This is a genomic window from Archangium violaceum (assembly GCF_016887565.1).
Taxonomy (GTDB): domain Bacteria; phylum Myxococcota; class Myxococcia; order Myxococcales; family Myxococcaceae; genus Archangium; species Archangium violaceum_B.
The window spans coordinates 8101982-8332667 of record NZ_CP069396.1; the positions used below are offsets into that span (position 1 = coordinate 8101982).

At 69.0% G+C, this 230686-nt stretch carries 154 protein-coding genes, 1 other RNA gene and 1 CRISPR repeat array (2 of these 156 cut by a window edge); of the genes, 74 read left to right on the top strand and 81 right to left on the bottom strand.

What is annotated here, in order from left to right; all coding sequences use genetic code 11:
• The 9 genes in view from JRI60_RS32285 to JRI60_RS32325 are tightly spaced (at most 48 nt apart) and all read left to right on the top strand, a layout consistent with a single transcriptional unit that may run on beyond the window.
• On the top strand, positions 1–146 hold the final stretch of the coding sequence (locus JRI60_RS32285) for a hypothetical protein (protein WP_204219777.1). The gene continues 505 nt to the left of window position 1, outside the view; only the last 146 of its 651 coding nucleotides appear in the window; its start codon lies beyond the left edge, outside the window; the stop codon is at positions 144–146.
• Positions 146–556 (top strand): DUF2634 domain-containing protein, encoded by a 411-nt coding sequence (locus tag JRI60_RS32290; RefSeq protein WP_204219778.1) that lies wholly within the window; start codon positions 146–148, stop codon positions 554–556. Before JRI60_RS32285 ends, JRI60_RS32290 begins: the two co-directional genes overlap by 1 nt.
• A gap of 48 nt (positions 557–604) precedes the next feature.
• Positions 605–1099 (top strand): hypothetical protein, encoded by a 495-nt coding sequence (locus JRI60_RS32295; RefSeq protein WP_204219779.1) that lies wholly within the window; start codon positions 605–607, stop codon positions 1097–1099.
• Positions 1096–2640: a baseplate J/gp47 family protein gene (locus JRI60_RS32300; RefSeq protein ID WP_204219780.1), complete on the top strand. Its 1545-nt coding sequence runs from the start codon at positions 1096–1098 to the stop codon at positions 2638–2640. Before JRI60_RS32295 ends, JRI60_RS32300 begins: the two co-directional genes overlap by 4 nt.
• On the top strand, positions 2637–4034 hold the full coding sequence (locus JRI60_RS32305; protein WP_204219781.1) for a hypothetical protein: 1398 nt from the start codon (positions 2637–2639) through the stop codon (positions 4032–4034). Before JRI60_RS32300 ends, JRI60_RS32305 begins: the two co-directional genes overlap by 4 nt.
• Positions 4031–6001, top strand: a complete 1971-nt coding sequence (locus JRI60_RS32310) for a hypothetical protein (RefSeq protein WP_204219782.1) — start codon at positions 4031–4033, stop codon at positions 5999–6001. The genes JRI60_RS32305 and JRI60_RS32310 overlap by 4 nt, the downstream gene beginning before the upstream one ends.
• A 39-nt stretch (positions 6002–6040) precedes the next feature.
• The gene (locus tag JRI60_RS32315; protein WP_204219783.1) at positions 6041–6250 is read left to right on the top strand and encodes a hypothetical protein; all 210 of its coding nucleotides are present in this window, start codon (positions 6041–6043) and stop codon (positions 6248–6250) included.
• Between the two features lie 39 nt (positions 6251–6289).
• A complete protein-coding gene (locus JRI60_RS32320) occupies positions 6290–7951 on the top strand; it encodes a hypothetical protein (protein ID WP_204219784.1) in 1662 nt (553 codons plus the stop codon).
• 12 nt (positions 7952–7963) lie between these two features.
• Positions 7964–8725 carry a hypothetical protein gene (locus JRI60_RS32325; RefSeq protein ID WP_204219785.1) on the top strand — a complete coding sequence of 254 codons (762 nt, stop codon included), beginning with the start codon at positions 7964–7966 and terminating at the stop codon, positions 8723–8725.
• 7 nt (positions 8726–8732) lie between these two features.
• Here JRI60_RS32325 and JRI60_RS32330 read toward each other — a convergent pair whose 3' ends face one another.
• The 4 genes from JRI60_RS32330 to istA form a co-directional block, all read right to left on the bottom strand.
• The gene (locus tag JRI60_RS32330) at positions 8733–9131 is read right to left on the bottom strand and encodes a DUSAM domain-containing protein (protein ID WP_204219786.1); all 399 of its coding nucleotides are present in this window, start codon (positions 9129–9131) and stop codon (positions 8733–8735) included.
• A gap of 811 nt (positions 9132–9942) precedes the next feature.
• Positions 9943–11258: a CRISPR direct-repeat array (repeat unit 36 nt; unit sequence GTGCTCAACGCCTCTCGGCATCACGGCGAGCGGGAC).
• A 285-nt stretch (positions 11259–11543) separates the two neighbouring features.
• Positions 11544–12361 (bottom strand): IS5 family transposase gene (locus JRI60_RS32335; protein ID WP_430384330.1). Its coding sequence is split into 2 segments (ribosomal slippage): positions 11544–12019 and positions 12019–12361, totalling 819 coding nucleotides; the frame shifts between segments, so codons are not numbered across the junction.
• A gap of 226 nt (positions 12362–12587) precedes the next feature.
• On the bottom strand, positions 12588–13346 hold the full coding sequence (gene istB, locus JRI60_RS32340; RefSeq protein WP_204219788.1) for an IS21-like element helper ATPase IstB: 759 nt from the start codon (positions 13344–13346) through the stop codon (positions 12588–12590).
• A gap of 118 nt (positions 13347–13464) precedes the next feature.
• Positions 13465–14979: an IS21 family transposase gene (istA, locus tag JRI60_RS32345; RefSeq protein WP_204219789.1), complete on the bottom strand. Its 1515-nt coding sequence runs from the start codon at positions 14977–14979 to the stop codon at positions 13465–13467.
• Between the two features lie 216 nt (positions 14980–15195).
• Here istA and JRI60_RS32350 point away from each other — a divergent pair, with 216 nt between their 5' ends.
• Positions 15196–15735 (top strand): hypothetical protein, encoded by a 540-nt coding sequence (locus JRI60_RS32350; RefSeq protein WP_204219790.1) that lies wholly within the window; start codon positions 15196–15198, stop codon positions 15733–15735.
• 689 nt (positions 15736–16424) lie between these two features.
• Here JRI60_RS32350 and JRI60_RS32355 read toward each other — a convergent pair.
• The 5 genes from JRI60_RS32355 to JRI60_RS32375 all read right to left on the bottom strand — a co-directional run bounded on the left by JRI60_RS32355 (position 16425) and on the right by JRI60_RS32375 (position 24231).
• Positions 16425–17906 (bottom strand): AcvB/VirJ family lysyl-phosphatidylglycerol hydrolase, encoded by a 1482-nt coding sequence (locus tag JRI60_RS32355; RefSeq protein WP_239469827.1) that lies wholly within the window; start codon positions 17904–17906, stop codon positions 16425–16427.
• Positions 17903–20461: a bifunctional lysylphosphatidylglycerol flippase/synthetase MprF gene (gene mprF / locus JRI60_RS32360; RefSeq protein WP_204219791.1), complete on the bottom strand. Its 2559-nt coding sequence runs from the start codon at positions 20459–20461 to the stop codon at positions 17903–17905. Before mprF ends, JRI60_RS32355 begins: the two co-directional genes overlap by 4 nt.
• A gap of 10 nt (positions 20462–20471) precedes the next feature.
• Positions 20472–20645 (bottom strand): DUF5670 family protein, encoded by a 174-nt coding sequence (locus JRI60_RS32365; protein ID WP_204219792.1) that lies wholly within the window; start codon positions 20643–20645, stop codon positions 20472–20474.
• A gap of 138 nt (positions 20646–20783) precedes the next feature.
• The gene (locus tag JRI60_RS32370; RefSeq protein WP_204229182.1) at positions 20784–22199 is read right to left on the bottom strand and encodes a Do family serine endopeptidase; all 1416 of its coding nucleotides are present in this window, start codon (positions 22197–22199) and stop codon (positions 20784–20786) included.
• Between the two features lie 397 nt (positions 22200–22596).
• A complete protein-coding gene (locus tag JRI60_RS32375; protein WP_204219793.1) occupies positions 22597–24231 on the bottom strand; it encodes a right-handed parallel beta-helix repeat-containing protein in 1635 nt (544 codons plus the stop codon).
• A 136-nt stretch (positions 24232–24367) separates the two neighbouring features.
• Here JRI60_RS32375 and JRI60_RS32380 point away from each other — a divergent pair, with 136 nt between their 5' ends.
• The 7 genes from JRI60_RS32380 to JRI60_RS32410 all read left to right on the top strand — a co-directional run bounded on the left by JRI60_RS32380 (position 24368) and on the right by JRI60_RS32410 (position 34176).
• A complete protein-coding gene (locus JRI60_RS32380) occupies positions 24368–26116 on the top strand; it encodes a SpoIID/LytB domain-containing protein (RefSeq protein WP_204219794.1) in 1749 nt (582 codons plus the stop codon).
• Between the two features lie 195 nt (positions 26117–26311).
• A complete protein-coding gene (locus JRI60_RS32385) occupies positions 26312–27541 on the top strand; it encodes an energy transducer TonB family protein (protein WP_239469829.1) in 1230 nt (409 codons plus the stop codon).
• A gap of 9 nt (positions 27542–27550) precedes the next feature.
• A complete protein-coding gene (locus tag JRI60_RS32390; protein ID WP_204219796.1) occupies positions 27551–28432 on the top strand; it encodes a cation diffusion facilitator family transporter in 882 nt (293 codons plus the stop codon).
• A gap of 109 nt (positions 28433–28541) precedes the next feature.
• Positions 28542–28733, top strand: coding sequence for a hypothetical protein (locus JRI60_RS32395; protein WP_204219797.1), 192 nt, complete (start codon positions 28542–28544; stop codon positions 28731–28733).
• An 88-nt stretch (positions 28734–28821) separates the two neighbouring features.
• The gene (locus tag JRI60_RS32400; RefSeq protein ID WP_204219798.1) at positions 28822–30570 is read left to right on the top strand and encodes a DUF885 domain-containing protein; all 1749 of its coding nucleotides are present in this window, start codon (positions 28822–28824) and stop codon (positions 30568–30570) included.
• 193 nt (positions 30571–30763) lie between these two features.
• On the top strand, positions 30764–32956 hold the full coding sequence (locus JRI60_RS32405) for an ATP-binding protein (protein ID WP_239469830.1): 2193 nt from the start codon (positions 30764–30766) through the stop codon (positions 32954–32956).
• A 158-nt stretch (positions 32957–33114) separates the two neighbouring features.
• A complete protein-coding gene (locus JRI60_RS32410; protein WP_204219799.1) occupies positions 33115–34176 on the top strand; it encodes an AI-2E family transporter in 1062 nt (353 codons plus the stop codon).
• Positions 34177–34290: 114 nt separating this feature from the next.
• Here the strand turns inward: JRI60_RS32410 and JRI60_RS32415 are convergent, their stop codons facing one another.
• The 5 genes from JRI60_RS32415 to gcvT form a co-directional block, all read right to left on the bottom strand.
• Positions 34291–37578: an FG-GAP-like repeat-containing protein gene (locus JRI60_RS32415; protein WP_239469831.1), complete on the bottom strand. Its 3288-nt coding sequence runs from the start codon at positions 37576–37578 to the stop codon at positions 34291–34293.
• A 470-nt stretch (positions 37579–38048) separates the two neighbouring features.
• Positions 38049–41165 carry an HYR domain-containing protein gene (locus JRI60_RS32420; protein ID WP_204219801.1) on the bottom strand — a complete coding sequence of 1039 codons (3117 nt, stop codon included), beginning with the start codon at positions 41163–41165 and terminating at the stop codon, positions 38049–38051.
• Positions 41166–41599: 434 nt separating this feature from the next.
• Positions 41600–44497 (bottom strand): aminomethyl-transferring glycine dehydrogenase, encoded by a 2898-nt coding sequence (gcvP, locus tag JRI60_RS32425; RefSeq protein ID WP_204219802.1) that lies wholly within the window; start codon positions 44495–44497, stop codon positions 41600–41602.
• 78 nt (positions 44498–44575) lie between these two features.
• The gene (gcvH, locus tag JRI60_RS32430) at positions 44576–44965 is read right to left on the bottom strand and encodes a glycine cleavage system protein GcvH (RefSeq protein ID WP_204219803.1); all 390 of its coding nucleotides are present in this window, start codon (positions 44963–44965) and stop codon (positions 44576–44578) included.
• 41 nt (positions 44966–45006) lie between these two features.
• Positions 45007–46095 (bottom strand): glycine cleavage system aminomethyltransferase GcvT, encoded by a 1089-nt coding sequence (gene gcvT, locus JRI60_RS32435; protein ID WP_204219804.1) that lies wholly within the window; start codon positions 46093–46095, stop codon positions 45007–45009.
• Between the two features lie 108 nt (positions 46096–46203).
• Here gcvT and metF point away from each other — a divergent pair, with 108 nt between their 5' ends.
• The 5 genes from metF to JRI60_RS32460 all read left to right on the top strand — a co-directional run bounded on the left by metF (position 46204) and on the right by JRI60_RS32460 (position 51280).
• The gene (metF, locus tag JRI60_RS32440) at positions 46204–47076 is read left to right on the top strand and encodes a methylenetetrahydrofolate reductase [NAD(P)H] (protein WP_204219805.1); all 873 of its coding nucleotides are present in this window, start codon (positions 46204–46206) and stop codon (positions 47074–47076) included.
• Positions 47073–47495: a hypothetical protein gene (locus JRI60_RS32445; RefSeq protein WP_204219806.1), complete on the top strand. Its 423-nt coding sequence runs from the start codon at positions 47073–47075 to the stop codon at positions 47493–47495. The genes metF and JRI60_RS32445 overlap by 4 nt, the downstream gene beginning before the upstream one ends.
• A 64-nt stretch (positions 47496–47559) precedes the next feature.
• Positions 47560–48450, top strand: a complete 891-nt coding sequence (locus tag JRI60_RS32450; RefSeq protein WP_204219807.1) for an alpha/beta fold hydrolase — start codon at positions 47560–47562, stop codon at positions 48448–48450.
• A 97-nt stretch (positions 48451–48547) separates the two neighbouring features.
• Positions 48548–48958, top strand: a complete 411-nt coding sequence (locus tag JRI60_RS32455) for a hypothetical protein (protein ID WP_204219808.1) — start codon at positions 48548–48550, stop codon at positions 48956–48958.
• 321 nt (positions 48959–49279) lie between these two features.
• Positions 49280–51280: a TonB-dependent receptor gene (locus JRI60_RS32460; protein WP_204219809.1), complete on the top strand. Its 2001-nt coding sequence runs from the start codon at positions 49280–49282 to the stop codon at positions 51278–51280.
• On the opposite strand, the gene JRI60_RS32465 is transcribed toward JRI60_RS32460, so the two are convergent.
• A complete protein-coding gene (locus tag JRI60_RS32465) occupies positions 51277–52212 on the bottom strand; it encodes an ADP-ribosylglycohydrolase family protein (RefSeq protein WP_204219810.1) in 936 nt (311 codons plus the stop codon). The genes JRI60_RS32460 and JRI60_RS32465 overlap by 4 nt on opposite strands.
• Before the next feature lie 271 nt (positions 52213–52483).
• Here JRI60_RS32465 and JRI60_RS32470 point away from each other — a divergent pair, with 271 nt between their 5' ends.
• Entirely contained in the window at positions 52484–54946 is a 2463-nt protein-coding gene (locus tag JRI60_RS32470) for a glycoside hydrolase family 3 protein (protein ID WP_204219811.1), read from the top strand.
• A 15-nt stretch (positions 54947–54961) separates the two neighbouring features.
• Here the strand turns inward: JRI60_RS32470 and JRI60_RS32475 are convergent, their stop codons facing one another.
• From JRI60_RS32475 to JRI60_RS32485, 3 genes are read right to left on the bottom strand one after another with little or no spacing between them, the layout of a single operon-like run.
• Positions 54962–55852, bottom strand: coding sequence for a sigma-70 family RNA polymerase sigma factor (locus JRI60_RS32475; RefSeq protein ID WP_204219812.1), 891 nt, complete (start codon positions 55850–55852; stop codon positions 54962–54964).
• Positions 55849–58938, bottom strand: coding sequence for a tetratricopeptide repeat protein (locus JRI60_RS32480; protein WP_204219813.1), 3090 nt, complete (start codon positions 58936–58938; stop codon positions 55849–55851). Before JRI60_RS32480 ends, JRI60_RS32475 begins: the two co-directional genes overlap by 4 nt.
• Positions 58939–58951: 13 nt before the next feature.
• Complete coding sequence (locus tag JRI60_RS32485; RefSeq protein WP_239469832.1) at positions 58952–60367, bottom strand: SBBP repeat-containing protein; 1416 nt, start codon at positions 60365–60367, stop codon at positions 58952–58954.
• A gap of 192 nt (positions 60368–60559) precedes the next feature.
• Between JRI60_RS32485 and JRI60_RS32490 the strand changes: the two genes are divergently transcribed.
• On the top strand, positions 60560–63424 hold the full coding sequence (locus JRI60_RS32490) for an ELWxxDGT repeat protein (protein WP_204219814.1): 2865 nt from the start codon (positions 60560–60562) through the stop codon (positions 63422–63424).
• On the opposite strand, the gene JRI60_RS32495 is transcribed toward JRI60_RS32490, so the two are convergent.
• The 4 genes from JRI60_RS32495 to JRI60_RS32510 all read right to left on the bottom strand — a co-directional run bounded on the left by JRI60_RS32495 (position 63360) and on the right by JRI60_RS32510 (position 68957).
• Positions 63360–65198: a glycoside hydrolase family 44 protein gene (locus JRI60_RS32495; protein WP_239469833.1), complete on the bottom strand. Its 1839-nt coding sequence runs from the start codon at positions 65196–65198 to the stop codon at positions 63360–63362. The two genes, JRI60_RS32490 and JRI60_RS32495, sit on opposite strands and share 65 nt — an antisense overlap.
• 262 nt (positions 65199–65460) lie before the next feature.
• Positions 65461–66411, bottom strand: coding sequence for an L-arabinose ABC transporter permease AraH (araH, locus tag JRI60_RS32500; protein ID WP_204219815.1), 951 nt, complete (start codon positions 66409–66411; stop codon positions 65461–65463).
• Positions 66412–66422: 11 nt separating this feature from the next.
• Positions 66423–67922, bottom strand: a complete 1500-nt coding sequence (gene araG / locus JRI60_RS32505) for an L-arabinose ABC transporter ATP-binding protein AraG (RefSeq protein ID WP_204219816.1) — start codon at positions 67920–67922, stop codon at positions 66423–66425.
• Positions 67923–67994: 72 nt separating this feature from the next.
• Positions 67995–68957, bottom strand: a complete 963-nt coding sequence (locus JRI60_RS32510) for an arabinose ABC transporter substrate-binding protein (protein WP_239469834.1) — start codon at positions 68955–68957, stop codon at positions 67995–67997.
• A gap of 304 nt (positions 68958–69261) precedes the next feature.
• Between JRI60_RS32510 and JRI60_RS32515 the strand changes: the two genes are divergently transcribed.
• Entirely contained in the window at positions 69262–71085 is a 1824-nt protein-coding gene (locus JRI60_RS32515) for an AAA family ATPase (protein ID WP_204219818.1), read from the top strand.
• Here the strand turns inward: JRI60_RS32515 and folD are convergent.
• Positions 71078–71920, bottom strand: coding sequence for a bifunctional methylenetetrahydrofolate dehydrogenase/methenyltetrahydrofolate cyclohydrolase FolD (gene folD / locus JRI60_RS32520; protein WP_204219819.1), 843 nt, complete (start codon positions 71918–71920; stop codon positions 71078–71080). The two genes, JRI60_RS32515 and folD, sit on opposite strands and share 8 nt — an antisense overlap.
• A gap of 52 nt (positions 71921–71972) precedes the next feature.
• On the opposite strand from folD, the gene JRI60_RS32525 reads away from it, so the two are divergent.
• Positions 71973–72749 carry a TerB family tellurite resistance protein gene (locus JRI60_RS32525; protein WP_204219820.1) on the top strand — a complete coding sequence of 259 codons (777 nt, stop codon included), beginning with the start codon at positions 71973–71975 and terminating at the stop codon, positions 72747–72749.
• Here the strand turns inward: JRI60_RS32525 and JRI60_RS32530 are convergent, their stop codons facing one another.
• Genes JRI60_RS32530 through thrA form a run of 3 tightly spaced genes read right to left on the bottom strand, consistent with a single transcriptional unit; the run spans position 72750 to position 77624 of the window.
• A complete protein-coding gene (locus JRI60_RS32530) occupies positions 72750–73922 on the bottom strand; it encodes an aminotransferase class I/II-fold pyridoxal phosphate-dependent enzyme (protein WP_204219821.1) in 1173 nt (390 codons plus the stop codon).
• Between the two features lie 7 nt (positions 73923–73929).
• On the bottom strand, positions 73930–75102 hold the full coding sequence (locus JRI60_RS32535; RefSeq protein WP_275439036.1) for an aminotransferase class I/II-fold pyridoxal phosphate-dependent enzyme: 1173 nt from the start codon (positions 75100–75102) through the stop codon (positions 73930–73932).
• A 2-nt stretch (positions 75103–75104) separates the two neighbouring features.
• On the bottom strand, positions 75105–77624 hold the full coding sequence (gene thrA / locus JRI60_RS32540) for a bifunctional aspartate kinase/homoserine dehydrogenase I (protein WP_204219823.1): 2520 nt from the start codon (positions 77622–77624) through the stop codon (positions 75105–75107).
• Between the two features lie 385 nt (positions 77625–78009).
• On the opposite strand from thrA, the gene JRI60_RS32545 reads away from it, so the two are divergent.
• Positions 78010–78837, top strand: a complete 828-nt coding sequence (locus tag JRI60_RS32545) for a hypothetical protein (RefSeq protein ID WP_204219824.1) — start codon at positions 78010–78012, stop codon at positions 78835–78837.
• Positions 78838–78891: 54 nt separating this feature from the next.
• On the opposite strand, the gene JRI60_RS32550 is transcribed toward JRI60_RS32545, so the two are convergent.
• The gene (locus JRI60_RS32550) at positions 78892–79464 is read right to left on the bottom strand and encodes a Uma2 family endonuclease (protein ID WP_204219825.1); all 573 of its coding nucleotides are present in this window, start codon (positions 79462–79464) and stop codon (positions 78892–78894) included.
• Positions 79465–79655: 191 nt separating this feature from the next.
• Between JRI60_RS32550 and JRI60_RS32555 the strand changes: the two genes are divergently transcribed.
• The 3 genes from JRI60_RS32555 to JRI60_RS32565 are packed head-to-tail and all read left to right on the top strand — an operon-like array spanning position 79656 to position 82504.
• Positions 79656–80339, top strand: a complete 684-nt coding sequence (locus tag JRI60_RS32555) for a Smr/MutS family protein (protein ID WP_204219826.1) — start codon at positions 79656–79658, stop codon at positions 80337–80339.
• A gap of 36 nt (positions 80340–80375) precedes the next feature.
• Positions 80376–81371, top strand: coding sequence for an adenosine deaminase (locus JRI60_RS32560; RefSeq protein ID WP_204219827.1), 996 nt, complete (start codon positions 80376–80378; stop codon positions 81369–81371).
• Positions 81372–81376: 5 nt separating this feature from the next.
• Positions 81377–82504, top strand: coding sequence for a quinone-dependent dihydroorotate dehydrogenase (locus JRI60_RS32565; RefSeq protein ID WP_204219828.1), 1128 nt, complete (start codon positions 81377–81379; stop codon positions 82502–82504).
• 97 nt (positions 82505–82601) lie between these two features.
• Here the strand turns inward: JRI60_RS32565 and JRI60_RS53650 are convergent, their stop codons facing one another.
• The 6 genes from JRI60_RS53650 to JRI60_RS32595 all read right to left on the bottom strand — a co-directional run bounded on the left by JRI60_RS53650 (position 82602) and on the right by JRI60_RS32595 (position 88782).
• The gene (locus JRI60_RS53650) at positions 82602–83300 is read right to left on the bottom strand and encodes a DUF4097 family beta strand repeat-containing protein (protein ID WP_239469835.1); all 699 of its coding nucleotides are present in this window, start codon (positions 83298–83300) and stop codon (positions 82602–82604) included.
• Positions 83301–83362: 62 nt separating this feature from the next.
• Complete coding sequence (locus tag JRI60_RS32575) at positions 83363–84511, bottom strand: glycosyltransferase (RefSeq protein WP_204219829.1); 1149 nt, start codon at positions 84509–84511, stop codon at positions 83363–83365.
• Positions 84501–85787 (bottom strand): O-antigen ligase family protein, encoded by a 1287-nt coding sequence (locus JRI60_RS32580; RefSeq protein ID WP_204219830.1) that lies wholly within the window; start codon positions 85785–85787, stop codon positions 84501–84503. The genes JRI60_RS32575 and JRI60_RS32580 overlap by 11 nt, the downstream gene beginning before the upstream one ends.
• Before the next feature lie 153 nt (positions 85788–85940).
• Positions 85941–87614 carry a DUF6178 family protein gene (locus JRI60_RS32585; protein WP_204219831.1) on the bottom strand — a complete coding sequence of 558 codons (1674 nt, stop codon included), beginning with the start codon at positions 87612–87614 and terminating at the stop codon, positions 85941–85943.
• Between the two features lie 48 nt (positions 87615–87662).
• Positions 87663–88271, bottom strand: a complete 609-nt coding sequence (yihA, locus tag JRI60_RS32590; protein WP_204219832.1) for a ribosome biogenesis GTP-binding protein YihA/YsxC — start codon at positions 88269–88271, stop codon at positions 87663–87665.
• A 1-nt stretch (position 88272) separates the two neighbouring features.
• The gene (locus JRI60_RS32595; RefSeq protein WP_204219833.1) at positions 88273–88782 is read right to left on the bottom strand and encodes a multiheme c-type cytochrome; all 510 of its coding nucleotides are present in this window, start codon (positions 88780–88782) and stop codon (positions 88273–88275) included.
• A 126-nt stretch (positions 88783–88908) separates the two neighbouring features.
• On the opposite strand from JRI60_RS32595, the gene JRI60_RS32600 reads away from it, so the two are divergent.
• Genes JRI60_RS32600 through JRI60_RS32615 form a run of 4 tightly spaced genes read left to right on the top strand, consistent with a single transcriptional unit; the run spans position 88909 to position 92135 of the window.
• Positions 88909–89379 carry a hypothetical protein gene (locus JRI60_RS32600; protein WP_204219834.1) on the top strand — a complete coding sequence of 157 codons (471 nt, stop codon included), beginning with the start codon at positions 88909–88911 and terminating at the stop codon, positions 89377–89379.
• A 7-nt stretch (positions 89380–89386) separates the two neighbouring features.
• On the top strand, positions 89387–89983 hold the full coding sequence (gene coaE, locus JRI60_RS32605) for a dephospho-CoA kinase (protein ID WP_204219835.1): 597 nt from the start codon (positions 89387–89389) through the stop codon (positions 89981–89983).
• Positions 89984–90006: 23 nt separating this feature from the next.
• Positions 90007–91191, top strand: a complete 1185-nt coding sequence (locus tag JRI60_RS32610; protein ID WP_204219836.1) for an SDR family oxidoreductase — start codon at positions 90007–90009, stop codon at positions 91189–91191.
• A gap of 2 nt (positions 91192–91193) precedes the next feature.
• Positions 91194–92135 (top strand): hypothetical protein, encoded by a 942-nt coding sequence (locus JRI60_RS32615; protein ID WP_204219837.1) that lies wholly within the window; start codon positions 91194–91196, stop codon positions 92133–92135.
• 277 nt (positions 92136–92412) lie between these two features.
• Here JRI60_RS32615 and JRI60_RS32620 read toward each other — a convergent pair whose 3' ends face one another.
• From JRI60_RS32620 to hslV, 4 genes are all read right to left on the bottom strand, one after another.
• Entirely contained in the window at positions 92413–93315 is a 903-nt protein-coding gene (locus tag JRI60_RS32620) for a hypothetical protein (protein ID WP_204219838.1), read from the bottom strand.
• A 208-nt stretch (positions 93316–93523) separates the two neighbouring features.
• The gene (locus JRI60_RS32625) at positions 93524–94696 is read right to left on the bottom strand and encodes an aspartate aminotransferase family protein (RefSeq protein WP_204229187.1); all 1173 of its coding nucleotides are present in this window, start codon (positions 94694–94696) and stop codon (positions 93524–93526) included.
• 101 nt (positions 94697–94797) lie between these two features.
• Entirely contained in the window at positions 94798–96198 is a 1401-nt protein-coding gene (gene hslU, locus JRI60_RS32630; protein ID WP_204219839.1) for an ATP-dependent protease ATPase subunit HslU, read from the bottom strand.
• Positions 96199–96210: 12 nt separating this feature from the next.
• Positions 96211–96738 (bottom strand): ATP-dependent protease subunit HslV, encoded by a 528-nt coding sequence (gene hslV / locus JRI60_RS32635; protein ID WP_204219840.1) that lies wholly within the window; start codon positions 96736–96738, stop codon positions 96211–96213.
• Between the two features lie 138 nt (positions 96739–96876).
• Here hslV and JRI60_RS32640 point away from each other — a divergent pair, with 138 nt between their 5' ends.
• Positions 96877–97422 (top strand): Rpn family recombination-promoting nuclease/putative transposase, encoded by a 546-nt coding sequence (locus JRI60_RS32640; protein ID WP_239469836.1) that lies wholly within the window; start codon positions 96877–96879, stop codon positions 97420–97422.
• A gap of 188 nt (positions 97423–97610) precedes the next feature.
• On the opposite strand, the gene JRI60_RS32645 is transcribed toward JRI60_RS32640, so the two are convergent.
• The 7 genes from JRI60_RS32645 to JRI60_RS32675 form a co-directional block, all read right to left on the bottom strand.
• Positions 97611–98549: a Hint domain-containing protein gene (locus JRI60_RS32645; protein ID WP_204219841.1), complete on the bottom strand. Its 939-nt coding sequence runs from the start codon at positions 98547–98549 to the stop codon at positions 97611–97613.
• 115 nt (positions 98550–98664) lie between these two features.
• On the bottom strand, positions 98665–99705 hold the full coding sequence (locus tag JRI60_RS32650; protein WP_204219842.1) for a hypothetical protein: 1041 nt from the start codon (positions 99703–99705) through the stop codon (positions 98665–98667).
• A gap of 96 nt (positions 99706–99801) precedes the next feature.
• Positions 99802–101403 carry a S8 family peptidase gene (locus JRI60_RS32655; RefSeq protein WP_239469837.1) on the bottom strand — a complete coding sequence of 534 codons (1602 nt, stop codon included), beginning with the start codon at positions 101401–101403 and terminating at the stop codon, positions 99802–99804.
• Between the two features lie 61 nt (positions 101404–101464).
• Positions 101465–102916, bottom strand: a complete 1452-nt coding sequence (locus JRI60_RS32660) for an SBBP repeat-containing protein (protein WP_204219844.1) — start codon at positions 102914–102916, stop codon at positions 101465–101467.
• Complete coding sequence (locus JRI60_RS32665) at positions 102913–103713, bottom strand: hypothetical protein (RefSeq protein WP_204219845.1); 801 nt, start codon at positions 103711–103713, stop codon at positions 102913–102915. Before JRI60_RS32665 ends, JRI60_RS32660 begins: the two co-directional genes overlap by 4 nt.
• A gap of 111 nt (positions 103714–103824) precedes the next feature.
• Entirely contained in the window at positions 103825–104769 is a 945-nt protein-coding gene (locus JRI60_RS32670; RefSeq protein WP_204219846.1) for a hypothetical protein, read from the bottom strand.
• 381 nt (positions 104770–105150) lie between these two features.
• A complete protein-coding gene (locus JRI60_RS32675) occupies positions 105151–106329 on the bottom strand; it encodes a hypothetical protein (RefSeq protein ID WP_239469838.1) in 1179 nt (392 codons plus the stop codon).
• A gap of 330 nt (positions 106330–106659) precedes the next feature.
• Between JRI60_RS32675 and JRI60_RS32680 the strand changes: the two genes are divergently transcribed.
• Positions 106660–108636, top strand: coding sequence for a HEAT repeat domain-containing protein (locus JRI60_RS32680; RefSeq protein ID WP_204219847.1), 1977 nt, complete (start codon positions 106660–106662; stop codon positions 108634–108636).
• Between the two features lie 31 nt (positions 108637–108667).
• On the opposite strand, the gene JRI60_RS32685 is transcribed toward JRI60_RS32680, so the two are convergent.
• The 3 genes from JRI60_RS32685 to trmFO are packed head-to-tail and all read right to left on the bottom strand — an operon-like array spanning position 108668 to position 112573.
• Entirely contained in the window at positions 108668–109576 is a 909-nt protein-coding gene (locus JRI60_RS32685; protein WP_204219848.1) for a tyrosine recombinase XerC, read from the bottom strand.
• A 43-nt stretch (positions 109577–109619) separates the two neighbouring features.
• Entirely contained in the window at positions 109620–111221 is a 1602-nt protein-coding gene (locus tag JRI60_RS32690) for a gliding motility protein (RefSeq protein ID WP_204219849.1), read from the bottom strand.
• Complete coding sequence (trmFO, locus tag JRI60_RS32695; protein ID WP_204219850.1) at positions 111218–112573, bottom strand: methylenetetrahydrofolate--tRNA-(uracil(54)-C(5))-methyltransferase (FADH(2)-oxidizing) TrmFO; 1356 nt, start codon at positions 112571–112573, stop codon at positions 111218–111220. The genes JRI60_RS32690 and trmFO overlap by 4 nt, the downstream gene beginning before the upstream one ends.
• A 258-nt stretch (positions 112574–112831) precedes the next feature.
• On the opposite strand from trmFO, the gene JRI60_RS32700 reads away from it, so the two are divergent.
• Positions 112832–113221 carry a TraR/DksA family transcriptional regulator gene (locus JRI60_RS32700; RefSeq protein ID WP_204219851.1) on the top strand — a complete coding sequence of 130 codons (390 nt, stop codon included), beginning with the start codon at positions 112832–112834 and terminating at the stop codon, positions 113219–113221.
• Positions 113222–113261: 40 nt separating this feature from the next.
• Here JRI60_RS32700 and JRI60_RS32705 read toward each other — a convergent pair whose 3' ends face one another.
• The 8 genes from JRI60_RS32705 to pgeF form a co-directional block, all read right to left on the bottom strand.
• Positions 113262–113849 carry an ExbD/TolR family protein gene (locus tag JRI60_RS32705; protein ID WP_239469839.1) on the bottom strand — a complete coding sequence of 196 codons (588 nt, stop codon included), beginning with the start codon at positions 113847–113849 and terminating at the stop codon, positions 113262–113264.
• Positions 113850–114371: an ExbD/TolR family protein gene (locus JRI60_RS32710; protein ID WP_204219852.1), complete on the bottom strand. Its 522-nt coding sequence runs from the start codon at positions 114369–114371 to the stop codon at positions 113850–113852.
• A 10-nt stretch (positions 114372–114381) separates the two neighbouring features.
• Positions 114382–115140, bottom strand: a complete 759-nt coding sequence (locus JRI60_RS32715) for a MotA/TolQ/ExbB proton channel family protein (RefSeq protein ID WP_204229190.1) — start codon at positions 115138–115140, stop codon at positions 114382–114384.
• Between the two features lie 127 nt (positions 115141–115267).
• Positions 115268–117895 carry a type I DNA topoisomerase gene (gene topA / locus JRI60_RS32720; protein ID WP_204219853.1) on the bottom strand — a complete coding sequence of 876 codons (2628 nt, stop codon included), beginning with the start codon at positions 117893–117895 and terminating at the stop codon, positions 115268–115270.
• A gap of 8 nt (positions 117896–117903) precedes the next feature.
• Complete coding sequence (locus JRI60_RS32725; protein WP_204219854.1) at positions 117904–119025, bottom strand: DNA-processing protein DprA; 1122 nt, start codon at positions 119023–119025, stop codon at positions 117904–117906.
• Between the two features lie 180 nt (positions 119026–119205).
• Positions 119206–120441, bottom strand: coding sequence for a LysM peptidoglycan-binding domain-containing protein (locus JRI60_RS32730; protein WP_204219855.1), 1236 nt, complete (start codon positions 120439–120441; stop codon positions 119206–119208).
• A 22-nt stretch (positions 120442–120463) separates the two neighbouring features.
• Positions 120464–121285 carry a tetratricopeptide repeat protein gene (locus tag JRI60_RS32735; RefSeq protein ID WP_430384416.1) on the bottom strand — a complete coding sequence of 274 codons (822 nt, stop codon included), beginning with the start codon at positions 121283–121285 and terminating at the stop codon, positions 120464–120466.
• A 68-nt stretch (positions 121286–121353) separates the two neighbouring features.
• The gene (pgeF, locus tag JRI60_RS32740) at positions 121354–122124 is read right to left on the bottom strand and encodes a peptidoglycan editing factor PgeF (RefSeq protein ID WP_204219856.1); all 771 of its coding nucleotides are present in this window, start codon (positions 122122–122124) and stop codon (positions 121354–121356) included.
• A gap of 178 nt (positions 122125–122302) precedes the next feature.
• Between pgeF and JRI60_RS32745 the strand changes: the two genes are divergently transcribed.
• Entirely contained in the window at positions 122303–124216 is a 1914-nt protein-coding gene (locus tag JRI60_RS32745) for a diguanylate cyclase (RefSeq protein ID WP_204219857.1), read from the top strand.
• A 39-nt stretch (positions 124217–124255) separates the two neighbouring features.
• Positions 124256–126322: a lipoxygenase family protein gene (locus JRI60_RS32750; RefSeq protein WP_204219858.1), complete on the top strand. Its 2067-nt coding sequence runs from the start codon at positions 124256–124258 to the stop codon at positions 126320–126322.
• A 15-nt stretch (positions 126323–126337) separates the two neighbouring features.
• On the opposite strand, the gene JRI60_RS32755 is transcribed toward JRI60_RS32750, so the two are convergent.
• The 4 genes from JRI60_RS32755 to JRI60_RS32770 all read right to left on the bottom strand — a co-directional run bounded on the left by JRI60_RS32755 (position 126338) and on the right by JRI60_RS32770 (position 133148).
• Positions 126338–127801 carry a trypsin-like peptidase domain-containing protein gene (locus JRI60_RS32755; RefSeq protein ID WP_204219859.1) on the bottom strand — a complete coding sequence of 488 codons (1464 nt, stop codon included), beginning with the start codon at positions 127799–127801 and terminating at the stop codon, positions 126338–126340.
• A 119-nt stretch (positions 127802–127920) separates the two neighbouring features.
• Entirely contained in the window at positions 127921–129918 is a 1998-nt protein-coding gene (locus JRI60_RS32760; RefSeq protein ID WP_204219860.1) for a tetratricopeptide repeat protein, read from the bottom strand.
• On the bottom strand, positions 129915–131501 hold the full coding sequence (locus JRI60_RS32765) for a glycoside hydrolase family 57 protein (RefSeq protein WP_204219861.1): 1587 nt from the start codon (positions 131499–131501) through the stop codon (positions 129915–129917). The genes JRI60_RS32760 and JRI60_RS32765 overlap by 4 nt, the downstream gene beginning before the upstream one ends.
• Before the next feature lie 9 nt (positions 131502–131510).
• Positions 131511–133148, bottom strand: coding sequence for a DUF4912 domain-containing protein (locus tag JRI60_RS32770; protein WP_204219862.1), 1638 nt, complete (start codon positions 133146–133148; stop codon positions 131511–131513).
• Between the two features lie 137 nt (positions 133149–133285).
• Between JRI60_RS32770 and JRI60_RS32775 the strand changes: the two genes are divergently transcribed.
• Positions 133286–135604, top strand: coding sequence for a glycosyltransferase (locus JRI60_RS32775; RefSeq protein WP_204219863.1), 2319 nt, complete (start codon positions 133286–133288; stop codon positions 135602–135604).
• A gap of 113 nt (positions 135605–135717) precedes the next feature.
• The gene (locus tag JRI60_RS32780) at positions 135718–139725 is read left to right on the top strand and encodes a response regulator (RefSeq protein ID WP_204219864.1); all 4008 of its coding nucleotides are present in this window, start codon (positions 135718–135720) and stop codon (positions 139723–139725) included.
• Between the two features lie 81 nt (positions 139726–139806).
• On the opposite strand, the gene JRI60_RS32785 is transcribed toward JRI60_RS32780, so the two are convergent.
• Complete coding sequence (locus JRI60_RS32785) at positions 139807–140025, bottom strand: hypothetical protein (RefSeq protein WP_204219865.1); 219 nt, start codon at positions 140023–140025, stop codon at positions 139807–139809.
• 186 nt (positions 140026–140211) lie between these two features.
• Between JRI60_RS32785 and JRI60_RS32790 the strand changes: the two genes are divergently transcribed.
• The 8 genes from JRI60_RS32790 to JRI60_RS32825 all read left to right on the top strand — a co-directional run bounded on the left by JRI60_RS32790 (position 140212) and on the right by JRI60_RS32825 (position 151844).
• On the top strand, positions 140212–141153 hold the full coding sequence (locus JRI60_RS32790; RefSeq protein ID WP_204219866.1) for an AAA family ATPase: 942 nt from the start codon (positions 140212–140214) through the stop codon (positions 141151–141153).
• 141 nt (positions 141154–141294) lie between these two features.
• Complete coding sequence (gene glnE, locus JRI60_RS32795) at positions 141295–144321, top strand: bifunctional [glutamate--ammonia ligase]-adenylyl-L-tyrosine phosphorylase/[glutamate--ammonia-ligase] adenylyltransferase (protein ID WP_204219867.1); 3027 nt, start codon at positions 141295–141297, stop codon at positions 144319–144321.
• Positions 144322–144339: 18 nt separating this feature from the next.
• Positions 144340–145758, top strand: coding sequence for a patatin-like phospholipase family protein (locus tag JRI60_RS32800; protein ID WP_239469842.1), 1419 nt, complete (start codon positions 144340–144342; stop codon positions 145756–145758).
• 80 nt (positions 145759–145838) lie between these two features.
• Positions 145839–146786 carry a branched-chain amino acid transaminase gene (locus JRI60_RS32805; RefSeq protein WP_204219868.1) on the top strand — a complete coding sequence of 316 codons (948 nt, stop codon included), beginning with the start codon at positions 145839–145841 and terminating at the stop codon, positions 146784–146786.
• Positions 146787–146853: 67 nt separating this feature from the next.
• The gene (locus tag JRI60_RS32810; protein ID WP_204219869.1) at positions 146854–148188 is read left to right on the top strand and encodes an AAA family ATPase; all 1335 of its coding nucleotides are present in this window, start codon (positions 146854–146856) and stop codon (positions 148186–148188) included.
• Between the two features lie 138 nt (positions 148189–148326).
• Positions 148327–149163, top strand: a complete 837-nt coding sequence (locus JRI60_RS32815) for a Fic family protein (protein WP_204219870.1) — start codon at positions 148327–148329, stop codon at positions 149161–149163.
• 405 nt (positions 149164–149568) lie between these two features.
• A complete protein-coding gene (locus JRI60_RS32820) occupies positions 149569–150699 on the top strand; it encodes a DHH family phosphoesterase (RefSeq protein ID WP_204219871.1) in 1131 nt (376 codons plus the stop codon).
• Positions 150696–151844 (top strand): cysteine desulfurase family protein, encoded by a 1149-nt coding sequence (locus JRI60_RS32825; protein ID WP_204219872.1) that lies wholly within the window; start codon positions 150696–150698, stop codon positions 151842–151844. Before JRI60_RS32820 ends, JRI60_RS32825 begins: the two co-directional genes overlap by 4 nt.
• A 170-nt stretch (positions 151845–152014) precedes the next feature.
• Here the strand turns inward: JRI60_RS32825 and JRI60_RS32830 are convergent, their stop codons facing one another.
• The 3 genes from JRI60_RS32830 to JRI60_RS32840 all read right to left on the bottom strand — a co-directional run bounded on the left by JRI60_RS32830 (position 152015) and on the right by JRI60_RS32840 (position 154281).
• Positions 152015–152182: a hypothetical protein gene (locus JRI60_RS32830; protein ID WP_204219873.1), complete on the bottom strand. Its 168-nt coding sequence runs from the start codon at positions 152180–152182 to the stop codon at positions 152015–152017.
• A gap of 214 nt (positions 152183–152396) precedes the next feature.
• Positions 152397–153338 (bottom strand): serine/threonine-protein kinase, encoded by a 942-nt coding sequence (locus JRI60_RS32835; RefSeq protein ID WP_239469843.1) that lies wholly within the window; start codon positions 153336–153338, stop codon positions 152397–152399.
• Positions 153339–153342: 4 nt separating this feature from the next.
• Positions 153343–154281 carry a tetratricopeptide repeat protein gene (locus tag JRI60_RS32840; protein ID WP_204219875.1) on the bottom strand — a complete coding sequence of 313 codons (939 nt, stop codon included), beginning with the start codon at positions 154279–154281 and terminating at the stop codon, positions 153343–153345.
• Positions 154282–154441: 160 nt separating this feature from the next.
• On the opposite strand from JRI60_RS32840, the gene ssrS reads away from it, so the two are divergent.
• The 4 genes from ssrS (at position 154442) to tyrS (ending at position 157394) form a co-directional block, all read left to right on the top strand.
• A non-coding RNA gene (gene ssrS, locus JRI60_RS32845) (6S RNA) lies at positions 154442–154633 on the top strand.
• 30 nt (positions 154634–154663) lie between these two features.
• The gene (locus JRI60_RS32850; protein WP_204219876.1) at positions 154664–155290 is read left to right on the top strand and encodes a 5-formyltetrahydrofolate cyclo-ligase; all 627 of its coding nucleotides are present in this window, start codon (positions 154664–154666) and stop codon (positions 155288–155290) included.
• Positions 155287–156078, top strand: coding sequence for a TIGR00282 family metallophosphoesterase (locus JRI60_RS32855; protein WP_204219877.1), 792 nt, complete (start codon positions 155287–155289; stop codon positions 156076–156078). Before JRI60_RS32850 ends, JRI60_RS32855 begins: the two co-directional genes overlap by 4 nt.
• 53 nt (positions 156079–156131) lie before the next feature.
• On the top strand, positions 156132–157394 hold the full coding sequence (gene tyrS, locus JRI60_RS32860; protein ID WP_204219878.1) for a tyrosine--tRNA ligase: 1263 nt from the start codon (positions 156132–156134) through the stop codon (positions 157392–157394).
• On the opposite strand, the gene JRI60_RS32865 is transcribed toward tyrS, so the two are convergent.
• Entirely contained in the window at positions 157381–162939 is a 5559-nt protein-coding gene (locus JRI60_RS32865; RefSeq protein WP_239469844.1) for an AAA family ATPase, read from the bottom strand. The two genes, tyrS and JRI60_RS32865, sit on opposite strands and share 14 nt — an antisense overlap.
• Before the next feature lie 334 nt (positions 162940–163273).
• Between JRI60_RS32865 and JRI60_RS32870 the strand changes: the two genes are divergently transcribed.
• The 7 genes from JRI60_RS32870 to JRI60_RS32900 all read left to right on the top strand — a co-directional run bounded on the left by JRI60_RS32870 (position 163274) and on the right by JRI60_RS32900 (position 171574).
• Positions 163274–164476, top strand: a complete 1203-nt coding sequence (locus JRI60_RS32870; RefSeq protein WP_204219880.1) for an ROK family transcriptional regulator — start codon at positions 163274–163276, stop codon at positions 164474–164476.
• Positions 164473–165960: a sugar ABC transporter ATP-binding protein gene (locus tag JRI60_RS32875; protein ID WP_204219881.1), complete on the top strand. Its 1488-nt coding sequence runs from the start codon at positions 164473–164475 to the stop codon at positions 165958–165960. The genes JRI60_RS32870 and JRI60_RS32875 overlap by 4 nt, the downstream gene beginning before the upstream one ends.
• Positions 165941–166999, top strand: coding sequence for an ABC transporter permease (locus tag JRI60_RS32880; RefSeq protein ID WP_204219882.1), 1059 nt, complete (start codon positions 165941–165943; stop codon positions 166997–166999). Before JRI60_RS32875 ends, JRI60_RS32880 begins: the two co-directional genes overlap by 20 nt.
• Before the next feature lie 85 nt (positions 167000–167084).
• Positions 167085–168056: a substrate-binding domain-containing protein gene (locus JRI60_RS32885; protein WP_204219883.1), complete on the top strand. Its 972-nt coding sequence runs from the start codon at positions 167085–167087 to the stop codon at positions 168054–168056.
• 174 nt (positions 168057–168230) lie between these two features.
• Positions 168231–169253: a sugar phosphate isomerase/epimerase family protein gene (locus tag JRI60_RS32890; protein WP_204219884.1), complete on the top strand. Its 1023-nt coding sequence runs from the start codon at positions 168231–168233 to the stop codon at positions 169251–169253.
• Complete coding sequence (locus JRI60_RS32895) at positions 169250–170416, top strand: Gfo/Idh/MocA family protein (RefSeq protein WP_204219885.1); 1167 nt, start codon at positions 169250–169252, stop codon at positions 170414–170416. Before JRI60_RS32890 ends, JRI60_RS32895 begins: the two co-directional genes overlap by 4 nt.
• Before the next feature lie 132 nt (positions 170417–170548).
• The gene (locus tag JRI60_RS32900) at positions 170549–171574 is read left to right on the top strand and encodes a hypothetical protein (protein ID WP_204219886.1); all 1026 of its coding nucleotides are present in this window, start codon (positions 170549–170551) and stop codon (positions 171572–171574) included.
• 18 nt (positions 171575–171592) lie between these two features.
• Here JRI60_RS32900 and JRI60_RS32905 read toward each other — a convergent pair whose 3' ends face one another.
• A complete protein-coding gene (locus tag JRI60_RS32905; RefSeq protein WP_239469845.1) occupies positions 171593–172348 on the bottom strand; it encodes an MBL fold metallo-hydrolase in 756 nt (251 codons plus the stop codon).
• Positions 172349–172472: 124 nt separating this feature from the next.
• On the opposite strand from JRI60_RS32905, the gene JRI60_RS32910 reads away from it, so the two are divergent.
• The gene (locus JRI60_RS32910; protein ID WP_204219887.1) at positions 172473–173915 is read left to right on the top strand and encodes a hypothetical protein; all 1443 of its coding nucleotides are present in this window, start codon (positions 172473–172475) and stop codon (positions 173913–173915) included.
• Positions 173916–173972: 57 nt separating this feature from the next.
• The gene (locus tag JRI60_RS32915) at positions 173973–175061 is read left to right on the top strand and encodes a metallophosphoesterase (protein ID WP_204219888.1); all 1089 of its coding nucleotides are present in this window, start codon (positions 173973–173975) and stop codon (positions 175059–175061) included.
• On the opposite strand, the gene JRI60_RS32920 is transcribed toward JRI60_RS32915, so the two are convergent.
• The gene (locus JRI60_RS32920; protein ID WP_204219889.1) at positions 175042–176580 is read right to left on the bottom strand and encodes an acetyl-CoA hydrolase/transferase C-terminal domain-containing protein; all 1539 of its coding nucleotides are present in this window, start codon (positions 176578–176580) and stop codon (positions 175042–175044) included. The genes JRI60_RS32915 and JRI60_RS32920 overlap by 20 nt on opposite strands.
• A gap of 17 nt (positions 176581–176597) precedes the next feature.
• Complete coding sequence (locus JRI60_RS54680) at positions 176598–182660, bottom strand: alpha-2-macroglobulin family protein (protein ID WP_204219890.1); 6063 nt, start codon at positions 182658–182660, stop codon at positions 176598–176600.
• A gap of 158 nt (positions 182661–182818) precedes the next feature.
• On the opposite strand from JRI60_RS54680, the gene JRI60_RS32930 reads away from it, so the two are divergent.
• Positions 182819–183511 (top strand): SOS response-associated peptidase, encoded by a 693-nt coding sequence (locus tag JRI60_RS32930; protein ID WP_204219891.1) that lies wholly within the window; start codon positions 182819–182821, stop codon positions 183509–183511.
• A gap of 3 nt (positions 183512–183514) precedes the next feature.
• On the opposite strand, the gene JRI60_RS32935 is transcribed toward JRI60_RS32930, so the two are convergent.
• The gene (locus tag JRI60_RS32935) at positions 183515–184237 is read right to left on the bottom strand and encodes a hypothetical protein (RefSeq protein ID WP_204219892.1); all 723 of its coding nucleotides are present in this window, start codon (positions 184235–184237) and stop codon (positions 183515–183517) included.
• A 13-nt stretch (positions 184238–184250) separates the two neighbouring features.
• Entirely contained in the window at positions 184251–184904 is a 654-nt protein-coding gene (locus JRI60_RS32940) for an SAM-dependent methyltransferase (RefSeq protein WP_204219893.1), read from the bottom strand.
• Positions 184905–184977: 73 nt separating this feature from the next.
• Between JRI60_RS32940 and JRI60_RS32945 the strand changes: the two genes are divergently transcribed.
• From JRI60_RS32945 to JRI60_RS32955, 3 genes are all read left to right on the top strand, one after another.
• Positions 184978–185385: a hypothetical protein gene (locus tag JRI60_RS32945; protein ID WP_204219894.1), complete on the top strand. Its 408-nt coding sequence runs from the start codon at positions 184978–184980 to the stop codon at positions 185383–185385.
• A 64-nt stretch (positions 185386–185449) separates the two neighbouring features.
• Positions 185450–185737 carry a hypothetical protein gene (locus tag JRI60_RS32950; protein ID WP_204219895.1) on the top strand — a complete coding sequence of 96 codons (288 nt, stop codon included), beginning with the start codon at positions 185450–185452 and terminating at the stop codon, positions 185735–185737.
• A gap of 71 nt (positions 185738–185808) precedes the next feature.
• Positions 185809–191514, top strand: a complete 5706-nt coding sequence (locus JRI60_RS32955; protein WP_204219896.1) for an ATP-binding sensor histidine kinase — start codon at positions 185809–185811, stop codon at positions 191512–191514.
• Positions 191515–191571: 57 nt separating this feature from the next.
• Here JRI60_RS32955 and JRI60_RS32960 read toward each other — a convergent pair whose 3' ends face one another.
• A complete protein-coding gene (locus JRI60_RS32960) occupies positions 191572–192711 on the bottom strand; it encodes an acyl-CoA dehydrogenase family protein (RefSeq protein WP_204219897.1) in 1140 nt (379 codons plus the stop codon).
• A gap of 76 nt (positions 192712–192787) precedes the next feature.
• Between JRI60_RS32960 and JRI60_RS32965 the strand changes: the two genes are divergently transcribed.
• The 6 genes from JRI60_RS32965 (at position 192788) to JRI60_RS32990 (ending at position 201370) form a co-directional block, all read left to right on the top strand.
• Positions 192788–193882 (top strand): hypothetical protein, encoded by a 1095-nt coding sequence (locus tag JRI60_RS32965; protein ID WP_204219898.1) that lies wholly within the window; start codon positions 192788–192790, stop codon positions 193880–193882.
• 14 nt (positions 193883–193896) lie between these two features.
• Positions 193897–196959, top strand: a complete 3063-nt coding sequence (locus JRI60_RS32970; protein ID WP_204219899.1) for a CehA/McbA family metallohydrolase — start codon at positions 193897–193899, stop codon at positions 196957–196959.
• Positions 196960–196973: 14 nt separating this feature from the next.
• Complete coding sequence (locus tag JRI60_RS32975; protein WP_204219900.1) at positions 196974–197804, top strand: hypothetical protein; 831 nt, start codon at positions 196974–196976, stop codon at positions 197802–197804.
• A 187-nt stretch (positions 197805–197991) separates the two neighbouring features.
• The gene (locus JRI60_RS32980) at positions 197992–198498 is read left to right on the top strand and encodes a response regulator (protein WP_204219901.1); all 507 of its coding nucleotides are present in this window, start codon (positions 197992–197994) and stop codon (positions 198496–198498) included.
• Between the two features lie 188 nt (positions 198499–198686).
• On the top strand, positions 198687–200879 hold the full coding sequence (locus JRI60_RS32985; RefSeq protein ID WP_239469846.1) for an ATP-binding protein: 2193 nt from the start codon (positions 198687–198689) through the stop codon (positions 200877–200879).
• Positions 200876–201370, top strand: a complete 495-nt coding sequence (locus JRI60_RS32990) for a response regulator (protein ID WP_204219902.1) — start codon at positions 200876–200878, stop codon at positions 201368–201370. Before JRI60_RS32985 ends, JRI60_RS32990 begins: the two co-directional genes overlap by 4 nt.
• Here JRI60_RS32990 and JRI60_RS32995 read toward each other — a convergent pair.
• The 6 genes from JRI60_RS32995 to JRI60_RS33020 form a co-directional block, all read right to left on the bottom strand.
• Positions 201354–203708, bottom strand: coding sequence for a type I polyketide synthase (locus JRI60_RS32995; RefSeq protein ID WP_204219903.1), 2355 nt, complete (start codon positions 203706–203708; stop codon positions 201354–201356). The genes JRI60_RS32990 and JRI60_RS32995 overlap by 17 nt on opposite strands.
• An 8-nt stretch (positions 203709–203716) precedes the next feature.
• Positions 203717–213403: a type I polyketide synthase gene (locus tag JRI60_RS54685; RefSeq protein ID WP_204219904.1), complete on the bottom strand. Its 9687-nt coding sequence runs from the start codon at positions 213401–213403 to the stop codon at positions 203717–203719.
• Positions 213400–221142 (bottom strand): type I polyketide synthase, encoded by a 7743-nt coding sequence (locus JRI60_RS33005; protein WP_204219905.1) that lies wholly within the window; start codon positions 221140–221142, stop codon positions 213400–213402. The genes JRI60_RS54685 and JRI60_RS33005 overlap by 4 nt, the downstream gene beginning before the upstream one ends.
• Positions 221143–221466: 324 nt before the next feature.
• On the bottom strand, positions 221467–222639 hold the full coding sequence (locus tag JRI60_RS33010; RefSeq protein WP_204219906.1) for a CaiB/BaiF CoA transferase family protein: 1173 nt from the start codon (positions 222637–222639) through the stop codon (positions 221467–221469).
• Positions 222640–222753: 114 nt separating this feature from the next.
• Positions 222754–223083, bottom strand: a complete 330-nt coding sequence (locus tag JRI60_RS33015; protein WP_204219907.1) for an SCP2 sterol-binding domain-containing protein — start codon at positions 223081–223083, stop codon at positions 222754–222756.
• Between the two features lie 90 nt (positions 223084–223173).
• Positions 223174–223545 (bottom strand): response regulator, encoded by a 372-nt coding sequence (locus tag JRI60_RS33020; protein WP_204219908.1) that lies wholly within the window; start codon positions 223543–223545, stop codon positions 223174–223176.
• Between the two features lie 200 nt (positions 223546–223745).
• Here JRI60_RS33020 and JRI60_RS33025 point away from each other — a divergent pair, with 200 nt between their 5' ends.
• Both JRI60_RS33025 and JRI60_RS33030 read left to right on the top strand, forming a co-directional pair.
• Positions 223746–224747 (top strand): sensor histidine kinase, encoded by a 1002-nt coding sequence (locus JRI60_RS33025; protein ID WP_430384331.1) that lies wholly within the window; start codon positions 223746–223748, stop codon positions 224745–224747.
• A gap of 73 nt (positions 224748–224820) precedes the next feature.
• Complete coding sequence (locus JRI60_RS33030; protein WP_204219910.1) at positions 224821–225057, top strand: twin-arginine translocase TatA/TatE family subunit; 237 nt, start codon at positions 224821–224823, stop codon at positions 225055–225057.
• Between the two features lie 105 nt (positions 225058–225162).
• Here JRI60_RS33030 and JRI60_RS33035 read toward each other — a convergent pair whose 3' ends face one another.
• From JRI60_RS33035 to folE, 5 genes are all read right to left on the bottom strand, one after another.
• Positions 225163–227016, bottom strand: coding sequence for an AMP-dependent synthetase/ligase (locus JRI60_RS33035; protein WP_204219911.1), 1854 nt, complete (start codon positions 227014–227016; stop codon positions 225163–225165).
• Entirely contained in the window at positions 227013–227753 is a 741-nt protein-coding gene (locus tag JRI60_RS33040) for a tetratricopeptide repeat protein (protein ID WP_204219912.1), read from the bottom strand. Before JRI60_RS33040 ends, JRI60_RS33035 begins: the two co-directional genes overlap by 4 nt.
• A gap of 131 nt (positions 227754–227884) precedes the next feature.
• Complete coding sequence (locus JRI60_RS33045; RefSeq protein ID WP_204219913.1) at positions 227885–228631, bottom strand: sigma-70 family RNA polymerase sigma factor; 747 nt, start codon at positions 228629–228631, stop codon at positions 227885–227887.
• Between the two features lie 224 nt (positions 228632–228855).
• A complete protein-coding gene (locus JRI60_RS33050; RefSeq protein ID WP_204219914.1) occupies positions 228856–230286 on the bottom strand; it encodes an FAD-binding oxidoreductase in 1431 nt (476 codons plus the stop codon).
• A gap of 11 nt (positions 230287–230297) precedes the next feature.
• On the bottom strand, positions 230298–230686 hold the 3' portion of the coding sequence (gene folE / locus JRI60_RS33055) for a GTP cyclohydrolase I (RefSeq protein WP_204229195.1). Its footprint extends 172 nt past the window's final position; 389 of the gene's 561 nt are visible here — the last part of the coding sequence; its start codon lies beyond the right edge, outside the window — the gene reads right to left on this strand; the stop codon is at positions 230298–230300.

The window sequence follows — 230686 nt, forward strand, 5'->3', positions numbered from 1 at the left end:
TGCGCGGGCAGAACGCCCCGGACCTGGCCGGAGCCATCGCCGAAACGCTGTCCAACGCGCTCACCCAGATGATGACGCGGCTCAAGGTGACCCCGGGCATTCCGTGCACGCCCGCGGCCACCGCCGGGCCCGGGAGGTTGGTGTGATGGCGGACGAGCTGAAGACAGACTTGAAGCTGGCCTTCAAGGACACGGGCGAGATCGACCTCGACTGGAGCACCGACACCGGGGCGGCCACGGTGAGCGGCAAGGACAACCTCGTCCAGGCCCTGACGATGCGGCTGATCGTCTACCGGGGGCACCTGGAGCAGCTCGGCCATGGCCGCTACGGCAGCCGGGTGGCGGACCTCATCGGCGAGCCGTTGGATCGCCAGAACCTCGAGCTGCTGCGCCGCTACGTGCGCCAGGCGCTCAAGGAGGACCCGCGCGTCCAGGAGGTGACGTCCCTGCGCGTCAGCGCCCGTCCCGATCTGCCGGGAGCGGTGGATGTGCGGGCCAGCGTCCGGGCCATCACTGGCGACGAAGTGGAGCTGGGCCTCGCGCTCGACCTCGGGTGAGCACGAGCGGCCGTCATTCAATCCAAGACACGACTTCGGGAGAGCACCATGGACCTCAGTGAAAAGCCAGGCATGAACGGAGTGCTGACCATCGAGCTGCTCGACACGAGCGGAGCGCTGGTGGAGCAGCGCCGGGTCAACAACCTCATCACCACGGCGGGCAAGCAGTTGCTGGCCAACCTGCTGCTGGGAAAGGTGAACGCGCTGCCCACGCGCTGGGCCATCGCGGTGGGCACGGGGGTGGAGGCCGCGAACATCGCGGACACCGCGCTCAAGACCAGGGTGGACGAGGCGGTGGATCCCTCTCCCAAGGTGGAGGTCATCACGCGCGACGGGGCGAGCGTCGTCCGGGCCACGGTGTCCGCCACCCTGCCCGTCCCCGCCCTGGCCGCCAATGACAAACCCCAGGCCCTCTCCGAGGCGGGGATTCAAATCACCCAGGGCAACGGCACCGCCCCCATCCTCTTCAACCGCGTGCAGTTCGCGCAGGTCAACCGTGGCGCCAACATGGTCATGAAGATGACCTGGGAGATCACGTTTTGAGCCTCGAATCGCTCGATACCTCGTTCAGCGCCATCGTCGACCGGCTGCTGTCGAACCTCGGGCCGGGTCTCGACACGAACACCGGGAGCATGGCGCGCACCCTGGCGGAGTCCTACGCGCGGGAGATGGCCACCTTCTACGTCATGCTCGAGCTCGCCCACCGCTCGGGCTATGTCGACACGGCCGAGGGCGATGCCCTGGACAACGTCGTGGCCGTGCTGGGCATCGACCGCGCCCGGGCGGGCCGGCTCACCGGAGAGGTGGAGTTCAGCCGCAACTCGCCCGCGCCGGATGACATCGGCATTCCCGCGGGCCGGCTGGTGACGGGTCTGCCCTCGGACTCCACGCCCCTGCCCCTGTTCGAGACCCTGGAGGACGCCACGCTCCGCCGGGGAGAGACGCGGGTCACCGTCCGGGTGCAGCAGGTCCAGGACGACGCGAAGGACGCGAAGAAGGCGCCCCCCGTCATCGATCCCGGAAAGCTCATCGTGATGCCCCGGCCCGTGCTGGGCATCGAGGCCGTCACCAACCGCGCTCCCATCCGTCGCACCGGAGAGGACGAGACGGACGAGAGCTTTCGCGCCCGGGCCCGCACCGCCCTGCGGGATGGAGAGAAGGGCACGCTCGAGGCCATCGCCTCCGCCGTGCGCCAGCAGGGCGTCCAGCGGGTGACCGTGCGCGAGCCGCCAGACGCTCCCGCCGGGGTGGTCGACGTGCTGGTGGGAGATCCCGACTTCAGCCAGGACCCCAGCGGCGTCCAGCGGGTCTGGGACGCCATCCGTGGCTCCAAGGCCGCCGGCATCCAGGTGCGGCTCCAGTACGCGCGCACCATCTACTTCCAGGTCGAGCTCCAGATTGAGCCCGCGGACCCGGATGTGGACGAGGCCGCGTTCGACCGACTGCGGCGCGAGCTCCAGCAATCCCTCTCCCGCTTCGCCCAGGGTCTGCCCGCGGGCGAGACGGTGCGCCGCCGCAAGCTCGAGGCCGTCCTCTACGCCAACCCGGCCGTCCGCCACATCGACGGCCTGCGCGTGCTCACCTACGTCTGGGGTGTCGATCGGGACGATCCCCAGAAGTCCGCGCTCGTCCTCGAGGCGAAGAGCCGGGAGTACGGGCCCGATCGTGACTGGCGGCTCGACAACCTCGAGACGGTGGCGATCGACCTGGAGAAGAAGCCACCGCTCATCTCCCGGCTGCGGCCGTCCATCTACCGCATCGACCTGGTCGTCTCCGCCCGGCGCGCCGATCCGCGCACGCCCGAGCAGATCCGCCAGGCGCTGCGCGGCGCGGTGGAGCAGTACGCGGCCCGGCTCGCCAAGGAGGCGCAGGCCACGAACAAGCCCCAGGCGATCCTCTGGGAGGACCTCCAGATGACGCTCAAGCAGCAGGCCGAGGTGGAGCAGCTGCTCTCCGCGGTGGTCACCCCGGATGACGGCCTCGCCCAGGTGCTGGCGCAGTCCAGCGGGAAGCAGGCGGCCCTCACCCTCGATCAGGGCACGCGCATGGAGCTCGGCGGCGCCGAGATGGTGGGATTGGGATGAGACCGGAACAGCGCGCACGACGGATGGTGGGCTACCTCCCGCCAGTCCTCCAGACGGGCAGGCAGCTCAACCTCTTCTTCGAGACGCTCGGTCAGGAGCTCGGCCAGATGGAGCTCTGGCTGACGCGCCTCATGCGCTCGCGGTGGTACACGCTCGCGCGGGGCTTCCGCCCGGATGACTCGCTCTCGGTCAAGGCGGCGAGCGAGCTGGGCCGGCTGGGCGCGCTCTACGGCCTCGTGCCCCGCCGGGGCGAGAGCGACACCTACTTCCGCCAGCGCATCGCCGCGCTCGTGGAGCTGCATCGCACCGGACTGAGCACCGCCCCGTCGCTGCTCGGGCTGGTGTCGCTGGTGTACATGGCCCAGCAGCCCCCGGAGCTCTCCTGGGAGGGTGAGATCGCCATCGGGACCTTCCAGGTGCCGGAGGCGGATGGCTCGACGCGCGAGATGCGCGTCACCCTCGCCGACAAACCGCTCACGCCCGCCTCGACCCGGTTCCTCGGCATCGGCGCGGGACAGCAGCTCCTCACGACCAACAACGGCCTGGAGGAGGCCATCCCGGAGATCTGCCTGAAGGCGGCCGAGGCGGACATCCCCATCCCCCTGCTGCACCACGAGGAGTCCGGGCTCGATGTGATCTTCCTGGGGCTCGTTCCCAAGGGACAGACCCTCACGCTGCGCGACAAGTACGTCCCCCTGCTCGACGGCCGCCCGGTGAAGGAGCCGGTGATCGTGGCGCATCCCACGCGCTTCTCGGGCAGGGAGGACCAGGGCCCGCGAGCCCGCTTCAATGCCCCGGACTCCCGCTTCGCCGTGTTCAAGCAGGACAACGAGCTGCCCCCGCTCGTGCCGGGAAGGAATCACTGGAGCTACGAGACGCTGACGCGCGCGAAGCTCACGTCCTATCTCCGGGGCACGCCGGGCCTGGAGCTGGACAAGGCGCTGGCGCTGATCCCTGAAGGCAAGCCCTCGCCTCGCGCCGACCTCCAGTTCAACTGGATCGAGCTCGCTCCCGCGACCTTCACGCTGAGCATCCCGGTGGACTACGTGCCACCGCACCTCCAGGTGCCCGGCGAGGATGGCACGGTGCCGGGACTGCCCGGCCTGGTCCGGGAGCTCGCGGCCGCGCTGACCTACGGCCGGGCCGCCGGGGTGCGCTGGCGCATCGAGCTCATCCTGCCGATGCCGGCGGAAGAGGTCTCCCTGGGCGAGAGCCCCGCCCTGATGGAGCTCGCCACGTCCTTCACCGAGGAGGCCCGGGCCACCGACTCCCCCATCGCCGTCGCCCCCAACCTCATCCTCACGGAGCAGGTCGGGGAGCTCGATGACTCCCGTCTCACCTGGTCCGGATTCTTCGATCACACCCGCTTCAACACCTCGAGGTTCAAGCCATGACAGAGCCCTTCTACAAGGCCGATCCCGGCGATCCGATCACCGCGGACGATTGGAACAACATGCAGAGCAAGATGCGTGAGGAGGTCCGCACGCACACCCACAAGGGTGGAGATTCCGGGGCGCTGCTCGACGGGAGCAGCATCTCGCCCACCGCCACCCTGAAGGTGAATCAGGTGGATGCCGCGGTCGGGCTGACGGTGAAGAACGTCGACGTGCTCGAGCGGCTCAACGCCCTGGACAAGCAGAAGCTGTCTTCCGGAGGCAACATCTCCGGCTCGCTCTCGGTCGCCGGGAACGTGGGCGTCGGCACGGCGGCCCCCGCGGCCAGGCTGGACATCCAGGGCGCGAACCGCACGGGCACGCACGCCCAGAACCGGGCCCTGTACGTCACGGGTGAGTTCGGCGAGGCCGATGGCGTGGAGTTCCGTCATTCCAATGGCACACAGGGCGTCGGGATTGGCTACAACACCGTCTACGCCACCGGAACCAATGACAACCAGGACCTGATGCTGAAGGCCCGGGGGTCCGGAACGGTTCGCGCCCTGAACCGGCTGGAAGTCACCGTGCCGGGGACGGGAGCCTGGAACAAGCTCGTCGTGAACACCACGGCCGAGTGGGGTGACGGAAACACGCAGTTCGTGACCATCGGCTCCGGGGGCGCGGCGGGGATCATGCTCTCCAACCCCCACGTCACCTGGCGGGAAAACCGGGCCTCCATCCGCTACGGCCGCAGTGGCGGAGTCCCCAACGGGGCCTTCTGGGATGTCGGGACGCGCGTCAACAATGCCTTCTCCGTGGCCCTCAACGGACCGGACGATCACAAGCTGTGGGTGTCCGGGAATGGCAACGTCGGCATCGGCACGACGGACCCCACCAAGAAGCTCACGGTCGACTACGCGGGCTCCACTGCCAACCACGCCACCATGGAGGTGCGTCAGACGGGAGGCAACTCCTGGGGGGTCGCGCTCGTGCTCCGCACCACGGGAGGTAACGACGGCGCCGCGATGATGCTGCGCAGCCGGAACAAGAACTGGCATCTGCGTGGCGAAACGGGAGACAAGGCCACCGGGTTCCAGATCACCGAGGACGGCGGAGATGCCGAGTACGGGCAAGGCTTCGGAACCCCGCGGCTCCACATCAGCGCCGGAGGCAATGTCGGCATCGGCACGACAGCCCCCGGGTCCAAGCTGGACATCCAGAACGCCCCCCGCTCGGGCGCCCACCCCCAGAACCGGGCCTTGTATGTCACGGGTGAATTCGGCGAGGCCGACGGCGTCGAGTTCCGGCACTCCAATGGCACACAGGGCGTCGGGATTGGCTACAACACCCTCTACGCCACCGGTAGCAATCCCAACCAGGAGCTGTTCCTGCAGGCCCGGGGCACCGGGTCGGTCAGGGCCCGGGTGAACAGCGCTCAGATGGTGTTGGAGCGGAGCATCGCCCAGGGAGGCAAGGCCCTCTTCCTCGAGCTGTTCCAGAGCGCGGGAACCAATCCCCCGGATGTCGTTCCCAGCCTCCGGTTCCACCACGCCGGCCGCCACTGGAGCCGTATCGACGCCACCAACGGCTGCTTGCACTTCCGGGACGGCAACCTCGCCGTGGATGACTACGTCGATGCCGCCGCGCGTAACTTCTACATCAAGAGCCAGGACGCCCTGGCGGTGGCCAGCCCGGAGCAGTCGCGGATCATCCGGGGATCCGTCCGGGCGGGCGGTGGCATCGTGGGAGCTGGCTTCTCGGCCGCATGGATTGGCGGCGGCCTCTGCGACATCACGTTCAGCAGGAGGTTCAACGGCCCACCCACGGTCGTCGCCACCCAGCAGTACACCGGCGACGGGAGGGGTGGAAACACCCTGGACAACGCCGTGGTCGTCCTCATCGACGAAACCAAGGCGCGGATCAAGACCGGAGATGGGGGCGGGAACGGCACCAACCGTGATTTCCAATTCATTGTGATTGGCCCGTGAGCCCTCGTGGCGTCACGCACGTGAACGAGAGGAAGAACCATGAAGCACACGATCGAAGAGCGGATGAACACCCTGAAGTCCGAGTACGAGTCCGGCCAGAAGATGCTCGCGGAGCTGGAGGCCCGGCGGGCCAACCTCACGCAGACGCTGCTGCGCATCGAGGGGGCCATGCAGGTCCTCAAGGAGCTGCAGGAGTCGGATCCGAAGCCCGCGGAGGACGCGCCGGGCATCCCGCCGGCGGCGAGCTGAGCGCCTGACCCCACCGTCACCCTCCACGAGACAATCCCAATGAGCGACGCGCAAGTCATTGCCAGGTTGGACGACAGCGGAAAGGCCGAACCGAACCTGATGCCGGTAGGACCCTCGGGCCGGTCCATCGTGCTCGACGTTCCTCCCGGCGTGGAGCTGCTGCGCGCCTCGCTCACGCTCCAGGCCCCCGGGGACGACGAGACGGTGGACCTCGTCCCCGGAGCCACCCTCGCCACGAGCACCAGCAAGAACCAGCTCTCGGCGAGCGAGCCCATCGAATGGTTCAGCCTGGACTGGGGCACGCGCCGGCCCCTGACGTCCCTCGTCATCCAGACCGCCGAGACACCGAAGGGCAAGGGCCGGCTCAGTGTCGCCGAGGGGGGCCCGTGGTACCCGCCCACGCCCTCGGACACCGTCGCGCTCGGGGGCACCGGGCAATCGCTCCCGGGCATCATGGCGAGCCGCTTGATGGTGGAGCTCGTCGATGCCACCAGCACCTCGGGTCCGACAGCGCCGAAAGTGCTGGCCGCTACGAAGCTCTCGGGCGTGGTGGTGAAGGCCGCCGCGCGCCCCTCGGACCTGACGGTGCTCGTCGAGCCGGGGGTGATGTTCTTCCATCAGGCAACGCCGCTTCAGCCGCTCCAGGAGATGACGCTGGGCGACAACCTGAGCACCGCCCTCCAGCACGTCTGGCCCGCGGACCTGAAGGGCGGCCGGGTGACCGTCACCCTGCGCTCCTCTTCCGCCGGCAAGCTCAAGCGGCTCCACCTCGCCCTGGACACCGCCACGGTCGTCCGGACGTGGAGTGGCGGAGAGGCGTCGCTCCGGCTCCCGATCGCCAGCGACGGAGAGGTCATCGCCCGCATCGACGAGGTGCCGGGTCAGGGGTTGAGGGAAGTGCGGTTCCTCGTGCGGCATCAACCTCGCGACGAGCACCTCCCGCTCGCTCCCCGGCCGCCTCCCCTTCCCTCCCTGGCACACCTGTGCGGCTCCGGATACGCCGCCGCCCAGGCGTTCTCTCCGCCCTCGGAGGGGGGCTCGCTCGTGGGGATTGACCTCCACCTGCGCCCGCTCACCCGCGCGGTCAAGGGCACGCTGAGTCTCTTCCCCGATGCGCACGACCGTCCGGCGGAGAAGCCGTTGAAGGGCGCCACCCTGGAGCTCGCGATCGAGGAGAAGGACGACGCGCCCTGGCCCTATCGCTGGATTCCTTTCGATCTGCCCGAACCCCTCGCGCTCGACGGCACGACCTGGTGGGCGGTGCTCACCGTCACCGAGGGAGATGTCCTCTGGAGTCTGGGCGAGCCAGGAAGCGCGCCCACCTCGGGGGTGCTCGTGCCGCGCACCGCGCTCTACCGAACTGGCGACACCGGCCCCTGGCTGCCGCGAACGGGGGGACCCTGGGCCTTCTCCCGTCCGCGCCTGCGAGCGCCCGCTACCGAGCCACCGCCTCCTCCCCGCGTGCAACTGCGCTGGGGCAACAAGCTCCTCGACGTGACGCCCGATGAGACGGGGCTCGTCTCCCTGGATGCGAAAGCGCTCGAGGCCCTCCCTCCCCCTGTCAGTCCGGCGGGCGGTGCTCCTCCGCCGCTCGAGGTCATCGTCCAGTCGCGGATCGCCGGGGAGCTCACCCTCTCCGGGCTGCGCGTGACGAGCCCGCGAACCACCGCCCATCCGTTGTTCCAGCCTCCACAGAAGTGAGGACGGCCCACCATGCTGGTCTCCATCGAGTCCTACTTCCATGACGCGCTCCGGCCCGCGATCCCCCACGATGTCGACGTGGTGACCGGTCCCTCCCTGGGTCCCTCGACCGATGACACTCAGCTGCTCGAGGTATCGGCCCTGGGCCTGAAGCTGGCGCTGCCCGAGGGCGACGACCTGACGGCGCTGCGCGAGGCCTCCTTTCTCGGAGGAACGCACCGCTGGCCGGCCAACGGGCGCCAGGTGGACTTCGTCCTTCCGAAGGGCGTCCAGGGAGAGGTGGTGGAGGTCGAGTCACCTCCAGGCCGCCCGCTGCGCCGGGGGGATGACTACATGCTGGAGGGGCGCACCGTGCGCTTCTTCCGGCCTCCCGCGCAGGCCGACGTCGCCGTGGTCGCCTTCCTGCGAGGGGAGCGTGCGCACGGGTTCCTCGAGCGGCGCTCCTGTGAAATCACCCTCGTCACCCGGGCCTGGGCTCGCGAGCACGGCGCCGCGGACAAGCTGCTGTCGGGTGCGCTGGCGGCGGCACTGGTCGCCTCGGTGGATCTAGGCAATCTCGATGACTCGGCCTCTGACGAGTCCGGGGTCCGTATCCGGCTGCTCCGGCCCGTCATGACGCTGCTGGGTCTGTCACGCGGAACCGAGGTGTTCCACGAGACGTCCTTCTTCCGCGCCCAGGCCGAGTTCCTGATCCGCGGGCAGCTCGAGCAGCTCATCGCCGTGGGCGAGCCCGAGCCCACCGGCATCATCCGCGAGGTGCGGAGGAACGTGTAAAGAGATTCTAATCCTCGGGCTCGTCCACGTCCTCTGGTTCGTCCACGTAATCGAGCGCGACCTGAGCCTGTTCACGGTAGAGGGGCACGACCTCGACAGCCAACACGCTTTCCAGCACAGCTCTCGCTCGGGCCACATCTCCCGTTTTTTTGTGGCGGGCGGAATCAACAAGTGCCCGGGATAGCCGCCGACTTCCCTCGAAAATCCGACGGCGCATCTCTCGCACGAGTGTTTCCGCTCCTCCAGGTGTGAGCAACGAGCGTTCCGCGTCCTCATTGCTGATGGCCACGTCTCGCGACACTCGTCGGCAGAGGTCTCGCACGTCAGTGTCTAGCTCTATCGGTTCGTTCCGCTCGACCCTGGCATACAACCCGAGAATCCTGTCCCAATCATGTGGCTCGCCCATCCCTGCATCACCTCGTTTTTTGCCAGCACATCTGGAAAGGCCATTGGCGCTGGCCCTCACACAACCGGAAACAGTCATGGCAGGGACCCACCCAACGCGGCTTCTTCTGGCTTTTGCACAGGACGTAGGTGTCTCGGCAATGCTCCCGCCATCCCTCGTCGGGATCGTCTGCCTCCTCTCCTTCACCCGCCCCTTCGTCCGTTCTACGTTGTAGAGCGGTCTCGACCTTCGCCCCGGCCTTTATCGCCTCTTCTATGTCTGAAGTGGTGGCACCGCAGGCTCCGGCAGGATCATATGGGTGCTTCTTGATGCAGCACACCATCGTTGAATCTCCAGGTCTGCAGTCCGTCGCGGCTGCTTGAGCAGGGAACGTGGATGGGTTTGCCGTGCAGTGAGCACCAGTCGAGCAGGTGGAGGACATCCCAACTGCACAACCGGACGCGAATACTCCGTTCAGAATGCCCGCCACCAAGAGGATGTAGGGGATCAAGGTCTTCACGGTGTCCACCATTCGTACTATTTCATACTGGAACATGGCTCGGTTTGAGGCTCCACTTATTTCAGGCTCTTCTGCACAATCCGTGGGTTGGAGGTGAGAGTTCAAGACATCGGCAGCGATGGTCCTCGACCCAGAGGTTCGGCCATGGACCGCATCACCGGACGATGTCCGGCAACAGCCCGTCGGGCAAGCAAGTCCCGCCGCAGCGCATGGCTACATGCCCCGGCAGCGGCGGGTTGAGCACCAGCCCTCCACAGTACAGAAACACCATCGCCTTGAGGGCCGGCTACAGAAGAGCCTGAGAAAGTTCATGTGCTCAACGCCTCTCGGCATCACGGCTAGCGGGACTGGCGATTACCGGCACGTGGCTGGCCACCGGTAACAAGTGCTCGACGCCTCTCGGCATCACGGCTAGCGGGACCGAGTCCCGCCGGCTACACCGTCAGCGCCCGCGTCCGGTGCTCAACGCCTCTCGGCATCACGGCGAGCGGGACTGCCCTTCCTGCTGAAGCGCAGGGAGGCGGTCCTCTTGTGCTCAACGCCTCTCGGCATCACGGCGAGCGGGACCGAAACCGTCAGAATTCCGGACTCCCCTTCTACGTGCTCAACGCCTCTCGGCATCACGGCGAGCGGGACCGGCTAATCGTGTCCTTCTCCGAGACGAACACCCTGTGCTCAACGCCTCTCGGCATCACGGCGAGCGGGACTTCGCGGCCTTCTCGCGTTCCTCCTCAGCTTTGATGTGCTCAACGCCTCTCGGCATCACGGCGAGCGGGACTGGCGGTCCCCGCCAACCAGTCCCTGGACGTGGCGTGCTCAACGCCTCTCGGCATCACGGCGAGCGGGACTCAGCCACCGTGGAGTAGGCCACGCTGAAGACGTTGTGCTCAACGCCTCTCGGCATCACGGCGAGCGGGACGGGGCTCCAGTCGAGGAACCCAGGAGACATCCAGTGCTCAACGCCTCTCGGCATCACGGCGAGCGGGACGAGAGCTACTCCAAGATGAGCCTGCCCGTGGACGTGTGCTCAACGCCTCTCGGCATCACGGCGAGCGGGACAGCCGCGAGGGTTGAGACGAAGAGGAAGGGCATCAGGTGCTCAACGCCTCTCGGCATCACGGCGAGCGGGACACATCCCGGAGTTCACCGTCGAGAACGCCCCCGACATGTGCTCAACGCATCTCGGCATCACGGCGAGCGGGACCCACCTATTACGGCAACCCCGGCGGCTATGGGTAGTGCTCAACGCCTCTCGGCATCACGGCGAGCGGGACGGCTGATCGCGGCTACGGCGGCGGATGCACGCGACACGTGCTCAACGCCTCTCGGCATCACAGCGAGCGGGACTACGCCCGTGCCCCGAGTCGAACTTGTGGGTGGGGTGCTCAACGCCTCTTGGCATCACGGCGAGCGGGACTACAGCCTCCAAAACACAAATGCCCCGGAAGGATAGTGCTCAACGCCTCTCGGCATCACGGCGAGCGGGACCTTCAGGAGCGCACCCTCTCTGCTACGCGACAGGTGCTCAACGCCTCTCGGCATCACGGCGAGCGGGACTTCCAGGCGTGGTGCCAGCAGTACGTGGACCACGCGTGCTCAACGCCTCTCGGCATCACGGCGAGCGGGACGAGATCCGCCATGGGCAGGCTTGATTCAAAGTCCTACGAAAGAGGTTATCCCACCGAGACCTACGGCTGAGGTATAGTCCCGCCTACAGGCGCCCACCGGTGGCGAGCAGCCGCGGGCTGATCGCGCGGGGGGCGACTGCACACAGCCCGGTGACGGGCCGGGCAGGTCCTGGGGAGAAGAAGGATGAGCGGGAAGAAAAACCGGGGCGGGAGGGCTGGCGGGCCCTCCACACCCTAAGAGCTCGTTTCAAAAATGGACCTGAGAGGTCAGGTAACATGCCCTGCCTATTCAGGGCCATTTCGTAAATGGCGCTCAAGCACGCGATAGAGAAGGAGGCAGTGGCCAAGGCGAAGGAGTGCCAGGTGCATCTGTGGGTTCCGCTCTTCGCGAATCCGCAGGCGTTTCATCTGGTGGAACCAGTCCAGGGAGCGCTCCACCACCCAGCGATGGCGTCCCAAACGCTCCTTCGACTCCACGCCTCGGCGGGCGATGCGGGGAACGATGTGGCGCTTCCGTAATCCCCGGCGGGTATCGGCATAATCGTACCCCTTGTCGCCGTGCCCTTTCGCCGGACGCCTGCGTGGCCTGCCTCGTGGCCCCTTGATGGGGAGGATGGCGTCGAGGAGCGGCAGCGCCTCGCGCTTGTCGTGCACGTTGGCGGCCGACAGCAAGGTGGCCAGCGGCAGGCCCCGGCGGTCTACGACCAGGTGGTGCTTGCTGCCCGCCTTTCCTCTGTCCGTTGGATTCGGGCCTGTTTGGGCCCCCCTTTTATCGCCCGTAGGCTGCTGGAGTCGAACGAGGCCCGGCTCCAGTCAATGAGCCCCTTGTGCCCCAACTCGTTCAGCAACACCCGCTGGAGCTTCTCGAAGACTCCTGCTCGGCTCCACTTTCGCAGCCTCCTCCAGCACGTCGCCCCGCTGCACCCGAACACCTCGGCTGGCAGGTCTCTCCAGGCGATGCCCGTCCTGAGCACGAAGATAATGCCCCGCAGGCACGCCCTATCGTCGCGCAATGGACGACCTCTTCTCCCTTTGCGGCGATGTCGTGGCAGCAGCGGCTCCACCCTCGCCCACAGCTCGTCCGGGACCAGTTCGCGCCTCATGCTTGCGAGGATGAGCACCAGGTACGTAGAGGGAAGTCTGGATACCTCTGCGGTTCATTTATGAAACAATCCCAGGGAGGCAGGTCAGATGACCTAGGCTCCCTGGTCCATTTTTGAAACGAGCTCTAAGTGCGTATTCCGGCCATCGCGATCACTCGTTCCGGACGAAGCCGATCACCTGTTCCGGACGAAGCCGATCATCGGAGCGGAGCGACGCTGGTGCCCCTCACTTCTCCGGCTTCGGCTCGGTCGTCAACTTTCCATGCTGCTTGCGGATGGACTCGCCCATCAGCTTGATGCGGTGGGCGTTGTGGACCACCCGGTCGAGGATGGCGTCGGCGACGGTCGCATCACCGATGAGCGCGTGCCATTGCTTGGGATCGAGCTGGGAGGTGATGACGGTGGAAGCAGTTCCACACCGGTCCTCCAAGACTTCGAGCAGGTCCCTTCGCTCGTTGGCCGTCAGTGGCTCCAAGCCGAAGTCGTCGAGGATGAAGACGTGCGCCTTGGACAAGCGCTGCAGCACCGTGCGCCAGGTGCCATCGGCCCGCGCCTGGGCCAGCTCGTCGTAGAGCCGGGAGGCCCTGCGGTACACCACCGTGTAGCCTTCGCGGCACGCCTTGTTGCCCAGCGCGCACGCCAGGTAGCTCTTGCCCATTCCCGTCGGCCCGGTGAGCAGGACGTTCTGGTGGGCGGCCACCCAGCGGCACGAGGCCAGCTCCACCACCTGGGCCCTCGTCAGCCCTCGGGCGTGGGCGTAGTCGATGTCCTCCACGCATGCCGGCTGCCGCAGCTTCGCGTTCTTCAACCGCAGGGAGAGCTTGCGGTTCTCTCGCTGCGTCCACTCGGCGTCCACCAGCAGCCCGAGCAACTCGGACGCGCTGACGTCCTGCGTGGGAGGCACGTCCAGCCACCCCTCCAGGTAGCTGGCCATCCCCAGCAGCTTCATCGCCTTGAGCTTCTCCAGTGTCTGTTTCATCAGCATGGCTTTCCTCTGTGTGAGCGAGCTCGGCGATAGCGCGCGGCGGCGCGCACCGCGCGACGCCGCGCTCCCCCGGGGCAGAGAGCTCGAGGACTGCCCGAGGGGGAGGAAGACTCTCACCTCAGTGGTAGTAGTCAGGGCCGCGGATGTTCTCGTGGACGGGCAGCGCGGCGCGCTCCTCGGCCACCGGCTCCACGGCTTCCAGCTTGTTGCGCAGGATGGCGGCGACGCTGCCGTAGGTACAGGCACGATGCCGAAGCGCACGCGCGCACGCGCGCTCCAACCGCTCCGGGCCGTACTTCTCCTTCAAGCGGATGAGGCCCAGGCAGGCGCGGAACCCCTGCTCGGGATGTTTGCGCCGACGCATCAGCTCCTCGGCCAGCGCCGCAGTCGAGGGGCCCACCTTGGCCGCCCACTCGAGTATTCGCGAGGGCGTCCACTGCGCATGGGCGCGGTGCGAGCTGGGCATGTGCTCGGGCAGCGTCGTCGGCCGCGGCCCGCTGGCGCGCGGGTGGCTGGCGACGCGACGGCCTGCGAGGAAGACTTCGACGCACGCCGTGGTGGCGCGTACTTCCACCTGCTTGCCCACTAACTGGTACGGCACGCTGTAGAGGTGCTCGTCCACCTCGATGTGGTAGTCGATGTTGACGCGCGCCTTCTTCCACCACGCCAGCTCGTAGCGCTCCGCGGGCAGGGGCTTGAGCGCGGGCCGGTCCACCTCCTCGAAGAGCTGCCGCCGCGACTTGCCCAGCTTGCGCATGGGGCGCTCGTTGAGCTTCTCGAGCAACGGACGCACCGCCTCGCGCACCTGCTGCAACGTGCTGAAGCGCTGGTGGCGCAGCACGGCCAGAATCCACCTCTCGGCCAGCAGCACCGCGGCCTCCACCTTCGCCTTGTCTCGCGGCTTGCGCACGCGCGCGGGAATGACGGCGAAACCGTAGTGCCGGGCCAGCTCCGCGTAGGTGGGGTTGAGCTCCGGCTCGTACCGGTCAGGCCGCTGCACTGCCGCCTTGAGATTGTCGGGCACCACCACCTGAGGCACGCCGCCAAAGTACTCCAGCGCTCGGCTGTGGCAGCCCACCCACGTGGCCAGGTCCTCCCCCAGCACCGGCTCCACGTAGGTGTAGCTGCTGGCGCCCAGCACGAAGAGGAAGAGCTTCACCTTCTGCCTCTCCCCCGTCTCGGGCACCACCAGCTCGAGCCCATCCCCGCTGAAGTCCACGAAGCCCTTCTCTCCGGCCCGGTGCGTCTGCCGCATCGTCACCGACAGTTGCGCGCACCAGCGCGCGTAGTGCTCGCAGAACTGGCTGTACTGGTAGCCATCCGGGTGCTGCTCCCGGTACTCCTGCCACAGCAATTGCTTGGTGACGTGCTTGCGCCGAAGCTCCTCGTGGATTCGCGCGAAGTCGGGCTCCGGGCGATTGAGCTTCGGCTTGTGCTCGTCGGGGAAGAGCAGCTGCTCCAGAGCTGCGTCATCGTCCAGCTCCGCCGGCAGTGGCCAGTTCAGCCGCGCCAGCTTTATCCGGCCCAGGTAATCGCTCACCGTGCTCGGTGACAGTCCGCAGCTGCGCGCTATCGCCCTGCCGGTCAGTCCCATTTCCAGGTGTAGTCTCAGAATCTCTCGTAGCTTCCTCATGGACATCCTCGGTGCGGCCAGGTCCTCCTCCTTGCGAGGGAGGCAGCCTGCTTCCATGTGACGTCCAGCGTCTTCTCCGCTCCCATGACTCCGGGGATGACCCCTTGGACTGCATCCGTCATCCCTACGTCCGTGTCACCGATCGGCTTGCTCCGGAATCGGTGATCGGCTTGCTCCGGAATCGGTGATCGGCTTGCTCCGGAATCGGTGATCGCGATGGTCCGGTGCACGCAGTGTGGAGCGGCCAGCCGGCCGGTGGGGGGCGGCATGGTGTTGCAGGGGCATGGCACGCGCAGCCGTCAGGTGCGAGGCCCTGCCCAACCCGGGCAGCAGGCGCAGGTGCGGGTGGTGCAGGTGCGGCGCTACCGCTGCCAGGCGTGCGGTGGCACGTGCACGGTGGTGCCCTGGGAAGTGACGTGGCGGCGGCTGTACTCGGTGGCGGCCATGGCGTGGGCCCTGGCGCTGTGGGGGTTGGTGGGGATGGGGATGGAAGCCGTGCGCCGCCTGGTCAACCCCTGGAAGCACACAGGCGCCAGTGAAGCCGGGCGCTGGCGCACGCCGCTGCGCTGGCTGCGCGCCGTGCACCAGGGGCAACTGCTCGTACAGGTGCACACCATGCGCCCCTGGCCGCCGCACTGGCACCCGCGCAAGGCCGCTGCCCACGTGGCCAGCGTCGTGGCCGGCTACGCCCCGCCCGCCGCTCCCTCCCCGCCCCTGAGTGTGCAGGCATTCCTGGGCGCCGCGCGCGCTCAGTGAGGGACAGACCTCGAGCCCAGGGTCCGACAGCTTCACCCACCCGACAAGTCCCCTTCCCGGTCCGCTCTCGGCCGGGCACGCTGAAGGTATGTCCTGCACCCAGGCCCTGTCGGCCCCGGGGCCGACAGGGCCTCACCGGAGGCAGCACATGCGCTCGACCCTCACGGCATGGAGTCTGACTCGTGCTCCGCGGGCCCCATCTGCTGCCCGTCCCCGGATTGCCTGGAGCCGCTGACGGCACCGGCCGGTGCCCATGGCATGGACGGCACGCCGACGCTGGCGAGCCCAAGTCGGTGCGAGCCCAACGCCAGAAGCAGCGCACAACCTTGCCCCAGCCTCAGACACTCATCGGACGTGCCCTCCCCGCGCGCATGGAAGATGATGGCTCCATCACCGAGCCTGCGCCAGGCCGGCGCATCCTCGTTGATGCCCATCAACCAGCCTGCGCCAGGCCCGCTCATCTTCATTGATGCCCATCAACCAGCCGGTCCAAATCTCCATCAACAAGCGTGCGCGGTAACAGATGTGGAACTGGCGCCTCCCCCACGTCGGGTGCTCAACGCCTCTCGGCATCACGGCCTTCCAGTAGCCCGTCACGGCCACTCTGGGGTCATCGGGTGGCCCTTCCAAGAGGCTCAGCAACTCATGGGCGGCCTGCCGTGGCGTCTCATGTTCCATTCGCGCGAAGTTCACAGCATCTGGAGAATGGCACGCGCGACGCTGGCGTAGTCTCCGTCGAAGTGGTGCCCTCCCTTGAGCATCACCGAGCGCGCGCCGGGCACGTCGTTCAGGTCCGGGCACAGACTTTCCGTCTTCTCCTCGTCTCCGTAAAGACAGAGCACGGGCGTGCCGCTCAACGCCTGGATGTCGGGCAGGAGCGGATGCGTGGGCTGCCCCTTGCCACCAAAGATGTCCGTCACGTGCACCTCGAACTCGGCCTCCTTCCCCGGGGCGATGAGGGCCAGCAGCCGCAACCGCTCGCGCAGGTCCGAGGGCAATCCCGCGGCGATGGCCGGCACCACGTCCGCCCCGCGCGAGTAGCCCACCAGCACCACGCGTTGCCGGCTCCAAGCGGCCAGGTAGTGGCGCAGCGCGCGTGCCACGTCCGCCGACGCCTCCTCCGGTGTGCGGCGCTTCCAGAAGTAGCGCAAGGAATTCAACCCCACCACCGGGATACCCTGCTCCGTCATTGCACTGGCCACATGCTGGTCCATGCTCGCCCAGCCGCCGTCCCCCGAGACGAGGAGCACCAGCGTATCGCCTTCCGGCTTCACCGCTGGCACCTCCACCAGGGGCAGGTCATCCACCTTCTCCGGTGGAGCTGGCACCGTCCCGCCGCTCGCGGCCGGGGGGAGCTTCGACTGGGGCGCCGGCAGCCGCTCGGACGCGAGCGGGACGGCCGCCATGTCATAGGCGGCCAGCAGCGGGCCCTTCCACACCTCCACGGGCCCGCGACGTAGTCCCGGACCGGGCACCTCCTTCACACTCGCGGTCTTCAATGATTGGGTGAAGGCGCGTGCGGCTTTCGGCGTGTGCGCCGGATCCAGCTCGGCGGCCAGCACCACCCAGGGCTCGTACAAGGCCCGGGCGGGTGCCAGCCGCTCGCGGCGCCCTTCCCTGTCGCGCGTACGCACCAGGCCCGAGCCCGGGCAGAAGGCCGCGGAGGTCTCGAGCTCCGGGCTGAAGTCCACGCTCACCGCGCCGCGGAACGTACCCGGCGGCGCCTGAGCCAGTGCCGCGTACACGAGGGCCGCGCCCGGTCCGTCCCCGACCAGTACGGGGTGGAGGTACTCGGGAAGGCTCGCATGCCGCTGATAACCCTGGCTCAGCAACTCCAGGTCGCCCGCCGGGTACGCGCAGCGCTTGCTCTTCTCCACCGAGCGCAGGTACGCGTTCGCGTCCACACCCAGAACCAACGCGCCATGAGCCGCCAGCGCCGAGGCCAGCTCCGCCCCGCGTCCCTGGTCCGCCGGCCCCTCCGTCAGCAGCAACGCCACGGTGGTGGGCACACCCGACGGAGGTCTCACCACCGAGACGTGGCCGAACCGCCCGCCCAGGTTCAACGTCTCGCTGTTCCCCCTCGGCGCTGGCGCGGCCAGTCCCCTGTCCGTCACGCCCGCCACCACCGCGAACACCATTCCCACCACCAGCCACGCCGTGCGGTTCCTCATCGCGTCACCACTCCGGCGAGCCCCCGCGACACCAGCGAGGCGACCCCCGTGAGCACGCCCGGCAGCGCCAGTCCGCCCGGAGACGCCAGGTAGCGCGGTGTCCAGTCCGGGTGGAACTTCTCCTTGTACTGGCGCAGCCCCTGGAAATTGTAGAAGTGCTCACCGTGCCGGAAGATGAGCATGCCCAGTCGGCTCCAGCCGGGCGCGAGGTTGCGCTGCTGGAAGCCGCTGAAGGGCGCCATGCCCAGGTTGAAGTGGTGGAAGCCCTGCTGGCGCCCCCACTGCATGAGCGAGGCGAAGAGGAAGTCCATCAGCCCGCGTGGGCCGCCCGGCTGGTAGCGCATGAGGTCCACGCTCAGCTCCTCCTTCACCTCGGGCGCCCACACGTTCGCGAAGCCCACCAGTTTTCCTTCATGGCGAACCACCGCCACGGGCCCTTCCTCCAGATAGCGCGGCGCGAAGTACCCCAGGCTGAAACCCTTCTCGCGCGTGTGCTTCTCCTCCAACCACGCATCGGAGATGGCCTGAAGCTGGGGCAGCCACTCCGGCACCGCCTCGCGCGGCAGCACCTCGAAGGTGTAACCCTCGCGCTCCAGCCTATGCACGCTCTGACGCAGGCTCTTGCGCTCCGGCCCCTCCAGGCTGAAGTCCTCGAGTGGCACCGTGGCCTCCTCTCCGAGCTTCAGCAGCATCAACCCCATGTCGAGGTAGCGCGGCAGCGCGCCGGGGCCCACCTGATAGAAGCACGCCCAGCCGTGGTGCCGATCCGCCAGCTCGCGGAAACGCCACGCCAGCTCCGTGGCGTCATCCGCCGGGCCCACCGGATCTCCCATGCACACCCAGCTCCGCCCGGCCACGCTGTACATGAGGAAGGCGGTGCCCTCCTCGTTGAGCAGCAGCGACTTGTCCCCCACCAGGGCCAGGTACGCCATGGATTCGGGCGCGTGTGTCACCAGCGGGCGCACCCGCGCCAGCTCCTCGGGTGTCGGAGGATGCGTGCGAGCCCCGGCCGGACTCAGCAGCACCTTCACGCCGAACACCAGCGCCAGGGTCAGCACGCCCACCGTGGCCCGCAGGAAGCGCGGAGCATCCCCGCTGAAGGTGAACCGCCACCACAGGTCCTGGCTGTAGTCCACGTGCCGGTACGAGAAGAAGCCCAACCCCACCGAGGCGCCCACCACCACCACGGTGGCCAGCAACCACCCCGGGCTGAAGGCCTCCGCGAAGAGCGAGGTGTGCCGGTAGAACTGCCGGCGGAAGGGCGCCAGCGCCGCGGCCAGCACCAGCAGCAGCGTCGCCTCCTCGTAGTCCACGCCCTTCACCAGGGAGAACACCGCGCCCGCCACCAGCAGCACCTCCGTCAGCACGTAGGCTCCGTCCAGCCGCCGCTGGAGGCCGCGAGCCAGCAGCACCAGCGAGATGCCGGCCAGGCTGCCCAGGAAGTGCGACACCTCCAGCAGCGGCAGCGGCACCAGGAGGCGCAGCACGCCCAGGCGCTCGGAGACGGTGGGCGTGGCTCCGGAGAACAGCAGCACCGCGCCCGCGACGAACGCCCCCGCGGACGCCACCCAGGGCACCACCGGCGCGAACGAGGTCCGCACCACCCGTGCCAGGCGCGTCAGCTGACGGCGGCGCTGCACCAGCTCGTTGCCCGCCAGCATCAACGCCGCCGCGCTGAAGGGCACCAGGTAGTAGACGATGCGGTAGACGAGCAGCACGCCCAGCAGGTGCGACGCGGGCACGCGGGGCGACAGCGCCGCCAGCATCACCGACTCGAAGACCCCGAGCCCCGCGGGTACCTGGCTGGCGATACCCGCCAGTTGTGCCAGCGCGAACAGCGCCGTGAGCGACGGCAGCGATATCCCCGCCTCTGGTGGCAACAGCACCCAGAGGACCGTCGCCGCCAACATCCAGTCCGCACAGGATACGGCGAGTTGCCTCAGGGCCCGCCTGGGCGTGGGAAATGACAGCTCCAGCCCGCGTATGCGCAGCGGCTCGCGGAATCTCACGCACGCCGCGAAGTAGCCCACCAGCAGCACCCACGACCCCGCGCCCAACGCGCGCGCCAGCCCTGGCGACAGCGGCAACACCCCACCGCCGCCCTCCACCAGCAGCGACGTGCCCGTCACCGCCGCCAGCCCCACCCAGAAGGTGAGCGAATTGAAGGCCGCCACCTGCGCCACGTCCAGCGCGGTGAGCCCCCAGGCGGAGTACAGCCGGTAGCGCACCGAGCCACCGCTGAGGAAGGACAGGCCGATGTTGTGCCCGAACGCGTAGCCGACGAAGGAGGTGAAGCCCACACGCGGGTACGGAAGCGGGCGCCCCACGTGACCCAGCGCCAGCACGTCGTACAGCGTGAGGGCGAAGTAGTTCAGCACCGTGACGGCCAGCGCCAGCAGGATGCGGTGGGCGGAAATGGACGCGAGCCCCACCGCTACCTCGCCGCGCGGGAAGTGCGACAGCTCTCGGTGCAGCACATAGCCCGCCATCCCCAGGAGGATGAGGGGGAGCACCGCGACGAGGATCCGCTTCACTTTTTGTAGCCGCTCGGGCATCGGCGGGTTGCTACACGGAGCGGCCGGGCCGGCGGACGCGCGAGACGAGGCTGATGATGCCCAGCACGACCGCCGCGAGGAGCAGCAGGTGGATGGCCGCCCCAGCGGCCTTGAAGATCAGGCCCGCGACAACCCAGACGGCGAACAGCACGAGCGCGAACCAGGCGATGTTCTTCAAGTCCATGGGGGCCTCCTGCCTCGGAAGATAGGGACGTCCCCTCGGGCTGGTAGCACGCGCCTGCCAGCCCGCTGCCCCTGGCTCCGGAATCTCCTCCGCCCGCCCGGCCGCGGGAGGAGGAGCGTGTCAGCGCCTGCCCCCGACTCAGGACGGCACGGGCAGGGCGCGCAACAGCGGGACGTCCGAGCCCGGCGGCTGGATGCGCAAGAGGAGCATGCTGCCGGGCTTCGCCGAGCGCAGCGCCTCGGCCGCCTCACGCGCGCTGGCGACCTTCTGCTCGCCCACCTGGATCAGCAGCGTGCCCGGAGGCAACTCCGCCCGGTCCGCCGGGCTGCCCGGCTCCACCTGCACCACGCGCACGCCCTGGCCCTCGGGGTCATCCGCCAGCCTCATTCCCAGACGCCCCTTCGCGGGCGCGCTGTCCTCCTCGCGGGTGGGCACCGCGGGCTCTCCCCGCTGCGCGGGCCGCGTGCCGAGCGTCACCTTCAGCTCCCGGGGCTTGCCCTCTCGCAACACGTGGACGTCGACCTGGGTGTCGGGCCGCATCAGGCCCACGGCCCGTGTGAGATTGCCCGCCGACACGATGGGCGTGTCGTCCACCTGGGTGATGACGTCGTTGTCCTGGAGCCCCGCCCTGGCGCCGGGGCCTCCGGGATTGAGGTCGGCGATGACGGCGCCCTTTTCGACGTTGAGCCCCAGCGCGCGAGCCAGATCCGGCGTGAGATCCTGCGCCGCCAGGCCCAGCCAGCCTCGGCGCACGGCGCCCTCCTTCTCCAGCCGGGGCAGCAGCGTGTGGATGAGGTTGCTCGGCACGGCGAACCCGATGCCCGTGGCCTCCCGGACAATGGCCGTGTTCATGCCGATGACCTCGCCCTTCAAGTTGAAGAGCGGGCCGCCCGAGTTGCCCGGATTGATGGCGGCATCCGTCTGGAGGAATTCGTCATAGGGTCCCGCGTGGATGTCCCGGGCACGGGCCGAGACGATCCCCGAGCTCACGCTGGACGCGAGGCCGAAGGGATTGCCAATGGCGAGGACGAAGTCGCCCACGCGCATCGCGTCCGAGTCCCCCAGCTTGACGAAGGGCAGCTCCCCGGGCGCGTCCTCCAGTTGCAGCACCGCCACATCCGTGAGCGGATCCCTCCCGAGCACCCTGGCATCGAAGGCCCGCCCATCGTCGAGCTTCACGCGCACCCGCTCCGCGTTCTCCACCACGTGGTTGTTGGTGAGCACGAGCCCCTTGGCGTCGATGATGAAACCCGAGCCCAGGCCCTGCTGGACGGGGCCTCGCGCATTGCCCTGGGGTAGTTCCGGCAGACCGAACTGCTCGGCCCACCCCGGAGGCAGGCGGAGTTGGCCCCGGGCGGCGACGGGCTCGCGCGCCTGCACCTCGACGTTCACGACGGCCCCCTTCACCGACTCCACCAGCGGAGCGAGTGAGCCGGGCGTGGGAACCGAGACGGACGGGATGGCGGGGGTCTCCTGGGACGCGCTCGTCGTCCGCGCAGGAGGGGATGGGAAGGCAGTCGAACCGATGGCCTGGCCACAGGCGGCCAGCACCATCAGGGGAAACAGCACTCCGCGCGCGGCGAGGCGAGAGGAGAAGGGAGAAGACACGGTGGCTCCTTTCGAACCGGGCTCCATACCCAGTGCATCGTTCGGGAGCATCCCCTGTGCATGGGCCGCGCCATGGCGGCACCTCTTGCTCGGAGCCGCTTCTCCTCCCAGCGGCCAGACACCTTCTCCCTCGGGCGCTTCGAGCCAGCACTTTATTCCCGAGCGCGTGTTTCAGTCTGTGAATGGGGCGAAATGCCCTCCGCCCCGTGGCATGGGGCATTCTTCCTCTGTTCACCATGAGAGGAATTGAGGGACGAGGGCCGCGGGCGACGACCCTCCCCCCCGCCCTCTCCCAGCAGGGAGAGGGCGCATGCGCAATCCAAGACACCTGCTGGACCTCGGCTCAGCAGCCGGTCTCCACCGCTCCGATGTCGGGGGCACCACCGCAGTAGGGCAGGCCCACGTCCCCACCCCGGTCCACCGCGGCCGAGCTCGGCCCGAAGGTCGGCGGAGCCGCACCCGCATCACCCGCGCTGGAGGTGCTGTCTCCCGCGGCCTGCTGGAAGCCCACCAGGTCCACCGGCGCACCGCCGCGCTTGAACTGCGCACTCGAGGGGAACAGGTTGTTCCCCGCCTTCAGCCCCGGGCACTGACCACCCAGGTCCACCGCCACCGGCGACTCCGAGACCAGGTTGTTCTTCAACGTGAGGTTGCTCGTCGCGCCACCGGTGCCATGGCCGATGATGATCGCCGCACCCGCCACGCGCGTCACCGTGTTGTTCACCAGCACCGCGCCCTCGGAGTTCTCGAAGCGGATGCCCGTCCCCTCTCCACCACCCGCCTTGGTGATGTCGTGGACGCGGTTGCGCCTCACCACCACGCCGCTCGGCACGGGACCCTCGTGGTTTCCTCCCACCGAGATGCCCTTCCCCGAGTCGTAGATCTCATTGTCTTCAATCGTCACGTTGCGCGCGGAGTAGTGGACCACCACCGCGTCACCCTTCGCCGTGGAGCTCGGCTTGAAGCCGTGCATCTTGTTGTTGCGGATGGTGATGTTGTGGCACGTCTTGATGTCCACCGCGTTCTCGCGGTTGGCGTAGAAGTGGTTGTTCTCGACGAGCAGCCCGTCCGCGGGCGGCAGCGAGCTGAAGCCCTCGGGGCCCAGGCACTGCACCGAGTCACCCGAGTTGTCGTGGATGTCGTTGTTGCGCACCGTGATGTCGCGCGAGGTGGGCTGCAACACGACGCCGTGCGAGTCCTGGTTGCCCGAGTTCTTCACGAAGTCGTGGATGTGATTGTTCTCGACCGTCGCCCCGGTCGCGCTGTCGAACGTGGTGACGGCCGCGCCAAGGGCACCGTGGTGCAGTTCCGAGTTGGCCAGCACCGAGCCCTTCACGTTGCCCTGGAAGGTCACCGCGTAGAACGGCTGCCGCTGCACATCGACCTCGAAGCCATCCACCACCCAGTGCGGCCGCCGGAACTGGATGAGCGCGCCAGAACCCGGACCCGGGACGATCCGCGGCTTGCCCTCGCCCTGTAGGGTGATGGGTGCGCCTTCCGAGCCGGCCTTGGCGTTGTCTCCGAGCACGACGCGCTCGGCGTAGGTGCCCGCGAGCACGCGGATGCCCTCGCCCGGACCGGCCATGGAGATGGCCTTGGCGATGGAGCGGAACGGCTGGGCCGCGCTCCCGTCTCCGGTGTCGTTGCCGGAGGGGCTCACCACCCACTCCCGCGTGAAGCGGGACGGAGCGGGCGCGGGCTCGGATTTGACCAGCCCCGGCTGTGGCGACGGCTCGGCGATGGGCGAGTGGCCCTCGTGCGAGGGCAGGTCCTCCACGGGCGTGTTCGCCACGGGCTGCGCGCCGATGGGGGTCGGGTCACCCGGCTCCTTGTTGGAGGACGCGGGCGAATCGAGGCGCGGAGCATTGTCCTGCGTGCCCGGCTGTCCGTCCCCCTCCGGGGAACCGGCACCACCACAGGCCCAGAGGCCCAGGGTCAGCGAGCAAGCGGCCAGAAGGGCCGCTGGAGTCTTCCTCATCTTGCCTCCTTGGATTCTCATGAGCAGGGGGAACCCCCGCCAGGGCCGCCCGTATTCGCCACCCCCGCCCCTTGCCCGCCTGGACTCCTGCCAGGAGGTGGCGGGCGGCGCCATCCACGGGTAGCGTCGGGGGGCTTTGCTCAAGGCCGGTCCACCGCTCCTCGCGCTCCTCCTCGTCACCTGCGCCGCTCCACCACGGCCCGCGCCTTCCGCGGCCAGGGAGCCCCTCCGGTCCGAGGTCCCCACTCCCGCGCCCTCCGTCGCGAGCCCCGCCGCCACGGGCGAGCCTCCGGCTCCGCGCCCCGAGGCCACGCCTCCTCCCGATGCGCTGCCCACTCCCGGCAGCCTCAAGCGCCTCGACTTCCGGGGCGGGGATCCGCAGGTGCCCATCGGGTTGATGCAGGGCCGCCATGAGGTGCGCTTCTCTCCGAAGGGGCGCATGCGGCTGCGCTTCGGCGGAGAGGTGGAGCGGATGCTGGAGGCCCCCGCCGGCTCGCTGTGGACGGTGCGCGAGACGGACGGCACGCCCGCGGTGCTGTCCGCGCGCATCCAGCTCGCGGAGCTGCCCTTCCGGGACAAGGCGGGACTGTCGGAGGCGCAGTCGCAGTGGCAGGCCCGGGGCCTGGCGGTGCGCGTGCACGTGCTCGGTGCGCTCTACGGCATCGCCGGAAAGGTCATCGACAACCGGCGCTACCTGCTGTTGCTGGACGAGGAGCTCACCCCGAAACAGGCCCCCGAGCGCCAGGCGGAGCTGCTGCGGCAGTTCGGCGTGCGCACCACCCTCTTCGAGGAGGTCCGTACCCCCTCACGCGCCATCCTCGAGGTGCGGGACGACACGGGCAATGTGATGGGGCTGGCCCAGGACACCGTGTACGCGGAGACGCTGGACGACGCCGGCTTCGACGTGCGGCAGGTGGAGCACGACGTCGGCTACGACAACCACGGCTTCGAGGACCGGAGCTTCCGGGGCACGCTGCAGATCGTCGTGGATCGCCACGGGACGCTGGCGGTGGTGAACCTGGTGAAGCTGGAGGAGCTGCTGAAGGGGCTGGTGCCCTCGGAGATCTACGCCCGCGCGCACCCGGAGGCGCTGAAGGCGCAGGCGGTGACGGCGCGCGGCGAGGTGCTGGCGAAGGTGGGCATCAAGCACCTGGCGGACCCCTTCCTGCTGTGCTCCGAGCAGCACTGCGCGGTGTACAAGGGCCGCTCGGGCGAGGCGGCCAGCACGAGCGCGGCCGTGGAGGCCACGCGCGGCGAGGGACTCTTCTCCGCGGACGGGCGACTGGTGGACTCGGTGTACAGCGCCGTGTGTGGCGGCCACACGGAGGACAACGACGTCGTCTGGGGAGGCCCGCCCAACCCGAGCCTGCGCGGCAGACCGGACGTGCTGGGCCCCACCGAGGGGCTTCCCACCCCCGACTCGCTGGCCGAGTACCTGCGCGCGGAGCTGCCCACCGCCTGCCGGCTCTCCACCTTCGCCCAGCCCAGCAAGTACCGCTGGGAGAAGCGCTTCAGCGTGGAGCAGGTCAACGCGCTCACCGCGCACCTGGGCATCGGCCCGGTACACGCGCTGAGCCTGGGGGAGCGGGGAGTGTCCGGCCGGGCACGCACCCTCACCCTGGCGGGCGAGCGCGGGGTCACCCAGGTTCGCGGCGAGCTGAACATCCGCCGCCTCTTCGGGATGCTCAACAGCGCCATGGCCCTGGTGGAGGAGGAGCGGGACGCCGAGGGCCACCTCACCGGCTGGCGCTTCCGGGGCGGCGGCTGGGGCCACGGGGTGGGCATGTGCCAGACGGGCGCCATCGGCCGGGCCGAGGCCGGGCAGCGCTACAGGGACATCCTCCGTTTCTACTTCAACGGTGCCGAGGTCGCTCCCATCTATTGATGGATTCCCCCCTCTCCCCCTCTGGGAGAGGGGACGGGGGTGAGGGTCGACGCTTCATGAGGGCACGGAAAAGGATTACCCTCACCCTGACCCTCTCCCAGGGGGAGAGGGGATTCACACGGGTTCCCATCCGGGATGTCACCTCGAAAACGACTCGGGAGTAGCGAGCACGCTCGGGGGTTATCATCAGCACGCGTGTCGACAGGTCCTTCGGTTCCAGAGCAGGGGTTCAGGCGCAGGCGCAGACGGAATCACCCCGTCCGCTACCTCATTGCCTTCCTGCTCGCCCTGCTGGTCCAGGGCGCCCTCGTCGGCCTCCTGATCCTCTTCTCCGTCCTCCAGCCGGCTCCTCCCCGCCCCGCCAAGCCGGCGAGCGCCGTGGCCATCCGGCCGCTGAGCGCCCAGGACTGGGCGAAGAACCGCGGGCAGCAGATTCCGAATCTCAACGCTCCCCCCTCCAACAAGCCGGTGGAGAAGAAGAAGGAGCCGGAGAAGCGCCCGGACGGGCAGGTGGTGGACGTGGCCCCCGGCAACCAGCAGGAGGCCCCGGACGCCAAGCACCTCGCCGAGACCCACAACAAGGTGGAGAAGGAGACGCGCGCGAAGGAGCAGACGGCCCACTACCGCAACGCCATGCCGCGGACGACGGCGCGCAGCGCGCGCGAGGGCTCGGGCGTGAGCGAGGAGAGCGGCCAGGTAGCGGGCAACAACGGCCTGGGCGCGGATGACAAGCCGATGAACAAGGGCGGCCAGAAGCCCGCCTTCGAGCTGCCCGATGCCAGGCGCAAGCAGGAGATCGCCCTCAAGCAGGATCCCAACGCGCCGGGCCCCGGCATGGACGTGGCCAACCGCAACGAGAGCGACGAGGTGGTCGGCAACTCCAAGCGGATGCGCATCCAGATGGGCTCGGGCGAGGGCGAGGACGGCTCCGAGGGCCGCGCGGGCTCCCCGGGCATCGCGAAGCTGATGCCCTCGCAGGCGGTGATGGATCAGATCATCGGCGGGGCGCCCAATGATCACCTCAAGGACGTGGACGAGGGCGAGGGCACCTTCCTCAACACCCGCGAGTGGAAGTACGCCAGCTTCTTCAACCGGGTGAAGCAGAGCGTGGGCACGCAGTGGAACCCGAACGCGGCGCTGGTGCGGAGGGATCCCACCGGCCAGACCTACAGCGGCAAGGATCGCTACACGCTGCTCAGCGTCACCCTGGACGAGCGCGGACAGGTGGCGGACATCACCATCGAGAAGAGCAGCGGGCTGGACTTCCTGGACCTGGAGGCCATCGAGTCCTTCAAGCGGGCCCAGCCCTTCCCCAATCCGCCGCCCGGCCTGCTGGAGAACGACTCCAAGGTGCGCTTCTCGTTCGGATTCTTCATGGAGATGGGCGGCGGCCCGCGGATGCGCCTCTTCCGGCAGCCCAACTGACGCATTAGGGTGCGCCGCGTGGACGCCCCCCTGCTCGAGCGCAACCGCAAGATACGCGTCGTTCTCGCCTCCATCCTCGTGGCCAACTGGGCCGTGGCGCTGGCCAAGCTCGTCTTCGGGCTGTTGAGCGACTCGGCCGCCGTGACCGCGGACGGCGTGCACTCCTTCATCGACGGAGGCTCCAACGTGCTCGGGCTGGTGGCCATGTCGGTGGCCTCCCGGCCGGCGGACGAGGACCACCCCTATGGCCACGGCAAGTTCGAGGCCCTCGCCTCCCTGGGCATCGGGGCGATGATCGGCATCGCCATGCTGGAGCTGGGGCGCATGGCGTTCGACTCGCTGCTGCATGACCGGCACCCCCAGGTGACCCCGCTCATGGCCGGGGTGATGGGAGGCACGCTGCTCGTCAACCTGGCCGTCACGAGCATCGAGCGCCGCCAGGGCGAGAAGCTCAAGAGCCCGCTGCTGCTGGCGGACGCGCGGCACACGCTGTCGGACGTGGGCGTGAGCCTGGCGGTGCTGGTGTCTATCGGGCTGGTGTGGCTGGGCTACCCGAAGGCGGACGGCATCGTCACGCTGGCGGTGCTGGCGGTGGTGGCCCGGGTGGCGTGGGGCATCGTCAAGCAGGCGGTGGGCATCCTCTCGGACACGGCGCGGTTGGATCCGCAGAAGGTGATGAACCTGACCCTCCAGGTCCCGGGCGTGCGCTCGTGTCACGACGTGCGCAGCCGGGGCATGGAGGGGACGGTGTACGTGGACCTGAAGATCGAAGTGGATCCGCAGCTCACCACGGCGAAGGCCCACGCGCTGGCCGACGCCGTGGAGAGCCGTCTTCAGGCGGAGTTCCCCGAGGTGGTGGACGTGGTGGTGCACGTGGAGCCCTCTCCCTGAGCCTTCGGGCTCCCCTGCCCGCCCGCTCCACCAGCGGCCCCAGCTTCCGGTCACAAAGCCTGTTTCAGGACCCTGACCCTATGAACCCTGAAAGGGAGGGCTGGAAACCATGAGCTTCGAGACCGCCATCTTCGTCACCACCTTCGCGTTCCTGGGAGCGCGCCTTCTTCTCTCGGGAAGGAGGGTCCTCCGCAACGCCGCGGAACAGGCACGACGCAACGCCGCCGCACACGACGAGCTCGATGAGCTCTTCCGCCCCGTGCTCCTCTTCACCACCACGAGGACCGTGGCGCACTGCTGAACCACGCCGCCATGACCTTCCACTCGCGGGTTGTGGCGGGGACTCCGGTGGGCGAGGCTCCAGCACCCACCGGAGGTGTTGATTGCACGTGTCGTCCCCTCGCGCGCTCATCGCCGCGCTGCTCGTCCTGCTGTCCGCCTGTGCCACCACGCGCCCCGCCGCCCAGGCGGAGGCCCCCTCGCTGTCCCCCGCCCAGCAATCCCTGCGTCGCCTCGTCGACGCGCACTTCGAGGAACAGTTCCGCCGCTTCCCCATGGCCGCCACGGCCCGGGGGCTGCACACCTACGATGACCAGCTGGCTGGCTTCACCCCAAAGGAGCAGCTGGACTGGCTCGCCTTCCTGAAGACGGAGCTCGCCGCCCTGCCCCAGCAGGTGGACCGCTCGGCGCTGCCCCCGCTGGACCGGGCCGACTACGACATCTTCCAATCCAACCTGAAGGCCCGCATCCTGGAGCTCGAGGAGGTGCGTGGCTGGGAGCGCAACCCGAACACCTACCTGAGCCTCGCCTCCGGCTCCGTCTACCAGCTCATCAACCGGGACTTCGCGCCCATCGAGCAGCGGATGCGCTCGGCGGTGGCGCGCATGGCGCGGGTGCCCGAGGTGTTCGCCACGGGCAAGGCGACGCTGAAGAACCCGCCGCGGATCTGGACGGAGATCGCCCTGCAGCAGGCGGCTGGGACGCGCTCGCTCTTCGTGGAGACGCTGCCCCAGGCCTTCGCGCCGGTGAAGGACGAGGCCCTGCAGGCGGCCTTCAAGCAGGAGCAGGCGAAGGTGCTGGCGGCCCTGGAGGACTACGTGCGCTTCCTGAAGCAGGATCTGCTGCCGCGCTCCAACGGTGACTTCGCCATCGGCGAGTCCATCTACCGCCGGAAGCTGGAGTACGAGGAGGGCGTCACCGAGGACATCGACAGCCTGCTGGCGTGGGGCAGCACGGAGCTCAAGCGCACGCAGGACGAGTTCCGCGAGGTGGCGCGCCGGATCGACGCCACGAAGGCGCCCATGGACGTGTACCGGGAGCTGGGCAAGGAGCACCCCACGCCGGCGGAGCTGGTGCCCACCACGCGGGCGATGCTGGAGAGCATCCGCCAGTACCTGGTGGACCACCACATCATCACCATCCCGAGCGAGGTGCGGGCCCTGGTGGCGGAGACGCCGAGCTTCAACCGGGCGCTCTCCTTCGCCAGCATGAGCACCCCAGGCCCGTACGAGACGCGCGCCACCGAGGCCTACTACTACGTGACGCCGCCGGACCCGACCTGGAGCGCCGAGCAGACCGAGCAGCACATGAGCTTCTACAACCACCAGGCGCTGGAGCTCGTGTCCATCCACGAGGCCTACCCGGGCCACTACGTGCAGTTCCTGTGGACGAACCGGGTGGACTCGAAGGTGCGCCGGCTGATGGGCAGCGGCTCCTTCAGCGAGGGCTGGGGCCTGTACACCGAGCAGATGATGCTGGAGACCGGCTACGGCGGCACGGGGCTGAAGGCGGACAAGCTGAAGCTGAACCAGCTGGCGCTCTACCTGCAGCGGCTGGCGCGCTACCAGGTGGGCCTGTCGCTGCACACGCGCGGCATGACGTACGAGCAGGCGGTGCGCTTCTTCGAGGAGCAGGCCTACATGACGCGCACCAACGCCGAGCGCGAGGCACGCCGTGGCACGAGCGATCCCACCTACCTGGTGTACGCACTGGGCAAGAAGATGCTCCTGGAGCTGCGCGAGGAGGCCAGGGCGCGCTGGGGCAAGGACTTCACCCTTCAGCGCTTCCATGACGCCGTCGTGTCCTACGGCTACCCGCCCGTGCCCGTCGTCCGACAGTTGATGTTCGGCGACAACTGAGACGTACCTGGGCCCATCCCTGCGGGGAGCCGGAGTGCGGGCGGCCCTCGCGCCTCCCGCCGGGGGACCAACGGAGCGAGTGGGGCCTCCCCGCGCCGCGAGCCGCGGGAACCTTCGTGACAGGCACCTCCTCGCCTGCTTCCGCGAGGAATTTCCCTCCAGGGAGTCGTGTCCCTTGCGGCACACGCAACCCATGCCCCCATCCCCCCGCCTGCAAGCTCCCCTGGCCCGTTCGACGCTCATCAAGATGGGCGCTCGCATCGCGGTCGTGATCACCCTCTCCACCATCTTCAGCTACCTCCACATGCACCAGACCCTGCGCACCGAGTCGTTGGCGCAGTTGGAGCAGCATGTGACGGAGCGCGGTCAGCGGGAGGAGGCCATCTTCCTGCTCGCGGAGGACAATCACACCGTCTTCAAGAAGGCCCTGGAGGAAAGGCTCCAGTCCTTCCAGAAGGAGGACGTGAGCGCCCGCTTCGACAGCCTCTTCGTGCGGATGTCCGACGGCGCGATCCGCAACCGCCCCGATGTCTTCGACGGCACGAAGATGCCAGGTGTCCTGGTTCCCCGGGGCGTCACCGTCGACATGGACCTGCGCCGCCGGCTCCTGGCCGCCTACGACGTGCTCCTCCAGTATGGGCCCGCCTTCCATACGCGCTTCACGAACACCTTCATCACGTTTCCGGACGGGGTGATTGGCGTCTACTGGCCCGAGCGACCCACCTGGTGCCAGGACGCCGATCCCCTCTTCTCGGCCACCACGATGGAGTACTTCCAGACCAGCCGGCCCGAGAACAACACGCGGAGGCAGACGGCCTGGTCCGGCGTCTACAAGGAGGACGTCAGCGACAAATGGATGGCCACGGCCACCACTCCGCTGGACATGGAGGGCCGCCATGCCGCGTCCATCAGCCACGACGTCCTCCTCGAGGAGTTGATGGCACGCACCACCAGCGACCACCTGCCGGAGGCGTACAACGTCATCTTCCGCGAGGATGGCAGGCCCATTGCCCATCCCGACATGAATCTGGAAGACGCCTCGAAGTCCATCTCCGAGGAGCGGACGAAACATCTGGGAACCATCGTCGAGCGGGCGAAGAAGCATCGGCCCGAACAGCGGGTGGTGGAGCTCTCGGAGTATGGCGAGTACCTCGGCGTGACACGACTGCGAGGCCCCAACTGGTTCTTCGCCACGGTGCTCCCCGAGAGCGCCATGTCGCGGCCCGCCCTCCATGCGGCGCGCTACGTGATGCTGCTCGGCCTGTTGTCCCTGCTGCTGGAGCTGGTCATCGTCGCCTGGGTCCTGACACAGCAGATCACCCGTCCGCTGCTCGCCTTCACCCAGGCCACCGACAGGGTGGCGGCCGGAGACTTCCAGGTCGGGCTGAACACCGAACGCGGCGACGAGCTGGGTCAACTGGCACGCGCCTTCCGGCAGATGGCCGATCGGGTCCAGCAGCGCGAGGAGGAACTGCGACAGGCCAATGAAGGACTGGAACAGCGCGTCGAGGAGCGCACCCGCGAGCTGAAGGACGTCCACCAGCAGCTCGTGAAGACGGCTCGGCAGGCGGGCATGGCGGAGATCGCCACCAACGTGCTGCACAACGTGGGCAACGTGCTCAACAGCGTCTACACCTCGGCGCAGGTCGCCAAGGAGCGGGTGACCGGGATGCGGCTCGAACACGTGGGCCGGGTGGCGAACATGCTCCAGGAGCGGCAACCGGACCTCGCGACCTTCCTCGCGCAGGATGAGCGGGGACGCCATCTGATGCCCTTCCTGAGCAAGCTGGGACAGAACCTGCTGGATGACCGGCAGGAGATCGTCTCGCTGCTCAACGACGTGGGCCGGTACACCGAGCACATCGGCGACATCGTCAAGGTGCAGCAGAACTATGCCCGGACGCCCCGGGTGCATGAGCCGGTCCTCCTGTCGGATCTGGTGGAGGACGCGCTGCGCATCAACGCGGCCGGGCTCACCCGCCATCAGGTGACGGTGGAGCGGCACCTGGCCTCGCTGCCACACGTGCTCACCGACAAGCACAAGACGCTGATGATCCTGGTCAACCTGGTCAGCAACGCCAAGTACGCCATGGATGACGTGCCCGTGAGCGAGCGGCGCCTCGTCCTCAAGCTGGAGCGCACCCCCGACGAGCGTGTCCGCATCGAGATTCACGACAACGGCATGGGCATCGCGCCAGAGATGCTCACCCGCATCTTCCAGTACGGCTTCACCACCCGGGAGGAGGGACACGGCTTCGGCCTGCACTCCAGCGCGCTGGCGGCCCAGGAGCTGGGCGGCACACTGCACGTCCACAGTGAAGGACCGGGCCGCGGCGCCACCTTCACGCTGGAGATGCCCTACCTCCCGGCCCAGGAGTCGAAGTGAGCCAGGAAGCGGGCGGAAGTCGGCTCGGTTAGGGCCGGACGGCAGGAGCCCTGGCGGGCGGGCCTGGGGTGTTTGCGGCCGCACGGAGCACGAAGCACCGTGGAGGAAGACGGTGGCTCGGAAGAACGGGGGCATCGGTGGCTGGCATCAATTCGTCGATGGGGTCCCCGTCCCAGGTGACGCTCAAGACGACGTTCACCGTGTGCTTCGCCGTGCTGGCGGTGGTGACGCTCGCCGTGCTGATCGTGAAGGCGGAAGTGGCCCTGATCCTGACGGGCCTCGCCGCGCTCATCGCGGTCGCGCTGAACCACCTGGTGGTCCTGCTGATGCGGCTCCGCATGAAGCGGGGCCCCGCCATCACGCTCGTGCTCTCCGTGCTGCTGTTCGCCCTGGTGACGGTGGCCCTGTGGGTGATTCCGTCCGCCCTCACCCAGGTCCAGGCGCTGGTGGAACAGGCGCCGGGGCTCGTCGCCGAGTTCCGAGCCTCGCGCTTCTTCCGGTGGCTCGACGCGCATTTCCACATCCTGCAACAACTGCGGCGGCAGGATCGGAGCCCCTCTGAGCTGGCCTCGGGCGCGCTGCCGCCCCTGCTGCACGCCGTCACCGGCGCCTTCAGCCTGGCGGGCGCGGCGGTCACGGTCGGCTTCCTGGTGGTGTTCATGCTCGTCTTCGGGCCGGGGCTGGTGCGGCGCATGCTCTCCCAGGCCCTCCCCGAGCGCCGCGCGCGGTACGAGCGCGTGCTGGGCAAGGTGTACACCGCGACCGGGGGTTACCTGGGGGGGCTCTCCCTCATCTGCTCCATCAACGCCACCCTCACCACCACCTTCCTGGCCATCATCGGAATGCCCTACTTCCTGCCCCTGGGCATCATGAGCGGCTTCTCCAGCATGATCCCCTACGCGGGGCCCATCATGGCCGGCGGCGCCATCACCCTGCTGACGCTCGCCACGGGCGGGCTGTGGAAGGCGATGGCGACGTTCATCTATTTCATCCTGTACGGGCAGCTCGAAGGCAACGTGCTGGCGCCTCTCGTCTTCCGGCGCACGGTGCACGTCGACCCGCTGCTCACCCTGTTCGCGGTGGTCTTCTTCGCCGAGCTGGCCGGCATCATCGGCGCCGTGCTCGCGGTACCGCTCGTGGCCGCCGCGCAGATCATCGTGAGGGAGCTGCTGCTCGTCCGCCGGGAGAAGCTCGGCGAGCGCGTGCCCCCCGTGCCGTAGTGGGGACGGAAAAGGCGAAGGGCCCGGAACCTCCCATCGGTTCCGGGCCCTCCTCCTACTTCACCCGAACTGCCACTTCACCCGAACCGTACACCCACGTTCAACTGACGCGGACTAGTCGTGACCGTGACCGCCACCGTGGTCGTGGTCCTCGTCACAGTCATCGCCGTGACCGCCACCATTGCCATGGCCGCCGTTGCCGTGGCCACCACCGTGGTCGTGGTCCTCGTCACAGTCATCGCCGTGACCGCCACCATTGCCATGGCCGCCGTTGCCGTGTCCATGGTCGTCGTCGCAGTCATCGCCGTGGCCGCCACCATTGCCATGGCCGTGGTCGTCGTCACAGTCATCGCCGTGGCCGCCGTTGCCGTGGCCGTGGTCGCAGTCATCGCCGTGGCCGCCGTTGCCGTGACCGTGGTCGCAGTCATCACCGTGGCCGCCACCATTGCCGTTGCCGTGGCCGTGATCGCAGTCATCGCCGTGGCCGCCGTTGCCGTGGCCGTGGTCGCAGTCATCACCGTGACCGCCGTTGCCGTGACCGTGGTCGCAGCCATTACCGTGACCGCCGTTGCCGTGACCGTGGTCGCAGCCATTGCCATGACCGCCGCCACCATGGCCACCACCACCATGGCCACCGCAGCCACCACCGTGGCCACCACCACCGTGGCCGCCGCCACCGTGGCCACCGCAGCCACCACCGTGGCCACCACCACCATGGCCACCGCAGCCACCACCGTGGCCACCACCACCGTGGCCACCACCACCGTGGCCGCCGCCACCGTGGCCACCGCAGCCACCACCGTTACCGCCGCAGGAACCACCGTTGGCGGTGCCGCGGTTCACCCGGACGACGAAGCTGCACGAAGCGGTGTTGTTGAAGGCATCCTTCGTCGAGCAGGTGACGGTCGTGTCACCCACCGGGAAGGAGGAGCCAGAGGCGCGCGAGCAGGTGACGGGCACCGCACCGCAGTTATCGGTGGCCTTGACCGAGAAGGTGGCATTGCCACTCGAGGAGCACGTGTTGACCACCACCGGAGCGGACGGGCAGAGGATGGACGGAGGCGTGGTGTCGCCGACCACCTTCACCTTGAAGCCGCAGGAGGCGGCGTTGCCGGAACCATCCTTCGCGGAGCAGGTGACGGCCGTGTCACCCACCGGGAAGGTAGTGCCGGAGGCGTGCGAGCACGTCACGGGTGCCGGGCCGCAGTTGTCGTTGGCCGAGGCGGTGTAGGTGGCCTGGGCTCCGGACGGCGAGCACGTCTGGACCACCTTCGACTCCGGGCAGAGGACGTTGGGCTTCGTGGTGTCCACCACGGTGACGATGCCCACGCACTGGGCGCTCGCCGCACCGTCGTAGGCCGTCACGGTGACGGGGTGGCTACCCAGACCGAAGGAGGTGTTGGGCGCCTCGGAGACGGACAGCGGCGCGGGCCCGTTGTCCGGGTCGTAGCTTCCGTCGTTCACGGTGGCGCGGCCCTGGCAGATGGCATCCGCGCTGACGGTGACATCGCGGCAGATCGCCACGGGCGGCTGATTGGCCGGGTTCACCCGGCACGTGAGATCCGCCGTGGCCGAGGCGGTGTTGTTGTCCTCGCGGCACTCGAGGTCGCGGCCCTTGCCCGTGCCGTCGTCATCCACCACGGCGAACACCTGGGCGGTGCCCGTGACGCTGGAGGTGATGGAGACGGTCACCAGGGAGCTGGCGCCCACCGGCAGCGCATTGGGGACGGTGCCCACGGCGAGCAGCGTGCCACCCGAGGCCGGGTTGCCCTTGTAGAAGGCCACCTTCAGGCCAGCGGCCACCGCCGCCTCGCCCTGGTTGCGCACGCGGGCGCTGAGCAGCAGCGAGCCGCTGTCGCACACGGCCGACACGTCCGAGGCCACGAGGTCCGCGGCGGCGTAGGGGCTGGGGCCCTCACCGAAGAAGCCCGCGGTGTTGGAGCGGAAGGTATTGAGCTTGGGGTTGAGCCAGTTGGTCGCCGGCTGGGCGGGGATGGTGCCGTCGTTGTTGACGTTGGTCACCGAGTAGGCGTGCTGGTTCCAGATGCGCCGCGTGTTGGCCCACCCCTCCTGCTTGTCGTGGTACACGCGGATGCCGTTGAAGCCCGGCGCTCCGTGGTTGTTCTCCACCACGATGATCTCCGCCGCGTCGTCACCGTCCACGTCCGCCACGATGGGGTACTCGTACGTGGTGCCCGAGCTGTGGCGCGTCTGCCAGCGCACCGTGCCCGTCACGCCGTCGAGGATGCGCAGCCACAGCTCGTCGGCGTAGATGACCTCGAGCTTGCCATCGCCATCCAGGTCGAAGGTGGTGGAGGTCGTCTTGCCGGAGCTGTACTCCTGGATGGGCAGGGTCCACTTCACGGCGCCATCGGCGCCATAGACGGTGTAGAACCAGTCGCCCGCCAGGCCGATCTCCAGCTGCCCGTCGCCGTCGAAGTCCGCGATGTTGGCCGCGCCACCGTGGCCGCGGCTGGTGGGGAAGGACTGTCCGGGATCCGTGTAGTAGACGTCCCGGCTCCACAGCAGCGAGCAGTCGTCGTCCAGCAGGCTCACCTTCTCGCGGCCCGTCACGACGATCTCTCCGGCCGCGTCACCGTCGAAGTTGGCCACCGCCGAGTAGCCACCGCCCTCCATCTGCAGGTTGGTGCACTTGAGGGAGCCATCGTGCCGGTAGACGGAGTGGCCGTTGACCACCTCCTGCTTTCCGTCCTGGTCGATGTCCGCCGCGAACGAGATGGGGCCCGTGTACAGGGCTCCGTCCATCCCCCGCTCGCCCACCCACTTCAGCGCGCCCGTGTTGCTGTAGACGCGGTTGCCGTCGAGGATCTCCACCGCGCCGTCGCCGTCCAGGTCCGCCAGCGAGGGGCCTCCCCACTCGTTGTAGTCGTTGGCGTCCGGGGCCGAGCGGAACTTGAAGCTGCCGTCATTCTCGAAGCAGATGATTCCGCGGCCGTCCTCCGGAATGCCACAGATCTCCACCGCGCCGTCGCCGTCGATGTCACCGGCGGTGATGCTGGCCGCCGGCTTCACCCGGTACTGCGGGTCGCTCACGGTCCACAGCTCGGTGCCGTTGTTGCCGCTGATGGCGCGCAGCACGCCGTTGACGTTGGGGTTCTCGTTGGCCTGCGCCTTGGTGTTGTAGAAGTCGCCGTCGAAGGTGCTGAAGACGATGTCCGGCGTGCCGTCCCGGTTCACGTCCACCACCGCCGGCTGCATCATCACCTGCTTGAAGGCCGGCAGGACCGCACTGCCCTCCCACTTCCACTGCAGTTCCGGCTCGAAGTTGCCCGTGAAGGGCGGCGGAACCTCACAGCGATCCGCGAGGTGACTCACCTCCTGAGCGTTGGACGGCTTCTTCGACTCCGCGGTGCTGCAAGCGCCCCCAGATGCCAGCGCCACCAGCGCAACGAAGAGCCTCCCACGCCTCTGGTCCCACTGACGGCTCTGAGGGCTCCGAGTTTTACGCTCGAGTTTCATGTTTCCCCTCTCCTCGGCTTTCGGGCATGACCCGGTTCACTGCAGCCCCCCGGTGATTTGACAGTGTACCAACCTGTGGATCCCGAAATAGCGGTTTAGTACCGGACAGGGTTGGCCATAACACTTCACCCAGACACGTGTCTCAGGAATTCTGCGATGTGAATGCATTTGCCGCACTGCATTGGCACCGTCTGTGCGCCGCAATCACAGGCACACGGATACGGACCGACCCGAATTCCTCTCAATGTCTTGGAATCACAGACGGGCGGACATGAACCGACCCGCGTTTCTCTCTAAGTCTTTTAAAGAGAGAGAAAAGGCGAAGGGCCCGGAACCAACTGGCGGTTCCGGGCCCTTCCTTCACTTCACCCGAACTTCAATCTGCTCGCGGCTCACTTGCAGAGCGGGCTGTGCTCCGCGGTGTTCCCCGGGCATCCAGTGCCGACGCAGAACTTCACGCCGCTGTCCACCGCGCCACGGCCGGACTGGTCGTGCGGCACGTAGACGTGGCAGCTGCTCTGCGTGGAGACGCCGGAGCCGCTCGTGACGACGTAGTGGACGGTGTAGACGCGGCCGTCACCCGTGCCCTCGCGCTCGGAGCGCAGCTGCACGGACGTGTCGTTCACGATGACCATGTCATTGCAGGTGCGGCCGTCACCGTTGCCGTTGGCGTCCTCCACCTCGTCCGAGGTGACGCGAAGGATGCGGCCATACTGCTCCAGCGGCAGCGGGTTGCCGCACGCATCCGTCGCGGGCGCGGCGCACTGGGAGAGGGAGATGGGCGCGTACTCGTACTTGTGGTTGGGCGACCACAGCTCGTAACCCAGGTCGGCGCCCGGGGTGGGAGGCGTGGAGGGATCCGCGCCCGTCACGCGGACGACGAAGTTGCACGAGGCCGCGTTGCCGAAGGCGTCCTGGGCCGAGCAGGTGACGTTCGTGTCACCCGTCGGGAAGGACGAGCCAGAGGCGTGCGAGCAGGTGACGGCCACCGGGCCGCAGTTGTCCGTGGCGCTGGTCTCGAAGGTGGCCTTGGAGCTGCCGGAGCATGCGTTGACCACCACCGGGGCGGTGGGGCAGCTGAGCGTCGGCGGCGTGGCGTCACCGACCACCTTCACGTTGAAGCCGCAGGAGACGGTGTTTCCGGAGCCATCCTTCGCGGAGCAGGTGACGGTCGTGTCACCCACCGGGAAGGTGGTGCCGGAGGCGTGCGAGCACGTCACGGGCGCCGGGCCGCAGTTGTCATTGGCCGAGGTCGTGTAGGTGGCCTGGGCTCCGGACGTGGAGCACGTCTGGAGGACCTTCGACTCCGGGCAGAGGACGTTGGGCTTCGTGGTGTCCACCACGGTGACGGTGCCCACGCACTGGGCGCTCGCCTCACCGTCGGAGGCCGTCAGCACGACGGGGTGGCTGCCCAGACCGAAGGAGGTGTTGGGCGCCTCGGAGACGGACAGCGGCGCGGGCCCGTTGTCCGGGTCGTAGCTGCCGTTGTTCACGCTGGCGCCACCCTGGCAGGTGGCATCCGCGCTGACGGTGACATCGCGGCAGACCGCCACGGGCGGCTGGTTGGCCGGGGTCGCCTTGCACGTGAGGTCCACCGACGCCGAGGCGGAGTTGTTGTCCTCGCGGCACTCGAGGTCTCGGCCCTGGCCCGTGCCGTCATCGTCCGCCACGACGAACACCTCGGCGGTGCCCGTGAAGGTGGAGGTGAAGGAGGCGGTGACGTTGGCGCTGGCGCCCGCGGGCAGCGCGTTGGGGACGGTCACCACGGCGAGCCGCGTGCCACCCGACGCCGGGTTGCCCTTGTAGAAGGCCACCTTCAGGCCCGGGGCTACCTCCGCCTGGCCCTGGTTGCGCACCAGGGCGTTGATCGACAGCGTGCCGCTCTCGCACCCGGAGGACACGACGGAAGCCACGAGGTCCGCGGCGGCGTAGGGGCTGGGGCCCTCACCGAAGAAGCCCGCGGTATTGGAGCGGAAGGTGTTGAGCTTGGGGTTGAGCCAGTTGGTCGCCGGCTGGGCGGGGATGGTGCCGTCGTTGTTGACGTTGGTCACCGAGTAGGCGTGCTGGTTCCAGATGCGCCGCGTGTTGGCCCAGCCCTCCTGGGTGTCGTGGTACACGCGGATGCCGTTGAACCCAGGCGCCGCGTGGTTGTTCTCCACCACGATGATCTCCGCCGCGTTGTCAGCGTCCACGTCCGCCACGATGGGGTACTCGTACGTGGTGCCCGAGCTGTGGCGCGTCTGCCAGCGCACCGTGCCCGTCACGCCGTCGAGGATGCGCAGCCACAGCTCGTCGGCGTAGATGACCTCGAGCTTGCCATCGCCATCCAGGTCGAAGGTGGTGGAGGTCGTCTTGCCGGAGCTGTACTCCTGGATGGGCAGGGTCCACTTCACGGCGCCATCGGCGCCATAGACGGTGTAGAACCAGTCGCCCGCCAGGCCGATCTCCAGCTGCCCGTCGCCGTCGAAGTCCGCGATGTTGGCCGCGCCACCGTGGCCGCGGCTGGTGGGGAAGGACTGTCCGGGATCCGTGTAGTAGACGTCCCGGCTCCACAGCAGCGAGCAGTCGTCGTCCAGCAGGCTCACCTTCTCGCGGCCCGTCACGACGATCTCTCCGGCCGCGTCACCGTCGAAGTTGGCCACCGCCGAGTAGCCACCGCCCTCCATCTGCAGGTTGGTGCACTTGAGGGAGCCATCGTGCCGGTAGACGGAGTGGCCGTTGACCACCTCCTGCTTTCCGTCCTGGTCGATGTCCGCCGCGAACGAGATGGGGCCCGTGTACAGGGCTCCGTCCATCCCCCGCTCGCCCACCCACTTCAGCGCGCCCGTGTTGCTGTAGACGCGGTTGCCGTCGAGGATCTCCACCGCGCCGTCGCCGTCCAGGTCCGCCAGCGAGGGGCCTCCCCACTCGTTGTAGTCGTTGGCGTCCGGGGCCGAGCGGAACTTGAAGCTGCCGTCGTTCTCGAAGCAGATGATTCCGCGGCCGTCCTCCGGAATGCCGCAGATCTCCACCGCGCCGTCGCCGTCGATGTCTCCAGCGGTGATGCTGGCGGCCGGCTTCACCCGGTACTGCGGGTCGCTCACGGTCCACAGCTCGGTACCGTTGTTGCCGCTGATGGCGCGCAGCACGCCGTTGATGTTGGCGTTCTCGTTGGCCTGGGCTCTGGCGTTGTAGAAGTCGCCGTCGAAGGTGCTGAAAACGATGTCCGGCGTGCCGTCCCGGTTCACGTCCACCACCGCCGGCTGCATCATCACCTGCTTGAAGGCCGGCAGCACCGAGCTGCCCTCCCACTTCCACTGCAGCTCCGGCTCGAAGTGGCCCGTGAAGGGCGGCGGAACCTCACAGCGCTCCGCGAGGTGGCTCACCTCCCGTGCCTTGGACGGCTCCTGCGACTCCGTGATGCCGCAAGCGCCCCCAGATGCCAGCGCCACCAGCCCAACGAAGAGCCTCCCGCCTCTCCGGCTCCGCTCACGACACTGCGGGCTCTGATTGTTGCGTTTGAGCTTCATGTCTCCCTCTCCTCGGCTGTCGGGTACGACCCGGTTCACTGCCGCCCCCTTTTGCACTGACAATGTACCAAACCGTAGACACCGGAAAAGCGGTTTTATACATCTCTTGAGAGCCGAGAACAGCTCATTGAGACAGCCTCCCACGGAACTCTTCATCCTGGATGTACGTGCTGAACCGTGCTGGCACCGGTTGTGCTCCGCAATCACAGATACGCGGATAAAGACCGACTTTGTTTTTATCTGATGCTGAGAAAAGGCGGCCTCGCGCGGGTGTGCCTTTAGCCTGAAATGCGAAGGGCCCGGAACCGATACACGGCTCCGAGCCCTTTGCTGTCGGTTCTCACGGAGGAATCGAACCCGAGTCCTCCTCTACCCTCACCCCGTCCCTCTCCCGAAGGGAGAGGGGTTGTTGTTCGTGGTGAGGGGGTGGTGCTTCACGCCGCCCTCGACGGCTCCGGCGTCATGTAGTCCTCGATCGGCGGGCACGAGCACACCAGCTTCCGATCTCCCAACACGTTGTTCAGTCGGCCCACCGCCGGCCAGAACTTGTGGTCCACCACCCACTGCGCCGGGAACGCCGCCTTCTCGCGCGAGTACGGCCGGTTCCACTCCTGCGCCGTGATCACCCGCGCCGTGTGCGGCGCGTTCTTCAGCACGTTGTTGTCCCTGGGCGCCTTCCCATCCTCGATCTCGCGGATCTCCTCGCGGATGGAGATGAGCGCGTCGCACAGGCGATCCAGCTCCGCCCTCGACTCGCTCTCCGTCGGCTCGATCATCAACGTGCCCGCCACCGGGAAGGACACCGTGGGCGCGTGGAAGCCGTAGTCCATCAACCGCTTGGCCACGTCCTCCACCTCGATGCCCGCCGTCTTCTTCAGGTGCCGCAGGTCCACGATGCACTCGTGCGCCACCCGGCCCCGCTTGCCCCGGTACAGCACCGGGTAGTGCGGCTGCAGCCGCTCCGCGATGTAGTTGGCGTTGAGGATCGCCATCTTCGTGGCCTTCGTCAGCCCCTCCGCCCCCATCATCGCGATGTACATCCACGAGATGACCAGGATGCTCGCGCTGCCCCACGGCGCCGCGGAGATCGCCCCGATGCCCTCCTTGCCCCCCGTGGAGATGACCGGGTGCGCCGGCAGGAAGCGCGTCAGGTGGCTCGCCACGCAGATGGGACCCATGCCCGGGCCTCCACCACCGTGCGGGATGCAGAACGTCTTGTGCAGGTTGATGTGGCAGACGTCCGCGCCGATCTCCGCCGGCTTCGTCAGCCCCACCTGCGCGTTGAGGTTCGCGCCATCCATGTACACCTGACCGCCGCGCTCATGGACGATGGAGCAGATCTCCTTGATCTCCTCCTCGAACACGCCGTGCGTGGACGGATAGGTCACCATCAGGGCGGCCAGTTTGTCCTTGTGCTCGTCGGCCCGGACGCGCAGGTCCGCCACGTCGATGTTGCCGCTCTCGTCGCATTTGACGACGACCACCTTGTAGCCCGCCATCACCGCCGACGCAGGGTTGGTGCCGTGCGCCGACGAGGGAATGAGGCACACGTCGCGGTGACCCTGGCCCCGGTGCTGCTGGTAGGCGCGGATGACGAGCAGGCCCGCCAGCTCGCCCTGGCTGCCCGCGTTGGGCTGCAGGGACACGCCCGAGAAGCCCGTCACGGTGGCCAGCATCTGCTCCAGCTGCTCGAACAGGACGCGGTAGCCCGCCGCCTGCGAGCTGGGCGCGAACGGATGCAGCTTGCCGAACTGCGGCCACGTCACCGGAATCATCTCCGCGGTGGCGTTGAGCTTCATCGTGCACGAGCCGAGCGGAATCATCGAGTGCGTGAGCGACAGGTCTCTCGACTCGAGGCGGCGGATGTACCGCAGCATCTCCGTCTCGGAGTGGTAGCTGTTGAAGACCGGGTGCGTGAGGAACGGGGTGGTGCGCCGCAGGCCCTCGGGCAGGGTGCTGCGCAGCTCCGCCCCCAGCTCCTCCAGGGTGAAGCCCAGGGGCTTGCCACCGGCGAACACGGAGAGGATGGCCTCCACGTCGGACGGACGGGTGGCCTCGTCGAGGCTCAGCCCCACGGCGCGCTCGTCGATGCGGCGGAAGTTCATCCCCTTGGCCTCGGCGGCCGACAGGATGGCGCGGATGTGCGGCGGCGCGGCCTCGACACGCAGCGTGTCGAAGACGTTCTCGTAGTTGGCGCCGTAGCCCAGCTTCGTCAGGCCGCGCGCCAGCAGCACGGTCAACCCGTGCACGCGCTCGGCGATGGACTTCAGCCCCTTGGGCCCGTGGTACACGGCGTACATGCCGGCCATGATGGCCAGCAGCACCTGCGCGGTGCAGATGTTGCTCGTGGCCTTCTCGCGGCGGATGTGCTGCTCGCGCGTCTGCAGCGCCATGCGCAGGGCGGGACGGCCCTCGGCGTCCGAGGACACGCCAATGATGCGGCCCGGCATCACGCGGGTGAAGGCGTTCTTCGTGGCGAAGAAGGCCGCGTGCGGACCGCCGTAACCCATGGGCACGCCGAAGCGCTGGGCGCTGCCCACCGCCACGTCCGCGCCGAACTCACCCGGCGGGGTGAGCATGGTGAGCGCCAGCAGATCCGTGGCGACGATGAAGAGCGCCCCGGCCGCGTGCAGCTTCTCCCCGAAGGCCCGGTAGTCGTGCACCACGCCATCGGTGGCCGGGTACTGCACCAGCCCGCCGAAGTACTTCTTCGCGCTCAGGTCCACCGTGCGGTGGTCGCCCACCACGACTTCAACGCCCAGCGGATGGGCGCGGGTGCGCACCACGTCGAGCGTCTGCGGGTGGCACGTCTCGGAGACGAAGAAGGCGCCTCCGGTGCCCTCGCCCTGGGTGTGCAGCGCCAGGGCCATGGCCTCGGCGGCGGCGGTGCCCTCGTCGAGCAGGGAGGCGTTGGCCACCTCCATCCCCGTGAGCTCCATCACCATCGTCTGGTAGTTGAGCAGCGCCTCCAGACGGCCCTGGGCGATCTCCGCCTGGTAGGGCGTGTACTGGGTGTACCAGCCCGGGTTCTGCAGGATGTTGCGCAGGATGACGTTCGGGGTCTGGGTGTCGTAGTAGCCCATTCCGATGAAGGACCGGAACAGCTGGTTCTTCGCCGCGATGGTCTCCAGCACCGCGAGCGCGTCGTGCTCCGACTGGGGCGCCGCCATCTTCAGCGGCTCCTTCGAACGGATGGCAGCGGGCACCGTCTGGTCGATGAGCTCGTCCAACGAGCCCACGCCCACGGCCTTCAGCATCCCCTGCAGTTCCTTCTCATCCGGCCCGATGTGCCGGTCGGCGAACGACTCCTGGTATTTCCAGTTCAAGGACATAGATCAGCACTCGCGGTGCGGGTGAAACGAAGGGACCGGAGATAACAGCCGGGCCGGGCCTGTTCTCACCCGGAAGCGTCAGGAGTTCTTCAGCAGGTTCTCGTACGCGCTGGCGTCCATGAGGCCGGCCAGCTCCTTGGTGTCCGAGGGCTCGAGCTCGACGATCCACCCCGCCCCGTAGGGGTCCGAGTTGATCGTCTGGGGGCTGTCCTTCAGGGCGTCGTTCACCTTCACCACCTTGCCGGTGAGCGGGGAGAAGAGATCCGACACGGCCTTGGTGGACTCGATGACGCCGAACTGCTTGCCAGCGGTGAGTGTGGCGCCCACCTTGGGCAGCTCCACGTACACCACGTCACCCAGGGCCTCCTGGGCATGGGAGGTGACGCCCACCACCACGCGGTTGCCCTCGATTCGGGCCCACTCGTGCTCCTTCGTGTACTTGAGATTCTGCGGAATGTTGCCGGCCATGTCCGTGCTCCTCGGTAGGGATGCTCAGGGCTTGGGAATGCTCAGGACTTCTTCCAGAAGGGGGTCTTCACCACGACGGCGGGCACCGGACGGCCGCGGATCTCCACGTCGAAGGTCGAGCCCTCGGTGGCCAGCCCGGTGGGCACGTAGCCGATACCGATGGGCTTCTTCACCATGGGGCCCATGGTGCCGCTCGTCACCTCGCCCACCCGCTGCCCGTCCTTGAGGATGGGGTAGCCATGGCGGGGAATGCCGGAGCCGGTCAGCTCGAAGCCCACCAGCTTGCGCTTCACGCCCTCGGCCTTCTGCTTCACCAGCACGTCCTGACCGATGAAACCGCCCTGCTTGTCGAGCTTGCAGATCCACCCCAGCCCCGCCTCCAGGGCCGTGTGGTTGTCGTCGATGTCGTTGCCGTAGAGGGCGAACTTCATCTCCGTGCGGAGGCTGTCGCGGGCGCCCAGGCCGCAGGGCTTCACGCCATCCTGCTGGCCCTCCTTCAGGAGCGCCTCCCAGAGCTTCTCCGCCTCACCGGGCGCGCAGTACAGCTCGAAGCCGTCCTCGCCGGTGTAGCCGGTGCGGGAGATGATGCACTGCACGCCAGCGACCTGGCCCTCGGTGAAGCGATAGGTGCCAATCTTGGAGAGGTCCACCCGCGTGAGCCGCTGCACCAGGCCGGGGGCCTTGGGGCCCTGCACGGCGATCTGCGCGAAGTCGTCGCTGCGATCCACCGGCTTCACGCCCTGGGCGCGCGCCTGCATCCAGGCGAAGTCCTTGTCCTTGTTGGAGGCGTTGACGACGATGAGGATCCGCTCGGGCGAGAAGCGGTACGCCACCACGTCATCCACGAAGCCGCCCTGGTCATTGAGCAGGCCGGCATAGAGGGCCTGGCCGTCCGCGGCCTTGGAGAGGTCGTTGGTGATCAGCCGATTGGCCGTCTCGAGGGCACCGGGACCGGAGAACTCGATCTCCCCCATGTGAGACACATCGAAGAGACCGACGGCGGTGCGCACGGCCTCGTGCTCGCCGATGACGGAGCTGTACTGCACCGGCATGTCCCAGCCCACGAAATCCACCATGCGGGCGCCCAACCTGCGGTGGGCCTCGTTGAGCGGCGTACGCCGGGCAACCATGTGTTCTCTCCTGGGAGGGGGTGTAAAAGCGGCGCGGACTATAGCCGCGCACTTCCTTCAATCAAGGCTCTCGGGGATACACCTGGGACGATCTAGACTGCTCGCGTCATGAAGATCCGCAATCGTTTGAATCCGTCCAACCCGTGCTTCTCATTTGAGTTCTTTCCACCAAAGACCGATGAAGGCACGGCCAACCTCTTGAAGACGCTGGAGGACCTGGCGCTCCTGGATCCAGGGTTCGTGTCCGTCACCTACGGCGCGGGCGGCAGCACACGGGACAAGACGGTGGAGCTCGTCACCCGCATCAAGCGCGAGACGGGCATCGAGGCCATGGCGCACCTGACGTGCGTGGGCCACACGCGCGACGAGCTGCGCGAGGTGCTGCACCGGCTCGCGCAGGCGAAGATCGAGAACGTGCTGGCGCTGCGGGGAGATCCGCCCCAGGGGCAGAAGACGTTCGAGCCCGTGCCCGGAGGCCTGCGCAACGCCACCGAGCTGGTGCGCTTCATCCGGGAGGAGGACTTCAACTTCTGCCTGGGCGGGGCGTGCTATCCGGAAGGCCACGTGGAGACCGGCTCGCGTGACGAGGACCTGAAGCACCTGAAGGCCAAGGTGGACGCGGGCCTGGACTTCGTCATCACCCAGCTCTTCTTCGACAACGCCTTCTACTTCGACTTCGTGGAGCGGGCGCGCCGCATCGGCATCAACGTGCCCATCGTCCCGGGCATCATGCCCATCACCAACTACGAGCAGGTGCAGCGCTTCACGCGCATGTGCGGGGCGACGGTGCCCATGCGGCTGACGCTCCAGCTGGAGCGCGTGAAGGATCAGCCGGAGGCGCTGGTGCAGCTGGGCGTGGCACACGCCACGGTGCAGTGCATGGAGCTGCTGTCGCGCGGCGTGCCGGGCATCCACTTCTATACGCTCAACAAGTCTCCGGCGACCCGGATGATCGTGAGCGCGCTGCGGGCCCGCTCATGAGTGGACCCGGACTGAACGTCCCGCCGGGAGATCCGCGGCTGCCCGCGCTGCGCAGGCTGCGTCCGCCGGCGTTCCTGCTGCTGTGCGTGGGCGTGCTCGACATCCTCTTCTGCGTGGGGGTGCTCGTGGCCATGTTGCTCGGCTTCCAGATGCCGACGGGAGCGGATCCATCCGTCGTCCAGCAGGCCCAGCCGGTGACGTGGTCGCTGATCCTCACCATCCTGGGAGCGGTGGTCGCCCGGGCGTTGAGCATCTGGGGCGCATGGAGCGCCTTCAGCCTGCGCAGCTGGGGCCTGGTGGTGGTGGGCTCCGTCACCGCCATGCTCCCGCTGGCTCCCGCCTGCTGCATGGGTGTCCCCGTGGGCGCGTGGATGCTGTTCACGCTCAACGCTCCCGAGGTGCGACAGCACTTCACCTAGCGGACACGCAGTGCCCCCCTTTATCCTCGCCGCGCACCCGATACAGGCCCGAGGGGGGCACTTCATGGAACACCGGTACGCAGACATCAACGGCATCCGCATGCACTACGTGACGCACGGTGCCGGCGAGCCCATCCTCTTCCTCCATGGTTTCCCCGAGTACTGGGGCGTCTGGAAGAAGCAGCTCGAGGAGCTGGGCAAGGACCACCTGGTCATCGCCCCGGACATGCGGGGCTACAACCTGACCTCCAAGCCGACCGAGGTCGAGCAGTACCACGTCGAGCACCTGGTGGCGGACATCCGCGCGCTGGCGGACCACCTGAAGCTCAAGAAGTTCACCCTCGTCTCGCAGGACTGGGGCGCGCTGGTGGGCTGGAGCTTCGTGCTGCGCCACCCCGAGTACGTGCGCCGGTTCGCCACCATCAACATCACGCACCCCGCCCTCTTCAACAGGGATCTGCGCGAGAACCCCGCCCAGCAGCAGGCCAGCCAGTACATGCTGCTCTTCCGCTCGCCCCAGGCCGAGCAGGCCATCATGGCCGATGACTACGCCTTCGGACGGCAGGCGATGATCGGGGCGGCCCGGCAGCTCGGCGCCCAGATCTCCGCCGAGGACGAGGCCGAGATGATCGCCGCCTGGAAGCAGCCGGGCGCCATCACCGGCGGTCTCAACTACTACCGGGCGGCGAAGCTCGGTCCGCCGGACGGACAGGGCGGTCAGGGTGGCAGCAACCTGTTGGACGGTCTGAAGCCGCAGCAGCTCGAGGTGCACCTCCCCGTGCTCTTCATCCACGGAGAGCAGGACACCTACCTGTTGCCATCGGGTCAGAAGGGGCTGGAGGAGCTCGTGAAGCACCTCTCCATCAAGCGCATCCCCGATGCCGACCACTGGGTCTCCCTGGAGAAGCCGGCGCTGCTCTCGCAGTACCTGCGCGAGTTCATGCGGGAGAAGTAGCTGGTCATCCGCGGATGAACCGTGTAGGCCCCCTCTCCCTCTGGGAGAGGGCTGGGGTGAGGGTCGTCCCAAGTCCATCCGTGAGGAGCACGCCGTCTTGTTGAAGAGGGAAGACCGTCGCGATCTGGGCAGACTCGGCCTGTTGGTGGCCGTGTACGGCCTGGCATTCGCGCCGGTGCTCCACGCCGTCTACGGACACGGGGAAGCACAGCCCTCCTCCGCCAGGCCCTCGGCGCGGGGTTGGATCTCCCACGAGCACCCCGCTCCACACGACGAGAGCCAGCCCCACTCGCACGACCCCTCGGGCAAACACGGAGACGAGGGAACGCCGGCCGGCCACACGCACGGCGTCGGCAGCGTCGAGCACCTCCAGGCGGTGGCGCTGCCCTCGATCGCCCTGCCCCGGATGCAGGTCATCTGGCTCGAGGCCGGCACCCGGCACCTGGGCCAGGAGCGCCCGCGCTCCGGCGAGCCGCTCCGTCCGACCGCGATGCCCCAGGCGCCGTAGGAGACACCGACGTCCCAGAGTCGGTCCGTCTTCTTCGTCTCCTCATCTTCGCATCGAGGTCGTTCTTCCATGCTGTCCTCTCGCGCGGCCCGGCTGGCCGCGATCGCCACGGTTGTGTCCGCTGTTCCGTCGTTCGCCCAATCCCCCGAAACGGATTCCCCCACCCTCTCGAGCACCCCCCCCGGGGAGACCGCACCCCGGGCCGAGCCCTCCACCCCGGTGGAGCCCGCGACGCCTCCAAGCCTCGTGCCCGAACCCGTGCCGCCCCCGGTGGCCGAGCCAGTGCCCCCCGCCCTCACGCCGCCGTCGGAGCCCTCGGGCATGAGTACGACGGTGACGGCGAAGAGGCCCTTCACGGCGGCCTCGTCCTCCTCGGTGCGGGACCGGGACTTCCTGCTGCGCCCGCGCCCGCGCCCGGCGGACATCCTCCAGGTGGTGCCCGGCTTCTACACCGTGCAGCACGCGGGCGGAGGCAAGGCCAACCAGTACTTCCTGCGCGGTTTCGACGCGGACCACGGCACGGACGTGGCGCTCTTCGTGGACGGCGTGCCCGTCAACATGGTGAGCCACGGGCACGGCCAGGGCTACGCGGACCTCAACTGGATCATCCCCGAGCTCATCGAGCGCGTGGAGGTGCGCAAGGGTCCCTACTTCGCGCAGGACGGGGACTTCGCCACCGCGGGCGCGGTCAACCTGGTGACGCGCCGTGACTTCGAGTCCAGTCAGGTGACGCTGGGCGGTGGCTCCTTCTCCACCTGGCGCGGGATGTTCGTCGCCGCTCCGGAAATGGAGGGCTGGAGCCCCGTGGTGGCCGGGCAGGTGTACGGCACCAACGGCCCCTTCCTCAACCCGGAGAAGATGGAGCGCTACAGCCTCTTCACGAAGGTGACGCGGCGGATCTCCGACCACTCCACGCTGTCCCTGGCGCTCACCTCGTACGGGAGCGGCTGGAACGCGAGCGGCCAGGTTCCCCTGCGCGAGGTGAACGCCGGCCGGCTGAATCGCTTCGGCACGGTGGACGACTCCGAGGGCGGCAACTCGCAGCGCCACAGCGCCTACGCCACCTGGCGCACCCTCACCCGCGATGACGGCGAGGTGAACGTCATGGCGTATGGCATCCAGTACCGGCTCAACCTCTACTCCAACTTCACCTTCTTCAGCGCCGACCCCGTGAACGGGGACATGATCGAGCAGAACGACAAGCGCACGGTGCTGGGCTTCAACGCCAGCTACCGCTTCCGGCGCAAGTGGGGTGGCATCTCCTTCGACACCACCATCGGCACGCAGGTGCGCTCCGACAACATCGAGAACGGCCTGAGCCAGGACAAGGCGCGCAAGCGGCTGGCCACCGTGGTGGACGCGAACATCCTCGAGGGCAGCCTCGGCGTCTACGCGCAGGAGGACATCGTCTTCACGCCGTGGCTGAGGGCGGTGCTCGGCCTGCGCGCGGACTCCTTCGGCTTCGACGTGGACGACCACATGGAGGACATGGCCGCGCTCGGGACGAAGAGCTCCGGAGTGGAGCAGGCCTCGCGTGTCTCGCCCAAGGCCAGCCTCGTGCTCAGCCCGCTCTCCAACACCGACCTGTACGTGAACTTCGGCCACGGCTTCCATTCCAACGACGCGCGCGGCGTGGTGCGCCAGCCCGAGCCGGTGACGCCACTCACGCGGGCCCGGGGCTACGAGCTCGGCGCGCGCACGCGGCTGTTCGACCGGCTGGACCTGGCGGGCTCGGTGTTCCAGCTCGACCTGGACAGCGAGCTCGTCTGGGTGGGCGACGCGGGCGCCACCGAGGCGCGCGGTGCCACCCGCCGCCAGGGCGTGGAGGCCGAGGCCCGGCTGAAGGTGCTTCCCTGGCTCTTCGCGGACGCGGACCTCACCCTGTCTCGCGCCACCTACGTGCAGAACGCCGGCAACGGTGACGCGGTCGCGCTCGCCCCCACGCTCATCCTCGCGGGCGGCGTGTCCGCCCGTCACCCGAGCGGCTTCTACGGCCGGCTCGGCGTGCTGCACCTGGGCGACCGCCCGGCCACCGAGGACCGCTTCCTCATCGCCGAGGGCTTCACCCGCGTGGACGCGGCGCTGGGCTACCGGGGCTCCTTCTACGAGGTGAACGTGAGCGTGCAGAACGCGCTCAACACCCCGTGGCGCGAGGCCCAGTTCGCCAACGTCTCGCGGCTGCAGTCCGAGGCGGGTCCGGAGAGCTGTCCGGCGGGCACTCGGCCCGCGGGCGAGGGGGATGCCTTCGAGGGGTGTGAGGATCTCCACTTCACCCCCGGCGCGCCCCTCAACGCGCAGGCGAGCGTGAGCTTCTTCTTCTAACGCCCGCGGAGTGCGAGGAGCTCCTTCAACAGGGGCTCCACCAACTCCGTGCCGCGCAGGGCGTTGCGCCACCGCTCCGGGATGGTCTGGATGCCGTCCCGGAGCCCGGCGATGCCGCCCGCCACCGCCGCCGTCGTATCCGTGTCGTGCCCGAGCATGATGGCCGCCTTCACCACGCGCTCGTAGGGCCCCGCCGCCATGCAGTCGCGCGCCGAGTGCAGGCAGTCCACCACGTACCCGGTCCCCCTCCCCGTGTCCGGCGAGTCCGGCCGCACCGCCGACTCCAGCTCCGTGCGCTGCTCCAGGGGCTCGGGGTACAGCTCGCGGAAGGTGGCGAGGGCGTCCGCCCACGCGTCCGCGGAGCCCTCCAACGTCCTGCGGGCCCAGAGGCAGTAGAGCGCGCAGCACACCTGCGAGCGCATGTGCCCGTGCGTCACCCGGGACTGGAGCATGGCGTCCCTCGCCAGTGCCGCGTCGTCTCCCCGATGCCAGAGCGCCAGCGGCAGGACCCGCATCAGCGAGCCGTTCCCGTTGGCCCGCTCGCCACTCGGACCGGCCTTCAGCGCGGGGACTCCCGCTCGGACGTTCGCCAGGGCCTCCCGCGTCTGGATGCCCACGTCGAACACCTCGTAGTCCACCGCCATGTACCCGAGCTCGTACCAGTTCACGAGCCGCCGCCCCAGGTCCTCCAGGTCCAGCGTCTTCCGGTAGAGCAGCGAGGCCAGCAGGCACAGCGCGTGCGCGCCGTCGTCCGACCACGTGCCCGGCGGGACGGACTCGTGGGCCCGCGAGAATCCGGCCGGGGGCTCGAATTCGATCAGCTCGGGGGCGGGAATCCGCTCGGGCGGGTGGAACTCATAGGGGACTCCGAGTGCGTCTCCGATGAGCAGCCCGTAGAGACCGCCTTCGATTCGTTCCTGGTAGGTTGGCATCGCGGATTCCCTCGCGCCTCCATCCGCCAGTCTCATCCAGACCCGACGACCTCGCCACCGGATGTTCCGAGTGTCTCCTGTGAGACGCTCGCCCGCTCCACGCGCGTGTGGCTGCCTCGAAAATTCCCGTCGTCACTGTGACGGACTCCGGACACGCCTTCAGCGAGGATGATCCCAAGGGATTCGGCCACGCCATCCTCCAATTCCTCTAGCATTGGGAGTGACAGTCTTTTTGTTCCAAGCGGCCAACAGGTCCGCCTAGAAAGCAAGCATGACCACTCCTCTGCGCATGACCGACTTCTCGCCCGAAGGTCCAGCCACGGCTCACCCCACGCGCTGGCCCCAGCCCAAGAGCCCCGCGGCCATGACCGACCCCCAGACCGAGGCCCAGGTCGAGGCGTTGCTGGCCAGACTCAGCCTCGAGGAGAAGGTCGGCCAGGTGATCCAGGGAGATCTCAACTCGATCGAACCGGAGGATCTACGAACCTATCCGCTGGGCTCCGTCCTCGCCGGTGGTAACTCCGGACCGCACGGCGACGACCGCGCGTCCGCCGCCAAATGGCTGAAGATCGCGCGCGAGTTCCGCGCGGTGTCGCTCGAGAGCCGTCCGGGCCACACGCCCATCCCCGTCATCTTCGGGGTCGACTCCGTGCACGGGAACAACAACATCCCCGGTGCCACCCTCTTCCCGCACAACATCGGCCTGGGCGCGATGCGAGATCCAGCGCTGATCCGTCGCATCGGAGAAATCACCGCCCTGGAGAGCGCCGTCACCGGCATCGACTGGACCTTCGGCCCCACCCTGGCCGTGCCCCGTGATGACCGCTGGGGCCGTACCTACGAGGGCTACTCCGAGGACCCCGAGGTGGTGGCGAGCTACGCGGGCCCGATGACCCTGGGGCTCCAGGGCGAGCTGCGTCCGGGACAGCCGCTGGCGCGAGGCCATATCGCCGGCTCGGCCAAGCACTTCCTCGGCGACGGCGCCACCAAGGGCGGCAAGGACCAGGGCGACACCGACATCTCCGAGGAGGAGCTCATCCGCATCCACGGCGCGGGCTATCCCCCGGCCATCAACGCCGGCATCCTCTCGGTGATGGTCTCCTTCTCCGGTTGGAACGGGGTCAAGCACACCGGGAACAAGAGCCTGCTGACCGACGTGCTGAAGAAGCGCATGGGCTTCGACGGCTTCGTCGTCGGCGACTGGAACGCCCACGGCCAGCTGCCCGGCAGCACCACCGAGAACTGCCCCCAGGCGCTCAACGCCGGGCTCGACATGTACATGGCCCCCGACAGCTGGAAGGGGCTGTACACCAACACGCTCGCCCAGGTGCGCAACGGGGAGATCTCCCTGGAGCGTCTGGACGACGCCGTGCGCCGCATCCTCCGCGCCAAGATCAAGACCGGCCTGTTCGAGACGGAGCGCCCGCTGGAAGGCAAGCTCGAGCTGCTCGGCGCGCCCGAGCACCGGGCCGTCGCGCGCGAGGCCGTGGCCAAATCGCTCGTCCTGCTGAAGAACGAGGGCGTGCTGCCCATCAAGTCGTCCGCCCACGTCCTGGTGGCCGGTGACGGCGCCGACGACATCGGCAAGCAGTGCGGCGGCTGGACCATCAGCTGGCAGGGCACCGGCAACACGAACAGCGATTTCCCGGGCGGACACTCCATCTACGCGGGCATCCGCGACGCGCTGAAGGCCGGTGGCGGCACGGCCGAGCTGAGCGTGGACGGCTCGTTCACGAAGAAGCCCGACGTCGCCATCGTGGTCTACGGCGAGAATCCCTATGCCGAGTTCCAGGGCGACGTCGCCACGCTCGAGTACCAGCCCGGCAACAAGACCGATCTCGCCCTGCTGCGGAAGCTCAAGGCCCAGGGCATCCCCGTGGTGTCCGTGTTCCTGTCGGGACGGCCCCTGTGGACGAACCCGGAGATCAACGCCTCGGACGCCTTCGTGGCCGCGTGGCTGCCCGGCTCCCAGGGCGAGGGCGTGGCCGATGTCCTGATCGGCGACCGCGACGGCAAGCCCCGGCGCGACTTCGTCGGCAAGCTGTCCTTCTCCTGGCCCAAGAAGGCCCTGCAGACGCCGCTGAACCGGGGCGACGCGAACTACGACCCGCAGTTCCCCTACGGCTACGGCCTGTTCTACGCCCAGCCCACCCGCCTGGGGGCGCTGTCGGAGGATCCGGGCCCCACCCTCGCCGCGGCGAACACGGACCTGTTCTTCGGCTCGGGCAAGGTGGTCGCCCCCTGGTCGCTGGTGCTGTCGGAGGCGGGCGGATCCAGCCCCGCCCTGATGGGCAACGGCGAGACCGCGAGCCGCGCGGTCGTGGTCCAGGTGGTCGACGCTGGCGCCCAGGAAAATGGCCGCAAGCTGACGTGGTCCGGAGCGCAGCAGGCCTCCGCCACCATCACCGGCCTGCCCGTCGACCTCAGCCGCCACACCACGGGAGACATGGCGGTCGCCATCCGCTACCGCCTCGACCGCGCGCCGACGGCTCCGGTGATGATGACGCTGACGGGAGGCAACCGCTCCGCCTCGCTCGACATCACGAAGCTGCTGTCGCAGGGCTCCCCGAAGGAGTTCCGGACCCTCAAGATCAAGCTCAGCTGCTTCCGCGAGGCGGGCGCGGACATGTCGTCGGTGACCTCTCCCTTCACCCTGACGACTTCGGGAGCCCTGAGCCTGACCTTCACCGACCTGCGTCTGGCCACCAACGAGGGCGACGCCGTCTGCCCTTGAGCACCGCCTCGCCGCTCAGCCCATCAGCCGGTTGAGGCTGAGATCCAAGCGGCTCTGCACCAGGCCCAGGAGGCTCTCCAGCTCGGAGCCGGCGAGGTTCAGCCGGGAAGCCAGCTCCGCGCGGGTGAGCTTCAGCAACCGCTCCCGGGCCTGGGCCACGCGGCGCGCCACGCCCGAGCGGGACTCGCCGTACATCGTCGAGAGCCGGTCCATGGTGAGGCCATGGAGGTGGTGCAGGCGCAGCAGGGCACGCTCCCGCTCGGGCAGGGCCGCCAGCGCCTTGCGCAGCGCCTCGGCGAGCGCCTGACGCGAGTCCTCCCGGAGCAGATCCCGCTCCGGATCATCCGAGGCGAGCATCTTCGCGAGCACCTCGGGCGGCTCGTCGAAGAGCGTCTGGCGCCCCTGCTGGCTCGCCAGCTCGCCGGCGATGCGCGAGGCGATGATGCGCACCCATGCCAGCAGCGGGCCCCGGCCCGAGTAGTCGGCGATGCGCGGAGGAGTGTCCCCGCGTCCCAGCAGCAGCCGCTCGCGGAGCACCTGCAACACCTCGTCCACGGTGGACTCCGGCAGCGAGCCGAGGCGGGAGGGAACCCTGCGGAGGATGTGCTCCTCGAAGGCGTGGAGGGCCAGGCGCACGCCCTCCGCGCAGGCGCACGCCAGATACAGATCGGCGGCATGGAGCTGGCGCAACGCCTCCCCGGAGCCTTCCGTCAGATGGCGGGCCAGGTGCCGGATGAACCGCTCCGCCGCCAGCGGGACGGAGGGCCACTGCGCCCGTGCCGCCGCCCAGTGCTCGCGCAGGAGCGTCTCCAGCCCTTCCACCTGCTCCAGCGCGGCGCACCGCTCCGGCGGCGCGTGGGCTCGCAGCAGCGCCGAGAGGGACTCCGGGTCTCTTTCCTCACTCATGGTGTCTCCCCTCGCCGCCAGGCCATCACCTGCCGCAGCTCCATGCGGGCCCGGAGGCCCAGTCCCTCCATCCGCGTCCGGGCCTCCTCGGCCAGCTCGGTGGCGCGGGCACGATCCGGGGCCTCGCCCCGCTCCGTGAGCGCACGTGCCAGCAGGAAGGAGGCCCACGCCGCGTCCAGGGGATCCCTCGGGGCACTCAAGTGGAGCAGCCGGGCCCGCTCGAGCAACGGCACCGCCTGCTCCGGAGCGCTCCGAGCCAGGTGCGCTTCCCCGAGGCAGGCCAGATCCAACGCGACATCCGGGGACTGCTCGCCCTGCACCCGCGCGTCCACCTGCAATGCGCGCTCACAGTCCTCGAGCGCCTTGCCGGGCGAGCCGGTGGCCAGCTCGAGCCGCGCCAGGGGACGCAGCGCGGCCGTGACGGACGCGGCCTCCGAACCACTCTCCTTCTCCCACAGCCGCAGGGCGCGCGTCAGATCGCGCCGCGCCTCCTCGTAGCGGCCCGCCAGGAGGTGGACCTCCCCCAGGCTGGCCAGGGGCGAGGCGGCGCGCGGCGTGTCCGGACCCAGCGCCCGCTGGACGCGCTGCAGGGCCTCCTCGAGATAGGCACGCGCCTCGTCCAACCGCTGGGAGTCCTGGGCCACCCGCCCCAGCTCGTTGAGCACGGTCGCCGTGTTGGGGTGGTCCTTGCCCTTGCTTCGCTCGAAGATGGCGAGCGCCCGCTCCAGGTTGCGCCGCGCCTCGTCGAGCTGGCCCAGGCTGCGCTGGACGGCGGCGAGGTTGTTGAGCGGAGCGGCGAAGCTGGGGTGATCCGCGGGGCGGGTGGCCTCCAGCAGGGCCAGGGAACGGCGCCACGTGGCGACCGCCTCCTCGCGCCGCCCCAGCTCCAGCAGCGAGATGGCGATGTTGTTGAGGTTGAGGGCCAGGGCGGGGTGCTCGGTCCCCCAGACCCGCTCGCGCAGCTCCTGGGCCTGGCGGAACAGCGCCAGCGCCTCCGCGTGGCGGTGCTGGCGGGTGCGGACCCGGCCGAGGCTGGAGACGAAGTAGGAGGTGCGCACGCTGTCCGGGCCACGCGACTGACTGGAGAGCTCCAGGCCCCGCGAGAGCTCCGCGTCCGCCTGCTCCAACCTGTCCTGGCCCAGCAGCATCACGCCCAGGCGCAGACCCAGGTCCGCGGCCATGGCCGGGAAGCGCTCGCGTCCCAGCCGCTCCACCGCGGCCCGGGCGTGCTGGGCCACCCGCTCCGCGTCCTCCGCGCGTCCCGCCTGATCCCCCACGGCCCAGATGAGGAAGATCCACACGCGCGCGGTCATCTCGTCGTCGCGCCCGGCCTCGGCGGCCCAGAGGGCGCGGTAGAAGCTCTCCTCGGCGTCCTTGAGCTTGCCGCCCAGGCCCTGGAGCTGGCCATGGGTGACGAGCACCTCCGCCTCCAGCGGGCGGTAGTCCAGCCCCTGGATCTCCTGGAGGAGCGAGGCCGTCACCACGAGCCCCTCGGAGTACCGGCCCGCATCCAGGCGGACCCTGGCCTCGGCCAGCTTGCGCCGCACCGCGTCCACGCGAGGGCGGAGGGCATCCGGTGGCTGCGGGCGGAGCGCGCTCGCGGGAGCGTCCTTGCACGCGGCGAGCCCTTCGAGCGAGGCCACCAGGTGCTGCGCGCGCTGGATCGTCTCCGAGTCCGCGCGCTCCAGGACATCGGTGACGGCGGCGAGCTGCCAGAGCCGGGCGTCGAGACACACGGCCGTCTGGGAGGCGCTCGTCGAGGTATCGCCCTCCTCGATCGCCATGCATGCCTCGGCGCGCAGGGTGCGCCACTGCGCGGCATAGGCGTCCAGCTCCCTGGAGCTCCGCTCCCACGCGGAGAGGGCGAAGGGCTTGCCGTTGGCGAGGAAGGCGGCGTGTGCCCGCTCCCGCCGCTGGGGACTCCAGGCCGCGTCGAGCCGCTCCACCTCCTGCGCGCAGCGCACCTCGCGGCGGTGCACCGCCCCGACCTGCAGCCCCACGCCCAGCACGGCGGCGGCGAGGAGGCAGCCGGCGACCCAGAGACGCGCGCGCCGGGGACACGAGGTGAGGGCCTCCAGCAGGGCCTCCATGGAGGGGAAGCGCTCCTCGGGCCTGGGCCGGAGCCCTCGCAGCACCACGCGCCTCAACCAGGCGGGCACCCGGGTGTCGCGCCTGGCCGGACGCACCTGCCCGTCGCGAGCGGCCCGGCCGAGCTCCTCCAGGCTGGTGCCCTGGAAGGGCCGCTCTCCATGCAGGGCCTCGTAGAGGGCAACGCAGAAGCTGAATTGATCCGAGAGGGCATCCGCCTTGTGGCCCTGGAGCTGCTCCGGAGCCATGTAGGCCGGCGTCCCCAGCAGCGCGCCCGTCCGGGTGAGCTCGGCCTCCTCCTCCACGGGAAGGGACTCCCGCGACGACGCGGCCTCGCCGGACGCCTCGGATTGGTCCACGGAGCAGGCCAACCCGAAGTCCGTCACCCGGACCCGCCCATCCCGGCCGACGAGGACGTTGGCGGGCTTGAAGTCCCGGTGCACCAACCCCGCCCTGTGCGCGGCCACCAGCCCCCGCCCCGCCTCCACGAAGACGTGCAGCACCTCGCGCCAGGAGCGCGGCTGGCGCAGCCACTCCGCCAGCGTGGTGCCCTCCACCAGATCCATGGCCACGAAGATGCCGTCCCCGCACGTCCCCACGTCGTGCACGGCGACGACGTGGGGATCCGACAGCCGTGCCAGCGCCTGCGCCTCGCGCAGCAGCCTGCGCCGCAGCTCCTCTACCTGACGGCCCTCGGGGCGCAGCACCTTGATGGCCACGCGCCGCTCCAGCTCGGGATCCCTCGCCGCGTACACCACGCCCATGGAGCCCTGGCCGATCCGCTCGAGCACCACGTAGCGCGACAGGGTAGCGCCCGGAGCCAGCTCCGCACCGGGCTCGCCAGGACTCAACGGCTCCGGCAGGGAGCTGGCCCCCGCGGCCAGGGCCCGCTGGCAGTCCGCGCACCCTTCCATGTGCGTGAGCACCAGCGCCCGCCGCTCCTCGCGGAGCGCTCCCCCGAGAAAGTCGCCCAAGGTCGTCTCGCTCGGACACCCCATTCGGCTTGGAAGGTTACCACTGTTTTTCCGACTTCTCACGACTCAATAACCGGCCTCCCGGACGGGCCGTGGTGAGGAGGAAGGCGTCACGAGAGCCGTTCCAGGGGAAACGGGGGCCCAGCAGGTCTCCCGTCGTGTAACCGACGATGAAGACCTCTCCGCACGCGTCCACCGCCACGGCGTTCGGGTGGTCATCCCCCGCGCTGCCCCATTGCCGGGCGAGGAGGAGCTTGCCCTCCGGGTCGAACTTCATCAGGAAGACGTCGTAGTCACCCCGGTTGCCCTGGGCGGGATCCACCGCGCCCAGCGTCTCGCCCACCACGAGGATGTTGCCCTGGGCGTCCACCGCCATGTCCGTCACCCATTCGGACCCCTCGGAGCCGAACTGGGTCGTCCAGACGGGCTGGCCGGTCGACGTGTCCAGCACTCGCACCACCACGTCCTGCTCGCCGTAGGCCTGCGTCCCCAGCCGAGCGAACGTGGAGCCCGCGATGAGCAGACTCCCATCCGCCCGGAGGTGGGCGGCCTGCATCATGTCCATGCCGATCGTCGTCTGCCGCCACGGGGAGCCGAGCTGACCGGTGGCGTTGTCGATCTTCCGCACGAAGGGGCCATCCTGGGTGCCATTGGAGTTGGTACCCGTGACGTAGATGGCCGAGTCCCCCTGGGAGTCCACGGCCAGACCGCCCAGCATGTCGGAGATGGAGGTGTCGAACTGCCGCCACCAGACCTCGGCCATCGACCTGCCCTCCTCCGCCCACCGCAGCTTCAAGACGAAGGGGTCCTCCCACCGCTCCACGTAATTGCCGCCAGGCGGCACGTAGACGTCGTCGTACCCGCTGACGATGAGGTCTCGATGGGCGTCGAAGTCGAGCCGGTTCGGGTGCTGCGGGCGCTCCGTGCCACCCTGATAGAGAATCACGTCTGATTCGGAGCCGCGGGGCCCAACGATGAAGATGTCTTGCGCGCCCCTGGGGGTGAAACCCTCGAAGGCGCCGGTGGTACGGCCCGCGAAGTAGAGAGCGCCGGTGTCCGGATGGAATGCCAGCGCATCGAGGGTCTCGGTGGCATCCGGGATGTCGAACACCTTCTTCCCGATCGTGGCTCCGTCGGCCCGCCCCATCCTCCACAGCACGCCGCGTGAGTCTCCCGAGGGATCGAACCTCGACGCTCCGACGTCTCCATTCTCATACCCGGCGAGGAAGAGCGTGCCCTGGGAGTCGACGGCCACGTCCAGGAACTCCTCGCCCTTCTCCGTTCCGAGCATGAAGCCCTCGCCGCTCCACAGCGGAGAGTCCTCGGGCACCTGGAAGCAGCCGTTGGGAGTGACACCGCCCGCGTCGGGAGTACCGGCGGGAGAAGGCTCACCCGTGCCCGGACAACCCGTCAAAACCAGAACCAGGAACACCACACCCATCCGAATCGACATGAGCACCCCCCTCTTTCCACCCGGCTCCCTATGCTCCGCGGGCGATCGAATCCAGGATCTTTTCGCGGGCGGTGCTGGGGATGAAGGACTGGGAGAGGGCTCCTTGACTCCTCGCGAGTGCGTCACCCAGAGTCGTTGGCCTGTTGCACTCATCGAAGGGTCCGGCCGGTGGCTCTCCGGGGGGAATCCAAGATGAAGCTGTTCCAAGGAAGCCTGATGGGGCTCCTGGCCTTGTCGTTCCCGTTCTCGAGCCATGGCGGTACGGCCTCGCCGGTCCAGGCTCGGAGGCTCGTCGACATCAACACCGAGCCGTTGTCCTCGACCCCGTCCGCGGCGGCCATGGTCGACGGGACGCTCTTCTTCACGTCACGGAGCAAGCAGGTCGTGACGTCGGCGTCCAGCAACGGCGTCTCTTTCGATCACCTGAGCGCTCGACTCTGGAAGAGCGATGGCACCGCGCAGGGGACCGTGCTCCTCGAGGACGGACCGCAAGCCTCGTTCATGCTCGGGCTCGACGGGCGCCTCTACTACTACTCCCCGCAGTGGAAGTGGAACACCGGCAACGGCACATCCAGCGGGCTCTACGGCATCCCTGGCTCGATACCGGACGGGAGCGTCGACCGGCGGGACTTCGACACGGTGGGAAGCACCCTGTTCTTCCCGTTCACGGAGATCCGCGCCTACCCGCCCCCCTCCACGGGCACCGAGCTGTACAAGCTCGACCCGGCGCAATCGCTCTTCTTCCGCGTCAAGGACATCTGCGCGGGAACCGGCTCGTCGATGCCCTCCGGGTTGAAGGCCGTGGGGAACACACTCTTCTTCTCCGCGGATGATTGCCTCGGTACTCACGGCCGGGAGCTCTGGAAGAGCGATGGGACGGGGGCCGGCACCGTCCTCGTCAAGGACATCCGTCCGGGCGCGGGCGACTCGGCGCCCTCGATGCCGACGCGCGCGGGGATGACGCTGTTCTTCCTGGCGGACGATGGAGTCCATGGCCGGGAGCTCTGGAAGAGCGACGGAACGCCGGAGGGCACCGTCCTCGTCGAGGACCTCGTTCCCGGCGCCTCCGGCGGGAGCGTCACGGCGATGGCGGCCGCGGGAACGAGGCTCTTCCTGGTGCGGTCCGACGACAGCGGCCTGGAGCTGTGGACGAGCGATGGGACGGAGGACGGTACCGTCCTCGTCGAGGACCTCCAGCCTGGAGCTGGAAGCTCGAACCCCACGTCACTGACCGAAGTGGAGACGACGCTCTTCTTCGTCGCCGATGACGGCGTCCACGGCCCCGAGCTGTGGAAGAGCGATGGGACGAAGGACGGCACCCTGCTCGTCAGGGAGATCCGCCCGGGTCCGGACGGAGCGGGGCTCCGGGACCTGAAGAACGTGGACGGCACGCTCTTCTTCGTCGCCGACGACGGTGTCCATGGCGAGGAGCTCTGGAAGAGCGACGGAACGCCGGAGGGCACCCGGCTCGTCGCGGACATCCACCAGGGGGAGAGCGCATCGGCGCCGGTCAGCCTGGTGGCCGCGGGCGGCACGCTCTTCTTCTGGGCCGATGATGGCCTGCATGGCTCGGAGCCCTGGAAGAGCGACGGAACGCCGGAGGGCACCGTCCTCGTCCGCGACGTGGAGACGCGGCCCGCGAGCTCGGCGCCTGGCGATCTGACCCGGGTGGGCGAAACGGTCTTCTTCCTGGCCAGGACGGAGACGCACGGCGAGGAGCTCTGGAAGACCGACGGGACGGAGGCCGGCACCTCGCTGGTGAAGGACATCCATCCGGGAAGGGCGGGCTCCATCCCACGGGCGCTGATGAACGTGGGGGGAAGACTCTTCTTCCTGGCCGATGATGGAGTGCATGGCACCCGGCTGTGGACGAGTGACGGGACGGAGGCTGGCACCATCCAGCTCCAGGAGGCCGACCCGGACTCGCGCTCCTACATCGGCGTTCCCCTGGGCACCCTGAATGGAGAGCTCTACCTCACCGTCGACGGCGACCTGTGGAAGAGCAATGGAACGCGAGCGGGCACCAGGTACGTCAAGGACATCTCCCCCGGTGGGGCGAACGACTCGACTCGCCGCTTCCTGGGAGAGGTGAACGGCAAGCTCCTCTTTCCCGTGCACAGATACGCGAGCACCGGCTCCTGGTTGGAGCTGTGGGGGAGTGATGGAACGGAGGCCGGCACCACCGTCATCAAGAACCTGGGACGCACCCAGTCCTATCTCCCCTACACGGGGGGCTTGCTCCTCGGAGGGAGCCTGGTGTTCCAAGGCCCTGGGAGCCAACTCTGGAAGAGTGATGGGACGGAAGCCGGAACGATCCTGCTCGAGGACATGGGAGCGGAGGCCGCCCGGACGATGCAGTACATGGTGAAGGTGGGTGACAGGATTCTCATCAGCGCCAGGTCCGACTACTTCACCACCTGGCGACTCTGGGTCACGGATGGAACGGAATCCGGAACGGTCCCGCTCAGGTCCATCGAGCCGATGCTCGGCAACCCGGTGGAGCTGGGAGGCAAGGCCTTCTTCATGGTGGGCCGGGACCTCTGGGTCTCGGACGGCACGGCGGAGGGAACGGGGCTCGTGGTGAAGGACGGTTTCCCCGGCCAGGACATCCTGGAGCTGTCCCGTGTCGGAAACCTGCTCCTCATCGCAACCCGGGATGCGGTGACGCGCGACCAGCGGCTCTGGATGAGCGATGGGACGGCCGACGGGACGTTCCCCATCCAGGGCTATTCCTCCACCTTCGCCTATGACTTTGGCACCCAGCTCGGCGACCAGCTCCTGCTCCCCGGCTCGGATCCGGAGCATGCGCAGGAGCTCTGGACGGTGCCCGTGCCCGACGTCCAGGTGGCGCCCCCCTCGGGCGAGCCTCGGCCCGAGCAACCCCAGGAGCCCTCCACTTCCGCGAGTTGTGGAGGCTGCGGGGCGAGCGCCAGCGGTGCGCTCGCCTGGCAGGCACTGGCCTTCGCGGCCCTCCTGCTTCACCGGAGAGCGGCTATTTCACCCGGGCACCATCCATATTCGAGTACGCGGAAGACGCCGTCCCGAGGAAGGCCTTGACCCGATACATATAGCTGCCCGATGGCACCTGCTTGTCCACGTAGCTGGTGACATTGGCACCCACCTGGCCGACTGCCGTGAACTGCAGCGGCCAGGATTCGGGCGACCGCTCGATGACGAAGCCGGCCTCCGTCTGGGAGTTGTCCGTCCAGCGCAGCGTCACGTTCTTGCCGGAGACCTGGGCGTAGAAATTGCTCGGCGCCGTCGGCGGAGTCGGCTCGGCGCCGCCGCCATCCGGGGTGATGACGAAGAGCGTGATGCTCTGCGCGGGAACGGTGGCGGTCACGCGTCCATTCGAGGCGCGAACGTCCGCCAGCCGGGTGATGGCATTGGCCGACGTGAGTTGCCACAGCTGCGTGCTGCCCGCCTTCGGGAAGCCCGCCAGGTTCAGCGTGACGGGAGTGCTACCCGACAACACCTTGTTGATGACCATGACGGTGAGGGCTCCGTCGCTGGAGCGCTCGGCCGCGAAGGCCGAGAGCGTGTCCGGGTCCGGCACGGTGCACGAAACACTCACATCGCCGAAGGTGGATTTCCGGCCGTCATAGTTGCGGTACAGCTTCATCGCCTTGAAGGTGGGCGTGGTGGCCACCGGTGACTCCCAGCGGATGCCATAATCGAGCCCCTCGCGTCCGAAGAGGCCCAGGATGTCCGCCTGGGCGGTGGCGCCGTTGATGTGGGATTCCGCGCCCCAGTTGTATTCCGTGATGCCCACCTGGGTTCCCGGGTAGTAGGTGCGGACCCAGTCCTTCAGCCGGGGAATCAGCATCACCTCGTCCTGGATCCACGACTCGTCCGTGTAGTTCGGGTCCCACAGCGAGCGCGTCGAGCGGTTGCGCCGCAGCTGCATGGCCTGGGAGGTGTCGCTGCTGAACTCGCCGCCCTGCGGGTAGTAATGGACGGTGAAGACATCCAACAACCGCCGTCCAGTTGCCTGCTCGTTGCGGCGCAACTGGTCGAGCAACCACGGGAGGTAGTCCCAACCTCCGTTCGCGACACGATCCGGAAACTGGCTCCACTCGTGCGCTTCGCCGTATTGCTGGTCATACCCGCTATAGAAATAGCCACTCCACCCCCACTCCTCCGGCCCGAGCACGAGCGCTCCCGGGGCCGTGTCCTTCACCACGGCCGCATGGCTGACGAGCCGATCCCTCACCTCCTGCATGGTGGCGCCCGTGGGATGGACGTCGCGATGGTTGACGTGCCACAAGCTCGGCTCGTTATCCATCAGATAGAGCCGTACCCCACCCGCCGAGGGCTGGCCCCAGCGCTCGAGCAGGTGGAGCACCCACCCCCTCTGGAAGGAGGGCGCCGACGGCATGTTGGCATCGTTGGGATCATTGACGATGAGCCTGCCATCGAGCCCGATGCCATTGCCCGCGTCGAGGAACCATTCCAGGTCGCGGTCCAGTTGCAGGCCGTACTTGAGAATCGAGAAGCTGGCCAGGCGGGTGCGCAGGAGACCGAGCTTCGCCACCCACCCCGATATCGGCACGGTGACGAGGGGTTCGGCACCGCCGGCCTTGGAGCTGGCGATGAAGGCATCCATCTCCCCACCTGGCTCCGGGCTGGAATAGGGCAGGCTCTCGAAATACCAATCCCTGCCCCGATTGGTTGCATTCAATTGCCAGTTGTACCGTGTCGTGGCATTGCCGCCGCTGCGATTGAGCGGCGCATTGAGCTCGTTCAAATCCACCTGGCTTGCATGCGCCACGCCATAGATGGAGGGGCTGATGGCATGTCTCCCAGCCCCCGCGTCTATATTTACAGTCACGGCAGGATTCTGCGCGTTGGCGGGAAGAGCCAGGACGACGAGCAGACCCGCGAACCACCTGAGAACCGTAGCCTGATACTCCCGCCCACTTCCCCACTGTGCTCGAGCTTTCACCGATCCTCCTCCCCCCCCGTTCCAGGTTCATGCCCCGACAAAGAGGCAGCACCGCGGAACAAGTAGCTGAGGAGAAATGAGTGTGCTCGCAACTGTTTCTGCACGTGACCACGCACTTCGGTCGCATGGTCACGCCCAAAGGCTCACATCAGACGCGCCGCCCCGTGGAGCGTGTACGTAAATTATCGAGCAGGACGGCAAGCAACAGAATCACGCCACGAACCACGTATTGGTAGAATGCTTGGATGTTCATCAGGTTCATCACGTTCTCCGCGATGCCCATGATGAGCACGCCCACCAGCACGCCGGAGATGGCGGCCCGGCCACCGGCCAGCGACACCCCGCCCAGGACGCAGGCGGAGATGACCGACAGTTCGAGCCCCTGCGCCGCGTTCGGCTGACCACTGGTGATGCGCGACGACAGCAGGATGCCCGCGACCGCGCAGGCCAGCCCCTGCAGGGTGAAGATCCAGATGCGAATGGTGCCCACATTGACGCCAGCCAGGCGCGAGGCATCCGGGTTGCCACCGATGGCCAGCGTGTTGCGCCCGAAGACGGTGCGGTTCAGCACGAAGCCGAAGAGCAGGAAGGCGAGCGCCATGACGATGATCGGCACCGGGACGCCGAACAGGTCCGTCTGGGCGATGTCGAAATACGCCGGGTCGTCGACGCCGACGGCCCGCCCATCCGAGGAGATCAACGCCAGACCGCGGACGATCTGCATCGTCGCCAGCGTGGTGATGAGGGCGTTGATGCGCAGCCGGGCGATCACCACGCCGTTGACGGCCCCGACCACCACACCGGCGAGCAGGGCGGCCAGGAGGCCGAGACCGATGCTCTCGGTATGGTTCGAGACCATCACGGCGATCATCCCGGAGAAGGCCACCGTCGAGCCCACGGACAGGTCGAAGTCGCGCGAGGCCAGACAGAGCATCATCGTGCAGGCGACGATGCCGATGGTCACCACCGATTGCAGCAGACCCAGGATGTTGCGCTGGGTCATGAAGTTGGGAACGGTGACGGAGACGATCGCGAGGGCCAGCAGGAACAGGATGACCAGACCCTGCTCCCCGAGCACGACTCGTTTCAGGCGATCCATTTCAAATCCTCTCAAGCCACTGAGCGGTCGGGCAGTGCCGCCGCGAGGAGCTTCTCCTCGGAGAAGTCGGGTCTTTGGAATTCCGCGGCGATGCGACCGCCACACATCACGAGGACGCGGTCGCTGATGCCCATCACCTCGGGCAGCTCGCTCGAGATGACGATGAGGGCGATGCCCTGCTCCGCCAGTCCATAGAGCACGTCGTAGATCTCGCTCTTGGCGCCGACGTCGATGCCACGGGTCGGCTCGTCCACGATGAGCACCTTGACGCCGCGCTCGGCCAGCCAGCGGGACAGGATGACCTTCTGCTGGTTTCCGCCCGACAGGTTGACGATGTCCTGGAGGCGCGAGGGCGTCCGCACCCCGAGCCGTTTGATGAAGTCATTGGCCGTCTCGGCCTCCCGGCTCATGTTCAACACGCCGAAGGGCGAGAAGTGACGCCGGCAGGAGATGTTGATGTTCTCCTCGACCGACCGGCCCTGCAGGATGCCATCCGTCTTCCGGTCCTCGGGGCAGAGCACCAGCCCGGCGCGCACCGCCTGCCGGGGATGATCGATCCGGACGGCCTTGCCGTCGATCCGCAGCTCGCCCGCGTGGCGGCGATCCGCGCCGTAGAGGATGCGCGCCAGCTCGCTGCGTCCCGCGCCCACCAGCCCGAAGAAGCCGAGGATCTCCCCGGCGCGAACCTCGAAGCTGGCCGGAGCCGCCAGACGCGGGCCGCTCACCCCGGAGACGGACAGCCGCACCGGGCCCTGCTGCCGGGGCCTCCAGCCCCAGATGTTCTGGATCTCCCGCCCCACCATCTCGCGCACCAGCGTCTCGCGCGTCAGGCCCTCCATGGTGTCGTGCCAGGCGACCCGCCTGCCGTCGCGCAGCACCACACAGCCGTCGCACAGGCGGAAGAGCTCGTCCAGGCGGTGCGAGACGTAGAGGATGACCTTGCCCGCCTTCCGCAGGCGGTCGACCAGCCGGAAGAGGATCTCGCTCTCGTGCGCGGAGAGCGACGACGTGGGCTCGTCCAGCGCGATGACCGAGGCGTCGAAGATGGCGGCCTTGGCGATCTCCACCATCTGGCGGGCGCCGATCGACAGGTCCACGACCTTGGCTTGTGGATCCACGTCGATGCCGATGTCCTGCAACACCTTGCCCACCTGGGCGAACAGCTCCCGGTAGTTGACGACGCCGAACCGCGACGGGATGCGGCCCAGCATGAGGTTCTCGGCCACCGTCAGCTCGGGGACGAGCTGCAACTCCTGATGCACGACCGTGACCCCGGCCGCGATCGACGCGCGCGTCGAGGAGAAGCGGTGCGCCTTGCCGGCGATGTGGATCTCCCCGGTATCGGGCACGTAGTCCCCACCGAGGATCTTGATGAGCGTGGACTTGCCCGCGCCGTTCTCGCCCAGCAGGCCGATGACACGCCCGGCCGGGACCGAGAAGCTCAGCTCGTTGAGGGCACGGACGCCGGGGAAGCTCTTGGTGATGTTCTTGAATTCGAGAAAGGCCGTCATGCGCCCTCGCCGCTCGCCGGACAGGAGACGTGGCGCGGCGCCGGAGCACCGCGCCACGTTCCGGGACAACGCCTACTGGAGGCCCAGCTCCTTGCGGACGTCCTTGTACGTGTCGCGGGTGGCGAGCTTGCCGGAGGTGAGGATGAGCTTCTCCGGCTCCTTGTTGGTGGTCACCCAGTTGTACATGTTGAGCGTGGTCTCGTAGCCGTGACGCTTCGGCGAGATGATCACGCTGCCGTAGAAGCCGGTCGGAGCGGGCTTCTTGAACTCGTTGATGGCCGCGTCCGAGCCACCGATGCCCACGGCCACCACGTCCCCGGCCTTGAGGCCGGCCGCCTCGGTGGCGCGGACGGCGCCGAGCACGGCCTCGTCGTTGAGACCGAAGGCCACCCACTTCTTGATGGTGGGGTTCTTGTTGAGGACGACGGTGGCGGCGTTCAGCGCCGCCTCGGTGTCGGTCTTGGCCTGCGGGGCGTCGAAGACGTTCTGCGCCTGGAAGCCGTTCTGCTTCAGGACGGAGATGGCGCCCTCGACACGGTCCTTCGCGGTGGGCAGCTGGTCGTAGGAGACGCGGATCGCACCGACCTCCTTGATGTTCCAGCCACGCGCCTTGATCTGCTCCACGATGGCCTGACCCACGGTCTCGCCAATCTTGGTGGCCGAGATGCCCATATGCGGCACGTTCTCGAGCGGCTGACCCTTGCTGTTCACCAGGCGGTCATCGACCGTCATGAGCTTGAGCTGATTGGCCTTGGCGCGAGCGACCAGCCCCGGCCCCAGCTTGACGTCGGGGGTGCAGATGATGACGCCCTTCGCACCCTGGGCGCCCAGGTTGTCGATCGCGGACAGCGCCTTCTCTCCGTCCTCGGCGCCAATCTTGACGAGGGTGAACCCCTTCTCCTTGGCCGCGATGTCCGCGAACTTCCACTCGTCCTGGAACCACGGCTCCTCGGGCTGCTTGACCACGAAGCCGATCTTGACGTCGGCGGCGGTGGCCGCGGCAGACACCACGAGCACCGCCATGGCACCAGCCATGACCAGATTCTTCCAAAGGCGCATTTTTCCTCCCTGAAGCGTCCAAGGCCTGACGCTTGGGTGTTGTGCGGTTTTACGATTGGCGGGGGGTCAATCGCGCGGGGAGCGTAGTGTAAGTGGAGGTCGAGTCAATACAAACCAGTCAGGCGCTACGAGCGTGGAGAGCGGCCCGGGCCACATGGCGCCCCCCACCGTATGTCAATGGAAGGCTGTGAAGGGACTGGAATCCATACGCGGTCCATCACCTGCTCATAGAGAGAGCGCGCAACACCTGCCCCTGGACCCGGCGTAGAGTCGGTACCGCTTGGACGATTGGCGCATCGAGCTTCTGGGCAGGGCACGGCTCAGCGGAGGACGCAACGGTCCACGACCGCTGGAGCGGAAGACAGCGGCATTGCTCGCCTATCTCTCCCTGGAGGGAGAGACGGCGCGAGGGAAGCTGGCGGGCCTGCTCTGGCCGGAGTCTCGCGAGGCCACCGCGCGTAACAATCTGTCACAGTTGCTGCGACGCCTGCGCGAGCTGCTCGGGGAGCCAGGAGTCGAGGGCCGCGAGAGCGTGCGGCTTCGCGAAGGGCTGAGGGTGGACGTGAGGGAGCTCGTCCGCGGCGAGCCCTCCTGGGCGGCCAGTCCGGGTGGCGAGCTGCTCGCGGAGCTGAGCTACGACGAGTGCGATGACCTGGAGGACTGGCTGCGCGCCACCCGCCCGCGCGTGCTGCTCCTGCAGCAGAAGTCCCTGGAGGCGCGGGTCCTGCTCGAGGAGAGCGAGGGGCGGCTGCCCTCGGCCCTGGAAGTGGCGCAGCGGATGCTCCTGCTGGAGCCCACCTCCGAGGAGGCGTTCCGGCTCCTCATGCGCCTGCATCACCAGCTCGGGAACCGGAGCGCCGCGCTCCAGGTCTGGCGCCAGTGCGAGGAGGTGTTGGAGCGAGAGCTGGGCACCCGGCCCTCGACCGCCACGCGCCAGCTGGCCAACGACATCCAGAAGGAGTCAGCCCCACCCGCCATTCCCTCTCCGGCCAGACGGGCCCTGCCCCTGGCCGTGGTGCACCCGCCCGTCCTGGCGGGCCGCGAGCCCGAGTGGGCGCGGATGGAGGAGGCCTGGGAGGCACGCCGGCCCATCTTCGTGGTGGGACCCCCGGGCGTGGGCAAGTCCCGGCTGCTCGTGGACTTCGCCCGCTCCCGGGGACGCTGGCTGATGCTGACGGCGCGCCCGGGGGACTTCGACGTGCCGTACGCCACGCACGTGCGCGGCATGCGCGAAATGTTGCGGCGCAACCCCGGGCTGGTCCTGGAGGACTGGGTCCGGCGCGAGCTGTCACGGGCGCTCCCGGAGCTGGGTGACGAGGCCCTGCCCCTGCCGCCTCCTCCAGAGGAAAAGGCCCGCTTCTTCGCCGCCGTCCTCCACCTGGCACGGCTGGCGCTGCGGGAGTTGGACGTCCTCGCCTTCGACGACGCCCAGTACATGGACAGCGGCAGCAGCGAGCTGAGCCTCTACCTGCTCGCGCAGCTCCAGGACGACATGTCCGCCGGGCGCTTTCCGCTGATCATCCTCAGCCAACGCACCGACGAGACCCTCTGGAGTGGAGAGCGGATACGGCAGGTGGTGGATGCCGGGCTCGCGGAGTGGATCCAGCTCGAGCCGCTCGCGCCCCAGGCGGTGCACACCCTGCTGCGAGGCATGGAGCTGCCCGCGCTGGAGCGCATGTCCGGCGACATCGCCCGCTACACCGGAGGCAACCCGCTGTTCGTCGTGGAGACGGCCCGGCACCTCTTCGAGTCCAATGCGCTCGAGGGTGAGTTCCCCTCGGGACTGCCCCCTCCGGGCCGGGCGAGGGCCATCATCCAGAAGCGGCTGGCCCGCTTGTCTCCGGAGGCGTTCCGGCTCGCGCAGGTGCTCGCGGTGGCCCGGGTGGACGTGGGCCTGGATCAGGCGGCGGCGGTGCTGCGGACTCCCGCCGAGCGGCTGGTGGATGCCTGGCGGGAGTTGGAGGAAGCCGCGCTCGTCCGAGGCGCGTGGTTCAGCCACGATCTCGTGGGCGAGGCCCTGCTCGCCGAGCTGCCCTCGTCCGTCCGGGAGCTGCTCTCCGGGAGGCTGACCGGGCGCGACGTCCCGGTCGACCCGGTCACGTAGCCTTGGCCGCGTCCAGCGTGTTGCGCATCAGCATGGCGATCGTCATCGGCCCCACGCCTCCGGGCACCGGGGTGATGAAGGACGCGCGCTCCTTGGCCTTCTCGAACTCCACGTCGCCCTTGAGCTTGCCGTCCGGCATCCGGTTCATCCCGACGTCGATCACCACCGCGCCGGGCTTGATCCACTCGCCCTTGATCAGCTCCGGCACACCCACCGCCGCCACCACGATGTCCGCCATCCCGACCTCGAACTTCAGGTCGCTCTTGCGGTGGCACACCGTCACGGTGGCGTCCGCCTGAAGGAGCATCAGCGCCATCGGCTTGCCCACGATGTTGCTGCGGCCCACCACCACCGCCCGCTTGCCCGCGGGGTTGCACCCCACCTCCTGCAGCAGCCGCATCACCCCGAACGGCGTGCACGGCCTGAGCGCCGGCTTGCCCAGCGACAGCTTCCCCGCGTTCATCGGGTGGAACCCGTCCGCGTCCTTCTCCGGCCTCACCGCCGAGATGATCCGCTCCGAGTCGATGTGCTTCGGCAACGGCAGCTGCACCAGGATGCCGTGCACCGCCGGATCCTTGTTGAGCTTGTCGATGATCGCCAACAGCGCGTCCTCGGTGATGCTCTCGTCCGGGTGCTCCTCCCACGAGTTGAAGCCCACCTCCTCGGCGGCCTTCTTCTTGCCGGTGACGTAGATCTTCGAGGCGGGATCCTCTCCCACCCGGACCACCGTCAAGCCCGGCACCAAGCCTCGCGAGGCCTTGAGCTGCTCCACTTCCGCCTTCACCTCCGCCCGCACCCGCGCCGCCACCGCTTTTCCGTCGATCAACTGAGCCATAGCGCGGCGGACTCTATGCCAAACTGACTCCCGTCAAGGGAGTGAAGCGCACGTGGCACCTGGAAAAGTTCTCGGAGCGATGCTCGGACTGGCCATCGGCATGTTGATCGGTGGACCCCTGCCCATCGTCCTGCTCGTCATCGCCGGAATCTTCCTCGGCCACCAGGTCGACGAGCTGCACCTGCTGCCCTCCGAGACCGCTGGCGAGGGCGAGCCCCTGTCCCGCTCCGTCCTCAACACCGCCGCGCAGGACCACTTCGCCCGCCACCTGTGTGCCCTCTTCATCGAGGTGGCCCGCGCCGACGGTGACGTCGTGCGCGACGAGGTGCGCGTGGTCCGCGAGTACTTCGCCGATGAGCTCAAGTACGGCCCCGAGGCCCTCGGCCTCGTCCGCCGCTACCTCAAGGAGCACCTCGCCCGCCCGCCTTCCCTGGAGGACTCCGCCGCCGCCTGCCGCGAGGAGCTGCCCACCGCCGAGCGCCTCCTGCTGCTCGATGCCCTCTACACCCTGGCGCTCGTCGACGGGAACCTCCACCGCGCCGAGCAGGACACCCTTCGCCGCGTCTCCCAGGGGCTCGGGCTCTCCGAGGAGGACTTCCGCTCCGTCACCGCGCGCCACTTCGGCGCCGGTGACGTCCACTACTCCCGGCTCGGCCTCTCCCCCGATGCCAGCGACGCGGACATCAAGCGCGCCTACCGCCAGCTCGCCGCCACCCACCACCCCGATCGCGTCGCCCACCTCGGCCCGGGGGCCGTCCAGCAGGCGTCGCGCCGCTTCCAGGAGATCAAGGAAGCCTACGAGGAGCTCCGCCGGCTGCGAGGGTTGTGATCATCCCGCATCGAGCGCCTGCTCGAGGTCCGCGATGAGATCCTCGACCGCCTCCAGGCCCACCGAGTAGCGCAGCAGCCCGTCCCCGATCCCCCGCTGGAGCCGGACCTCGCGCGGCATGGCCGCGTGCGACATGAGCGCCGGGTAGGACAGGATGCTCTCCACCGCGCCCAGGCTGACCGCCACCAGGGGAACGGTGACCCGATCGAGCACCTGTCTCGCGCGCTCCCCGGAGCCGACGTCGAAGGACACGATGGCCCCGTAGCCCTGGGACTGCCGCTCGTGGATGGCGCGGCCGGGGTGCTCGGGCAGCCCGGGGTAGTAGACCCGCGCCACCGAGGACTGCTGGGTCAGCCAATCCGCGAGCCTCCGCGCGTTGCGCTCGGCGAACTCCATCCGCGCCAGGAGCGTCTTCATCCCGCGCATCAGCAGCCAGGAGTCCTGGACGCCCAGCACGCCGCCCAGGGCGTTCTGGAGGTACTTGAGCTCCTGGCCCAGCTTCTCGTTGGCCACCACCGCCAGCCCGGCCAGCACGTCGCTGTGCCCCCCGAGGAACTTGGTCGCGCTGTGCACCACGATGTCGATGCCCAGCTCGATGGGACGCTGGAGACAGGGCGTCATGAAGGTGTTGTCCAGCATCGTCAGCAGGCCATGCTTCCGGGCCCACTCCGCCACCGCGGCGATGTCGGTGATCTTCAGGGTCGGGTTGGACGGAGTCTCCAGGAACACCGCCCGGGTGTTCGGCTGGCGCGCGGCCTTGAGCCTGTCCAGGTCGGTCGCGTCGACGAAGGTCGTCTCGATGCCCATCCGGCCGAGGATGGCCGTCAGCAGCCGGTACGTCCCACCGTACACGTCCTCGGAGCAGATGACGTGGTCCCCCTTGGAGAGCAGCATGAAGGCGCAGGAGATCGCCGCCATCCCCGAGGAGAAGGCGAAGCCCCGGACACCACCCTCGAGCTCGGCGATGGTGTCCTCGAGCGCCTGGCGGGTCGGGTTGCCGGAGCGGGTGTAGTCGTACTCCGGGGGGTTCTCGAGCGAGGCATGGTGGAAGGTGGAGGCCTGGTACAGCGGGATGCTGGAAGCGCCCGTGCGCGCATCCATCCCCGAGGCGGAGTGCAGCACCCGGGTGGCCAGCTTCTGGCGGGGACGAGGCGTCTCTTGGAATCGGATCATGGTTGTCTCACCGGGTACAGGCTCCGCCGTCGATCTCCCGGCGGGCCGCTTCGAGTGACTGGGACAGGTCGGAGATCAGGTCGTCCACGTGCTCGATTCCCACCGAGTACCGGAGCAGCCGCTCATCCACGCCCACGCGCCGGCGCAGCTCCTCGGGGATGTCCGCATGGGTCTGCACCGTGGGATACGTCATCAGGGACTCCACTCCGCCGAGGCTCTCCGCGAAGGCGATCAGCCGGACGTGGCGCAGGAGCGGCTCGACGAGGCGGGCATCCTTCAGCTTGAAGGAGAAGATGCCCGTGTTCCCCGAGGCCTGCTTCTTCTGGAGCGCATGGCCCGGATGGCTCTCGAGACCCGGATGGAAGACGGACTCGACGAGCGGATGCGCCGCCAGCCAGGTGGCGATGCGGAGGGCGTTCTCCTGGTGGCGCTCCATCCGCAGCGCCAGCGTCTTCATCCCGCGCATGAGCAGCCAGGAGTCCTGCGGCCCCAGCACGGCCCCGATGGAGTTGTGCAGGAAGGCGATCTGCTCGGACAGCGCCTTGACCCGCGTCACCACGAGCCCCGCCAGCACGTCGTTGTGTCCGCCCAGGTACTTGGTGGCGCTGTGGACGACGATGTCCGCACCCAGCTCGATGGGACGCTGGAAGAAGGGGGTCATCAGCGTGTTGTCCACGATGGAGATCAGCTCGCGCGCCCGGGCCCAGCGGCAGACCTTGTCGAGGTCCGTGAGCCGCATCAGCGGGTTGCTGGGCGTCTCGATGAGCACCGCCTTCGTCTGGGGCCGGACGTTCGCCTGGAGCTCGTCCAGGTCATTGGTGTCGACGTAGGTCGCGGAGATTCCGTAGCGGGACAGCACCTTCTCCAGCAGCCGGTACGTCCCTCCGTACAGGTCGTGTGAGACGAGCAGGTGCGACCCCTGGCCGAACAGGGAGAAGACGAGCTGGAGTGCCGCCATGCCCGAGCTGCAGGCGAAGCCGGCGTCACCCGATTCGAGACGGGCGATCGCCTCCTCCAGGACGGCCCGCGTGGGGCTCTTCGTCCGCGAGTAGTCGAACCCCGTGCTCTGCCCCAGGCGGGGATGCCGGAAGGCGGTGGCGTGATGGACGGGAACGCTGACCGCGCCCGTCACGGAATCTGAAACGGAACCAATCTGCGCCAGCTGACTTTCGATCTTCATGGTCATCTCCTCCCCCGAACGTTCTGCGCGAGCCGCAGGATGTCGGCCAACACGCCCGCTGCCGTCACGTCACCGCCCGCGCCCGCGCCTCGGACGATGAGCGGGAACTCCCGGTACCGCTCGGTGAAGAACGACACCATCGCCTCCGCGCCCTTCAACCCGGTGGCCGGGTGTGTCGCGTCCACCGCCACGGGGCCCACCTTCACGCGGGGACCCCCGGGCGCATTCGGGAGGATCTGCGCCAGGTAGCGCAGGCTCCTGCCCGCCGCCCGGTAGCGCGCCACCTGCGCGCTCACCTCCGCGTCCAGCGAGGACAGGGCTCGCAGGAAGGCCTCGGGATCGTCCTCGCGGAGGTACTCGCGCGGGACGAGCGGCTCCACGGCCACGTCCTCCAGCTCGAGCTCCAGCCCCAGCTCTCGCGCGAGGATGAGGCCCTTGCGCGCCACGTCCAGGCCCGACAGGTCATCTCGAGGGTGGGGCTCGGTGTAGCCGTTCGCGCGGGCCGTCCGCACCGCCTGGGACAGGGGAACGCCCTCCGTCAGCGCGTGGCAGATGGAGCCGAGCGAGCCGGAGAAACAGCCCTCGATGCGCTCCACGTGGTCCCCGGTGCGCACCAGGTTCTTCAGCGTCTCGATGACCGGGAGGCTCGCGCCCACGGTGGTCTCGTAGTGCCAGGCGCGGAAGTGCTCGCGGGCCTGGTTGAGCAGGGACTCGCGCTCCTTCCAGGGACGCGCGAGCGGTTTCTTGTTGGCCGCCACCACGTGGATGCCACGTCGAAATGCCGCCGCGTAGAGCGCCTCCATCCCGTCCGCCGCGGTGCAGTCCACCAGCACGGGCACGGACAGGCGCGACAGCCGCTCCAGCAGCGGCACCACGTCCGGAGGAGCGCCTCGGCTCGGGGAGACCCCGGCGAGCTTCGCGAGGGCCTCGGCGGGAGGCAGGCCCGCGGGCTCGAAGAGCGCACGCTGGCTGTCCACCAGCCCCACCAGCCGCAGGGACACACCGTGCCGGGCCTTGAGCGTCCTCGCGTTCTCCGCCAGCTGCGCGAGCAGCCGTCCACCCACCGTGCCCTTGCCCACCAGGAGGACGTTGATCTCCGTCTCGGTGAGATTGAAGGCGCTGTGCACGGTGCGCACCGCCACCGCCGTGTCCTCCGCGTCCACCGCGCACGACACGCTGCGCGAGCTCGCGCCTTGCAGGATGGCGCGCACGTTCACGCCCACGCTGCCCAGCGCGTGGAAGAAGCGGCCCGCCACGTTCGGCCGGTGGCCCATGGACTCGGCGACCAGGGTCACCAGCGTCACTGGCGCCTGGGGCGGAGGCACCCTCACCTCCCGCCGCTCCCGCTCGCCCTGGAGCGCGGCCTCCAGCACGGCGTGCGCGCGCTGCGCCTGGGCCTGGGGCACCACCAGGGAGATCGACGGCGCCAGCGCCGACAGAGTGCCACCCCAGACGGTGATCCGCGCCGCGTCGAGCGCCTGCAACACGCGATGCCCCAGGGGCTCGCTGAGCGTGGGACGCAGCGACTCGACATGGAGCAGGGCCAACCGCTCCAGGCTCGTCACGCTGGTGGGCCGGTGAGGATCCGGATTGCCCTCGGCATCGATGCACGTGCCCGGCGCCTCCGGCTCGGTGGTGCTGCGGATGTGCAGGGCGGCCCCGCTCTCCAGCAGCGGAATCATCGTGCGCGGGTGGAACATGCGCGTGCCGAAGTGGGCCAGCTCGAGCGCCTCCGCGTAGGTCATGCGCGGCACGGGGTAGGCGTCGCTCACCAGCGCCGGGTCCGCCGTCATGACTCCGGGCACGTCCGTCCACACCGTCACCTGACGCGCCCCGAGCAGCCACGAGAGCAGCGTGGCGGTGTAATCGGAGCCGTTGCGGCCCAGCGTGGTGGTCCTCCCCTGGTGCGAGCGGGCGATGAAGCCGGTGACGACGGGCACCACGCCCTTCCACCCGGGCACCAGGGACGAGAGCTTCGCGCGGCTCGCCTCGATGTCCACCCGGGCCGCGCCCGCCGTCTCGTCGGTGACGAGGAAGGTGCGCGCATCCACCGGGAGGGCGGGCACTCCCCGGGCCGTCAGCGCCCGCGCCACCAGCTCGGAGGAGATGCGCTCTCCCACGGACACCACCTCGTCGAGCGTGGCCGGCGTGCACTCCCGGGTCAGCTCCACGCCCGTGAGCAACCGCTCGATGGGCGCCAGGAGCTGCTCCACCGTGAGCTCGTTCGCGGAGAGGCCGGAGCCCTCCAGGGCCGTGCCCGCGATGGTCCTGGCGAGGCCCCGGACCCGCTCCAGGTTCGCGTTGGCGTCCGCCGCGTCGCCTCTCGCGGCGGCCTGGGCCGCGGAGATCAACCAGTCGGTGGTATCACCGAGCGCGGACACGACGACCGCGAGCGGACGTTGCGCCTCGGTGATGAGGGAGAGGACGCGCGGCAGCCTTCCAGGCGTGCCGAGCGAGGAACCGCCGAATTTATAGACACGCCAGCCACTGCTCTCGGCGCGTTGCGAGTGTTCACTGCTCACGGATGTCTTCCTTTCGGGAACTGCGTGGGACGGGGAGCCGGGGCCCACGGCGAAAGGCAGACGGTCGAGGAGTGCTCGGGACGTAGCCGTGCCGCGGGGCGCTGTTCAGGTCGGAAACCCGGGCACCCGCGGCTCTTCGGTACGAGAGGTCAGCTTAGAAACGGCTGGAAGCCCATCCTCCCGCGAGCGCGCGCATGCCCGGGCCACGCATGAGCATGGCCTCCATGGACATCGGCATTCGGGTGACAGGACAGGACAAGAGAATCTCCAGACGTGTGGCAAGAGGTAACAACAAGCCCCTCACGCTGTCAATGCCGTGATGCGTGACTTTCAGGTAACCAACAGCGATGGGGCGCGGCGGCGACAGCGGTTACGCTCTCTCCCGATGCCTACCCACTCCACCATCCAGGTCCAGTTCATCGACGCGAACACGGGGCAGTCGCTCGGGGAGACGGAGATGCCCGCCGACAAGCTGCCTCCGAGCTTCGACGACGTCGCGGCCCTCCAGATCGACGACAAGCCCTACGAGGTCGTCTCCGCCGAGCCCAGGACGGCCGCCGAGTACCGCCAGACGGGCACCGTGCGGCTCATGCTCCGGGCCAAGAGCCTCCCGACCGCAGTGAATCCGCGCGACATCCTCTTCTCCCTGCCCACCCTCTGCGATGCGCTTCCCGCGCTCGACGAGGGCTCGACGAAGCAGGGCTTGAACGTGCTCGAGCTGCACGAGGACGACTGGCGGCAGATCGAGTTCGTCGCGCTCACGCTCGAGTCCTCCGTCGAGACCGACCTGCGGGCCGTCGCGCAGATCCACAAGAAGCACTTCAAGGATTCCGGCTTCGACGCCATCCACGTCCGCAAGGCGGTGGCCTCGCCGCTGGAGGGCACCTGGCTCACCCTGGATGACCTGCGGAGCACGCTGGGCCCGGCCGCGACGTGGTTCGATGGCCTCGCCTTCCAGGGCGCCACGGGGCTGATCGCGGGGGGCTTCGCCGTGAAGCTGGCCTCGGGGCTCACGCTGTACGGCACGCAGCGGGGCGGGCGGATCAGCGTCCTGGCCCTGCGCAGCAGGGATGGCACCACGGATGTCGAGGGGGATGCCCGCCTGCTGGCCTCGATCGCCTCCAGGAGCCAGCTGCTGCTCATCGACTGGTGCCGGGTGGAGCAGCTCCCGCCCGTGGCCCAACACATCCGGGACTGGCTGTCCGGACGCTGACCCGCGAATCCCGGACAGTGCGCTCGATGGCGCGGTGCCCAGGACGAACCTGGGTTACCGGGCACCGCCTCCCTGCTCCTCACCCCAGAGGAAGGCCAGCTCCAGTTCGAGCGCCTCGAAGGGCTCGGCGCGCACAGGGGCCATTCCCGAGTGCGTGACGAGCAGCGAATAGCGCGCTCCCTCCAATCGGAGCACCTCCAGCGTGCGCAGTTCCGGATCCATCAGCCAGACGTGCCGCACGCCCTCGCGCGCATACACCGGCAGCTTGGCGGACCGGTCCAGGGCCGCGGTGGAGGGAGAGAGCACCTCGCACACCCAGTCCGGCGCGAGAGTGAAGGCCGCCGTGCGCGGTGGCCGAGGCATCCTCTCGCGGCGCCAGCCGGCCAGGTCCGGCACCAGCACATCCTCGCCCAGGTGTAGCTCCGGCTCGTCGAGGAGGAGCCAGCCGCCAGGACCCCCCCGCCCCCGATCGAACGGACCCGTCAACTCGCCGCCCAACCGAGAGGCCGCGACCGTGTGGGGAGCCGCGGGCCGAGGGCTGACGTGCAGCTCTCCCGCGATGATCTCCCCCACGACATGCTCGGGGAGCGCCTCCAGGTCCGCGTAGGTGGCCGGTCTCCGTCCCATTCCTTCCCCATGTTCCCCGACGCCCGTCTCCGTTTCCATAGGGAGAGGGCATAGCACCCCGATCTGACTTCCCAGGACGGTTCCCGAGGCATTCCCGCCCAGGTCGTTCCCAGGAAACGCCCGGCTACCCGGGCGAGCAGGCATGAAACCGGGTTGAACCTCGGCCCGCGCTGACGCATTACAGGCGGTATATGAGCGACCGCGGCTCCCCCAAGAAGAAGAGCGAGAGCTTCAACAACCCCTTCAAGTCGGCTCTCGCGGACCTCAAGAAGAAGCAGGCCGAGCCGCCCAAGAAGCCCCAGGCGCCTCCCCCGCCCCCCAAGCCGACGAAGTCCAAGCGCTCCCAGGAGGAGGACGACACGTCCCTTTTCCTCTCCGCCATGGACGGCGTGGAGCAGATCACCGAGCGCGGCGAGGCTCCCACTCCCAATCCCCGCCTCCCGGAGATCATCGACGAGAACGCCGAGGCCCTCGCCGAGCTGGCCGAGCTCGTCGCCGGTCAGGGCACCTTCGACGTCGCCGACTCCAACGAGTTCATCGAGGGCGCCGCCCCCGGCATCGATGCCCGGTTGCTGCGCTCGCTGCGCCGCGGCGACTTCTCCGTCCAGGGCCGCCTGGATCTCCACGGCATGACCCAGGCCGAGGCCAAGGAGGCCGTGGACCGTTTCCTCTCCGAGAGCCGCCGCGCCCGCAAGCGCTGCGTGCTCATCGTCCACGGACGTGGCTTGAACTCCAAGGATCAGATCCCCGTCCTCAAGGAGCGGATCGCGGTGTGGCTGAACCAGAAGAGCATCGGCAAGACGGTCCTGGCGTTCGCTACCGCACGTCCGCAGGACGGTGGCGCGGGTGCCGTCTACGTGTTGCTCCGCCGTTAGCTGGACGCCCGGGCGGCTCTGTGCATACATGCCGCCATGGCACGCGATCTCATTGATCTGCACATCCACGTGGGTGGCTCCGTCGCCCCCCACATCCTCTGGTCCATCGCGCACCAGCAGGGCTTCAAGCTCCCGGTCAAGAACTACTTCGACTTCGTCGAGCTCATCACCTCGCGCCCCGGCAAGGTGGGAAGCCTCGAGGACTACCTCAAGATCCTCCACACCTGGACGGAGAAGATCCAAAGCTCGCCGATGGCCATCGAGCGCTCCATCTACGAGATCATCGGCAAGGAGTACCGCGGCAGCCGGGTGACCCAGATCGAGCTGCGCTTCAACCCCATGAAGCGCAACCTCAACTCGGAGCTCGACCTGGACCACATCATCCACGCGGCGCTCCGGGGCATGGACCGCGCGGTGCTCGAGTACGGGGTGAAGGTCGGCCTCATCTTCTGCCTCGCCCGCGAGTTCGATCACCGGCTCAACAGCATCGTCGTGGAGAAGGCCATCAAGTACCGCAACCGCGGCGTGTACGGCATCGACCTGGCCGGCACGGAGAAGAACGCCCTGGAGCTGGAGCCCACCATGGTGCCCCAGTACGAGGAGCTCTTCGCCCGCGCGCGAAAGGCCGGCCTCAAGTGCACCGTGCACACCGGCGAGACCAAGGGCACCGGCGCCGAGGGCGTCATGGCCGTGGTGGAGAAGCTCAAGCCCCACCGCATCGGCCACGGCATCCGCGCCGCCTACGACGAGACGGCCATGAAGATGCTCCGCGAGAACGACGTGGTGCTCGAGCTGTGCCCCACCTCCAACATCCACACCCGCGCCGTGGAGGGCATCGACGAGCTCAAGCACATCATGCGCACCTTCTGGGACCGCGGCGTCAAGTTCACCCTCAACACCGACGGCACCTACCTGCTCGAGACGGACATGGCCCGCGAGGTGGAGCTCGTCGAGAAGAACGGCATCCTCACCCCCGAGCAGGTGGACCAGACGCTCGCCTGGGCCCGTCAGTACTCCTTCATCCCCACCTGAGGTCTATGTACCGCATCGCCCGCGCCCTCCTCTTCCTCCTCTCCGCCGAGCGCGCCCACCGGTTGGGGATGACCCTGTTGCGATGGCTCGGGCACCTGTCGGGGATGTGTCGCGGCATGCGCGCGCGGACGCTCGCCGCCGTCACCTATGACGCCTCGGTGAAGGTGGCGGGCCTGGAGCTCGCCCACCCCGTGGCGCTCGCCGCGGGCCTCGACAAGGAGGCCGAGGCCGTGGACGGACTGCTGGCGCTCGGCTTCTCCGCGGTGGAGGTGGGCACGCTCACCCCTCGGGCCCAGCCGGGCAACCCGAAGCCGCGCCTCTTCCGCATCCCCGAGCACCGCGCCCTCATCAACCGCATGGGCTTCAACAACCACGGCGCCGCCAACGCGGCCGAGCACCTCCGCGCGCGCTCGTGGCACCCCGCCCCCGTGGGAGTGAACATCGGCAAGAACAAGGACACGCCGCTGGAGCGCGCCGTGGACGACTACGTCGCCTGCGTGGACACGCTGGCCCCCCTCGGGGACTACGTGGTGGTCAACGCCAGCTCGCCCAACACCCCCGGCCTGCGCAAGCTGCAGGAGCCCGAGCAGCTCACCGCGCTCCTGCGCGCCGTGAAGGAGCGGCTCTCCCGGGTCGCCCCCGGCAAGCCCCTCTTCCTCAAGATCGCCCCGGATCTCACCCCCGAGGCCGTGGACGAGGTGGTGGACGTGGCGCTCGCGTGCGGACTGGACGGGCTCATCGCCACCAACACCACCATCGCCCGCCCCTTCGAGCACCCGCTGGCGAAGGAGGCCGGCGGTCTGTCCGGGGCCCCCGCGCGCGAGCCGGCCAACGCCGTCATCCGCCGGGCCTTCGCTCGCAGCGGGGGCACCCTGCCCCTCATCGGCGTGGGCGGCGTCTTCACCGCCGAGGACGTGTACGAGAAGCTGCGTGCCGGAGCCTCGGCCGTGCAGGTGTACACGGGCTTCATCTACGAGGGCCCGGGCATGGTGCGCCGGCTGCTCGAGGGACTCGGTCCGCTGCTGGCTCGGGACGGTTTCCGCTCGGTGCGCGAGGCCATTGGGGCCGACCACCGTGTCCCTCCGCCGGCCGCCGCCGTGCCCGAGCGCCAGGCCTCGCACCCCCAGGCCTGAGTCCCTCCGAGTAAAAGCGGGGCGCTCGCCGGATCCTTGGAGTGCAACCGACGAGCGCCCCTCACAGTGCCGTGGCTGCACGGCACGTGAAGATATTCTACTTCCGATCCTCGTCGGACTGCACGTCAAGAGCACCACTGACGGTGCTCACTTCCACGTCGTGCTCCCCGTTGCCGTAGCGATGCTTGGCGGAGCCCAGGCTCACATCACGCCCGTTGAAGTGGCCGCCCACGGAGGAGTACTCCACGTTGGCGCCCGCGCCGCGCGGCAGCTTCAGCTTCACGTCGCCGGAGACGGTGCTCACCTCGGTGTCCGCGAGTGCCTCGGGCGCCAGCTTCACGTTCCCGCTCACCGCGGCCACCTCCAGCTTCCCGCGCGAGCCCTCGAGCGACGCGTCGCCGCTCACCACGGACACGTCCTGATTCCCCGCCACGCCGGACACCTTCACCGGCGCCTCCACCGAGCTCACCTCCAGCGAGGAGTCGCGCGGCACCTTCACCACGAAGTGCGTGGCCACCGGGTCCGAGCAGCCGCGGAGCTTCCCGCAGGTGCTGCCGCAGCACAGCCGCACCGATACCTCGTCCCCGTCCTGCTCCACCTCCACGGGGAACCTGGCGCGCTCGGCCTCGTCGCCCTCCTGCTTCACCTCCACCGACACCGTCTTCCCGTCCGTCGCTTCCACCCGGATGGAGCCGCTGACGTTGGAGATGGTCACCTTCGGCGAGCCATCCGTTTCGAACTTCCAGGACTGCGAGGCGGGAGCGGCGGCCAGGACCAGGAGCAGGGCGAGATTCACGGAGGATGCCTCGTAGGGAAGAAGGTTGTCGCCCTCCCCTACGAGACACCCGGAAAACGATTTCACCCGCCGCGGGCCACCCGCCGGTACAGCGCGTCGTGACGGCGCACCAGCCGCTCCAGGGACAGCTCGCGCTCCACGAAGGCGCGCGCCTCCGCCCCCATGCGTCCACCCAGCTCCCGGTCCGCCAGGAGCCGCCGGAAGGCCCCGGCCATCGCCTCGGGCTGCAGGGGCGGCACCACCAGGCCCCGCTCACCGTCCGCCACCAGCTCCGGATTGCCACCCACCCGCGTCACCACCATGGGCAGCCCCGCGGCCATGCCCTCCATCACCGCGTTGGACATGCCCTCGGCGGTGGAGCACAGCACCCCGAAGTCCGCCCGGGCGTAGATGGCCGGCACGTCCGAGCGGTGGCCCAGGAAGTGGACCGTGTCCCTCAGCCCCAGCTGTCCCGCCAGTCCCTCCAGCTCCGTGCGCCGGGGACCATCCCCCACCAGGAAGGCGTGCAGCACGTGCCCCTCGCCGCGCAGTTGCGCCAGCGCCCGCAGCAGATCCTCCTGCCGCTTCACCGGGTGGTTCATGTTCGCCACGTGCACCACCACCGGCGCGCCCTTCGTGTCCGGCAGCGGCGCCTTGAGGCCCTCGCGCACCCGCGCGCCGAAGCGCTTGAGATCCAGGCCGTTGGGGATGACGGACACCCGCTCCGGCGGCAGCCCCTCCTCCTCCACCAGCATCCGGCGGATGGCCTCGGCGTTGCCCACCACGTGGTCCGCCATCCGCGTGAGGCCCCTGAGCACCTCCCGCCGCGCCGCCCCGTGCCAGTGCGCCAGATCCAACCGTCCGACGATCACCTTCGTCCCCGCCAGCTTCGCCGCGGGCACCACCAGCATCGTCGAATAGAAGTCATGCGCGTGCACCAGCTCCACCCGCTGTTGCCGCAGCCAACGCGCGAGCCGCACCACCTGCACCACCGAGTTGGGCCGCGCCAGCGAGCCATTCAGCGGGAACACCTCTGGAGTGAAGCCCAGCCGGTGCACCGAGTCCATCAGCGGCCCCATGTCCTGCAGGACCCCCAGCTGCACCCGGTAGCTGGAGGGCAGGCCCCTCAGCAGCTCCACCACCTGGACCTCGGTGCCACCGATGTGGAACGACTTGGTGAACTGCAAGAGGCGGAGGGGTTCCTCCGCCATGCGCGCCTCCTCACGCCGCATTGTTCGAGCCCTCCCAGCTCGCCGCCAGCTGCCCCTTCACCACCGGAACCTTCACCGATTCCTCCGACTCCTGCGCCCGGGCGATGCGCTGCGCGCACGCCGCCAGTCCGAACAACACGTAGAGATGTGCCGACAAGATGTAACCGGAGAACAAGTCGCAGATGAGGTAGCCCGCCATGGAGGCCGACAGCCCTCGCGCCAACCACCCCACCCGGCCGCTGCGCGAGGCCTCGAAGGCGGCACCCGTCGCGCCTCCGGCGAACACCAGGAAGAAGAGCAGGCCCACCCAGCCCAGCTCCCCGATGACGTCCAGGAAGATGTTGTGCGCCACGTACGCGCGAGTGGCCTCGGGCGGCGCGTACAGCGGCCAGGCATGGCGGAAGGCACCCGCCCCCACGCCCAGCAGCGGCTTGTCCAGGCTGATGCGCGACGTCACCTGCCACGCGTACACACGGCCCATGGCCGAGGCGTCCTCGTGGAACGTCGCCACCGTCTCGTTGCGCTGCCAGAAGCTCTTGGGCGCGAAGATGGCCAGCCCCAGCGCCAGCGCCGTGCCGATCAGCACCGAGCGCATCTTCCTCTGCTCGCGCATCGCCCAGATGGCCATCGCCACCGACAGACCGATGAAGCCACCGCGCGAGTAGGTGAAGACGATGGCCACCACCGCCAGCACCACCGCCACGGCACACGCGATGCGCCACACCCAGCCGCTCTCCTTGCGCGCCAGGAAGGCCACCGCCAGCGGCACCACCAGCGCCAGGTTCATCGCCGAGCGGTTCGGGTCCGCGTACACCTCCACCCAGTGCGCCCGGTAGCCCTCCACCAGCGTCTCGGGCGTTCCGGTGAGGTACGTGGTGATGACGCCGTGGGACGTCACGATCGAGGCCAGCACCACCGCCCCGCACACCACCGCCAGCCGCTTGGGCGTGGTGACCACGTTCACCAGCGTCAGGTAGATGGCCGTCAGCTTCAGCAGCTCGATGGCGGTGAAGCGCGACACCTCCGGGTTCACCGACCACGTCATCGAGGCCAGCGCCAGCCCCGAGAAGGCCAGCAGCGCCAGGCCTCGCGCGCCGTCGAAGTAGAGCGGCTCCGCGCGCCCCAATCGCCTCAGGGCCATCAACCCCGCCGCCAGCCCCGACGTCAGCAGCGCCAGCCGCAACGGAGCCAGCGCGGGGATCCACGCCTGCGGCACCATGTACATCAGCGCCGCGAAGGCGGTCAGCGCATAGAACGCCACCACATCCCGACGCTCCGCCGTGTCGCCCACGACCATCCCGTCCTCCTCCCGACCGAGCTCCCCGGTGCGCACACCGGGGCCCTCATTCGAGAGCAGTTCGCTAGCAGGCGATATGCCAACCACCCTGGAGGGCGAAGTCTCGTGGATCCAAGCCCTTAGCCACCGGGGTAATCCGGGGGACTGAAAGGATTACGGCTTTCCGCTTTCCATGGGCAGCAGAACGGAGGCGATGGGGTTCAACTTGCCCTCCTGGAGGAACGAGGGTGCAAGCTCCTCCAGCAGCCGGGCGAGTGTCGTCTTCACCACGCGGCGCAGCTCGGGCCGGGCCGACTCGGGCACCACCGGCTCCAGCACCGCCACCACGCGATCAGCCACGCCCGCGCGCAGGCGCGGGGCCTCCGGAGTGCCCTCGAAGAGCAGCGCCCCCAGCTCGTCGCCCCGCCCCGAGGGCACCGGCCTCGGGTCCACCTTTCCCTCCAGCAGCGCCAGGGCCACCACGGCCGCGAAGAAGTGATCCACCCCCAGCGTGCCCGGCTCCACGCCGAAGCGGGCCAGCAGCTCACGCGCCCGCGCCTGCGAGCCACCGAGCAGCGCGCCCAGCAGCGCCACCTGGGCCTCCGCCCGCGCCAGCACCTCCTCGCTGGCCGCCAGCTCGCGTCGCGAGCGGAAGGGCACCGCCTCCGCCCCGGGCACCTTCAACGTCCGGCGCGGGCGCTTGCGGCGCAGCGCCTCGAGGGCCGCCGCCTCCTCCGGGAAGAGGAGCGCCATGCCCTCCACCTGCGCCAGCGGCTGCTTCATCAGCCGGTCCGCGCGGAACTTGAGCGCCAGTGTCAGGGAGAAGCCCACCTGGAAGACGCGCCGCATCTCCGTGTCGCGCACCACCTGCGTGGCCCGCGAGGGGTCTCCTCCCGTCAGGTGCTCCAGCCCCAACAGCAGGTAGTCGCGCGCCATCTCGCCCACGCGCCGGATGGAATCCAGCTCGCCCGGCTCCTCCACCTCTGCCACCAGCGTGGCGTTGGCCAGATAGCGCAGCTCGGTCTCCAGGTTCTCCCGCTCCAGCTCGTCCAGGCCCCGGAAGGCGGCCTCCAGGTAGTCCGGCTGGCCCTGTCCCGCCACCAGCGCCGTCCCCGAGGACGGAGCCGGCGCCGGCCCCGTTTCCACCCGGCTGAAGAGCCTCGCCGCCTCCTCCAACGGGGGGAAGCCCAGGTCCTGCAGCCGCGCCGTGCGGAAGCGGTGCGCCGTCTCCTCCAGCTCGCCGGGCACCTCCCAGCGCGTGGCCTCCAGGAAGCGCACCGCCTCGAAGGGGTTGTCCGCGATCAGATCGTTGATCAGGACGCGCATCCCGGCCAGCTCCGGGCCCTCCACGCCCTTGAACTCCACCAGGTAGCGGCCCTCGGGCGTCTCCAGCGTCACGCCCTCCGGGTTGACGTCCGGGTTCTCCTCCAGGTCGTGGATGACGGTGAACTCGCGCAGCAGCGACTCGAGCACCTCCGTGTCCACCCCGCGCAGCTTCTGGAGGAAGTCCGCGGGCTCGTCCCCGCGCGCGGCGCGCAGCCAGGTGAGCACCTCGTGCGGCGAGAGCTTGTCCTTCTTCCACCCGCCCAGGTCCACGAAGGTGCGGAACTGCTCCGGCGACGCCAGGTGGACGAGCTCGGTCGAGTCCGCCAGCCCCACCTCCATGATGGTGAAGTAGAGGTCCTCCGCGGGCAGCGAGCGCACCAGGGCGCGCGCGTCCCGGGACTCGATGAGGGCATCGAGCCGCCTCCGTGCGGGCAGCGACGCGAGCTGCCGGCGCACGGCGCTCAGCGCGCGCTGGGTGTCACTTCCATTCCCACTGCTTCCGTTTCCCTTGCCGTTCGACACGGCGCGTGCCTACCACAGCGCCTCCCGGGCCGGGAGTGGAAGCGGGGCTCAACTCACGGCGCTCAACAACGCGTCCCACACCTCGTCCAGGCCCAGCTTCTCCGTCGCGGAGAAGGACAGGACGGCCTCGCGGGGCAGCGACAGCTCCTCGGCGAGCGACTGCAGCCGCGGCTTGCGGCGCGCCTTGGGGAGCCGGTCGATCTTCGTGGCCACCACCAGGATGGGGCGCTTGGCCTCCTGGAGGTAGTCGAGCGTCTGGAAGTCGTCCGAGGTGGGCCCCACCTCGGCGTCGATGATGCTCACCACCACCTTCAGGTCCCGCCGCTTCTCCAGGTAGGTGGTGATCATCGACTGCCAGCTGGACCGCTCCGTCTTGCTCACCTTGGCGAAGCCGTAGCCGGGCAGGTCCGCGAAGCGCACGGTGTGACGCTTGCCCTCGCGCTCCACGTCCACGTCGAAGAAGTTGATCGTCCGGGTACGCCCGGGGGTGTTGGAGACGCGCACCAGCTTCTTGCGGCCGGCCAGCGCGTTGATCATGGACGACTTGCCCACGTTGGAGCGGCCCACGAAGGCCACCTCGGGGGTGGCCACGCCGGTGGGGTAGCCCTTGGGCTCCACCGCCGTGGTGAGGAACCGGGCATCGAGGATCTTGATCACGCTATTTCTTCTTGGCGGTGGCCGGCTCGGGCGAGGCGCTCTCGGCGCGGGGCTGCTTGCCCGCGGTGCGCTCGGCGGACCAGTGGTCGATGGCCTTGAGGGCCTCGACGAAGTTGAAGGGCTTGAGGGACGGCGAGGAAGCGTCGTGGCAGGTGCGGCAGGCCTTCTCCGAGGGATCCACCAGGCCCACCAGCCGGGCGAGCTCGGCGTCCTTCATCACGTAGGCCGGCGCGTAGTACTGGCCGCCGCCATGGCAGGTCTCACACGTCACGTGGGAGACACTCTGGGCGGATTGGTCGGGCGCGTGGCACGACAGGCACCGCGCGTCCTTCTTCTGCGTCTCGGAGAGCGAGTCCGTGGCACGGGCATGCTTGGACTGCATCCAGGCCTCGTAGGCGGCCGGGTGGCAGCCCTTGCAGCTCTCCGGGCCGAGGAAATCGGCGGCTCCGGCGGCTCCGGGCAGGACGAAGGCGAGGACGAGCAAAAGGATCCAGGGGCCACGAGCGCGCATCGGCCCGGTCACTAGCAGACACACCCGGAGCGGGCAAGGCGCAGGTGCGAAACCCGGGGGTCATGTGACCTGCCTGACGGAGGGGGTTCTTGAGAGGGTGCGGGGGGATCCGTTACACCAGAAGGGATGAAGACCATCGCCCTCGTCGCCGTGCTCCTCGCCTCCGCACCCGCCGTGGCCAAGCCGTGGCAGGGGATCGAACCCGGACAGTCCAAGAAGGAGCAGATCACCCAGAAGTTCGGAGAGCCCTCCCGCGTGGTCACCGTCGAGGGCAAGGAGATCATCGCCTACTTCGATCAGAAGGCCATCAAGGGCACCAAGCAGGTTCAGTTCAAGGTGGACCCGGGCACGCAGCTCGTCGAGCGCATCGACGTCTTCCCCGGCCCGGTCATCGACAAGGAGTCGGTGGAGAGCACCTACGGCCCCGCCTGCCCGACCAGCGGCAAGGCGCCGCCCTCCCCCTGCTACGTGAAGAAGCTGACCGACGACTTCCGCACCTACATGCTCTACACCCGCCTGGGACTGGCCGTGTTCCTCAACGAGGACGGCAAGACGGTGCACTCGTTCATCTTCACCACCCAGCAGGCCGCCAAGTAGGCCCCGCTTGAAAATCTACGGACTGACTGGCGGTATCGCCTCCGGCAAGAGCACCGTGAGCCGGATGCTGCGGGAGCTGGGCGCCCAGGTGCTGGACGCGGACGTCATCGCCCGCGAGGTGGTGGAGCCCGGCACCCCGGGCCTCGCCGCCGTGGCCGAGCGCTTCCCGGGCGTGCTGGACGCGGAGGGGCGGTTGGATCGGGCGAAGCTGGGGGCGCGCGTCTTCGGGGACCCGAAGGAGCGGGCCGCCCTCAACGCCATCCTCCACCCGCTCATCGGACAGCAGTTCCTCCTGCGCACCCAGGCGCTGGCCGAGGCGGGGGTGGAGCACCTCCTCTATGACGCTCCCCTCCTCATCGAGAACCGGCTGCACGAGGCCATGAACGGGGTGGTGCTGGTGTGGGTGCCCCGCCAGGTGCAGAAGGCCCGGCTCATGTCGCGCGACGGCCTGGACGAGGCGGCGGCGGAGGCCCGGCTGGCCGCTCAGCTACCGCTCGATGAGAAACGCCAGCATGCGACCTGGCTGGTGGACAACTCGGGAGATCTGGGAGCAACCCGGGCCCAGGTGGAAGAGGTGTGGCGCGCCATGCTCGCGCGCGGCTGAGGGACGGGTATGCTCCGCCGCCCATGAGCGAGAAGCGCAAGGAGCCCCGCGGCAAGGCCGGGACGTACTTCATCACCGGCTTCCCGGGGTTCATCGGCAAGCGGCTGGTCGAGCACATCATCCGGGAGGAGCCCAAGGCCCATGTCTATGCCCTGGTGCAGCCCAAGCACCTCAAGGAGGCCCAGCAAGTGGCTTCCCGGCTGCACGGGACGGGGGCCACGCTGGAGCTGCTCACCGGCGACATCGTGGACATGCACCTGGGCCTGTCCGGTGAGGAGTACCAGCGGCTGTGCGAGCGGGTGACGCACATCTACCATCTGGCCGCCGTCTTCTACCTGGGCGTCCCCAAGGAGACGGCCTGGCGCATCAACGTGGACGGCACCCGCAACGTGCTGGAGCTGGCACGCGACTGCGAGCACCTCAAGCGCTTCAACCACTTCTCCTCCTGCCACGTCTCCGGGGACCGGGTGGGCGTCATCGCCGAGGACGAGCTGGACTGCGGCCAGGGTTTCCGCAACGTCTACGAGGAGACCAAGTTCCAGGCGGAGCGGCTCGTCCAGCGCGCCGCCGCCTCCAACATGCCCGTCACCATCTTCCGCCCGTGCAGCGTGGTGGGGGACTCGCGCACGGGGGAGATCGACCGCTTCGAGGGCCCCTACTACCTGGGCATCCTCCTGGTGACGAGCCCGCTGGTGGTGCCCCTGCCGCTGCCCGGCAACGGCGTGGCCCCGCTCAACGTGGTGCCCGTGGACTACGTGGTGCGCGCGGTGTGGACGCTGTCGCACGACGAGCGCGCCGTGGGCCGCACCTTCCACCTGGTGGACCCCAACCCCATGAGCGCCCGCCGCGTCTACGAGCTCATTGCCGAGAAGGCCCACAAGAAGCTGCCCCGCTTCAACCTGAGCGCCCGGGCCGCGGACGTGATGATGCGCCTGCCCGTGCTGGAGAAGCTCGCCCGCCCCCAGCGCGCCGCCCTCAACTACGTCAACCACCTGGCCATCTACAACTGCCACAACACCCTGGAGCTGCTGGACGGCACTGGCATCCGCTGCCCTCCCCTCTCCTCCTATCTGGATCAGCTGGTGGCCTACGTGCGCGATCAGTACCGCCAGCGCCGCGAGCAGGCCACCGAGGTCGAGGACCCGCTGGACCGGACCCCCACCATCCCCGATGAAGAAACGGGCACCGGCCCTCGTCGGAGCCGCTAATCATGCGCCACCTCTCCCGCCTCCTCTTCCTTCCGCTCGGTGCCGTGCTCGGCACGGGCTGCTTCGTGAACACGGGCCCCGATGTCGAGAAGAACCCGTGCGACCCCAACCCCTGCACCCAGGGTGACAAGACCCAGTGCGTCAACGAGGACGGCAACGCGCGCTGCCTCTGCAAGCCGGGCACCGTCCTGCGGCCGAGCGGCGCCTGCGAGCCCCTCACCGCCGTCAACTGCCCCGAGCACGGCGGCGATACCTCCGAGCCGGATGACTGCCTGTCCCGCGCCGCCCCGCTCGCCACCAACGTCCAGCGCCAGCAGAGCATCGAGCCCGTCGGCGACTACGACTTCTTCAAGATCGACGGCACCGTCGACAACGTCTACACCGTCACCGTGGAGCCTGGGCCCGGCTCGCTCATGCCGCGCGTGGACGTGTTCGATCAGGGCGGTGAGTGGATCCGCGCCCACGACGGCCGTCCCAAGGCCCAGGTGGGCTTCAAGGCCCGCGCCTCCGCGCCCTACTACGTGCGCGTGAGCCACTCGCCGATGGATGCCTCCGCCGCCACCGGCGCCTACGCCCTCACCTCCAGCCTGGTGGGCAAGGATGACTACGGCGACCTCCCGGCCGACTCCACCCTCTTCGTCCCGGACGTGGGCGGCACCAACACCCCGAACACCCGCTACGGGCGCTTCGAGTACGGCCAGGACGAGGACTGGATCGCCCTCGACGTCACCCAGGGCACCACGTACCGGATCGAGTTCGACACCAGCCGCTTCCTGCCCGCGCTCGCCGCCTTCACCCGCGAGGACGTGAAGAACCCGTTCCGCACCGCCCGCGCCGCGTACGTGGACATCTCCTCTCCCGGCGGCAACACCCGGGTCTACCTCAACCTCTACTCGCCGCAGGCCGAGCCGGGCAGCTACGCCTTCCGGCTGTTCCGTTACTAGTGGAGTCCTTGGACAGGGTCCGAGGGCCCGTGGATGTCCCCTCTCCCTCTGGGAGAGGGCTAGGGTGAGGGTCTTCCCCCTGGAGCGCATCCCCACATGGGAGCTCACAGAGAGACGGCGAGGAGGGCAATTGCGTGCCGCGATGCAAGCCGGGGCGAGGAACACGAGGGTGACGTGACGACCCTCACCCCCCGCCCTCTCCCAGAGGGAGAGGGAGCATGCGCAACACGACTCTGTCCACGAACTTCGCGGACACTCCACCAGGCCTCGGCCCGATTCAGCGAACGGTGATGATGTCCTGGTCCAGCAGGTGGGCCAGGACACGCAACGTGTCCAGCCGGGACATGCCGGAGACGGAGAAGAGCGCCTCGTAGGTGAGCTGCCCGTCGATCCGCGACAGCAGGAAGCCCGCGCGGGGATCCAGGCTGAGCCGCATCAGGTCCGCCATGCGCAGCTTCAGCACGGGCACCCGCTTCAGGTCCCCCAGCTTCGCCTCCAGCGCGGCCTGCTGCGCGCGCGCGCAGCGCTCGCGAGCACTCGCCAGCCGAGCATCGCCCGGAGCGAGCGCCTCGGCCTTGAGCACCAGCGCCATGGCGCTCGACGGATCTCCCAACGAGAGCAGCTCCTCCACGCCCTGAAGCAGCGTGACCACGTCCGTCCGGGGAGCCACCTGGGGCACGGGCACGGGCGGGGGCGTGATCGCACGCAGGGGCGTGCTCACCCGAGCGGGCGTGACCGGCCGGGGCGCCTCCACCCGCCGGGGAGCCGCCACCACCGGCTTCTCCTCCTCGAGCGGCGCCTCGGAGAGGAAGGCCAGCACGTCGGCGGTGATGTGGCTGCCCTGAGCCGGAGCGGCGGGCGCCACCTCCATCTCCTCGTCCAACAGGATGACGCTCACCTCCAGCGCGGGCTGGGGCGCCACGGGCCGGGGCACGGCGGCCAGCGGGCGCACGGCGGGCGGCGGAGGCCTCGTGACCGCGGCGTTGCCGCTCTTGGCGAGCCACTCGCGGGCCCGGGGGTTGGAGGGGTCATGCGCCAGGGCACGCACGAAGAGGCGCTGGGCGCCCTCGGCGTCGCCTCCGAGGCGCAGCCAGAGCCCCGCCTCGATGAGCTGGTTGGCCCGGATGGCGTCGTGGCTCGGGGCCTGCTCGCTACCGAAAGAGGCGTGTGGGGCAATCATCGGGACCTCCGGAACGGAGGAGTCCCCCCAGGGGAACTCAGGAAAGCTCAAGAACTTGAGAAATCCTAAGCCCCCACCGGGACCGCGTCAAACACTTTTGGCGGATTTTTCCAAACGAGCGGAATCCCTACACCCTCGAACAATCTCCTTCATTTCCGGAGAGTGTGCGCCCGGACGGCGAGCGCACACTCCCGGGAGAGGCCGTCCCTCAGGACTTGAGGGCGCGCTCGAGGAGGCGCACGCCCTGGTCGAGCTCGTCATGGGTGACGGTGTAGGCCGGGGCGAAGCGGAGGGTCTTCTCGCCGGCGGCGTTGAGGAGCAGGCCGAGCTCGCGGCACTTGGCGATGTAGGGCGCGGCGTCCTGGAAGAGCTCCACGCCGATCAGCAGGCCATGGCCGCGCGCCTCCTTGACGACGGTGGGCAGGCGACCCTGGAGCTCGCGCAGGCGGGAGAGGAAGTAATCCCCCTTCTGCGTCACGTCGCGGAGCATCTGCGGATCCGTCACCTTGCGCAGGACGACGTTGGCGGCGGTGGCGGCGATGAGGTTGCCGCCGAAGGTGGAGCCGTGGGTGCCCGGCACCAGGCTCTTGCCGGCCTCCTCGGTGCACAGCATGGCGCCAATGGGCAGGCCGTTGCCGAGCGACTTCGCCAGGCTGATGCCATCCGGGAGGATGTCCTCGTGCTGGTAGGCGAAGACCTTGCCGGTGCGGCCCATGCCGGTCTGGATCTCATCCACGAGCAGCAGCAGGCCCTTCTCGTCGCACAGGGCGCGCAGGGCCTTGAGGAAGCCCGCGGGAGCCGAGCGCACGCCGCCCTCGCCCTGGATGGGCTCCACGAGGATGGCGGCGGTGTTCGGGCCCACGGCCTTCTTCACGGCCTCCAGGTCCCCGTAGGGCACGTGGGTGAAGCCGGCCGGGAGCGGCTCGAAGCCCTTCTGGTACTTCGTCTGGCCGGTGGCGGTGACGGTGGCCAGGGTGCGCCCGTGGAAGGAGTTCTCGAAGGTGATGATCTCGTAGCGGTCCGGGTTGCCGCGGTCCTTCTGGACCTTGCGGGCCAGCTTGATGAGGGCCTCGTTGGCCTCGGCGCCCGAGTTGCAGAAGAAGGCGCGCTGCAGGCCCGAGGCGGCGGTGAGCCGGCCGGCCAGCTCGATCTGCGGCTCGGAGTAGAAGACGTTGGAGACGTGCCAGAGCTTCTCCAGCTGGCTGCGCACGGCGGCGACCACCTCCGGGTGGCAGTGGCCGAGCCCGCACGTGGCGATGCCGCCGAGCAGGTCCAGATACTCACGGCCCTCGGCGTCCCAGACGCGCGAGCCCAGCCCGCGCTCCAGCACGATGGGCTGCTGCTTGTAGTTCTGCAGCAGGTGGGCCTTGGCCTTCTCCATCCACTGCTCGTTCTTGCCGGCGGTGGAGGCGGCCTTCGAGGCGGCTTCGGTATTGGCGTTCTTCGTCGGAGTGGTGAGGGGCACGGGGACTCCCGGGTGGGCTAGAGGATGTAGCGCGACAGGTCCTCGTCCTGGACGACGGAGGCGAGGCGTTCGCGGACGTACGCGGCATCGATCTGCAGGTCCTTCGGGCCCTGCTCGCTGGCGTTGAAGGATACCTCGTCCAGCAACCTCTCCAGAACAGTGTGCAGGCGCCGAGCGCCGATGTTCTCGGTGCGCTCGTTCACGGACTGTGCGATGCGGGCCAGTTCCATGATGGCGTCGTCGGAGAATTTCAGCTGCACGCCCTCGGTGGCGAGCAGCGCGGTGTACTGGCGGATGAGCGAGTTGCGCGGCTCGCGGAGGATGCGCACCAGGTCCTCGCCCGTGAGGGGCTCGAGCTCCACGCGGATGGGGAAGCGGCCCTGGAGCTCGGGGATGAGGTCGCTCGGCTTGGAGACGTGGAAGGCCCCCGCGGCGATGAAGAGCATGTGGTCCGTCTTCACCTGGCCGTACTTGGTGTTGACGGTGGAGCCCTCGACGATGGGGAGGATGTCGCGCTGCACGCCCTCGCGCGACACGTCCGGGCCGGCGCCCTTCCCTCCGCCCTCGCGGCTGGCGATCTTGTCGATCTCGTCGATGAAGATGATGCCGCTGGTCTCCGCGCGCACGAGCGCCTCGCGGTTGACGCGGTCGCCGTCCACCAGCTTGGCGGCCTCCTCGCGCTCCAGCAGGCGCAGGGCCTCGGGGGCACGCACCTTGCGCCGCTGCGAGCGGCTCATGCCGGGCATGTTCTTGAAGAGATCCTGCAGGTTGACGCCGATCTCCTCCATGCCCTGGCCGGAGAAGTTGCGCAGGAAGGTGGGAGTCCCGCTCTCGGTGGTCTCGAGCTCCACCTCCTGGTCATCGAGCGTGCCGGCGCGCAGCTGGGCGCGGAGCTTCTCGCGCTCCATATCCCCGAGCCGGGGCGCGGAGGGCGGCGGCGGAGGCGCCATGAAGCCGATGCCCCCCGAGGGACGCGGGGTGGGCCCCTGGCCGGAGAGCAGCTGCGCCAGCCGATCCTCGGCGATCTCCGTGGCGCGGGCGCGCACCTTCTCCATCTCCTCGTCGCGCACGAGCGCGATGGCGGCCTCGACGAGGTCGCGCACCATGGACTCGACATCGCGGCCCACGTAGCCGACCTCGGTGAACTTGGAGGCCTCCACCTTGACGAAGGGAGCCTGGGCGAGCTTCGCCAGGCGCCGGGCGATCTCCGTCTTCCCCACGCCGGTGGGGCCGATCATGATGATGTTCTTGGGGTGGATCTCATCGCGCAGGTCCTCGGAGACCTGCTGGCGGCGCCAGCGGTTGCGCAGGGCGATGGCCACCGCGCGCTTGGCGGCGTTCTGCCCGACGATGTAGCGGTCCAGCTCGCCCACGACCTCGCGCGGAGTGAAGGTGGGGTTCTTTCGTGCGTTGCTCACGGTGACGCCCCCTCAGAGCTCTTCGATGGAGATGTTGGAGTTGGTGTAGATGCAGATGTCCGCGGCGATCTGCATGGCGTGGGTGGCCACCTCACGGGCGGGCAGCTGCGTGTGCGCCATGAGGGCGCGGGCGGCGGCGAGCGCGTAGGAGCCACCGCTGCCCACGGCGGCGATGCCGTAGTCGGGCTCGATGACGTCGCCGGAGCCGGAGAGGATGAAGGTCTTCTCGCGATCGGCCACGACGAGCAGGGCCTCCAGGCGGCGGAGGAAGCGGTCGGTGCGCCAGTCCTTCCCGAGCTCCACGCAGGCGCGGGCCAGGTTCTTCTGGTGCTCCTTGAGACGAGCCTCGAAGCGCTCGAAGAGGGTGAAGGCGTCGGCGGTGCTGCCCGCGAAGCCGGCGATGACGGAGCCCTCGCCGATGCGGCGCACCTTCTTCGCCGTGTTCTTCATGATGGTCTTGTCGAGACTGACCTGACCATCGCCCGCGATGACGACCTTTCCCTCGCGGCGGACGCAGAGGATGGTGGTGCCGTGGAACATGGAGGGGGGTTTAACAAGTGGAAGCGGGGGATTCCATCGTTCCCCGACTGGCTGTTCGCCCTCGCACCCTTTTCGCAGTAGCCCCGCCTGGAGCGTCGTTCAGCGCGCCTTGAGAGGGGCGGTGCATTGGCCCGGCGCATGCTTCCGGCGCCGCTCGCCATGCCCGGACCCCATGACCTCTTCGCACGCTTCACCTTCGGCCACCCCGAGCGAGCCGCGGCGGAACTGCGTGCCGTCCTGCCTCCGCATGTCGTCTCCGAGGTGGACTGGTCGTCCCTGCGGAGAGAGTCCGGCTCCGTCGTGGACCCGGAGCTGAGGGAGACCGAGAGCGACCTGCTCTTCACGGCCCGCCTGCGCGAGGGCCGGCCGTTGCGGCTGTATGTGCTGCTCGAACACCAGTCCTCGGTGGACAGGTGGATGGCGCTGAGAATGCTGCGTTACGTGGTCCGGCAGGTGGAGCACTGGCGCACACAGCATCCGGAGAGCACGGTGCTCCCGGTCATCATCCCGCTGGTCATGTACCACGGGCCGGACGGGGCCTGGTCGGCACCCCGCCGGGCGGAGGAGCTCTTCGACGTGCCGGGCGAGGGGGAACAACGGGAGCGCTGGAGGGCGCTGATGCCACGCTTCGGCGACCCGCCTCCGCATGCTGGGCTACAAGGTCGCGCTTTGCAGGATCGATGAACAGACGAGCTCCCGAGCAGACGAAGGCGCTCGTCGTACCCGGTGATGACTCCCTCCGGTGCGCGGCGTCGTAGACGGCCTGGAGCCGATCCCAGCTCACATCCAAGACCATCAACCCCTGGGCCAAAAAAAAAGCCGGCCACACAGGGCCGGCTTCTTCTACCTACAGAGGTCTTCGAACACCGCGCTCACTCCCCGAGGACGAGATCCGCGGGGACGTTGTTGCGCAGGATGATCCGGTTGAGCTCCTCCACGTACTCGCTCTGGTAGCGGATGGAGCCATTGAGATAGCCCTGGGCCACCAGGATGTTGGAGGTGAGATCCCGGCTCACGGGACGCAGGTTGTAGACCTTGCCGAACCACTCCCGCCGCTCGATGGCGAGGATCTTGTCGAGCGTGCCATCCTGCTTGACCAGGTACTCACCCGGGATGAAATCCATGGCCTTGGAGACTGCGCCCTCGCTGGTGACGAGCGGGTGATGCTCCGTCACCGACAGGCTGCCACCCGACTCCATGTGGAAGTCCAGGATCTCCTGCTTCGCGGGATCCTTGTCCAGGGTGTAGGTCGCGACAGGGTTGGCGATGTAGGTGAGGTTGTCGAGGGTGGCGTCCGGCGAGAGGGTGATCAGATCCGCGCGGCCAATGGACTGGGCCGCGGAGATGCTCTGCTCACCCGCCTCGAAGAGGACCTGCTGGTCGGGGGTGTAGCAACCCGGCTCGCACACGCCATCGTTGAGGACGTCCGCGGGCTTCTCCAGGTGGCCCAGTTGAGCGAGCTGTTCACCCGTCAGGGTCCAGGAGCTGGGCGTCACCTGGGCCTGGGAGCCGGCGGCACCGGGCCCGATCCAGATGTCGTAGTTCACCCTGGGATCCACATACACCGGGTAGATGTAGATCTGATAAGTGAGATACGCGGTGTTGGCATCCTCCGTGAAGACGGGGGACCAGAAGCGGCTGTCCTTCGGTTTGCCCGCGAGCTGATAGAGGTTCTTGTTCGCCTGAATCTGGGCCCACCGCTGCCGCCCATAGGCCTGGCTCGAGTTGGTGATCTGATCAAAGGTGCAACGGTACTCTGAGGGAGCCCAGGTGACGGCGGATGCCTGGGATGCAATACCCAGAATCGTCATGGCAGCAAGGGAATAGATGTTTTTCTTCATGCGTGGTGGTCTCCAGGCCAGAGGGACTGCGTGTGATGCGGGAGTTGCCCGCCTCAGCTCTTCAATGCTGGGTGAAAAGCGTCATTCAGTTCCGTGGGATGACTTCATCCGGCACGTTGTCGCGTAGGATGATCCGGTTGAGCTCCTCGACGAGCTCGCTCTGGAAACGACCCGAGCCGTTGAGATAACCCTCCGCGACCAGGATGTTCGACGTGAGCTCTCTGCTCCGGGGACGCAGGTTGTAGACCTTGCCGTACCATTGCCGCGCTTCGATGGAGACGATCTCGTCCAGGGAGCCATCCTGCTTCACCAGGTGCTCGCCGGCGACGAATAGTCGGGCCTTCTTCACACGGCCCTCGCTCGTCACGAGCGGGTGCTCGAGCGTCACGGCCAGCTTGCCCCCGGACTCCATGCGGAAGTGGAGGATCTCCTGGCTGGAGGCATCCCGATCCAGCGTGTAGCGCTCGACGGTGTCGCGGACGAGCTGGATGGAATCCAGCGTCGACTCCGGCGCCAGCGTCACCAGGTCGGCGACGCCCCTCGTCTGGGCCTCTTCGATGGAGACGGCCCCATCCTGGAAGAGAACCTTCTGGTCCGGCATGTAGCAACCCGGCTCGCAAATACCATCCACGAGCACCTGGACGGGCTTCAAGGTATAGCTGGCGTTGAGGATCTGGCTGCCGGTGTAACCCGCGGTCGGGGAGTTGGGCGCGCCCGGACCGAGGTACGGCACGTAATAATTGTCAGGATCCACGTACACGGGATAGAGCCACATGCCGTAGTCCACGAAGGCGGTCGTGGAGTACGCCGTGTACTCCGACAGCCAGAAACGCTGATCCCGGGTGGCCGAGATGTTGTACGGGTCGTTGTTGGCCCATCGCTGGGCCCATTTCTGGCGACCTTCCCCCTGGTCGCTGTTGAGCTGATCCTGCGCGCACCGGTAGTAGCTGGGCGTCCAGGGAGGAGGCGGGACTCCACCTCCTCCGCCACCCTCGCTGGGTTCCTCCGGGTACATCTCGAGCATGTCGACCGCCCGGAGCTGCGCTTGCTGTTCCTGCTGCTCGAGGGCGAAGGCGTTCGTGGCACTCACGCAAAGCGCGAGCACCCACAGGGAGGGATTCTTCATGGCTGATGACTCCAATCCTCAAGACATCGACAAACAGCGAAGCGGCTTTCACATCAGGCGGAGGCGGGGCCGAGCGACCCCGCCTCCCGCGCTCCGTCAGTCGTTATGGGCCGACTGGAGCGAGACCGGGGCCAGCGCCGGACGGAGGTTGAGCTTGCCGAGCGCACGGCGCAGATCGGGCCTCGGTCCAATCTGCTTCGCGTCGGCGGCCTGCGCGGTCCCCGTGGACACCAGGAGATCACGAATCGCCAGGGGCGACAGCGGGTAGCGCCCATTGGCCTTCAGGGCCCCCTGGATGCTGGCGACCGAGGCGGTGACGATGGGGGAAGCGCTGGAGGTGCCGCTGAACACCGAGGTGTAGTACTGGTTCTCGTCACCCGGGTTGAAGCGGTCCCCGTAACCCGTCGAGGTGACCACCTCGCCCCAGGCGTGCACGTCCACCCGGCTGCCATAGTTGGTCCAGCACATTGGCACCCGGCCCGCGGACGAGCTGGCGCCCACGAGGATGGCACCGGAGTCTCGCGTGTTGCGGTTGAAGACACCCCCGTAGGCGGCGTCATCCAGGTTCGAGCTGCCGTTGCCGGCGGCCTCGACCACCGTCACGCCATTGATGGAAGCCAGGGAGATGGCGTCGTACTCCGCCTGCCAGTACTCCATGGCGATGTAGTCGCACTGCGGGGTGTTGCACGTGCAGGGAGTGCTGTTGGCCGGTCCCAGGCGGTGCAGCTCGATCAGGACGACGCCTCCCGCCCCCACCGCGTTGGCGGCATTGGTGATGGCACTGGCCACGCTCTGCGCGCCAATGGCCTCGTGGCCAATCTGGGCCCCATGGGCAATGCCCGTCACGCCATAACCGTTCTGTACGCCCACCATCTCACCCACCACCGCGGTGCCATGGTTGCGCCAGCCGATGTCGGCGAACTGGGTGCCCCCCGTATGGAAGAAGGTGGGCAGATCCTCGTGAGTGGTGCGCCACGCGCCCTCCACGTCGACGATCTTCACGCCCGAGCCATTGCCTCCGGCGACGGTCCACGCGTACAGCGCGTCCACGCCCAGCGGCGCGGCCTGGAGGTAGCCCTGCTCCCCCTGGAACTGCGGGGTGGTCGGAGCCAGGTCCACGGCGCCCAGCACGGACGTCACCAGCTGGGGCAAGGAGACCGCCGCGGGCTCCGCCAGCGGCTCGGCATAGGCGGTCTCCACGCTCGGCAGCGCGTCGAGCTCGGCCACCAGCTTCGCCATGTCCGAGGCGGTGGTGCCCTCCGCCAGGGGCACCTCCATGTACAGGTTGAGGTCCGCCATCTCCCGCCCACCGCGGAGCTCCGCGGTGGCCTTGTTGGCCGTCAGCGTCCGCTCGTCCGCGGTGAACAACCGGGCCAGCCTGCCCGCGCGAGACTCTCGCGACACGGCCTTGTGGACGATCTCCAGATCCGACGACAGCCGGGCATCGTCCAACCGGAGCGCGGACAGCTTGGAGCGCTCCTGCTCGCTACGCTCCGCCACGTCCACGCTCAGCGAGCTGCCCCGCAGGCGCACATGGGTGCCCTCATGGAACTTGATGACGACGCGCGAGACCTGGACGTCCCTGCGCTGGCTCGCGGCAACTCCCTTCTTCGGCAACACTCGGGGCTCCAGCTCCCGCGCCCCCGCGACCGCCGGGGCGGCAACCCCCAGGGCAAGCGCCATGGACAGACCACGCATGACACCACCCAGCTGAACACTCCTGGCACTCATGGAATCGCTCCTCTTGTTCGGATAGTCGTTACGGCTGTGAATTCAGATTGAAGCGGGCGATGAACGCATCCTGCCGGCCCTGGCTGCCCAATCCCCACAGATCGCCCGTCGTGAAGCCCGTGATGACGACGTCTCCCGCCTTGGTGACGATGACGTCGGAAGCCTCGTCGTTGCCGGTCGTTCCGATCTGACGGGACCAGTCCATGTTCCCCTGGGCGTCGTACCTGGCGACGAACGCATCCCGGCCTCCAGCGTTGTTCTTGCCCTCCTGCATCGCGCCGGTCGTGAAGCCCGCGACGTAGACCCTGCCCTCCGTGTCGAGCGCCATCCCCGTCGCACGGCTGAACTTCGACTTCACGCCGATCCGCTTGATCCACTCCGGCCGGTCTCCATTCACGCTGTACTTCAGCAGGAACGAGTTCTGGAGGCCGTCGTTCTCGGACATGCCCTGCTCGAGATCGCTGAAGGAAACGGCCAGGACATAGAGATGACCCGCGTCATCCACCACCGCATCGAGCGCCGCGTCGATGTCGGACGTTGCCACCTGGCTCTTCCACGCCTCCACGTCCAGGTCATCCTGGGCAATCTTCGTGACGAACACATCCGTGGAGCCCGCGTGGCTCCCAGGCTCCTTGTAATCACCCATCGTCGAGCCCACGATGAAGATGTTGCCGGACGAGTCGAGCGCGAGGCCCTCGGCCCGATCATGGTCGGACGTCCCATACATCTTCCGCGTGGCGATCGTGCCGTCCGGGCTCAGCTTGTCGAGGGTGATCTGGAAGCCTTCGTAGACATCCTCCTGTGAGGTGCCCGCGATGTAGGCGTTGACGCCATTGCTCTCTTGACGCAAGGCGACGCCCAGCGCGGCATCTTCCTCGGCCGAGCCGTACTGCCGTGTCCATTCCCGGGTGCCAGTGGAGCGCAACTTCGTGGCGAAGATGTCATTGAAGCCCTGTCCGGACTCGGACGCGCCTGGCATCTGACCGGCGGTACTCCCCACCAGGTAGGTCGTCCTATCGGACGCGATGGCGATGTCCTTGACACTGTCTTCGCCCGCGGAACCCAGCTGGGTGATCCTCACGTCGGGAAAGAACAACGTCCCCGCGGGGCTGGTGTCCGGCATGATCGGCGGAAAACGGGCGGAGAAGACATCCAGCCCCGCTCCGGCCTCCGTCACGTTGAGGTTGCCAGCCCCACTGAAGCGGCCCCGGGTGTTGCCCGCGACATAGATATTGCACTCATCATCGGTGCCAATCGCGACCCCCGTATCGTCCTGGTCCGTGCCGAATTGCCAGATGTCCCAGACGTGCACCCGTGAGCAAGGGGGGGAGCCCAGATTTCCACAGGTCCCGGATGCCTCGCAGCCGGTGGGGTCACCATTGGGCTCATCGACGTTAGGGGTATCGCAACCCGTCCAGGCCAGCAACAGGGCGGAGAGCAGCTTGGAGGCGTGAAGCGTGGAGCGTAGGAGCGTGTTCATTTTTTGTCCGCGAGTGCCCAGAGGGCGTCGTAGCGAAGCATGGAGTACTTGAGCAGCTTTTCCAGGTCCGTACCGCGCACGCTCGCCAGCAGTTCCTCGGCCCGCTTGCGATCGTTGTAGAGCATGACCATGAAGAGCTCGACCTTGTCTCCAGACAGGGAGCGGCGCAGCTCCAGATCCTGATCGGCTCGGATGTTCCTGGCGAGGATGACCTCCTCGACGTCCTTCAACAGCGCCTGCCGTTCCGGGTTCTCCTTCCACTCCAATCCCATCCCCAGATATTCGACCCGGTAGAGCCGCTTGAACTGTCCCTCCTCCGTGAAGGTCTTCTCGTCGGCGGCGAGCAGATCCCTCTTGGCGGCTTCGATGAGCTCGCGATCCTTGTACATGCCGCGCAACATCTCCTTCTCTTGCGGCTTGAGCAGGACCTTGCGCTGAAGTTGCCGGAACTGGGCGATGTCCGGATTGGCCGCCATGACGCGCTGACGGAGGGCATCCAGCGGCGAGCGGGGCTTGGCCAGGAGCGGCGGCGTGGTGTCCGTCTCCAACGGATCACTGACGACCACGGGATGCGCGGACTCGACGGGCACCTGGGGCTTGCCGGACTGGGGACTCAACGGCCGCGCGGGCTCGGATGGCGGGCTCGCGGCCACACGGGGCTGCTCCGGCGCGGGAGTGGGCGCCTCACTGGCGAACACGCCCGCCTTGCTCAGGAAGAAGAAGAGGACGGATGACCCCAGGACCAGGACGGCCAGCAGGGGAAGGACGAGATGCTTGGATTGAGGCTTGCGGTCCATTCGGAGCTCCAACTTCGGGACTGGCAGCGCTGGGTGGACGAGAGACACCAGGGGTGGGAGCCCGCTCCTCGTGGACGGGCTCCCCTCCCCCAGCCATACAACGTCACTCACTCAGTTCTGGGGGATGACGTCGTCCGGCACGTTCTTGCGCAGGATGAGCCGGTTGAGCTCCTCCACGTACTCGCTCTGGAAACGGGCGGAGCCATTGAGGTAGCCCTCCGCCACCAGGATGTTGGAGGTGAGATCCTTGCTCACCGGGCGCAGGTTGTAGACCCGGCCGTACCACGAGCGCTTCTCGATGGTGACGATCTGATCGAGCGAGCCGTCCTGACGGACCAGGTGCTCACCAACGGTGAACTCCTTGGCCTTGCGCAGGCTGCCCTCGCCGGTCACGAGCGGGTGCTCGAGCGTCACGGACAGCTTGCCACCCGAGGCCATCCGGAAGTCGAGGACGTCCTGCCGGACGGGATCCCGATCCACCGTGTAGCGCTCGACGGTGTTGTTGACGAGCTGCACGGCGTCCAGGGTGGACTCGGAGGACAGCGTCACCAGATCGTCGGCGCCCGCCTGCTGGGCCTTCTCGATCGGCACCTCACCGCTCTGGAAGAGGACCTTCTGATCCGGCGTGTAGCAACCCGGCTCGCACACGCCGTCCATCAGCACCTGGACCGGCTTGATGGTGTAGTCCAGGTTGAAGATCTGATCGCCGGTGAGGCCGGCGGTGTCGCTCCCCGCGGCGCCGGGCCCCATCACCGGATCGTAGCCCTGGTTGGGATCCACGTACACGGGGTAGAGCCAGGTCTGGTAGTTGTTGAGCGAGTCCAGCGCGTCCTGGTTGAACATGGCCGCCCAGAAGCGCTGATCCTTGTTGGCCGAGATGTTGTAGGGATCGGCATCCGCCCACTTCTTGGCCCACTGCTGGCGGCCACGGGCCTGATCCTGATTGGTGATCTGATCGAACGCGCAGCGGTAGCTGCTGGGGGCCCACGCCGCGGATGCCTGCGTGGCGAGACCCAGAGTCATGGTGACGGCGCAAAGCGACAGGCTCTTCTTCATGCCCGACTCCTGTGGTGTGATTTCGAATGGACTTCGTCCCTGTCTTGCGCCACGACTGACGACAGGGGTGCTGCTTTCCCGCCTGGCTGTAGGAAATCCCTACACGAGTGCCCTCTGGCTACCCCACGAAACCTTGGGGAAACCTTGGGCTTGGCGCCTCATGACCAGGAACGGATTTGGAGCACTCGTCCAGACAACGACTGCCGCGCAGCTGAAAGAAGTGAAAAGCCGCGCTCACCTGGAAAACGAGTATAAAACTTTTTCACGGAGTGTCAAACCACAGCGTGAAAAAATAGCAGGAACTGATACAGACACGGGGAACGGACGTGGAGCGCCAGAGAAGGGAACCCCTGGCGCTCCGACAACCCGCGCATGCAACGGCTACATGCCCATGGGATCCATTCCCAGGATGAGCGAACCGTTGTTGGTGTAGAGGTTCCAGTTGCGAGTGATACCAGACCAGCTGGCAATGGTCAGGGTCCAGGTCTTCTTGAAGAACCAGAAGCCCACCCGCACCCAGAGCTTCAGGTTGCCATTGAGGGTGTTCAGGTTGAGATCCGCCTTGAGCGTCCAGTCGAGGGAATAGAACGGCCAGAACAGCTCGGCGAAGGCGGGCAGGCTCACGTTGATGAGCGTCACGGCGCCCTCCACGCCCACGCCCGCGACGACGATGTCCACGCCCGCGGAGGCATTGGCATTACCCCAGCCACCCGCGGTGGCGGTGAGCCTGGCCACCGTCGGACCAATCTGTCCCGAGACCGTCAGCTTGAGACCGCCGCTGACGGACGCCGAGACGGAAACCGGCACGGGGCCCACCATGAAGCGCTTGGTGGCGGAGAAGAAGGTGCGGCTCCAGTTGATGGGGGTGATCTCGAAGCTGTAGTAGAGGTTGCCCGACCATACCTGCTGACCCATGGCGAACAGGCGCGCGGTGCCACTGTTGTTTCCGCCCTGCTGACCGGAGACCTCGGCACGTGCCCGGACGATCTCCTTCTGGGCTCCGAAGGCCACGGCGTAGACCTTGCCCTCGGCGTAGGCCTCGACCCGCTTCTCGGCCGTGCCCGTCGACGGAGTGGCGGTCATCGAGGCATCGATGATGTAGCCCGCTCCGAACACGCTGTTGCCCAGGTTCTCGCTCCGGTAGTAGCTCTTGGTGAAGGGAGAGTTGGCGGGAGGCGCGGCGTTGTCATTGGTCACGACCGTCGGCGGGGAGACGTCACCCTGGTTGGCCTCCGGGATGATGCCCTGATTGATGGTGATGACCTTGCTGCCATCCGTCGGGTCCGTGGAGAGCACGCCCCCGGTGCGCGACAGCTCATCATTGATGATGAGCTGCTGCTCGGCGGCAGAGTAGGAACCCGCGAAGGGGTAGCTCGACTCCCACTCGTAGTTGTTATTGAGCTGGTAACCACTCGGATAGGACGTCGTGGGAAAGCTCGCGTGATCCACCTCGTAGACGACGGGATCGACGTAGGTGGGAACCTGCGCTGAAGCCGCCTGCGGAAGACCTAGCGCGAGCAGAAACGCGGCAGCGCCCATCGACAAACGAATACCGGACATGAAACCCCCTCTACAAGTCTGGTTTGTTGACGCAAAAGCCAACCCTTGTACATTTCTCACACTCCCAGTGTCAAAGGGAAAAACCCGAAGTGAAGTCAGATTTGGAAAGACGGTCGGCGCTGTTGGCGTGGAAATCCCCGAAAACAAGCCACGAATCCAGTGTTTGATTATTTTTCCAATGTTCCTGGATTGCGTATGGGTGGCTCCCCACGAAGGGCAGACCCGCGGGCGGATGGATTGAGCAATCACAACCCGCTCGGCGCGAGGTGCGACGGGGAGTGAACCCGCCACTAGGCGGAGAGCAGTGGGCCGTGCTAGCTGTCGAGCACCATGCGCATGTCCTGGAAGCGGCATCACTTCTTCGTGCTGGCTGTCGTCCTCGTCTCGCTGGGCCTCGTGGCGTGGTGGGCTCTGCCCGGGAGTGCTCCGGAAGAGACGCCCACGAGGACTCCGGCCCGGAATGCCAGCACCCAGACGGCCTCCTCGCCGCGCCCCGAGCTCCCGGAGTTGCCGACGAAGACGGCCGATGGCTCCCGGCTCTGGGCTCCGGGCATGAGTTATCGCTACGCCGTGGAGACGGACCAGGAGGTGACCTTCAGCTCGTCACAGCCCGGTGCGCCCGTTCCTCCTGGCATGCGCTTCCATATCCAAGGGGAGTGGAACGTGGGCATCGTGAGCGCCGGCGAGGCCCGGATCGAAGCCCAGGTGCGGCTGGTGCCGGCGAGCGTCTCCGTCAACGTCGATGGAAAGGACGCACTCACACCCGAAGTGCGTCAGGCCATGATGGCCAGCCTGACCATGCCCTTTTTCATGACCCTGGAGCGCTCCGGTGCCGCGCGATGGGTCCATTTCGAGATGGGCACGGATGTGCTGGCACAAGGCATCCTCCGCTCCGTGGTCGCGGCCTCCCAGTTCGTGGTGACTGGCGTTCCCCAGCAGTCGTGGCAGACCGACGAGTACGACGTCACGGGCCAGTACCAGGCCTCATACCAACGACTGTCAGGTGTGAAACAGTTCGAGAAGACGAAGCAAGCCTATACACATGTGGCCACCTCCCAGGGGCTTCAGCCCTATCAGGCGGGCACGCTGCGCATCGACGTGAGCTCGCGCACCACCTTCGGGCTCGCCGAGGATGGCTGGGCCGAGACGCTTCAGGCCCAGGAGCGGCTGGAGGTGGATGCCGGTCAGGGAATGCCCAGGGTGAGCAACCAGCTCCAGCTCCGTCTTCGTCTGCTGGAGCGAACCCGGGACGTCTCCCTGCTCGGTGCGCTGGAGGCGCGCCGGGCGAGCTTGAGCACGATGCTCCTGGCCAGCTACCAGGCCCAGACGCAGGATCCCAAGGAGCGTTACCGTCGGCTGCTGGCGGGCAAGCACTTCAATGATCTGCTCAACGACTTGCGCTCCCTGCCCAAGACGGAGCGGGAGCGGGACGACGCCCGCTCGCTGGCGTTGGAGCAACTGCGCGCGCTCTTCATGCTCGAGCCCACCGAGGCCCTGAAGGTGCCCGATACACTGCGCAAGGGGGACCTGGATCCCATCGCGGCCAGTCCCCTGCTCGGCGCACTCTCCGCGGCCAGCACGCCAGAGGCCATCCAGGCCCTCTCGAAGGTCGTCGACGATTCCTCCATCGGGGTGCCCGTGCGCACGGACGCGACCGCCGCGCTCGGCATGGCGGACGCCCCCACCCAGGAAGGAGTCAATGCCCTGAGGAACCTCAGGCGCGCTCCCCAGCCAGAGCTGCGCGACACGGCGACACTGGGGCTGGGCAACGCGGCGTACCAGATGCAGGACGAGAACGCCCGCGGCGCGGAGGGCGTCGTGCGAGAGCTCGAGACGGCGTACCGCTCCGCGAGGACCCCGGAGGAGCAAGCCATCCTCCTGCGGGCCCTGGGCAATACCCGGGACGCGCGCGCCCTGGCGACGATCCAGAGCGGACTGGGCTCCAACTCGATCCTGGTGCGACAGGCCGCGGTCGAGGCCCTGCGCCTGATTCCGGAGCCAACCGCCGACCGGCTCCTGGCGACACAGCTCCTCGGGGATGCCTCGCCCGACGTGCGCAAGGCCGCCTTGTTCGCCGCCAGCTTCCGGCCTCTCGAGCCCCTCCTGCCCTCGTTGCAGCAGGTGCTGCAGCGGGACCCCGCGGATGCGGTCAGGAGCGAGGTCGTCCACCTGCTGGGGGCCAACCTGCCCAAGCTGCCCGGCGCGCGCGTCCTGCTGAGCTGGAGCAGTCAGAACGACGCCAATCCGGCCATCCGTCAGCTCGCCACCCGCTTCCTCGACCACGTCGCCGAGAACGCTCACCCCTGAGCGGCCCCGTTCAGTCCCCGCGCACCCGCGCTCAAGCCCTCGGGTGCGCGGCGTCGTAGACGGCCTGGAGCTGCTCCCAGCTCACGTGCGTGTACCGCTGGGTGGTGGAGAGGCTCGCGTGGCCCAGCAGCTCCTGGATGCTGCGGATGTCCGCCCCACCCCCGAGCAGGTGTGTGGCGAACGAGTGACGCATCGCGTGCGGGCTCACCTTGCGCTGCAGCGCGCACTGCACCACGTACGTGTCCAGATGCCTCGCGATGCTCCGGGGCGTCAGCCGGCCTCCGCGGTAGTTGAGGAACACCGCGTCCGCGTCCTGCTCCGGCCGAGGCACCGCGAGCAGCTCGCCCCGTCGCGCCAGATACGCATCCAGCGCGCGGATGGCCTGCGCGTTCACCGGCACCAGGCGCTCCTTGCTGCCCTTGCCCATCACCCGGACGATGCGCCCGCTGCGGTCCACGTCCAGCAGGTTCAGCCCGCACAGCTCGCTGATGCGCAGGCCGCCGCCGTACAGCATCTCCAGGATGGCCCTGTCCCGCAGGCCCAGCACCGTCTTCCGCGACGGCATGTCGAGGATGGCGAACACCTCGTCCACGGGGAGCACCTTGGGCAGGCTCTTGGGCAGCTTGGGGCTCTTCACCAGCTTGGCCGGGCTGCCCGGCAGCAGCTTCTGCCGCACCAGGTACTTGTAGAAGCTCTTGATGCTCGCGAGCCGCCGCGCGCGGCTGCTCGGCGCATGGTCCACCGCCAGCGTGCCCATGTAGCCACGGATGGACGCGTGCGTGGCCGCCAGCAGCGTCAGCTTCATCCGCTCGACCAGGTAGCGCTCGAAGTCCACCAGGTCGATGAGGTAGTTGCGCACGGTATGGGGACTGGCGCCCTTCTCGTCCTCGAGGTGGGCGCGGAACTTCTCCAGCAGCGGCGACAGCTCGGCGGTGCTCATGGGCGGCTCCAGCGTAGACTCAACCGGGCCGCCCGCAAGCTTCTCACGGCTGGGCCGGCGCCACGTACACGCCGGGGTTCGGCCCCTGCTTCACCACGTACACCGCCAGCGAATCGTCCGGGCCCGCGAAGTACGCCGGCAGCTGCGCGCCCTGATCGAGCGTCTTCCTCGCCTGCGTCTTCACGTCGTAGACGGCCACGTCGAACGTGTCCGAGTCCATCCGCGCCGAGGTGGCGAGGATCCGGTTCCCATCCCCGGACAGCTTGTAGCTGTAGATGCCCTGCATCCACGTCTGGGGCTGGGTCTGCTCGGCCGGAGGCAGCGTCAGCGCCTTGAAGTCACAAGCACGGCCCTCGCGGATGCAGCCGGCGCGGAAGACGAGCGCCTTGTTCTCGGGGGCGAAGCCGTAGCCGAAGACGCCCGGGTGGGCCTTCTCCGCCTTCTCCGCGCCCACCTGGTACAGCATCAGGTCCACCGAGTAGATGGGCTTGAGGAAGCGCGAGAGGAAGGCCACGTACTTGCCGTCCTTGCCCCAGAGGAAGTTCGGCACGCGGCTGCCCACCAGCTTCGGCTCACCGTCCGGCAGCGTCACCACGCCCATCAGCCCCGCGCCCGCGGGCAGGTCGTACTTCGCCAGGAAGCCCAGTGCCTGGGAGTCCGGCGAGAAGGTCAGCTCCTTCACGCGCTCGCCCACCTTGCGTCCCGGCTCGCCCGACGCCGGGCCCACGTACAGGTCGCCCGGCACCTCCGGCTTGCCTCCATCGTTGCGCGCCAGCCACTTCGAGTCCGGCGAGAAGGCGAACGCCGTCGAGCCCGAGGCCACCTTCCGGCCCTTCAGCTCCGGCAGGTCCGCCAGGTACAGGTCATACATGCCCGGCATCGCCGGGGTGCGCACCTGGTACGCCACGCGCTTGGAGTCCGGCGACAGCACGAAGTCGCCCACCTGGTCCGCCAGCTTGATCGGCTCGCCCTTCTTCGCCGCGTCCTCCACCACCGGCGTCGCCAGGAGCCCGCCGGCCGCCGCCAGCCGCCGCTTGAAGAAGAGCATCGTGCCGTCCGGGGAGAAGCCCGCGGTGGACACCTCGCCCCCCACCTGACGGAAGGGCCCCGCCGGCAGCGGGCCCAGCTTCAGCACCCCGCCGTCCACGAAGGCCAGTTGCGCGCCGTCCGGACTCGGCAGGAAGTACGTCACCGCGTCGCCCAGCTTCCTGGGCTCGGCACTGGGGTCGCTGAGCGCCAGCACGTGCAGCGCACCGGACTGGTTCGCCAGGTTGTACCCCGTGAGGTACAGCACGTGCTTGGAGTCCGGGGTGAAGAGCATCCCCCCGGGCACGTTCGTCACCCCATCGCCCAGCTTGCGCGGCACGCCGCCCGTCACCGGCACCATGTACAGCTCGCCCAGCCGCATCTGCGGCGGAATGCCCTCCACCGTCGGCTTGCGCGTCTTGCGCAGGTACGTGGCGAACTGCCCGTCCTCGGTGACGCGCAGATCCTCCGCCGCGCCCTCGGCCAGCATCACGCCCACTCCGCCCACCACCGCTCCGGCCCGGGCGCTCCCCTTCCCTCCCCCGGCCTTGTCCCCGTCGCGCTTGCACCCCACCAGCGCGAGCGCCATCAGCGCTCCCGCCATCACGGTTCGTCTCATGCGGTCCTCTGGAGCTCCTGCGCGGGAGGGACACTCGGCAGCCACGCGGTCAGATCCGCCCGCGCCCGCTCCGCGTACTTCGCCCGCTTGTCCGCCTTCTTCACCCGCCCCGGCAGCGGCGGGAACAACCCGAAGATGACATTCGAGGGCTGGTAGTCATAGTCCGGCGGGTGTGCCTCGCCCGTCACGTGACGGTAGAGCGAGCCCATCGCCGTGGTGGCCGGCGGCGGGACGAACTCGCGCCCCGTCAGCCGCGCGTACACCGCCAGCGCCGTCATGTAGCCGCACGCCGCCGACTCCACGTACCCCTCCACGCCGGTGATCTGCCCCGCGAAGAACAGGCGCGGCTCCGCCTTGAGCGACAGGTCGCGCCCCAGCAGCCGCGGCGAGTCAATGAAGGTGTTGCGGTGGATCTGCCCCATCCGCAGGAACTCGGCGTTGGCCAGGCCCGGAATGCACGTGGTGAAGATGCGCTTCTGCTCGCCCCACGTCAGGCGCGTCTGGAAGCCCACCATGTTCCACGACGTGCCCGCCTTGTCCTCCATGCGCAGTTGCACCACCGCGTAGGGCTCCTCGCCCGTGCGCGGATCCTTCAGCCCCACCGGCTTCATCGGCCCGAAGGCCAGCGTCTCGTCGCCTCGATCGACCATCACCTCGATGGGCAGACACCCTTCGAAGTACCTGGGTTCCTCGAAGCTGTGCGGCTGCAGCTTCTGGCCCGCCTTCACCTCGGCGATGAACCGGTAGTACTCCTCCTGGTTCATCGGCAGGTTGATGTAGTCATCCCCTCCGCCCTTGCCGTAGCGGCTCGCGCGGAAGGCGATGTTCATGTCGATGGAGTCCCCCGCCACGATGGGGGCGATCGAATCGTAGAAGTAGAGCTTCTCCCCCACGTAGCGCTCGAGGTCCTTCGTCAGCGCGTCCGAGGTGAGTGGCCCCGTGGCCACCACCACCAGGCCCTCGGGCAGCTGGTCCACCTCGCCCGTCACCACCTCCACGCCCGGGGCCTCGCGCACCGAGCGCGTCACCGCCGCCGAGAAGGCCTCGCGCTCCACCGCCAGCGCGTCACCCGCCGGCACCCGGTGCGTGTCCGCGCACCCGAGAATCACCGACGACAGCGTCCGCAGCTCCGCGTGCAGCAGGCCGATGGCGCTCTCCGGGTTGTCCGAGCGCAACGAGTTGGAGCACACCAGCTCCGCGAACTGGTCCGTCTTGTGTGCCGGCGAGCGCCGGTGCGGCTTCATCTCGCGCAGCGTCACCGGTACCCCGCGCCGCGCCAGCTGCCAGGCGCACTCGCTCCCCGCCAGTCCACCGCCAATCACCGTCACCCGCTGAAACTTCACGTCCTGCATCACACTCTCCGGGGGCCGTCCTGGGCCCGTCCGGCAACTGTTAGCAGGACCACCCCGCCCTTTCCCACACTCCCGCGCATGGATGTCCACTCCCGGGGCAACGATCCCCTGCTCGCCCGCCTCCTCCCCGGCCCTGCGACAAGTAGGAGAAACAGAAACAGTTTCCCTACCTCCCCCTGGCTCCTAGCTTTTCCCCGTTCATCGCGCGGGAAAGTCGGTCCGGGCGACGCAGTGCACCATTGGATGGAGCGACAGGCCATGAACCGAGACAACGACCTTCTGAGGATTCGCGAGCTCCTGCAGCGCCGCCGTCGGGACATCCTGCACGCGAGTCAGGGGGCACAACGCGAGCTGAGCGCGCTGAAGGACCAGGACCGCGATCCGGAGTACGAGGAGAACGCCCAGGCGGAGCTGGCGGACTACACCCTGTCCAGCCTGATGGAGGCGCAGCGGCGCGAGGTGATGCTCATCGATGCCGCGCTGCGTCGGATGGACACGGGCGTGTTCGGCGTCTGCGTGGACTGCGGCTTCGACATCCCCATCGAGCGGCTGGAGGCGCTGCCCTTCGCCATCCGGTGTGAGGAAGACGCAACGCGTCACGAGCTGGACATGCGCGGCGGGCACCACCAGGCGGTACCGACGCTCTAGCACGCACGTCCGGTGGGGCGCCTGGGAGGCCAGGGGCGCCCTACTGGGGCTTGCCCTCGTCCTGGAGGACCACGAACCGGTAGTTCTCCAGCTCGTTCTGGCCCGCCGTGTAGAGCACCGTGAGGAGCATGTCGTACGGGATGGCCTTGTCCGCGATGACGGACAGCTCCCGGTTGAACGGCGCCGCCGGGTTGCGCTCGGCGATGTACTTGAGCTTCTCCACTTCCTTCTTGAGCTGCGCGTCCAGCGAGACCACCAGCCGGCCCTGGAGCGCCTCGGGGGGAATCTGCCCTCCCTTGAGCCGCAGCACTTCCTTCTCCCCCACGAGGATGTTCTTGGGGGTGACGGTGACGGCCACGGTGTCCTTGGGCGTGGCGCGCGTGGAGGACACCGGCGGCCGCACGTCCTCGCTGGCCGTCAGCGCCGCCGAGGACGAGGCGAAGGACTTGAGGAGGAACACCAGGAGGATGGTCATCATGTCCATCATCGCGGTGATGTTCAGCTCCTTGATCTCCCCGGCGGCCTCGCGCTCCTTGCGCTTCTTGCGCGCGAGCGCCTTGCGGTAGCGCATGCGCTGCAGCCGCTCTTCATCCGACGGCACCTGGAAGGAACTCTCGCCCGTCGACATCTAGATGGCTCCGAGGGTGACGTCCGGGAAGAGCACGCGGTGCGACTTGTCCTGCGTCTCGCGGACGGCATCCATGGTCTGGATGAGCGCGTCGTAGGGCGTCTCGGGGTCCGCGGCGACGATGACCTTCGTCTCGGCGGGGAAGGCGCTCTTGATCTTCACCATCTGCGCGTTGAGGGCGGCGTAGTCGTACGAGCCATCCGCCTTGACGGGGATGGTGGGCTCGCCCTCCTTGCCGAGGATGGTGTTCTCGCTGTTGACGAAGTGCCCCTTCTTGCTGATGAGCACGCTGAGCGTCAGCTTGGGCTGCTCCGGGTTCTCCTCCGGGGCCACCGAGGTGCTGGGGCCGCCGTAGCTCGGCGCGCTCACGTTGACGATGCCGAAGGCCGCCAGCCCGTTGATGGACAGCAGCATGAACAGGATGAGGTTCATGAGGATGTCGAGGTACGGGACGATGTTGAGCTCGCCCGTCTCCTCTTCCTCACGCGGCTTGAGCTTGCGCCTGGAGTAGTAGAACGCCATGGAAGCGCCCTCAGGCGGCCCGGGCCTCGTCGGAGGCCGTGGACTCGCCGGCGGCCTTGCGCGCCAGCAGGTTCTCCAGCTTGAGCGCGTTGAGCTCCATCGTCTCCACCATGCTCTTGGCGTACGAGGTGAGGAACAGGTGGAAGATGATGCAGAGCACCGCGATGGAGAGCGCGAACGCGGTGTTGTTCATGGCCTTGGAGATACCGTCGGACAGCAGGGCCTGCTTCTGCTCGGCGGGCACGTTGCCGAGCGCCTGGAACGTGCCGATCAGACCGAAGATGGTGCCGACGAGTCCCACCAGCGTGGCGATGTTGGCCAGGGACCACAGCCAGGGGATGCGCGCGCCCACGTGCGGGCTGTGCTCCACCAGCGACTCCTCCACCGCCTTGGCCACTTCGATCTCCCCGCGGTTGGCGCGGGTGAGGCCGGCGCGGATGATCTTCGCCAGGGGCGAGTGGGGAGCGGCGGCGCACAGCTTCACGGCGCGGTCCACGTTGCCGGTCATCACCAGCTTCGTCACCTGCTCCATGAAGGGGGGCGCGTTGAGGTTGTAGCGGAACATCAGCGTGACGATCCGCTCCAGGGCCACCGCGAGCGCGGCGGCCAGCCAGAACAGGTTCACGAACATGAACGGGCCGCCGTCCTTGAAGAACTTGATGGTGGAGTCCACGACGCCGAGCTTGGCCGGCGCCGCCTTCACGGCCTCCGCTGCCGCCGGGGCCTGGGTCAGCACCACGTCCAGCAGCTCGCTCACCATGGAAATCATCGCGAAGTGGGTCCTTTCGACGACCATGCCTGCCCTGGGGGCGGGCACTGAACTTCTAGAGGACCCACTGCTGGGGTGTCAAGCCAGGGGCAGGCCATGCCCCTGATATCCTTGGACTTTCAGCCTTTCAGGCAGCCGAGGAAGCGGTGCTGCCCGTGGCCGCGGCGGCCTCCGGCTCGACGATCTGCCGGCGGTAGTCGCACTCCTTGTTGGGGCAGGCCACGTACGGGCCGTCCCGCTTGGAGTACTTCTGCAGCAGGTAGGGCGACTGGCACTGAGGGCACGCCTCCGGAAGCGGCCGGTCCCAGGCGGCGAACTTGCAGTCCGGGTAGCGGTTGCAGCCGAAGAAGATCTTCCCCCGCCCGCTGCGGCGCTCGGTGAGGTAGCCCTGCTTGCAGTCCGGGCAGCTCACGCCGATGGAGATGGGCTTGGACGTCTTGCACTCGGGGTAGCCCGAGCACGCCAGGAAGCGACCGAAGCGGCCCCGCTTCACCACCATGGGCTTGCCGCAGTTCTCGCACTTCTCGTCGGTCGTCTCCTCCTCGATGATGACGATCTTCCCCTCGGCGTCGCGCTTGAAGTCCTTGGTGTTCTTGCACTCGGGGTAGTTCGAGCACGCGAGGAAGTGGCCCATCTTCCCCCACTTGATCACCATGACGTTGCCGCACTTCTCGCACGCCACGTCGGTCTTGATCTCCTCGCGCTTGACGTCGCGCATCTCCGCTTCGGCCTTCTCGAGCGTCTCCTTGAAGGGCGCGTAGAAGTCCTTGAGCACGGCCTTCCAGTTGGCCTCGCCCTCGGAGATCTGATCGAGCTTCTCCTCCATGCTGGCGGTGAAGGCGGCGTCCAGCTCGTGGGGGAAGTGCTTGACGAGCAGCTCGTTGCAGATGACGCCCAGGTCCGTGGGACGGAAGCGGCCCTCCAGCTTCTCCACGTACTTCTTCTCCTGGATGGTGGAGAGGATGGCGGCGTACGTCGACGGACGGCCGATGCCCCGCTCCTCCAGTTCCTTCACCAGGGTGGCCTCGGAGAAGCGCGGCGGGGGCTGGGTGAAGTGCTGCTCGTCGAGCAGCTTCTGCAGGCCCAGCTTGTCCCCGTCGTTGAGCGAGGGCAGCTCGCCCACGCCGTCCTCGTCGGTGTCCTCGCCGGCGGCGCGCGCCTTCTCCTGGGCGGCCTCCTCCTCGGGGGTGAGGGTGGCGCCGTAGACGGCCAGGTAGCCCGGGAACTTCAGCGTGGAGCCCGAGGCCCGGAAGAGGGCCCGGCCCGCGGTGATCTCCGCGCTCGTCTGGTCATACACGGCCGGCATCATCTGGCACGCCACGAAGCGGTTCCAGATGAGCTCGTACAGGCGGAACATGTCCGCGGCCATGTCGTCGTTCATCGAGTCGAAGTACGGCTTCACCTTCGAGGGCGGGTACTCGAGCGAGGTGGGACGGATGGCCTCGTGCGCGTCCTGGGCGCCCTTCTTGGTGCGGTACACCACGGGCGCCTCCGGCACGTAGTCCGCGCCGTAGGTGTTGCCGATGAAGCCGCGCACCGCCGTCACCGCGTCGTCGGACAGACGGGTGGAGTCCGTACGCATGTACGTGATGAGCGCCGTCTGGCCCTCCTCGCCGAGCGGCACGCCTTCATAGAGCCGCTGAGCGAGCGCCATCGTCTTCTTGGCGGTGAAGTGCAGCCGGTTGGCCGCCTCCTGCTGCAGCTTGGAGGTGATGAACGGAGCGGGCGCGTTGCGGCGCCGCTCGCGCTTGTCCACCTTGGACACCACGAAGGCGGCGCTCTTGAGCTCCTCCACCAGCGTCTCGGTGGAGGCCCGGTCCTTCAGGTCGGCCTTCTTGCCGTCCACCTTGGACAGCTTGGCCTTGAAGGGCGGCGGTCCGGCGGGCCCCTCCAGCAGCGCGTCCAGCGTCCAGTACTCCTGCGGGACGAAGGCCTTGATCTCGTCCTCGCGCTCGCAGACGAGGCGCACGGCCACCGACTGCACGCGGCCCGCGGACAGACCCCGGCGCACCTTCTTCCAGAGCAGCGGGGAGATCTGATAGCCCACCAGCCGGTCCAGGATGCGCCGCGTCTGCTGGGAGTCGTAGTTCTCCTGGCTGAGGTGGCGCGGCTGGGAGATGGCCTCCTGGATGGCCTTCTTGGTGATCTCGTTGAACATCACCCGGTAGGCGTTCTCGTGGCCGAGCTGCTGGTGGATGTGCCAGGCGATGGCCTCGCCCTCGCGGTCGGGGTCCGTCGCGAGGAACACCTTGTCCACGCCCTGGGCGGCCTTCTTCAGCTCGCCGAGCACCTTCTCCTTGCCCTTGATGACCTCGTACTGGGGCTCGAAGTCGTGCTCGATGTCCACGCCCATCTTGCTCTTGGGCAAGTCGAGGATGTGGCCAACCGAGGCCTTCACCGTGTAGCCGGAGCCCAGGTACTTCTTGATGGTCTTCGCCTTCGCGGGCGACTCGACCACCACGAGGTAGTGCGGCCCCTTGCCGCGCCTGGGGGACTCGGTGCCCTCGGCGTCCTCGGCGGAGGCCTCCACGGTGGCCAGGGCCCCGTCACCGCCCTTGCGGCGCGAGGAGGCCTTCTTGGCCGCCGTCTTCTTGGCGGCGGCCTTCTTCTTGGTGGCCGTCTTCTTCTTGGCGGCCGTCTTCTTGCGCGCCGCCGGCTTCTTGGCTGCCGTCTCGGCGGTGGCCGTTTCGGCGGTGGCCGTCTCCTCGACCTCCGTCTCGCCCGCCCCTGCCGTCTTCTTCGTGCGCGTCGCCATGATTCTCCTCAAACCTTCTCGTACAACCTTCCAGGATGCTGGATGACGAGCCCAGACAGCTCCAGCTCCACCAGCGCGCTCGAGAGCACCGCGGGCGAGAGCCGGCTGCCGGCCAGCACCTCATCGAATGACCTGGGAACCCTGTCCAACACCTGGTAGGCCCCCCTCGCTTCCACCGAGAGCTCCGTCCACGAGGAGCCCTCCCCTGGCGGCACCGCCTTGTCGGGGTGGATGCCCACGGCCCGCCAGACTTCCTGAACCGAGAGACACGCCCGGGCGTGTCCGTCCCGGATGAGCGCGTTGCAACCAGCCGCTCCCTCGTTCAATACATCACCGGGCAGGGCCAGCACGGGCCTGCCCTGCAGCCGGCCCGCCTCCGCCGTGTAGAGGCTGCCGGAATCCGCCCCGGCGCGCAGGACCAATACCGCATCCGACGCGCCAGAAATGAGTCGGTTGCGCCGGGGGAAGGTCGTCGTGCTCGCACGGACCCCTGGCGGCAACTCGCTGAAGAACACGCCACCCCGGGCCAGGAAGTGCGGCAGCAGCTTCGCCTGGGCGGGATCCAACTCGTCCAGCGCCGAGCCCAGGAAGGCCCACGTCTCCCCGCCCGCGTCCAATGCCCCCCAATGGCACGCCCTGTCCACCCCCGCGGCGGCGCCGGACACCACGCCCACCCCGCCCTCCGCCACCTGACGGGCGAAGCCGCGCGCGAAGGGAAGGAAGCCCTGATCCGGGTGCCGGCTGCCCACCATGGCCACCCGACGGCGCGGCGGCCCCACCTCTCCCCGGTAGAAGAGGAGCGGCGGCGCGTCGTCCACCTCCGCCAGCCGCGCCGGGTAGGTCATCTCTCCCGCGAACGTCACGCCCATGCCCACCGCCGCGCAGCGCTCCAGCACGCGCTCGGCCAGCAGGCCCAGGTCGGGCACCTCGGCCAACCTGCGCCGGACGGGCATCGGAACGGGCGCCTCGCCCAGCCACTCCCTTACCGGGCAGGCAAGCAGGCGAGTGAGCTCTCCCCGGGTGAACGCACGCAGGGCACTCAGGGCCCTCGGGCCCAACCCGGGGACCGCCCAGAGCGCCAGGAGCGCGCGTTGCTCCGCCGTGGAGCTGTTCGTCGTGAAATCCACCATGCCCGACCCCCTCCTGGGCCCACCTATATAGAAGATGGATCCGACGGAAAGGGGCGGGACACATAAACACCGGACTGGCGGTGGTCAAGCGGCACGTCCCCTGCAGTAGGGGCCAGGCGAGCCGATCCAGGGGGTTACGTGCCCCATCCGAGGGGTCATCCGGCGGCGTGCCGGCCCCACCTACCGCTGGGCGGTGGGCTGCTGGCCCACGCGCAGCACCGCGCGAGCCCCGGGCACCACCTCCTGGATGGAGTACGTGAGGACGCAGTTGCTGGTGCGATCCTTCACCTCGGTCACCATGCACAGGGCGATGTTCTCCGTGGGCATCGGCTGCGGCTTGCGCTTCTTGATGGGCAGATCCAGCTCGAGGACGTGCCCCACGCCGGGGTCTCCCTGCCGGGTGATGGTGAAGGTGTTGCCCACCTGGACGCCGTCGCTGCTGCCCTTGTCGATGACCAGGAAGTGGTGCTCGCCGATGATGGTGAGGTACGGCACGAGCGCGGTGACGACGACGCCCGTCACCTCCTTCTCGTTGTTCCGCGCCACCACCTGCTCCACCAGCCGCTCGCCATACGGACCCACCAGGTCGCCGCGCGCGATGGCGTCCCACGTGTCCATCACCTGCGCGGTGACGAAGAAGTCACCCAGCTTCACCACCCGGAGGGTGCCGACGAACTCGGTGAGGTAGCCCACCGGCCTGTTCGTCACCGGGTGCTTCACGCTCTCCACCGTGTGGAACACCACGTACCGGTCGCCGATCTTCGCATCCGCCTTGCGCTTGAAGCGCACATAGACGGTGTCGGGGAAGGACAGCATCGTCGCCTCGGTGGAGGCCCCCTCGATGCGGCCCGCCTCGTCCAGCTCCCGCGTGGTGACGAAGCCATGCGTCATCACCGTGCGCGAGGCCTTGGGCTCGTAGGTGAGCTTGCCGGCCACCTCCACCGCGGCGCCGGAGCCCTCCATCTCGGAGCCCTCGGCGATGTCCCCCGGCTCGGCCACCATCTCCGTCGGGGCCGGGCCGACGCCCGCCTCCACCCGCGAGGGGACCTCCTCGCCCGCCGGGAAGAAGCGCACGTTGTTGCCGGGGTAGATCCAGTGCGGGTTGGCGATCTCCGGGTTGTAGGACCAGACCTTGGGCCAGTACCAGGGGCTGCCCAGGTACTTCTGGGAGAGGTCCCACAGGGTGTCGCCCCGCTCCACCGTGTGCACCTCGCCGGGAGCGGACTCACGGCCACCCTGGCCCGGGGGAATGACGAGGTTGCCGGGCCGGCCGGGAGGCTGCTGCTCATCGACGACCTCGGACCCCTCGGTCTCGTCGCCGGCCTCGGGCTCCTGTTCCTCCGCGTTCTGCGCCCAGACGGCGGGCGGCACGAGCACAGTGGCGAGGAGGAGCGAGGAGAGGATCCGCGAGCGCATCGGATGACTTCCTTTCGGACTGCTAGTGCGAGAGGGACGCGAGCCGCTGTTCCGCCTGAGTGGCGGCGGCCGTCCCCGGGAACTGGGTGAGGATGCGGGTGTAGAGCGCCCGCGCGTCGTCTTTCTGGTTGAGCCGCAGCCGGCACTCGGCCAGCCGCAGCATGCCGTCCAGCACGGCATCTCCAGCCGGATAGCTGGCGATGAGGCGCTCGAAGGTCTTCGCGGCGGCATCGTGGTCCTTCAGCCCGATCTGCCCGAGCCCGCTGAAATAGAGCGCGTTGTCCGCGCGCGGGTGACGGGGGTTGTCCTCGGCGAAGCGCGACAGGCGGACCACCCCACCCTCCACGTTGCCGGTGCGCAACGCCGCCACCGCCTGCTCGAACTCGGCGTCCAGGATGGTGACGTCCAGCTGCTCCTTCGGCTCGGCGGCGGCGGGGCCGCTGTCCCCCTCGGGCGCGGAGCTGATGAACATCTCCATGTCGTCGGGCGCGGGCTCGACGACGGGCACCTGGGTGGGCAGCGAGGGCGCGGGCTCGTTGCGCGGCTTGAGCTTCACCACCGCCAGCTCGGGCGTGGTGAAGGACTTCTCGGGCTCGGGAGCGGCCGCCGTGGAAGCGGACCCCTTGTTGGACGGAGCGGCGGCACGGGCCTGGGTGACACTGGCGTGCAGCTCCATGCGCTCCAGACGCTTCTCCAGGCGCGCCTGGGTGTCGCGCATGGCGCGCACCTCGGCCTTCAGCTCCGCCAGCTCCGACGTCTGGGCGGAGCCGGTGGTGGCACAGGCGGTCAGCGCACAGAGAGGCGCGAGGGCAAGCAGTCGGCGAATGATGCGGTGCTCCAACACGGTGACGGGGGTACCCGGAGGATAGGAAGGGGTGCTGGAGACCGTCAAGAAATCGGCCCAGAGGCCGATCAGAACCGGTGCACCACGAAATTGAGGTGCCTGCCCGTCCGCCCAGCGTCACGTCGATGCGAGAAGAATCGGCTCGCATCACATGCGGTGCAGTGGGGCAGCACGTCCACATGGGCGGCCTTCAGCCCCGCTCCCAGCAACGTCTCCCGCACGGCCCGTGACAGGTCCAACCGCACCTCACCGCGCTCGCGGACCACCACCTCCGCGCCGAAGCCCGCGGTGAAGCGCTCGCCCAGGTCCTCGGAGACGACATAGCAGCAGCGCTGGATGCAGGGGCCCACCGCGGCCAGCAGCCGCTCGGGCCGCGAGCCCCTCGCCACCAGGGACTCCACCGCCCGCGCCACGATGCGCGCGTCCGTGCCCTTCCACCCCGAGTGCACCCCCGCCACCCGCCTCCCCTCCGGGTCCACCAGCAGCACCGGCACGCAGTCCGCCGTGCCCACCGCCACCCAGTGCTCCGGCCGCTCCGTCCAGAGCGCGTCCGCCTCGCCCTCCGTCGGACGGAGTGTCCCCGTCCCCTCACCCGCCCCTACCTCCACCACGCGAGCTCCGTGCACCTGACTCACCCGGTGCAGCGAATCGAGCGCCGCGCCCGCCGCCGCGGCCAGCCGGCGATGGTTCTCCTCCACCCGCTCCCTCAGGTCACCCACCGCGAAGCCCAGGTTGAGGGAGGCATACGGCCCCTCCGACACCCCACCCGCCCGCGTGGCGAAGCCATGGGGCACGGGGAGCAGAGAGGAGAGCACGAAGGCGGGGGTCTGAGCGGACATGGTGGATCCGATCCGAGCACACTACGCGGTGCGTCAGGCAACATCTACCTCCACGACATCCGTCCTGACGAATAATTTCCAACAGAGTCCGTTTGACAGTGTGCGTCAGCCGATCTGACAATCCATCAATGACACGGGGGTTGACGGCAGCGGGCCGGGGGTTCCTGCCTCCACGGACATGGCATTGGGTCTCGAAACCGTAGGCAGGAAGCTCCTGTGGAGCGTCGCCCTGCCCGGGCTGCTCGCGGCCGTCCTGGGCATCGGCTACTTCTGGCGTGAGGCCCAACGAGCGGCCCAGGACGCCACCCAGGACGAGGCCCTGGTGCTCACGGAGTTCATCGGCACCCACTTCCGGCTGCCCACGCCCCAGGGTCTGCCGCCCCACTCGCCGGTGGCCGAGCTGCTGCGCTCGGAGACGCGGCTGCTGCGCGCCACGGCGGAGCTGGACATCGTGTCGCCGGACGGGCGCATCCTCTGGTCCTCCCGGCCCGAGGAGGTGGGCACCCGCCACCCCAAGGCCGCGCTGCTGGCGGAGTCCGATCAGGAGAGGAGCTTCTCGGACGCCCAGGCGACGGAAGTCATCCGCCCACTCGGTGGAAAGGACTGCGCGGGCTGTCACGTGGACGCGGCGATGCGTCCCCTGGGAGTCCTGCACCTGCGGGTGAGCGAGCCCGTGGTGCACCGCGAGCTCACCGAGGCCCTGGGCGGCGGACTGGTGGCGGTGCTGGTGCTGGGCACCATGCTGATCGTCGCCACCGGGGTGTCTCTGCACCTCTTCCTCACGCGGCCCCTGCGCCGGCTGACGGCCGCCATGCGCCGCGCCGAGGAGGGAGACTTCCTGGTGCGCGCCGAGGTGCGGGGCACGGATGAGATCTCCCGGCTCGGCTCGGCCTTCAACGCCATGCTGGCGCGCATCACCTCCATGAAGGCCGAGGAGATCGACACCCACCGGGATCTCCAGGTGACGAAGTGGAAGCTGTCCCTCAAGGAGGAGCTGGAGGAGCGCATCGCCGAGCTGGCCCTGCTCTTCGACGTGGCGCGCTCGGTCAACTCCACCATCGAGCTGTCCGAGCTGCTCTCGCGCATCACCCAGCTGGTGCCCGAGCGGCTCCACATCCCGCACTTCTCCACCATGCTCGTCAACGCGGACGGAGTGCTGGAGATCAAGAGCACCTTCCCGGCGGATCCGGCCCTGGATGGGATGACCTTCCAGATCGGCGAGGGTGCATGCGGGCGCGCGGCGGAGACGCACCGGGCGGTGTACGTGCCGGACGTCACGGACCCCTCGAGCGTGTTCGCCCGGCGCGCGCTGCTGCCGGGACACGAGGCCGGCGCGCTGCTGTGCGTGCCCATGGTGCACATGGACTCGGTGCTGGGCGTGCTCAACTTCCGGCGCCCGGAGGTGGCCAGCTTCGCCCCCGAGGAGCTGGAGCTGCTCAGCGCGGTGGCCGACCAGGTCGCCACGGCGGTGAAGAACGCCATGCTCCACGCCGAGGCGGTGAAGCTCACCATGACGGACCCGCTCACCGGGGTGCCCAACCGCCGCCACCTCTTCGCGCGCCTGGAGTTGGAGGTGGCACGCGCGCAGCGCTTCGGCTCGCCGGTGTCCATCCTCATGGTGGACATCGACCACTTCAAGAAGCTCAACGACGCCGCGGGCCACCGCGCCGGTGACGAAACGCTGCGCAAGGTCTGCGACGTGCTGCGCGCCCGCGTGCGCAAGGTGGACACGCTCGCGCGCTACGGCGGCGAGGAGTTCATGCTGGTGCTGTCCCAGGTGTCCAAGGACGACGCCTACGACGTGGCCGAGAAGCTGCGGCGCGCCGTGGCCGAGGCCCCCCAGCTCGCCGCCCCCACCCAGCCCGGCGGCCACATCACCGTCTCCATCGGCGTGGCCACCATCCCCACCGACGCCTCCAGCCAGGACACCCTGGTGGATTGCGCCGACGCCGCCCTCTACGCCAGCAAGCGCGGCGGGCGCAACCGCGTCACCTGCTACGAGGCCGGCATGGAGCTCCACCCGGGCCGCGAGCGCGGGCTCTCCCGTCCCAACGATCCCTCCTCGCCCACTCCGTCCGTGGCCAAGGCCTGACCTGGCGCGAGGTGGACCTCCCTCTGGTACCCTCCGCGAATGCTCGCACCGCTGCGCCGCCTGTTGTCTGCTCTGGGTCTCCAGAATCGAGACACCCCATCAGACCTCCTCGAGCCCGCGGAGCTGGCCAGGTGGTACTCGGGCCTGGGTCCCGACGAGCGCGCCGCCGTCAGTCGTGAGCTCGCCTCGCGCGTCCGCGCGCCCCGCCCCCTCCGCGACCCCGCCACCCTGCCCGCCGTCGCCACCGGACGCCTGATCTTCGAGCACGACGGCCCCCAGGGTCCCATTCCCCTGCACCACCTCAAGGTCGAGCTGTGGGACCGGGATCCCGGCGCGCCGGACGACTTCCTGGGCGAGGGCTTCACGGACGACGACGGGCACTTCGCGGTCCGTTACGATCCCGCCGACGCGGGGCTGGGAGATTTGCCGGACCTGGAGCTTCGCTTCTTCGAGCCCCAGCACACCTTCCGCAAGGACGGGCGGATCGTGGAGTCCTGGCGGCGCATCGGCGCGCAACGGGGCCCCGATGACCACGGCGGGCACTCCTACGACTTCGGCACCCTCCGGCTCCCCTACTGGGAATACGATCCGTCGACGCCCCTGGCCCGGCTGCTCGTCACCGAGCAGGGCACTCCCCCGACGGCCTACGCCCCGGGACGTTCGCTGGCGATGCTGAAGGCGGTCGCCCCCATCGAGCTCGTCAAGCGTCAGCACCTGCTCCAGATCCGCCTCGGTCGAGCCCCCAGCATCGCCGGGTTGCAGGCCGACTATCCCGAGCCGATGACGGTCCGCATGGAGCGACAGGAGCCGGGCTCCACTCGCGGTGACGCCTTCTTCGGCGAACGGCTCCTCAACGGCATGTTCGCGACGGTCATGGACCGCGATCCCGAGGCGCCCGGCGATCCCAGTGCCTTCCGGCTCTACTTCCCCTGGAACGCCTACGAGCAGGACGGCCTCCACTGCCAGCCCGACGTCGACGTGCGGCTGCGCCTGGTGGAGGGCCGGCTCCTGCCCGTGCGCATCATCCTGGGACTCCGGGAACCGGGGGCGACGGCGCCCGGCTCGCCCACCACGCGCCGGACCTTCACGCCGGAGGATGGCGCCAGATGGGAGGCCGCCAAGCGCATCGCACGGGTGAGCGCGACACTGGACACCGAGCTGGGCAACCACCTCGGGCAGTGCCACTTCAACGTCGAGCAGTACGCCATCGCCGCGCACCGCAACCTGCGGCGCAACCCCCTCCGCTGGTTGCTCATGCCCCACATGCGGGAGGTGGTCCTGATCAACCACTCCGCCAACGGGTTCCTGGTGGGGCCGAACGGTTACATCACCCGCGCCAGCGCGTTGACCGAGCGGAGCGTCGATGCGCGGCTGCTCCACCTGATGGGCAGCTACGACTGGCGGGGCTTCGCGCCCGCGGCGCCGGTGTGCGAGGGGCACCGCTACGCCCACGCCGCGCAGCTGTTCTGGCGGGTGCTCGGGGAGCACGTCGACGCCTTCTTCGCCGAGCACGGCGGCGCGGTGGAGGCCCAATGGCGGGAGGTGCGCCGCTTCTCGGACGACCTCGTGGCCCACTCGGTGCCCGCCTTCGTGTGCCGCTATCTCCGGGCGCGGGTGTCGGGGAAGGACGCTCCGTGGTTCGTCCGGTCCGAGCGCATGGACCTGGACGCGAAGGCCGCCGAGCCACCGCCCAAGGCCGTCAGCGCGGTGACCCATACCGACGTCCCCCAGCCCGGCGAGCTGGACGCGCTCAAGCAGCTGTGCCGCTACGTCATCTTCTTCGCGACCTTCCGGCACGCCTGGGCCAACAACCTCCAGTGGGAAGACGCCGGAGAGGTCCTCTACTCCAGCCTGGGGCTGCGCTGGGGCAAGGGAGGAGGACTCCCGGAGAGCGAGGAGGATCTGGACGCCGCCCCTCCTCCGGACGAGGCGACCGAGATGCTGTGGATCTCCTGGATGCTGTCCAAGACCAACTACGGCTTCCTCCTGGCCAACGAGGAGGACGACGTGCATCCGCGGCTGGTGGAGCTGCTCCGGGCCCGCGCCGCCGAGTTCGCGGCGCTGGGCCTGGACGTCAGGACGATCAGCTCCCGCATCAACATCTGAGCGGGGTGAGCGGGCTCAGGGGACGCGCAGGGCGCGCAGGAAGCGCCCGCCACCCGGTGTCTCCACGCGCAGCAGCAGCGTGCTGCCCGGGGACGCCTTGCGGATGAGCTTCGCCAGCTCCTCGGCGTTGCGCACCGGCTTGCGATCCACCTCCACCACCACCATGCCCGGCTCCAGCTCCGCGCGCTCCGCCGGCGAGCCCGGCAGCACGTCCGTCACCAGCGCGCCCTGCGTCGACGTCAGCCCCGTGCGCTCCACGATGCGCGGATCCACGTTGCTCAGCGACACGCCCACGCGCGCCTTCGAGGACTGCTCGGTCTCCTCGTCGCCACCGCGGCGCTGGCGCACGCTCACCCCCTCCAGGTCCGGCCGCGTCCCGAGCTGCACCTTCAGCTCCTGCCGCTTGCCGTCCCGGAACACGTCCAGCACCGAGGTGGTGCCCGGCTTCTTCAGCGCCACCGTGCGGGTGAGCTCACCGCCCGAGCCCACCTTCCGCCCGTCGATGGCCACGATGACGTCATCCGCCCTCATGCCGGCCTTGCCCGCCGGGGAGTTGTCGTTCACCTGCGACACGATGGCGCCCTCGTTCACGGGCAGCGACATCGCCTTGGCCAGGTCGCCCGTCAGATCCTGGATGCCGATGCCCAGCCACGCGCGCGTCACCGCGCCGTCCTTCTCCAGCTGCGGCAGCAGCGCCTTCACCATGTTGCTCGGCACCGCGAAGCCGATGCCCGTGCCACCACCCACGATGGCGGTGTTGATGCCCACCACCTCGCCCTTCATGTTGAAGAGCGGGCCACCCGAGTTGCCCGGGTTGATGGCGGCGTCCGTCTGGAGGAAGTCGTCATACGGGCCGGAGTGGATGTCGCGCGCCCTCGCCGACAGGATGCCGCTGCTCACGCTCGAGGCCAGCCCGAACGGGTTGCCGATGGCCAACAGCCAGTCACCCACGCGCAGCGCGTCCGAGTCTCCCAGCTTCACGAACGGCAGGTTCTCCACCTTGCCCTGGAGCTGGATGAGCGCCACGTCGGTGAGCGGATCCCTCCCGACGATCTTCGCGTCGAAGCTGCGCCCGTCGTCCATGCGGACGCGGATCGTCACCGCTCCTTCGATGACGTGATTGTTGGTCAACACCAGGCCCTTGGGGTCGATGATGAAGCCCGAGCCCGCGCCCTGGCGGAGCTGCTCGCGCCTCTGACCCTGGCCTCCGCCTCCGTTTCCGAAGAAGCGATCGAAGAGGGGATTGTCCTGTCCGAAGCCCTCGGACCTGGAGGCCTTGGCTTGCACGTCCACGTTGACGACGGCGCCCTTCACCGACTCCACGAGCGGGGCCAGCGAAGGCAGGGCCTGCGCTTCCCGGGTGGCGGGCTGGACGGGGTTGGAGGACGGAGCCGCCGTCTGGGCGGGCGCGAGGATCGGCAGCGCGAGGACGAGAGCACCCGCGAGGGCGCTCTTCTGGGGGTTCAGTCGCTTGGTCATGGTCTCTCCCGAGATAAGACGGAAAGACTTCAAGGCAAGGCAGACCCGCCCTGCCTGCACGACTGGGAAACAGTGCGGCGCCCCTTCTCTTCCCGAGAAAGACCGCGAGCGTGTAGGAGTTACACCCCCAGCAACAGGGCGAGTGCCCCGGGCTGGCCCGGTTCGAGGGCGAACAGCAGCCGCTCGCGCAGCACCTTCAGCTCCTCGTAGCCCATCTCCACCGCGCGGCCATGGGCGACCGGATCCCTCAGGCGCTCCTTGGCCTGGATGACGAAGTCCGCCAGCACGTCCAGCAGGCGCCCAGGCAGGGGGTAGCGCTCCGTGAGGAAGGCCAGGAAGAGGTGGAGGTAGGGCTCCTCGCGCCGCTGAAGGACGCGCGCCACCTCGCCCATGGAGGGCGGACGGCCGGGCCGCTCGGGATCGAAGGCGGCGGCGAAGTTGTCGAAGTACTCCACCTTCCGGCCGCGCTTCTCGCGCGTGGCCGCCTGGAGGAAGTCCTTGAGCTGGCCCCGGGCGTCCAGCCACTGGCGGAAGCGCTCCACGAAGAGCGTGTACAGCGCGCGCTCCAGCGCTCCCGCGAACAGCACCGCTACCGCCGCCGCGGGCAGATCCGTGTAGAGGGCCTTCTGGTACGTGCGCTCCGCCACCATCATCGCCTGCAGCAGCGGCGGCGGGCACGTGGCCAGTGCCTTGCCCAGCCCCCGCTCCACGTTCTCGCGGGCCTTGGCGTCGATCTCCGTCTCGCGCTGCTCGAGCTCCTCGCGGGTGCGCCGGGCCTGCTCCGCGCGCGCCGACGCCTGCGCCGCCCTCGCCTCCTCCTCCGCCCGGCGAGCCTTCTCCTCGGCCTGGGCCTGGGCCGCCCGGAGCGTCTCCAGCTCACGGCGCAGGGCCTCCAGCTCGCTCTCACGGGCCACGAAGCGCCGGCGCAAGGCATCGGACTCGGCCTTCGCCGCCTCCACCTGCGCCTCCACGTTGGCCTGCAACTGCGTGCGCCACGCCTCGCGGCGCCGCGTCAGCTCCAGGCCCCGCCGCGCCTCGGGCTCGTCGGGGTCCATCTCGAGCGCCGCCTGGAAGGACTTCTCGGCGGACTCGAAGTCCCCCTCCTCCGCCGACAGGTGACCCAGGTCCACCTGCAGCTGAGGCCCCAGCTTGCCCTGGGACTCCGCGTGCCCCGAGGCCCGCGCCAGTGCCTCACGCGCCTCCTGACGCCGTCCCAGCAACCGCAGCGCGCGGCCCCGCGTGGCCTCCAGCTCGAAGATGAAGCCCTTGTAGTGCTCGCCCGTCGCCGCCTCCGCGACCGCCAGGTGCTCCAGCGCGTCCTCCGGGCGATTGCGCAGGTTGGCGATCTGCGCGAACAGGAGCCGATCCTCCGCCGTGGGCACGGAGCCCAGCCGCTCGGTGATGAGCTGATCGCACAGCCCCGGCTCCCCGGCGAGCTGCGCCGCGTACGCCATGTGCCCCAGTTGCTCCGGTTGCAGCTCGCCCGCCGCGCGCTGCTCCTTCCACAGCCCGAGCGCGGGCGCGGCCTGCCCCTGCATGAGGAGGCAGTCGGCCAGCAGCCCCTTCGCCTCGGACTGCACCTCCGCGGGCACATCGCCCTCGCGGAGGCTCCGGCACATGTTGGCCGCCTCCTCGTAGCGGCCCAGCTTCGCGCGCACGCGCGCCAGCAGCATCCTCGCCTCGGGCCCGGCGCCTCCGGCCACCGCCCGCGCGAAGATGCGCTCGGAGGCCGCGTAGCGCTCCAGCCGCGCCAGCGCATAGCCGTACTGGGTGAGCAGATCCGGCCCGAGCCCCTTGAGCTCGAGCTGCCCCATCAGCGCCACCGCCTCCTCGAAGCGGTCCTGGCGGATGAGCACCAGCCCGACACGGGCCGTCAGATCCCTGTTGCCCGGGAAGCGCGACAGGCCCTCGCGGTAGGCGGACGCCGCCGCGTCGTACTCGCCCCGGCCCAGGTGCACGTCCCCCAGCGCCGCCGGCACCTCGGGCCGACCCAGGCTGTCATGGGCCGCCAGGTCGCGGAGGATCTTCTCGGCCTCGCTGAACTCCTCGCGGGCCAGCAGGGTGCGAGCCCTCTCGTAGAGCTTGACGGCCTTGTGCTTGGGCAGCGTGGAGCTCACGGTCGGTAGACCCGGTAGTCTATCTCGGGAAAGAGGTTGTTCTTGCCCTCGATGTGGGACAACCAGCCCTCATCGATGTTCCCATCGCGGATCTGGTCGTGCAGGCGCTGGAAGCGCAGGATGTGCTCCTTGGTGCGTCGCACGGCGTAGTCCACCATGGTTCCCGTCTTCATGATGAACGCCCAGTCCGACGATTGCGCCAGCAGGAGCTCGCGCGCGGCCTGGTTGAGTGCCCGCCGCTGGAGCGTGGAGGCATCCGGGTAGTCCTTGGCCAGGTCCGCCATCTGGCGGGCGCAGTGGTGGAGGTGCCGGTAGATCCAATCGTTGGAGCCATCCAGCCACATGTTGGCGTAGCCGCCCGCGCCCCAGGAACTCAGGGGCGGGGTGGCCACCTGGTTCTCCGGGTTCTCGGCCAGGTCATCCGAGGCCGTCACCAGCCGGAAGGTCTTCTGGTCGAAGGCCACCTTGCGGATGAGGGCGTCGAGGAACCACGGCCCCTCGAACCACCAATGGCCGTAGAGCTCGGCGTCATAGGGGGCCACCACCACCGGCTTGCGGCTCCCCATCTTCCCCGCGAGCCACTCGAACTGCTTCTCCCGGTTGAAGAGGAAGTTGCCCGCGTGGGTGGCGGCGCGCTCGCGCGCGACGTCCGGATCATAGGGCTGCTTGTCCTGCGTCTTGCCGGTGATCCGGTAGTACTTGAAGCCGGTGTTCTTGCGATCCCCGGTGGGCTGGATGAAGGGCCGGATGTAGTCCAGGTCCAGGTCCCAGCCGATGTCCCGGTAGAACTCGCGGTAGACGGGGTCGCCGGGGTAGCCGTGCTCGGAGCTCCACACCTGCTGGCTGCTCTCGGGATCCCTCGCGTACGCGGCCACGCCCGCCTCCGTGTAGATGGGCGCGAAGGGGCCATGCAGCGGCCGGGGCGTGGCGTCCATGACACCGTGCGTGTCCACGAAGAAGTAGCGGATGCGCTCGGCCGACAGGTACTTCTCCACCCCGGGGAAGTAGCCGCACTCGGCCAGCCAGATGCCCGGCGCGTCCCGGCCGAAGGTGAGCCGGTAGTGGTTGGCGGCCACGGAGACCTGGGCGCGCACCGCCTCGGGCGTCTGCTGCATCAACGGCAGGAAGCCGTGGGTGGCGTTGCAGGTGATGATCTCCAGATGTCCGGCGTCCTGGAGCCGGCGGAAGGCGCCCACCAGGTCGCGCTTGTAGCGCTCGCGGAAGGCGCTCCGCAGGGACTCGAAGTGGTCCCGGTAGAAGTGGGCCAGCCGGCCGAAGACCGGGTCGTTCCGGGTGCGGTGCACCTCGCGAGAGCCCAGCTCGCAGAGCTGATCCAACTTGTGCGCGTAGCGCCCCATGAGCAGCTCGTCACGCAGCATGGTGACGAGCGTGGGCGTGAGCGTCATCGTCACGCGGAAGGGGACGTTCTCCTCCGCCAGCCGATCGAACACGAGCAGCAGCGGGAGATACGTCTCGGAGATGGCCTCGTAGAGCCAGTCCTCCTCGAGGAAGTCCTCGTATTCGGGATGCCGGACGAACGGCAGATGCGCGTGGAGGACGATGGCGAGCGAGCCGATGCTCATGTCATTCCCCTATCGGCCCTGACCCGAGGAGGACGGGCGCGACCACGTCCACGACTCGGAGACAGCCCCCGCCGGGCCATACGCCCAGACCCACTGCTCGGAGGACCCGCCCGCGCCGCCCTGGGACCACGTCCGCTGATCCGAGGACCCACCCGGACCGTGCGACCACACCCGCTGATCCGAGGACCCGCCCGGACCCTGGGACCATGTCCGCTGCTCGGAGGACGCCCCGACGCCGTACGACCAGGCCCGCTGCTCGGAGGAGCCCACCATGTCCCGCAGCCCCGCCCACTGCTCGGAGGAGCCCTCGTGGCGGCGGCTGACGCTCAGGTACTCCTGCTCGGGCGCACCCTCGCCCGGCGCGCCGGGACCACCGGGACCGACACGCTCCCGGTGCCGCTCGGGGATGTCCTCGAAACCACCGCTGCCCGGCAGGGCCACGCGGCGCCAGGTGATGTACTCGCGCTCCTCGACGTCCGCGGTGCGGGTGGGCGCGGTGGCGGCCACCGCCTCCACGCTGGTCTTCGGGGCGACGACAGGCGGCATGCGCAGGAGGCGCACCGAGGTGTCCTCGGACGGGCCCGCGGGCGGCAGGAAGATGCGGTTGGAGGAGTGCCCGATGCGGCGCGAGCGGCCGGAAACACCGACGAAGTGGGCCTCCACGCGGTAGGGCCTGCCCGGGGGCAGCCCGTGGATGTAGTAGCTGCGCGACTCGAGCGCGACGTCGATCACCCGCACCAGCACGTCGCTGTCGTCGTAGACGCGCAACACGGCGCGCGGCGACACCAGCCCATCCAGGGCACGGCGCCGGGCCTCGGCACTGAAATCCCAGCAGACGAAGAGCGTGTGCGGGTCGCGCGGCATCAGCAGCGCCGTGTCGTCCTCGTAGTCCATCGGCAGCTCGCCGAGCCGCTCGTCATAATCCGGCGAACCGAGCGCCTCGACGGGCCGGCGGCGCTGCGACTCGGTGAGGTGGTGGCGGAAGGCCTCCTGCTCACCCGCGATGCGCGCCACGAAGAAGCCCTCCACCAGCGGCTCCGCGGCGTGCTGCGCCACATGGACGTGCTGCTCCGCATGGGCGGGTGGCTCCGAGTGGACGGGCGGGTCCACCAGGGCGGGCGGCGGGGACTCGGGGGCCGGCGGCTTCGTGAGGGTGGGCTCGTCGTCGATCGACGACCGGCCTCCCGCGGGCTTGGGCTTGGGCGGGAAGTTGACCACCTCGGCGGGCCGGGGCGTGGGGTGGACGGGAGTCTTCTCGTCGTCGTCCCCGGGCAGGGCGCGCTCCGGGGCGATGGGCTGCGCCGGACGCTCCTCGGGCGTGCCGGTGCGCGAGGCCGCGGAGACGGCGCCGGGGACCTTGCGGGCGCCCTTCACCCTCTCCCGGGTCTCCTTCACCTTCTCCCGGGCCCGTTCCACCTTCTCCTGGACCTGCTTCCTGACGGACGCCCTGACGGACTGCCCCGCCGTCCCGTCCGCCTTCGCGGTCCCCGGCTCCTCCTCGCCCGCGAGCTTCGCGAGCCCCGGCACCAGCCGGGCCAGTGCATCGAGGAGGTCCTTCTTGGTCTTGAGCTTGCTATGCCCGCGTCCCAGATGCTTGCGCGCGAGCTCCCGCAGGTATTCCACCGTGACGCTCTTGAGGTCGGCCATAGGCGGATTCCGGCTTAGGTCGACAGGGCCGCGAGGGTCAACGAACGATTTCACTTCTGTTCGTGGTCGTACCCCGGGTGGAGTCGGGGGACGGACGGTGACAAGTCGGGAGCCGCCTCTGTATCCTCCGGTCCGCCTTGAGCGACCTGCCCAGACTCCTGCTGTGCAGCTTCGATGTCATCCCCGGCCCGTCTGGATCCTCGCGCCGGGTGACCGAGTATTTGAAGGCATTGCCCGATCGGTTCTCCGTGGTGGTGCTCTCGGTCAAGACGCCGGACCATTCGCACATCGAGAAATACCAGGGCGCGCGACTGCTCCGGGTGCCGGTGGGCTCGGGGGACATCGCCTCGCGCATCCAGGCCTTCGAGCGCGCCGTGCGGCGTCAACTGGAGAGCGAGGAGTACGCGCTCGTCCACTTCACGGACCCCTTCGGCGGCTATGCCCTGTGCGAGCTCAAGGGGGACTACGGCTACCGCCTCGTCTACGAGGCCCAGGGCTTCCCCTCCCAGGAGCTGCGCTACACGCACCCGCAGCTCGAGGGGGACAAGAAGTTCCTCTCCAAGGCCCGCCGGCAGGAGCTGTTCTGCCTGATGAACGCGGACCTGGTCATCACCGGCTCCCCCTCCACGCGCTCCTTCATCCACTCGCTGGGCGTGGGCCAGGAGTCGGTGCGCGTGGTGCGCGCGCCGGTGGACCTGGGACCCTATGTGCCCGAAGCGCTCGGGGCGCCGGATGGCAGTGGCCCCATGCGGATGATGTACCTGGGCAGCCAGGTGGCCTGGCAGGGACTGGCGGGACTGCTGCGGGGACTCGCACTGGCCGTGCGCGAGGTGGACGTGCGGCTCACGCTCGTGGGCCCGCGTCACCCGGACTGGCAGCCCCATCTGGAGGATCTCGTCTCCGAGCTGGGCCTCGGCAAGCACGTCGAGTTCCAACCCCCCGTGGCCCATGACGACGTAGCCAAGGTGCTCGCGCTGGCGGACGTGGGCGTGCTGCCGCTCGATGACGTGGACCGCAACCGCGTGCAGGGCGGCGCGCTCTCCAAGGTGTCCGAGTACCTCGCCGCCGGCCGCCCGGTGCTCGCCGCCGACCTGCCCGTGGCCCGCGAGCTCGTCTCCTCCGCCGCCGGCGTCTTCTATACCCCGGGGGACCCCCAGTCCCTCGCGGACCGCATCATCGAGCTGGCCCGCGACGTGCCGCGGCGCGTCGCCCTCGGCAAGCAGGCCCGGACCTACGCCGAGCAGTGGCTGGACGCGGGGCTCATCCGCGGCCAGCTCCTGGACATCTATGACGGCCTGCTCGGGAAGCGGGCGGTGGCGTCGGGCACCACCTCCGAGCCCGAGATCCACCCGACGATGATGACGGGCACGCCCACCAACCGCGTCCTCGCGCTCGAGGGAACGGTCAGCGCGGAGCCGGAGCCCGCCCCCCAGGCCCCTCGCGAGCCGCCACCCGCCAGCGAGCACATCCCGGACACGGATCCGAACCACGCCCCCGCGCGCGAGGAGTTGCCGCTCGTCACGGGCCACATCCTCCAGGAACAGGAGCCGGGACTCGACACGCGCCTGGTGAAGACCGAGCCCGCCTCCGCGCGGCCCGACATCCCCGTGGTGATGGGGCTTCCCCTGCGCGAGCCCCCCTCCGCATTGGAGAGCGCGCTCACCGAGCAGGAGGTGCGCTCGACCGAGCCCCCCGTGGTGCTGGGCCTCCCCCTGCGCGAGCCCCCCTCACCCGCTCCCGCCCCCGCCAGCGAACGCCCACGTCCACTCCTCTCCGAGGAGAGTCCCGTGCCGACTCCGCCCGCCCTCCCGCCCCGCGCGAGCCTGCTCACCCGAACGGTGTCCTCCGAGAACCGGCCGGCCACCGCGCCCGAAGCCGCACCGGCGCGGCCTCCCGCGCTGCCTCCCCGGAAGGACGAGCGCCCCGCGTCCAAACCCGCCGAGCCTCCCGTGCTCCAGCCCGTGGAGACACCGCCGCGTCTGCCGCCACGTCCGTCGCTCTCCATCCCCCCGCTGCCTCCACGGGCCCGGCCGCCCAGCGGCTCCCGTCCCATGCCTCCACCGCTCCTCACGCCGGTGGAAGCCCCCGCCGTTCCCCCCCGGGTCGCGCGTGCCCCAGCCCCGGCCGAAGAGCCCGAGGAGATCTCCGAGGCCGAGGCCGAGGAGATCCAGGAGGTAGAAGGTTCTCCGACACCTCCTCACGCTCACCCACTGGAGGAGCCAGAGGAGATCAGCAGCGCGGAGATCCACGAGGCCGAGACGGAGGCGCCGCCGCGAGAGCCGCCGGAGTCGCGGTTGAACCCGTGGTTCGCCCAGCTCGCCCACGGGTACTGCCCTCCCGAGGGTACCCACTTCGCCCGACATACACCCCCCACCACCATGCCCGGACGTGACGAGGAGCCCGCTCCCCCACCCGCTCCGAAGGCCCAGGGGAGTGTGCGCGGCAAGCCCTCATGAGTTGAGACTCGTGCAGCAGCCAACCGAGCTTGGCATGGAAACTTTCCAAGCTCCGCCGCGCGTGCCTAGGATGTGCCGGTTTTCATTGCACTTTTCTTGGGTCAAAGGGCTGCATGGAGCGCCGGGTCCTCATCGTCGAAAGCCAGAACGACTTCGCCCTCAGCATGGCCACCGTGCTCAAGAGCGCGGGTTACCAAACGGCCATGGCGGCAACTGCCGCCGACGCACAGCGTGAGATGGAGAAGCGCCGGCCGGATCTCATCGTGGTCCGGGCCGAGTTGCCGGATCAGTCCGGCTTCACCCTCTGTGGGCAGATCAAGAAGGGCAAGTGGGGGCAGAACCTCCGCGTCCTGCTGCTGTCCTCGGACACCGGAGTGGAGGGGCTCAACCAGCACCGCCAGACGCCGGGTGCCGCGGATGGCTATCTCCTCATTCCCTTCGAGATGGGCGAGCTCGCCTCGATGAGCGTCGGCATCGTGCCGCCGGAGGAAGACGCACCGCAGCAGGCCGCGGGCCCGGGTGACGGTCCGCCGGCCATACCGCCGCCGCTCAAGGGTGCGCCCAATCCCGCTGGCGGCCCGCCCCGGCTGCCCAAGCGCGAGCGCCGCAGCGCCATCACCGAGGAGGATCGCGGCTTCCTGGAGCGCTCCTTCCAGTCCATCGCGGACCGCAAGGCGGAGCTGCTCGCCGAGTCGCGTCAGCTCAAGCGCCCGCCTCCGCGGCGTGACCTGATGGGCACGCCCGAGGGCAAGGTGCAGCTGCTGCGCGACGAGCTGAAGACGCGCGAGGCGCAGATCGCCCGCATCTCGGAGATCTGGAACGTCCGCGAGCGCGAGCTGCTGTCCGTCGAGGACCGGCTCCACGAGAAGGACGTGGAGCTGCAGGGCCTGAAGATGCAGGTGGATGACCTGCTGCGGCGCTTCAACGAGGCGCAGCAGGGCATGCTGCAGAAGGAGCGCGAGCACGGCGCGACCGTGGACGACCTGCTCCTGCAGAAGTTCTCCGCGGAGAAGGATCTCATCGAGGTGGTGGCCTCCAAGGAGAAGGACATCAACGTCCTTCGCCGCGAGGTGTCCAGCCGCGATGACGAGCTGTCGCGCCGCGCGCAGGAGCTGGAGCACGCGCGCGAGGAGTACGACAAGCTCGAGAAGCACCTGGGCATCGTCACCCTCGAGTTCGAGGTCAAGGAGCAGAAGCTCACCGAGACGGTGCAGGCGCACGAGGCCGAGCTGGCCCGCCGCCACCAGCGCATCGAGGGTCTCGAGGGCGAGCTGGCCCGCACCATCAGCGAGCGTGATCAGCACTACGCCGAGCTGAATGGGGAGATCCAGGCGCTGCAGGAGAGGCTGGCGCAGACGGAGCAGGAGCGCGACACCACCGTGCGCAACCTCGAGGCGCGCGCCACCGCGGCCGAGGAGCACGGCGCCCAGGCCGACGCGGAGATCGTCCGCATCACGGACGAGCGCAACGCGCTGGAGGCGCGGCTCAACGAGCAGATCGCCGGCCTGGAGTCGGATCTGGCCCGCATGACGGGCGAGCGCGACCAGCTGCAGCAGGACAAGGACGCGCTGGAGAGCGATCTCACCCAGCGACTGGAGGAGCGCGAGGCCAAGGTCGCCACGCTCGAGCGCGAGCTGCAGGAGACCATCGCCCGCAACGAGCACCACGAGGCCGAGCTCAACGCCAGCATCCAGCAGCAGATGGAGCGCGTCGGTGAGCTGGAGGGCGAGGTCGAGGCCGTCAAGGCCCACCTGGCCGACCGCGAGGCCGAGCTGACCGGCGAGGTCGAGGCGCTCACCCAGGCTCGCAACGAGCTGGAGGCGGCCAAGGACGCGATGGAGGCCGACCTCAACGGCCAGCTCCAGGCGCTCAACGAGGCCGTCGCCGACCGCGACACGCAGATCTCCAACCTGCGCGGCGAGCTGGACGCCACCACCCAGACGCTCACCGAGACGCAGAGCACGCTCGCGCAGACCGAGGAGACGCTCGCCACCACCCGCGGCGAGCTGGACGCCACCTCGCAGACGCTGGCCGAGACGCAGGGCACGCTCACCGAGACGCAGGCCACCCTGGCCGACACGCAGAACCGCCTCGCCGTGACCGAGGAGACCCTCGCGAGCACCCGTGGCGAGCTCGAGGCCACCGCCCAGACGCTGGCCGAGACGCAGGGCACTCTCGCCGACACGCAGGCCACCCTGGCCGACACGCAGGGCCGCCTCGCCGCGACCGAGGAGACCCTGGCGAGCACCCGGGGCGAGCTCGAGGCCACCACCCAGACGCTCACCGAGACGCAGGCCACCCTGGCCGACACGCAGGGCCGGCTCACCGCGACCGAGGAGGCCCTGGCCTCCACCCGGGGCGAGCTCGAGGCCACCTCGCAGACGCTGGCCGACACGCAAAACACGCTCGCGCAGACCGAGGAGACGCTCTCCTCCACCCGCGGCGAGCTGGAGGCCACCTCCCAGTCCCTCGTCGAGACGCAGGGGCTGCTGTCGCGCACCGAGGAGGCCCTGGCCTCCACCCGCGGCGAGCTGGAGGCCGCGCAGCAGGAGATCACCCGCGTCAACGGTGTCCTGCAGGAGACCGAGGCCCTCAAGGCCGCCATGGAGGAGGAGCTCTCCGAGCAGCTCGGCCAGGTGCGCAACGAGCTGGCCGAGACGCAGGGAGGCCTCGCCGCCACGCGCGACGCGCTCGCCAGCGAACAGGCCGCCCACGCGCAGACGCAGCAGCAGGCGTCCGCCACCCAGGCGGAGCTGGAGGCCCAGCTCGCCCAGGCGCGCGATCAGGGCCAGGAGCTCGAGGAGCAGCTTTTCCTCACCAAGCAGGAGCTGGGCAGCCGGGTGTCCGAGGTCACCCAGCTCAGCTCGCAGCTGTCGCAGTCCGAGGACGAGCGTCACCGGCTGGAGGAGCGCTTCAACGCGCTCACCGCGGAGTCGCAGCGCCGCATCGAGTTCCTGGAGAAGGACTCCGCCAGCAAGCAGCGCGAGCTGTCGGACACCTTCGAGAAGCTCAACACGATGACGCAGGAGAAGGAGCGTCAGCGCGAGACCCTCTCCCGCGAGCTGACGGCGCGCAACGAGCAGCTCAAGGCGCTGGACGCCCGCCGGCAGCAGGACGCGGAGCAGGCGAAGCGGCAGCTGGACGAGCTCACCCGTCAGGCCGGCGCGCTCAACTCGGAGCTGGACAACGCGCGCAAGCAGATCGCCGCGCGGGAAGAGCAGCTGCGCACCGCGGGCAACGCCCAGACGAAGCTGCAGTCCGAGCGTGACGGGTTCGCCGCGCAGCTCGGCGATGCCCAGGCGCAGCTCCAGGCGCTCCAGCAGGCCCAGGCGCAGGAGCGCGCCGAGGCGAAGCGGGCGTCGGACGAGCTGGCGAAGAAGCTGGCCCAGGCCGAGGCCCGTATCGCGCAGGCCAACCAGGAGGCCCAGGCCCGCGTGGCCGAGGCCGACGGGAAGGTGAAGGAGGCGCAGACGCAGCTCACCGCCCGCGCGAAGAAGATCCAGGAGCTGGAGCTGGCGGTGGAGAACGCGGCGGGAGTGAAGGCGCGCGTGGAGAAGGATCTCAACGCGAAGCTGGCCGCCGCGGACGCCAAGGCCAACGAGGCCGCGACGAAGCTGGCCGCCGCCGCCAAGGAGCGCAAGGAGCTGGAGGCGCGGCAGCAGAAGGAGCTCGAGGAAGTGGCCGCCCGTCAGAAGGCGGAGCTGGAGCGCCGCGACGCCCTGAAGGCCCAGGAGATCGCCCGCCTGCAGCAGTCGGTGCAGGAGAAGAGCAAGGCCCTCAAGGTCGCCGAGCTGGAGCTGGCCCGCTACAAGACGAAGTCGCCCGTGTCCTCTCCGGGGACCCCGGCCGCCAAGGCGGGTGCCGCGAAGGCCGCTCCGGCCGAGGAGGACGAGAGCCTCGTCAGCACGCAGCTCAACCCCGTCACGCCCGCGGCTCCGGCTCCGGCCCGCGCGGCCGCGCGTCCGGCCGCGTCGAAGAACGCCGTGAAGCGTTCCGCGGCGCCTCCGCCCGTCGAGGAGGTCTCCGAGCGCACCGTGGTGATGCAGATTCCGCAGGAGCCGGCGGCGGCCTCGGACGAGGCCGACTGGACGTCGCTCGTGGACGAGCTGGACAAGTCCTGAGGTGAGGTTCACCGGCCGCGCGTGGCTTCCGAGCCGCGCGCGGCTGTGTCGATTCCGGGCTCTTGCCGACGCGCCGCGCGCCTACAACGCGGCCCGGGCCTGGCGGACCAGCTCCTTGAGCTCGAGGGTGGCGACCACATCCCGGAAGGAGATGGGAGTGCCGCTGGACTGGGCCTGCACCTGGGCGAGCCGCCAGCGCTCCCACATGGTCCTCGAGGCGACGTAGGCCAGCAGCAGCACGAAGGCACCGGGGATCAGGGCCACCGCCACCACCAACATCATCCGCCACAACCAGGACATGACCGCCGCCTCCGAGGACTGAACGCGGCGCTCTATTGCACGTCGTGTGCCCACGGTGTGTAAATAAATTCCAAAGTTGTTCCGGCCACTTGGACAGGGAGCAACCGGAAGGGACGTGGGGAAAAGGCGGCAGGTCTGGCATTTTTGCCGCAGAGGGCTGAAATCCCTTCGGTTAAGTTCAGGGGTGTGAGCCCCCCCAGTCCGAAGACCGAAACATTCACCCTGAGCAGCGTGGAGGACGCGGAGAAGCGCCTCGCGCAGGTGGGATACCTGCCCTCGCCGGAGATCGCCACGGCGAGCTTCCTGGCGGACCGGCTGGAGAAACCGATCCTGGTGGAAGGCCCGGCGGGGGTGGGCAAGACGGAGCTGGCGAAGGCCCTGGCGCAGGCGCTGGGGAGGGAGTTCATCCGCCTGCAGTGCTACGAGGGGCTGGACGAGGCGAAGGCGCTCTACGAGTGGGAGTACGCCAAGCAACTGCTCTACACGCAGCTGTTGAAGGACAAGATCGGGGAGATGGTGCAGGGGGCGGGGACGCTGACCGAGGCGGCGGACCGGCTGGCGACGAGCGACGCGGTGTTCTTCTCGGAGCGGTTCCTGCTGCCGAGACCGGTGCTGAAGGCGTTGCTGTCGGACAAACCGGCGGTGCTGCTGGTGGACGAGATCGACAAGGCGGATCCGGAGTTCGAGGCCTTCCTGCTGGAGGTGCTGTCGGACAACGCGGTGACGATTCCGGAGTTGGGGACGTTCAAGGCGAAGCACGTGCCGCGAGTGGTGCTGACGTCGAACAACGCGAGGGAGCTGTCGGACGCGTTGAAGAGACGGTGCCTGCACCTGCACATCGACTTCCCGGATCGAGAGCGGGAGCTGCGGATCATCCGGAGCAGACTCCCCGAGGTGTCGAGAACATTGGCGGAGCAGGTGGTGGAGGCGGTGGCGGCGATCCGGAAGCTGGACCTGAAGAAAGCGCCGTCGATCAGCGAGACGCTGGACTGGGTACAAAGCCTGGCGCTGCTGAACGCGGAGTCGCTGACGCCGGATCTGGTGGCGGCGACACTGAACCTGGTGCTGAAGCACGAGGGGGACATCGAGAAGGCGAAGAGCAACCTCGGGCAGATCGCACAAGCCTGAGCCCCCCACCCCTCTCCCTTCGGGAGAGGGACGGGGTGAGGGTACCGACCGCCCCGGGTTCCAACCCGTGTAAATCCCCTCTCCCTCCGGGAGAGGGCCAGGGTGAGGGTCATCACGAGCCCTCCGCGAAATGGGCCCGAGATGACCTGGACCGAGGAATCACTGAGGGCGGAGGGCTTCGAGAACCCGAGGAGAGCGGCCAAGGAGCTATCGACCCTGTCAGGCCCGCTCGGAGCCCACGCGGCGGAGCGGATCCACGAAGCGGCGAAAAGAACCTCGGAGCCGGACGAAGTGGTAGCGGCCTTCGATCGGGTCCGAGAAGGCCTGCAGGGATTAGGAGAACCGACCCTCTCGCGCCTGCTGGACTGGCTACCAGCGGTCTTCCACGCGAGCACGTTCGCGCCGAGGCTGCTGGCGACACGTCCGGGACTGCTGCGCTGGCTGGCGGGCTCACGAACCCTGACACGAGAAAAACCCCGGGAGCACTACCACCGAGAGGCACGGGCGGCGACGCGCCGAATCGGGCCAACCGACGCGGAGGGACTGCACCGCCGCCTGCGCCGCTACAAGTACCGTGAATACCTGCGGCTGATGGTGCGCGACGCGGCGCTGAAAGCACCGATGGCGGAGTTGGGCCGCGAGCACACGGCCTTGGCGGAGGCGCTCATCGGAGCGGCGCTGGCCTGGGCGGAGCGCTCGCTGAGGGCGAAGTACGGCACGCCGGACACGCCGGGCTTCTGCATCCTGGGGATGGGCAAGCTGGGAGGAGAGGATCTCAACTTCAGCTCGGACGTGGATCTCATCTACCTGTACCGGGGAGACGGGCACACGACGGGGGGAACGGCGGGGGCGTTGCCGGGCGTGCAGTACTTCACGAGGCTGGGCGAGGCGGTGACGCAGGCGCTGACGAAGGTGACGGCGGAGGGATTCTGCTACCGGGTGGACCTGAACCTGAGGCCGCAGGGGAGAGCGGGGGCGATGGTCATCTCGCTGCCAGCGGCACTCTCCTACTACGAGACCTTCGGGCGCATGTGGGAGAGGGCGGCGTTCCTCAAGGCGCGGGTGGTGGCGGGGGACGCGGAGCTGGCGAACGAGCTGCTGAGCGACCTGAGCCCGTTCATCTGGCGGAGGAGCCTGGACCTGTCGGCGGTGGACGGGCTGAGGGAGCTCAAGGCGCAGATCGACCTGCGAGGCAAGGCGAGCGCGGACGACGTGAAGCTGGGGCCTGGGGGAATCCGGGAGGTGGAGTTCTTCGTCAACGCGCTCCAGCTGTTGCAGGGAGGAAAGGACGCGACGCTGCGCGAGGCGAGGACGATGCGAGCGCTGCGCAAGCTGGAGCGAGCGGGGTTCGTATCGGGGCCGGACGCGGACGCGCTGGAGGAGGCGTACGTCTTCCTGAGGCGGGTGGAGAACCGGCTGCAGATGCTGGAGGAGCGTCAAACCCAGGCGCTGCCCTCGGGGGAGCGAGAGCGCCGCCGGCTGGCCACGTCGCTGGGCTTCGCGGACTGGAACACCTTCGGCGCCGAGCTGGAGCGGCATCGCCGGTTCGTCCTGGACGCCTTCAACACGCTGCTCGGCCAGACGGCGCGGGACGAGGTGCCCGATGAGCCGCTCCTGGCGCTCGCGCTGGACCCGGACCTGCCGCCGCGGGAGCGGCAGGCGGCGCTGGACAAGCGGGGCTTCGAGAACCCCGAGAGGGCCCTGGCCGAGCTGGAGCGGCTGGCACGCGTCCCCCACTCCCCGTTCGTGGATGGGGGCTCGGGGGTGAAGGCGGTGCGCCTGCTGTCGGAGCTGGCGCAGACTCCGGATCCGGACCAGGCGCTGCTGCACTTCTCGGACTTCCTGGCGCGGCTGCACCAGCCGGAGGGCTACCTGGGGCTGCTGACGAACATGCCCCGGGCGAGCCGGCGCCTCTTCAACCTCTTCGGACAGAGCGACTACCTGTCGCGCATCTTCCTGCGGCACCCGGAGCTGCTGGACGCGCTGGTGCAGGCGCAGCTGGACGAGGCGGTGAAGCCGCCCGAGCGCATCCGTCAGGAGCTGAGCGCGAGGCTGGCCCGGCATCCGGACGCGGAGGCGAAGCACGGGGCGATGCCGCGCTTCAAGAACGAGGAGGTGCTGCGGATCGGGCTCAACGACATCGGCGGAGACCTCACGGTGCCGGAGGTGGCGAGGCAGCTCACGGCGGTGGCGGACGCCATCCTGGACGAGTGCCTCTTCCTGGCGATGGAGGAGCAGCGCGAGCGCTACGGCCTGCCGCTGAACGCGAGTGGCCAGCGCGAGGGGCTGGTGGTGATCGCCATGGGGAAGCTGGGCGGGTACGAGCTGGGCTACCACTCGGATCTGGACCTCATCTTCGTCTACAGCGGCAACGGTCAGGCGGAGACGAGCGGAGGCAACCGCGGCGGCATCACCCACCACGAGTATTTCGCGAAGACGGTGCAGCGGCTCATGACGCTGCTCCAGGTGCAACTGAGAGAGGGGCACCTCTACAAGATCGACGCGAGGCTGAGGCCGTCGGGGAACCAGGGGGCGCTGGTGGTGAGCCAGGACGCCTTCCGCGAGCACCACCAGAAGCGGGCGCAGCTCTGGGAGCGCCAGGCGCTCATCAAGGCCCGCCCGGCGGCGGGAGACGCCACGCACTTCCGGGCGTTGCAGGAGGAGGTGCTCGTCCCGCTCGTCTACGAGCGGCCCCTGCCCCCTGGAGCGGCGGCGGAGATCGACCGGCTGCGCACGCGCATGGAGCGGGAGCTGGCCCACGAGAGCGCGCAACAGCTCAACCCGAAGCTGGGCCAGGGAGGGCTGGTGGACGTGGAGTTCGCCGTCCAGTACCTGCAACTGGTGCACGGCCGGGAGTACCCGCGGGTGCGAAGCACCAACACCCTGGCGGCGCTGGAGGGGCTCCAGGCCGAGGGCCGCCTCTCCCCCGAGGACGCCGAGGTGCTGCGCGAGGGCTACCTCTTCCTGAGGCGGGTGGAGAACCGGCTGCGGCTGGTGCACGCCAGCTCCCTGGCGCACATGCCCACCAGCGGGCGGCCCCTGGCGCAGCTCGCGCGCCGGATGGGAGTGCTGCGTGCCGATCCGGGAGAAACGTTCCTCGCCCGCTATCGAGCCAGCGCGACACGCGTCCGGGACGTGTATGCTCGGGTGCTCCGTGCCTCACGCTGAATCCGGACTCCCTCGCTCGTGCTGCTGAAGCAACGCTTCCAGATCCTCCGGCCCCTCGAAGAGATGGAGATGGCCCTGGTGCGCGCGGCGATGGACTCGCCCTCGCTGCTGGACTCGCGCGAGGAGACCGTGCTGCGCACCGCGCTCTCCCTGGCGCGCCTCTACAAGCTGCGCCACGAGGGACATGATCACTCCGTGGAGACGTGGACCACGCCCTTCCGCGAGGACGTGGCGCGGAGGCTCGGCCCGGTGCTGCTCGGCAAGCGCCGCATCACCCGGGACCAGCTGGTGCCGCACGCACGGGACCTGCGCCACCGCACCCTCCAGGTGCGCGACGAGCTCATCCACCACCTGCGGGGGCAGGTGCCCGAGGAAGTGCTGCACCGCGAGCTCCAGCACAAGTCGCTGGTGGTGGTGGCCGGCGGAGGAGGAGGCTCGGCCTACGTGTACATGGGGGTGATGGCCCTGCTGGACGAGCACGGCCTGAAGCCATCGCTGCTGGCGGGCACCTCCATGGGCGCCATCCTGATGCTGATGCGCTCACGGATGGCGCGCTTCGACCAGTCGGACCTGGTGGGCATCATCCGCAGCCTGTCCTGGCGCAAGCTCTTCCGGTTCATCTCCACGGAGAATCGCTACGGGCTGCCGGCGGCGCTGCGCCTCTTCCTGCGCGCGGGCCTGGGCCGCTACTTCGACGCGGGACCGAACCAGGAGGGCGGGCTGAGGCTGAAGGATCTCCCGGTGCCCATCCTCGTCGCGGTGGGTGGCATCCGGCGGGGCATGCTGCCCAGGCCGCTCGAGTATTACGAGCGCCTGCTGGGCACGAGCCCGGTGAGCCTGTTGAGCCCCACGGGCGTGGCGCGCCGCATCCAGGCGGTGATGGGGACGCTGGCCGAGTTCTTCACCCGTCCGGAGATCATGGTGAAGCTCCACCTGGGGCTGGACGAGAAGACGTCCCACTTCGACGCGATCGACGCGGCGGGCTTCTCCTCGGCGCTGCCCGGTGTCATCCACTACGACGTGCTGCGCGAGGACGCGAACATGCACGGCCTGCTCAACGGGCTCCTGGAGGAGAAGGGCATCTTCCGGCTGATGGATGGGGGACTGGTGGACAACCTCCCGGTGAAGGCGGCCTGGAAGGCGGTGCACCATGGCAACCTCGGCACGCGCAACGCCTTCCTCCTCGCGCTGGATGGCTTCGCGCCCCGGCTCAGCACGCCCTTCTGGCTGCCGCTGCAACGGCTCGCCGCCATGACGGTGGCGCCCAACCTCCCCTACGCCCACCTGGTGAAGTGCTTCGGCCCCACCCTCTCGCCCCTGGAGCTGGTGCCTTCCGTTCAGCTCGCCACCAAGGCCATGCACTTCGGCCGCAAACAGCTCGGCCCGGACATGCCCTTCCTGACGCGGATGCTCTCTCCACTTCCGCACCTTGGCTGATCGGGTTGTTTTGACTTCAAAGGGCCATCTGGAAGAAAACCTCGGGGCCGTCTCCCCTTTCCGACGACGAGGAACCCCGAATGAGCTCGACCTCCGCCAACGTCCTGCGCTCCGATCAGATCTGGCTCGATGGCAAGCTGATCAAATGGGACGAAGGCCAGGTGCACGTGATGACCCACGCCCTGCACTACGGGCTGGGGGTCTTCGAGGGCATCCGGGCCTACCGCACCTACGATGGACGGCTCGCGGTGTTCCGCCTGCGCGAGCACATCGACCGCCTGTTCGACTCGGCGCACATCTGCATGATGAAGCTGCCCTTCACCCCGGAGCAGCTGTCCGAGGCGTGCCTGGAGCTGCTGCGCAAGCAGAAGGACCTGTTCGCCAACGGGGCCTACCTGCGCCCCATCGCCTTCATGGGCGACGGAGCCATGGGCCTGGGCGCCATCAACCCCACCCGCGTGGCCATCACCGCCTGGGACTGGGGCGCGTACCTCGGGGACAAGGGCATCCGCGAGGGCATCCGCGCCAAGGTGAGCTCCTTCACCCGCCTGCACGTGAACGTGAACATGGTGCGCGGGAAGATCTCCGGCCAGTACGTCAACTCCATCCTCGCCAAGCGCGAGGCGGTGCTCGCCGGCTATGACGAGGCCATCCTCCTGGACATCAGCGGCTTCGTCGCCGAGGCCTCCGGGGAGAACATCTTCCTCGTCAACAAGAAGGGCATCATCAAGACCCCTCCCCTCTCCTCGCCCATCCTCGACGGCATCACCCGCGACTCGGTGCTGAAGATCCTCCGGGACTCCGGCCGCTCGGTGGAGGAGGTCACCGTCACCCGCGACGCCCTCTACATCTGCAACGAGGTCTTCTTCACCGGCACGGCGGCGGAGATCACCCCGGTGCGCGAGGTGGACAACCGCACCGTCGGCACGGGCAAGCCCGGCCCCATCACCCAGTATGTGCAGGAGACCTACTTCCGCGCCGTCCGGGGGCAGGAGTCGCGCTACTCCGAGTGGCTCACCTACGTCTGAGCCCCCAGCGGGCAGGGGCTCACGAGACGTGCCGGAAGGGGGGCGGATCGGCTAGAACCAGGGGCCGATGCGTCCCGAGCCCGGTGCCATTCCCAATCCCTTCAACCTCGAGAACCCGGCCATCCTCGACATCGCTCCCTCGGAGCCGAAGTCGTTGGAGGAGACAGGGCTGAAGATCGGCCTGCTGTCGGACATCGCCCTGCGGTACCTGTACTACCAGGGTACCGCCACGGGCATGGACATCGCCCAGGAGCTGCGGCTGCCCTGGCCCGGTGTCATCGAGACGGTGGTGGACTTCCTGGCCGGCGAGAAGCTGGTGGACCTGCGAGGCGGCAAGGGCTTCGGTCGCGCCTCGGTGGACTTCATCCTCTCGGAGAAGGGGCGCGAGTACGCGCGCGGCGCCATCGAGCGCAGCACCTACGTGGGCCCCGCTCCCGTCCCCATCGAGCAGTACAACGCCCTCATCACCGCGCAGACGGAGGAGAGCCCTGTCATCAGCAACGAGGACCTGGTGGTGGGCCTGTCCCACCTCACCGTCTCCGCGGACCTGATGGACAAGCTGGGCCCGGCGGTGAACTCGGGCCGCTCGCTCTTCCTCTACGGCCCTCCGGGCAACGGCAAGACGAGCCTCGCGGAGGCCATCAGCCGCATGTTCGGCGGCGAGGTCTTCATCCCCCACTGCCTGGAGATCGACAACCAGATCATCAAGGTCTTCGACGCCCTCAACCACGTCCCGGTGACGCTCGAGTCCGAGCGGGACGCGGCGGGCCGGCGGCAGACCTTCGAGATGGACAACCGCTGGCAGCTGTGCCGGCGCCCCGCCGTGGTGGTGGGCGGCGAGCTGACGCTGGAGACGTTGGACCTCATCTATTCGCCCACGGCGCGCTTCTACGAGGCCCCGTTCCAGGTGAAGGCCAACGGCGGCATGCTGCTCATCGACGACTTCGGCCGGCAGAAGGTCCACCCGACGGATCTGCTCAACCGGTGGATCGTCCCCCTGGAGAAGCGGATCGACTTCCTCACCCTGCACACGGGCAAGAAGTTCGACATCCCCTTCGACCAGCTGCTCGTCTTCTCCACCAATCTGGATCCCAAGGAGCTGGTGGACGAGGCCTTCCTGCGGCGCATCAAGTACAAGATCGAGGTGACGAACCCCGACGAGGAGACGTACCGGGAGATCTTCGCCCGCGTGTGCGAGGCTGCCGGCATCCCCTACGTGGAGCAGGCCGTCACCTATCTCATCGAGCACTACTACAAGCCCCGGAGCATGCAGATGCGCGCCTGCCACCCTCGGGATCTGGTGCAGCTCATCAAGGACGCGGCGCGTTACCGGCAGATCCCCCCGGCGCTGTCCAAGGACCTGCTCGACCAGGCGTGCGAGGTCTTCCTCGTCAGCCTGTGAGCGGGGAGAGTAGCGTTTTAATTGTCCTAAATGCCTGGAATTTCTACAATCCTCCGCCCGTTGTCCCCGCTGGTCGGGCTCATCACGGTCCGACCCGCCGGTCCTTGCCGTGAGCCGGTGTGAAGGAGCGTCACGTCCGTGAAGGAACGCTACCAAGAGATCGACGAGAAGAACGAAGCGCTGCGCGACTACCTTGGCATCTTCAAGGAGAAGGGTCGCGACTTCCTCGAGAAGTTCGAGATGTCGTGGATCTACCACGACGCGGCGCTCGAAGGGACCGTGTACACGCAGGCGGAGCTGGTGTCGGCGCTGTTCCCGGAACGGGCCAGCATGGACCCGGCGATGATCCCCGTGGTGCTGGAGATCCGCAACCACAAGGCCGCGTGTGACTACCTGCGCGAGGACGCCGCCGCCAACGGCAAGAAGCAGACGCAGATCACGCTGACGACCATCAAGCGCATCCACGATCTGCTGTGTGGCAACACGCCGGAGGCCCAGGCGACGCGCGCCAACATCGAGCGGCGGGAGCGGACGGAGAAGGAGCTGGCCAAGGAGCGCGATCGCAGCGGCTACCGCAAGGACATGCCCCTGCACCGCACCTACTTCCACGAGATCGCCCAGCCGGCGAAGATCCAGCCGCTGCTGGAGAAGCTGGTGGACTACACGGGCAGCGCCGAGTTCCGCGAGTTCCACCCCATCAAGCAGGCGGCGGTGGCGCAGCACAAGTTCATGCAGATCTTCCCCTTCACGGAGAACAGCGGGAAGGTCGGTCGGATGCTCACGAACCTCGTGCTGCTGCGCAACGGCTACATGCCGGCGATCATCCACTCGATCGATCGTCAGCGGTACTACGAGTCCCTGCGGGGCGCCGAGGGGCTGTTCCGCGCGCTGCTGATGGACGCGATCGAGAACTCGCTGGACAACGGTGTGAAGTACTTCAAGGACCTGGGTCGCCGGTACAAGGCCATCAACTAGGCTCCCCCACCCGAGTGGACACCTGGACGAGCGTCGAGGGCTGGAGCTCATCGCCCGGGCGCTGGACGAGGTGCACGAGCGCACGCCGCGCTTCCAGTCACGTCCGTGCCTGGAGGTGACGGCGGGCCATGGCCACTGCCTGGGCTGGCACTTCGAACATCTGGCGGAGGTCCTTCCCGGGTGGGCGATGCGAGCCGCCTGGGCATCCGCCATTTGTTCGCCGCCGGATACGATTTCCTCGGAGGTGGACAAGGGAGCACTCGGGCTCACGCCTTTTCGCCGCCTCGTGAAGGATCCACGCTTCGTCAACACCATTGGAATCCTGGAGACACCTTTCCTCGAGCGTTATCCAGAAGTCATCAGGCTTCTCGAATCGCTGAGCCGGAGGAAGTAAACACCGCACCCATGCCTGCTACACCGACAGCCAACAGCCGCAGATCGACGCCGGGGGGCGTAGAGGGCACGGAGCCCCCGCCACCACGCATCGCGAGCCTGCCGGCCCGTGCCAAGTTGGAACGGCTGCTCCGGGTGGCCAAGGGGCACAAGAAGGCCCTCGTGCTCACCCACGACAATCCGGATCCGGACTCCCTCGCCGCGGCGGTGGCGCTGACGCAACTCTTGAAGGAGCGGGCGGACGTGGAGGAGGCCCGGGTGGGCTACGGCGGCATCATCGGACGGGCGGAGAACCTCGCCTTCGTGAAGGTGCTGCGCCTGCCCGTGGTGCCCATCGCCCAGCTGGACCTGGACGAGTACGACCTGCTGGCGCTGGTGGACACGCAGCCGCCCACGGGCAACCACGCCATTCCGCCGCGGCTGCGGAGCGAGGTGGACATCGTCATCGACCACCACCCGCTGCGCAACGAGAGCCTCGAGGCGCCCTTCGCGGACGTGGGCGGTGACTTCGGAGCCACCTCGACGATGCTGGCGGAGTACCTGCGCGCCGCGCGGTTGGAGCCGTCGGTGGAGGTGGCCACGGCGCTCTTCTACGGGGTGAAGGCGGACACGCGGGATCTGGGACGCGAGACGACCCAGACGGACATCGACACGTACCTGTGGCTGTTCCCGAGGATGGACAAGCAGCTGCTGAGCCAGATCGAGCACCCGGAGCTGCCGGCGCGGTATTTCCAGCTGTACCACACGGCTTTCGAGCGGGCGAAGGTGTACGGGGACACGGCGATCGTGACGGACCTGGAAGAGGTCTACTCGCCGGACATGGTGGCCGAGGTGGCCGAGCGGCTGATGTTCCTGGACGGGATGAAGTGGTCGCTGGCGTACGCGACGTACCACAACCAGCTCTTCCTCTCGTTGAGGGTGAAGGATCGGCGGATGAACGCGGGCCGGCTGATCCGGGAGATCTGCGAGGACTACGGCGGCTCGGCGGGAGGCCACGGCAGCATGGCGGGCGCGAGGATTCCGCTGTCGGGGCGAGCGACCCAGCGCAAGGCGATCAAGCGGGAGCTGGTGCGCCGCTTCCTCGAGGCCTTTGGAGTCGCGGAGGAGCGGCCGGTGGCGCTGCTGTCCGCGCCCTCGCCGTGATCTACTGGGACCACAACGCGGCCGCGCCGGTGCGGCCGGAGGTGGCCACGTTGCTGGCGCGGACCTTCTCCGAGGGAGGCTGGGGCAACGCCTCCAGCGTGCACCGGGGTGGGCGCGAGGCCCGGGGGCGACTGGACGCGGCGCGGGCCCGGGTGGCGCGAGTGCTGGGCTGTGAGCCGAAGGAGGTGTGCTTCACCGGCTCGGGCTCGGAGGCGGACGCGCTGGCGCTGAAGGGCACCTGGCTGGCGCGGAAGGAAACCCGGAGACGGCGCGTGGTGACCTCGGCCATCGAGCATCCCTCGGTGCTGGCGGCGGTGAAGCAGCTGGAGGCCCTGGGCGCGGAGGTGGTGCGGGTGCGGCCGGGACATGACGGCCGGGTGCCACTGGAAGCGATGATGGAGGCGCTGACGCCGGAGACGCTGCTGTGCTCGTTGATGTGGGCGAACAACGAGACGGGCGTGGTGCAGCCGGTGGCGGAGCTGTCGAGGGCGTGCCGGCAGAGGGGAATCCTGTTCCACACGGATGCGGTGCAGGCGGTGGGAAAGCTGCCGACGAACCTGCGCGAGGTGGACGCGGATCTGCTGGCGCTGTCGGCGCACAAGTTCGGAGGCCCGCCAGGAGCGGGGGTGCTGGTGGTGCGCAAGGGCGTGGAGATGCAGGCGCTGACACCGGGGCACCAGGAAGCGGGACTGCGAGGGGGGACACAGAACGTGCCCTACGCGGAGGCGCTGGCGCTGGCGTTGGAACTGGCGAACGAGGAGCAGCCGGCGCACGCGGCGAGGGTGGAGAAGCTGAGGGACACCTTCGAGCGGGAGGTACGCACGCGCATCCCGGACGTGACGGTGAGCGGGGAGGGAGCGCCGCGAGTGCCGAACACGAGCAACCTGTGCTTCCACGGGGCGGACGGAGAGGCACTGCTGATCGCGCTGGATCTGGAAGGTATCTGCGCGTCCTCGGGAGCGGCGTGTGCATCGGGGACGCTGACGCCCTCGCACGTACTGCTGGCGATGGGACTCACGCCGACGCAGGCGCACGGCTCACTGCGCTTCTCCTTGGGGCCGACGACGACGGAGGCGGAGGTGACACGGGTGGTGGAGGCCCTCACCACGCATGTACCGAGGGCCCGAGCCCTGAACCTGGAGTAGCCCGCGAGAGCAACCCGCGAGCAACCCCCCTCTCCCTCCGGGAGAGGGACAGGGTGAGGGTATCGAGCATCCCAGGTTGAACCCGTGTATGCCCCCTCTCCCTCTGGGAGAGGGCTGGGGTGAGGGTCTCCCCTCCCCGTGCATCCACTCCGCCCCAATACCTCCCGAACTCACCACTTCTGCTCAGGGAGCTTCTTCTCGCGGACATCCTCGGGAGCCTGACCATAGCCCGGGATGCCCTCATGGGACTCCTTGGGGGTCGTCTGCCTGCGCTCGTCCTTGCGCTCCGTGTCGGCCTCGCGGGTCTCCTGCGGCTTCTTCTCCTGCTCCGTGGCCATCTCGAATCCTCCCTCGCGCGATGGGCGCGCACCGTCGTACAGGGAAAGATCGGCACGCGGCGGGCAACAGGCATCCCACGGGGAGACAGGCTGGAGAGCGCTGACCCTCACCCCAGCCCTCTCCCAGGGGGAGAGGGAGCGGACACGGATCCAACCCGGGGTCCGAGCGACCCTCACCCCGACCCTCTCCCGGAGGGAGAGGGAGAGGAGGTCCTCACGTCGAGTCGCTGATCCCGAAGAGCCCACGGACCACGGCGGCGATGGCCAACGGGGTGCCCACGCGCTCGTCGTAGTGGGGCGCCAGGGCCTCGGCGAAGGCCTCGGCCGAGGGGAACCGGTCCTCGGGATTCACCGCGAAGCCCTTGTGGATGATCTCGTCCAGGGCTTCGGGGATCTCCGGGCGGATGAGGCTCGGCGGCAGGTAATCCCGGTAGACGATCTTCGTGAAGACCTCTTCCGGAGTGGAACCCGTGAAGGGCCGCTGCAGCGTCAGCAGCTCGTACAGCACGACGGTGGCGGCCCACAGGTCCACCGACGGATCGATGGCGCCCTGCAGGGCCTCGGGAGACAGATAGTAGGGCTTGCCGAGCACCTCGCCGCCCTGGAGCACCCCATCCACGCGCAGGCGGGCCACGCCGAAGTCACCCAGCTTGATGTCGCCCAGCCGGGAGATGAACAGGTTCGAGGGCGAGATGTCGCAGTGGACGATGCCCAGGGGCTCGCCGCCGGGGCCCGTAGCGGAGTGGGCGTAGCTCAGGGCCTGGAGCAGCACGCGGCCCAGGTAGACGGCGAAATCCAGGGGCAGGTAGATGCCGCGGTGCTTGCAGCGGCGGAGGATGTGCCCGAGGTCCCGGCCATCCACCAGCTCCATGACGATGAAGTACTGGCCCTCCACCAGCCCCACGTCGAGCACCTGGACGATGTTGGGATGATCCAGCTGCTTGGTGAGGCGGGCCTCGGCGGCGAAGAGGGAGACGGAGGCGGGATCCTTGGTGAGGGCGGGCAGCAGCCGCTTGACGGCGACGGTCCAGCCCTGACGGGGACCGGCGCGAACGCGCGCCCGGAAGACCTCGGCCATTCCGCCCTTGCCGAGCTGTGACAGGATTTCGTAGGGGCCGAGGATGCGGGGAATCCGCGGCGTGGGAGAAGTGCTCACGCGCTCAGGGTCCCGTGTGTGGCCGCCGTCCGGCGGGCGACTTGTAGTTCTGGATGGCCTGGTTGGTGAGACCCAGGTACTCGGGCTCCGAGCCCAGGAACCGATCCAGCTCGACATCCTGGAACGAGCCCTCGGGGATGGCGAAGCCCAGCTTCACCGCCTGCCTCAAGGAGTCCATGGCCTTCCGCTTGTCACCGAGCCGGCTGTGGGCGCAGGCCAGGTGGTAGTGGATGCTCGGCTCGCGCGTGTTGAGGACGCGGGCCCTGTCCAGGGCCTCCACGGCATCACGCGCCTGACCGCGCATCAGTTGGGCGGTGCCCAGCCCGAAGAAGGCCACCCAGTTGCGGTCGTCCTGGGTGATGCTTCGCTCGAACTCGGTCGCCGAGCCGCTCCAGTCCTTGGCCCCCAGCAGCCGGGTGCCCTTCTCCAGCGACTCCTTGGCGGCCACGGGGTCGCGCTTCTCCGTGCGCAGGCGCGCCAGGGACGAGCCCCCCTCGCGCACCACGCCCACGGCGGGCGCCTCCGCCTCCTCCGCCAGGGCCGGCTGCAACACCAACAGGCCCCCCGGACCCAGCTCCGGCGCCTGACACCCCTGGCGCGGCCGCACGTAGGCCGTCAGCGTCCCATCCGACGGGGCGTAGAAGGCGAGCACGGGCAACCGGTCCACCGCGGGGCACGCGTTCCCCGTCAGGCACAGGGTGAGCTCTCCCACCAGCACGTTGCCCTGGAACTCGCCCTCCAACACCGGCCGCCGGGGCTCGAAGCCACAGGCCCCACCCTCCCCGGCCGTGTAGGCGACCAACCGCTCGCGCACCAGGCTCAGCTCCACCCGGCCCCAGAGGTCCGCCTGGTAGCTGCCCGAGGGGCGGCCCTCCGCCCACGCGGCACCAGGGGCCACGGCGACGAGGACCGCGAGGCCGATTGTTCTGAACACGGACGCCATGGGTGGGAGCGCCTCCATCATAGGAGTCGCCCGGCTGAGTTGTAAACGCACACCGATGGCTTGACCCATCCGCCCCACGTTCTTATCATTCCCTCAGCAACTCCTGGGGTTTCCCCAGGAGTTTCAAGGATTTGCCGTAACGAAAGGTTTGTTGAAGGGCTGTCCCCTGCGGGGCGCGTGATGCCCAGCAGAAATTCGAACCGATACGTCCATCACGGGGTCCGTTTCGAGTCCCATGTGCAAGCCCTCCCCTCGCGGGATGAGGGAAGCCTACGGGTCCACGACTTCGAACCCCACCTGGCTTTTTAGGGTTCAATGGACGCTAGGCACACGGCCATACGGCGGGGGACTTTTTTCTTACTCTTGGCGGGGAGCGGGGCAGGTGGCGAGCGAGACGGTGGCGCAAGAGGGGGCTGCTCGGAAGGTGTCGCTGCGCGAGGAGTTGACGGCGCGGCGCAAGGCGATGACGCCGGACATCATCGACGAGCGCGGGTTGAAGGTTCAGGCCCGATTCCTGGCAACGCCCTATTACCAAAAGGCGAGGACGGTGGCCCTCTACGCCCCCATTCGGGGTGAGGTGCCCACGCGGGACATCCTGATCGCGGCGCTGCAGGACGAGAAGATCGTCTGCTACCCGCTGTCCCACGTCCATGGACGCATCCTGTCCTTCCGGGCCATCAAGTCCGAAGCGGAGCTGGAGCCTGGCAGGCTCGGAGTACGCGAGCCCACCAACTCCGCCGAGCTCATCCCGGTGGACCAGATCGATCTGTTCGTGGTGCCCGGACTGGGCTTCACACGAGATGGCAAGCGGCTGGGACGTGGCGGCGGGTATTACGACGCCACGCTCCGGGCGGCCTCGGCGCGCAGCCGCCGGGTGGGACTGGCCTTCGGAGATCAGGTCGTCGACACCATGCCGACAACCAGTGAGGACGTGGACATGGACCTCGTCGTCACCGAGTCGGAGACACTGCGCGGGCTGTACCGCGACTGGGACTTCGTCGACACGTGAAAGTACTCTTCATGGGTGATGTGGTGGGCCGGCCAGGGCTCCTGGCCGTGCGTACCCTTCTGCCCAAGCTCATCGCGCGCCACTCGGTGGATCTGGTCGTCGCCAACGCGGAGAACAGCGAAGGCGGCGCCGGCATCTCCCCCGAGTCGGCCGAGGCGCTGCTCGGCAGTGAGGTCAACCTCCTGACGAGCGGCAACCATTTCTGGACCAAGAAGCAGATCCTCCCCTGGGTGGAGGACAACCCCAACCTGCTGTTGCGCCCGGCCAACTATCCCAAGGGCGCGCCGGGCAAGGGGCACACCGTCATCCAGACGCCGGACGGGCGCAAGCTCGGGGTGCTCAACCTCGAGGGCCGCGTCTTCATGAAGCCGCTGGACAACCCGTTCACGGTGGCGCTGGAGCTGGTGGCCGAGCTGCGCAAGCAGACGCCCTGCATCCTGGTGGACATGCACTGCGAGGCCACCAGCGAGAAGAACGCCATGGGCGCGCACCTGGACGGCAAGGTGTCCGCCGTGGTGGGCACCCACACGCACGTGCAGACGGCCGACGAGCGCATCCTCCCGGGTGGCACGGCCTTCATCACCGACGTGGGCATGTGTGGCCCGCTGGACTCCGTCATCGGCGTGAAGAAGGAGCTCTCCATCGAGCGCTTCATCACCCTGCGCCACACCCCCTACGAGGTGGCCAAGAACCTGGTGTACCTGCAGGGCGTGGTCATCGACCTGGATGACAAGACGGGCAAGGCGCGGAGCATCGAGCGCGTCCGCGAGCACCTGCCGGGCACGTAAAGCCGCGTTTCCGGGCCTCTCTGGCAACGTTTTCGGATAGGGTGCGCTGCGCCATGTCCGAAAACGCTTTGCGCAAGGCGACCCCCCAGGAGCAGTTCGAGGAAGTGACCCGCGGCACCGTGGACCTCCAGGTGCCCGAGGATCTGAAGAAGAAGCTCGAGCGCTCGTATGAGACGGGCAAGCCGCTCGTCATCAAGGCCGGTTTCGATCCGAGCCGCCCGGACCTGCACCTGGGCCACTCGCTGCTGCTCACGCGCATGCGGCGCTTCCAGGACTTCGGGCACCAGGTGGTGTTCCTCATCGGTGACTTCACCGCGCTGATCGGCGACCCCTCGGGGAAGAACACCACGCGCCCCGCCCTCACCCGCGACGAGGTGAAGGTCAACGCGAAGACGTACCAGGACCAGGTCTTCAAGGTGCTGGACGCGGCGAAGACGCAGGTGCGCTTCAACTCCGAGTGGTTGGACAAGCTGGGCACGGAGGGGATGATCCGCCTGGCGGCGCGCTACTCGGTGCAGCGCATGCTGGAGCGCGATGACTTCAAGAAGCGCTTCCGGGAGAACCGCTCCATCTCCATCCACGAGTTCCTCTACCCGCTGCTGCAGGGCTACGACTCGGTGGCGCTGAAGGCGGACGTGGAGCTGGGCGCGACGGATCAGCTCTTCAACCTGCTGGTGGGCCGGCAGCTCATGAAGGAAGAGGGCATGGAGCCGCAGGTCATCATGACCGGGCCCATCCTCGAGGGTCTGGACGCGAAGCTGGTCGACGGGAAGATCACCGGCGACAAGATGTCCAAGAGCCTGGACAACTACGTGGGCATCAGCGAGTCGCCGGAGCAGATCTACGGCAAGCTGATGAGCATCACGGACGACCTGATGTGGCGCTACTACGAGCTGCTGTCGTCGCGGACGCTCAAGGAGCTGGCCGAGCTGAAGGAGAAGGTGCTGCGCGGGGAGCTGCACCCGAAGGCGGCGAAGTCGGGCTTCGCCCAGGAGATCGCCGCGCGCTTCCATGACGCGGAGTCGGCCCAGAAGGCGATGCAGGCCTGGGAGGAGCGCTACTCCCAGAAGAAGATCGTCGCCGAGGACCAGCCGCTGGTGGAGGTGTCGATGGGAGGCGCCCCCAAGCTCCCGCTGGCCAAGGCGCTGGCGGAGGCGAAGCTGGTGGCCTCCGTCACGGAGGCGCGCAAGCTGATGGGCCAGGGCGGCGTGCGGGTGAACGGCGAGAAGGCCACGGACCCCAAGCACGAACTGGACGCGGGCGAGTACCTGGTCCAGGTGGGCAAGCACAAGACCGCGCGCATCAAGCTGGCGTGAGCCGGGGAAGCATCACGGTGAACCTCGAGCCCTGGCCCGGTGTGCTCTCCACGCGCACCGTGCCACCGAGCGCTTCCGTGATGCTCCTCACGATGTAGAGGCCCAGCCCGAACCCGCCATAGTGACGGGTCGGCACCGCGCGCTCGAACCGCTCGAAGATGTGGGGAAGGCGATCGGGGGCGATACCGATGCCGTGGTCCACCACCGAGAGCTCGGCCATGCCGTCCTTGCGAGCGACGGAGATCTCGATGGGCCTGCCCTCGCCGAACTTGAGGGCGTTGCCGAGCAGGTTGGCGACCACCTGATCCAACCTGCTCCTGTCCCACAGCCCCTCGACGAGCGCTTCGGCCCGGACGTCCACCCGCGACCCGGATTGAGCGATGCTCTCGCCAAAACGCTCCACGACGTCGGCCACGACCGCCGGCAGGTCCACCCGCTCGAGATGGAGCTCGAGCCGCCCGGCGTGGAGCCGTGAGACGTCGAGCACGTCATCGACCAGGCGCGAGAGCCGCTGCACCTGCCTGTCCGTCGACTGGAGGACCCGGAGCAGCCGCTCCTCGGAGGGGCGCTCGCGTTTGCGGACCACCGATTGAAGGCCGATGTTCATGGAGGTGATGGGCGTCTTCAGCTCGTGCGCCGCGACGCAGAGGAACTCCTCGCGGACGCGGATTCCCTCCTGGGCCTCCTGATACAGGTGGGCGTTGTCGATGGCGATGGCGGCCCGGCGGGCCAGCTCCTCGGCGAGCGCCAGCTCCGACGGCCCGAAGGAGCGCCTTGGATCCGCGGAGCCGACGGTGATCGCCCCCATCGTCCTGCCGCGAGCCACGAGCGGCACGGCGATGAGGCTCCGGGCCCCGAGCTCGCGGATGAGCCGGAAGTGTTCGGCATCGAGACAGTGGGCCCGCAGCACCTCATCCGACAGCTCCGCCAGCAGGAGCGGCCTGCTCGAGGCCAGGACGCGGGCCGCCGGCTGAGTCGAGCCCCTTTCGAGCGGATAGCGCTCCTCGAGCTCGCGGAGGCTCTTCTCCTTCATGGGATCGATGTGCACCCCGGCCAGTCGATGGAGCCGTCCGCCCTCCCCCACCACGTCGACGACGCACCAGTCGGCGAACGCCGGCGCGATGAAGCGCGCCAGGTTGCGGAGGGTCGTCGGGTAATCGAGCGACTCGGCGAGCAGCGCGCTCACGTCGGCCAGGAAGCGCACGGCCCTCTCCGCCCGCCTCCGCTCCTCCACCTCCACCTTGAACTTCTCGAACAGGAGGCTGTTCTCGAGGGCGATGGCGATCTGCGCGGACAGGAGCTCCAGCACCCGGACGCGCTCCCGGGTGAAGGCGCGCGGCGTCAGATCGTTCTCGAAGAAGAACGTGCCGAGCAGGGTCTCCTGGCGCTGGATGGGAAGCACCAGGACGGACATCACGTTGCTCTCCGCGAGATAGGGCTCGGAAGCGAACCGCTGATCCCGGGAGGCATCCTCGAGCACGAGCACCTGCCGCGTCCTGCGCACGTACTCGATGACCTCCCGGGGAAGCTCGTCCGACGCGGCGAGCGGCGCCCTCTCGGTGGAGACCGGAAGCGTGGCGCCTCCGACCGCCCGGACGAACGGTCCGTCTTCCTCCTCGACCACGAGCACGCCCCGCTCGGCGCCCGCCGCCTGGATGCACACCTCCATCAGCTTTCCCAGCAGACGCTCGAGCTCGATTTCCCCCGAGATGGTCTCGGCCGTCTTGAGCAGGCTGAGGGCATCGAGCGCCGTCCCGGGAGCGCGCTCCTCCACGGCGCCAGGCCCCACGGAACCCCCGCTGAGGTCGAACTCGTCATCGAGCGCCCGCGCCTTGGCCAGGGCTCCCCACCGGGCCCAGCCCTTCTGGGCAGCACACAGGTACAGGTGGGCGACGCGAGTCCGGCCATGCCCATGATAGAGCCGCCCGCAGAGCTCGTTGGCCAGCGCCGCATCCTGGAGGAAGCGGGCCTTCGTCGCCGCCTCGATGGCTTGGTCGTACAACCCGGTGGCCTCGAGGAACTGGCCCTGGACCCGGGCGATCTCCGCGTCCACGAGCAGGCGCTTGTGGCGGAAGTTCTCCGCACACCCCTCCTCCCACCGTCTCAGCTTCTCGCGCGAGGCGGCCACACGCTCGAGCCGCGCGGCCCGCTCCCCGGGCGTGGCCCCGTCACAGAGCGCCAGGAGGTTCAGCGCCAAGTAGAACGCATGCTCGGCCGAGGGAATGTAACCCCCCAGGAAGTCCAGGAACCGGGCCGCCGACTCGGCCCGCGCGCTCGCCTCGGACAGGTCCCGGAAGAGGAACGAGCTCTGGAGCCGCAGGATGTCGTACATGCACCGCGTCGTCGGCTCGTTCAGCGCGGCCGCGAGGAACGCCGGCTCGCTGAACTCATCGTCGTCGAACCGGTGGAGATCCCGCGTGAGCCCCTTCAGGCAGCGGATGGCCTGCCGGTAGGCCAGATGATTCAGGACCGCGCCCTCGCTCCTGACCTGCCGGCAGAACCCCAGACCGTCATCCAGCGCGACCAGAATCCCGTCGAGCTCCATCCCCCCGGTGAACGAGTAGATGACGATCATCGTGCGGCCGTAGACGGCGTTCTGGATCTCTCCGAACTGCAGCCCCATCTCGAAGATCTGATGGGCTCCCGTCACACAGGTGGAGAGCGGAGCCAGCCACGCTCGCACGAAGTTGTTGTACAGCTGGAAGGCGCGAACCTCCTGCAGGCGATCCTCGAACTTCCGTGCGAGCTCCACGGAGAGGCGGCTGAAGCCCTCGGCGGCCCGAAGCTCACCCATGCCCAGCAGCAACTGCGCATAGACGGCATACGGCATGATCGAGTCGTTGCAGTGCCCGTGCTCCAACGTGAAGCGGACCCCTCGGGCCGTCAGGAGCATGAGGAGCTCGCGGTCGACGAACCATGCGGGGAACAGCATGGCGGAGACGATCTTCATGTAGACCCGCGCATCGGGCCGGGTCATGAGGGGTTGGTCGATGAAGCTCTCGGGTGAGCGCCCCGCGAGGAGCCCCCCGATGGCCTCCCGCTGCGCGGCGACCTCCTCGTCGGAGCCCTGCTTCGGCCGCTCGGTCCCGAAGAAGGAGCGCAACGCCTCCCATCCCCACCGGAGCGCCGTTTCGTATTCACCCGTCACCGTCGCGCTCGAGATCCGCAGGGCGTGAAGGTCCGCGGCCTCCGCCATCGAGCCGACATGGCGGAGTCCCTCCTCCACCAGCGAGTGGCACAGGCCGTGTTCGCCCGTCAGCGAGGCACACTCGGCCGCGTCCCGATGGAGAAGGAACGCGAGCTCGTCGTGGACGGGCTTCGCGTCTCCGGGCAGCAGGGCGAGGCCACTCCGGAAATACGCGAGTGCCGGCCCGTAGGCCGCGGAGCGCCGCGCCCTGACCCCGGCCCGGTAGTTCAATCGAGCGAGCTCCTCCCGCTCCCGGACCCCCGTGAGCAACTCGCCTCCGAGGTTGAGCTGATCCACGACATCGAACAGCTTCTCGTCCAACCCCTCCTCGCGGAAGAACTCCAGGAAGCGGCGGCCGATCCGCAGGTGGAGCAGCTTGCGCCGCTCCTCGGACAGCAGCGAGTAGGCGGCCTGCTGGACGCGATCGTGGATGAACCGGAAGGCCACTTCCTTGCGCGGCGTGCGCTCATCCTCGGGCACGAGCAGCCCTTCCCTCAGCACCTCGCCCAACCGCGAGGCCATCTCATCCACGGACCTGCCCCAGGCGAGCGCGAGCGGATGGAGCTCCACCCGCTTGCCGATGCACGCCGCGAGCTGCAGCAGTTGCTGCGCCTCCTCCGACAGCCTGCGGATGGACGCCGCCATCAGCTCGACCACGTTCTCGGTGATCTCCACCCGCTCGATTTGACGCAGATCCCACAGCCACGTCCCCCGCCCCTCGTCGAAGACGAGCAGCCCGCCGCGCTGAAGCGAGCGCAGCAACTGCCGGACGAAGAAGGGATTGCCCGCCGTCTTCCCCTGGACGAGCTCCACGAGCGGCCTCGCCCGTTCCGGCTCACAGCGGAGGACATCGGAGAGCAGCGCGACGAGCGCCCCGGTCTCCAGGGGACCCACCTCCAACCGCAGGATGGCCGTGCCCGAGCCCCGGATCTCCTCGAGGGTCCGGACCAGGGAGTGCTTGGGACCGACCTCCCGCGTCCGGAACGCTCCGAGCAGGAGGACGTGTCGGCTCTCCGGATCCGTGGCCAGCGCGCGCAAGATGCGGAGCGACGCCGCGTCAGTCCATTGCAAATCATCGAGGAAGAACACGAGCGGCCGGTCCGCGGCCACCACCCGGACGAAGGCCTGGAGCGTGAGGTGGAAGCGGTTCTCCGCCTCCACGGGACCGAGTCCGGAAACCTCGGGCAGCTCACCGAGCACGTCCCGAAGCTCCGGAATCAAATCGATCAACACGCGGCCATTGGCCTGTACCGCCTCCCGCAGCCGCCGGGACACCTCCTCCCGGCGCGCCATGGGCTCGGAGAGGATCGTGAGCGCGAGGGCCCGGAGCGCCTCCACCACGGACGCATATGGCATGTTCGCCGCGCGCAGATCGAACTTGCCCGAGACGAACCGGCCCTCGGCCATGAGGACCGCGTCGCGCACGGCCCCGACGAGGGCCGTCTTGCCGGAGCCGGCATCACCCGACACGAGCACGAGCTCGGTCCTGTTCGCCGCGACGCGGATGAGGGCATCTCGCAGCACGGCGAGCTCCTGGTCGCGTCCATACAGCCGCTCCGGCAGCGGCAGCTCCCGAGCCAGATCGAGTCGGCCCAGCTCGAAGGGCTCGATGGAGCCGGAGGCGAACCATTGCCTGCGCGCCTCGCGGAGATCGGCGCCCAGGGCCTCGGCGCTCTGGTAGCGCCGCTCCGGCATCTTGGTGAGGAGCTTCTGGACGATCTCGGAGAGCACCTGGGGGACACGCGGATTGGCGACCGACGCGGGCACCGGCATCTTCGCCACGTGCGCATGCACGAGCTCGAGCGGATCCGAGGAGCGGAAGGGAGGCGCTCCGATGAGCATCGCGTAGAACGTGGCGCCCAGGGAGTAGAGGTCCGCGCGCCAATCGACGAGCCAGTTCATCCGTCCCGTCTGTTCCGGTGACGCCCAGGCCAGGGCGGAGATCTGCTCGGGCTCGAGCGCCCGGGCGACGCTCGCGAGCTCGGCCGCGTCGACGAAGTGAACCAGGCTCACCTTCCCGCCGGCCCCGAGCACCACATGGGAGGGAGAGATCGCCCGGTGGACGACTCCCTTCTCGTGAATGCGAGCGCACACATCGGCGAGCTGAAGCGAGATGTCGAAGAAGCTCTCGAGCGGGAGCGGCCCCTCGGCCAGCCGCTGCTCGAGGTCCTCGGAACCGGCGTCCTCGAGGACGAGCGTCGGCGCATCCTCGGGCCCCTCGAGTGCGATCGGTCGTTCGACCCCAGGCACGTCGAGCCTGCGCAGGACCGCATACTCGTCGTGCATCAGCCGGGCCCACCGCGGCACCGGAATCTTCCCGGAGAGGGTCTTGACCACGACCGTCCCGCTATCGGTCACCTGCCTGCGAAGTACGAAGCGCCGACAACGATGAATCTCGGAAGACTCCCCTGAAATCACGCCACCCCTCTCGATGAATGTTCCCCCATCAAGGCAGAACACCCCTGGAAAATGTAGGCCCTCGTGGACCCGAACACCCAGGAAACCCCACCCTATCGCCCGTCTGGGGGGCCTGGTTTCCAGGGCGGAGATACCTGGGACCCATGCTCCCCGATCGACATCTTAGACCCGTTTCGGATCGAAGATTGCTCTTGCCCGGCGAAAGTTCGGTTGGATAGCGTTGTCTTCGGGCTTTTTCGGAAGGCTGAAGCGACAACAACGGCGGAGACGGACATTGAACCGCTGGAACGGTCTGACCCCAGGTGAGCTCGCGCTGCTGGACACGGTGTTCTGGTCCGGCGGCCTGTCGCGCGACGCGCTCTCCCTCCGTTCCTCCTTCTCGAAGACCCGCACCAACGCGGCCGTGGCCCACCTGCTGGAGCGGGGGCTACTGGAAGAAGCCGGCTTGCTGGCATCGTCGGGCGGCCGGCGGGCCGAGAAGCTGCGGCTGCATCGCGGGCTGGGCGTACTGCTGGCGGCGGATCTCGGTGCCACCGGCCTGCGCGTCGGAGTGCTGACGCCGGACCTGCAGGTGATGGCGCGGCATGTGGAATCGGCGGACGTGCGCAAGGGGCCCGAGCTCGTCCTGTCGCGCGTGCGGACACTGATGCAGCAACTGCTGAAGCAGGCCGGTGTCACGCCGCGCGACGTCATCGGTATCGGCCTCGGCGTGCCGGGGCCCGTCAACTTCGAGACCGGTCAGCTCGTCAACCCGCCACTGATGCCCGAGTGGGACAGCTTCTCGATCCGCGACGACATGAAGGCGGACTTCGCCGCGCCGGTGTTCGTGGACAACGACGTCAACATCATGGCGCTCGGCGAGCTGTGGGGCATGCAGCGCACGCTGCGCAACTTCCTGGTGATCAAGGTGGGCACCGGCATCGGCTGCGGCATCGTCTGCAACGGCCAGGTGTACCGGGGCGCCACCGGGTCGGCGGGAGACGTCGGCCATATCTGCGTGGACCCGGCCGGACCGCGCTGTCACTGCGGCAACCTGGGCTGCGTGGAGGCAATGGCGGCGGGGCCGGCGATCGCCCGCATGGCGCGAGCGGCGGTGGAAGCCGGAGAGAGCGCGCTGCTCGCGGAGACGCTGGCGACCACCGGCACCATCCTCCCCGAGGACGTGGCCCGGGCCAGCCGCGCCGGTGACGCGGCGGCCAACGCCATCGTGCAGCGTGCTGGCAGCCTGATCGGACAGATGCTCGCGTCGGTCGTGAACTTCTTCAACCCGTCGCACGTCTTCTTCGGCGGCTCGATGATGCGCATCGGTCCGCTGTTCCTCGCGTCGCTGCGGCAGAGCATCTACCACCGCTCGCTGGCGCTCTCGACACGCCAGCTGGAGATCCAGGTCACACCGCTCGGCGAGCAGTCGGGGCTCATCGGTGCCGCGGTGCTGGCCATGCAGGAGACCCTGCGGATGAAAGGAGCCGAGCGATGAGCGTCGCCATCGAGTTCCGCGACATCGTGAAGGCGTTCGGCCCGGTGCAGGTGCTGCATGGCGTCAGCTTCGCGCTGCAGCCGGGACGCGTGGTGGGCCTGCTGGGCGAGAACGGCGCGGGCAAGTCCACGCTGATGAAGATCCTCTCCGGTTACGAGCGGGCCACCGGGGGCGAGCTGCTCGTCAACGGCCGTCCGGTCCATTTCAATGGCTCGCGCGCGGCGGAGGCGGAAGGCATCGTCCTCATCCACCAGGAGTTCAACCTCGCCGAGGACCTGACGATCGCGCAGAACATCTTCCTCGGTCACGAGAAGAAGCGCGGCTGGCTGCTGGACGACGCGGCGATGAACCGGGAGTCCGAGCGCGTCCTGCGGCAGGTGGGCCTGCAACTCAGCCCCGAGACGCCGGTGCGCCAGCTGATCGTGGCGGAGAAGCAACTGGTGGAGATCGCCAAGGCGCTCGCCCGCAAGGCGCGGCTGCTGATCATGGACGAGCCCACGGCCACGCTGACGCCCGGAGAGACCGAGCGCCTGTTCGCGCTCATCGCGCAGCTCAAGGCCGACGGCGTCACGCTGCTCTACATCTCGCACAAGCTGGACGAGGTGGAGCGCATCACCGACGAGGTGGTGGTGATGCGCGATGGCCGTTTCGTCACCCGGGCGGCGACGCGCGACGTGACGCGCCACCAGATGGCCAACCTGATGGTCGGCCGGGAGCTGTCGGACCTCTACCCTCCCAAGGCGCCACCACCGGCCGCCGCCCCGCCGCTGCTGCGCGTCCAGGGCCTGACGGTGCCGGGCTGGGCGCGGGGCGTGAGCTTCGAGGTGCGCCCCGGGGAGATTCTTGGGTTCGCGGGGCTGGTCGGTGCCGGCCGCACCGAGCTGTTCGAGGGCCTGCTGGGCTTGCGGCCCCGCTCGGTGGAGCGCGTCGAGCTCGACGGCCGTCCCGTGCGCTGGCGCAACCCACGCGATGCCGCCAACCAGGGGCTCACGTACCTGAGCGAGGATCGCAAGGGCAAGGGCCTGCACGTGCACTTCGGCCTGCGCGAGAACCTGACGTTGATGGCGCTCTCGCGCTACGCCACCCCGTGGCTGAAACCCGAGGCCGAGCGGCGGGCGCTCGAGGAGGCCGTGAAGCGCTTCGGCATCCGCACCGGCACGCTGGACAACCCGGCCTCGGCGCTGTCCGGTGGCAACCAGCAGAAGCTCGCGCTCGCCAAGGTGCTGCACCCCGACCCGAAGGTGGTGGTGCTCGATGAGCCCACGCGCGGCGTCGATGTGGGGGCCAGACGCGACATCTATTTCCTGATCGAGGCGCTGGCCCGCGAGGGACGCGCCGTCATCGTCATCTCATCCGAGCTGATGGAGCTGATCGGGCTGTGCCACCGCGTCGCGGTGATGCGCGGCGGCCAGCTGCAAGCCACGCTCGATGCCAGCCAACTGACCGAAGAGGAACTCATCGCCCATGCCACCGGAACCCACTGACGCCGTGAAGCAGGGCGCGGCCACGCCGGCCGCCGCGGGCGGGACACCGCGCCCGGTGGAGCCCGGCAGCCGTGCCGGAGGCCGGGCGCGTGCTCTGCTGCACGGCCTCGGACCGCTCCTCGGGCTCATCGTGTTGTGCATCGCCGGCACCGTGCTGAACGGTGACTTCGCCACGCTCGACAACGTGATGAACGTGCTCACGCGCACCGCCTTCATCGGCATCATCGCGGTGGGCATGTGCTTCGTCATCATCTCGGGAGGCATCGACCTCTCGGTGGGCTCGATGGCGGCGCTGATCGCCGGTGCGATGATCCTCGTGATGAACCGGCTGGCGCCGTCGCTCGGCTCGCCCACGTCCGTCATCGCCCTCGGCATTGGCATCGCGCTGCTGCTCGGCGCGCTGTTCGGGCTGGCGCACGGGCTGCTGATCACCCGGGGCGGTATCGAGCCCTTCATCGTGACACTCGGCACCCTGGGCATCTTCCGTGCCTATCTCACGTACTTCGCGGATGGCGGCGCCCTCACGTTGGACATGGAACTGTCCGACGCCTACAGCCCGGTCTACTACGCCAACCTCCTGGGCATCCCGATTCCGGTCTGGGTGTTCCTCGCCGTCGCGCTCGTGGGCGGGTTGATCCTGAACCGCACCGCGTACGGCCGGTATGTGCAGGCCATTGGCTCCAACGAACAGGTGGCGCGCTACGCGGCCGTGGACGTCAATCGCATCAAGGTGCTCACCTACATGCTGCTCGGCATCTGCGTGGGAATCGCCACGGTCCTGTACGTGCCGCGCCTCGGGTCGGCCTCGCCCACCACGGGACTGCTGTGGGAACTGGAGGCGATCGCGGCGGTGATCGTCGGCGGCACCGCGCTCAAGGGCGGCTCCGGCACCATCACCGGCACGGTCGTCGGCGCCGTGCTGCTCTCCGTCATCAGCAACATCCTGAACCTCACCAGCATCATCAGCGTGTATCTCAACTCGGCGGTGCAGGGCTTCGTGATCATTGGCGTGGCGTTCATGCAACGCCGACGCAAATGAGCGTCGTGACAGATGTCTCGTCGTAGTCCTCCGGCAGCGGGCCGCTGCCATGTCGTGCTCCCCTTACCCCCAGGAGAAAGCCCGCATGAAATCCGTCCTCCGTAAACTCGCCCTCGGCGCCTCCGCCATGGCCGCGCTCCTCACCGCCTCCGGTGCGCTCGCGCAGACGCAGAACCAGGTCAACATGGGCGTCGCCATCCCCGCGGCCACCCACGGCTTCACCGGCGGCATCGTCTGGTGGGCCAACCAGGCCAAGAAGGACCTGGAGAAGGCGCACCCGGGCCTGAAGATCACCGTGAAGACGGCGGCCAACGCGCCCGAGCAGGCCAACCAGCTTCAGGACCTGCTGACCGTCAACAAGATCAACACGCTGGTCATCTTCCCGTTCGAGTCGGCCTCGCTCACCAAGCCCGTGGCGCAGGCGAAGGGCAAGGGCGTCTACGTCACGGTGGTGGACCGCGGCCTGACCGACACCAGCGCGCAGGACGCCTACGTGGCCGGCGACAACACCGCGTTCGGCAGGATCGCGGCGGAGTACCTGGCCAAGAAACTGAACGGCAAGGGCAACATCGTGGCGCTGCGCGGCATCCCGACCACGCTCGACAACGAGCGCATGGACGCGTTCAACGCCGTGCTGAAGAACTACCCGGACATCAAGCTGCTCGACGCCCGGTACGGCAACTGGAACCGCGACGATGCCTTCAAGGTGATGCAGGACTACCTGACGCGCTTCAAGCAGATCGACGCCGTGTGGGCGGCCGATGACGACATGGCGGTGGGAGTCCTCAAGGCCATCGAGCAGGCGAAGCGCACGGACATCAAGGAGGTGTTCGGCGGCGCGGGCGCCAAGGGCATGGTCAAGACCATCATGGAGGGCAAGAACAAGCTGATCCAGGCCGACGTGTCCTACTCGCCCAAGTTCATCTACGACGCGATCAAGCTGACGGCCGAGGCGCGCCTGAAGGGAGAGAAGCTGCCGCCGAACACGATCATCCCCTCGGTGCTCATCACCAAGGAGAACGCGAAGGACTTCTACTTCCCGGACTCACCCTTCTAGTCGTGTTGCGCATGCTCCCTCTCCCTCTGGGAGAGGGCGGGGGGTGAGGGTATTTCACCCCCGTGTTCCTCACTCCGATTCACACTGCGGCGCGCAGTCAGCAATCCAAGTCAAGGCAAATACCCTCACCCTAGCCCTCTCCCGGAGGGAGAGGGGACATCCACGGAACCAACCATGCCAAGACCCGTCACCCTGTTCACCGGTCAATGGGCCGATCTGCCTCTCTCCGAACTCGCACCGCTGGCCAAGCGCATGGGCTACGACGGCCTGGAGTTGGCCTGCTGGGGCGACCACTTCAACGTACGGGAGGCGCTCGCTTCCAAAACCTATCTCCGCGACAAGCGGGCACTGCTCGAGTCCCACGGTCTGAAGTGTCTGGCCATCGGCAACCACCTGGTCGGTCAAGCCGTGTGCGATCTGATCGACGAGCGGCACCAGTCCATCGTCCCCGCGCACGTCTGGGGTGATGGTGACCCCGAGGGTGTGCGCCAGCGAGCCGCCCAGGAGATGAAGGACACGGCCCGCGCCGCCGCCGCCTTCGGCGTGAAGACCGTCACCGGCTTCACCGGTTCCTCCGTGTGGCACGCCACCTACGCCTTCCCGCCCACCTCGCAGGCGTTCTGGGACAAGGGCTTCGCCGACTTCGGCCGCCGCTGGACGCCGATCCTCGAGGAGTTCGAGGCACAGGGCGTCAACTTCGCGCTCGAGGTGCACCCGACGGAGATCGCCTTCGACACCGCCTCCGCCCAGCGGGCCATCGAGGCCGTGAACGGCCACCGCCGCTTCGGCTTCAACTTCGACCCCAGCCACCTCGGGTACCAGGGCGTGGACTACGTGAAGTTCATCCGCACGTTCGCGGGCCGCATCTACAACGTCCACATGAAGGACGTGTGGTGGGGCCGAGGCGATGGCACCGTCGGCGTATTCGGCGGCCATACCAGCTTCGGAGATCCGCGCCGCTTCTGGGATTTCCGCAGCCTCGGCCGAGGCATGATCGACTTCGAGTCCATCATCGTCGCGCTCAACGACATCGGCTACTCGGGCCCGTTGAGCGTGGAGTGGGAGGACAGCCGGATGGACCGCGTGCACGGGGCGACCGAGAGCGCGGCCTTCTGCAAGCGGCTCGACTTCCCCGCCGCCGCGGGCGCGTTCGATGCCGTGTTCGACAAGGACAAGCAAGCGCGGGCCGGCGGATGAGTACCTCGCACAACCGCAAGCTGCGCTACGCGATGGTCGGCGGCGGGCGCGATGCGTTCATCGGCTCGGTACACCGCCGGGCCATGGCGCTGGACGGGCAGATGGAGCTGGTCGCGGGCGCGCTCTCGTCCCACCCGGACAAGGCGCGCGCCTCCGGCCGCGACCTGGGACTGGCCGACGCGCGCAATCACGGCCGCTGGGAGGATCTGCTGGCCGACGAGCTGAAGCGCCCGGCGGACGAGCGCATCGACTTCGTCTCCATCGTCACGCCCAACCACGTGCACTACCCGGTGGCGAAGGCGTTCGCCGAGGCCGGCATCCACGTGGTGTGTGACAAGCCGCTCGTACACACCAGCGCGCAGGCCGACGAGCTCGTGCGCACGGTGGAGCGGACCGGCATCGTGTTCGGCGTCACCTACAACTACACCGGCTATCCCATGGTGCGAGAGGCGCGCGAGCTGGTGAAGCGCGGTGCCCTCGGCGAGCTGCGCAAGGTGACCGTCGAATACAACCAGGGCTGGCTCGCCACGCACCTGGAGGGCCAGGACAACAAGCAGGCCAGCTGGCGCACCGACCCGGCGAGGAGTGGCCTGGCCGGCGCCATCGGTGACATCGGCTCGCACGCCGAGAACCTGGCCGCCACGGTCACCGGCCTCGAGATCGAAGCGGTGTGCGCCGACCTCGGGGCACTCGTTCCCGGGCGCCGGCTCGACGACGACGGCAACCTGCTGCTGCGCTGGAGCGGCGGTGTGCGGGGCGTGCTGATCGCCTCGCAGATCGCCGCCGGCTTCGAGAACGACCTGCGCCTGCGCGTGTTCGGCTCCACGGGCTCGCTCGAATGGCGGCAGGAAGAGCCGAACCAGCTCATGCATGCACCGCTGGACGGTCCCAGGCGCATCCTCACGCGCGGCTCGCCCTGGCTGAGCGAATCGTCGCGCCGCGCCTGCCGCGTCCCCTCCGGCCACCCCGAGGCGTTCATCGAGGCGTTCGCCAACGTGTACCTGGGTGTCGCGGCGGACATCCGCGCCCGACTGGCCGGGGTGAAGGCGGATCCGATCGCCGCCGACTATCCCCGGGTCACCGATGGCGCGCGTGGTGTGCGCTTCATCGAGAAGACGGTGGAATCCGCCGCCAGCGAGCGCAAGTGGACGCCGATGGAATGACCGTGACGATGCGGGAGGGACTCCTGAAAAGGGCGGTGCGGGTGCCCGCCTCGCGGTAGCCCACCCGAGCAAGAGGAGGAAACCCCGCCTGCCCTGGGAGAGGCCCGGAGGGTGAGGGTATTCTCCCGCGCCATGCGGATCCTGCCCCTCCTCCTGCTCGCCCTGTGCACCCTCCCCTTCCGCGCCCATGCCGCTGGGGCCTTCGTCTCCGGCAACCGGCTGGAGGCCGTGGCCGAGCCCGGCTCCACGAAGGTCATCTTCACCGTCGAGCCGGACACGGCCTACCCGGTCCTCAAGAAGGGAGGCCCCGAGCGCGCCTGGTGCAAGCTGAAGGGGGCCACGGGCGAGGGCTGGGTGAAGTGCGATGGCACGGCGGACGTGCCGGAGAAGCCTCGCCTGAGCGGTGAGTTCCTGGCCGCTCACGACCGGAAGCAAGAGGCCGCGCCCCTGCCCTCCGATGCCCCCGCCGCCACGGGCTGCGCCACCACATGCAAGAACCCGCCCCTCTTCCGCCAGGCCCCTGCGCTCAAGCCCGTGGAGCGCGAGGTGCTCGACATGTGCCCGGCACGACCGGATGCCTCGGTGAGCCGCGGCGACGTGCAGCGCTTCATGTCCGCGCACTACGACGATCCGCGCATCCAGCGGGCCCTGTCGGCCGCGGGGCGCCCCGGCTCGCGACAGGCCAACATCGACTGGCTCACCGGCCTCTGGGTGAGCACGGGTCCGCGCAACGCCTTCACCCACGTCTTCTGCGGTGACGAGTGGACCACCAAGACCGTCGGCGGGCTCCACTTCCTCCCGCGCTACGCGCAGCTCGAGTCCGAGGGGAAGCTCTGCTTCGACGGCCCCGGCCGCGGAGGCAAGGCCATCCAGGGCTCGCAGTACCTCATCCGCTTCCGCGGCGTGGCGCCCTGGTCCTGCGCGGAGAAGAAGCTCGGCGGCTTCACGCTGGAGTCGGACCCGGTGGCCATGGTGGCCGTGGGCACCCGCGCCTTCGCGCGCTGCTGCGCGCGGGGCGGCGGCATGAAGGAGGGCGGCGTGTACTCGGCTCCGGACCTCGGCGGCACGCCATGGCGCATCTGGTGCGGGACGCGCAATGGCACCTACGGCATCGCCTCGCTGTACCCCACCGACGAGCGCCCCACCTGCGGAGAGTGATGGGGCGCCCGCCGCTCATCAGTACCAGGCGCCCACGCGCACCTCGACGCCCACGTCCGTGCCGACGAGCCGGGTGAACTCGTTCACGTCGCTGCCGCGCGAGTGATAGGGATAGACGACCTTCGGTCTGAACTCGCGCACCGCGTCCGCCGCCTGGGCCACCGTCATGGTGTAGGGCAGGTTCATGGGAACGAAGGCGACGTCGATGTTTCGCAGCGCCCGCATCTCGGGGATGTCTTCCGTGTCCCCGGCGATGTAGACGCGCTTGTCTCCGAAGGTCAGCACATAGCCGTTGCCACGGCCCTTCGTGTGGTACTGGAGACGCTCGGGCGTGATGTTGTACATCGGGATCGCCTCGACGGGGATTTCCCCCACGTTCAGCGTCTCTCCGTTGGCGAGCACTCGCGTGGCTCCCTGGAGGGCCTCGGGCAGGGTGTCGCGCACGGCCTGAGGCGCGACGATCACCGTCTCCGGCTGGACGATGGCCGTCAGCGTGTCGGCGTTCAGGTGATCGCCGTGGATGTCCGTCACGAGGATCACATCGGGAGCGGGAAGGCCCTGGAACGGCGTGGCGCCACCGACAGGGTCGACGTAGATCGTCTTGCCTTCCCAGTTCATGAGGAAGGTGGCGTGATTGACGGGATGGACGATCAAATCACCCCGAGACGTCGAGAAGACGTCTCCCGACATGGCCGGTTCGGATGACTTGCACGAGGACAACGACAGCGCGAGCACCGCCACCACGGACGCGAGCAACCGGATCTTGAGCATCATTCTCTCCGAAGCAGGGGGGACTGCGGGTTCAGCCTACCCGGCACGAGGCCGTGTGTCCGGCGCGAACGTGCTGGCGCGCCTTGGCTTATGGTGGGCGGGCAACCTCCTGGAGAGCTCACGATCCATGCGTCATCCGTCGAACCCTTTGTGGAGCCTGCTGGTGTTGACCAGTCTGCTCATCGTCCAGACCGCCAGCGCCGCGGAACCCCTCTGTCTTCAGTGCATCAACGTCCGCATCGATCGCCCTCGGATCGTCCGGGGACCAGTCGCGGATGAGCTGGACAGCTTCTTCAATGAGATCCGGCTGGCCAATGGACTCAAGCGGGGTTTCTCCGCGAACGCGTCCACGTATGCCATTGATGGCAAGGAGGCTGGCGACATGGGAGGCATCCGGCGCAAGGTGCTGGGAGCCGGTCCAGCGGGCGCCTACGACGAGTGTGGACGTTGGATGAGTGACACGGTGAAGCGGGGAAGCACCGTCCACGGATTCGTCCACACGGAGAGCGATTGTAATTACGCCCTGGAGCAGACCCACAAGGCCATGAGCTTCGCCACGTCCACCGACGAAGGGCTCACCTGGTCCATCTGGGGGCAGATCATCACCGGCACGGATGCACCGACCGCGGGCATCCACACGGGAGAGGGAGATTGCACCGTCATCCAGGCAGCCGATGGCTATTACTATGCATACTGCCTGCGAGCGCGCGACTGGCAGACCATCGTGGCCCGCGCGCCGGTGGCGAACCCGGGTCCCAAGAACTGGTTCAAGTACCACGGCACCTCCTGGAGCCAGCCCGGACTGGGCGGAGATGCCACCGCGCTCGGGGCCCTTGGCAGTGCGGCGGCCCACTGGGTGACCCAGGATCAAATCCTCCTGCTGGGCACGGACGAATGGTTCGGCGGGCTGAAGGCCTCCTTCTCCAACGACAAACACACCTTCAACACCCTGGAGGAGCCGTTGATCCTCCTGGATGGAGATACGTGGCAGCGTCCCGCGCCAACGGAGGTCATCGCCTATCCCAGCGTCCTGAGTCAGGACAATGTCGACAACGAGATTCGCAACCCGTTCACCCTGACCTATACCTACGTCCAGCCGGGTGAGGGGTTCGACAAGCGCTATCTGGTGTTCCGCGACGTCTGGATGTGGATGTCCCCCACTCCCGTCACCCCGCAGGTCGGCGTCGCACTGTCTCGTTGGTACAACGCCGCCGCCAGCGACCGCTGGAGCACGACGGCCCCCGTCCCCAACAACGATGGGGCGTATGTGTACGAGGGCTTCCTCGGCTACCTGATGACGAAGCCGCATCCCACGCTGGCGACGGTCAAGCTGGAGGACTGTGTCAGCGACTGGCCCGGCCACCCCGACCACCTCCTGGCCGACTGCGCGGCGGACGGGTATTCCAAGCTGAGGACGGCCGGGTGGATCTTCGAGGACCCTCAACCCAATACCCTGCCCCTCTACCGCTGCTACAACGCCGAGCAGCGGCAGCACTTCGTGTCGAACCAGTCCGACTGCGAGAACCAGGGCGGCCTGGAATGGTTGATGGGCCACGCGCTGGCCCGGTGAGGTAGCGGTCGACGCACCCGGGCGGGCGGAGCGCGAGCGGGTTACACATCTGCTCTCATGTCCGGCCGAACCCGACTCCGGGGTCGCTTCCAACTGTTCGCGACCCTCCTCGTCACCCTCGTCCAGTTGCCCACGGTGCTCTGGCTCTGCTGGCTCACGCGCACGCCCCTGCCCCTGGCCGTCGCGGTGCCGGTCTCGTTCCCCTACCTGCGTCAGTTGCAGAGCCCCTGGCACACCACGGCTCCCGCGCTGTCGACCTATCTGGCGCTGGGCTGGTGGGCCGCCTGCGCGGTGTTCGACGTGCTCATGCTCCCCGCCGCCCTGGCCGTCCAGGCGGGCCTGCCCCGGGGCGTGACCTGGGGCGTGGCCGGAGCCATCGCGCTCGTCCTGGGTACTGACTCGGTCCTCGGCCGGCCGAGGCTCCGCAAGCGGGTGGTCCACGTGGAAGGGCTCTCGCCCGAGCTGGACGGCTACCGCATCGGCCAGCTCTCCGACGTCCACTGTGGCCCGCATGCACCCGAGAGCCGCGTCTCCTCCTGGGTCGCGCGCCTCAACGCCCTCGACCTCGACCTGGTGACCGTCACCGGAGACCTCATCACCCACGGCTCATCGCACGTCGAGGCGGTGGCGCGGGCGCTCGGTGGCCTGCGCGCGAAGGATGGTGCGTTCGCCTGCATGGGCAATCACGACTACTTCACCGACGGAGAGCACCTCGTCCGGGAGCTGGAACGACAAGGCGTGACCGTCCTGCGCAACCGGGGGGTGGTTGTCCAGCGGGGAGGGGCTCGCTTGTACGTCGCGGGCGTGGACGACACCTGGACCTCGCGCCACGACGTGGCTCGGGCGCTCGCGAAGCGGCCCGAGGGCGTTCCCACCGTGCTGCTCGCCCACGACCCGGACCTGTTTCCCGAGGCCCAGGCGCGCTCCGTCGAGCTGACCCTCTCGGGCCACACGCACGGCGGACAGCTCGGAGTCCCGGGCGTCCGCCGCCTGTCTCTGGCCCGGTTCGTCTCCCGCTGGACCGCGGGGCTGTACCGGCAGGGCCGCTCGTGGCTCTACGTGAACCGCGGCGCCGGCACCACTGGACCGCCCGCCCGGCTGGGCGCTCCGGCGGAGCTCGCCGTCATCACTCTGCGGCGGGCGTAGACCCGCTCTGGGGGAAGGCGCGGCAGGCCGCGTCGTAATCCTTCCACCAGCCCTCCAGGGCCTTCATGTCGGTGGGCCGGGGCTCGTCTCCCGCGCCCGCCATGTCCAGGTAGGCGTGCAGCAGCGGGCGGAAGTGCGGGTGCGCGCACTTCTCGATGATGTCCACGGCGCGCCGCTTGGGCGAGCGGATGTCCATGTTGAGCGCGTAGCCGTGCTCGGTGACGACGCACTTGATGTCGTGCTCGGTGTGGTCGATGTGCCGCACGTACGGCATCACGCAGCTCACCGTGCGCCCGTCCTTCAGCCGCCGGGTGGACGGTGTGTGCACGATGCTGAGGTAGGCATTGCGGAAGAAGTCTCCCGAGCCACCCAGCCCGTTGACGATGCGCGAGCCGTCGATGTGCGTGGAGTTGACGTGGCCGTAGATGTCCACCTCGATGGGGGTGTTCATCGCGATGACGAACAGGCGCGAGATGATCTCCGGGCTGTTGGACAGCCACATGGGCCGCAGCACCAGCTTGTCCCGGCAGCGCTCGAACAGCTCCATGAAGCGCTTGCGCCCCTCGGCCGAGAAGGAGACCGCGGTGGCCGAGGCGTTCTCGAACTTCGCGTCGTCCTCCACGTAGCGCAGCATTCCGTCCTGGAAGACCTCGGTCCAGAAGCGGATCTTCTGGAACGGGGACGCGTAGAGTTCGCCGATGATGGCGTTGGCCACGTTGCCCACGCCGGACTGGATGGGGGGAAGGCGCTTGCCCCAGTCGAACTGCGCGCGGCACTGCATGAGGAAGTCGACGACGTTCTGCGCGATGCGGCGGTCCGTCTCGCTCGCGGCCTTGAAGGGCACCGGGTGGTCGGGCGTGCGGGACTCGACGACTGCGACGACCTTGCTGCGATCGAACTCGACGTAGGGCGTGCCGATGCGGTCGCGCACGTTCACCAGCGGCAGCGGCCAGCCCACCTTGGGGTGCACGGCGGGCAGGACGATGTCGTGAAAGCCCGTGTAGTCCGGCGTCGCGGTGTTCACCTCGAGGATGACCTTGCGCGCCCGGGCGAGCGCCTCGGCGGAGACGCCGACCGAGGAGGAGAGGACGACACTGCCGTCCTGGCGGATGCGGGACACCTCGACGACGGCGACGTCGATGTCCCCGTAGAACCCGTACATCAGGTTGCGCGCGAAGGCGGAGAGGTGGACGTCGGTGAAGTCCATCTCCCCCGAGTGGATGAGCTTGCGCGAGATGGCCGAGGACATGTACGGCCCGCGCTTGCGGATGAAGGGAGCCATGGGCCCCTCCACGTCATCCGAGAGCGAGGCGCCGCTCAGCAGGGTGATGCGGGACTGGGGCGCCGTCGCGGCGAAGTGCCGGGCGAGCGCCGGGAAGAAGGCCTTCGGCTCGCCCGACTTGGTGAAGCCGCTGATGGCGACGGTGCAGCCATCGGTGACGTGCTTCACCGCCTCCTCGACGGGGACCACTTTGGCCAACAGCTCGGAGTTCTCGATCCGCTCTTGCAGTGTGCTCATTGAAGTCCTGTGCTCGGTTACTCGCGGCCCACCGAAAGGACGGCGCCCTTCGAGTACGCCGTGAACTCGGGCGCGTACAGGGATTGAACAGTCGCTGGTCCCACCCGGAACGTGCCCGCCATGTTCGCCCTCAGCCGGTAACGGAACGTGTACTCACCCGCCGGCAGCCACTCAAAGAAGAAGTTCGTCCCCGAGTCCCTCGGCTCCTCGTACCAGACAATCCCCAGGTCGTACCGATGCCGCGACTCGGTGTTCGCCGGCTCGAAACCCGCCGCTCGCGGATCTCTCAGGTGCACGTACTCCGCCGCGTGCTTCGTCCGCAGCGACAGGTGCACCTCCACCTCGTCACCCGGCGCCACCCTCGTCCCCTCCTCCAGCGGGCGCAGCACCGCCTCCGTCCCCACCCGCTCGCGGAGGAAATAACGGCGTGACACCGCGAAGAAGTCCCCCCGCTCCTCCTCCGGCAGCCGCTCCGTCGAGAAGTGCCAGGTGGCCGAGGCGAACGCGAGCCCCTTCCCCGTCTTCTCCACCGCCACCACGCTGCTCGTCTCCGGCTTCACCTCCGGGCCCGGCACCACCACCCGGTTCCCCTTCCCGGTGTACTCGGACGGCGAGAAGGCGAAGGCCACCGTCCTGCCGCCCGCGGTCACCTTCACGTCCTCGCGCACGCCCAGGGCGCCCTCGCGCTCCAGGTACTTCACCAGCGCGTAGACCGCCTCCGCCGTGGCCCGTGTGGACTTCCAGTGCCCCAGCTTCCGGTCCAACATCAGCCACTGCGCCAGCCCGTGCCGCCGCGCGTCCTCCGGGCTCAGCTCCAGCAGCGTGCGCAGCGCGAAGGCATGCGTCTCCGTGGTGTCGTTGTACCAGAGCCAGCTGCGCTCCTCCGGCGCCCAGTACGTGCCCAGCTCCTCGCTCGTCTTCGCCGAGTCCATCACGCTCGCGAAGACGCGCCGCGCGTCCTCCACCCGCCCCGCCCGCTTCAGCGTCAGCGCCAGGTAGCCCTTGAGGTACGGCGAGTGCTCCTTCCAGTGCTCGAAGCCGAAGTCGAGGATCCTCGCGCGCTCCTCCGGGGTGAGCGCGTTGCCCGTGTAGCTGGCGTCCGGGAAGCTCGAGGCCACGTAGCCGAGCAGGGTGAGGAACTCCCAGCAGCAGCCCTCCTTGCGCATCTTCTCCGCGTACTCGGCGCGGAAGTGGTTGGCGAGGTACTCCCACGCCCGCGTCGTCATGTTCCGGTCCACGTCCACCCCGTGATCCGCCGCGCGCGCGAGCCCGTGGAGGATGTAGAGCGTCATGTACGGAGACGGCGGGCCTCCCGGCCACCAGGGGAAGCCTCCCCCCGACGTCTGCGCCTGGCGCAGCTTCACCAGCGCCGTCTCCCGCTCGGCCTTCGCCACCTCCGGATCCAGCACCTTCGCCAACCGGAGGCCCTCGTCCTTGCCGCCCCGCGACTGCTCCAGCCAGGGCGACTCCTCCAGCGCCATCTTCCGGTTGGGGTCCGCCGCATCCCACGTGTCGAGGCGCGTGGTGCGAGTGCTCAGCGACTTCCCCAGCTTCGCCACCTCCGGGTAGCGGCCATACAGGCTCGACACGATGCCCGTGGACACGAAGCGGTTGAGCGTCTGCTCCGTGCACTCGTACGGGTAGTCCATCAGGTACGGCATGGCCCCCAGCACCGCGTGGAAGAGCTGCGCATCCACCGTGACGACGAGCTGCTCGTGGCTCAGGCTCGGGTCGTCCCCCCGCCGCATGTCCGCGAACTCCATCCGCTTGCGCTCCCCGCCCCGCAGCGCCACGAAGCGCGACTGCGACAGGTGCATGCGTCCGGGCAGCACGGGCAGCGGGCGCAGCTCGCCGTCACTGAAGTCCCCGGCCCGCGCGGTGACGCGGAAGGCCACCGGGCCCAGCTCCGCCGGCACCGTCAGCGGGAAGCGCGCCGTCGTCCCCTTCCCCGCCTCCACCCGGAAGGGCTGGCGCGCCTTCTCCACGCCGAAGCGGGACAGCAGGCTCGCGTTCGTCTCCGGATCGAGGATGTCCAGCGTGAGCGTGCCCTCCAGCGCTCGCTCCCCCGCGTCGTTCACCACCACCTCCAGCACGGCCCGGTCCCCCTCGCGCAGGAAGCGCGGCACGTAGGGACGCACCATCAGCTCCTTCACGCTCCGGGTCTGACGTTGCAGCGAGCCGCCCTTCAGGTCCTTCGTCAGCGCGTGCACCCAGACGCTCCACGCCGTCACCGAGTCCGGCACGGTGAACTCCAGCACCGCCGAGCCGTCCGCCCCCGTGAGCAGCTGCGGCACCCAGAAGGCCGTCTCCGCGAAGTTGCCGCGCACCGCTTCCGGTGGAACGGCGGGCGTGGAGGCCGTCGCGGCCTGCTCGCGAGGGACTCCGCCTCCACTCACCGCGGCCTCCCGCAGGGCCACGTCACCGCTGGCATTCCGCCTGGACACCCTCCTCGGGGCGCTGGCCATGGGCTTCGACTCCTCCATCATGGCGACACGCCCCCTCAACAGGAGCCCGGAGCCCGTCGTCAGCGACAGCGGGATGTGGCGCCGCCCCGGTCCACCCACACCATATCCACTCTCTATGACGAGCCTGTCCCCCCTGGGCCCGGTCCATTCCGGCACGCTCCCGAAATCCTCGCCGTAGAGCCACTGCCTGGGGGCCTCGCCCGAGCTGGCGCTCAGGTCCACCCACTGCGCGCGTTGCGGGTAGTAATGGCTCACGCTCGGTGGCGAGTGCGGCGCGAAGAGATCCAACGACTGGTCATACATATACGCGAGCAGCTCGGCGGCCCCCGCCTCCACCTTCGCCCCCTGGGGACCCTTCACCGTCACCCGCCACGTCTCCTTCGCACCTGGGCGCAGGCGATCGCGGAAGGTGGCGAACTCCAGTTGCAGCTCCTTGTCGTCGAAGGGAACGAACACCGGCTGCACGAACCGCAGCACCTGGTAGTCCCGCACCGCCACCAGCGCGAGCGTGAAGCCACCTCGCAGGGACTCGGTGACGGGCAGCTCCTCCACCGCCGGGTCCTTCCCCGCGGTGAGCACGCGCCGCCGCACCAGCCGCTCTCCCTGGTAGAGGTCCAGGAACAGCGGCTGGCCCTCGAAGCCGGAGAGCGCCAGCACGCGCGCCGTCTCTCCCACCTTCACCGTGGTGCGCTCGACCCGGAGCATCGCTGGCAGCGCGATCGGGGCACGCTCGCCCACCACCAGCACCTCGCGCGAGGTGGTGAAGCGCTCGCCAAAGGCATCCTCCGTCTCGTAGTGCACGCGGTAGGCGCCAGCGGGCAGAGCGGGCAGCTTCACCCGGGCGAGCCCCTGTGCATCGTGCGCCACCGCGCCCCGCGCCATCTCCTCGCCCTCCGCCCAGCTCCGGAGGGCCTCCTCCACCGGAGCCTCTCCCGTCCCCCACCGGGGCCGCAGCGAGTCTCCCGGCGTGGTGCTCCGAGCGTCCGCGTCCACGAGCAACCCGGGCGGCGTCACGACGGGCTGCTCGACGGGCATCACGGGCCGCGAGGGCTGCTTCAGCGCCACCAGCCGCCACCGCCCCGCCCCAGGCAGCGGCACTCCGTCGAGGTTGGAGCGCGTCAGCCGCAACTCGGAAGCCACGCCCTCGCGGAAGAACTCCTCGTCCGCGTCCACGCGACCCTCCACCGCCACCAGGCCGAGCCGGAAGGCCCGGTCCGCCGAGCGTGTCTCCCCGCCCTCGTCCGTCACATCCGCCTCCACGCGGTAGCGCCAGGAGAAGTCGCGCGAGGCCGCCGTCCGCTCATCCGCTTCCGGGGTGAAGGTGAGCTGGAAGCCCCCATCCTCCCCCAGCGCCGAAGAGCCACTGGCCACGACACGCGAGTGCAGCGAGGGACCCCCCACCGTACGCCACCACACGGGGAGCAGGGGCTCGCGACGGACGCTCCAGCGCACCGTGCCCCGTGTCACCGGGAGCCCGAAGTAGTAGCGCGCCTCGCCCCGGAAGGTGGCCGGACGGTTGAGGCGCAGCGCCGCGTCCGAATCCTTCAGCGTCACCTCGAAGGTGGGCCGCTTGTACTCCTCCACGCGCACCGCCGCGTTGCCCAGGTTCTCCTGGCCCAGGCTGGCATCCACGCGCCACATGCCGAGCAGCCGCCCGGCGGGCACGGAGAACTCGCCCGCCGCCGAACCGAAGCCGTTGGTCTTCACCTCGCGCTTCTCGACGGGCTGGCCGTTCGCGTCCATCAGCGACACCGTCAGCCGCTGCCCCGGCAGCGTCCGGTAGCGCGCCTGCTCTCCACTCCCGCGGAAGGCCACCACCTTCCACGCCACCTTCTGCAGCGGCCGGTACACGGAGCGATCCGTGAAGACGAGCGCAGCCATCCGCTCCCGCTCCGGCGGGCGCCTGTACCCGTAGTACGACTGCGCATCGAGCAGCACCTGCCGGCCCCGCCCCACCACGACGAAGGAGCTCTTCTGCTCCGGCAGCCCGGTGAAGGCGGCCTCGCCCCGCGCGTCCGTCTTCAGCGTCCGCACCACCTGGTTCCCATCGCCCGCCTGCACGAGGCGCACCTCCACGCCCGGCGCGGGCTGGCCGGTCTCTCCCTCCATCACCCGCACCTCCACCCGGCCCTGGGGGTCCCTCTGGGTGATGAAGACCCAGGGAGTCACCGCCATCAGGGTGGCGACCACCTCGTTGCCCTTCTCCTGGAAGTCCTCGCGCGCCGAGGCGACGATGAGGTAGCTGCCCGGCTCCGTCAGCGGAGGCACCACGAAGGTCCGGTGCGACCGGTAGTCCGGCGTCGCCGGCAACGACTCGCTCCAGGTCGCCACGGGCCGCTCGCGCGCGATGAGGCGGCTCAAGGAGCCTTTCTTGCCCCCTTCACCCCCCAGGAAACCCTCGAACAGGTTGCCCCCGGCGAGCCGCGACTCCAGGTCATACACATAGGCCCGGAAGTGCAGCCGGGGCAGGTTGCGGTGTGTCACCTCGATGGAGCGTCTACGGGCACCGTCGGCGCGCATGCTGGCGACCGAGAACTCCGGCGCCTCGAGCTGCGCCACCAGCCGGGCGCACCGCTGGCCCCCGAGGCTCTCCGGATAGGCCGCCACGCACGCCTTCGCCATCGCGTGCGCGCGCGCCGGCCGCTCCCCGGACGCCTCGAGCTCCGCCAGCCACCCCTGCCCCATGGCCCACCACGGCACGTTCCGGTAGCCCTCCAGGAACTCGGCCGCGTGACGGCGGATGCGGGCCTTGTCCGCTTCCTCGTCGAAGGACTCGTGCAGCAACTGGCCGCGCGTCAGGTGCGCCTCCAGCGCCGCCTCGCGCCGGCCCGCGGCCAGGTGCCACGCCTCCAGGTCTCCCAGCACGGCCGCCAGCTTCCGCAGCGGGTGCTCCGCCGGCCCCACCAGGTCCACCCGCGGAGAGCCCCGCAGCAGCTCGTCCATGTCCAGGCGGTGCGCCTCATCGGACTGCCCTGGACGCCACTGGTTCTCGTCCGCCAGCATCTCCACCCAGAGGTACGTCACCGCGTCGCGCAGCGTGCCGCGAATCCCGGGGGGATAGGTGTTCGGCTCGAGGACGCCCGCGAGCGCCCCCACCTTCTGCGCGCCCAGCCGCTCCCGCTCCGCCCACACCTCCGCGAGCGCGCGCCGGGCCTCGGTGAAGATCTGCTCGGCCGTCCACCGCTTCAGGTCCACCGGCCCGCCGGAGACCACCTGCTCGCGCTGGCGCACCTCCCAGCCGTACTGCCCAACGTAGGTGATGAGCGCGCTCGCGTAATAGAGGTTGACCGTGGTGCGCGGCAGCAGGCCCTTTGGCCACGGCTGTTCCTGGAGGAAGCGCACCGCCGTCTCGTACCCGTGGAGCCCGGTGCGCAGTTGCACCACCCGCACGAGCGCCCGCGCCCACTCCTCCTCGTCACTCCGCGAGCGGGCCTGGGCCAGTCGGGCCTCGGCGCCCTGGACGGCGGCGTCGAGCTTCTGCTGCTCCACCAGCGCGTCGATGTCCTTCCACGTGGGCACGGCCCGCGACTGCGCCTGGGCGGTTGGAGCGGCAAGGACGAGGACGGCGACCGCCACGAGGGCGGCAAGCATCCGGGGGCTCGGAATAGGCGACATGTGGGCACTCTAGACACAGCCCGCCCGCCCGGGATCCGGGAAGTGACTCCCGGGCGCGCTCTTCACGAACTGGTCCGACAATCGGACCAGTTGCGCCAGACCGCGCCCGGAGGGCCGGCTTGTGGAGTGCCCCACCCGGGCGGGGCATACTGCGCACCATGTGTGGCCGCGTCACCATCCAGACCCCCGCCCTGGCGATCGCTCGTGAGTTCGCCCTCACCGGCATCCGCACCGCCCTCGAGCGCCCCCGCTACAACCTCGCCCCCACCCAGTTGATGCCCGTGGTCATCAACGACGGGGAGTGGATGCTGGACGCCTACCGCTGGGGCCTCATCCCCTCCTGGGCGAAGGAGGCCTCCATCGGCAACAAGCTCATCAACGCCCGCGGCGAGACGGTGGCGGAGAAGCCCAGCTTCCGCTCCGCGCTCAAGCGCCGCCGCTGTCTGGTGCTCGTGGATGGCTGGTTCGAGTGGAAGCAGAGCACGAAACCCAAGACGCCCTACCTCTTCCGCCGCAAGGATGGCCACCCCCTGGCCTTCGCCGGGCTGTGGGAGGAGTGGACCGCCCCGGACACCGGCGAGGTGCTGCGCACCTGCACCGTCATCACCACCGGCCCCAATGCGCTGATGGCCCCCATCCACGACCGGATGCCCGTCATCCTGTCGCCCGCGGCCCGGGACGTGTGGCTGCGTCCGGAGCCGCAGGAGGCGGCGGTGCTGCAACCCCTCCTGGTGCCCAACGAGGACGAGCCCCTGGAGGCCTGGGAGGTGGGACGCGTGGTGAACTCGCCGATGAACGACGTGGCGGCCTGCGTGGAGCGCGTGGCGAGCCAGTCCTCGCTCCTGACCTGACGCTCAGGCCGAGGCCCGCCCCTGCAGGACGCCGTTGGCCACCAGCAGGTCCACCACCTCGAGAGGCGCGAGCACCCAGTTGTCGCGCACCGGCACCCAGCGCACCTGGGCCCCGGTGCTCCCGAGCTCCCGGTTGATGTGCCCCACGAGCGGCTCGAAGAGCCGGGCCGGCTCGTCCCAGTCCGGCTCGCCGCCGACAATGACGAGCGACCCGGGCTCCACCCGGAACCGCGGCTGTCCGGGGATGGGCAGCACCGAGAAGCCGGGCATGTGCTCCTGCGTGGCCTGCTCCACACGGTCGAGCAGCCGCTCGTCCTCGAAGGGGTGCGCCGCTTCCCAGTCGAAGAAGAGCCGCAGCTTCGGCTTCAGCGCCTCCAGCAGCGGGCTGCCCGCGCCCTCGCGCCACTGATGATCCGCGAGCGACTCGGGCGCCAGCTCCACCGGCAGCCCCCTCGACGCGAGCAGCCGCAACACCTCCTCCATCCGCCGGACCAGCGCCTCGGGCGGCGCGGCCCGGGAGAGCCACTGGATGTGGGAGACCGTCTGACCGCGCCGGAAGCCGGACACACGATCTCCCACCTGGAGCCGCAGGGGGCTCAGCTCGCCCCCGGGCACCTCGGGAAAGAGCCCACAATGGAAGAGACCCGCGCCGCTCTCCGAGCGCAGGCGGGCGAAGCCATGGGCCTCGTTGAGTTCCTCGACGATGAAGGTATCCGTGGGCCGCATGAGACCGCTCAGTCTAGGAGGGGGTAGGTCCCGTCGCCACCGGGGGAGGGGCCCTGCGGCGCAGACCCACGATGTACACCTCCATGCTGGCGCCGCGGGTGGCCTCGGGGCGCACCAGCTTCACCTCCTCGAAGCTGGCACGCACCTCGTCGCGGAACTCCTCGAACTCGCCGCCCATGAAGAGCTTGGCGACGAAGGCCGAGCCCGGCCGGCCCCGGGTCACGGACACCTCGAGTGCCTTGCGGGCCAGCCGTAGGCTGCGCGCCTCGTCCGTGGTGCGGATGCCGCTCGTCTTGGGGGCCATGTCGGAGATGACGGCGTCGAAGGGCCCGTCGTACAGCTCGCGCAGCTTCGCGTCGAAGTCGTCGGCGAGCACGTCCAGCACCGCCGTCTTCACGTACGGCTGGGAGAAGGGCCGGATGGGGACGATGTCCACCCCGATGACCCGACCGTGGGGGCCCACCGCGTCGGCGAGGATCTGCAGGAAGCCTCCGGGCGCCGCGCCCAGGTCGAGCACCGAGGCGCCCTTCTTCAAGAAGGGGAAACGCTTGAGGATCTCATCCACCTTGAAGGCGGAGCGGGCCCTCAACCCTTCTTGCTTGGCTTTCTTGAAATAGTGGTCTTTCGGACGGTAGGGCTTGCCCATGGCGGAAGGGCTCCCTACCATCGGCTACTGTCTTCGGGAAGCCGGAGCAGTCCCGGGTGTCCGGCATCCGTGGAAATGGCGGTCCGGAGGGGTCATGCGACTGTTCAGCGTGACGACAGCGGTGTTCGTCTCCCTGTTGTCGGCGGCGTGCGCGGTGGGGTGCTGGTATCGGGCGGAGCTGCTGCGCTCGGAGGCGGACTGGCTGCTGGAGCGGAGCAAGGCCCAGGCGAGCGAATACGCGCGCAGCCTCAATGACACGCTGGCCACGCAGCAGCTGGAGACGTTCGCGAAGCGCCGGGCGGTGATGGAGCGGGCGCACGTGTGGCAGCGTGGGCAGGAGCTGGGCGTCATGGTGGCCGTGCTCGCGGCGGCGTGCGCCTGGGTGCTGCGGATGCTGCGCCGGCTCAACGGAGAGCTGGACGAGGCCGCGGGCGAGCTGGAGTCGGCTCCGGCGGTCGAGCCGGTGCCCGTGCGAGCGGCCATCCGTCCCTCGCGTTCGTAGGAGGCTCGCGGCGAGGCGGGCGCGCTGGCATAGACTGGGTCCACCCCTGAGCGGGAGGTGGAGCATGCCAGGCTGCGCGCACTGCGGACGCGAACTCGACATCGTGGGCAACCAGGTGGGGCGGCGCGACACGTGCCCCCACTGCGGCGAGGAGGTTCATTCCTGCCGCAACTGCCGCCACTTCGACGAGACGGTGGCCAAGCAGTGCAAGGAGCCCTTCGCCGAGGTCCCCTCGGACAAGGACGAAGCCAACTTCTGTGAGCTCTTCCAGGTTGGCGAGGGCGGCCTGCACGCGAAGCAGGGCAAGGACGCATTCCTGTCCGCCGCGGAGGCACTCTTCAAGAAGAAGTGAGGGAGGAGAACCGCCGGGAACACTTCCCCGGAGGGGAACCCCGGTCGAATGTTCAGACCCTGGGGGTCGAGATGGGGCTGTCGCAAGAGATCTACCGAGGACGCCGCTACAGCGTGTCCCGTCTCTGGAAGGGAGGCGATGACTCCCTGGTCCTCAAGCTGGCCCGCAAGGGCTCCCTCGCCCTCAGCAGCACGGAGATGCTCCGCCACGAATTCGAGCTGCTTCGCGAGCTCGCGGAATTGGGGGCTCCAGGCGTGGTGAGGGCCCTCGCCCTGGAGGACGTGGAGGGGATGCCCGCGCTCGTCCTCGAGGACGCGGGTCCGGGCGACCTCCGGGACTGGTTGAAGCACCATCCGCTCGAGCCCGACATCTTCCTGGAGATGGCCATCCAGCTGGCGGAGATCCTCGGGACCCTCCACCGGCACCACGTCATCCACCGGGACATCAACCCGACCAACATCATCGTCAAGGAAGGGCCCGGCCACCTGACGGTGATCGACTTCGATATCGCCACCAAGGTCGCCGGGCCCACCCTTCCCGCGAACATCCTCGGCGAGCTCGAACTGACGCTGCCCTATGTCGCCCCCGAGCAGACGGGGCGCATGGATCGGCTCGTCGATCACCGGGCCGACCTCTATTCGTTGGGCGCGACCTTCTACGAGATGCTCACGGGTCAGCCTCCGTTCCTGTCCTCCGACCCGATCGAGCTCGTCCACGCCCACCTGGCCCGGCCTCCCCTGCCGCCCGTCCACGCCAACCCCAAGGTCCCGGAGCTCCTCTCGGCGCTCGTGCTCAAGCTGCTCGCCAAGATGCCCGAGGAGCGCTACCAGAGCGCCGACTCGCTCCTGGCCGATCTCCAGGAGGCGCGCAAGCGCAAGCGGACCTCCGGCATGAGCGAACCGTTCGAGCTCGGCCGGCTCGACTCCGCCCGGCAACTTCCCATTCCGGAGCGGCTCTACGGACGCGAGCGCGAGCTGACCCAGCTCGAGGCCATCCTCGCACGGGTCCGGACGGGCACCAGTGAACGGGTAATGCTCACGGGCACGGCGGGCATCGGCAAGTCGGCCCTCATCCGGGAGTTGGGCCAACATCTCGGGCGCGGAGTCTGGTTCCTCACCGGCAAGTTCGACCAGCTCCAGGGCAACGTGCCCTACGCCCCTCTGGTGGCGGCCTTCCAGGGGCTGCTCGACGGGTTGGCGAAGGAACCGGCCGACGTCCAGGACACGTGGCGGCACCGGCTCCTGGAGGCCCTGGGCACCAACGGCCGCCTCATCCTCGGGCTCGTCCCGGAATTGGAGCAGTTCCTCGGTCCACAACCTGCCCTGGCCGACCTCATGCCCACGGAGGCCGAGCGCCTCCTCCACCTGACCGTCCAGGCATTCATCCAGGCATTCGCCACCCCGGAACGGCCCCTCGTGCTGTTCCTGGATGATCTCCAGTGGGCCGATCCCGCCTCGATCAAGCTCTTGCAGCACCTCGCCTCGGACCTGGACTCGCACCACGTGTTGTGGTCGAGCTCCTGCCGGATCGAGGAGGTCGGACCGGAGCATCCGATCACCCGGGCCCTCGAGGCCATCCAGCAGAGGAAGATCTTCATCCACGTCATCGCGGTGTCCCCGTTGGATCTCGAGGCGCTCACGGCACTCTGCGCCGACACCCTGCGCCGCGAGCCCTCCGACGTCCGGCCCCTGGCGGAGCTCGTGCTGCGCAAGACGGCGGGCAACCCGCTCTTCGTCACCCGTTTCCTGAAGTACCTCCACCACGCCGGCCTGTTGAGCTTCGACGTCAACCACGGCACCTGGGAATGGACGCTCTCGCGGATCGCCCAGGTGGACGTGACCGAGAACGTGGTCGAGCTGATGCTCGCGACCATCCGCCGGCTCCCCGAGCGGACCCAGGGACTGCTGAAGGTGGCGGCCTGTCTGGGGCACCAGGTGGACCTCTCACTGCTCGCCGCGCTGGTGGGGAGGCCCGTGGGTGATACGGCCGGAGCGCTCTTGAGCGCCATCCAGGAAGGGCTCCTCCTCCCCCAGGGCACCACCTACCGTTTCGCGCACGACCGCGTCCAGCAGGCCGCGTACTCGCTCCTGTCCGAGGACGAGAAGAAGCGGTTCCACCTCGAGGCGGGCCGCCAGATGCGGGCCGCCCTGGAACGTGAGCAGGACGAGCGGCTCTTCGACATGGTGGATCAGCTCGACCTGGGCGCGGACCTGGTGACGGGTGAGGCGGAGCGGCTGGAGCTGGCCCAGCTCAACTTCCGCGCGGGAGCCAAGGCCAAGGCCTCGGCGGCCTTCCGCTCCGCGCTCGGGTACCTCACCCGCGGCATCGGCTTCCTCCCCGCGGAGGCCTGGCGGACGAGCTACGAGCAGACCCTCCGGTTCCACAAGGAGGCGGCGGAGTGTGCGTACCTCGTGGGCGATCTGGCGTCCGCCGAGCGGTTCATCTCCTCCGCGCTGCTCCATTCCACGTCGCGCTTCGAGAAGGCGGATCTCTACATCCTCCGGATTCTCGCCAGCATGATCAGGCAGTCCTTCCCGGAGGCGCTCCAGTGGGGACGAGAGGGATTGCGGTTGTTCGGCATGGAGCTGCCGGAAAAGCAGGACACCCCCCAGGCCCTCGTGGCCGAGTTCGCCCGGGTGAAGGAGAACAGGCGGGGCCGCTCCATGGAGGAGATCCTCGAGGAACCCACTTCCGAGGATCCGGAGCACCTGGCCTGCATGCGGCTGCTGACGGAGACGGGCGTGGCGGTCCTGTACATGGATCCCGAGTTGTTCGCCTTCATCAACACCCGCGTCGTCAACCTGTCGTTGAAGCATGGCAACACGCGCTACGCGCCCACGTCGTATGCCGTGTATGGAGGGATTCTCTCGTCGGCACTGGGTGACTACGCCACCGGTCACGCCTTCGGACGCCTGGGTGTGGAGCTGTGCCGGCGCTACACGGATCTCCGGCAGACGAGCAGGACGCTGGTCACGTTCGCGTTGGGTGTGAACCATTGGAGGGCGCCCCTACGCACCAGCATTCCGTTCCTCCGTCAGGCTTTCACCTCCGCGCAGGCGAGCGGCGATCTCCACCTGGCCACCTATACGTTCCCCGCGTCGGTGAACACCTTGTTCGCGATGGGCACCGCGCTCCCTCAGGTGCTCTCGGAGATCGAGACCGACCTGGCCTATGTCCGGAAGGCCGGCCTGCTCTGGCGGATCCAATCCCTCATCAGCCTTCGTCAGGCCATCCGATCCCTGCAGGATCGCACTCACGAGCACGCCCGTTTCGGGGATGACACGTTCGACGAGGAGGCCTTCCTCGCCACGAACCGGCAGGTGCCCACGGTCCTGTGCATGTACTGGATTCAGCGCCACCAGGTGTCCTACTTCCTGGGAGACGTCGAGGACGCGTGGGAGATGTCGCGGCGGACCCGCGAGCTCCTCGCCTACCTGAGAGGGTGGCACCTCCTCACCGAGCACAACTTCTACACCTCGCTCACCCTGGCGGCCCGCTACGACAGGGCCCCGCCCGAGGAAAAGGCCCACCTGATGGAGGAGCTGGTGGCCAACCAGCGCCAGCTCGGCATCTGGGCGGAGAATTGCCCGGAGAATTACCGCCACAAGCACCAGCTCATCAGTGCCGAGCTCGCCCGCATCGAGGGACATCACCTGGAGGCCCTGAGGCTCTACGACCAGGCCATCGAGGCGGCCCATCGCGAGCAGTTCCTCCACGAGGAAGCACTCGCCAGCGAGCTGGCGGGCCGCTACTACCTCTCCGTCGGCGGCAAGCGCCTCGCCCACGGCTATCTGCGCTCCGCCCTCGAGGGCTATGCCCGTTGGGGCGCTCAGGCCAAGGTGTCGGATCTCGAGGAGGAGTTCCCCGAGCTGACGTTGGTCGAACCCACGCGCTGGGACACTCCGGCCCCCACCTCGGAGCGTCCCGGGCCAGCGGGCTCCACGCTCGATCTGCTCACCCTCCTCAAGTCCGCCGAGACGCTCGTCAGCGAGGTCGTCCTGGAGCGCCTCCTCGAGAAGCTCATGGGCGTGTGTCTCGAGGCGGCGGGAGCCCAGCGTGGCGCGCTCGTGCTCGAGGAGAAGGACTCGCTCCGGGTGCGCGCGGTGGGCACGGTCTCCGAGCCCGTCTCGCTGGTACACACTTCCCTGGAGGAATCGGACCAGGTTCCCAGCACCGTCATCGAACACGCCTACCGGTCGGGAGAGACCCTCGTCCTGGCGGATGCCGCCCATCAAGGACGGTTCTCCTCCGACCCCTACGTCGTCCGGCAGGCCGTGAAGTCGGCCCTGGCCATTCCCATCCAACGGCCCGGCAGGACGATGGGCGTTCTCTACCTCGAGAACAACCTCGCCACCCGCGCTTTCACCACCGAGCGCGTCCGCGTCCTGCGGCTGCTCTCCTCCCAGATCGCCATCTCCCTGGAGAACAGCCTCCTCTTCGAACAGCTGCGCATCGAGGTCGAGGAGCGCAGGCGCGCGGAGCAGGCCGTGCGCTTCCTGGCCGAGTGGAGCCTGACCCTGTCCGAGTCCCTGGACTTCGAGACGACGCTGGCCAAGGTGACCCGCTCGGTCGTCCCCTACCTGGCTGACTGGTGCGTGGTCGACGTGGTCGAGAAGGACGGGCGGATACGCCGGGTGGCCCTGGCCCATATGGAGCCGGCCAAGGAGCAACTGCTGCGCGAGATGTCGGAGAAGTACCCCCCCACGTGGAGCTCACCGGAGCCGATCGCCCGCACGCTGCGCACGGGCCAGCCCGTGCTCCTCGCCAATCTCGACGAGGCGGTCGTGCGCAAGGCCAACCTCGGCCGGGATGAACGGTATTTCGACATCCTTCGGACCATCTCGTTTCGCACGGGCATGGTCGTTCCTCTCGTCGCCCGCGGAAAGACGCTCGGAAGCATCCTCTTCGTGTCGTCCGGCGCCAGGCGCCGCTACACCGAGGCGGAGCTGAACATCGCACAGGAGATGGCACGCCGGGCCGCCGTCTGCATCGACAATGCCTGGCTGTACCGCGAGGCCCAGGAGGCCATCCACCTGCGCGACGACTTCCTGTCCGTCGCCTCCCACGAGCTCAACACCCCCATCACCTCCCTCCGTCTCTCCGTCCAGGGCCTCATGCGACGCGCCGCCTCCGAGCTGCCTCAGACCGCTCAGCGCGCCCTGCGCACCGCCGAGCAGCAGACGCGCAAGCTCGCCGGACTCATCAAGGAGCTGCTCGAGGTGTCGCGCATCCACGCCGGGCGCCTCCACCTCCAGCTCGAATGGGTGGATCTGTCCGCCGTGCTTCAGGAGGTGGTCGAGCGCCAGGGCGAGTCGCTGACCCGCGCGGAGTGTCCGCTCACTCTTCACGTCCAGGAGACGGTCGCGGGCCGCTGGGATCGCAGCCGCCTGGAGCAGGTGATCGGCAACCTGCTGTCCAACGCCATCAAGTTCGCTCCTGGCCGCCCCATCGAGCTCTCGCTCTCTCGAGACGGCGGCACCGCGTGCCTCGTGGTCAAGGACCAGGGCATTGGCATCGCTCCCGACCGCATGCCTCATATCTTCGGGCGGTTCGAACGGGCCGTCTCCTCGGAGAATTATGGGGGACTCGGGCTCGGGCTCTACATCGTGCACGAGATCGTCACCGCCCTGGGTGGCGCCGTCCGCGTGGAGAGCAAGCCCGGTGAGGGGGCTACTTTCACGGTGGAGCTGCCCTGCGCGGGGCCTCCCTCTTCCGAGTCTGAAAGCCAGGAGATCGAGGCCACGGCTTCCAGCTCCGTCTCGCGGGCTCCCCAGTGAGGAACCCTTTACCCTCACCCCAGCCCTCTCCCAGAGGGAGAGGGGGCATACACGGTTCTAGAAGCCTGACATCTTCGAGAGGATCTCTTTCATCACCTCCGAAGTGCCTCCTCCAATCGTGATGAGCCGGATGTCTCTCCATGCCCTCGCGATGTGCGTCTCCTCAATGTAACCCATCCCTCCGAAGAACTGCTGCACGTCGTAGGCCACCTTCTGCGCCAGATCTCCCGCGAACAGCTTCGCCATGGAGATCTCCCTCACCGCGTTCTCCTTCGCGTTGAAGACGTCCACCGCGTGGTACGTCAGCCGCTTCGCCGCCTCGATCGCCGCCATGTGCTCCACCAGCTTGTGGCGCCACACCTGGAACCCCAGCAGCGACTTGCCGAACGCCTGCCTCTCCTTCCCGTATTGGAGCGCGTCCTCGATCATCCGCTCCATCCCCCCCACCGCGCACAGCGCTCCCACCAGGCGCTCTCCCTGGAAGTTCGTCATGATGTGGTAGAAGCCCTCGTTCTCCTCCCCCAGCACGTAGCGGCGCGGAATCCGGCAGTCCTCGAAGTAGAGGATCGCCGTGTCCGAGGACAGGTTCCCCACCTTGTCCAGCTTCTTCGATACCCCGTACCCCTTCACGTCCGTCGGGAACGTCACCAACGAGACTCCCCCGTACCCCGGCCCCCCCGTCCGCACCGCCAGCGTGATGAAGTCCGCTCGCGTTCCATTCGTAATCCACATCTTCGAGCCGTTGATGACGTAGTCATCCCCGTCCAGGCGAGCCGTCGTCTGGATGCTCGCCACGTCCGAGCCACATCCCGGCTCGCTGATGCCCAACGCGGCGATCTTCTCGCCCGCCAGCGCCGGCGCCAGGAACTCGCGCTTCTGCTCGTCCGTGCCGATCTCGTTGATGATCGGCGTCGCCATCTGCCCCTGCACCAGCAACGCCATGTTCACGCCCGCGTTCCGGCTCCGTGTCAGCTCCTCCGTGAACGCCGTCACGTACCAGTAGTCCAGCCCGCTCCCGCCGTACTTCGGATCGTGGTTGATGCCGAAGAAGCCCAGCTCCCCGCACTTCTGGAAGATCTCCCTCGGGAAGATGCCCGCCCGGTCCCACTCCAGGGCGTGGGGCGTCATCTCCTTCTCCACGAACGTGCGCACCGTCTTACGGAATGCCTCATGCTCCTCTGTGAACGGATTCGGCATGGTCGCTGTGGCTCCTCGGGGTGATTGATTGATGAGTCAATAGTACAAGGCTCTCTCTCGCGAACAAGGACGACCCATGGCTTCTGTCACCCTCGCGCTACTGGCTGTCCTCGTGGCCACACCGGCCGCCCGGCCCCCAGCCGAGGAGGTACTCCGCGCTCAGTGCCAGACCTGGGCCTCCGACCCCAAGAACCCCTGGGCCCTCGCCCATGGCATCACCCTCGAGGGCCGCTCCTTCAAGGCTCGCGATGGTCGCCCCGCCGCCAACGTCATCGTCTCGGACTTCCTCCGCCGCGAGGGCTCCGGGCCGAACGCGGACCTCCGCTTCGAGGCCTTCTCCGCCGATGGCACCCCCGTCGAGCCCCACCCGAATCTCCAGGTGAAGACGCTCCTGCTCGCGGGCCACCCGCTCTCGCAGGCCTTCCAGGCAGGCTGGGGCCGCGTCACCCTCGGTACGCTCGTGGAGGACCTGAAGCGCGACTTCCGCCGCGACTCCGCCCTCTCACCCCATGGCGCCTGGACGCTCGATGCCCTCTCCCACGTGCTGCCCCCTGGCTCCACCTTCACCAACGGTGCTGGGGAGAGCATCCGCTTCGACGCCGTCATGGACGAGGCCCTCGCCCTGCTCGAACGTGAACAGTCGGAGCTGATGGCCGGCATGAAGGCCGGGCTGCCTCAGGTACCCAAGCGCAAGCAGGGCATCTACGCCCACCCCTGTGGCGGGCTGCACCTCTTCCAGGCCGTGGCCACCCATGCGCGCCACCCCTCCGTGCGCAAGGCGTGGGGCTCGCGCCTCGACGCGCAGGTGGACGTCCTCTTCTACCGGCTCGCCTCCGAGTCCCGGCAGTACGACGCCGCCCTCTCCTCCGCCCCGCCCCAGTACCGCCTGCCCGTGCTCGTACAGATGGTGAAGTTCTACGGGCACTTCCTCGAGACGCTCGGCCGCTTCCGCGAGGAGACGCGCTGGAAGCCCTCGCCCTCGCAGGCCCAGGCCGTGGACCAGGCCCGCGCGCTGCTCGATGGCGCGGTGCGTCGACTCGACATGTCCGGCGCCTTCCGCGACATGGAGTCACTGAAGACGACGCAGCCCCAGTCGTACCTGGACCTCATCGGCGACTCGTGCCACGCCGCGCACGGCCTGAGCTACTGGAGGAACCACCTCGGAGGTTGATACAAGGGTCAACCATGTCCTCCCCCCTCCGCCTCCTGGCCTCGGGCCTGGTCCTCATCGGACTCACGCTCGCTGGCTGCAAGAAGGAGAGCTGCCTCGGCAATGAAGATGGCTGCCGGGTCGTCAGCCCCTGCGAGAAGCTGAGTTACTCCTGTGAAGCCGCCTCCGGCTCGAAGCTCGAGGTGCGCGTCCTCACTCCCGACGACAAGCGCGCCGGCAGCCATGCCCCCACCGCTGGCGCCAACACCGTGCCCGGTGGCCTCAACGCCATCGCGGCCCGTGGCGACATCCTCCTGGGCAATGACCGGGCGGTGGCCGTCATCGCCGGCATCGGCAACACGCACCTGCTGGATCCCGGTGGCGGCGCGCTGCTCGACCTGAGCGCCCGCGGCAAGGACAACGACGGCCTCAACCAGGTGCTCCAGGTGGTGGGCATCCTCCCCGCGGATGCCGCGCACTACACCTCGGCGGAGATCATCGACGAGCGCCCCAACCGCGTGGCCGTCCAACTGCGCGGCACGCTCGATGGCAAGCCCGAGTTCCCCATCGCCACCCTCTACGAGATGCGCCCGTGCGAGCCCGGCATCCGCGTGCGCACCGAGGTCCTCAACACCTCCGTGGACCCGCAGCTCTGGGCCCTGGCCGACGGCTTCTACTGGAGCGGCCGCGAGGCCCTGCCCTTCACGCCCTCGCAGGGCACCGGCTACCAGCACCCGTCCTTCAGCCTGCTCACCATCGGTGACGCCTTCCGCAAGTTCCCCTACCTGACGGCCGCTCTCTCCTCCGATCCGCCCAGCAGCTACGCCGAGGTCTCCTGCGGGAAGACGGACGTGCTCGAGGGCTTCCAGAGCGATCAGATCTCCTCCGCCGGTCTGCCGCGCACCGTGGTGGCCTCGCGGGACTACCTCGTCTTCGAGCGCTTCCTCGCCGTGTCCGAGCGCGGCGACGTGGCCAGCGCCGCGGACCTGGCCCTGGAGGCCCGGCAGAAGCTCCATGGCGAGAAGTACGTGACGCTGCGCGGAACGGTGACCCGCCGCCAGGCGCCGCTCTCCTCCGGCCGCGAGGTCAGCGTCATCATCAGCGAGGGCGACCTCGCCGCCGACCCGAGCACCCGCATCCCGTGGACCCAGGTGACGCCCGACAAGGAGGGCAACTTCCAGGCCCGCGTTCCCGCCGGCCGCGCCTACGCCGTGGAGTTGCACGCCTTCGGCCGCAAGGTGGCCGACCGGCAGCTCGACAAGGTGGACGCGGACACCGACGTGGGCACGCTCGCCGTCCCCGGCAACACCCGCCTCACCGTGAAGGTGGAGGACGCCGACCACCCCGGCCAGAAGCTCACCGCAGAGGTCTTCGTCGTCCCCGTGGACGCCTCCATCCAGAAGGACACCGAGGGCTCGCTGCATGGCCGCTTCGGCACGTGCGCGCCGTGGCTCGGTCCTCCCCCGGGCCCCTCGCCCGCGTGCAACCGCTTCCTCGTCAACGGCAACGCCCCCATGGACACCTCCGTGGACGCCCCCATGGGCCGCTTCCACATCTACACCTTCAAGGGCCCCTTCTGGACGCTCGCCCGTGAGACCGTCACGCTCGGCGCCGAGGACACCACCCTCACCTTCAAGCTGCGCAAGCTGCCCCTCCAGCCCTCCGGCACCGTGGGCGCGGACCTGCACGTGCACGGCGGCGCCAGCTTCGACAGCTCCATCCCCGACCTGGACCGCGTGCTGTCCTTCGCCGCCACGGACCTGGACGTCATCGTCTCCACCGACCACGACGTCATCTATGACTACGGCCAGGTCGTCCAGAGCCTGGGTCTGCAGGAGAAGATGAGCACCGTGGTGGGTCTGGAGACCACCGGCCACATCCTCTGGATGAAGCGCCCCGGCTACGACATCCCCCTCGTGGTGGGCCACTACAACTTCTGGCCGCTCGAGTACGACCCGACGAAGGCCCGCAACGGCGCCCCGTCGGACGAGCTCGTCGAGCCCGGTGAGCTGATGGACCGCGTGAAGGCCAGCGCCCCCCCCGCCCTGAGAGATCAGTTCATCGCCCAGCTCAACCACCCCTGGGCCGACGCCGAGTTCGGCCGCGACCTGGGCTACCCGCGCGCGCTCGCGATCAACACGCTCGAGAACCTGCCCTCACGGGATGACGGCACCAGCGCCGGCATGTACGTGCGCTCGCCCAAGGGTGGCTTCGCCAACAACGGCCAGCACGCCCAGGAGGTGATGAACGGCACCCAGAACGACATGCTGCTGCCCTACCGCGCCTTCTGGTTCTACACGCTCGGCCAGGGCCAGCTCGTGACGGGCACCGCCAACAGCGACTCGCACAGCCTCACCGACAACACCGTGGGCGTGCCCCGCAACATCGTCTACGCGAACACCCGCCCTGGCACCGGGTTCGACACCGCCCGCTTCAACGCCGCCCTCAAGGCCGGCGCCTCCTTCGGCACCAACGGCCCCATCATCGAGGCCACCATCGACACCGCCAGCGGACCCGGGCGCTATGGCACCTCGCCCCTGGTGCCCTCGGCCGACGCGAAGCTTCACCTCAAGGTCTCCGCCGCCCCCTGGGTGCCCCTGGACGAGGTGCGCATCATCGTCAATGGCGTCGTCGTGAAGACGCTGGACGGCGCGGCGATCTCCCCCCCGGGCGATGCGTTCGACCCGTTCAATCCCGGTCCGATCGATCCGGTCGTCACCGCCGGGCTCGTGCGCTACGAGGGCAACATCCCCCTCTCCGAGCTGCTCGTCCGCTCGGGTGATGCATGGCTCGTGGTGGAGGCCGGCACCCGCCTGCCTCCCGCCGCCGACTTCGGCGGTCCCGCGGGCGAGGGTCCGGATGGCATCCCCGACACCGGAGACAACAACGGGGACGGCGTGGTGGATCGCAACGACATCGCCAAGGACTCCTCCTACGGCCCGCTGCGCACCCCCGCGCCCCCCTCCAGCGAGGCGGATCCGCTCTTCCACTTCGCCCAGGTGGTCACCGGCGGCTACCCGATGGCCTTCACCAACCCCTTCCTCCTCGACCGGAACGGCAACGGACGCTTCGATGCCCCCGGCGTGGCCGCTCCGTGAATCGAGGGTCCATCGTGAACATGTCCCGACTGCTCGTCTCCCTCGTCGCCCTGCTGCTCCTGCCCGCCGCCGCCCGCGCGGAGGGCGGGTGTGAGGAGTGGATCTCCCCCGCGCTCGCCGAGGGCCCCGTCACCTTCGGCTTCCTGTCCGCCGATGTCGCCACCGGCCGCCGCGCCTGTCCCCGCACCGAGGCGGGCTTCGGCGTCCAGGGCGGCGCCATCATCGAGACCGCCAACCTCTATGGCGCCGTCACCGGGGCCGGCCTCCTCTCCGGCAGCCTCGCCGTGCGTCCGGACCTGGAGGTCTTCGCCACCCTGGAGGCCCTGCGCGTCCAGTACGTGCAGAACGCCACCCTCACCGGCACGGTCATCTCGCTCGGGCAGCTCACCGTGGGCGGCACCTGGATGGCGCTGACGCGTGGGCCGCTCGTGGTGTCCCCGAGCGTGCGGCTCCAGCTGCCCACGTCCTTCGCCAGCCCGCGCATGCGCACCGTAGGCGGAGAGGTGGGCGCCGCCGTGCTGTACCGGCCCGTCAACCGCTTCGAGGTGCACGGGTACGCGGGCGTGGACACCGCCATGAGCCTGGGCGCCGCGGCCGCGCTGCCCCGGGTCGGCTTCCTGGTGAACGTCGGCACCGAGTACGCGCTCTGCAGCGGCTTCGCCGCCGTGCTGGACGCCAACGTGCACTTCGGCCACCGGGCCGCGCTCGACTACGTGGCGCCGGCCCTCGGGCTGCGCTTCCGCGCGGGCGAGCACTTCGGCGCGGAGCTCGGCGCGAGCATGCCCGTCCTCGGCGCCGAGCGGGCCCTGGCCATTGGCGGGCTGAAGCTCACGTACCGGATGTAACGCCGGCTCTCCCCAAAATGGACCGCTCCCTTTACGGAAGAGGGAGCATCCGCCAGCATGCGACAAGCGCCAGCAGCCGTCCTGGCGCTCCGCTTCTCGCACGCCTTCGCGAAGTCCATGACGAGCCAGGAGGGGGGGGCGTCACCTCTACCCGGGAGAGGTCCTTCCGTCCTGCCCAGGAGATGACATGAGCCAGTCCGCCAGCAAGAGACGAGTCCTCGTCATCGATGACTCCGAGGCCATCCACACCGACTTCCGCCGGATCCTCTGCCCGGAGCCGCGCAAGGGAAAGAACGACCTGGACCTGCTGGAGGAGGCCCTCTTCGGCCCGGCGGCTCCCACTCGCGGCGAGGGCCCCAACGAGCCGGAGTTCGAGCTGGACTCGGCCTTCCAGGGCCAGGAGGGGGTGGCCAAGGTCACCGAGTCCCTGACCGCCGGCCGCCCCTATTCGCTCATCTTCCTCGACTACCGCATGCCGCCGGGCTGGAACGGGGCCGAGACGCTCAAGCGCCTCCGGGTGGTGGCTCCCTCGCTCCCCGTGGTGCTCTGCTCGGCCTACTCCGACTACTCCTGGACGGAGCTCATGCGGGAGTTCGGCAAATCCCAGGTCTTGAGGGAGCTGCGCAAGCCCTTCAACGGCCAGGAGGTGCGGCAGATGGCGCTCGCCCTCACCGAGCCTCGAAGCCCGGGGTAGCCCCCCCGGACGCGGCCCAGAAAAGATGGGGGGCAGGCAGGTCCCCGCCCGCCCCGGGGCGGAATTCCGGCGGGCGGTCTGCTGTCGAACTGCCACAGCCGAACTCCCGATGGACGTACACCGTGGCACATGCAGACAGCGCCTGAGCCGTGCGCTCGCTACCCGTGGAGCCAGGCTGACAGGTCGCCATGCAGCCATCCCCCAGTCCACGCGCACCCCTGGCCCGCTCCACGCTCATCCACATGGGCGTACGCATCGCCGTCGTCATCGCGCTGAGCACCCTGTTCAGCTACTTCCACATGTTCAGCACCCTGCGCACCGAGGCCCTCGCGCAGTTGGAGCAGCATGTCTCGGAGCGTGCGCAGCGCGAGCAGAGCATCTTCGTGCTGGCGCAGGACAATCACGTCGTCCTCAAGCAGGCCCTCGAGGAGAGGATCCGCGCCCTCTCCCCCGAGGAAGTGAGCACCCGCTTCGAGCTCCTGTTCGCGCACCTGCCCGATGGCACCGTGCGCAGCCGCCCCGAGAGCTTCGACGGCACGAAGATGGTGTGCGTCTTCGTCCCCAGGGGAGTGACCGTCGACGCGGATCTGCGCCGCCGGCTCGTCGCCTCCCATGACGTGCTCGCCCAGTACGGACCCGCCTTCCACACGCGCTTCACGGACAGCTACATCACCCTGCCCGAGGGGCCGATCGCGCTCTACTGGCCGGAGCGCTCCACCTGGTGCAGGGACGCCGCGCCCACCGACTCCGTCATCGACCAGGACTACTTCCCCATCAGCCTGCCGAAGAACAATCCGCGGAGAATGACGGCCTGGTCCGGCGTCTACGTGGACACGGTGAGCGGCCAGTCGCTGACCTCGGTCACCACGCCGTTGGACATGGACGGCCGGCATGTCGCCTCGGTCAGTCACGACGTTCCCCTCTCGGACCTGCTGGGCCGTACCATCGCGGACCACCTCCCCGGCGCCTACAACGTCATCTTCCGCGGGAACGGGCAGCTCATCGCCTACCCCGGACAGAAGGAGGGGATGTCCACATCGTCCGAGTCCACGGCGCCACGGGAGCACCTGCACCGCATCTTCGAGCGGATGAAGGAACGTCCGGACGACCCGACACCGCTGGAGCTGCCGGAGTCCGGCGAGTACATCGCCACGGCCCGGTTGCAGGGGACCGGCTGGTACTTCACCACGGTGCTCCCCGAGAGCGTGGTGTCCCGGCCCGCATTCCAAGCGGCGCGCCAGGTGCTGCTGCTCGGCCTGGTGGCCCTCGTCGTGGAGCTGGCCATCATGTACTGGGTGCTGAAGCAACAGGTCACCCGACCCCTGCTCACCTTCACCCAGGCCACCGGCCGTGTCGCCGCTGGCGACTTCCACGTCGAGCTCGACACATCCCGCGGTGACGAGCTGGGACAGCTGGCCCGCTCCTTCCGCCTCATGGCCGACGAGATCCAACGCCGCGAGGAGGCCCTGCGTCAGGCCAACGAGGGCCTGGAACAGCGCGTCGAGGAGCGCACCCGGGAGCTCAAGAACATCCACCAGCAGCTGGTGCAGACGGCCCGCCGCGCCGGCATGGCGGAGATCGCCACCAACGTGCTGCACAACGTGGGCAACGTGCTCAACAGCGTCTACACCTCGGCCCAGGTCGCCAAGGAGCGGGTGAGCGAGATGCGGCTGGAGCACGTGGGCCGGGTCGCCAACATGCTCGAGCAGAACCAGGCCAGCATCGCCACCTACCTCGCCCAGGACGAGCGCGGCCGGCACGTCATGCCCTTCCTGTCCCGGTTGAGCCAGAATCTCCAGGACGAGCGCAATGAGGTCATCACCCTGCTCGACGACGTGGGCCGCTACACCGAGCACATCGGCGACATCGTCAAGGTTCAACAGAACTACGCCAGGATTCCCCGGGTCCACGAGCCCGTCGTCCTCGCCGACCTGCTGGAAGACTCCCTTCGCATCAACTCGGCCGGGCTCACCCGCCACCAGGTCAAGGTGCAGCGTCACATCGTCCCCCTGCCTCCCATGCTGGCCGACAAACACAAGATCTTGATGATCCTCGTCAACCTGGTCAGCAATGCCAAATACGCCATGGATGGCGTACCACGGGACGAGCGGCTCCTGAGCGTGAGGATGGAGAATACCCGGGACGAGCACGTCCGCATCGAGATCCGTGACAACGGAATGGGTATCGCTCCGGAGATGCTCACGCGCATCTTCCAATATGGCTTCACCACCCGCCCGGATGGACATGGCTTCGGCCTGCACTCCAGCGCCCTCGCCGCCCAGGAGCTGGGCGGCTCACTGGACGTCCACAGCGAAGGGCCGGGACGTGGCGCCACCTTCACCCTGGACATCCCCTTCGTTCCCGCCCCGGAGACCCCATGAGCAACTGCGTCAGCAAGAAGCGAATCCTCGTCATCGATGACTCCGAGGCCATCCACACCGACTTCCGCCGGATCCTCTGCCCGGAGCCGCGCAAGAGCCGGGATGATCTGGACGAGTTGGAAGAGGCGCTCTTCGGCTCGAATCCCGCGCAGGACCATCCCTCCAGCGAGTCGGAGTTCGAGGTGGACTCGGCCTTCCAGGGTCAGGAGGGGGTCGCCAAGGTCAACGAGTCGCTGACCAGGGGCCACCCCTATTCACTCATCTTCCTCGACTACCGGATGCCGCCCGGCTGGAATGGCGCCGAGACACTCAGACGGCTGCGCCTGGTGTCTCCCTCGCTGCGCGTGGTGCTCTGCTCGGCCTACTCCGACTACTCCTGGGGAGAGCTCGTCCAGGAGTTCGGCAGGTCCCAATTGCTGACGGAGTTGCGAAAGCCTTTCAATGGCCCACAGGTCCGCCAGCTCGCGATCTCCCTCATCGGGCCGACGTGAGCCAATGGCGCTGGCGTTCGAAGGGATAGGTGGGCAGCGGAACCCGGCGCCGGTGGTAGGGCGCGTCGTAGGCCTCCCAGTCCACCTTCACCCCCTTCACATACAGCATCCCCAGCGTCTCGAGGATCTGCGCCCACTCCGAGCGGCCCCGCCGGAGTGAAGTCAGCCAACCGGCCTCGGGCCTTCCCTCCGGTCTCGGGCCCAATTCCAGACACACGTCCACGCCGTGCTCGCGGAGCGCCTGCTCCGTCTCCTCGTTCAACGAGAGCAGTTGGGGCGCCGTGTAGGCCTCCGCCTGGGACGGCCCACCGGCCGCCAGTCTCAGCCCCTCCTCCAGGCCGAAGACGCCCCCATCCACCGCGGCGACCAGCTGCCCTACCCCCCGCCCCACCACCGCCCGCGGCACCACGCCCCACGCCCGCCACATCCGCGACAGGCCCCACTCCAGCGCGAAGACCGCCGCCCTCCCGTACGCCTCCTCCTTCACCCGCTCGGACTCGGGGCCACACAGCACCCACAGCAGGGGCTTCTCCAGCACGCCCTTCAGGGCCGCCCCGCACTCCTCCAGCGCGTCACGGAAGACGGGCTGCGTCTCGTACAGCACCCGGCCCATGTCCGCGTACCGCCCGCCTTCCCCACCGAAGATGAAGGCCACGCTCGGCGCGAGGCTTCCCGCCCGGCCCGGCCGCGGACCTTCCACGTCGCGCCCCGCCTCCACCGCGAGGAGCCGCTCGCGCATCTCTCGCGCGTCACTTCCCACCACCGCCAGCCGGTGCTCGAAGTGCGCCCGCCCCGCCGCGGCCGTGAAGCACACGTCTCCCAGCTCCACCCCGCCCGCCTCCAGGAAGCGCGCGTAACGGCCCGCCTGCGCACGCAGCGCCTCCTCGCCGCGCGCCGACAGCACCAGGAGGTGCTCCGGCCGATCCACCTCCCGCTTCACCTCCACCCGCGCCGGCGCCTCCCCCAACACCACGTGCGCCAGGGTGCCCGTCCGCCCGTACGAGGTCACCCCCGCGATGCGCCGGTCCTGCGTCGGCTCCCACGGCGTCAGCTCCACCGGCACCTTCACCCCCATCTCCGCCCAGTCGATATAGGGATTGGGATTCTTCAGGTGCAGGTGTGGCGGCAGCTCCCGGTGCTGCATCGCCAGCACCACCTTCATCATCCCCACCACGCCCGAGGCCGCCTCCGGGTAGCCGATGTTCGTCTTCACCGAGCCCATCCACAGCGACTCCCCACCCTTGCGCCCCTCCCTCAGCACCGCCCACATCGCCTCCGCCTCGATGGGATCTCCCATCGCCGTCCCCGTGCCGTGCGCCTCCAGGTAGCTCACCTCCGCTGGCGGCACTCCCGCGCCGCGCAATGCCTGACGGATGACCTCCTGCTGCGCCACGCCATTGGGCACCGTGAACGCGCTGCTCGGGCCATCGTGCCCCACCGCCGAGCCCCGGATGACCGCCAGGATGGTGTCTCCCTGGGCCTGGGCCTCCGACAAGCGTTTGAGCACCAGCACGCCACAGGCCTCGGCTCGGCCATACCCATCCGCCGAGGCATCGAAAGCCTTGCATCTCCCGTCCGGCGAGAGCACCCCGCTCTGGGAAAGATAGACACTCACCTCCGGCGAGAGGACGAGGTTCACGCCTCCCGCCAGGGCCATCGCGCACTCCCCGTTCCTCAGGCTCTGGCAGGCCAGGTGCACCGCCACCAGCGAGGACGAGCACGCCGTGTCCACCACCAGGCTCGGTCCCTGGAAGCCAAACACATAGGACAGACGTCCGGAGATGGCGCAGTTGGCTCGTGCCCCGAGGAAGCCAGCGTCGATGCCCTCCAGGCCTCCCGTGTCCAGCACGCGCTGCCCGTAGTCGTTGTTCATCACCCCGATGAAGACACCCACCCGCTCGCGCCCGCCACGCTCCACCGCGTGCCCGGCCCGCTCCAATGCCTCCCAGGCCACCTCCAGCACCAGCCGCTGCTGCGGATCCATGCTCTCCGCCTCGCGCGGCGGAATGCCGAAGAAACGCGCGTCGAACCGGTCCACGTTCTTCAGGAAGCCGCCCCGTGTCGTGCGGATCTTCCCCTTCGCGCGGGGATCCGGATCGTACAGGGCCTGGGCGTCCCACCGGTCCGGTGGGAGCTCGCTGGTGGCATCGATTCCCTTCGACAACAGCTCCCAGAAGGCCTCCGGACTCTCCACTCCACCCGGCAGCCGGCACCCCATGCCGATGATCGCGATCGGCTCCCGACGGGCGGCCTCGGCCTGCTCCAGCCGAGCCTCCAGCTTGCGAATCTTCACCAACTGCTGCTGCAAGAGCTGGCGGTAATTGGGCTCCTCGGACATCTCTGGCCTCACGAATCCTTGGCGAGATCCTCGGCCACCAGCCGCGCCAGATCGGCGTCGGACAGTGCGTCGAGATCCTTCACGAGCGCGTCCTCGGGCTCGCGTACGGGAACGGGTATCGGCTTCGGAGCCTCTCCCATGTCGAGCTTCAGCACCTCTCCCAGCAGGTGTTTCACCAGGAAGTCGATGGTCGGGTGATCCAACGCCACCGTCGCGGGGATCGACGCGCCGAGCCCCTTCTGCAACACATTGCGCAACTCGATGGCCATCAGCGAGTCCATGCCGAGCTCCGCGAACCCCTGCCGCCAATCCACCTCCTGGGTGGAGAGATGGAGGATGCGCGCCACGTCCTCCTGGAGGCTTCGTGCCAGCAAGCGCTCCCGCTCATGGGGCGGTGCCGCCCGGAGCCGCTCCATGAGGGGGTAGCGGGAGGAGGCCGGCTCCGCGCTCGTCCGCGGCGCAGCGCTCCGGGCCGGTGGTGCCAGCGTTTCGTAGAAGGACGAGCGCCCCACGGCCCCGAGTCCCTCCAGGTACACCGGCCACTGGATGGACAGCAGCGCCACCTGGGGCCCGCCACTCGCGAGCGCCTCGGAGAACAGCTCGAGCGCCCGTTGCGTCGACAGGGGCCGGATGCCCCGGTGTTCGAGCACTCGCGCCACGTGCCCGTCCGCCGCGCCCACCATGCCCACCTCCGCCCACGGTCCCCAGTCGAGCGACTGGCACACCCGTCCGCGTGCCCGCCGCTCGTGCGCGAGCGCGTCCAGGAAGGCGTTCGCCGCCGCGTAGTTGCCCTGGCCCGCCGAGCCGAGCGTCGCGGACGCCGAGGAGAAGAGGACGAAGAAGTCCAGCGGCCGGCCCTCGGTGAGCCGGTGCAGGTTCCACGCCCCCGCCACCTTCGGAGACATCACCCGCTCGAAGCGCTCCAGGTCCAGCTGCGCGAGCGCCCCGTCATCGAGCACCCCCGCCGCGTGGAGGATGCCTCGCAGCGGCGGCGACTCCGCGTCGAGCCGCTGGAGGAGCCGCGCCACCTCCGCCTCGCGCGAGACATCCACGGAGGCGACGGTGACGTGGGCTCCCGCCCGCTCGAGCCCGCGCACCGCCTCGGAGGCCTGGGCCGAGGGCGCGCGGCGTCCCACCAGCACCAGGTGACGCGCGCCCTGTTCCACCATCCACTTCGCCACCTCCAGGCCCAGCCCTCCCAGTCCTCCCGTGAGGAGGTACGTGGCATCCGGCCGGAGCGTGAGGGCCTGGGTGCGAGCGCTCGCGTCCCGCCGCAGCACCGGGTGCAGGCGCGCGCCTCCACGGAAGGCCACCTCCCGCTCGGGAGCGTCTCCTCCGCGTCCCAGCTCGGCGAGGAGGAGCCGGAGCCCGCCCTCGAGGTCCTCTGGATCCAGGTCCACGCGGGTGCAGCGCAGCTCCGTGCGCTCCACGTCCAGCACCCGGCCGAGTCCCCACAGCGAGGCCTGGGCGAGCGCGAGCGCCGGGCGCGTCTCGTTCACCGCCTGCGCGCCTCGGGTGACGAGCCACAGCGGTGCCGGCACTCCACTGCGGCCCGCCAGTGCCTGTACGAGGTGCAGCGCGCCACCGCTCGCCGCCAGCGCGGCACGCTGCATCGCCTCGGCGGAGGCGTCCTCCAGGGCCGGCTGATCCAGGCCCCACAGGTACACCACTCCCGCGCAGCCGTCCTGCCCGAGGGCATCGTTCAACAGGCGCGAGAAGTCCTGGGGCCGACGCGCATCCAGCTCGAACATCCCGGGCCCCAGCGCTCGGAACGCGGCTCCCGGACGGACGCGGATCACCGGTGCCCCCCGCTCCTCGAGCATGCGTCCGAGCCGCTCGCCCACTCCCTGCCCATCCGTCAGCAGTACCCACGGCCCACCGTCCCACCGCGGTGCCGGGGCGGGCCGGGGCGTGGGCTCGGGCCGCCAGGTGATTTCGTAGCGCGCCGCCTCCTGCTTCGGCGCCATGGCGGTGCGCAGGTTCTCCTGGCTCGTCAGCCGCCCCCGGAAGCCGGAGATCTCCGCCACCACACCCTGCTCGTCGAGGATGCGCAGATCGCCCCCGAGGAACTCATCCGACGAGGCCCGCGCGCCCTCTTCCACCCGGGCGTGGACCCACACCGTTCCCCTCGGACGCCGGTACATGCTGAACCGCGAGATGCTGAAGGGGATGAACAGCGTGTTGGCACCACGCGAGCGATCCAGGGCCCAACCCGCGAGCACCTGGATGCACGAGTCGATGAGGCCCGGATGGAGCGGGTAGTCCTCCAGCCTGTCCTTCAGCGGAGGCAGCTTCATCTCCCCGAGGATCTCGTTGCCCTGGCGTCCCAGCAGGTGGATCCACTGGTAGCCCGGCCCCAGCGTGTAGCCCCGCTCGAGCATGACCCGGTAGAAGTCCGCTCCCGAGCGCCGCTCCTGGCAACGGGCATGGAGCTCCGCTCGCGAGGCCCAGGGCGCGGGCTCCGCCCCCTGCCCCAGGCGCAGCTCCCCCGTGGCGTGCAGGAGCCAGGACGCGGAGCCTTCGCTCTGGCCCAGCGACCTCACCTCGAACGCGCTCCCCTTCTCACGAGGCGCGAGGATGACCTGAAGCGTGCGCTCCTCGTCGTCCGCGAGCACCAGCGCCTGGGAGAAGGTCAGGTTCTCCAGCGTGCACGCCGGTGAGCCGTGGGCGTCCTCCACCGCGGAGAGCGCCAGCGACACGTGCGAGGACCCCGCCACGACGACGGTACCGAAGAGGCGATGATCCTCGAGGTGCGCCGGCCGGGAGGCCGAATACGTGGCCTCGTAGACGAGCGAGTCGAGCGCCGGCGAGCGCAGGCGGCGGCCAAGGTGCGGCCTGACGTTCTCCTCGCTCCGGGGCGCGGACGCCTCCGTGCGCGAAGCCGCTCCCCTCCACCAGTAGCGCTGGCGCTGGAAGGGATAGGTGGGCAACCGCACCCGGCGGCGCGCATACGGTGCGTCGTAGGCCGCCCAGTCCACCTCCACGCCCCGCACGTACAGCGTGCTCAGGGTCTCCAGCAGCTGCGACCACTCACCCCGGCCAGGACGCAGCGAGGCCAGTCCGCCCGCCATGCCCCGCCCCTCCGGATGGGAGCCCACCACCAGGGCCACCTCCATCCCGCGCGACCTCAGCTCCTTCGCCAGCACGTCCCATTGCCCGCCCACCGCGCCCCGGCCGCCCACCGCCAGCCTCAGTCCCTCCTCCAGGCTGACGGCACCCCGCTCCACCGCCGCCACGTGCTCGCCCACCCCCAGCCCCACCACCTCCTCCGGCTTCACGCCCCACGCCCTCCACAGCTGGGCCAGCGACCACTCCAACGCGAAGACCGCCGCCCTCGCGTACGCCCGCTCCTTCAACAGCGCGAGCCCGGGCCCGTACAGCACCTGCCGCAGCGGCTTCTCCAGCACCTCCTTCAGCGCCTCCTCGCATTTGCCCAGCGCCTCGCGGAAGACGGGCTGCGTCTCGTCCAGCTCCCGCCCCAGTCCCGTCCAGAGCTCCCCGCCGAACACGAACGCCACCTTCGGCGCCGCGCCCACCGGGCTCCCCCGGATGACCCCCGCCACCTCACGCCCCGCCGCCACCGCCTCCAGCCGCTCGCGCAGCAGCGCCCCGCTCCCTCCCACCACCGCCAGCCGGTGCTCCAGGGCCGCCCGCCCCACCGCCGCCGTGAAGCACACGTCTCCCAGGGACTCGCCGCCCTCCAGGACCCGCGCGTAGTTGCCCGACAGCGCTCGCAGCGCCTCCGCGCTCCGGGCCGACAGCACCAGCACGTGCTCCGGCCGCTCCACCTCCTGCTTCTGCTCCGGCATTGGCGGTGCCTCCTCCAGCACCACGTGCGCGTTCGTCCCGCTGAAGCCAAACGAGCTCACGCCCGCGATGCGCCGCCCCTGCGTCGGCTCCCAGGCCGTCAGCTCCACCGGCACCGCCACACCCATCCCCTTCCAGTCGATGTGCGGGTTGGGCTCCTTCAAGTGCAGGTGCGCCGGCAGCTGCCGGTTCCTCATCGCCAGCACCACCTTCGCCACCCCGGCGATTCCCGCCGCGGACTCCAGGTGGCCGATGTTCGTCTTCACCGAGCCCATCCACAGCGACTCGCCGCCCTTGCGCCCCTGCTTGAACACGGACCACATCGCCTCCGCCTCGATGGGGTCTCCCAGCGACGTGCCCGTCCCGTGCGCCTCCAGGTAGCTCACCTCCGGCGGTGACACTCCCGCCGCCCGCAGCGCCTGCTGGATGACGGCCTGCTGCGCCAGTCCGTTCGGCACGGTGAGCCCGCTGCTCGGCCCGTCCTGGTTCACCGCCGAGCCCCGGATCAGCGCCAGCACCGTGTGCCCCTTCGCCCTCGCCTCCGACAGCCGCTCGAGCACCAGCACGCCACAGCCCTCGCCGCGCGCGAAGCCGTTGGCCGAGGCGTCGAACGTCTTGCACCGGCCATCCGTCGCCAGCATCCGCGCCTTGCAGGCCGACAGCGTCACCTCGGGCGAGAAGACCAGGTTCACTCCCGCCGCCAGCGCCATGCTGGACTCGCCACTGCGCAGGCTCTGGCAGGCCAGGTGCACCGACACCAGCGCCGACGAGCACGCCGTGTCCACCGCCATGCTCGGCCCCTGCAGGCCCAGCGTGTAGGACAGCCGTCCGGCCGCCACGTTCAGCGCCGTGCCCGAGGACAGGTACGCATCCAGCTCCGTCGGGTCTCCCCCGAGCATCAGCCGCGAGTACTCGGACGCGGAGATGCCCACGAAGACGCCCGTGCGCGAGTTGCGCAGCGCGTGCGGATCCTGCCCGGCGTTCTCCAGCGCCTCCCAGGCCACCTCCAGCAGCAGCCGCTGCTGCGGATCCATGCTCTCCGCCTCGCGCGGGGAGATGCCGAAGAACCGTGGCTCGAAGCTGGCCACGTCCCGCAGGAAGCCTCCGCGGCGCACGTACATCTTCCCGGGCACCTCGGGGTCCGCGTCGTACCAGGCGTCCGCGTCCCACCGGTCTCCGGGAACCTCCACGGTGGCGTCCGTCCCCTCGCGCAGCAGCTCCCAGAAGGCCTCCGGCGTGTCCGCGCCACCGGGGAACCGGCAGGCCAGTCCCACGATGGCGATCGGCTCGTCCGACTGCCTCCGCCTCCGGGGCTCGGCCGTGGGGGTCCGAGGCAGCCCCGCTTCGACCAGCGACGAGAGGTGCTCCGTGAGCGACTGAAGGTTCGGGAAGTTGAAGGCCAGCGTCGCCGGCAGCTTCAGTCCCAGGGTGTCCTGCAACCGCCCCTTCAGCTCCACCGCCATGATGGAGTCCATCCCCAGCTCGGCGAAGCCTCGCTCCGGCGGCAGGGGCTGCTCGGCATCCAGACCAAGCACCCGGGCCACCCGCTCCCGCACCATGGCTTGCAGTGCCTCACGCCGGGCGGCGGGCGTGGCGGCCTCGCGCCACGGTGCCGAGGCGGGCGCCTCCGTCCCGGCCTCCGCCTTCGGCTTCGGCGCCTCGTCCGAGATGCGCTCCAGGAAGCGCCGGCCACTCCGGGCCTCGAACACGGGCTTGAAGCGCTCCCACCGGACCGCCGCCACCACCCCCTGTGGCACGCCCGCCGCGAGCAGGCGCTCCATCCACTCCACTCCGGCCTCCGGAGCGAGCGCGTCCACGCCCACGTCCTCCAGCCAGCGCCGCGTCTCGGGCGAGGCCATCCCCGCGCCGCTCCACGGTCCCCAGTTGATGACCGACGCCACCAGCCCCTGCTCGCGCCGGTGCGCCACGAGCGCGTCCAGGAAGGCATTGCCCGCGGCGTAGTGTCCCGAGCCCGTCGAGCCCCACACCGACGAGATGGACGAGAAGAGGACGAAGAAGTCCAGCGCGTCCCCGCGCGTCAGCTCGTGGAGGTTCCAGGCCCCCTCCACCTTCGGGGCCAGCACCCGGTCGAGCTTCTCGACGTCCAGCTCCTGCAGCCGCGCGTTCGTGGAGACCCCCGCCGCGTGGATGACTCCGCGCAGCGCGGGCATCGAGCTCCTCATGCGCTCGAGCAACGCCACCATCTCGTCACGCCGGGCCACGTCCGCCTGGGCCAGCAGCACCGTGGCCCCCGCGGACTCCAGCTCGCGCACCGAGGCGATCCGCGCCGCCAGCTCTCCGCCCTGCGACACCAGCTCGTCCCAACGCGCCCGCTCCGGGAAGGCGCTCCGCGCGGTGAGCACGAGATGCCGGGCGCCCCGGCCCACCAGCCAGCGCGCCACCTGGAGGCCCAACGCCCCCTGGCCGCCCGTGACGAGGTACGTGCCCGCGGGCTCCACCCGCATGGGCCTCGACTCCTGGGCCTCCCGTCTCACCAGGCGCGCCACGTACCGCTCCATGCCTCGCAGCGCGACCTGATCCTCCCCCTTCACCGCGCTCAGCTCTTCCCAGAGCCGCTCCGCGTCGTGCTCGAGGCCCAGGTCGATCAACCCGCCCCACCGCTCCGGGTGCTCCAGCGCCGCCACCCTCCCCAGGCCCCACAACGGCGCCTGGGCGGGCTCCACCTTCTCGGAGCCCTTCCCCACCGGCTGCGCGCCACGCGTGACGATCCACAGCCTGCCGCCCGGCTCCGGCGCGGACTCCAGCACCCGCAGCACCGAGGCCACTCCGGCACACGCCTCGCGCAGCCCCACGCCCTCCACGCCCGCCACGTCCAGGCCCCACAGGTACACCACGCCCGCGCAGGGGAACGTCGCGGAGAAGCGCTGGCGCCACAGTCCCTCCAGGGCCACGGCGTCCAGCGGAGACACCGCCAGGGACTCCGGCCCCGGCGCCGAGCCCGCGTACACCTTCACGCAGCCGGGCCCCAGGGCCTCGGCGAGGCGCTCGCCCACTCCGCCCTGATCGCACAGCAGCAGCCACGTGCCGCCCGAGGGCCCGGCGGCGGACCCCTTGCGCTCGGAGGCAGCCCACTCCACCCCGTACAGCTCGCCCCGCACGCCCTGCTCGGGCTTGCTGGCGGGGGCCTCCACCACCGGCGCGGGACGCGCGGGCTCGGACGCCACGGCGGGCACCCAGTACCGCTGGCGCTGCCAGGGGTAGTGCGGCAGCTCCACCTTGCGACGCGCCGGCTCCGGGTCCACCTTGCGCCAGTCCAGCGGGTAGCCCCGCACGAACAGGTGACCCAGGGCCCCCAGCATCTGCTCCAGGTCATCCTTGCCCTTGCGCAGCGAGGGAAGGAACGCCGGCCCCTCACCCAGGCAGGCCCGTCCGAGCCCCAGCAGCGTGGTGTGCGGGCCCACCTCCACGAAGGTGTCGATGCCCAGGCCGCGCAGGGACTCCAGGCCCTGCTGGAAGCGCACGGCCTCGCGCGCGTGGCGACGCCAGTAACCCGGAGCACCCAGCTCGCCCGGGCCCACCGGCCGGCCGGTCACGTTGGAGATGAGCGGCAGCTTCGCGGGCGACAGCGTCATCCCCGCCGCCTTCATCTCCAGCGCGCCGAGCATCGGCTCCAGCAGCGGCGAGTGGAAGGCATGCGAGACGTTGAGCCGCCGCACGGCGATGCCCTGTGCCTCCAGCGCCGAGGTGACGTGCGCCAGCGCCTCGCCCTGGCCCGAGAGGGACAGCTGGCCCGGCGCGTTGTACGCGGCGATGGACACCCGGTCCTTATAGGGCGCGAGCAGCGGCGCCACCTGCTCCTCGGTGGCGAACACCGTGGCCATGACGCCTCCGGCGGGCAGCGCCTGCATGAGACGCCCGCGCTCGGCGATGAGCTCCAGCGCGTCCTCCATGGAGAGGATGCCCGCCACGCACGCGGCGGCGAACTCGCCCACGCTGTGTCCCATGACGGCATCCGGCACCACGCCCCACGAGCGCCACACCTCCGCCAGCGCGTACTCCAGCGCGAACAGGGCCGGCTGGCTGTAGAGGGTCTGGTCGATGGGAGACGGCGCTCCTTCCTTCGGGAAGAGCACCGACAGCAGATCCATCCTCGGCTTCAGCTTCGCGGCGCAGCGGTTGAGCGCCTCACGGTAGACCTCGGACGTCTCGTAGAGCCGCCGCCCCATGCCGGTGAACTGCGAGCCCTGCCCGGTGAAGAGGAAGGCCACCTTCGGAGCGGTGTTCCCCGCCTTGCCCTGGGCCACCTGCTCCGGCTTCGAGCCCGAGGCGAAGGCCTTCAGGCCCGTGGTCAGCGCCTCCGTCGAGCCGCCCGCCACCGCCAGCCGGAACGGGAGCCGGGCGCGGGTGGTGTTGGCGGTGAAGCACACGTCCGCCGCGTCCAGCTCCGGGTGGGCCCCGAGGTGCTCGGCCTGGCGGCGTGCCAGCTCCACCAGCGCCTCCTCGCTCCGGGCCGAGAGCGTCAGCATGTGCGCGGAACGCGCGGCCGGAGTCCGCTCGGCAGCCGCCTTCGACGGCGCCTCCTCCAGGATGACGTGGGCGTTCGTCCCGCTCATGCCGAACGAGCTCACCCCCGCCCGCCGGGGCGCCTCGCCCCGCGTCCACGGCTGCTGCTCGGTGGGGACGAAGAACGGCGTGCCCTCCAACTGGATGCGCGGGTTGAGCCGGCTGAAGTTCAGGTGCCGGGGGATGGCCTCGTGCTGGAGCGCCAGCACGGCCTTGATGAGCCCCGCGACGCCCGCCGCCGCCTCCAGGTGCCCCAGGTTCGTCTTCACCGACGCGAGCGCGCACCGGGAGCCATCCTCCCTCGGCTTGCCCAGCACGTCGATCAGCGCCTCGACCTCGATCGGATCTCCCAGCGGGGTGCCGGTGCCATGCGCCTCCACGTACCCGATGGAGGACGGCTCCACCCGCGCGCTGGCCAGCGCCTGCCGCAGCAGGGCCTGCTGCGCGAGCACGTTGGGCGCGGTGAAGCCCGTGGAGCGGCCATCCTGGTTGATGGCGGTGCCCCGGATGATGGCGAGGATGTCATCCCCCTGCGCCTTCGCGTCCGACAGGCGCTTGAGCACCACGACGCCGCAGCCCTCGCCCCGCACGAAGCCATTGGCCCGCGCGTCGAAGGCGCTGCACCGCCCGTTCGGAGAGAGCGCCTGCATGCGCACGAGCCCCTCCGTGATGAACGAGTCCAGGATGAGGTTCACCCCGCCGGCGAGCGCCAGGTTGCACTCGCCACTCCGAAGGCTCTGACACGCCAGGTGCACCGCGACGAGCGACGAGGAACATGCCGTGTCCACGGCGAGGCTCGGCCCCTGCAACCCGAGCAGGTAGGAGAGGCGCCCGGGCGGGAAGCAGTGGCCGTTGCCCGTGACGAAGTAGGCGTCCACCTGTCCCGGCCCCGAGGGCAGCAGCCGCTCGTAGTCATTGCCGGTGAGGCCCACGAAGACGCCCGTGGGCGAGCCCGCCAGCCGCTCCGGATCCACCCCCGCGTGCTCCAGGGCCTCCCAGACCACCTCCAGCAGCAGCCGCTGTTGCGGATCCATGCTGGCGGCCTCGCGCGGGGAGATGCCGAAGAAGCCCGCGTCGAAGCCGCTCACGTCGTCCAGGTAGCCACCCCAGCGCGCCCCCGAGCCGTCCGCTCCCTCGCGGCGTGAGGCCGGCTCGCGGCGGATGGCCTCGCGCCCCTCCGCCAGCAGCTTCCAGTAGGCCTCGGGCGTGTCCGCGCCTCCCGGGAAGCGGCAGCCCATTCCCACGATGGCGATGGGCTCGGTGCGGGTCAGCTCCAGCGCGTCGATGCGGGCCTGCATCTTCTGCATGGCCAGCACCGCGCGCGCCAGGCGCTGCTTGAGCTCGTCCTTGACGTCCTCACTCACTTCGCGTCCTCCCAGGACGACAGCACGTCATCCATCAACCCCATCAAGGCCTCTTCCGACAGCGCGGCGATCTGATCCATGCCCGGCTCCGTGCCCTTGGGCTCCGGGCTCCTGGGTTTCTCGACCTCGTGCTTCCCGTTCACGGGCGCGGCGGCCTTGGGCTCCACCCCCGCGGCCCGAGGCTCCACCGCGGGGCGGGGCTTCGAGGGAGTCACCTCGCGCGAGGGCACGGTGAGCCCCAGCTGGCCCAGGAGGAACGTGGCCAGCGCGGCGAGGGTGGAGTGCGCCCACAGCAGCGTCGCCGACAGCTTCAGCTCCAGCACGGACTCGATGCGGTTGCGCAGCTCCAGGCTCATCAGCGAGTCGAGCCCCAGGCTGCGGAACGGGTCATGCCGTCCCACGCGCGCCGGATCGATCCGCAGCACCTGGGCGAGCCGCTCCCGCAGGTAGTTCTCCAACAGGCCCGTGCGCGCGCCCGGCTCGGAGCGGCGCAGTTGCAGCAGCAGCTCGGAGCGGCCCCGGGACGAGGCCCCCTCCGCCTGGGCGGCCAGCTCTTCCCAGACGCGCAGCGAGGCCGCGCTGGGGAAGAACTCCAGCCACTGGCGCACGTCGAGCGCCACCGCGGCCGGCTGCACCGCGCCCTCCTTCAGCAGCCGCTCCAGCAGCGCCTCGCCCTGCTTCGGGGAGAAGCTCGCCATGCCCCGGTACGCCAGGCGCTCGCCGCGGTTGGACTGCGCCACGGCCAGGCCCACCTCGGAGAAGGGACCCCAGTTGATGCTCAGCGCCGGCAGGCCCTGCTGGCGCCGGTGGTGCGCCAGGGCATCCATGGCCGCGTTCGCCGCGGCGTAGTTGCTCTGGCCCGGCGTCCCCAGCAGCGAGGCCACCGAGGAGTAGAGGACGAAGAAGTCCAGCGGCTCCTCGCGGGTGAGGGCATGCAGGTTCCACGCGCCCTGGATCTTCGGGGTCATCACCGAGCGGAACCGCTCCGGGTCCTGGTGCTCCACGATACCGTCGTCGAGTACGCCCGCGCAGTGCAGCACCCCGCGCAGCGGCGGCAGCTCCGCGCGCGTGCGCGCCAGGACATCGGACATCCGCACCATGTCCGCCACGTCCGCCCGGGCGATCTCCACCCGGACGCCCTGGGCCTCCATGGACTGGATGACCTCCCGGGCGAAGCCGGACGCGCCGCCGCGTCCCACCAGCAGCAGGTTGCGCGCGCCGTGCTCCACCAGCCACCGGGCCGCCGACAGCCCCAGTCCCCCGAGGCCACCGGTGATGAGGTACGTCGCGTCCGGCAGCACCTGGAAGTGGTGCCGGGGCGGAACGAGGCGCAGCTCCGGGTCCTCCATGGTGACGATCAACCGGCCCATGTGCACGCCCTGCGCCATGGTGCGGAAGGCGTCGGTGACGCGCGAGACGGGGAAGCTCTGGTGAGGCAGGGGCTTCAACACGCCGGCCTCCACCTGCTCCACCACCTCGCGCAGCAGCTGTCCGCACAGCGCCGGCCGCCGCATCCGCAGCCCCACCAGGTCGACGGACATGTACGAGAAGGGATGGCGAGGCTGGCGGATGGCCTGCAGCTCCAGCGAATGGCCCTCGGGGGCGTCGTGCCGGCTCACGTCCAGGAAACGGCCATCGGGCGCCAGCACCTCCAGGCCGCGCGAGACGGCCTCCCCGGAGAGCGAGTTGAGCACCACGTCCACGCCCTCGCCTCCGGTGATCGCCCGCACCTGGTGGACGAAGGCCAGCGAGCGCGAGTCCATGACGTGCGTGATGCCCATGGAGCGCAGCAGCTCCCGCTTCTCCGGCGTGCCCGCAGTGGCGAGGATCTCCGCCCCCAGGGCCTGGGCCACCTGCACCGCCGCGAGCCCCAGTCCCCCCGCGGCCGAGTGGATGAGGACGCGCTCGCCCCGCCGCAGCCGGCCGAGGTAGTGCAGCGCGTACCACGCCATCAGGAAGACACCGGGCAGCGTGCTCGACTCCACCGGCCCCAACCCTCGCGGCAGGGGCACGACGAGGCGCGCGTCCGTGACGACATGCGAGGCGAGGCTCCCCGGCGCGAAGGTCATCACGGCCTGCCCCACGGACAGTCCCGTCACGCCCTCGCCCAGGGCCACCACGCGGCCGGCGCAGTCGAGGCCCAGCATCGCCGGGTCAGGCCGCTCCTGGGGCGTGAAGCCCATGGTCCTCATCACGTCGGCGAAGCTGAGGCCCGCCGCGTCGACCTGGAGCTCCACCTCTCCCGGACCGGGCGGGCGCCGCTCCGCGGCACGCACCACCAGTCCGCCGATGATGCCCGACGGGGGAATCTCCACCCGGAAGTGGCGGCCCGTGGCGGGCAACGTCGCCATTTCCGGCACCAGCCCCTCCACGTGGGGCGGACGCCGGATGAGCCGCGCCGCGTAGCGCCCGTCCGCGCGCAGGGCCACCTGCTCGTCGCCCGGCTCCGCGGCCAGTTCGCGCTCCAGGGACTCCACGCCCCCCGAGCCCGAGGACGGCTCCAGGTCCACGCACGTGCAGCGCAGCTCCGGGTGCTCATGGCCGATGGAGCGGCCCAACCCCCAGAGCGCCGCCTGGAGCGCTCCACTCACCGGAGAGCCCGCCACGGACCAGGCACCACTCGTCACCAGCCACAGGTGCGGAGGCTCGCGCCAACCGAACCGCAGCAACGCCTGCACCACCCGCAGCGCGCCGCCGCAGGCCCGCACCGTCTCCTCGAGGGCCCGCTCGCCCGACACCTCCGTCGCGGGCAGATCCAACCCCCACAGGTACACCACGCCCGCGCAGTCGCGGGCCTCGGGGAAGCTCTCCGCGAGCACCGTGTCCAGGTCCGCGCGCGAGCCCGGCGCCACCGTGTAGTGGCCCGGACCCAGCTTGCGTGCCCCCACCCCGGGCTCCACGCGCACGCAGGACTCGCCCCGTGCCTCCAGCAGGGCCACGAGCTCGCGGCCCCGCCCTCCCCGGTCCATGAAAACGAGCCAGGGCGCTCCCTCCTCGCCATTCCTGGGCCTCGGGGACAGCGCCACCTTGCGCCACGTCAGCTCGAAGAGCGAGCGGTCCTGCTCACCCCGGGCCTTGTCGGTGCGCGCCGGCAGCACCATCAGCGACAGCCCCTCCACCCGCGCGATGGGCGCCCCCTGCTCATCCAGCAGGAGGATGTCTCCCTCCAGGGTCGTCCCCTGACGCTCGGGTGCCCTGGATTCCAGGCGCGCATGCGCCCACCGGGGCAACACCCCGCGCCGCGAGACGACGAAGCGCCGCACCCAGACGGGGACGATGGTGGACTCGGCCATCGGCACCGCCGCCAGCATCACCTGCAGGGCCGCGTCCAGCAGCGCCGTGTGCAGGCCGGTCACCTTGCCGAGCGATGGGGGGGAGTCGATCCGCCCCAGTGCCTCGCCGTCGCGGCGCCACACCTCCTGGAGCCCCCGGAACGCGGGCCCGTACTGCAGGCCCCGCTTGTCCATCTCGAAGTAGAACACGTCGCCGAGGAGCATCTCGCGGCACCGCCCCTGCACCTCCTCCAGCGACACGGAGGCCGGCGGCACGGCCGCCTCGGACGCATCCAACGCCCGCACGGTTCCCGTGACGTGGGTCGTCCAGGCCTCCGGCCCGTTCACGCCCGGCGTGGGAACGAAGCTGGAGACCTTGAAGGAAGCGCTCTTGCCCTCCTCGCCGGGCTCCAGCAGCAGCTCTGCCATCCGCGACTGCTCGTCGGGCAGCACGAGCGCCTCGTCGAGCTGCATGCCCTCGACGACCCAGGGGCCGGGGCCGATCGACTCGTGGGCCGCCGACACGGCCCAGTCCAGGTAGGCCGCGGCCGGGAGGATGGCGGAGCCCTGCACCCGGTGGTCCTTCAAGTAGGGCAGGTGCTCCAGGCCCAATTCCACGTCCCAGAAGATGGCTCCGGGCCGCAGGGAGGAGCGGCGGGGAAGGCCCGGCAGCGACTGGCCGCGGCTCGTCGAGGACTCCGCGTTGGAGCGCTTCAACGTGCCCGCCTGGAACCAGCAGTGCTGACGCTGCCAGGGGTAGTCCGGCAGCCGCACGAAGCGGCCCCCCTCGCGATGCAGCGCCGTCCACTCCACCTCCCGGCCCGCCGCGTAGAGGATGCCGAGCGTCTCCAGCATCACCTCGCGCTCGGGTTGCTCGCGCCGCACGGACGGCAGCACCGAGCCCTCCATGCTCAGGTGGGAGAGCGTCTGCTCGATGGAGGGCAGCAGCACCGGGTGCGGGCTCACCTCCACGAAGAGCGAGTGCCCGGACGTCACCAGCCGCTCCACCACGGGCGACAGCAGCACCGGATCGCGCAGGTTGCGCACCCAGTAGGACGGATCCAACCCCGAGCCGTCCATCATCTCGCCCGTCACCGTGGAGAACAGCGGCACATCCCCGCGCCGGGGCGCCAGGCCCTCCAGCGCGTGCAGCAGCTCCTCGCGCAGCGGCTCCATCTGCGGGCTGTGCGAGGCCACGTCCACCTTCACCCGGCGGCAGAAGACGTGGCTGGCCTCCAGCGTCTCCAGCACATGGGTGAGCGCCTGGAGCTCACCGGAGAGCACCGTGGAGCGGGGGCTGTTGCTGGCCGCCACGGAGAGCCGATCCTCCAGGCCGATGATGGCCGCGCGCGCCTCGTCCAGCGTCAGCTCCGTCACGGCCATGCCGCCCTGGCCGCTCAGCCGGCGCAGCAACAGACTGCGGCGGCAGATGATGCGGGCCGCGTCCACCAGGTCCAGCGCCCCGGCCACGTGCGCGGCGGCCACCTCGCCCATGCTGTGGCCCACCACCACGTCGGGCACCACGCCCCACGCGCGCCACAGCCGGGCCAGCGCCACCTGCACGGAGAAGAGCGCGGGCTGCACCTGGTCGATGCGCTCCATCCACGCCCCGTCTTCCGAGGACAGGAGCTCCAGCAGCGACCAGTCCACGAAGCGGCGCAGGGCCCCATCGCACTGTTCGATCGCCGAGCGGAACACGGGCTCCTCGTTCAGGAGCCGGCGTCCCATGCCGAGCCACTGGGAGCCCTGGCCCGGGAAGACGAACACCACGGGCTGGTGCCGGCCATCGGCGCGGCGCGTCATGGCGACACCCGGGCGCATCTCCCCGCGGATGAAGGCGGACAGGCCGTCACGCACGTCGGCGGTGGTGCGGACCATCAGCGCCAGGCGGTAGTGCAGATGGGCGCGGTGCACGGAGGCCGAGTAGCAGACGTCGTGCACCGACAGCGGGCGATCCTCCAGACGCTTGAGCAGCAGGTTGGCGCTCTCCACGAGCGCCTCGGGCGTCTGCGCGGACAGGGGCAGCAGCTCCGTGCGACCCGGCGGCTCGGCCAGCCACTCCCCGGAGGGCAGCTCCGCCACCGGTACCTCGGGGGGAGGGAGCGCCGTCCAGCGCACCTGGACACCCCGCGCGTGCAGGGCCCCGAGCGCCTCTAGCAGCGCCGCGCGCGGCTCGTCCCGCCGCAGCGAGCCCACCACCAGGCCCGTCCGTCCGGCCTTGCGCAGCAGCTGCTCCACCGGCCGGCACAGCGACGGGTGGGGGCTGAGCTCCACGAAGGTGTCGAGGCCCTCGCCCACCAGCCGCTCCATGGCCTGGGTGAAGCGCACCGGCTGGCGCAGGGTGCGGATGCGCGCATCGCCCGACAGGCACGAGACCCAGCGACCCTCGAGTCCCCGGGCCCGCAGACGCTCCTGGGCCTTCTCCAGCTCGTCGCGCAGCGAGTCCCACTGCCGCAGGCGGCTGGCGCGGTACACCATCCACACCGCGTCCGCGGCCTCCAGTCCGCCGGCGATGCACGCGGCGGCCACCTCGCCCACGCCGTGGCCCACCACCACCTCGGGCTCCACGCCCCAGGAGCGCCACAGGGCCGCGAGCCCCAGTTGCATCGCGAGCGTCAGCGGCTCGGCCGCGTCCTCGTCCGACAGAATCCGCGCGCTCGGCTCCCGCAGTGCCTCCACCAGCGACCAGCCCGCCAGTGGCATGAAGGTCTTGTCCAGCGTCTCCACGCAGGCGCGGAACACCGGCTCCGTGGCCAGCAGTTCCCGCCCCATGGACGGCCACTGCGAGCCCTGGGGCGCGCACAGGAAGGCCAGACGCGGCGGTGCTTCCGCCTCGCTGGTGAAGAGACCGGCCCGGCGCTTGCCCTGCCGGAGGGACTTCAGCTGAGCGGTCAGCTCCGCGCGCGTGCGGAAGGTGAGGGCCGCGCGGTGGGGCCCTCGTCCCGCGCGCAGGGCCCAGGTGCGGCACAGGTCGCGCAGGCACACCGGCTCCTGCTCGTGCAGCACCAGCGCCTCCGCCTTCGCCGCCTGGGCCAGCAGCGCCTCCGCGCTGTCCGCCGCCAGGGGCAGCAGCTCCTCCCGCCCCACCGGCGACTCCTCCAGCACCACGTGGGCGTTGGTGCCGCCCCAGCCGAACGCGCTCACCCCCGCCGTCGCCGGCTCGTCCTCTCCGGGCCACGGCATCAGCCGCTGCGGCAGGCTCAGCCGCAGCTCGCCGAAGGGAATGCGCGGGTTGGGCTCGCCATGCATCATGTGCGGCGGCACCAGCCGGCGCGACAGGGAGAGCGCCACCTTGATGAGGCCCGCGATGCCCGCCGCGCCCTCCAGGTGCCCGATGTTGGCCTTCACCGAGCCGATCAGCAGCGGCCGGTCGATGGCCCTCCCCTCGCCCAGCGCGGACCCGAGCGCGCTGGCCTCGGTCGGGTCTCCCAGCGCCGTGCCCGTGCCGTGCGTCTCCACGTAGTGCACGCGGCTGGGGGGCACTCCGGCGCGCTCGTACGCCTCGTGCAGCAGCGCCGCCTGCCCGGGCACGCTCGGCGCGGTGAGCCCGTTGCCCGTGCCGTTGTTGTTCACCGCGCTGCCGCGGATGATGCAGTAGATGCGCGCGCCCGACGCCAGCGCGGCCGACAGCGGCTGGAGCACCACCAGCCCCGCGCCCTCGCCCCGTCCGAAGCCGTCCGCGCCCACCGCGAACGCCTTGCTGCGGCCGTCCGGCGACAGTCCACCGAACTTGGACAGCAGCACGTTGGCCTCGGGCGAGAACATCAGGTTGGCGCCGCCCACCAGCGCCATCCGGCACTCCCCCGAGCGCAGGCTCTGACAGGCCAGGTGCACCGCCACCAGCGACGAGGAGCACGCCGTGTCCACCGAGAGGCTCGGCCCGCGCAGCCCCAGCACGTAGGACAGGCGGTTGGCCACGATGTTGAGCGACTGGCCCGTCGAGCTGTGCAGCGTCACCGACGCGCGATCCGTCAGGTGCCTGTCCGCGTACTCGTGCCAGATGGCCCCCATGAACACGCCGGTGCGCGAGCCCTTCAGGCTCGAGGACGGCACGCCCGCGTCCTCCAGCGCCTCCCAGCACACCTCCAGCATCAACCGCTGCTGAGGATCCATCTCCGCCGCCTCGCGCGGCGAGATGCCGAAGAAGAGCGGATCGAACTGGCTCACCCCGTCCAGGAAGTAGCCATGGCGCGTCACCATCTTCCCCGGCGCCTGCGGGTCCGCGTCGTACCAGACCCCGCTGTCCCAGCGATCTGGCGGCACCTCCCGGAGCAGATCCCTCCTGTCGCATAGCAGCCGCCAGAACGCTTCCGCGTCCGGCGCGCCTGGAAAGCGACACGCCAGTCCGACCACCGCGATGGGTTCCGCTCCCTTCGCATGAGTGGTCCCGGCTTCGGCGCCCCCCAGCTCCTGCTCCGTTTTCGCGGAGCCGGCGCCGAGCCCCGGCTGGATCTCGCTTTCCGTCATGTGGTGCCTTCCTGTGACCGTCAACGGTCCACTGCGAGCTTGGTGAGTGTCAACCGCCAGACTGTCAATGAATTACGACTCTCACGGGATTCGCGTGGTTTGCTTTCCAGCGCTCAGGTCGTCTCAAGGATGCCATTCCCCCCGCCAGGCTGCCGGACGCCAATTCTCCAAGAGATGCGGCACCCGGACTCGGCATGCCCCAAAATCGCATGTCTTTTTTTGCCTGGGGAGCGGGTAAAGGCAGACCCCCACCCTTTACGGGAGATCCGGGACTTCAGACGTCCCGGTTCCTCCCGAACTACTTCCGCCAAATCCAGACAGAACTCAGTTCGCCAGCTTTTCGATTTCTTCTGGGCTGAATCCTGCCTCTGAGAGAATTTTGTGATTGTGCTGTCCAAGGGTGGGAGGAGGCCGCAAGGGTGTCTCTCCCATTCGCAGGGGCGTAAGGAGATGGATCACCTTCCGTCCCCGTTGAGAGTCTTCAGACTCGATGAAAAGACCACGCGCGCGGAGTTGGGGATCCTCCAACACCTCATCGCCCTCGAGGACGGGTTCGACACACAGGTCCTTGCCCGCGAAACGTTCCTTCCAATGGGACAGGGGGTGCTCGGCGAAGAGGCGTGTGAACTCAGACTTCACGCGCAGGCCGGGCTCACCGGTGTCGTATGCGTCCGCGAGGAGATCCGGGCGGCCCAAAACCTCACACACGCCCGCGAGGAATTTGGGCTCCAGCGCGCCCACGGACAGGTAGCGGTCATCGCGGGTGCGATACAGCCCGTAGCAGGCATAGCCGCCGTTGAGGGCCTCGCGGCCGCGGCGCAGGGGCTGGCCCTGCTCGCCCATCACCAGCCGCGCCGCCAGGTGCATGTGGAGGAAGGCCATGGCGCCATCCGTCATGGACACGTCCACGAGGCGGCCCTGCCCGGTGCGCTCGCGCTCGTGGAGCGCCGCGAGGATGCCCACCAGCGCGAAGAGGCTGCCGCCGCCGATGTCTCCGAGCTGCACGCCCGGGAAGGCCGGCGCGCCCTGCGCGTCCCCGCCGTAGGCGAGCACGCCCGCGCGCGCCGCGTAGTTGATGTCGTGCCCCGCCTTCAGCCGGTCCGGCCCCGTCTGCCCGTAGCCGGAGATGGCGCAGTAGATGAGCCGGGGGTTCTGCGCGCTCAGCACGCTCCAGCCCACGCCCAGCTTGTCCATCACGCCGGGCCGGAAGCTCTCCACCAGCACGTCGTAGCCGCGCACCAGCCGCTTGAGGGCCTCGCGTCCCTCGGGGGACTTGAGGTTGAGCACCAGCGAGCGCTTGTTGCGGTTGAGGCCGTAGTAGAGCGCGCTCTCGTCGTCGCGCATCGGCGGCATCTGGCGGATGTAGTCACCGCCGTCGGGGTCCTCGACCTTGTCCACCGTGGCGCCCAGATCGGCGAGCACCAGCGTGGCGTACGGGCCCGGCAGCAGCCGGGACAGATCCAGGACCTTGAGTCCGGACAGGGGAAGCGTGTTCATGTGGGGGGGTGGGGGGGCTGGGGGGATGCGGACAAAAAAGAAGCGGCGCGGCCCCGGAAGGGGAGCACGCGCCGCCCGAGGAGACACGCGCCCGGAGGCGCGGCTCCGGTGATTCTAGCCGAGCAGCTTGGCCAGCTTCATGGCGAGGCCCATGTCCATCGGCTTGAACTTGAGCTTGCCCTGCATGGCGGCCATCTGGGCGTTGAGCTGCTTGGAGCGGATCTTCACGAAGTCGTCGTTGCTGACGGTGATGGTCATCTTCGGGGTGCCCTCGGCGCCCTTCGTCACCCAGTCAGCCGGCTTGGTACAGTCCAGCGTCCAGGTGCCCCCGTTGTCGCCGGTGATGTTGAAGTGGATGACCGAGTTGATGTCCTTGGCCAGCTGCGGGTTCTGCTGCAGCGTGGTCGGGATGTCCTTCTCGATGATCTCCTGAGCATTCGCCATGGCACTCTCCTGTGGAGGATTGACTGCTGAATCAACGACGGGGCGGACCGTAATGACGGTATCCGGGCAGGTCAAGCCAGCAGGCGCCCGTCAGCGCCCGGCACTGGCCTGGGCCTGGCCCAGCGAACGCCGGACCATGTCCAGCAGATCGTTCAATTCGAAGGGCTTGGCCAGGTGACCCACCGCGCCAATGTCCGTGGCCTTGCTGCCCACGTTGCGATCCGCGCTCAGGACGATGAGGGGGATGTTGGCCACGCTGGGCTTCTGCCTCATGCGCTGGGCGAACTCCCAGCCGTCCATCACCGGCATCATCAGGTCCAACAGGATGAGCTGGGGGGGCTCCGGCTCGAGGCGCTCCAGCGCCTCCTTTCCATTGCGGGCGCGACGAATCTCGAAGCCCTCAGCCTCGAGAATCTCGGAGAGGGCCTCGAGGATGTCGGGGTCGTCATCGACCACCAGCACGACGTGGGCATCCTGGTGCTGAGAATGAGCTGAGGACAGATTTTTCTCCTGAGGTTGCGCGCACCCTGATTTTCCGCCGAATCCCTGCGGAAGGGTACGGAAGATATCAACTGGTTCGAGGGGCAGGTTGGCAGGCTCGTTGCAAAATCGACAATGCCTCCCCACCGTTCTCCTAACCCATGGACCAGGAGACAGCAGGCGTGAGGGAAGAGGGGGAGCAAACGGTGGTCGTCGGAGAGGACGTACCCGGATTCGCCATCCTCTCGCGTCGCGGTCATCTGCGCGAGGTGGATGGGCGGATGCGCACCCACCTGGGGGTGGTCCAGCTCCCCGAGGCGGTGGGCTCGCTGGAGGAGCTGCTGAGGGGGGTGGGGTTCCGTCAGCGGCCGGGTGCGGACCTGTGGGAGCACGAGGGGCGGCTGCTCCGGGCGGGCGAGCGCGCCCTGGAGGACGGAGCGAGGCTGCTGTGGACGCTCCCCATCGAGGGGGATGAGGAGCTCGTCCGCCGCCGGGTGCGCTATCTGGGGTTGGCCTCTCATGATCTGCGGGGCTCCCTGGCGAACGTGCGCTCCTACGCCGCCCTGCTGCTCAACGGTCGCATCCCGCTCGAGCCCAAGGCCAAACGCGGGTTGGAGACCATTCTCCGGAACACGGACCGGGCCTTGTCCTTTGCCCAGGACTTCTTCGACGCGAGCCGGGCCGACCTGGGCATGCTGGCGTGCGAGCCGGAGAAACAACCGCTCGAACCGCTGCTCGCCCAGGCGGTGGAGCACCAGCTGGAGGCGGCCGGCGCGGCGAGCGTGGGGCTGAGCCTGGAGCTGCCGGGCACGCCCCTGCCCGAGGTGGAGGTGGACGCGGGCCGCGTGCAGCACGCCGTGGAGGCCTTCATCCGTCACCACCTGCTGCACGTGCAGCCCGGAGAGCAGCTGCGGGTGCGGGCGAGGCCGGAGGACGGCGGGCTGCGGGTGGAGGTGCGGCGCGACGGCGTGCCCCCCTCGGAAGAAGAGACCGCCCTCACCTTCGCGCGAGAGGAGCGCGCCTTCCGGGAGAAGAAGCTGGAGGATCCCCTGCGGCTGGGGCTCGCACGGCAGGAGATCGAGGCACTGGGCGGCTCCGTTGGGGTGACAACCGACGAGGGAGGGACCACCCTCTTCCTTACACTCCCCATCGCCCTCTCTTCCTCGGCGAGCGCCCAGGCCTGAGCTTCCTGATCTCTTGCTGGCGACCCGCGCCCTCCGGGGCTATCCTGCCCCGGCCTTTTCCAAGGAGTGCGAGATGGGTCTGAAGATGTCGGAGATTCTGCTGATCATGGGGGTGCTGCTGCTCCTCTTCGGAGGCTCGCGCCTGCCGCAGCTCGGCTCCGCGCTGGGCAGTGCCATCCGCAACTTCAAGCGCGGCTTCGGTGGTGAGGAGGCCCCCGCCGCCGAGGAGAAGAAGCCCTCGGGGACGCTGGCCAGCGGCGGTGGCGTGGACAAGGACGTCAACGCCCGCAGCACCACGCACCAGGGCTGAGACCCCGGTCCACTTCCGAACCCCGCGCCCGCTCGGCCCGCCCTCCTGGGGTGAGGCTGAACGGGCGTTGTCGCTCCAGTACCGGCCAGCCGGCCAGGCGCCCGCTCAATCCGGCGAGTCACCCTCGTAGAGGCCGTCCAGCAGGGCCTTGAACTTGAGGCTGACGTGCTTGCGCTTCACCTTGAGGCTCGGCGTGAGCTCGCCCGTCTCCTGGCTGAAGTCGGAGTCCATCACCACGAAGCGCTTGAGCGTGCTGTAGGACGGCAGCTCGGTGTTCACCTTGTCGAGGATCTCCTGCACCGCGGCGTGGAGCTCCGGCCGCCGGCACAGCTCCGCGTAGGAGCCGGGCGTCACGCCCTTGTCGGTGAGCAGCTTGCGCGCGGGCTCCTCGGCCACGGTGATGAGCGCCACCAGGTACTTGCGCTTGTCGCCGTGCACCATCGCCTGGCTGATGAGCGGGAACGTCTTGAGCGTGTTCTCGATGTTCTGCGGCGCGACGTTCTTGCCGCCGGCGGTGACGATGATGTCCTTCTTGCGATCCGTGATGCGGACGTAGCCCTCCGCGTCCACCTCGCCGATGTCCCCGGTGTGGTACCAGCCGTCCGGCTCGAGATCCGCCTCGGTGGCCGCATCGTTCTTGTAGTAGCCCTTCATCACTCCGGGGCCGCGAATGAGGATCTCCCCGTCCGGGGCGATCTTCACCTCGGTGCCAGGCAGTGGCGGGCCCACGGTGCCGATCTTGATCTTCTCCGGGGGGTTGACGCAGGTGGCGGCCGACGTCTCGGTGAGGCCGTAGCCCTCCACCACCTTGTAGCCGAGCAGATCGAAGAACCAGGCGATCTTCCGGGAGAGCGGCGCGCCGCCGGAGACGAACAGGCGCATGTTGCCCCCCAGCTTCTCGTCGAGCGTGGCGCGCACCTTGGAGAACACCAGCTTGCGCGCCAGGGCGAGGCCCACGTGGGGCGGCTCACGGCCCTGGGTCTTCGCCTCCACGTACTCGTCGAAGAGCGACAAGGCCCAGCGGAACAGGCGGCCCTTCAAGCCCGGCGCCGAGGAGCCATTGGTCACCACGCCGTTGTAGACCTTCTCGAAGACGCGCGGCACCGCCGGGAGGATGGTGGGGTGCGTCTCCATCAGGTTGGCCAGCAGCTTGTCCGTGTTCTCGGCGAACACCATCCGGAAGCCCATGGACAGCCAGGCGGCCATCACCACCTTCCCGAAGGAGTGCGCCAGGGGCAGGAACATCATCACCGAGTCGCTGGGCGCCATCACCCCGACGCCCTTCACCCCATTGGCCTCGTAGGCCCAGTTGCCGTGGGTGAGGAGCACGCCCTTGGGGTCCCCCGTGGTACCGGAGGTGTAGATGATGCAGCAGGTGTCCTCCATCTTCACGGAGCGCACCCGCTCCTCGAAGGACTCGGGCCGGGCCTCGTGGGCCTGGCGTCCCTGGGCCAGCAGGTCCGCCAGCGTCAGCTCCGCATTGCCGGAGACCGGGCCCTCGAAGAGGACCACCTCGCGCACGCCAGGACACTCGGCGAGCTTCTGCCGCAGGCGGGTGGCGCGCCCGGCCTGCTTGGGCGTCTTCTCGTCATGGTCCACGAAGACGAACGACGCCTCGGAGTGGTTGAGGATGTAGCGGACCTCATCCGGGGTGTTGGACGCGTAGATGGGGACGGTGATGGCCCGCGCCGCGGCGATGGCCAGATCACACATCACCCACCGGAGGCTGGTGTCCGCGAAGATGGCGACCCGGTCCCCCGGCTTCACTCCTCGCGCGAGGAGCCCGGCGGACAGCGCCTTCACGTCCTCGAGGATGCCTCCCCAGGCGACGTCCTCCCAGCGGCCCTCCGTCTTCCAGCTCGCGGCGACCTTGGCGGGAGACTGGGCCCGTTGCAGCAACAACTCGACGAGGTTGCCCACGGGCGTGGTGGAGGTGGCCAGCTGGGTCTCCGCTCTCATTTGAGCTCCTCCTCAATGGCGGCCTGGACCTTCTTCGCCCATCCCTGGACGCGTTGACCCTCGGCCGGGTCGTACCCCACGCTGCCCTGGGTCACCTTGAGGATGGCCTCGTGCGCCTGCTTCTCCTCGCCATCGGCGAGCAGCGTCTCGGCCAGGAACAGCCAGGCCCGAAGCTGCTCGGGGTGTTTCGCGATGGCCTTCTGGTAGAAAGAGGCGGACTTCTTCAAGTCCCTCTTGGGCCACGGCAGCTCATAGTAATAACGCCCCTTGGCCAGAAGAGGTCCTCCACGCTCGTACATCGGGTCGATCTTCAGCGCGGCGTCCAGGCGCTCGTTGTACTTACCCTCCAGGCCCTCGCCGAGCGCCGTGACGATGCCCACCGCCTGCGAGTAGCCGCCGATGCCCAGGGCCGCGAAGTACTGGCCCTCGACGCGCTCCGGCGCCACCTTCCGGGCGCGATCACCGAGCTCCCACGTCTGCTTACCCAGGCTCTTCTTCGCCTTCGAGTCCGAGGTGCCGTCCGCCTGCCACTGACGGAGCCGGGCCGCGCGCCACAGCACCTCGTAGTCCTCGGGCGTGGCCGCGAGCGCCTTCTGCAGGGCTTCGTCCAACTGCTTCACCGCGGCGGCATCGCCACGACGGGCGTACAGGGCATCCCACGCGGACAGCTCTTCCGGGGTCGCGGCCAGCGCTGGCAGGGCCAGCAGCACGAAAAGGGCAAGTGAAATCGAGCGCATACCGGCCGTGTTAGCACGCGCTTTTCTCCACCGGCAACCCGAGCCCCCAAACGGCGAAGGCGGTACCCGTGGTGCCGAAGCACCTCAGGTACCGCCCCGTTGGGTGGTGGACATGGAGCCTGTTCTCGAGGTCAGGCCGCGTCCGCCGAGGAGGCCTGCTGCTCCTCGTCCTGGTTGAAGGCCGCCAGGTAGCGCTCGAGGAAGTTCTTCGTCTTGAGCTCCACCTGCCGCACGCGCTCGCGCGACACGCCCCAGCGCTGGCCCAGCTCCTCCAGCGTGCGCGGCTTGTCCTGCGTGAGCCGCTCCTGAAGGATGTCCCAGCCCAGGTCGCCAATGCGCTTGCGCACCTTGGCCAGCGCCTCCTGAACCTCCTCGGTCTGCTCGCGGCCCAGGAAGATCTCCGCGGGAGACGGGCCGCCGTCCTCGAGCCGATCCAGGAAGGTCGTCTCGCCTTCCTCGTCGATGCTCGCGTCGAGCGAGAAGTCCGTCATGCTGCCCCGCTCGGCCTCGCCGCCACGCACCTGGCTGCGGTTGTCCTTCAGGTAGCGGGTGATGTAGGCGCGAATCCACCACACCGCATAGGTGGCGAAGCGCACGTTCTTCTTCGGGTCGAAGTGCTCGATCGCCTTCATCAGACCCACATTGCCTTCCTGGATGAGGTCATCCAGCCGGGCTCCGCGGTTGGCGAATTTCTTCGCCACCGCCACCACGAAGGCCAGGTTGGACGTCGCGAGCGTCTGTCGCGCCGCCTCATCACCCTTGCGGGCACGCCCGGCCAGCTCGTACTCCTGCTCTCGGGTCAGCTGCGAGTGATCCCCGAGATGGCGCAGGTAGTGCGACAGGCCCTCGGCTCCAAACTTCATCGTCCTGTTCGCCATTTTTCGCGTCCTCCATTCCCTCTTTGACGGACGCGCCCGCCCCAGTTCCGCGTCCACACCACTAGGACGCACAACGAGCCGAAGGGTTTCTCATTTCCGTTCCGGGGTATTTCTCCCGCTTACCCTGTCTACAAGCAGCCAGGGCTCGTTACGGGAGAGTTACGACCCCTTTCCCGCTGGGGAAAGGGCCCCTTGCCTCGGAAAACGAGCGCATCCGCGTGGAATCAAGAACGCTTGGGCGCGGGAAAGATTTTCTCGGGGTTCAACATCCCTGAAGGATCGAAGAAGCGCTTCAATTGGCGCTGAAGCTCCAGCACGGGCTCGGGCTGCTCCATCGCCAGATATTCCCGCTTGGCATGTCCCACTCCGTGCTCGCCCGTGATGGTGCCGCCCATGGAGACGGTGAGCTCCAGCATGCGCTGGATGGCGGTCTCCACCAGGGCGCGCTGGTGCGGGCCCTCATAGAGGATGTTGGCGTGCAGGTTTCCGTCCCCGGCGTGACCGTACGTGGCCACCAGCAGGCCGAGCTCTCCGCCCATCGCCTTGAGCGCCTGGATGATGTCGGGAATACGGGACCGGGGTACCACGATGTCCTCGGAGACTTTGTGCGGGCGGAGCGCGCGCAGGGCCCTCGAGACCACCCGGCGGGCCGCCCAGAGCTTCTCGCGCTGGGACTCGTCCTGGGCCACGAGGACTTCCGTGGCACCGTGCCGCTCGCAGATCTCCCCGAGCTGGCCGAGCTCCGCGAACAAGCCGTCCTCCACGTTCCCATCCACCTCGGCGATGACGGCCGAGCCGGCACCCGGCGGGAAGTTGAAACCCCGACCATCCACGGCCTGGAGCGCCACCTCGTCGATGAGCTCCAACGTGCGGGGAAGGATTCCGGCGGCCAGCACGGCGGAGATGGCACGTGCGGCGGTGTGCACCGAGTCGAAAATGACCAGGGCCGTCTTCACGTACCGGGGCTTGGGAATGAGCTGGACGGTGATCTCCGTGGCCACGCCGAGCGTGCCCTCGGAGCCCACGAAGAGGCCCACCAGGTCATAGCCGGCCACGCCCTTGATGGTGCGGCGGCCCAGGCGGAGCACCTCGCCGCTCGGCAGCACCCACTCCAGGCCGATGACGTAGTCGCGCGTCACACCGTACTTGAGCGCCCGGGGGCCACCGGCGTTCTCCGCCACGTTGCCCCCCATGGTGCAGAACTCCCACGAGTTCGGATCCGGCGGGTAGAAGAGCCCCTGCTCCTCCACGGCCTTCATCAGGTCTCCCGTGATGACGCCCGGCTGCACCACGGCGGTGAGGTCCTCCACCGACACACCCAGGATGCGGTTCATCCGCTCCAGGCTCACCACCACGCCCCCCATCAAGGGCAGCGAGCCGCCGCTCTTGCCGCTGCGCGCCCCACAGGGCGTGAAGGGCACCCCCAGCGACTGGCACGTCCGGAAGACGGCCGACACCTGGGCGGTGTCCTCCGGAAACACCACGAGATCCGGCGGGAAGACGCCGCTGTCGGACTCGTCCTTGGAGTAGTTCTCCCGCGAGGACTCGTCGCGGCGCACCTGGCCGGGCGAGAGCACCTCCACCAGCGCCGCGTGCGCGCGCTCCAGGAGCGAGGGGTCGGGCCGGGGGAAGGTCCGCTCCGAGGGCAGCGTCATCCGGGCTCCACTCATCTCCTCGCTCCCAACCGCGCCCACAGCTCGCGGCGCAGCGCTCCGTCCTTGCGCAACTGGCCCTCGTAGGCCTCCGCGTGGGTGCGGGCATCCCGCTGCCGATCTCCCCGGATGCGCAGGCACGCCTGCTCCGCCTCGATGATGCAGGCGGTGGCGGGGCTCTGCAGCACGCGCGCCAGCGACGAGGCCACCTCGCGTGCCAGATCCTCCTGGAGGATGAGCCGGTGCGCGAAGCAGTCCACCAGCGCGCTCAACCGGCCGAAGCCCACCACCCTCTTCGCCGGCATGTAGGCCACGTGCGCCCGGCCCTCCAGGGGCAGCAGGTGGTGCGGGCACATGGAGTGGAAGCGCAGGTCCGTCACCACCACCAGCTCCCCGGACGAGC

What these genes read in the sequence shown, in the direction of transcription:
- JRI60_RS32290 (WP_204219778.1), top strand. Translation starts at nt 146, where the DNA reads ATGGCGGACGAGCTGAAGACAGACTTGAAGCTGGCCTTCAAGGACACG.
- JRI60_RS32295 (WP_204219779.1), top strand. Translation starts at nt 605, where the DNA reads ATGGACCTCAGTGAAAAGCCAGGCATGAACGGAGTGCTGACCATCGAG.
- JRI60_RS32305 (WP_204219781.1), top strand. Translation starts at nt 2,637, where the DNA reads ATGAGACCGGAACAGCGCGCACGACGGATGGTGGGCTACCTCCCGCCA.
- JRI60_RS32310 (WP_204219782.1), top strand. Translation starts at nt 4,031, where the DNA reads ATGACAGAGCCCTTCTACAAGGCCGATCCCGGCGATCCGATCACCGCG.
- JRI60_RS32315 (WP_204219783.1), top strand. Translation starts at nt 6,041, where the DNA reads ATGAAGCACACGATCGAAGAGCGGATGAACACCCTGAAGTCCGAGTAC.
- JRI60_RS32320 (WP_204219784.1), top strand. Translation starts at nt 6,290, where the DNA reads ATGAGCGACGCGCAAGTCATTGCCAGGTTGGACGACAGCGGAAAGGCC.
- JRI60_RS32325 (WP_204219785.1), top strand. Translation starts at nt 7,964, where the DNA reads ATGCTGGTCTCCATCGAGTCCTACTTCCATGACGCGCTCCGGCCCGCG.
- JRI60_RS32330 (WP_204219786.1), bottom strand. Translation starts at nt 9,131, where the DNA reads ATGGGCGAGCCACATGATTGGGACAGGATTCTCGGGTTGTATGCCAGG.
- istB (WP_204219788.1), bottom strand. Translation starts at nt 13,346, where the DNA reads ATGCTGATGAAACAGACACTGGAGAAGCTCAAGGCGATGAAGCTGCTG.
- istA (WP_204219789.1), bottom strand. Translation starts at nt 14,979, where the DNA reads ATGAGGAAGCTACGAGAGATTCTGAGACTACACCTGGAAATGGGACTG.
- JRI60_RS32350 (WP_204219790.1), top strand. Translation starts at nt 15,196, where the DNA reads ATGGTCCGGTGCACGCAGTGTGGAGCGGCCAGCCGGCCGGTGGGGGGC.
- JRI60_RS32355 (WP_239469827.1), bottom strand. Translation starts at nt 17,906, where the DNA reads ATGAGGAACCGCACGGCGTGGCTGGTGGTGGGAATGGTGTTCGCGGTG.
- mprF (WP_204219791.1), bottom strand. Translation starts at nt 20,461, where the DNA reads ATGCCCGAGCGGCTACAAAAAGTGAAGCGGATCCTCGTCGCGGTGCTC.
- JRI60_RS32365 (WP_204219792.1), bottom strand. Translation starts at nt 20,645, where the DNA reads ATGGACTTGAAGAACATCGCCTGGTTCGCGCTCGTGCTGTTCGCCGTC.
- JRI60_RS32370 (WP_204229182.1), bottom strand. Translation starts at nt 22,199, where the DNA reads ATGGTGCTGGCCGCCTGTGGCCAGGCCATCGGTTCGACTGCCTTCCCA.
- JRI60_RS32375 (WP_204219793.1), bottom strand. Translation starts at nt 24,231, where the DNA reads ATGAGGAAGACTCCAGCGGCCCTTCTGGCCGCTTGCTCGCTGACCCTG.
- JRI60_RS32395 (WP_204219797.1), top strand. Translation starts at nt 28,542, where the DNA reads ATGAGCTTCGAGACCGCCATCTTCGTCACCACCTTCGCGTTCCTGGGA.
- JRI60_RS32405 (WP_239469830.1), top strand. Translation starts at nt 30,764, where the DNA reads ATGCCCCCATCCCCCCGCCTGCAAGCTCCCCTGGCCCGTTCGACGCTC.
- JRI60_RS32410 (WP_204219799.1), top strand. Translation starts at nt 33,115, where the DNA reads ATGGGGTCCCCGTCCCAGGTGACGCTCAAGACGACGTTCACCGTGTGC.
- JRI60_RS32420 (WP_204219801.1), bottom strand. Translation starts at nt 41,165, where the DNA reads ATGAAGCTCAAACGCAACAATCAGAGCCCGCAGTGTCGTGAGCGGAGC.
- gcvP (WP_204219802.1), bottom strand. Translation starts at nt 44,497, where the DNA reads ATGTCCTTGAACTGGAAATACCAGGAGTCGTTCGCCGACCGGCACATC.
- gcvH (WP_204219803.1), bottom strand. Translation starts at nt 44,965, where the DNA reads ATGGCCGGCAACATTCCGCAGAATCTCAAGTACACGAAGGAGCACGAG.
- gcvT (WP_204219804.1), bottom strand. Translation starts at nt 46,095, where the DNA reads ATGGTTGCCCGGCGTACGCCGCTCAACGAGGCCCACCGCAGGTTGGGC.
- metF (WP_204219805.1), top strand. Translation starts at nt 46,204, where the DNA reads ATGAAGATCCGCAATCGTTTGAATCCGTCCAACCCGTGCTTCTCATTT.
- JRI60_RS32445 (WP_204219806.1), top strand. Translation starts at nt 47,073, where the DNA reads ATGAGTGGACCCGGACTGAACGTCCCGCCGGGAGATCCGCGGCTGCCC.
- JRI60_RS32450 (WP_204219807.1), top strand. Translation starts at nt 47,560, where the DNA reads ATGGAACACCGGTACGCAGACATCAACGGCATCCGCATGCACTACGTG.
- JRI60_RS32460 (WP_204219809.1), top strand. Translation starts at nt 49,280, where the DNA reads ATGAGTACGACGGTGACGGCGAAGAGGCCCTTCACGGCGGCCTCGTCC.
- JRI60_RS32465 (WP_204219810.1), bottom strand. Translation starts at nt 52,212, where the DNA reads ATGCCAACCTACCAGGAACGAATCGAAGGCGGTCTCTACGGGCTGCTC.
- JRI60_RS32470 (WP_204219811.1), top strand. Translation starts at nt 52,484, where the DNA reads ATGACCACTCCTCTGCGCATGACCGACTTCTCGCCCGAAGGTCCAGCC.
- JRI60_RS32475 (WP_204219812.1), bottom strand. Translation starts at nt 55,852, where the DNA reads ATGAGTGAGGAAAGAGACCCGGAGTCCCTCTCGGCGCTGCTGCGAGCC.
- JRI60_RS32480 (WP_204219813.1), bottom strand. Translation starts at nt 58,938, where the DNA reads ATGGGGTGTCCGAGCGAGACGACCTTGGGCGACTTTCTCGGGGGAGCG.
- JRI60_RS32485 (WP_239469832.1), bottom strand. Translation starts at nt 60,367, where the DNA reads ATGTCGATTCGGATGGGTGTGGTGTTCCTGGTTCTGGTTTTGACGGGT.
- JRI60_RS32490 (WP_204219814.1), top strand. Translation starts at nt 60,560, where the DNA reads ATGAAGCTGTTCCAAGGAAGCCTGATGGGGCTCCTGGCCTTGTCGTTC.
- araH (WP_204219815.1), bottom strand. Translation starts at nt 66,411, where the DNA reads ATGGATCGCCTGAAACGAGTCGTGCTCGGGGAGCAGGGTCTGGTCATC.
- araG (WP_204219816.1), bottom strand. Translation starts at nt 67,922, where the DNA reads ATGACGGCCTTTCTCGAATTCAAGAACATCACCAAGAGCTTCCCCGGC.
- JRI60_RS32510 (WP_239469834.1), bottom strand. Translation starts at nt 68,957, where the DNA reads ATGGCTGGTGCCATGGCGGTGCTCGTGGTGTCTGCCGCGGCCACCGCC.
- folD (WP_204219819.1), bottom strand. Translation starts at nt 71,920, where the DNA reads ATGGCTCAGTTGATCGACGGAAAAGCGGTGGCGGCGCGGGTGCGGGCG.
- JRI60_RS32530 (WP_204219821.1), bottom strand. Translation starts at nt 73,922, where the DNA reads ATGATCCGATTCCAAGAGACGCCTCGTCCCCGCCAGAAGCTGGCCACC.
- JRI60_RS32535 (WP_275439036.1), bottom strand. Translation starts at nt 75,102, where the DNA reads ATGAAGATCGAAAGTCAGCTGGCGCAGATTGGTTCCGTTTCAGATTCC.
- JRI60_RS32545 (WP_204219824.1), top strand. Translation starts at nt 78,010, where the DNA reads ATGCCTACCCACTCCACCATCCAGGTCCAGTTCATCGACGCGAACACG.
- JRI60_RS32550 (WP_204219825.1), bottom strand. Translation starts at nt 79,464, where the DNA reads ATGGGACGGAGACCGGCCACCTACGCGGACCTGGAGGCGCTCCCCGAG.
- JRI60_RS32555 (WP_204219826.1), top strand. Translation starts at nt 79,656, where the DNA reads ATGAGCGACCGCGGCTCCCCCAAGAAGAAGAGCGAGAGCTTCAACAAC.
- JRI60_RS32560 (WP_204219827.1), top strand. Translation starts at nt 80,376, where the DNA reads ATGGCACGCGATCTCATTGATCTGCACATCCACGTGGGTGGCTCCGTC.
- JRI60_RS32565 (WP_204219828.1), top strand. Translation starts at nt 81,377, where the DNA reads ATGTACCGCATCGCCCGCGCCCTCCTCTTCCTCCTCTCCGCCGAGCGC.
- JRI60_RS32575 (WP_204219829.1), bottom strand. Translation starts at nt 84,511, where the DNA reads ATGCGGCGTGAGGAGGCGCGCATGGCGGAGGAACCCCTCCGCCTCTTG.
- JRI60_RS32580 (WP_204219830.1), bottom strand. Translation starts at nt 85,787, where the DNA reads ATGGTCGTGGGCGACACGGCGGAGCGTCGGGATGTGGTGGCGTTCTAT.
- JRI60_RS32595 (WP_204219833.1), bottom strand. Translation starts at nt 88,782, where the DNA reads ATGCGCGCTCGTGGCCCCTGGATCCTTTTGCTCGTCCTCGCCTTCGTC.
- JRI60_RS32600 (WP_204219834.1), top strand. Translation starts at nt 88,909, where the DNA reads ATGAAGACCATCGCCCTCGTCGCCGTGCTCCTCGCCTCCGCACCCGCC.
- JRI60_RS32610 (WP_204219836.1), top strand. Translation starts at nt 90,007, where the DNA reads ATGAGCGAGAAGCGCAAGGAGCCCCGCGGCAAGGCCGGGACGTACTTC.
- JRI60_RS32615 (WP_204219837.1), top strand. Translation starts at nt 91,194, where the DNA reads ATGCGCCACCTCTCCCGCCTCCTCTTCCTTCCGCTCGGTGCCGTGCTC.
- JRI60_RS32620 (WP_204219838.1), bottom strand. Translation starts at nt 93,315, where the DNA reads ATGATTGCCCCACACGCCTCTTTCGGTAGCGAGCAGGCCCCGAGCCAC.
- JRI60_RS32625 (WP_204229187.1), bottom strand. Translation starts at nt 94,696, where the DNA reads ATGGAGAAGGCCAAGGCCCACCTGCTGCAGAACTACAAGCAGCAGCCC.
- hslV (WP_204219840.1), bottom strand. Translation starts at nt 96,738, where the DNA reads ATGTTCCACGGCACCACCATCCTCTGCGTCCGCCGCGAGGGAAAGGTC.
- JRI60_RS32640 (WP_239469836.1), top strand. Translation starts at nt 96,877, where the DNA reads ATGCTTCCGGCGCCGCTCGCCATGCCCGGACCCCATGACCTCTTCGCA.
- JRI60_RS32645 (WP_204219841.1), bottom strand. Translation starts at nt 98,549, where the DNA reads ATGACGATTCTGGGTATTGCATCCCAGGCATCCGCCGTCACCTGGGCT.
- JRI60_RS32650 (WP_204219842.1), bottom strand. Translation starts at nt 99,705, where the DNA reads ATGAAGAATCCCTCCCTGTGGGTGCTCGCGCTTTGCGTGAGTGCCACG.
- JRI60_RS32655 (WP_239469837.1), bottom strand. Translation starts at nt 101,403, where the DNA reads ATGCGTGGTCTGTCCATGGCGCTTGCCCTGGGGGTTGCCGCCCCGGCG.
- JRI60_RS32660 (WP_204219844.1), bottom strand. Translation starts at nt 102,916, where the DNA reads ATGAACACGCTCCTACGCTCCACGCTTCACGCCTCCAAGCTGCTCTCC.
- JRI60_RS32665 (WP_204219845.1), bottom strand. Translation starts at nt 103,713, where the DNA reads ATGGACCGCAAGCCTCAATCCAAGCATCTCGTCCTTCCCCTGCTGGCC.
- JRI60_RS32670 (WP_204219846.1), bottom strand. Translation starts at nt 104,769, where the DNA reads ATGAAGAAGAGCCTGTCGCTTTGCGCCGTCACCATGACTCTGGGTCTC.
- JRI60_RS32675 (WP_239469838.1), bottom strand. Translation starts at nt 106,329, where the DNA reads ATGTCCGGTATTCGTTTGTCGATGGGCGCTGCCGCGTTTCTGCTCGCG.
- JRI60_RS32680 (WP_204219847.1), top strand. Translation starts at nt 106,660, where the DNA reads ATGCGCATGTCCTGGAAGCGGCATCACTTCTTCGTGCTGGCTGTCGTC.
- JRI60_RS32685 (WP_204219848.1), bottom strand. Translation starts at nt 109,576, where the DNA reads ATGAGCACCGCCGAGCTGTCGCCGCTGCTGGAGAAGTTCCGCGCCCAC.
- JRI60_RS32690 (WP_204219849.1), bottom strand. Translation starts at nt 111,221, where the DNA reads ATGAGACGAACCGTGATGGCGGGAGCGCTGATGGCGCTCGCGCTGGTG.
- trmFO (WP_204219850.1), bottom strand. Translation starts at nt 112,573, where the DNA reads ATGCAGGACGTGAAGTTTCAGCGGGTGACGGTGATTGGCGGTGGACTG.
- JRI60_RS32700 (WP_204219851.1), top strand. Translation starts at nt 112,832, where the DNA reads ATGAACCGAGACAACGACCTTCTGAGGATTCGCGAGCTCCTGCAGCGC.
- JRI60_RS32705 (WP_239469839.1), bottom strand. Translation starts at nt 113,849, where the DNA reads ATGTCGACGGGCGAGAGTTCCTTCCAGGTGCCGTCGGATGAAGAGCGG.
- JRI60_RS32710 (WP_204219852.1), bottom strand. Translation starts at nt 114,371, where the DNA reads ATGGCGTTCTACTACTCCAGGCGCAAGCTCAAGCCGCGTGAGGAAGAG.
- JRI60_RS32715 (WP_204229190.1), bottom strand. Translation starts at nt 115,140, where the DNA reads ATGATTTCCATGGTGAGCGAGCTGCTGGACGTGGTGCTGACCCAGGCC.
- topA (WP_204219853.1), bottom strand. Translation starts at nt 117,895, where the DNA reads ATGGCGACGCGCACGAAGAAGACGGCAGGGGCGGGCGAGACGGAGGTC.
- JRI60_RS32725 (WP_204219854.1), bottom strand. Translation starts at nt 119,025, where the DNA reads ATGGTGGATTTCACGACGAACAGCTCCACGGCGGAGCAACGCGCGCTC.
- JRI60_RS32730 (WP_204219855.1), bottom strand. Translation starts at nt 120,441, where the DNA reads ATGCGCTCGCGGATCCTCTCCTCGCTCCTCCTCGCCACTGTGCTCGTG.
- pgeF (WP_204219856.1), bottom strand. Translation starts at nt 122,124, where the DNA reads ATGTCCGCTCAGACCCCCGCCTTCGTGCTCTCCTCTCTGCTCCCCGTG.
- JRI60_RS32745 (WP_204219857.1), top strand. Translation starts at nt 122,303, where the DNA reads ATGGCATTGGGTCTCGAAACCGTAGGCAGGAAGCTCCTGTGGAGCGTC.
- JRI60_RS32750 (WP_204219858.1), top strand. Translation starts at nt 124,256, where the DNA reads ATGCTCGCACCGCTGCGCCGCCTGTTGTCTGCTCTGGGTCTCCAGAAT.
- JRI60_RS32755 (WP_204219859.1), bottom strand. Translation starts at nt 127,801, where the DNA reads ATGACCAAGCGACTGAACCCCCAGAAGAGCGCCCTCGCGGGTGCTCTC.
- JRI60_RS32765 (WP_204219861.1), bottom strand. Translation starts at nt 131,501, where the DNA reads ATGAGCATCGGCTCGCTCGCCATCGTCCTCCACGCGCATCTGCCGTTC.
- JRI60_RS32770 (WP_204219862.1), bottom strand. Translation starts at nt 133,148, where the DNA reads ATGGCCGACCTCAAGAGCGTCACGGTGGAATACCTGCGGGAGCTCGCG.
- JRI60_RS32780 (WP_204219864.1), top strand. Translation starts at nt 135,718, where the DNA reads ATGGAGCGCCGGGTCCTCATCGTCGAAAGCCAGAACGACTTCGCCCTC.
- JRI60_RS32785 (WP_204219865.1), bottom strand. Translation starts at nt 140,025, where the DNA reads ATGTCCTGGTTGTGGCGGATGATGTTGGTGGTGGCGGTGGCCCTGATC.
- glnE (WP_204219867.1), top strand. Translation starts at nt 141,295, where the DNA reads ATGACCTGGACCGAGGAATCACTGAGGGCGGAGGGCTTCGAGAACCCG.
- JRI60_RS32805 (WP_204219868.1), top strand. Translation starts at nt 145,839, where the DNA reads ATGAGCTCGACCTCCGCCAACGTCCTGCGCTCCGATCAGATCTGGCTC.
- JRI60_RS32810 (WP_204219869.1), top strand. Translation starts at nt 146,854, where the DNA reads ATGCGTCCCGAGCCCGGTGCCATTCCCAATCCCTTCAACCTCGAGAAC.
- JRI60_RS32820 (WP_204219871.1), top strand. Translation starts at nt 149,569, where the DNA reads ATGCCTGCTACACCGACAGCCAACAGCCGCAGATCGACGCCGGGGGGC.
- JRI60_RS32830 (WP_204219873.1), bottom strand. Translation starts at nt 152,182, where the DNA reads ATGGCCACGGAGCAGGAGAAGAAGCCGCAGGAGACCCGCGAGGCCGAC.
- JRI60_RS32840 (WP_204219875.1), bottom strand. Translation starts at nt 154,281, where the DNA reads ATGGCGTCCGTGTTCAGAACAATCGGCCTCGCGGTCCTCGTCGCCGTG.
- tyrS (WP_204219878.1), top strand. Translation starts at nt 156,132, where the DNA reads ATGTCCGAAAACGCTTTGCGCAAGGCGACCCCCCAGGAGCAGTTCGAG.
- JRI60_RS32875 (WP_204219881.1), top strand. Translation starts at nt 164,473, where the DNA reads ATGAGCGTCGCCATCGAGTTCCGCGACATCGTGAAGGCGTTCGGCCCG.
- JRI60_RS32880 (WP_204219882.1), top strand. Translation starts at nt 165,941, where the DNA reads ATGCCACCGGAACCCACTGACGCCGTGAAGCAGGGCGCGGCCACGCCG.
- JRI60_RS32885 (WP_204219883.1), top strand. Translation starts at nt 167,085, where the DNA reads ATGAAATCCGTCCTCCGTAAACTCGCCCTCGGCGCCTCCGCCATGGCC.
- JRI60_RS32890 (WP_204219884.1), top strand. Translation starts at nt 168,231, where the DNA reads ATGCCAAGACCCGTCACCCTGTTCACCGGTCAATGGGCCGATCTGCCT.
- JRI60_RS32895 (WP_204219885.1), top strand. Translation starts at nt 169,250, where the DNA reads ATGAGTACCTCGCACAACCGCAAGCTGCGCTACGCGATGGTCGGCGGC.
- JRI60_RS32900 (WP_204219886.1), top strand. Translation starts at nt 170,549, where the DNA reads ATGCGGATCCTGCCCCTCCTCCTGCTCGCCCTGTGCACCCTCCCCTTC.
- JRI60_RS32905 (WP_239469845.1), bottom strand. Translation starts at nt 172,348, where the DNA reads ATGATGCTCAAGATCCGGTTGCTCGCGTCCGTGGTGGCGGTGCTCGCG.
- JRI60_RS32910 (WP_204219887.1), top strand. Translation starts at nt 172,473, where the DNA reads ATGCGTCATCCGTCGAACCCTTTGTGGAGCCTGCTGGTGTTGACCAGT.
- JRI60_RS32915 (WP_204219888.1), top strand. Translation starts at nt 173,973, where the DNA reads ATGTCCGGCCGAACCCGACTCCGGGGTCGCTTCCAACTGTTCGCGACC.
- JRI60_RS32920 (WP_204219889.1), bottom strand. Translation starts at nt 176,580, where the DNA reads ATGAGCACACTGCAAGAGCGGATCGAGAACTCCGAGCTGTTGGCCAAA.
- JRI60_RS54680 (WP_204219890.1), bottom strand. Translation starts at nt 182,660, where the DNA reads ATGTCGCCTATTCCGAGCCCCCGGATGCTTGCCGCCCTCGTGGCGGTC.
- JRI60_RS32930 (WP_204219891.1), top strand. Translation starts at nt 182,819, where the DNA reads ATGTGTGGCCGCGTCACCATCCAGACCCCCGCCCTGGCGATCGCTCGT.
- JRI60_RS32935 (WP_204219892.1), bottom strand. Translation starts at nt 184,237, where the DNA reads ATGCGGCCCACGGATACCTTCATCGTCGAGGAACTCAACGAGGCCCAT.
- JRI60_RS32940 (WP_204219893.1), bottom strand. Translation starts at nt 184,904, where the DNA reads ATGGTAGGGAGCCCTTCCGCCATGGGCAAGCCCTACCGTCCGAAAGAC.
- JRI60_RS32945 (WP_204219894.1), top strand. Translation starts at nt 184,978, where the DNA reads ATGCGACTGTTCAGCGTGACGACAGCGGTGTTCGTCTCCCTGTTGTCG.
- JRI60_RS32950 (WP_204219895.1), top strand. Translation starts at nt 185,450, where the DNA reads ATGCCAGGCTGCGCGCACTGCGGACGCGAACTCGACATCGTGGGCAAC.
- JRI60_RS32955 (WP_204219896.1), top strand. Translation starts at nt 185,809, where the DNA reads ATGGGGCTGTCGCAAGAGATCTACCGAGGACGCCGCTACAGCGTGTCC.
- JRI60_RS32960 (WP_204219897.1), bottom strand. Translation starts at nt 192,711, where the DNA reads ATGCCGAATCCGTTCACAGAGGAGCATGAGGCATTCCGTAAGACGGTG.
- JRI60_RS32965 (WP_204219898.1), top strand. Translation starts at nt 192,788, where the DNA reads ATGGCTTCTGTCACCCTCGCGCTACTGGCTGTCCTCGTGGCCACACCG.
- JRI60_RS32970 (WP_204219899.1), top strand. Translation starts at nt 193,897, where the DNA reads ATGTCCTCCCCCCTCCGCCTCCTGGCCTCGGGCCTGGTCCTCATCGGA.
- JRI60_RS32980 (WP_204219901.1), top strand. Translation starts at nt 197,992, where the DNA reads ATGAGCCAGTCCGCCAGCAAGAGACGAGTCCTCGTCATCGATGACTCC.
- JRI60_RS32985 (WP_239469846.1), top strand. Translation starts at nt 198,687, where the DNA reads ATGCAGCCATCCCCCAGTCCACGCGCACCCCTGGCCCGCTCCACGCTC.
- JRI60_RS32990 (WP_204219902.1), top strand. Translation starts at nt 200,876, where the DNA reads ATGAGCAACTGCGTCAGCAAGAAGCGAATCCTCGTCATCGATGACTCC.
- JRI60_RS32995 (WP_204219903.1), bottom strand. Translation starts at nt 203,708, where the DNA reads ATGTCCGAGGAGCCCAATTACCGCCAGCTCTTGCAGCAGCAGTTGGTG.
- JRI60_RS33005 (WP_204219905.1), bottom strand. Translation starts at nt 221,142, where the DNA reads ATGACGGAAAGCGAGATCCAGCCGGGGCTCGGCGCCGGCTCCGCGAAA.
- JRI60_RS33010 (WP_204219906.1), bottom strand. Translation starts at nt 222,639, where the DNA reads ATGAACACGCTTCCCCTGTCCGGACTCAAGGTCCTGGATCTGTCCCGG.
- JRI60_RS33015 (WP_204219907.1), bottom strand. Translation starts at nt 223,083, where the DNA reads ATGGCGAATGCTCAGGAGATCATCGAGAAGGACATCCCGACCACGCTG.
- JRI60_RS33030 (WP_204219910.1), top strand. Translation starts at nt 224,821, where the DNA reads ATGGGTCTGAAGATGTCGGAGATTCTGCTGATCATGGGGGTGCTGCTG.
- JRI60_RS33035 (WP_204219911.1), bottom strand. Translation starts at nt 227,016, where the DNA reads ATGAGAGCGGAGACCCAGCTGGCCACCTCCACCACGCCCGTGGGCAAC.
- JRI60_RS33040 (WP_204219912.1), bottom strand. Translation starts at nt 227,753, where the DNA reads ATGCGCTCGATTTCACTTGCCCTTTTCGTGCTGCTGGCCCTGCCAGCG.
- JRI60_RS33045 (WP_204219913.1), bottom strand. Translation starts at nt 228,631, where the DNA reads ATGGCGAACAGGACGATGAAGTTTGGAGCCGAGGGCCTGTCGCACTAC.
- JRI60_RS33050 (WP_204219914.1), bottom strand. Translation starts at nt 230,286, where the DNA reads ATGACGCTGCCCTCGGAGCGGACCTTCCCCCGGCCCGACCCCTCGCTC.